General features: G+C 39.8%; 242 protein-coding genes, 5 pseudogenes, 1 riboswitch and 2 other annotated features (1 of these 250 cut by a window edge). Of the genes and pseudogenes, 135 read left to right on the top strand and 112 right to left on the bottom strand.

Annotation, left to right across the window (positions count from 1 at the left end):
- The 14 genes from BOD01S_RS13410 to BOD01S_RS13345 form a co-directional block, all read left to right on the top strand.
- Nucleotides 1-884: the 3' portion of a diaminopimelate dehydrogenase gene (locus BOD01S_RS13410; protein WP_036159235.1), read on the top strand. Its footprint begins 100 nt before the window's first position; only the last 884 of its 984 coding nucleotides appear in the window; the start codon falls outside the window, past its left edge; it ends in the stop codon at nt 882-884.
- A 353-nt stretch (nt 885-1,237) separates the two neighbouring features.
- Entirely contained in the window at nt 1,238-1,816 is a 579-nt protein-coding gene (locus tag BOD01S_RS13405) for a hypothetical protein (RefSeq protein WP_036159234.1), read from the top strand.
- A gap of 5 nt (nt 1,817-1,821) precedes the next feature.
- Nucleotides 1,822-2,712 (top strand): formyltetrahydrofolate deformylase, encoded by an 891-nt coding sequence (purU, locus tag BOD01S_RS13400; RefSeq protein ID WP_036159233.1) that lies wholly within the window; start codon nt 1,822-1,824, stop codon nt 2,710-2,712.
- A 515-nt stretch (nt 2,713-3,227) separates the two neighbouring features.
- Nucleotides 3,228-3,935, top strand: a complete 708-nt coding sequence (locus BOD01S_RS13395; RefSeq protein WP_036159232.1) for a CoA transferase subunit A — start codon at nt 3,228-3,230, stop codon at nt 3,933-3,935.
- Nucleotides 3,932-4,585, top strand: coding sequence for a CoA transferase subunit B (locus BOD01S_RS13390; RefSeq protein ID WP_036159231.1), 654 nt, complete (start codon nt 3,932-3,934; stop codon nt 4,583-4,585). The genes BOD01S_RS13395 and BOD01S_RS13390 overlap by 4 nt, the downstream gene beginning before the upstream one ends.
- Nucleotides 4,586-4,752: 167 nt before the next feature.
- On the top strand, nt 4,753-5,370 hold the full coding sequence (locus tag BOD01S_RS13385) for a TetR/AcrR family transcriptional regulator (protein ID WP_036159230.1): 618 nt from the start codon (nt 4,753-4,755) through the stop codon (nt 5,368-5,370).
- 101 nt (nt 5,371-5,471) lie between these two features.
- Entirely contained in the window at nt 5,472-6,614 is a 1,143-nt protein-coding gene (locus BOD01S_RS13380; protein ID WP_036159229.1) for an acyl-CoA dehydrogenase family protein, read from the top strand.
- Nucleotides 6,615-6,656: 42 nt separating this feature from the next.
- The gene (locus BOD01S_RS13375; protein ID WP_036159716.1) at nt 6,657-8,291 is read left to right on the top strand and encodes an AMP-binding protein; all 1,635 of its coding nucleotides are present in this window, start codon (nt 6,657-6,659) and stop codon (nt 8,289-8,291) included.
- A gap of 12 nt (nt 8,292-8,303) precedes the next feature.
- Nucleotides 8,304-9,665 (top strand): acetyl-CoA carboxylase biotin carboxylase subunit, encoded by a 1,362-nt coding sequence (locus BOD01S_RS13370; protein WP_036159228.1) that lies wholly within the window; start codon nt 8,304-8,306, stop codon nt 9,663-9,665.
- A 91-nt stretch (nt 9,666-9,756) separates the two neighbouring features.
- A complete protein-coding gene (locus tag BOD01S_RS13365) occupies nt 9,757-9,969 on the top strand; it encodes an acetyl-CoA carboxylase biotin carboxyl carrier protein subunit (RefSeq protein ID WP_036159227.1) in 213 nt (70 codons plus the stop codon).
- A 13-nt stretch (nt 9,970-9,982) separates the two neighbouring features.
- Nucleotides 9,983-10,903 (top strand): hydroxymethylglutaryl-CoA lyase, encoded by a 921-nt coding sequence (locus tag BOD01S_RS13360; protein WP_036159226.1) that lies wholly within the window; start codon nt 9,983-9,985, stop codon nt 10,901-10,903.
- Nucleotides 10,888-11,667 carry an enoyl-CoA hydratase gene (locus tag BOD01S_RS13355; protein ID WP_036159225.1) on the top strand — a complete coding sequence of 260 codons (780 nt, stop codon included), beginning with the start codon at nt 10,888-10,890 and terminating at the stop codon, nt 11,665-11,667. Before BOD01S_RS13360 ends, BOD01S_RS13355 begins: the two co-directional genes overlap by 16 nt.
- A 16-nt stretch (nt 11,668-11,683) precedes the next feature.
- Nucleotides 11,684-13,222, top strand: coding sequence for an acyl-CoA carboxylase subunit beta (locus BOD01S_RS13350; RefSeq protein WP_088321707.1), 1,539 nt, complete (start codon nt 11,684-11,686; stop codon nt 13,220-13,222).
- Nucleotides 13,223-13,835: 613 nt separating this feature from the next.
- Nucleotides 13,836-14,471 (top strand): hypothetical protein, encoded by a 636-nt coding sequence (locus tag BOD01S_RS13345; RefSeq protein ID WP_036159223.1) that lies wholly within the window; start codon nt 13,836-13,838, stop codon nt 14,469-14,471.
- A gap of 456 nt (nt 14,472-14,927) precedes the next feature.
- Here BOD01S_RS13345 and BOD01S_RS13340 read toward each other — a convergent pair whose 3' ends face one another.
- Complete coding sequence (locus tag BOD01S_RS13340) at nt 14,928-15,440, bottom strand: cysteine hydrolase family protein (RefSeq protein ID WP_036159222.1); 513 nt, start codon at nt 15,438-15,440, stop codon at nt 14,928-14,930.
- Nucleotides 15,441-15,720: 280 nt separating this feature from the next.
- On the opposite strand from BOD01S_RS13340, the gene BOD01S_RS13335 reads away from it, so the two are divergent.
- The 10 genes from BOD01S_RS13335 to BOD01S_RS13290 all read left to right on the top strand — a co-directional run bounded on the left by BOD01S_RS13335 (nt 15,721) and on the right by BOD01S_RS13290 (nt 23,965).
- On the top strand, nt 15,721-15,915 hold the full coding sequence (locus tag BOD01S_RS13335; RefSeq protein WP_036159221.1) for a hypothetical protein: 195 nt from the start codon (nt 15,721-15,723) through the stop codon (nt 15,913-15,915).
- A 684-nt stretch (nt 15,916-16,599) separates the two neighbouring features.
- The gene (locus BOD01S_RS13325) at nt 16,600-17,268 is read left to right on the top strand and encodes a GntR family transcriptional regulator (RefSeq protein ID WP_036159219.1); all 669 of its coding nucleotides are present in this window, start codon (nt 16,600-16,602) and stop codon (nt 17,266-17,268) included.
- On the top strand, nt 17,252-17,923 hold the full coding sequence (locus BOD01S_RS13320) for a DUF2848 family protein (RefSeq protein ID WP_052125013.1): 672 nt from the start codon (nt 17,252-17,254) through the stop codon (nt 17,921-17,923). Before BOD01S_RS13325 ends, BOD01S_RS13320 begins: the two co-directional genes overlap by 17 nt.
- 14 nt (nt 17,924-17,937) lie before the next feature.
- Complete coding sequence (locus BOD01S_RS13315) at nt 17,938-19,206, top strand: MFS transporter (protein ID WP_036159218.1); 1,269 nt, start codon at nt 17,938-17,940, stop codon at nt 19,204-19,206.
- A 5-nt stretch (nt 19,207-19,211) separates the two neighbouring features.
- The gene (locus BOD01S_RS13310; RefSeq protein ID WP_036159217.1) at nt 19,212-20,000 is read left to right on the top strand and encodes a carbon-nitrogen family hydrolase; all 789 of its coding nucleotides are present in this window, start codon (nt 19,212-19,214) and stop codon (nt 19,998-20,000) included.
- Between the two features lie 161 nt (nt 20,001-20,161).
- On the top strand, nt 20,162-20,917 hold the full coding sequence (locus BOD01S_RS13305) for an IclR family transcriptional regulator (RefSeq protein ID WP_233153055.1): 756 nt from the start codon (nt 20,162-20,164) through the stop codon (nt 20,915-20,917).
- Between the two features lie 407 nt (nt 20,918-21,324).
- Nucleotides 21,325-21,495, top strand: coding sequence for a hypothetical protein (locus tag BOD01S_RS23375; RefSeq protein ID WP_156117073.1), 171 nt, complete (start codon nt 21,325-21,327; stop codon nt 21,493-21,495).
- Nucleotides 21,496-21,667: 172 nt separating this feature from the next.
- A complete protein-coding gene (locus BOD01S_RS13300; RefSeq protein ID WP_036159215.1) occupies nt 21,668-22,279 on the top strand; it encodes a PadR family transcriptional regulator in 612 nt (203 codons plus the stop codon).
- Entirely contained in the window at nt 22,280-23,545 is a 1,266-nt protein-coding gene (locus BOD01S_RS13295) for an MFS transporter (protein WP_036159214.1), read from the top strand.
- A gap of 126 nt (nt 23,546-23,671) precedes the next feature.
- Nucleotides 23,672-23,965: an excalibur calcium-binding domain-containing protein gene (locus BOD01S_RS13290; RefSeq protein WP_036159212.1), complete on the top strand. Its 294-nt coding sequence runs from the start codon at nt 23,672-23,674 to the stop codon at nt 23,963-23,965.
- 280 nt (nt 23,966-24,245) lie between these two features.
- On the opposite strand, the gene BOD01S_RS13285 is transcribed toward BOD01S_RS13290, so the two are convergent.
- Nucleotides 24,246-24,617 carry a nucleotide excision repair endonuclease gene (locus BOD01S_RS13285; protein WP_036159210.1) on the bottom strand — a complete coding sequence of 124 codons (372 nt, stop codon included), beginning with the start codon at nt 24,615-24,617 and terminating at the stop codon, nt 24,246-24,248.
- 309 nt (nt 24,618-24,926) lie between these two features.
- Between BOD01S_RS13285 and BOD01S_RS13280 the strand changes: the two genes are divergently transcribed.
- The 5 genes from BOD01S_RS13280 (at nt 24,927) to BOD01S_RS13260 (ending at nt 28,516) form a co-directional block, all read left to right on the top strand.
- On the top strand, nt 24,927-25,586 hold the full coding sequence (locus BOD01S_RS13280; protein WP_036159208.1) for a hypothetical protein: 660 nt from the start codon (nt 24,927-24,929) through the stop codon (nt 25,584-25,586).
- Nucleotides 25,587-25,675: 89 nt separating this feature from the next.
- On the top strand, nt 25,676-26,254 hold the full coding sequence (locus tag BOD01S_RS13275; protein WP_036159205.1) for a TetR/AcrR family transcriptional regulator: 579 nt from the start codon (nt 25,676-25,678) through the stop codon (nt 26,252-26,254).
- A gap of 232 nt (nt 26,255-26,486) precedes the next feature.
- Entirely contained in the window at nt 26,487-27,236 is a 750-nt protein-coding gene (locus tag BOD01S_RS13270) for an SDR family NAD(P)-dependent oxidoreductase (RefSeq protein ID WP_036159204.1), read from the top strand.
- Between the two features lie 206 nt (nt 27,237-27,442).
- On the top strand, nt 27,443-27,820 hold the full coding sequence (locus BOD01S_RS13265) for a hypothetical protein (protein WP_052125012.1): 378 nt from the start codon (nt 27,443-27,445) through the stop codon (nt 27,818-27,820).
- A gap of 192 nt (nt 27,821-28,012) precedes the next feature.
- A complete protein-coding gene (locus BOD01S_RS13260) occupies nt 28,013-28,516 on the top strand; it encodes a PCYCGC motif-containing (lipo)protein (protein ID WP_036159202.1) in 504 nt (167 codons plus the stop codon).
- 44 nt (nt 28,517-28,560) lie between these two features.
- Here BOD01S_RS13260 and BOD01S_RS13255 read toward each other — a convergent pair whose 3' ends face one another.
- From BOD01S_RS13255 to BOD01S_RS13230, 7 genes are all read right to left on the bottom strand, one after another.
- A complete protein-coding gene (locus tag BOD01S_RS13255) occupies nt 28,561-29,118 on the bottom strand; it encodes a GNAT family N-acetyltransferase (protein WP_036159200.1) in 558 nt (185 codons plus the stop codon).
- 161 nt (nt 29,119-29,279) lie between these two features.
- A complete protein-coding gene (locus tag BOD01S_RS13250; RefSeq protein ID WP_036159198.1) occupies nt 29,280-29,936 on the bottom strand; it encodes a GAP family protein in 657 nt (218 codons plus the stop codon).
- Nucleotides 29,933-30,694 carry a MerR family transcriptional regulator gene (locus BOD01S_RS13245; RefSeq protein ID WP_036159196.1) on the bottom strand — a complete coding sequence of 254 codons (762 nt, stop codon included), beginning with the start codon at nt 30,692-30,694 and terminating at the stop codon, nt 29,933-29,935. The genes BOD01S_RS13250 and BOD01S_RS13245 overlap by 4 nt, the downstream gene beginning before the upstream one ends.
- A gap of 61 nt (nt 30,695-30,755) precedes the next feature.
- Nucleotides 30,756-30,896 carry a hypothetical protein gene (locus BOD01S_RS23370; protein ID WP_169745635.1) on the bottom strand — a complete coding sequence of 47 codons (141 nt, stop codon included), beginning with the start codon at nt 30,894-30,896 and terminating at the stop codon, nt 30,756-30,758.
- 141 nt (nt 30,897-31,037) lie between these two features.
- Nucleotides 31,038-31,448, bottom strand: a complete 411-nt coding sequence (locus tag BOD01S_RS13240) for a hypothetical protein (protein ID WP_036159193.1) — start codon at nt 31,446-31,448, stop codon at nt 31,038-31,040.
- Between the two features lie 278 nt (nt 31,449-31,726).
- Nucleotides 31,727-32,065: an ASCH domain-containing protein gene (locus tag BOD01S_RS13235; RefSeq protein WP_036159191.1), complete on the bottom strand. Its 339-nt coding sequence runs from the start codon at nt 32,063-32,065 to the stop codon at nt 31,727-31,729.
- Nucleotides 32,066-32,216: 151 nt separating this feature from the next.
- The gene (locus BOD01S_RS13230) at nt 32,217-32,876 is read right to left on the bottom strand and encodes a GAP family protein (protein ID WP_036159188.1); all 660 of its coding nucleotides are present in this window, start codon (nt 32,874-32,876) and stop codon (nt 32,217-32,219) included.
- 714 nt (nt 32,877-33,590) lie between these two features.
- On the opposite strand from BOD01S_RS13230, the gene BOD01S_RS13225 reads away from it, so the two are divergent.
- A complete protein-coding gene (locus BOD01S_RS13225) occupies nt 33,591-34,673 on the top strand; it encodes an acyltransferase (RefSeq protein WP_036159186.1) in 1,083 nt (360 codons plus the stop codon).
- A 109-nt stretch (nt 34,674-34,782) separates the two neighbouring features.
- Here BOD01S_RS13225 and BOD01S_RS13220 read toward each other — a convergent pair whose 3' ends face one another.
- Entirely contained in the window at nt 34,783-35,055 is a 273-nt protein-coding gene (locus BOD01S_RS13220) for a hypothetical protein (RefSeq protein ID WP_036159184.1), read from the bottom strand.
- 233 nt (nt 35,056-35,288) lie between these two features.
- Between BOD01S_RS13220 and BOD01S_RS22640 the strand changes: the two are divergent.
- Nucleotides 35,289-35,420 (top strand): annotated as a pseudogene (locus BOD01S_RS22640) (c-type cytochrome biogenesis protein CcsB); the annotation flags it as partial.
- Nucleotides 35,421-35,485: 65 nt separating this feature from the next.
- Here the strand turns inward: BOD01S_RS22640 and BOD01S_RS13215 are convergent.
- Nucleotides 35,486-36,910: an aminotransferase-like domain-containing protein gene (locus BOD01S_RS13215; RefSeq protein WP_036159182.1), complete on the bottom strand. Its 1,425-nt coding sequence runs from the start codon at nt 36,908-36,910 to the stop codon at nt 35,486-35,488.
- 100 nt (nt 36,911-37,010) lie between these two features.
- Between BOD01S_RS13215 and BOD01S_RS13210 the strand changes: the two genes are divergently transcribed.
- Both BOD01S_RS13210 and BOD01S_RS13205 read left to right on the top strand, forming a co-directional pair.
- Nucleotides 37,011-37,616: a LysE/ArgO family amino acid transporter gene (locus tag BOD01S_RS13210; RefSeq protein WP_036159180.1), complete on the top strand. Its 606-nt coding sequence runs from the start codon at nt 37,011-37,013 to the stop codon at nt 37,614-37,616.
- 348 nt (nt 37,617-37,964) lie between these two features.
- Entirely contained in the window at nt 37,965-38,549 is a 585-nt protein-coding gene (locus tag BOD01S_RS13205; protein WP_233153054.1) for a class I SAM-dependent methyltransferase, read from the top strand.
- Between the two features lie 24 nt (nt 38,550-38,573).
- Here BOD01S_RS13205 and fosM read toward each other — a convergent pair whose 3' ends face one another.
- Nucleotides 38,574-38,999 carry a FosM family fosfomycin resistance protein gene (gene fosM / locus BOD01S_RS13200; RefSeq protein WP_036159178.1) on the bottom strand — a complete coding sequence of 142 codons (426 nt, stop codon included), beginning with the start codon at nt 38,997-38,999 and terminating at the stop codon, nt 38,574-38,576.
- 739 nt (nt 39,000-39,738) lie between these two features.
- Here fosM and BOD01S_RS13195 point away from each other — a divergent pair.
- Nucleotides 39,739-40,194, top strand: a complete 456-nt coding sequence (locus BOD01S_RS13195) for a hypothetical protein (RefSeq protein WP_244887317.1) — start codon at nt 39,739-39,741, stop codon at nt 40,192-40,194.
- Entirely contained in the window at nt 40,191-41,207 is a 1,017-nt protein-coding gene (locus tag BOD01S_RS13190) for an aminoglycoside phosphotransferase family protein (RefSeq protein ID WP_036159174.1), read from the top strand. Before BOD01S_RS13195 ends, BOD01S_RS13190 begins: the two co-directional genes overlap by 4 nt.
- Before the next feature lie 268 nt (nt 41,208-41,475).
- On the opposite strand, the pseudogene BOD01S_RS22635 reads toward BOD01S_RS13190, so the two are convergent.
- Nucleotides 41,476-41,586 (bottom strand): annotated as a pseudogene (locus BOD01S_RS22635) (helix-turn-helix domain-containing protein); the annotation flags it as partial.
- Between the two features lie 2 nt (nt 41,587-41,588).
- Between BOD01S_RS22635 and BOD01S_RS23715 the strand changes: the two are divergent.
- Nucleotides 41,589-41,771, top strand: a pseudogene (locus BOD01S_RS23715) (Tn3 family transposase); the annotation flags it as partial.
- A 282-nt stretch (nt 41,772-42,053) separates the two neighbouring features.
- On the opposite strand, the gene BOD01S_RS13185 reads toward BOD01S_RS23715, so the two are convergent.
- Nucleotides 42,054-42,998, bottom strand: coding sequence for a bile acid:sodium symporter family protein (locus BOD01S_RS13185; protein WP_322786809.1), 945 nt, complete (start codon nt 42,996-42,998; stop codon nt 42,054-42,056).
- Nucleotides 42,999-43,417: 419 nt separating this feature from the next.
- The gene (locus BOD01S_RS13180) at nt 43,418-44,323 is read right to left on the bottom strand and encodes a cation diffusion facilitator family transporter (RefSeq protein WP_036159170.1); all 906 of its coding nucleotides are present in this window, start codon (nt 44,321-44,323) and stop codon (nt 43,418-43,420) included.
- Between the two features lie 499 nt (nt 44,324-44,822).
- On the opposite strand from BOD01S_RS13180, the gene BOD01S_RS13175 reads away from it, so the two are divergent.
- The gene (locus tag BOD01S_RS13175) at nt 44,823-45,785 is read left to right on the top strand and encodes a c-type cytochrome (protein WP_036159168.1); all 963 of its coding nucleotides are present in this window, start codon (nt 44,823-44,825) and stop codon (nt 45,783-45,785) included.
- A gap of 52 nt (nt 45,786-45,837) precedes the next feature.
- Here BOD01S_RS13175 and BOD01S_RS13170 read toward each other — a convergent pair whose 3' ends face one another.
- Complete coding sequence (locus BOD01S_RS13170) at nt 45,838-46,518, bottom strand: response regulator transcription factor (RefSeq protein ID WP_036159167.1); 681 nt, start codon at nt 46,516-46,518, stop codon at nt 45,838-45,840.
- Nucleotides 46,519-46,707: 189 nt separating this feature from the next.
- Complete coding sequence (locus tag BOD01S_RS13165; protein ID WP_036159164.1) at nt 46,708-48,681, bottom strand: acetoacetate--CoA ligase; 1,974 nt, start codon at nt 48,679-48,681, stop codon at nt 46,708-46,710.
- A gap of 371 nt (nt 48,682-49,052) precedes the next feature.
- Between BOD01S_RS13165 and BOD01S_RS13160 the strand changes: the two genes are divergently transcribed.
- From BOD01S_RS13160 to BOD01S_RS13115, 10 genes are all read left to right on the top strand, one after another.
- Entirely contained in the window at nt 49,053-49,436 is a 384-nt protein-coding gene (locus tag BOD01S_RS13160) for a VOC family protein (RefSeq protein ID WP_036159162.1), read from the top strand.
- Between the two features lie 664 nt (nt 49,437-50,100).
- On the top strand, nt 50,101-50,577 hold the full coding sequence (locus BOD01S_RS13155; RefSeq protein WP_036159160.1) for a DsrE/DsrF/DrsH-like family protein: 477 nt from the start codon (nt 50,101-50,103) through the stop codon (nt 50,575-50,577).
- A gap of 10 nt (nt 50,578-50,587) precedes the next feature.
- Nucleotides 50,588-50,929 carry a rhodanese-like domain-containing protein gene (locus BOD01S_RS13150; protein WP_036159158.1) on the top strand — a complete coding sequence of 114 codons (342 nt, stop codon included), beginning with the start codon at nt 50,588-50,590 and terminating at the stop codon, nt 50,927-50,929.
- Between the two features lie 11 nt (nt 50,930-50,940).
- Complete coding sequence (locus BOD01S_RS13145) at nt 50,941-51,237, top strand: rhodanese-like domain-containing protein (RefSeq protein ID WP_036159156.1); 297 nt, start codon at nt 50,941-50,943, stop codon at nt 51,235-51,237.
- Nucleotides 51,238-51,275: 38 nt separating this feature from the next.
- A complete protein-coding gene (locus BOD01S_RS13140; RefSeq protein ID WP_036159154.1) occupies nt 51,276-51,833 on the top strand; it encodes a sulfurtransferase TusA family protein in 558 nt (185 codons plus the stop codon).
- 13 nt (nt 51,834-51,846) lie between these two features.
- Nucleotides 51,847-52,242 carry a DsrE/DsrF/DrsH-like family protein gene (locus tag BOD01S_RS13135; RefSeq protein WP_036159152.1) on the top strand — a complete coding sequence of 132 codons (396 nt, stop codon included), beginning with the start codon at nt 51,847-51,849 and terminating at the stop codon, nt 52,240-52,242.
- Nucleotides 52,243-52,347: 105 nt separating this feature from the next.
- Nucleotides 52,348-53,475: an MBL fold metallo-hydrolase gene (locus tag BOD01S_RS13130; RefSeq protein ID WP_036159149.1), complete on the top strand. Its 1,128-nt coding sequence runs from the start codon at nt 52,348-52,350 to the stop codon at nt 53,473-53,475.
- A 125-nt stretch (nt 53,476-53,600) separates the two neighbouring features.
- A complete protein-coding gene (locus tag BOD01S_RS13125) occupies nt 53,601-53,828 on the top strand; it encodes a sulfurtransferase TusA family protein (protein ID WP_036159148.1) in 228 nt (75 codons plus the stop codon).
- Between the two features lie 106 nt (nt 53,829-53,934).
- Nucleotides 53,935-54,720, top strand: a complete 786-nt coding sequence (locus BOD01S_RS13120; RefSeq protein ID WP_036159710.1) for a sulfite exporter TauE/SafE family protein — start codon at nt 53,935-53,937, stop codon at nt 54,718-54,720.
- Nucleotides 54,721-54,729: 9 nt separating this feature from the next.
- Nucleotides 54,730-55,425 carry a DsbA family oxidoreductase gene (locus BOD01S_RS13115; protein ID WP_036159146.1) on the top strand — a complete coding sequence of 232 codons (696 nt, stop codon included), beginning with the start codon at nt 54,730-54,732 and terminating at the stop codon, nt 55,423-55,425.
- A gap of 169 nt (nt 55,426-55,594) precedes the next feature.
- Here BOD01S_RS13115 and BOD01S_RS13110 read toward each other — a convergent pair whose 3' ends face one another.
- Together BOD01S_RS13110 and BOD01S_RS13105 are read right to left on the bottom strand one after the other, a co-directional pair.
- Nucleotides 55,595-56,590, bottom strand: a complete 996-nt coding sequence (locus BOD01S_RS13110) for an HAAS signaling domain-containing protein (protein WP_036159144.1) — start codon at nt 56,588-56,590, stop codon at nt 55,595-55,597.
- Entirely contained in the window at nt 56,577-56,924 is a 348-nt protein-coding gene (locus BOD01S_RS13105) for a PadR family transcriptional regulator (protein WP_036159142.1), read from the bottom strand. Before BOD01S_RS13105 ends, BOD01S_RS13110 begins: the two co-directional genes overlap by 14 nt.
- A gap of 364 nt (nt 56,925-57,288) precedes the next feature.
- Here BOD01S_RS13105 and BOD01S_RS13100 point away from each other — a divergent pair, with 364 nt between their 5' ends.
- From BOD01S_RS13100 to BOD01S_RS13085, 4 genes are all read left to right on the top strand, one after another.
- The gene (locus tag BOD01S_RS13100) at nt 57,289-57,894 is read left to right on the top strand and encodes a DedA family protein (protein WP_036159139.1); all 606 of its coding nucleotides are present in this window, start codon (nt 57,289-57,291) and stop codon (nt 57,892-57,894) included.
- Nucleotides 57,895-58,125: 231 nt separating this feature from the next.
- Nucleotides 58,126-58,332, top strand: coding sequence for a helix-turn-helix transcriptional regulator (locus BOD01S_RS13095; RefSeq protein WP_036159137.1), 207 nt, complete (start codon nt 58,126-58,128; stop codon nt 58,330-58,332).
- Nucleotides 58,329-59,009 carry a DUF3169 family protein gene (locus BOD01S_RS13090; protein WP_036159136.1) on the top strand — a complete coding sequence of 227 codons (681 nt, stop codon included), beginning with the start codon at nt 58,329-58,331 and terminating at the stop codon, nt 59,007-59,009. Before BOD01S_RS13095 ends, BOD01S_RS13090 begins: the two co-directional genes overlap by 4 nt.
- Before the next feature lie 40 nt (nt 59,010-59,049).
- Nucleotides 59,050-59,331 carry a hypothetical protein gene (locus BOD01S_RS13085; protein WP_036159133.1) on the top strand — a complete coding sequence of 94 codons (282 nt, stop codon included), beginning with the start codon at nt 59,050-59,052 and terminating at the stop codon, nt 59,329-59,331.
- Nucleotides 59,332-59,876: 545 nt separating this feature from the next.
- On the opposite strand, the gene BOD01S_RS13075 is transcribed toward BOD01S_RS13085, so the two are convergent.
- On the bottom strand, nt 59,877-60,281 hold the full coding sequence (locus tag BOD01S_RS13075; RefSeq protein ID WP_169745647.1) for a hypothetical protein: 405 nt from the start codon (nt 60,279-60,281) through the stop codon (nt 59,877-59,879).
- Between the two features lie 189 nt (nt 60,282-60,470).
- On the opposite strand from BOD01S_RS13075, the gene BOD01S_RS13070 reads away from it, so the two are divergent.
- Nucleotides 60,471-60,764: a hypothetical protein gene (locus BOD01S_RS13070; RefSeq protein ID WP_036159128.1), complete on the top strand. Its 294-nt coding sequence runs from the start codon at nt 60,471-60,473 to the stop codon at nt 60,762-60,764.
- A 96-nt stretch (nt 60,765-60,860) separates the two neighbouring features.
- On the opposite strand, the gene BOD01S_RS13065 is transcribed toward BOD01S_RS13070, so the two are convergent.
- Nucleotides 60,861-61,418 (bottom strand): GNAT family N-acetyltransferase, encoded by a 558-nt coding sequence (locus tag BOD01S_RS13065; protein ID WP_036159126.1) that lies wholly within the window; start codon nt 61,416-61,418, stop codon nt 60,861-60,863.
- A 622-nt stretch (nt 61,419-62,040) separates the two neighbouring features.
- On the opposite strand from BOD01S_RS13065, the gene BOD01S_RS13060 reads away from it, so the two are divergent.
- Nucleotides 62,041-62,913, top strand: a complete 873-nt coding sequence (locus BOD01S_RS13060) for a DMT family transporter (RefSeq protein WP_036159124.1) — start codon at nt 62,041-62,043, stop codon at nt 62,911-62,913.
- A 90-nt stretch (nt 62,914-63,003) separates the two neighbouring features.
- Here BOD01S_RS13060 and BOD01S_RS13055 read toward each other — a convergent pair whose 3' ends face one another.
- Nucleotides 63,004-63,393 carry a hypothetical protein gene (locus BOD01S_RS13055; protein ID WP_036159122.1) on the bottom strand — a complete coding sequence of 130 codons (390 nt, stop codon included), beginning with the start codon at nt 63,391-63,393 and terminating at the stop codon, nt 63,004-63,006.
- A gap of 198 nt (nt 63,394-63,591) precedes the next feature.
- On the opposite strand from BOD01S_RS13055, the gene BOD01S_RS13050 reads away from it, so the two are divergent.
- On the top strand, nt 63,592-63,930 hold the full coding sequence (locus BOD01S_RS13050) for a DUF3889 domain-containing protein (protein WP_036159120.1): 339 nt from the start codon (nt 63,592-63,594) through the stop codon (nt 63,928-63,930).
- A gap of 80 nt (nt 63,931-64,010) precedes the next feature.
- Nucleotides 64,011-64,613: a hypothetical protein gene (locus BOD01S_RS13045; protein WP_036159118.1), complete on the top strand. Its 603-nt coding sequence runs from the start codon at nt 64,011-64,013 to the stop codon at nt 64,611-64,613.
- Nucleotides 64,614-64,638: 25 nt separating this feature from the next.
- On the opposite strand, the gene BOD01S_RS13040 is transcribed toward BOD01S_RS13045, so the two are convergent.
- Nucleotides 64,639-65,115 carry an N-acetyltransferase gene (locus tag BOD01S_RS13040; protein WP_036159117.1) on the bottom strand — a complete coding sequence of 159 codons (477 nt, stop codon included), beginning with the start codon at nt 65,113-65,115 and terminating at the stop codon, nt 64,639-64,641.
- 366 nt (nt 65,116-65,481) lie between these two features.
- Here BOD01S_RS13040 and BOD01S_RS13035 point away from each other — a divergent pair, with 366 nt between their 5' ends.
- The 3 genes from BOD01S_RS13035 (at nt 65,482) to BOD01S_RS13020 (ending at nt 67,203) form a co-directional block, all read left to right on the top strand.
- On the top strand, nt 65,482-65,670 hold the full coding sequence (locus tag BOD01S_RS13035) for a hypothetical protein (protein ID WP_036159115.1): 189 nt from the start codon (nt 65,482-65,484) through the stop codon (nt 65,668-65,670).
- 54 nt (nt 65,671-65,724) lie between these two features.
- Nucleotides 65,725-66,357 (top strand): VC0807 family protein, encoded by a 633-nt coding sequence (locus tag BOD01S_RS13030; RefSeq protein WP_036159113.1) that lies wholly within the window; start codon nt 65,725-65,727, stop codon nt 66,355-66,357.
- A 369-nt stretch (nt 66,358-66,726) separates the two neighbouring features.
- On the top strand, nt 66,727-67,203 hold the full coding sequence (locus BOD01S_RS13020) for a GNAT family N-acetyltransferase (protein ID WP_036159110.1): 477 nt from the start codon (nt 66,727-66,729) through the stop codon (nt 67,201-67,203).
- Between the two features lie 194 nt (nt 67,204-67,397).
- Here the strand turns inward: BOD01S_RS13020 and BOD01S_RS13015 are convergent, their stop codons facing one another.
- On the bottom strand, nt 67,398-68,312 hold the full coding sequence (locus BOD01S_RS13015; RefSeq protein WP_036159108.1) for an ADP-ribosylglycohydrolase family protein: 915 nt from the start codon (nt 68,310-68,312) through the stop codon (nt 67,398-67,400).
- A gap of 268 nt (nt 68,313-68,580) precedes the next feature.
- Here BOD01S_RS13015 and BOD01S_RS13010 point away from each other — a divergent pair, with 268 nt between their 5' ends.
- The 4 genes from BOD01S_RS13010 (at nt 68,581) to BOD01S_RS12995 (ending at nt 71,195) form a co-directional block, all read left to right on the top strand.
- Nucleotides 68,581-69,156, top strand: a complete 576-nt coding sequence (locus tag BOD01S_RS13010) for a histidine phosphatase family protein (protein WP_052125011.1) — start codon at nt 68,581-68,583, stop codon at nt 69,154-69,156.
- A gap of 63 nt (nt 69,157-69,219) precedes the next feature.
- A complete protein-coding gene (locus BOD01S_RS13005; RefSeq protein ID WP_036159106.1) occupies nt 69,220-70,032 on the top strand; it encodes a DUF2785 domain-containing protein in 813 nt (270 codons plus the stop codon).
- A gap of 345 nt (nt 70,033-70,377) precedes the next feature.
- Complete coding sequence (locus BOD01S_RS13000) at nt 70,378-70,623, top strand: hypothetical protein (protein ID WP_036159104.1); 246 nt, start codon at nt 70,378-70,380, stop codon at nt 70,621-70,623.
- 74 nt (nt 70,624-70,697) lie between these two features.
- Nucleotides 70,698-71,195, top strand: a complete 498-nt coding sequence (locus BOD01S_RS12995) for a GNAT family N-acetyltransferase (RefSeq protein ID WP_036159103.1) — start codon at nt 70,698-70,700, stop codon at nt 71,193-71,195.
- 310 nt (nt 71,196-71,505) lie between these two features.
- On the opposite strand, the gene BOD01S_RS12990 is transcribed toward BOD01S_RS12995, so the two are convergent.
- The 3 genes from BOD01S_RS12990 to BOD01S_RS12980 all read right to left on the bottom strand — a co-directional run bounded on the left by BOD01S_RS12990 (nt 71,506) and on the right by BOD01S_RS12980 (nt 74,301).
- Nucleotides 71,506-71,781 (bottom strand): hypothetical protein, encoded by a 276-nt coding sequence (locus BOD01S_RS12990; protein ID WP_036159101.1) that lies wholly within the window; start codon nt 71,779-71,781, stop codon nt 71,506-71,508.
- An 83-nt stretch (nt 71,782-71,864) separates the two neighbouring features.
- Entirely contained in the window at nt 71,865-73,649 is a 1,785-nt protein-coding gene (locus tag BOD01S_RS12985) for a S9 family peptidase (RefSeq protein ID WP_036159099.1), read from the bottom strand.
- Between the two features lie 166 nt (nt 73,650-73,815).
- A complete protein-coding gene (locus BOD01S_RS12980) occupies nt 73,816-74,301 on the bottom strand; it encodes a DinB family protein (protein ID WP_036159097.1) in 486 nt (161 codons plus the stop codon).
- Nucleotides 74,302-74,773: 472 nt separating this feature from the next.
- On the opposite strand from BOD01S_RS12980, the gene BOD01S_RS12975 reads away from it, so the two are divergent.
- From BOD01S_RS12975 to BOD01S_RS12930, 10 genes are all read left to right on the top strand, one after another.
- Nucleotides 74,774-75,892, top strand: a complete 1,119-nt coding sequence (locus BOD01S_RS12975; protein ID WP_036159095.1) for an ABC transporter permease — start codon at nt 74,774-74,776, stop codon at nt 75,890-75,892.
- Between the two features lie 12 nt (nt 75,893-75,904).
- Entirely contained in the window at nt 75,905-77,092 is a 1,188-nt protein-coding gene (locus tag BOD01S_RS12970) for an ABC transporter permease (protein WP_036159093.1), read from the top strand.
- Between the two features lie 22 nt (nt 77,093-77,114).
- Nucleotides 77,115-78,023 (top strand): ABC transporter ATP-binding protein, encoded by a 909-nt coding sequence (locus tag BOD01S_RS12965; RefSeq protein WP_036159091.1) that lies wholly within the window; start codon nt 77,115-77,117, stop codon nt 78,021-78,023.
- Nucleotides 78,024-78,254: 231 nt separating this feature from the next.
- A complete protein-coding gene (locus BOD01S_RS12960) occupies nt 78,255-79,100 on the top strand; it encodes an aldo/keto reductase (protein WP_198948685.1) in 846 nt (281 codons plus the stop codon).
- Between the two features lie 116 nt (nt 79,101-79,216).
- The gene (locus BOD01S_RS12955; RefSeq protein WP_036159089.1) at nt 79,217-79,909 is read left to right on the top strand and encodes an AIM24 family protein; all 693 of its coding nucleotides are present in this window, start codon (nt 79,217-79,219) and stop codon (nt 79,907-79,909) included.
- Between the two features lie 706 nt (nt 79,910-80,615).
- Nucleotides 80,616-82,412, top strand: coding sequence for an alpha/beta fold hydrolase (locus BOD01S_RS22625; protein ID WP_158212483.1), 1,797 nt, complete (start codon nt 80,616-80,618; stop codon nt 82,410-82,412).
- A gap of 423 nt (nt 82,413-82,835) precedes the next feature.
- Complete coding sequence (locus BOD01S_RS12945) at nt 82,836-83,234, top strand: ArsC/Spx/MgsR family protein (RefSeq protein WP_143815028.1); 399 nt, start codon at nt 82,836-82,838, stop codon at nt 83,232-83,234.
- 155 nt (nt 83,235-83,389) lie between these two features.
- On the top strand, nt 83,390-83,842 hold the full coding sequence (locus BOD01S_RS12940) for a MarR family winged helix-turn-helix transcriptional regulator (protein ID WP_036159088.1): 453 nt from the start codon (nt 83,390-83,392) through the stop codon (nt 83,840-83,842).
- A gap of 22 nt (nt 83,843-83,864) precedes the next feature.
- Nucleotides 83,865-84,383 carry a GNAT family N-acetyltransferase gene (locus BOD01S_RS12935; protein ID WP_036159086.1) on the top strand — a complete coding sequence of 173 codons (519 nt, stop codon included), beginning with the start codon at nt 83,865-83,867 and terminating at the stop codon, nt 84,381-84,383.
- A gap of 22 nt (nt 84,384-84,405) precedes the next feature.
- Nucleotides 84,406-85,026 carry an FMN-binding negative transcriptional regulator gene (locus BOD01S_RS12930; RefSeq protein WP_036159084.1) on the top strand — a complete coding sequence of 207 codons (621 nt, stop codon included), beginning with the start codon at nt 84,406-84,408 and terminating at the stop codon, nt 85,024-85,026.
- 226 nt (nt 85,027-85,252) lie between these two features.
- Here BOD01S_RS12930 and BOD01S_RS12925 read toward each other — a convergent pair whose 3' ends face one another.
- The gene (locus BOD01S_RS12925; protein ID WP_036159701.1) at nt 85,253-86,128 is read right to left on the bottom strand and encodes a LysR family transcriptional regulator; all 876 of its coding nucleotides are present in this window, start codon (nt 86,126-86,128) and stop codon (nt 85,253-85,255) included.
- Nucleotides 86,129-86,315: 187 nt separating this feature from the next.
- Between BOD01S_RS12925 and BOD01S_RS12920 the strand changes: the two genes are divergently transcribed.
- The 5 genes from BOD01S_RS12920 to BOD01S_RS12900 all read left to right on the top strand — a co-directional run bounded on the left by BOD01S_RS12920 (nt 86,316) and on the right by BOD01S_RS12900 (nt 91,793).
- On the top strand, nt 86,316-87,545 hold the full coding sequence (locus tag BOD01S_RS12920) for an amidohydrolase (RefSeq protein WP_088321717.1): 1,230 nt from the start codon (nt 86,316-86,318) through the stop codon (nt 87,543-87,545).
- A gap of 256 nt (nt 87,546-87,801) precedes the next feature.
- Entirely contained in the window at nt 87,802-89,049 is a 1,248-nt protein-coding gene (locus BOD01S_RS12915; protein ID WP_036159079.1) for an amidohydrolase, read from the top strand.
- On the top strand, nt 89,046-90,266 hold the full coding sequence (locus BOD01S_RS12910) for an amidohydrolase (RefSeq protein WP_036159078.1): 1,221 nt from the start codon (nt 89,046-89,048) through the stop codon (nt 90,264-90,266). The genes BOD01S_RS12915 and BOD01S_RS12910 overlap by 4 nt, the downstream gene beginning before the upstream one ends.
- Nucleotides 90,267-90,583: 317 nt before the next feature.
- A complete protein-coding gene (locus tag BOD01S_RS12905; protein ID WP_036159075.1) occupies nt 90,584-91,339 on the top strand; it encodes a class I SAM-dependent methyltransferase in 756 nt (251 codons plus the stop codon).
- Nucleotides 91,340-91,568: 229 nt separating this feature from the next.
- Nucleotides 91,569-91,793: a hypothetical protein gene (locus BOD01S_RS12900; RefSeq protein WP_036159074.1), complete on the top strand. Its 225-nt coding sequence runs from the start codon at nt 91,569-91,571 to the stop codon at nt 91,791-91,793.
- A 164-nt stretch (nt 91,794-91,957) separates the two neighbouring features.
- Here BOD01S_RS12900 and BOD01S_RS22620 read toward each other — a convergent pair whose 3' ends face one another.
- Both BOD01S_RS22620 and BOD01S_RS12895 read right to left on the bottom strand, forming a co-directional pair.
- On the bottom strand, nt 91,958-92,065 hold the full coding sequence (locus BOD01S_RS22620) for a winged helix-turn-helix transcriptional regulator (RefSeq protein WP_081978064.1): 108 nt from the start codon (nt 92,063-92,065) through the stop codon (nt 91,958-91,960).
- A gap of 130 nt (nt 92,066-92,195) precedes the next feature.
- Entirely contained in the window at nt 92,196-93,005 is an 810-nt protein-coding gene (locus BOD01S_RS12895) for an SDR family NAD(P)-dependent oxidoreductase (protein WP_036159071.1), read from the bottom strand.
- Nucleotides 93,006-93,245: 240 nt separating this feature from the next.
- On the opposite strand from BOD01S_RS12895, the gene BOD01S_RS12890 reads away from it, so the two are divergent.
- The 5 genes from BOD01S_RS12890 (at nt 93,246) to BOD01S_RS12870 (ending at nt 98,897) form a co-directional block, all read left to right on the top strand.
- Entirely contained in the window at nt 93,246-93,611 is a 366-nt protein-coding gene (locus BOD01S_RS12890; protein WP_052125008.1) for an SDR family oxidoreductase, read from the top strand.
- Between the two features lie 77 nt (nt 93,612-93,688).
- Nucleotides 93,689-94,276 carry a TetR/AcrR family transcriptional regulator gene (locus tag BOD01S_RS12885; protein WP_036159069.1) on the top strand — a complete coding sequence of 196 codons (588 nt, stop codon included), beginning with the start codon at nt 93,689-93,691 and terminating at the stop codon, nt 94,274-94,276.
- A gap of 742 nt (nt 94,277-95,018) precedes the next feature.
- The gene (locus BOD01S_RS12880) at nt 95,019-96,407 is read left to right on the top strand and encodes an aminotransferase-like domain-containing protein (protein WP_036159067.1); all 1,389 of its coding nucleotides are present in this window, start codon (nt 95,019-95,021) and stop codon (nt 96,405-96,407) included.
- Nucleotides 96,408-96,518: 111 nt separating this feature from the next.
- Nucleotides 96,519-97,820 (top strand): MFS transporter, encoded by a 1,302-nt coding sequence (locus BOD01S_RS12875; protein WP_036159065.1) that lies wholly within the window; start codon nt 96,519-96,521, stop codon nt 97,818-97,820.
- 393 nt (nt 97,821-98,213) lie between these two features.
- On the top strand, nt 98,214-98,897 hold the full coding sequence (locus BOD01S_RS12870; RefSeq protein ID WP_036159064.1) for a DUF7003 family protein: 684 nt from the start codon (nt 98,214-98,216) through the stop codon (nt 98,895-98,897).
- 396 nt (nt 98,898-99,293) lie between these two features.
- Here BOD01S_RS12870 and BOD01S_RS12865 read toward each other — a convergent pair whose 3' ends face one another.
- The 4 genes from BOD01S_RS12865 to BOD01S_RS12850 all read right to left on the bottom strand — a co-directional run bounded on the left by BOD01S_RS12865 (nt 99,294) and on the right by BOD01S_RS12850 (nt 102,782).
- Nucleotides 99,294-99,680, bottom strand: coding sequence for a GNAT family N-acetyltransferase (locus BOD01S_RS12865; RefSeq protein WP_088321716.1), 387 nt, complete (start codon nt 99,678-99,680; stop codon nt 99,294-99,296).
- Nucleotides 99,681-99,799: 119 nt separating this feature from the next.
- Nucleotides 99,800-100,666 (bottom strand): phosphotransferase, encoded by an 867-nt coding sequence (locus tag BOD01S_RS12860; RefSeq protein ID WP_036159060.1) that lies wholly within the window; start codon nt 100,664-100,666, stop codon nt 99,800-99,802.
- A 181-nt stretch (nt 100,667-100,847) separates the two neighbouring features.
- On the bottom strand, nt 100,848-102,002 hold the full coding sequence (locus tag BOD01S_RS12855) for a lactate 2-monooxygenase (RefSeq protein WP_036159058.1): 1,155 nt from the start codon (nt 102,000-102,002) through the stop codon (nt 100,848-100,850).
- Nucleotides 102,003-102,194: 192 nt separating this feature from the next.
- Nucleotides 102,195-102,782: a tetratricopeptide repeat protein gene (locus BOD01S_RS12850; RefSeq protein ID WP_169804323.1), complete on the bottom strand. Its 588-nt coding sequence runs from the start codon at nt 102,780-102,782 to the stop codon at nt 102,195-102,197.
- Nucleotides 102,783-102,941: 159 nt separating this feature from the next.
- On the opposite strand from BOD01S_RS12850, the gene epsC reads away from it, so the two are divergent.
- Entirely contained in the window at nt 102,942-103,883 is a 942-nt protein-coding gene (gene epsC, locus BOD01S_RS12845; protein ID WP_036159056.1) for a serine O-acetyltransferase EpsC, read from the top strand.
- 109 nt (nt 103,884-103,992) lie between these two features.
- Here epsC and BOD01S_RS12840 read toward each other — a convergent pair whose 3' ends face one another.
- Complete coding sequence (locus tag BOD01S_RS12840) at nt 103,993-104,907, bottom strand: NAD(P)H-dependent flavin oxidoreductase (RefSeq protein ID WP_036159054.1); 915 nt, start codon at nt 104,905-104,907, stop codon at nt 103,993-103,995.
- Between the two features lie 757 nt (nt 104,908-105,664).
- On the opposite strand from BOD01S_RS12840, the gene BOD01S_RS12830 reads away from it, so the two are divergent.
- The 3 genes from BOD01S_RS12830 to BOD01S_RS23365 all read left to right on the top strand — a co-directional run bounded on the left by BOD01S_RS12830 (nt 105,665) and on the right by BOD01S_RS23365 (nt 107,887).
- Nucleotides 105,665-105,985: a DUF485 domain-containing protein gene (locus tag BOD01S_RS12830; RefSeq protein WP_036159050.1), complete on the top strand. Its 321-nt coding sequence runs from the start codon at nt 105,665-105,667 to the stop codon at nt 105,983-105,985.
- Complete coding sequence (locus BOD01S_RS12825; RefSeq protein ID WP_036159048.1) at nt 105,985-107,529, top strand: solute symporter family protein; 1,545 nt, start codon at nt 105,985-105,987, stop codon at nt 107,527-107,529. Before BOD01S_RS12830 ends, BOD01S_RS12825 begins: the two co-directional genes overlap by 1 nt.
- A gap of 181 nt (nt 107,530-107,710) precedes the next feature.
- A complete protein-coding gene (locus tag BOD01S_RS23365) occupies nt 107,711-107,887 on the top strand; it encodes a hypothetical protein (RefSeq protein ID WP_169745646.1) in 177 nt (58 codons plus the stop codon).
- 29 nt (nt 107,888-107,916) lie between these two features.
- Here the strand turns inward: BOD01S_RS23365 and parC are convergent, their stop codons facing one another.
- Both parC and parE read right to left on the bottom strand, forming a co-directional pair.
- Entirely contained in the window at nt 107,917-110,340 is a 2,424-nt protein-coding gene (gene parC / locus BOD01S_RS12820; protein ID WP_036159047.1) for a DNA topoisomerase IV subunit A, read from the bottom strand.
- A complete protein-coding gene (gene parE / locus BOD01S_RS12815; RefSeq protein ID WP_036159045.1) occupies nt 110,340-112,310 on the bottom strand; it encodes a DNA topoisomerase IV subunit B in 1,971 nt (656 codons plus the stop codon). The genes parC and parE overlap by 1 nt, the downstream gene beginning before the upstream one ends.
- Nucleotides 112,311-112,715: 405 nt before the next feature.
- Here parE and plsY point away from each other — a divergent pair, with 405 nt between their 5' ends.
- The 6 genes from plsY (at nt 112,716) to BOD01S_RS12785 (ending at nt 119,288) form a co-directional block, all read left to right on the top strand.
- Nucleotides 112,716-113,318 (top strand): glycerol-3-phosphate 1-O-acyltransferase PlsY, encoded by a 603-nt coding sequence (plsY, locus tag BOD01S_RS12810; RefSeq protein WP_036159043.1) that lies wholly within the window; start codon nt 112,716-112,718, stop codon nt 113,316-113,318.
- Nucleotides 113,319-113,465: 147 nt separating this feature from the next.
- Nucleotides 113,466-113,768, top strand: coding sequence for a HesB/YadR/YfhF family protein (locus BOD01S_RS12805; protein WP_036159692.1), 303 nt, complete (start codon nt 113,466-113,468; stop codon nt 113,766-113,768).
- Between the two features lie 86 nt (nt 113,769-113,854).
- Nucleotides 113,855-115,825, top strand: a complete 1,971-nt coding sequence (locus tag BOD01S_RS12800) for a methyl-accepting chemotaxis protein (protein WP_036159041.1) — start codon at nt 113,855-113,857, stop codon at nt 115,823-115,825.
- A gap of 159 nt (nt 115,826-115,984) precedes the next feature.
- Nucleotides 115,985-116,857 (top strand): SDR family oxidoreductase, encoded by an 873-nt coding sequence (locus BOD01S_RS12795; protein ID WP_036159040.1) that lies wholly within the window; start codon nt 115,985-115,987, stop codon nt 116,855-116,857.
- 491 nt (nt 116,858-117,348) lie between these two features.
- Nucleotides 117,349-117,978, top strand: coding sequence for a YczE/YyaS/YitT family protein (locus tag BOD01S_RS12790; protein WP_036159038.1), 630 nt, complete (start codon nt 117,349-117,351; stop codon nt 117,976-117,978).
- 305 nt (nt 117,979-118,283) lie between these two features.
- Nucleotides 118,284-119,288, top strand: coding sequence for a CAP and S-layer homology domain-containing protein (locus BOD01S_RS12785; RefSeq protein ID WP_156117072.1), 1,005 nt, complete (start codon nt 118,284-118,286; stop codon nt 119,286-119,288).
- Nucleotides 119,289-119,492: 204 nt separating this feature from the next.
- Here the strand turns inward: BOD01S_RS12785 and BOD01S_RS12780 are convergent, their stop codons facing one another.
- Nucleotides 119,493-120,437, bottom strand: coding sequence for an SDR family oxidoreductase (locus BOD01S_RS12780; protein ID WP_052125042.1), 945 nt, complete (start codon nt 120,435-120,437; stop codon nt 119,493-119,495).
- Between the two features lie 91 nt (nt 120,438-120,528).
- Between BOD01S_RS12780 and BOD01S_RS23360 the strand changes: the two genes are divergently transcribed.
- The 3 genes from BOD01S_RS23360 (at nt 120,529) to BOD01S_RS23925 (ending at nt 121,237) form a co-directional block, all read left to right on the top strand.
- Nucleotides 120,529-120,693, top strand: coding sequence for a hypothetical protein (locus BOD01S_RS23360; RefSeq protein ID WP_169745645.1), 165 nt, complete (start codon nt 120,529-120,531; stop codon nt 120,691-120,693).
- Nucleotides 120,694-120,769: 76 nt separating this feature from the next.
- Nucleotides 120,770-121,063, top strand: a complete 294-nt coding sequence (locus BOD01S_RS23930; protein WP_322787993.1) for a GNAT family N-acetyltransferase — start codon at nt 120,770-120,772, stop codon at nt 121,061-121,063.
- Nucleotides 121,064-121,096: 33 nt separating this feature from the next.
- Entirely contained in the window at nt 121,097-121,237 is a 141-nt protein-coding gene (locus tag BOD01S_RS23925; protein ID WP_322786807.1) for a GNAT family N-acetyltransferase, read from the top strand.
- 319 nt (nt 121,238-121,556) lie between these two features.
- Here BOD01S_RS23925 and BOD01S_RS12770 read toward each other — a convergent pair whose 3' ends face one another.
- The 4 genes from BOD01S_RS12770 to BOD01S_RS12755 all read right to left on the bottom strand — a co-directional run bounded on the left by BOD01S_RS12770 (nt 121,557) and on the right by BOD01S_RS12755 (nt 124,429).
- The gene (locus tag BOD01S_RS12770; RefSeq protein ID WP_052125005.1) at nt 121,557-121,805 is read right to left on the bottom strand and encodes a hypothetical protein; all 249 of its coding nucleotides are present in this window, start codon (nt 121,803-121,805) and stop codon (nt 121,557-121,559) included.
- A 137-nt stretch (nt 121,806-121,942) separates the two neighbouring features.
- Entirely contained in the window at nt 121,943-122,881 is a 939-nt protein-coding gene (metA, locus tag BOD01S_RS12765) for a homoserine O-acetyltransferase MetA (protein ID WP_036159035.1), read from the bottom strand.
- 80 nt (nt 122,882-122,961) lie between these two features.
- A riboswitch (SAM riboswitch) is annotated at nt 122,962-123,069 on the bottom strand.
- Between the two features lie 165 nt (nt 123,070-123,234).
- Nucleotides 123,235-124,224 (bottom strand): LLM class flavin-dependent oxidoreductase, encoded by a 990-nt coding sequence (locus BOD01S_RS12760; protein ID WP_036159034.1) that lies wholly within the window; start codon nt 124,222-124,224, stop codon nt 123,235-123,237.
- 4 nt (nt 124,225-124,228) lie between these two features.
- Nucleotides 124,229-124,429, bottom strand: coding sequence for a hypothetical protein (locus BOD01S_RS12755; protein WP_036159031.1), 201 nt, complete (start codon nt 124,427-124,429; stop codon nt 124,229-124,231).
- Nucleotides 124,430-124,677: 248 nt separating this feature from the next.
- Between BOD01S_RS12755 and BOD01S_RS12750 the strand changes: the two genes are divergently transcribed.
- On the top strand, nt 124,678-125,670 hold the full coding sequence (locus tag BOD01S_RS12750; RefSeq protein WP_036159030.1) for an MBL fold metallo-hydrolase: 993 nt from the start codon (nt 124,678-124,680) through the stop codon (nt 125,668-125,670).
- A gap of 128 nt (nt 125,671-125,798) precedes the next feature.
- On the opposite strand, the gene BOD01S_RS12745 is transcribed toward BOD01S_RS12750, so the two are convergent.
- From BOD01S_RS12745 to BOD01S_RS12710, 8 genes are all read right to left on the bottom strand, one after another.
- Complete coding sequence (locus tag BOD01S_RS12745) at nt 125,799-126,653, bottom strand: patatin-like phospholipase family protein (protein ID WP_036159027.1); 855 nt, start codon at nt 126,651-126,653, stop codon at nt 125,799-125,801.
- A gap of 21 nt (nt 126,654-126,674) precedes the next feature.
- Nucleotides 126,675-128,195 (bottom strand): aminotransferase class V-fold PLP-dependent enzyme, encoded by a 1,521-nt coding sequence (locus BOD01S_RS12740; protein WP_036159025.1) that lies wholly within the window; start codon nt 128,193-128,195, stop codon nt 126,675-126,677.
- Between the two features lies 1 nt (nt 128,196).
- Nucleotides 128,197-128,745: a glycerol-3-phosphate acyltransferase gene (locus tag BOD01S_RS12735; RefSeq protein ID WP_233153052.1), complete on the bottom strand. Its 549-nt coding sequence runs from the start codon at nt 128,743-128,745 to the stop codon at nt 128,197-128,199.
- A gap of 56 nt (nt 128,746-128,801) precedes the next feature.
- Nucleotides 128,802-129,638, bottom strand: a complete 837-nt coding sequence (locus tag BOD01S_RS12730; protein ID WP_036159022.1) for an ABC transporter permease — start codon at nt 129,636-129,638, stop codon at nt 128,802-128,804.
- Nucleotides 129,638-130,567, bottom strand: a complete 930-nt coding sequence (locus BOD01S_RS12725) for an ABC transporter ATP-binding protein (RefSeq protein ID WP_036159020.1) — start codon at nt 130,565-130,567, stop codon at nt 129,638-129,640. The genes BOD01S_RS12730 and BOD01S_RS12725 overlap by 1 nt, the downstream gene beginning before the upstream one ends.
- Nucleotides 130,564-132,924 (bottom strand): hypothetical protein, encoded by a 2,361-nt coding sequence (locus BOD01S_RS12720; protein WP_036159019.1) that lies wholly within the window; start codon nt 132,922-132,924, stop codon nt 130,564-130,566. Before BOD01S_RS12720 ends, BOD01S_RS12725 begins: the two co-directional genes overlap by 4 nt.
- A 215-nt stretch (nt 132,925-133,139) precedes the next feature.
- Nucleotides 133,140-134,318 carry a chromate efflux transporter gene (chrA, locus tag BOD01S_RS12715; protein WP_407656002.1) on the bottom strand — a complete coding sequence of 393 codons (1,179 nt, stop codon included), beginning with the start codon at nt 134,316-134,318 and terminating at the stop codon, nt 133,140-133,142.
- A gap of 246 nt (nt 134,319-134,564) precedes the next feature.
- Nucleotides 134,565-135,107, bottom strand: coding sequence for a recombinase family protein (locus BOD01S_RS12710; protein ID WP_036159017.1), 543 nt, complete (start codon nt 135,105-135,107; stop codon nt 134,565-134,567).
- Nucleotides 135,108-135,223: 116 nt separating this feature from the next.
- Here BOD01S_RS12710 and BOD01S_RS12705 point away from each other — a divergent pair, with 116 nt between their 5' ends.
- Nucleotides 135,224-136,651, top strand: a complete 1,428-nt coding sequence (locus BOD01S_RS12705; RefSeq protein ID WP_036159015.1) for a SulP family inorganic anion transporter — start codon at nt 135,224-135,226, stop codon at nt 136,649-136,651.
- 17 nt (nt 136,652-136,668) lie between these two features.
- Nucleotides 136,669-137,088 (top strand): universal stress protein, encoded by a 420-nt coding sequence (locus tag BOD01S_RS12700; protein WP_036159013.1) that lies wholly within the window; start codon nt 136,669-136,671, stop codon nt 137,086-137,088.
- Nucleotides 137,089-137,129: 41 nt separating this feature from the next.
- Here BOD01S_RS12700 and BOD01S_RS12695 read toward each other — a convergent pair whose 3' ends face one another.
- The gene (locus BOD01S_RS12695) at nt 137,130-137,843 is read right to left on the bottom strand and encodes a hypothetical protein (RefSeq protein ID WP_036159011.1); all 714 of its coding nucleotides are present in this window, start codon (nt 137,841-137,843) and stop codon (nt 137,130-137,132) included.
- Between the two features lie 136 nt (nt 137,844-137,979).
- On the bottom strand, nt 137,980-138,189 hold the full coding sequence (locus tag BOD01S_RS12690) for a hypothetical protein (protein WP_169745634.1): 210 nt from the start codon (nt 138,187-138,189) through the stop codon (nt 137,980-137,982).
- Nucleotides 138,190-138,441: 252 nt separating this feature from the next.
- Here BOD01S_RS12690 and BOD01S_RS12685 point away from each other — a divergent pair, with 252 nt between their 5' ends.
- Nucleotides 138,442-138,906 (top strand): hypothetical protein, encoded by a 465-nt coding sequence (locus BOD01S_RS12685; protein ID WP_036159007.1) that lies wholly within the window; start codon nt 138,442-138,444, stop codon nt 138,904-138,906.
- Nucleotides 138,907-138,985: 79 nt separating this feature from the next.
- Here BOD01S_RS12685 and BOD01S_RS12680 read toward each other — a convergent pair whose 3' ends face one another.
- Nucleotides 138,986-139,399 carry a VOC family protein gene (locus BOD01S_RS12680; RefSeq protein WP_036159005.1) on the bottom strand — a complete coding sequence of 138 codons (414 nt, stop codon included), beginning with the start codon at nt 139,397-139,399 and terminating at the stop codon, nt 138,986-138,988.
- A 429-nt stretch (nt 139,400-139,828) separates the two neighbouring features.
- On the opposite strand from BOD01S_RS12680, the gene BOD01S_RS12675 reads away from it, so the two are divergent.
- Complete coding sequence (locus tag BOD01S_RS12675) at nt 139,829-140,074, top strand: YkuS family protein (RefSeq protein WP_036159003.1); 246 nt, start codon at nt 139,829-139,831, stop codon at nt 140,072-140,074.
- Between the two features lie 192 nt (nt 140,075-140,266).
- Here BOD01S_RS12675 and BOD01S_RS12670 read toward each other — a convergent pair whose 3' ends face one another.
- The 8 genes and pseudogenes from BOD01S_RS12670 to BOD01S_RS12640 all read right to left on the bottom strand — a co-directional run bounded on the left by BOD01S_RS12670 (nt 140,267) and on the right by BOD01S_RS12640 (nt 149,039).
- Complete coding sequence (locus BOD01S_RS12670) at nt 140,267-141,817, bottom strand: BCCT family transporter (protein ID WP_036158998.1); 1,551 nt, start codon at nt 141,815-141,817, stop codon at nt 140,267-140,269.
- 372 nt (nt 141,818-142,189) lie between these two features.
- Nucleotides 142,190-142,486 (bottom strand): annotated as a pseudogene (locus BOD01S_RS12665) (ATP-binding protein); the annotation flags it as partial.
- Between the two features lie 163 nt (nt 142,487-142,649).
- Complete coding sequence (locus BOD01S_RS12660; protein ID WP_036158993.1) at nt 142,650-142,955, bottom strand: DUF3784 domain-containing protein; 306 nt, start codon at nt 142,953-142,955, stop codon at nt 142,650-142,652.
- 47 nt (nt 142,956-143,002) lie between these two features.
- Nucleotides 143,003-143,755: a hypothetical protein gene (locus BOD01S_RS12655; RefSeq protein WP_036158991.1), complete on the bottom strand. Its 753-nt coding sequence runs from the start codon at nt 143,753-143,755 to the stop codon at nt 143,003-143,005.
- Between the two features lie 3 nt (nt 143,756-143,758).
- Entirely contained in the window at nt 143,759-147,487 is a 3,729-nt protein-coding gene (locus tag BOD01S_RS12650) for a DEAD/DEAH box helicase (RefSeq protein ID WP_244887316.1), read from the bottom strand.
- Between the two features lie 149 nt (nt 147,488-147,636).
- Nucleotides 147,637-148,062: an acyl-CoA thioesterase gene (locus BOD01S_RS12645; RefSeq protein WP_036158988.1), complete on the bottom strand. Its 426-nt coding sequence runs from the start codon at nt 148,060-148,062 to the stop codon at nt 147,637-147,639.
- Nucleotides 148,063-148,207: 145 nt separating this feature from the next.
- Nucleotides 148,208-148,372 carry a hypothetical protein gene (locus BOD01S_RS23355; RefSeq protein WP_169745644.1) on the bottom strand — a complete coding sequence of 55 codons (165 nt, stop codon included), beginning with the start codon at nt 148,370-148,372 and terminating at the stop codon, nt 148,208-148,210.
- A gap of 94 nt (nt 148,373-148,466) precedes the next feature.
- Nucleotides 148,467-149,039, bottom strand: a complete 573-nt coding sequence (locus BOD01S_RS12640) for a DUF421 domain-containing protein (RefSeq protein WP_036158986.1) — start codon at nt 149,037-149,039, stop codon at nt 148,467-148,469.
- 502 nt (nt 149,040-149,541) lie between these two features.
- Here BOD01S_RS12640 and BOD01S_RS23015 point away from each other — a divergent pair.
- Together BOD01S_RS23015 and BOD01S_RS12635 are read left to right on the top strand one after the other, a co-directional pair.
- Nucleotides 149,542-149,718, top strand: coding sequence for a hypothetical protein (locus BOD01S_RS23015; protein WP_156117071.1), 177 nt, complete (start codon nt 149,542-149,544; stop codon nt 149,716-149,718).
- Between the two features lie 153 nt (nt 149,719-149,871).
- The gene (locus BOD01S_RS12635) at nt 149,872-151,086 is read left to right on the top strand and encodes an NAD(P)/FAD-dependent oxidoreductase (protein WP_036158985.1); all 1,215 of its coding nucleotides are present in this window, start codon (nt 149,872-149,874) and stop codon (nt 151,084-151,086) included.
- Nucleotides 151,087-151,339: 253 nt separating this feature from the next.
- On the opposite strand, the gene BOD01S_RS12630 is transcribed toward BOD01S_RS12635, so the two are convergent.
- A complete protein-coding gene (locus tag BOD01S_RS12630; RefSeq protein WP_036158983.1) occupies nt 151,340-151,690 on the bottom strand; it encodes a VOC family protein in 351 nt (116 codons plus the stop codon).
- Between the two features lie 436 nt (nt 151,691-152,126).
- Nucleotides 152,127-152,864 carry an SDR family NAD(P)-dependent oxidoreductase gene (locus tag BOD01S_RS12625; protein ID WP_036158981.1) on the bottom strand — a complete coding sequence of 246 codons (738 nt, stop codon included), beginning with the start codon at nt 152,862-152,864 and terminating at the stop codon, nt 152,127-152,129.
- 139 nt (nt 152,865-153,003) lie between these two features.
- Between BOD01S_RS12625 and BOD01S_RS12620 the strand changes: the two genes are divergently transcribed.
- Nucleotides 153,004-153,606, top strand: a complete 603-nt coding sequence (locus tag BOD01S_RS12620; RefSeq protein ID WP_036158979.1) for a TetR/AcrR family transcriptional regulator — start codon at nt 153,004-153,006, stop codon at nt 153,604-153,606.
- Nucleotides 153,607-153,648: 42 nt separating this feature from the next.
- On the opposite strand, the gene BOD01S_RS12615 is transcribed toward BOD01S_RS12620, so the two are convergent.
- Together BOD01S_RS12615 and BOD01S_RS12610 are read right to left on the bottom strand one after the other, a co-directional pair.
- Complete coding sequence (locus BOD01S_RS12615; RefSeq protein WP_036158977.1) at nt 153,649-154,533, bottom strand: patatin-like phospholipase family protein; 885 nt, start codon at nt 154,531-154,533, stop codon at nt 153,649-153,651.
- Nucleotides 154,534-155,161: 628 nt separating this feature from the next.
- Nucleotides 155,162-155,383: a hypothetical protein gene (locus tag BOD01S_RS12610; RefSeq protein ID WP_036158975.1), complete on the bottom strand. Its 222-nt coding sequence runs from the start codon at nt 155,381-155,383 to the stop codon at nt 155,162-155,164.
- 163 nt (nt 155,384-155,546) lie between these two features.
- On the opposite strand from BOD01S_RS12610, the gene BOD01S_RS12605 reads away from it, so the two are divergent.
- Both BOD01S_RS12605 and BOD01S_RS24005 read left to right on the top strand, forming a co-directional pair.
- Nucleotides 155,547-155,813 carry a hypothetical protein gene (locus BOD01S_RS12605; protein ID WP_169804322.1) on the top strand — a complete coding sequence of 89 codons (267 nt, stop codon included), beginning with the start codon at nt 155,547-155,549 and terminating at the stop codon, nt 155,811-155,813.
- Nucleotides 155,814-155,829: 16 nt separating this feature from the next.
- Nucleotides 155,830-155,922, top strand: a pseudogene (locus BOD01S_RS24005) (class I SAM-dependent methyltransferase); the annotation flags it as partial.
- Between the two features lie 237 nt (nt 155,923-156,159).
- Here the strand turns inward: BOD01S_RS24005 and BOD01S_RS12600 are convergent.
- The gene (locus BOD01S_RS12600; RefSeq protein ID WP_036159676.1) at nt 156,160-156,609 is read right to left on the bottom strand and encodes an SRPBCC family protein; all 450 of its coding nucleotides are present in this window, start codon (nt 156,607-156,609) and stop codon (nt 156,160-156,162) included.
- Nucleotides 156,610-157,077: 468 nt separating this feature from the next.
- Nucleotides 157,078-158,439, bottom strand: a complete 1,362-nt coding sequence (gene pdxR, locus BOD01S_RS12595) for a MocR-like pyridoxine biosynthesis transcription factor PdxR (protein ID WP_036158973.1) — start codon at nt 158,437-158,439, stop codon at nt 157,078-157,080.
- 91 nt (nt 158,440-158,530) lie between these two features.
- Between pdxR and BOD01S_RS12590 the strand changes: the two genes are divergently transcribed.
- Nucleotides 158,531-159,124: a GNAT family N-acetyltransferase gene (locus BOD01S_RS12590; protein ID WP_036158971.1), complete on the top strand. Its 594-nt coding sequence runs from the start codon at nt 158,531-158,533 to the stop codon at nt 159,122-159,124.
- 109 nt (nt 159,125-159,233) lie between these two features.
- On the opposite strand, the gene BOD01S_RS12585 is transcribed toward BOD01S_RS12590, so the two are convergent.
- On the bottom strand, nt 159,234-160,013 hold the full coding sequence (locus BOD01S_RS12585; RefSeq protein WP_036158969.1) for an SDR family oxidoreductase: 780 nt from the start codon (nt 160,011-160,013) through the stop codon (nt 159,234-159,236).
- A 406-nt stretch (nt 160,014-160,419) separates the two neighbouring features.
- On the opposite strand from BOD01S_RS12585, the gene BOD01S_RS23350 reads away from it, so the two are divergent.
- Nucleotides 160,420-160,749: a hypothetical protein gene (locus tag BOD01S_RS23350; RefSeq protein WP_036158967.1), complete on the top strand. Its 330-nt coding sequence runs from the start codon at nt 160,420-160,422 to the stop codon at nt 160,747-160,749.
- Between the two features lie 476 nt (nt 160,750-161,225).
- Here BOD01S_RS23350 and BOD01S_RS12575 read toward each other — a convergent pair whose 3' ends face one another.
- Nucleotides 161,226-161,654, bottom strand: coding sequence for a MarR family winged helix-turn-helix transcriptional regulator (locus BOD01S_RS12575; RefSeq protein ID WP_036158965.1), 429 nt, complete (start codon nt 161,652-161,654; stop codon nt 161,226-161,228).
- An 18-nt stretch (nt 161,655-161,672) separates the two neighbouring features.
- Nucleotides 161,673-162,425: an SDR family NAD(P)-dependent oxidoreductase gene (locus BOD01S_RS12570; RefSeq protein ID WP_036158963.1), complete on the bottom strand. Its 753-nt coding sequence runs from the start codon at nt 162,423-162,425 to the stop codon at nt 161,673-161,675.
- A 200-nt stretch (nt 162,426-162,625) separates the two neighbouring features.
- Here BOD01S_RS12570 and BOD01S_RS12565 point away from each other — a divergent pair, with 200 nt between their 5' ends.
- The 4 genes from BOD01S_RS12565 (at nt 162,626) to BOD01S_RS12550 (ending at nt 167,889) form a co-directional block, all read left to right on the top strand.
- A complete protein-coding gene (locus tag BOD01S_RS12565; RefSeq protein ID WP_036158961.1) occupies nt 162,626-163,177 on the top strand; it encodes a histidine phosphatase family protein in 552 nt (183 codons plus the stop codon).
- Between the two features lie 18 nt (nt 163,178-163,195).
- Nucleotides 163,196-163,651, top strand: a complete 456-nt coding sequence (locus tag BOD01S_RS12560; protein WP_036158959.1) for an NUDIX hydrolase — start codon at nt 163,196-163,198, stop codon at nt 163,649-163,651.
- A gap of 13 nt (nt 163,652-163,664) precedes the next feature.
- Nucleotides 163,665-164,510 (top strand): pentapeptide repeat-containing protein, encoded by an 846-nt coding sequence (locus tag BOD01S_RS12555; protein ID WP_036158957.1) that lies wholly within the window; start codon nt 163,665-163,667, stop codon nt 164,508-164,510.
- 289 nt (nt 164,511-164,799) lie between these two features.
- Nucleotides 164,800-167,889, top strand: coding sequence for an MMPL family transporter (locus BOD01S_RS12550; protein ID WP_036158955.1), 3,090 nt, complete (start codon nt 164,800-164,802; stop codon nt 167,887-167,889).
- A 103-nt stretch (nt 167,890-167,992) separates the two neighbouring features.
- Here BOD01S_RS12550 and BOD01S_RS12545 read toward each other — a convergent pair whose 3' ends face one another.
- Nucleotides 167,993-168,955, bottom strand: a complete 963-nt coding sequence (locus tag BOD01S_RS12545; protein WP_036158953.1) for a quinone oxidoreductase family protein — start codon at nt 168,953-168,955, stop codon at nt 167,993-167,995.
- Between the two features lie 231 nt (nt 168,956-169,186).
- On the opposite strand from BOD01S_RS12545, the gene BOD01S_RS12540 reads away from it, so the two are divergent.
- A complete protein-coding gene (locus BOD01S_RS12540) occupies nt 169,187-170,053 on the top strand; it encodes a fructosamine kinase family protein (protein WP_036158950.1) in 867 nt (288 codons plus the stop codon).
- 71 nt (nt 170,054-170,124) lie between these two features.
- On the opposite strand, the gene BOD01S_RS12535 is transcribed toward BOD01S_RS12540, so the two are convergent.
- From BOD01S_RS12535 to BOD01S_RS12510, 6 genes are all read right to left on the bottom strand, one after another.
- On the bottom strand, nt 170,125-170,589 hold the full coding sequence (locus tag BOD01S_RS12535; protein ID WP_052125002.1) for an NUDIX domain-containing protein: 465 nt from the start codon (nt 170,587-170,589) through the stop codon (nt 170,125-170,127).
- A gap of 306 nt (nt 170,590-170,895) precedes the next feature.
- Nucleotides 170,896-171,432 carry a GNAT family N-acetyltransferase gene (locus BOD01S_RS12530; protein WP_036158948.1) on the bottom strand — a complete coding sequence of 179 codons (537 nt, stop codon included), beginning with the start codon at nt 171,430-171,432 and terminating at the stop codon, nt 170,896-170,898.
- Between the two features lie 4 nt (nt 171,433-171,436).
- On the bottom strand, nt 171,437-172,210 hold the full coding sequence (locus BOD01S_RS12525) for a nucleotidyltransferase domain-containing protein (RefSeq protein WP_036158945.1): 774 nt from the start codon (nt 172,208-172,210) through the stop codon (nt 171,437-171,439).
- Nucleotides 172,207-172,911 carry a phosphopantothenoylcysteine decarboxylase domain-containing protein gene (locus BOD01S_RS12520; protein WP_052125001.1) on the bottom strand — a complete coding sequence of 235 codons (705 nt, stop codon included), beginning with the start codon at nt 172,909-172,911 and terminating at the stop codon, nt 172,207-172,209. The genes BOD01S_RS12525 and BOD01S_RS12520 overlap by 4 nt, the downstream gene beginning before the upstream one ends.
- A gap of 166 nt (nt 172,912-173,077) precedes the next feature.
- The gene (locus BOD01S_RS12515) at nt 173,078-173,629 is read right to left on the bottom strand and encodes a GNAT family N-acetyltransferase (RefSeq protein ID WP_088321705.1); all 552 of its coding nucleotides are present in this window, start codon (nt 173,627-173,629) and stop codon (nt 173,078-173,080) included.
- A gap of 32 nt (nt 173,630-173,661) precedes the next feature.
- Nucleotides 173,662-173,863 (bottom strand) — a binding site (T-box leader).
- Between the two features lie 79 nt (nt 173,864-173,942).
- On the bottom strand, nt 173,943-174,974 hold the full coding sequence (locus tag BOD01S_RS12510; RefSeq protein ID WP_174523089.1) for an NAD(P)/FAD-dependent oxidoreductase: 1,032 nt from the start codon (nt 174,972-174,974) through the stop codon (nt 173,943-173,945).
- 171 nt (nt 174,975-175,145) lie between these two features.
- On the opposite strand from BOD01S_RS12510, the gene BOD01S_RS12505 reads away from it, so the two are divergent.
- From BOD01S_RS12505 to BOD01S_RS12490, 4 genes are read left to right on the top strand one after another with little or no spacing between them, the layout of a single operon-like run.
- Nucleotides 175,146-176,192: an iron-siderophore ABC transporter substrate-binding protein gene (locus tag BOD01S_RS12505; protein ID WP_052125000.1), complete on the top strand. Its 1,047-nt coding sequence runs from the start codon at nt 175,146-175,148 to the stop codon at nt 176,190-176,192.
- Complete coding sequence (locus tag BOD01S_RS12500; RefSeq protein ID WP_052125039.1) at nt 176,185-177,222, top strand: FecCD family ABC transporter permease; 1,038 nt, start codon at nt 176,185-176,187, stop codon at nt 177,220-177,222. Before BOD01S_RS12505 ends, BOD01S_RS12500 begins: the two co-directional genes overlap by 8 nt.
- Before the next feature lie 38 nt (nt 177,223-177,260).
- A complete protein-coding gene (locus tag BOD01S_RS12495; RefSeq protein ID WP_244887315.1) occupies nt 177,261-178,256 on the top strand; it encodes a FecCD family ABC transporter permease in 996 nt (331 codons plus the stop codon).
- Entirely contained in the window at nt 178,256-179,068 is an 813-nt protein-coding gene (locus tag BOD01S_RS12490) for an ABC transporter ATP-binding protein (protein ID WP_036158938.1), read from the top strand. Before BOD01S_RS12495 ends, BOD01S_RS12490 begins: the two co-directional genes overlap by 1 nt.
- A gap of 155 nt (nt 179,069-179,223) precedes the next feature.
- On the opposite strand, the gene BOD01S_RS12485 is transcribed toward BOD01S_RS12490, so the two are convergent.
- Nucleotides 179,224-179,781, bottom strand: a complete 558-nt coding sequence (locus BOD01S_RS12485; RefSeq protein WP_036158935.1) for a TetR/AcrR family transcriptional regulator — start codon at nt 179,779-179,781, stop codon at nt 179,224-179,226.
- A gap of 168 nt (nt 179,782-179,949) precedes the next feature.
- Here BOD01S_RS12485 and BOD01S_RS12480 point away from each other — a divergent pair, with 168 nt between their 5' ends.
- A complete protein-coding gene (locus tag BOD01S_RS12480; protein WP_036158934.1) occupies nt 179,950-180,708 on the top strand; it encodes an SDR family oxidoreductase in 759 nt (252 codons plus the stop codon).
- 71 nt (nt 180,709-180,779) lie between these two features.
- Here the strand turns inward: BOD01S_RS12480 and BOD01S_RS12475 are convergent, their stop codons facing one another.
- The 5 genes from BOD01S_RS12475 to BOD01S_RS12455 all read right to left on the bottom strand — a co-directional run bounded on the left by BOD01S_RS12475 (nt 180,780) and on the right by BOD01S_RS12455 (nt 185,382).
- On the bottom strand, nt 180,780-182,042 hold the full coding sequence (locus tag BOD01S_RS12475; RefSeq protein WP_036158932.1) for a M48 family metallopeptidase: 1,263 nt from the start codon (nt 182,040-182,042) through the stop codon (nt 180,780-180,782).
- A 279-nt stretch (nt 182,043-182,321) separates the two neighbouring features.
- Complete coding sequence (locus tag BOD01S_RS12470; RefSeq protein WP_036158930.1) at nt 182,322-182,501, bottom strand: hypothetical protein; 180 nt, start codon at nt 182,499-182,501, stop codon at nt 182,322-182,324.
- Between the two features lie 72 nt (nt 182,502-182,573).
- A complete protein-coding gene (locus tag BOD01S_RS12465; protein WP_036158928.1) occupies nt 182,574-183,326 on the bottom strand; it encodes a GNAT family N-acetyltransferase in 753 nt (250 codons plus the stop codon).
- Nucleotides 183,327-183,473: 147 nt separating this feature from the next.
- Nucleotides 183,474-184,523 (bottom strand): ribosome small subunit-dependent GTPase A, encoded by a 1,050-nt coding sequence (gene rsgA, locus BOD01S_RS12460; RefSeq protein WP_036158926.1) that lies wholly within the window; start codon nt 184,521-184,523, stop codon nt 183,474-183,476.
- A 277-nt stretch (nt 184,524-184,800) separates the two neighbouring features.
- A complete protein-coding gene (locus BOD01S_RS12455; RefSeq protein ID WP_036158925.1) occupies nt 184,801-185,382 on the bottom strand; it encodes a YdhK family protein in 582 nt (193 codons plus the stop codon).
- 625 nt (nt 185,383-186,007) lie between these two features.
- On the opposite strand from BOD01S_RS12455, the gene BOD01S_RS12450 reads away from it, so the two are divergent.
- Nucleotides 186,008-187,366 (top strand): hypothetical protein, encoded by a 1,359-nt coding sequence (locus BOD01S_RS12450; RefSeq protein WP_036158924.1) that lies wholly within the window; start codon nt 186,008-186,010, stop codon nt 187,364-187,366.
- 147 nt (nt 187,367-187,513) lie between these two features.
- Here BOD01S_RS12450 and BOD01S_RS12445 read toward each other — a convergent pair whose 3' ends face one another.
- The 7 genes from BOD01S_RS12445 to BOD01S_RS23345 form a co-directional block, all read right to left on the bottom strand.
- Nucleotides 187,514-188,767, bottom strand: a complete 1,254-nt coding sequence (locus BOD01S_RS12445; RefSeq protein ID WP_036158922.1) for a helix-turn-helix domain-containing protein — start codon at nt 188,765-188,767, stop codon at nt 187,514-187,516.
- Between the two features lie 507 nt (nt 188,768-189,274).
- The gene (locus BOD01S_RS12440) at nt 189,275-190,981 is read right to left on the bottom strand and encodes a putative bifunctional diguanylate cyclase/phosphodiesterase (RefSeq protein WP_036158920.1); all 1,707 of its coding nucleotides are present in this window, start codon (nt 190,979-190,981) and stop codon (nt 189,275-189,277) included.
- 275 nt (nt 190,982-191,256) lie between these two features.
- Nucleotides 191,257-191,427: a hypothetical protein gene (locus BOD01S_RS12435; RefSeq protein WP_036158918.1), complete on the bottom strand. Its 171-nt coding sequence runs from the start codon at nt 191,425-191,427 to the stop codon at nt 191,257-191,259.
- The gene (locus BOD01S_RS12430) at nt 191,424-191,585 is read right to left on the bottom strand and encodes a hypothetical protein (RefSeq protein WP_036158915.1); all 162 of its coding nucleotides are present in this window, start codon (nt 191,583-191,585) and stop codon (nt 191,424-191,426) included. The genes BOD01S_RS12435 and BOD01S_RS12430 overlap by 4 nt, the downstream gene beginning before the upstream one ends.
- Nucleotides 191,586-191,858: 273 nt before the next feature.
- Nucleotides 191,859-193,319, bottom strand: a complete 1,461-nt coding sequence (abc-f, locus tag BOD01S_RS12425) for a ribosomal protection-like ABC-F family protein (RefSeq protein WP_036159665.1) — start codon at nt 193,317-193,319, stop codon at nt 191,859-191,861.
- A 368-nt stretch (nt 193,320-193,687) separates the two neighbouring features.
- A complete protein-coding gene (locus BOD01S_RS12420) occupies nt 193,688-194,641 on the bottom strand; it encodes a tyrosine recombinase XerC (RefSeq protein ID WP_036158913.1) in 954 nt (317 codons plus the stop codon).
- A 474-nt stretch (nt 194,642-195,115) separates the two neighbouring features.
- Nucleotides 195,116-195,325, bottom strand: coding sequence for a hypothetical protein (locus tag BOD01S_RS23345; protein WP_156117070.1), 210 nt, complete (start codon nt 195,323-195,325; stop codon nt 195,116-195,118).
- Nucleotides 195,326-195,725: 400 nt separating this feature from the next.
- On the opposite strand from BOD01S_RS23345, the gene BOD01S_RS12410 reads away from it, so the two are divergent.
- Entirely contained in the window at nt 195,726-196,223 is a 498-nt protein-coding gene (locus BOD01S_RS12410; RefSeq protein ID WP_036158910.1) for a L,D-transpeptidase family protein, read from the top strand.
- A gap of 13 nt (nt 196,224-196,236) precedes the next feature.
- On the opposite strand, the gene BOD01S_RS12405 is transcribed toward BOD01S_RS12410, so the two are convergent.
- The 3 genes from BOD01S_RS12405 to argS all read right to left on the bottom strand — a co-directional run bounded on the left by BOD01S_RS12405 (nt 196,237) and on the right by argS (nt 199,248).
- Nucleotides 196,237-196,830, bottom strand: a complete 594-nt coding sequence (locus tag BOD01S_RS12405) for a hypothetical protein (RefSeq protein ID WP_036158908.1) — start codon at nt 196,828-196,830, stop codon at nt 196,237-196,239.
- Between the two features lie 62 nt (nt 196,831-196,892).
- Complete coding sequence (locus BOD01S_RS12400; protein ID WP_036158907.1) at nt 196,893-197,468, bottom strand: TetR/AcrR family transcriptional regulator; 576 nt, start codon at nt 197,466-197,468, stop codon at nt 196,893-196,895.
- Nucleotides 197,469-197,574: 106 nt separating this feature from the next.
- Nucleotides 197,575-199,248, bottom strand: coding sequence for an arginine--tRNA ligase (gene argS / locus BOD01S_RS12395; RefSeq protein ID WP_036158905.1), 1,674 nt, complete (start codon nt 199,246-199,248; stop codon nt 197,575-197,577).
- A gap of 36 nt (nt 199,249-199,284) precedes the next feature.
- Nucleotides 199,285-199,500 (bottom strand) — a binding site (T-box leader).
- A 232-nt stretch (nt 199,501-199,732) separates the two neighbouring features.
- On the opposite strand from argS, the gene BOD01S_RS12390 reads away from it, so the two are divergent.
- Nucleotides 199,733-200,941, top strand: a complete 1,209-nt coding sequence (locus tag BOD01S_RS12390) for an MFS transporter (protein WP_036158904.1) — start codon at nt 199,733-199,735, stop codon at nt 200,939-200,941.
- A 32-nt stretch (nt 200,942-200,973) separates the two neighbouring features.
- Here the strand turns inward: BOD01S_RS12390 and BOD01S_RS12385 are convergent, their stop codons facing one another.
- The 3 genes from BOD01S_RS12385 to BOD01S_RS23005 all read right to left on the bottom strand — a co-directional run bounded on the left by BOD01S_RS12385 (nt 200,974) and on the right by BOD01S_RS23005 (nt 203,963).
- Nucleotides 200,974-201,891, bottom strand: coding sequence for a DMT family transporter (locus BOD01S_RS12385; protein WP_036158902.1), 918 nt, complete (start codon nt 201,889-201,891; stop codon nt 200,974-200,976).
- 139 nt (nt 201,892-202,030) lie between these two features.
- On the bottom strand, nt 202,031-203,641 hold the full coding sequence (locus BOD01S_RS12380; RefSeq protein WP_036158900.1) for a thiamine pyrophosphate-binding protein: 1,611 nt from the start codon (nt 203,639-203,641) through the stop codon (nt 202,031-202,033).
- 148 nt (nt 203,642-203,789) lie between these two features.
- A complete protein-coding gene (locus tag BOD01S_RS23005) occupies nt 203,790-203,963 on the bottom strand; it encodes a hypothetical protein (RefSeq protein ID WP_156117069.1) in 174 nt (57 codons plus the stop codon).
- Nucleotides 203,964-204,143: 180 nt separating this feature from the next.
- Here BOD01S_RS23005 and BOD01S_RS23340 point away from each other — a divergent pair, with 180 nt between their 5' ends.
- Nucleotides 204,144-204,287 carry a hypothetical protein gene (locus BOD01S_RS23340; RefSeq protein WP_169745642.1) on the top strand — a complete coding sequence of 48 codons (144 nt, stop codon included), beginning with the start codon at nt 204,144-204,146 and terminating at the stop codon, nt 204,285-204,287.
- A gap of 149 nt (nt 204,288-204,436) precedes the next feature.
- Here BOD01S_RS23340 and BOD01S_RS23000 read toward each other — a convergent pair whose 3' ends face one another.
- The 3 genes from BOD01S_RS23000 to BOD01S_RS12370 are packed head-to-tail and all read right to left on the bottom strand — an operon-like array spanning nt 204,437 to nt 205,857.
- Nucleotides 204,437-204,583 carry a hypothetical protein gene (locus BOD01S_RS23000; protein WP_156117068.1) on the bottom strand — a complete coding sequence of 49 codons (147 nt, stop codon included), beginning with the start codon at nt 204,581-204,583 and terminating at the stop codon, nt 204,437-204,439.
- Between the two features lie 4 nt (nt 204,584-204,587).
- Complete coding sequence (locus BOD01S_RS12375) at nt 204,588-204,983, bottom strand: hypothetical protein (protein ID WP_036158898.1); 396 nt, start codon at nt 204,981-204,983, stop codon at nt 204,588-204,590.
- Between the two features lies 1 nt (nt 204,984).
- A complete protein-coding gene (locus BOD01S_RS12370; RefSeq protein ID WP_036158896.1) occupies nt 204,985-205,857 on the bottom strand; it encodes a tyrosine-type recombinase/integrase in 873 nt (290 codons plus the stop codon).
- A 325-nt stretch (nt 205,858-206,182) separates the two neighbouring features.
- Here BOD01S_RS12370 and BOD01S_RS12365 point away from each other — a divergent pair, with 325 nt between their 5' ends.
- Nucleotides 206,183-206,980, top strand: coding sequence for an enoyl-CoA hydratase/isomerase family protein (locus BOD01S_RS12365; RefSeq protein ID WP_036158894.1), 798 nt, complete (start codon nt 206,183-206,185; stop codon nt 206,978-206,980).
- Nucleotides 206,981-207,173: 193 nt separating this feature from the next.
- Here the strand turns inward: BOD01S_RS12365 and BOD01S_RS12360 are convergent, their stop codons facing one another.
- Nucleotides 207,174-207,971 (bottom strand): nucleoside/nucleotide kinase family protein, encoded by a 798-nt coding sequence (locus BOD01S_RS12360; RefSeq protein WP_036158892.1) that lies wholly within the window; start codon nt 207,969-207,971, stop codon nt 207,174-207,176.
- Nucleotides 207,972-208,164: 193 nt separating this feature from the next.
- Between BOD01S_RS12360 and BOD01S_RS12355 the strand changes: the two genes are divergently transcribed.
- Nucleotides 208,165-209,346: an aminotransferase class I/II-fold pyridoxal phosphate-dependent enzyme gene (locus BOD01S_RS12355; protein WP_036158890.1), complete on the top strand. Its 1,182-nt coding sequence runs from the start codon at nt 208,165-208,167 to the stop codon at nt 209,344-209,346.
- Nucleotides 209,347-209,387: 41 nt separating this feature from the next.
- Here the strand turns inward: BOD01S_RS12355 and BOD01S_RS12350 are convergent, their stop codons facing one another.
- The 3 genes from BOD01S_RS12350 to BOD01S_RS12340 all read right to left on the bottom strand — a co-directional run bounded on the left by BOD01S_RS12350 (nt 209,388) and on the right by BOD01S_RS12340 (nt 212,050).
- The gene (locus BOD01S_RS12350; RefSeq protein ID WP_036158888.1) at nt 209,388-209,774 is read right to left on the bottom strand and encodes a sporulation protein; all 387 of its coding nucleotides are present in this window, start codon (nt 209,772-209,774) and stop codon (nt 209,388-209,390) included.
- Between the two features lie 45 nt (nt 209,775-209,819).
- Complete coding sequence (locus BOD01S_RS12345) at nt 209,820-211,040, bottom strand: AI-2E family transporter (RefSeq protein ID WP_036158886.1); 1,221 nt, start codon at nt 211,038-211,040, stop codon at nt 209,820-209,822.
- 74 nt (nt 211,041-211,114) lie between these two features.
- Entirely contained in the window at nt 211,115-212,050 is a 936-nt protein-coding gene (locus BOD01S_RS12340; RefSeq protein WP_036158885.1) for an LCP family protein, read from the bottom strand.
- 182 nt (nt 212,051-212,232) lie between these two features.
- Between BOD01S_RS12340 and msrA the strand changes: the two genes are divergently transcribed.
- Entirely contained in the window at nt 212,233-212,748 is a 516-nt protein-coding gene (msrA, locus tag BOD01S_RS12335; RefSeq protein WP_036158882.1) for a peptide-methionine (S)-S-oxide reductase MsrA, read from the top strand.
- 70 nt (nt 212,749-212,818) lie between these two features.
- Here msrA and BOD01S_RS12330 read toward each other — a convergent pair whose 3' ends face one another.
- From BOD01S_RS12330 to BOD01S_RS12305, 6 genes are all read right to left on the bottom strand, one after another.
- A complete protein-coding gene (locus BOD01S_RS12330; RefSeq protein ID WP_036158881.1) occupies nt 212,819-213,172 on the bottom strand; it encodes a hypothetical protein in 354 nt (117 codons plus the stop codon).
- 292 nt (nt 213,173-213,464) lie between these two features.
- Nucleotides 213,465-215,243: a DNA helicase RecQ gene (recQ, locus tag BOD01S_RS12325; protein ID WP_036158878.1), complete on the bottom strand. Its 1,779-nt coding sequence runs from the start codon at nt 215,241-215,243 to the stop codon at nt 213,465-213,467.
- 40 nt (nt 215,244-215,283) lie between these two features.
- Entirely contained in the window at nt 215,284-216,078 is a 795-nt protein-coding gene (locus tag BOD01S_RS12320; RefSeq protein ID WP_036158876.1) for a hypothetical protein, read from the bottom strand.
- A gap of 67 nt (nt 216,079-216,145) precedes the next feature.
- On the bottom strand, nt 216,146-217,324 hold the full coding sequence (locus BOD01S_RS12315) for an MFS transporter (RefSeq protein WP_036158874.1): 1,179 nt from the start codon (nt 217,322-217,324) through the stop codon (nt 216,146-216,148).
- Between the two features lie 226 nt (nt 217,325-217,550).
- A complete protein-coding gene (locus BOD01S_RS22995) occupies nt 217,551-217,934 on the bottom strand; it encodes a hypothetical protein (RefSeq protein ID WP_036158873.1) in 384 nt (127 codons plus the stop codon).
- Nucleotides 217,935-218,125: 191 nt separating this feature from the next.
- Nucleotides 218,126-218,359 (bottom strand): hypothetical protein, encoded by a 234-nt coding sequence (locus BOD01S_RS12305; protein WP_036158871.1) that lies wholly within the window; start codon nt 218,357-218,359, stop codon nt 218,126-218,128.
- Nucleotides 218,360-218,747: 388 nt separating this feature from the next.
- Between BOD01S_RS12305 and BOD01S_RS12295 the strand changes: the two genes are divergently transcribed.
- From BOD01S_RS12295 to BOD01S_RS12275, 5 genes are all read left to right on the top strand, one after another.
- Nucleotides 218,748-219,194 carry a hypothetical protein gene (locus BOD01S_RS12295; protein ID WP_036158867.1) on the top strand — a complete coding sequence of 149 codons (447 nt, stop codon included), beginning with the start codon at nt 218,748-218,750 and terminating at the stop codon, nt 219,192-219,194.
- A gap of 206 nt (nt 219,195-219,400) precedes the next feature.
- The gene (locus tag BOD01S_RS12290) at nt 219,401-219,904 is read left to right on the top strand and encodes a DinB family protein (protein ID WP_036158865.1); all 504 of its coding nucleotides are present in this window, start codon (nt 219,401-219,403) and stop codon (nt 219,902-219,904) included.
- Between the two features lie 213 nt (nt 219,905-220,117).
- Complete coding sequence (locus BOD01S_RS12285) at nt 220,118-220,318, top strand: hypothetical protein (protein ID WP_036158863.1); 201 nt, start codon at nt 220,118-220,120, stop codon at nt 220,316-220,318.
- A 375-nt stretch (nt 220,319-220,693) separates the two neighbouring features.
- Complete coding sequence (locus BOD01S_RS12280) at nt 220,694-221,080, top strand: spore coat protein (RefSeq protein WP_036158861.1); 387 nt, start codon at nt 220,694-220,696, stop codon at nt 221,078-221,080.
- A 1,311-nt stretch (nt 221,081-222,391) separates the two neighbouring features.
- Nucleotides 222,392-222,964 carry a DUF5067 domain-containing protein gene (locus tag BOD01S_RS12275; RefSeq protein ID WP_036158859.1) on the top strand — a complete coding sequence of 191 codons (573 nt, stop codon included), beginning with the start codon at nt 222,392-222,394 and terminating at the stop codon, nt 222,962-222,964.
- Between the two features lie 780 nt (nt 222,965-223,744).
- On the opposite strand, the gene BOD01S_RS12270 is transcribed toward BOD01S_RS12275, so the two are convergent.
- Both BOD01S_RS12270 and BOD01S_RS12265 read right to left on the bottom strand, forming a co-directional pair.
- Nucleotides 223,745-224,614, bottom strand: coding sequence for a hypothetical protein (locus BOD01S_RS12270; RefSeq protein WP_036158858.1), 870 nt, complete (start codon nt 224,612-224,614; stop codon nt 223,745-223,747).
- On the bottom strand, nt 224,607-225,113 hold the full coding sequence (locus BOD01S_RS12265; protein ID WP_322786811.1) for a sigma-70 family RNA polymerase sigma factor: 507 nt from the start codon (nt 225,111-225,113) through the stop codon (nt 224,607-224,609). Before BOD01S_RS12265 ends, BOD01S_RS12270 begins: the two co-directional genes overlap by 8 nt.
- 770 nt (nt 225,114-225,883) lie before the next feature.
- Between BOD01S_RS12265 and BOD01S_RS12260 the strand changes: the two genes are divergently transcribed.
- Nucleotides 225,884-226,099, top strand: a complete 216-nt coding sequence (locus BOD01S_RS12260) for a hypothetical protein (RefSeq protein WP_036158854.1) — start codon at nt 225,884-225,886, stop codon at nt 226,097-226,099.
- Here BOD01S_RS12260 and BOD01S_RS22990 read toward each other — a convergent pair.
- Entirely contained in the window at nt 226,074-226,304 is a 231-nt protein-coding gene (locus BOD01S_RS22990) for a hypothetical protein (protein WP_143815025.1), read from the bottom strand. The two genes, BOD01S_RS12260 and BOD01S_RS22990, sit on opposite strands and share 26 nt — an antisense overlap.
- A gap of 454 nt (nt 226,305-226,758) precedes the next feature.
- Between BOD01S_RS22990 and BOD01S_RS24000 the strand changes: the two genes are divergently transcribed.
- From BOD01S_RS24000 to BOD01S_RS12230, 5 genes are all read left to right on the top strand, one after another.
- The gene (locus BOD01S_RS24000; RefSeq protein ID WP_407656001.1) at nt 226,759-226,896 is read left to right on the top strand and encodes a hypothetical protein; all 138 of its coding nucleotides are present in this window, start codon (nt 226,759-226,761) and stop codon (nt 226,894-226,896) included.
- 374 nt (nt 226,897-227,270) lie between these two features.
- Nucleotides 227,271-227,828 (top strand): putative glycolipid-binding domain-containing protein, encoded by a 558-nt coding sequence (locus BOD01S_RS12250; protein WP_052124999.1) that lies wholly within the window; start codon nt 227,271-227,273, stop codon nt 227,826-227,828.
- Nucleotides 227,829-228,760: 932 nt separating this feature from the next.
- Nucleotides 228,761-229,108, top strand: a complete 348-nt coding sequence (locus tag BOD01S_RS23330) for a hypothetical protein (RefSeq protein WP_036158847.1) — start codon at nt 228,761-228,763, stop codon at nt 229,106-229,108.
- Nucleotides 229,109-229,573: 465 nt separating this feature from the next.
- Nucleotides 229,574-230,023: a hypothetical protein gene (locus BOD01S_RS12235; protein WP_052124998.1), complete on the top strand. Its 450-nt coding sequence runs from the start codon at nt 229,574-229,576 to the stop codon at nt 230,021-230,023.
- Nucleotides 230,024-230,270: 247 nt separating this feature from the next.
- Nucleotides 230,271-230,686 (top strand): damage-inducible protein DinB (locus BOD01S_RS12230; RefSeq protein WP_156475392.1); only part of this gene is annotated, 416 nt, incomplete at its 3' end.

Genomic DNA, 230,686 nt, shown 5'->3' with positions numbered 1-230,686 from the left:
TCACACGCCGTGAGCCTTCTTCCATTCACATTCATACAGAGGGGGTAACTGTTTTTCATGTAAATGAAGCAGTGAATTTTAAAGGGGAAATTGACGTGATGATTCTTTGCGGCGGATCAGCAACAGATTTACCAGAGCAAGTTCCATATTTCGCCCAGTGGTTCCATACAATCGACAGCTTCGATACTCATGCAAAAATTCCGGAGTTTTTTGATGTTGTTGATCAAGCAGCACAAGAGAACGGGAGAGTATCCATTATTTCGGTTGGCTGGGACCCGGGCTTGTTTTCGTTAAACCGTCTTCTTGGTGAATCTGTTCTTCCAGCAGGCAGTACATATACATTTTGGGGAGATGGGTTGAGTCAGGGACATTCGGATGCCGTTCGCCGTATTAACGGGGTGAAGCATGCTGTCCAGTACACACTACCGGTAAAAGAAGCAGTCGAACGCGTGCGTAACGGAGAAAACCCTGAGCTTTCCACACGTGAAAAGCATGCTCGTGAATGCTGGGTCGTATTGGAGGATGGTGCTGATCAGACGGCAATTGAAACGGAAATTAAAGAAATGCCGAACTACTTTGCCGAGTACGATACAACAGTCCATTTTATCTCTGAAGAAGAACTGAAACAACAGCATGCAGGGATGCCGCACGGAGGCTTTGTCATCCGTTCGGGCGAGTCAGGAGATGGAGATAAACAAATTCTTGAGTTTTCTTTAAAACTTGAATCCAATCCGATGTTTACATCGAGTGTCCTAGTAGCATACGCACGGGCTGCCTATAAATTAGCGGGAATGGGTGTCAAAGGAGCAAAAACGGTATTCGATATTCCGTTCGGTTTATTGTCGCCGAAGTCACCGGCTGAATTAAGAAAAGAATTATTATAATAGAGGAAAGCCGAATCGGGAGAAGATGCAGCGGTTCGGCTTCTTTCTAAATAGATCATAAGGATTGTAGAATGATAGAAATGGTTATGCAGTTTATTTTAGTATTTGCCGCAGTAAAAAGGATAGAAACTTTTTAGTGAGCAGTCATTTTAATTTGAACGATTGATTCTGGAACAACTCGTATAGTAATAGAAATCCATTTATATTATATAAGAAATAGGAGAGGACAGTTCATATACTATCAGAATATTCGCTATAATCTTTTCAAAAATTTGAAAATATGGTACGCTCATCTCGAATAACTTCAGATTTTCAGTGGAAATGACGAGGGAAAGAAAGGACGGTCATTTCACGTGACAGCAAAAATACAATATAATGGCATGCTGCTGCTTGCTTCATATGTACAGCGTTTATATGTTAATGAGCAAGTAAAAGGGCGGCTGAAGGAAGAAACAGACCAGCTGGTACTCGTAAAGGATTACTTTGATTCAATCAATGCAATCATGCCAATGTTCAGTCAGACAAAAATGCTGACTGTATCACAAGGGGAAAAGCTAGCTTCCATTTTATTGAGTGTAAGAGAAATGATGAATCATTATTTTGAACCATTAAATACGTCTTATGATTATAAGCTGCGCATTGTAACATCCACATTATTTTCCGAAAAACTGATGATTACAGGGATTATTCATTTAGGAAAGATTTTCGGTGAAGATGTCGGGACGGATATTCAAAAACGTGTAAAATTTTATGAGGACCGGACTACTATGGTCAATAAGCTTGTAGCAGCCCAGCAATCAGGCATGCCTGTAACAGAAGAAGTAGAAGGGGTAATTAATTCCTGGTTTGAAGGGATAGTAAAACAGCAGCAAAACATCTTGAATGACCTCAACAAAATCGCACCTATGATCGGCATACAAGAAAGGGAGTAGGAAAAATGATTTCAACTACAGCAAAAAGTGAAACGCAGCTGCAAAATTGCGCTCGCATTTTAGTGAAATGCCCTGATAGACCGGGGATTGTAGCAGTTTTATCTTCGTTTTTACATAAGCATGATGCCAATATTATCGAATCCAGCCAATATTCGAGTGATCCGGAGAACGGTACATTTTTTATCCGCATAGAGTATCATTGTGAACAGCTTGTTAGAAAGCGTGATGAGATGGAAAGGGAATTTGCCTCGATTGCGGCAGAGCATCAGATGGAATACAGCTTCCATTATCGTGCCATCCGCCAGCGTGCTGCCATCTATGTTTCAAAAGAGACGCATTGCCTGATGGAGCTGTTATGGGAATGGCAAAATGGTGATTTGGAGATGGATATTGCGGTCGTCATCAGCAATGCAGAAGCCGCTCGTCCAATTGTGGAATCGCTTGGTATCCCGTTTTACTACATCCCGGCTAATAAGGATATCCGGGAGCAGGTGGAACAGCAGCAAATCCGGCTGATGGAAGAGTATAAAGTGGACATCTTAATTCTAGCCCGTTATATGCAGATTTTGACGCCGAATTTCGTATCTCATTTTGAAAACCGCATCATAAATATCCACCATTCCTTCCTTCCGGCATTTATCGGGGCTGATCCATACACGCGTGCATTCAACCGTGGGGTGAAACTGATTGGTGCAACAAGCCACTATGTGACAAATGATCTTGACGAAGGACCAATCATTGAGCAGGATGTGGAACGTGTCGATCACCGTGCAGATGTACAAACATTGAAGAAAATCGGCCGTAAAATCGAACGGCGTGTTTTGGCAAATGCAGTAAAATGGCATTTGGAAAACCGAATAATTGTTGAGGAAAACAAAACAATCGTGTTCCATTAATTAATTTCCTACAAAAATGCAGACGAAGCACTTTGCTTTGTCTGCATTTTTTTTGGATAGGATAGCCTTCCATATTACGTATTCGCTTTAAATGGTGAAGAAAGCCTGTCTATTTTTTAAAACGTTGAAATGAACTGGGTATAAAGCACAATACCAATAATAATCCCAATAATGGCGCAAATAAGGCCAATAACAATTTGATACGGCTTTACTAACAAATCCCCACTCCTTTTATAAGAATAGATCAATCGAAGGTATGATCAAAAATGCCTTGACTTTGCATTTACCGCATTATACGCCCTGTTATAGAGTAATAGCACTACTAGAAAAAAGGTTTGGCAATACATAAAATCCTTCGTAAATCACATACAGTAAAAGGGTACTACTCAGTTTCTAAGTATAAAAACTACACTTTATTGAATAATATTATTATTTTAAAAATAAAGATAATTTAGTTTACTATTTTAAAATCATATGTTTATAATGAATGTAAATCGACTTAAAGGAGGTATTTTATGCTTAAAGTAGAAAAAAGTATACACGAAATTATAGATAGTATGCAGGATGGCTCTACCATACTAGTAGGAGGTTTTGGGCTTTGCGGTATCCCGGAAGTAGCAATTGAAGCAATACGGAAAAAAGGTGTCAAAGATTTAACAGTAGTCAGCAATAACTGCGGTGTTGATGAATGGGGGCTTGGCCTCCTGCTGGCAAATAAGCAAATCAAGAAAATGATTGCTTCTTATGTAGGTGAGAATAAAATTTTCGAGCAGCAGTTTTTAAGTGGAGAGCTTGAGGTAGAACTGACACCGCAAGGTACATTGGCAGAACGTATCCGGGCAGGTGGTGCCGGAATACCAGCGTTTTATACAGCAACGGGCGTCGGTACACCGATTGCTGAAGGAAAGCCGGTGAAGGAATTTGACGGTAAGGAATATATTGAGGAACGGGCAATCGTCGGCGATTATGCTTTTGTAAAGGCTTGGAAGGCAGATAAACTAGGAAATCTTGTATATAGGAAAACAGCGCGGAATTTCAATCCGATCATGGCTACAGCAGGAAAAATTACGATTGCTGAAGTGGAGGAGATTGTTGAAGTAGGCGAACTGAATCCCGACGAGATTCATACACCGGCCGTATTTGTCCAGCATGTCGTTCTAGGGGACAATTATGAGAAGAAAATCGAAAAACGTACGACTAGAACAGAGGAGGCAATGAGATGACAAGTATAAAAGAGCGCATCGTAAAACGTGCTGTCCTGGAAATTGAAAATGGCATGAATGTAAACCTTGGTATCGGCATGCCTACATTGGTCGCAAATGAAATACCCGATGATTATCAGGTGCTGCTACAATCAGAAAACGGCTTATTAGGTATTGGTCCGTATCCATCGGAAAATCAAGTGGATCCTGATTTGATTAATGCGGGCAAAGAAACAGTTACAGCTGTTCCCGGCGCATCCTATTTTGATAGTGCTGAAAGCTTTGCGATGATTCGGGGCGGCCATATTGATGTTGCTATACTCGGAGGAATGGAAGTTTCCCAGGAAGGCGATTTAGCTAACTGGATGATTCCCGGGAAGATGGTAAAAGGAATGGGTGGAGCGATGGACCTTGTACAAGGAGCTAAGCGGGTCATCGTTATTATGGAGCATGTTTCCAAATACGGAGAATCCAAAATCAAAAAGGAATGTACATTGCCGTTAACTGGAAAGCGGGTTGTCCACCGCCTTATTACGGATTTAGCTGTATTTGATTTTACGGATAAAGGAATGGTCCTCATTGAAACGGCATCCGGTGTTTCTGTTGAAGAAATTAAGGAAAAAACGGAAGCTGACTTTGCCATTGCTGAAAATTTAAAAAGCTATGCATGAAGCAGAAAAAAATGGTAATATTGACGCTTTTTCTTTCAATAGACTAGACTCGAAAGAAATCGGGTGCTATATTGAAAATAGAAATATCCTACAATTATAAGAAAATATGAGTATTTTCGATAGGAAAGTAACCTTTGTGTAAGGGGTGATCGATAGGGGGCAAGAAAATGGTCGTACAATCTCTAAAGGAAAGAATTATCGAAACAGCGTTAGACCTGTTCCGGCATAAAGGCTACCATGGTGTATCGGTCGATGAAATTGTCGAAACGGCCGGAACGTCGAAAGGTGGATTTTATCATAAATTTAAGTCGAAAGATGCGTTGTTATATGAGATACATGATGTGTTTATTTCCAAAGTTTTAAAGGAAACGAGAAAAGCATATGACGAAAATGATTCACCAATCGACAAGGTGTGCGCTATGTTGTATGCGTTTACAAATGTGTTTGATGTCTATCAGCGGCATATTACCGTTTTTTATGATGAAAGTGCCTATTTACCTGCAGAATATAAAAATATTATCAAAGAAAAGCGTACGGAATACCGGAAGCTGATCGAGCAGGTCATTGAGGATGGAAAGAACAGCGGTCATTTCCGGCCGGAAATTTCAACAACCATTACAACAATGGCTATCATAGGATTGGTGAACTGGACATATAAATGGTACCGGCAAAACGGCAGCTTGACGATGGAACAGATTACACTCCATTTCAATGATTTGATTCTGAGGGGCATTATGACAGAGTTTGGCCTACAAGAAGCACAGAAAAAAAATTATGTTTTATAAAAAAGTCAGCCAGTCAGTAAAGCCTGGTTTTTTAATCACAATATACAAACCGACTAGTCGGTACCGACCGAACAGTCGGTAAATTAAAGGGGGATTAACAGATGAATTTTGAATTAACTAAAGAACAGCAAATGATACGTGATATGGTCAGAGAGTTTGCACAGGCTGAAATCGCACCGTACGCACGGGAACTTGATGAAAAGCATGAATTTAGAAAAGAAAGCTTTGATAAAATGGCAGAGCTAGGCTTGTTCGGCATCCCGTTTCCCGAGGAATACGGTGGTTCAGGAGGAGATACGGTTTCCTATGCATTGGCTGTTGAGGAAATTGGCAGAGCCTGTGGTGGTACCGGCTTGAGCTATGCAGCAGCAGTCAGCTTAGGAGCAGCTCCTTTTTATAACTTTGGAACAGAGGAGCAAAAACTGGAATATCTTGTTCCTATGGCACAGGGCAAAACACTTGGTTCATTCGGATTGACAGAGCCGAATGCAGGCTCTGATGCTGGCGGCACTCGCACAAAGGCATACTTAGAGGGCGATGAATGGGTGATTAACGGCGAGAAGTGCTGGATTACTAACGCCAGCTATGCGCGCCAAGTTGTCGTGACAGCTGTTACAGGTAAGGATGAGCGAGGCAAAAATATTATCACGGCAATCATCGTTCCTACTGACACACCGGGAGTTACAATCCGTTCCGAGTACCAAAAAATGGGCGTCCGTGCATCCAATACTTGTGAAATCATTTTGGAAAACGTTCGTGTACCACGTGAAAATGTACTGGGGGATGAGAAGAAAGGCTTCGGTCAATTTTTAAATACATTAGATGGCGGACGTATTTCAATTGCGGCATTGTCTGTCGGTATCGCACAATCGGCATTTGAAAAGGCACTGCAGTATTCAAAAGAGCGCGTACAATTTGGGAAACCAATCTCTAAATTACAAGCCATCCAGTTTAAACTGGCAGATATGGCAATGGAAATTGAGTTGGCACGAAATATGGTGATGAAGGCAGCATGGCTGAAAGATAACGGCAAGCCTTTCAAAAAAGAAGCTGCATATGCAAAGCTGTTTGCTTCAGAAATGGGCTTCCGCACATGTAATCAGGCAATCCAGATCCATGGGGGTTATGGCTATATGGCAGAATATGATGTGGAACGCCATCTTCGTGATATCAAACTCATGGAAATTGGAGAAGGGACATCGGAAATTCAGCGTTTAGTCATTTCACGTCAGCTGGGCTGCTAGATCATTGAAATATGAATAGGGGGAGAAATGCGTATGGCAGAATTGGTTTATCAAACGATTGGCGAGTTACTGGAAGAAAAGGCTGCATTATATCCGGAACGAGAGGCTTTAGTTTATGCGGATCGGAACTACCGATTAACATATGCCCAGTTCAACAAACATAGTGATTTAGTAGCAAAGGCACTCATGGCGGCAGGACTTGAAAAGGGAGATCATTTTTCAGTGTGGACGACTAACGTACCTGAATGGCCGGGACTTCAATTTGGTTCTGGTAAAATGGGCGCCCCGCTTGTAACTGTAAATACAAATTACCGTTCAAGCGAGCTGGAATTCCTGCTTAAGCAATCTGATACAAAAGCAATTATTTTAATTGATCAGTTCCGTGATCATTCGTTTATCGATACATTATATGAGCTTTGTCCGGAACTGAAAGAATGCGAGCCTGGAAAACTTCAAAGTGCCCGCCTGCCGCTTTTGAAAACCGTCGTTGTCATTGGTGATAGGAAATATCCCGGAACATACAGCTATGAGGAATTTTTAGCAAATGGTACCGAGATAACAGATGAACAACTAGAACAGCGCAAACAATCCTTAACATATGATGATGTCATCAATATTCAATATACATCAGGAACTACCGGCTTTCCAAAAGGTGTTATGCTCCGACATTCGAATTTGATCAATAACGCCATCAATATTGCAGAATGTATGAAGCTTACACATGAAGACCGTTTATGTATCCCGGTCCCGTTTTTCCATTGCTTTGGCTGTGTAATCGGCACATTGGCTATCGTTTCAGCGGGAGGGACAATGGTACCTGTTCAGGAATTTCATCCTGAGGAAGTACTTCGGACGGTTGAAAAAGAGAAATGCACCGCGCTTCATGGTGTACCGACTATGTTTATTAGCGAGCTTAATTTACCGAATATTAAGCAATTTGACTTATCGACATTACGAACAGGCGTTATGGCAGGTTCCAATTGCCCAATAGAGGTGATGAGGGGAGTCATCAATATTATGGGTATGGAAGATGTGACCATTTGTTATGGTCAGACAGAATCCTCCCCTGTACTCACACAAACAAGAGCAGATGACCCATTAGATCTCAAGGTAGAAACAGTAGGCCGCGCCTTGCCGAATGTAGAAGTGAAAATCATGAAACCAGGTACGAATGAAGAAGTAGCCAGAGGTGAGCAAGGAGAAATTTGCGCACGGGGCTATGTCGTTATGAAAGGTTACTACAACAATCCGGAAGCGACAAAAGAAGCGATCGATTCAGAAGACTGGCTGCATACCGGTGACTTAGGAACGATGGACGAAAATGGATACGTTCGTGTAACAGGCCGATTGAAAGATATGATTATTCGCGGGGGAGAAAACATTTATCCCCGTGAGATAGAAGAGTTTCTTTACAAGCATCCGAAAGTACTCGATGTACAGATAACAGGAGTACCGGATGAAAAATACGGTGAGGAAGCAGCAGCATGGATTATTTTAAAAGAGGGACAAATAGCGACAGAAGAGGAAATCAAGGAATTTTGTACAGGAAAAATTTCAAGACATAAAATTCCACGCTATATCTTTTTCATCGATAGCTATCCAATGACGGCTTCAGGGAAAATACAAAAGTTCAAGCTTCGCGAACAGTTTGCAGGCTTTGTGAAAACATTGCAATAGGGAGGGTTTAGTATGTTCAAAAAAGTACTCATCGCTAATCGGGGCGAAATCGCACGCCGCATTATTAGAACATGTGACAAGTTAGGTATCGAAACGGTAGCAGTCTATTCTGAGGCAGACGCTAACAGCCTCCATGTGAAAGAAGCGACAGAAAGCTTCTGTATCGGTAAGCCGCCTGTAGCTCAAAGTTATTTAAACATTGATGCTATTTTGGATGTCGCAAAGCAGACGGGGGCGGATGCTGTCCATCCCGGCTACGGACTGTTATCAGAAAATGCGGCATTTGCAAAACGTGTGGAAGAGGCGGGGCTGACATTTATCGGACCAAAATCAGATGTCATTCAGTCAATGGGCAGCAAGCTGGAAGCACGCAAAACAATGCAGCAGGCAGGGGTGCCGATTGTGCAGGGTGTCAATGAGCCAATTGCAGATACGGATGAAGCAGCAAAAGTGGCAGAAGAAATCGGCTATCCAGTGATGCTGAAAGCTTCAGCAGGCGGTGGTGGAATCGGCATGCAGCTGGTAAGCAATGAAGAGGAACTACGGAAAGCGTTTGAAGGTAACCAAAAACGGGCGCAAAGCTTCTTTGGTGACGGAACGATGTTCATTGAGAAATTCATTGCAGAGCCACATCATGTAGAGGTGCAAGTGCTGGCTGATACACACGGAAATGTCGTACCTGTATACGAGCGTGAGTGTTCCATTCAGCGCCGCAATCAGAAGGTTGTGGAGGAAGCGCCTTCTCCATTCATTTCTGAGGAAACACGTACTAAAATGCTTGATGCAGCAGTGAATGCAGCAAAGCATATCGGCTATACAAATGCGGGCACAATTGAGTTTTTAGTAGACCGTGATCAAAACTTCTATTTCCTTGAAATGAATACTAGATTACAAGTGGAGCACCCGGTCACTGAAGAAATTACAGGTCTGGATCTTGTTGAGCAGCAGCTTAAAGTAGCCAATGGCGAAAAGCTTGACTTCACAAGAGAGGATATTAAGAAAAAAGGGCACGCGATTGAAGTGCGTATTTATGCAGAGCATCCAGTCACTTTCTTCCCTTCACCGGGAAAAATCACGAAACTTGTATTACCAGAAGGAGAAGGAATCCGTCATGAAATTGCGGTAGAAACAGGAAGTGATGTAACTCCTTTTTACGATCCAATGATTGGCAAGCTTGTCGTATTTGGAGCGACGCGCGAGGAAGCCTGCGCAAAACTCGCAGATGCATTACGCAATTATGTAGTAGAAGGTATTCAAACAAATATCCCGATGCTGCTTGAAACAGTGACACATGAACAGTTCTTATCCGGAATCACAACAACAAAATTTGTAGAGGAATATTATTTACCAAAAGCATCAACAGTTGGTAAATAAAAGAGAAGAGGCGCGAAAGATTGAACTTTGGCGAGATCACATCTACTGCGTGCCGCTTCTCTACATTTTATTTTACGCGGAGGGATAATATATGACAATAGTAAAAGCGAGTATGGCAGGAACAGTATGGAAGATTTTAGTGGCAGAAGGGGACCAAGTAGCAGCTGGTCAGGACGTTGTTATTTTGGAATCGATGAAAATGGAGATTCCGATTGCAGCGGAAGAAGCTGGCACTGTAAAGCGAGTTATTGCTGCTGAAGGTGATTTCATTAACGTAGACGATGATCTTGTCGAAATCGAATAAGGGAGTGTAGTCTATGCAGCTGCCGAAGCAAGTACAAATAAAAGAAGTAGGACCACGTGATGGCCTGCAAAATGAAATGACGTTTATTCCGACTGAAGAAAAAATCAGGCTTGTTAACCGTTTAAGTGAGACAGGGCTTAACTACATTGAAGTGACTAGCTTCGTGCATCCCAAATGGATTCCACAGCTGGCAGATGCCGTCGAGGTTTTGAAGGAGATTAAGCGACATGACGATATTACCTATGCTGCTCTTGTACCGAACAGCAAGGGGCTAGAACGGGCGCTTGATGCCGGAGTCGATGAAGTAAGTGTCTTTATGTCGGCAAGTGAAGGCCATAATAAATCGAATATTAATAAATCAATAGACGAGACATTCCCGGTTTTAAAAGAAGTAGTAGACGGCGCACTGGCAGCAGGCAAGACAGTGAGAGGCTATATTTCTACTGTGATCTCATGTCCTTATGACGGCTATACAAAACCGGAACAGGTAGTATATGTCGCAGAGAAATTATTTGAGATGGGAATATCGGAAATATCACTTGGTGACACAATTGGTGTTGGCGTGCCGACTCAAGTAGATGCCTTGCTTCAGGAGATGCTGAGTTTTTATAAAGCGGAGCAGCTGGCGATGCATTTTCATGATACGCGCGGTACGGCATTGGCCAATGTCATGACAAGCCTAAGCCATGGGATTACAAAGTTTGATAGTGCCATTGGCGGTTTAGGCGGCTGCCCTTATGCTAAAGGAGCATCGGGCAATGTGGCAACAGAGGACTTGCTTTATTTGCTTCATGAAATGGGGATTGAAACAGGCGTTAATCTAAAGAAGATTCAGCAAACTGCGCTTTCTATAGAAGGAATAATCGGTAAAAAGCTATCATCCAAACTGGCAGCCATTGCACGGGGGGAGGAACAATCATGCCGAATTTCGTAAAAGTAGAGGTACAAGACGATATAGCCATCATGACGTTCACTAGAGCAGAGGCTGCCAATGCACTATCCGTTCAAATGCTGCACGAAATCAACGAAGCACTTGAATCGATTCACTATAACCGATCAATACGTGCTGTTGTAGTGACAGGCGATGGTGAAAAGGCATTTTGTGCAGGGGCAGACCTAAAGGAACGAAAAGGAATGAATGAAGAAGAAACACGTAAGACGATTGCTTTGATCGGAAAAACGGTGAACCACTTCGAATCGCTTGCCCAGCCGGTTATTGCAGCCATTAATGGTGTAGCATTCGGCGGTGGTTTAGAACTGGCCCTTGCATGTGATATCCGTATGGCCAGCAGTACTGCAAAGCTCGGCCTGACGGAAACTGCACTCGGAATAATTCCGGGAGCAGGGGGAACACAGCGACTTCCCCGTCTGATTGGTATCGGAAAAGCGAAGGAGCTGATCTATACAGCCCGCCGATTGTCAGCTGAAGAAGCTTTTGGATACGGAATTATCGAGCATATTGTAGAACCTGGGGAGTTATTAGAAAAGGCAACAGAACTTGCACGTGAAATGGCGAAAAATGCCCCGCTTTCACTCATTCAGGCAAAAACAGCAATTAATCAAGGAATGCAGACAGATATCTCGACAGCACTGCAAATTGAATCATTAGCCTATAGTCGATTACTTCAAACAGAAGACCGGCTGGAAGGATTAAAGGCCTTTCAGGAAAAACGTTCACCGATCTATAGTGGCAAATAAAAGGGGGATGAGAGAAATGACGAAATTGACAGCTGATCATACACACCAAGAAATGAAGAATACCGTGTTAAAGGGCGGTCATGAAAAATATCACGAAAAGAATAAGGAACAAGGGAAGTTATTTGTCCGCGAGCGCTTAGAGCTGCTATTTGATGAAGGGCTGCAGGCTGAAGATGGAACGTTTGCCAATGTACTTGCAGGCGACCTGCCAGCAGATGGGGTTGTCACGGGTATTGGGAAAATTCACGGACGAACTGTATGTGTAATGGCAAATGATTCAACAGTCAAGGCAGGCTCCTGGGGAAAGAGAACTGTTGAAAAAATTATCCGCATCCAGGAAACAGCTGAAAAGCTTGGGGTTCCGCTCCTTTATTTAGTGGATTCAGCTGGTGCACGCATTACAGACCAATTAGAAATGTTCCCGGGACGTCGTGGAGCAGGCCGTATTTTTTACAACCAAGTAAAATTATCAGGCCGTATTCCGCAGATTTGTCTTTTATTCGGTCCTTCAGCAGCAGGCGGGGCATATATTCCAGCCTTCTGTGATGTTGTTGTAATGGTAAAAGGGAACGCCTCTATGTACCTTGGCTCGCCTCGGATGGCTGAGATGGTTATCGGGGAAAAAGTAGACCTGGAAACAATGGGCGGCGCGAAGATGCACTGCTCGATCTCAGGCTGTGGGGATGTTTTAGCAAAGACAGAGGAAGAAGCAATTGCCTATGCAAGACAATATATTAGCTACTTCCCGGATAACTTTAAACACAAGCCTAAGGTAGAAGAACCGAAGATGCCTGCTACGTTTGAAAAATCTATCGAGGAAATTATTCCTGCCAATCAGAATGCGGCATTCAATATGCATGACCTGATCGACCGTATTATCGATGAAGGCTCATTCTGTGAAGTCAAGAAACTGTTCGCAGCAGAAATTATTACGGGCTTTGCTCGTATTAACGGACAGTCCGTCGGCATAATCGCTAATCAGCCGCGGGTAAAAGGCGGCGTGTTATTCCATGATTCGGCGGACAAGGCCGCTAAATTCATCAGTTTGTGTGATGCATTCCATATTCCGCTTATTTTCCTGGCAGATGTACCAGGCTTTATGATCGGTACACAGGTAGAAAAAATGGGCATCATCCGCCACGGTGCGAAAATGATCTTTGCGATGAGCGAGGCGACAGTGCCGAAAATTACGGTTATTGTCCGCAAGGCCTATGGTGCAGGCCTTTATGCGATGGCTGGCCCTGCATTTGAACCTGATGTATGTATTGCATTAACAGGAGCGCAAATTGCCGTAATGGGACCGGAAGCAGCTGTTAACGCTGTATATGCCAATAAAATTGCAGCACTGCCTAAAGAGGAACAAGCGGCCTTTATCGAACAGCAGCGTGAAGAATACCGAAAAGAAATTGATGTGTATCGTTTAGCCTCTGAGTTAATTATTGATGATGTGATTGAACCGAACGCCCTGCGTGAAACGCTGGAACTACGGTTGGATGCCTACAAAACAAAAGAAATGACTTTCACAGAGCGCAAGCATGGTGTCAGTCCGGTATAATCACACCTAACAGGAAAGCGCATATTTCGGCTATTTCCTTATAAACAAAGTCCGAATGTTGAGAGACACTCTTAACATTCGGGCTTTTGCTGTGTAAAATAGTTAACTAAAATAAACATATTTTAGTTGTTGCATAGCTGCGATGGCGGATGCAAAATTGTTTTTGGAATCCAGCAAGCTGCATAGCATGCCTATAACGAAAAGCAAGAGGGCAAGCCTCTCTACAGGCTTGCCCTCTCATTTAAAATGTGGAAATAAAGTTGGTATAGAGAAGAACTCCTGTTGTAATTCCAATTACCACACCTACTCCTGCCAACACTGTTTGATACCATTTCAACATGTCAACATCATTCCCTTCATTTTCGTAAAGACTCTACCATATTCCTCATACCCTCATTTTCATTTTGGAAACCCTTTTGTGAGAAAAATGGAGAAAATCTATATTTTTCCGGTAAATTGGAAGCTAGTATTCATCATTACTGGAAAAATATATAGTAGTCAAGTACAATAATTGGTAGCTGTAAATGGTTTTTCGATAAGAAAACCATTACTTTTTTCGACGTTTAATTCGTACATACTCAAAAGGAAATTTCAGACGAAGGAAGGGATAGATATGTCAGAAACAAAAAGAATGACGATTCACCGCGCATTGACAGAGCTAAAGATGCTGCAAAAACGAATTGAAGAGGCAAATCGAGCTGTTACCGCAGTTGCTGCACATCGCAAAAATGACAAAAAAATCAATGGGGTTGAAATAGCAGAGTTTGTCAAAAGTATGCAAAGCTCCTATGACAAAGTAACAGGATTGATAAATTACAGAAATCGTTTGAAGGCTCTAGTAGTGGAATCTAATGCAAAAACTGTAGTAAAGGTTGGCAGCCGCGAAATGACTGTTGCCGAAGCAATTGAACGGAAACAGTCAATCCAGTATGAGAAAAACCTTTTGGCTACTCTGCATCAACAATATAACAATGCAGTCCAGCGTGTAGCGAAAAACAATGATGAGCTGCCGGAAAAACTGGAGACATATCTTGTTAATATTTTAGGAAACAAAGAGAAACAGACGCCGGAAGAGGTAGCGTTGCATACAGAAACTTTCATGAGGAGAAATGAATACGAGTTGCTGGATCCGATGAAGGTGAAAAAAAGTATCGAAACATTGGAGGACCAAATTAACGAGTTTGAATCAGAAGTCGATGCAGTACTATCTGAATCCAATGCGACTACTTTTATTGAAGTAATGCTATAAGAAAATTGCATGGTCTGGCGAAAACAAAAAACGATCAGTCGCTCGTTTTTGGTGTTAACGAGTTGAAACAATAAACACCAATCAAACAACTTTTAACTTGGTTCAGTACTCAAATTGAAAGTTCAAAGCTGAAGGTTCAAACCTGAAAGCTCACGTCTCAAGGCTCTTATTATTGTAAAGTTAAAAGAATAAAGCACAAGTCTCTTTCAAACCCTGGAGTTATGGTTAAGGCATTGACAGATCACGGCCGTTTGTCATCCACCAGGCAGCCTGTACTGTGCAAATATAATAAGAATTTATGACCAGGAATACAGTAACCATCTATTTTTCATGCTTATAGATGGTTACGAAACATTTCTTAAAAGTGAAATTTTCCTTTATCGGTCATTTTTTGTAACCATAGTATCGTCCTTAATGATGAAACCAGTCTTTAACATTGTTAGATAAACAATCAGTCTAGGATTTATCTTCAATCAGTTGTAAAAATCTATTGTTCCAAATATTTTCGTAAAAATCAATTGTCTCTTCTGCAGACATATAAGGATTATTCAAAGTAGAGGTTGCTTTCTGTACCATAAAGCTCTCGTATCCCAATCCATGTGCGAACTTAATCGTGGCATCCATACAATATTCAGTTTGGGCACCGCAAAACTCAATTTGATGGACAGACAATTGGTCTAAAAGACTTTGTAAGTTCGTTTTATAAAAGGAATTCGCATGTGTTTTCCTTACCAAAAAATCTTCTTCTTGAACATCTAGATTGGCATTAATCGCCCATGGTTCCTCTTCAGGTACCAATTCTTCATCACAATGCTGAACAAAAATGATAGGTTTATGTAATTTTCTATATAAAGCAATTCTATTATTTACTTTATTGAGCAAATCTTTTAGATTATATAAATGCTCGCCGCTGTAACATACACCATTTTGTAAATCGATAACGATTAATACATCTGCATAAGTCTCCATTATTTTTCCTTCTTTCATTTTGAAATATAACAATAATTCTATCATTTGAGAATGTATTACACACCCCTATTTTGCGCACTATCCGACATAAAAACATGATGGGAGTTCCTAATTTTATACACTTTTATCATACAATTATATTTGGTAAAAGTATTTTAAATTTTTTATTATTCGTATACATTTTTATAGCAAAAAATTAATCGGTCTTATAAAAAGATGCATTTCGGGTAATGGTGGAAGAAAAGAAGCTTTAGGAAAACAATGCAAGGAGGTAAATACTATGCGGGTATCTTATATAGCAGGCATCATTTTTTTCTTCATACTTTTTATTGTAGGGATGATTTATGCAAGCCATTCGACGTGGATGATGATTCTCGGTATCTTCGGCCTGATCGGCACCGCTTATTTTATTACCCGAATTGTTTCGGATATCCTCCGGGAAATGCGGCGCAGAAATACGGAGGAAGATCGATAAAACTATTTGGAGGACCCTTGAGCGAAAAATGCTCAAGGGTGCATTTTCATAAAGGGAATAAGCGTTTTAAACAGAAGTCGGTAAAATAAAGATTAGTGTATATCATGTATGAGAGTAAGATTATTAAGGGGCTATTTTTTTAAGATTGCTATTAATAAAAATGGTGAGACCGAAATAAAAGGGATACAGGATATTCTGGTTATATATAAAGCGTACCAGATATACTTAAAACATAGAGTTATGAATGGGCATAAGGAGGATCAAGAGTATAATATCGTTTTGTTTTTTTAAAATATTACCTTGGTAGAGAAATCTTAATACATAGAACAATAAAATGATTACGTATTTAATAAATTTTAGAATTGACCGAATTTTATGATCGCAGTATACTTGGTATACCACATACCAAGGAGGTGGCCAATGATAACAAGAGATGGATAAGTCTTTAAAAAATGGCTTTTTGGAAAAATAGTGATTATAAATACTCTATTTTAAATTGGTAGTAACCTATTTCTTCACTTTTTCTGGTATACCACATACCAGAAAGGGATTAAAGACAGCGATAGTAGAGACTTTAGAAGCTATAATTATTGTGTACAAATAAGATAAAAAAACACTCTATTTCGAATTGAATGAAATTGGTATTTAAAGTACACTTGGTATACCACATACCAGGAGGTTACTATGAAAAAAATAGAGACGAGTAAAGCATTGAGAGATATAGCTTTTGAGGCAATTAAGAATGCCATTTTGAATTATGAACTATTGCCTGGCCAAGCAATATATGAAAGAGATCTAAGCGAAAAGTTGGGGATAAGTAGAACTCCTATAAGGGAATCTCTATCGTTGTTAGAAAGAGAAAAATGGGTAATTTCTAAGCCGCGCGTTGGTACGTTTATTAATGAAATTACAGAAGAAAATGTAGAAGAAGTCATGGAAATACGGATGATTTTTGACCGTTTTTCACTTGAAAAAATATGTGGAAATATTACGTTGGAACAAATAAAAATTTTAGAAGACTTTATTGAGGAACAAGAAAAAAATAAAAATAATCTCCAAAAATTTATTGAATTAGATCGGGAGTTTCATTCTCAAATTGTTTTATTTGCTAAAAATGAGAGATTAGAAAAATGGTTCGAGGAAATTGGGGATCAAATAAGATGGTTTGGGTTAAAAGCAATAACTAAAAAATCGCGAATAGAAGAGACAATTTCTGAACACAAGGAAATTATAAAAGCTTTAAAATCCCAAGATATTAATCAACTTCTGATAGCCTCAAATAACCATGTCGGAAATACGAAGAATGTAATTATCAACCAATTAAGGGGGAATCCAAATGAAGAAAGAGATTAATATACATCTTTCCAATGGAGAAGTCAAAAAGCAAGTAATTGATATAAAAAAAGTAATTGTTGTAGGGTATGGGGGGAGAAATATAGAGAAAATCCAAGAACACATAGATGAATTAAGCGAGTTAGGAATTGCACCTCCACCTAATGTACCCATGATATATCCACAAAAAATAGAACAGCTTAATTTTTCTCATGATTGTCAAGGTAGCAAATATTCTTCTGGTGAAGCAGAATATATTTTATTTCATGATGGAAAGGAATGGTTAGTTACCTTGGGAAGCGATCATACGGATAGAGAAGTAGAAAAAGAAGATATTTTGAAGTCTAAACTAATTTGTGATAAACCGATTGCATCAGATTTCTGGAAACTAGCAGATTTGAAAGAAGACTGGAATAACATTATTTTACGTTCCTATGTAACTACTAATGGAGAAAAAGTTCTGTATCAAGAAGACACTTTAGAAGCACTTTTAGAAGTTGAGGTTTTATTAGAGAAACTGGACAAATTAGGAGAAAAGGAATTAGAAAATACTGTAATATTTTCCGGTACTGTACCAACCAAAAATGGTTTCATTTTTGGGGAAAAATTCGAATACGAAATTGAACACCCCATGTTAAACAGAAAAATTAGACATTATTATTCAATTATTAATTAAAGGGGGGACTTTATGTGAAAAAGAAACCAACAAAGGTAAGATGGGGATTAGCATTCTTTTTCTTTATTATTGGTGTAATCGCTTACATGGATAGGTCCAATATTTCGATAATTGCAAAGCCAATGATGGATGATTTAGGTCTAGATAAAGTTCAGTTTGGGATGCTTGCTTCTTTATTCTCCTTGGGGTATGCGTTAATTCAAATTCCGGCAGGACTTTTGGCAGAAAAATTTGGACCAAGAAAAATGATCACTTTTGCTCTAATATGGTGGTCGGTGTTTACAGGTTTGACTGGTTTAGTTAAATCTCACGGATTATTATTTGCGGTGAGATTCTTATTTGGAATTGGTGAGGGCCCGATGTTTCCAGCTAATGCTGTATTTAATACAAATTGGTTTAGAAGGGATGAAAAAGCTAGAGCATCTAGCGCTTTATTGGCTGGCTCCTACTTTGGACCAGTTATAGCTCCTATTGTTACAGTTTATATCTATCAATATTTTGGCTGGCAAGCGGTATTTTATATTTTCGGGGCTATAGGGATACTCATAGCGGTTGTATGGTGGGTGATCGCTAGAGATTATCCTGAAATTCATAAACTAGTGAATGAACAAGAAAAAGAATATATATTGGAAGGCAGAGAAATTGTTAATACTGATAAGGCTAGAGCCCCATGGAATATATTTCTAAAAAGCTATAGATTCTGGGCATTAGGACTGCAATATTTTGTTGTGTTATATATTATAACATTCTTTTTAGTTTGGTTACCCACATACTTACTTGAAGACAGAGGATTTTCTTTAACCAAAATGGGATTTGCTGCAAGCCTGCCATGGTTAGCAATATTAATAACAGTAATGACAGGAGGTATGATTTCTGACAGTCTAGTACGTAAAGGGTTTTCAAAACAAATTTCCAGATCTTCTTTAGCTATAGTAGGTTTAATTATATTTATTATTTCAATGTACCTGGCTGTTATAACTGTATCGCCCTATATGAATGTTTTATGGTTATCAATATGCCTAGGGTCATTAGGTTTTACAGTAGTATGTTCTTGGGCTTCTGCTACAGACTTAGGGAGAAACTTTTCTGGTTCCGTATCAGCTTGGATGAACTTATGGGGAAATCTAGGAGCATTTTTATCACCGTTATTATGCGGTTGGCTAGCTGAGAAGTTTGGATGGAATATCACATTGGGGCTAACTATAATTCCTGTCTTTGCTGCAGCTATCTTATGGTTGTTTGTAAAACCTGATACTTCATTATTAAATACAAATGAGGAGTGATCGAAGTGAATTATTTAGTATTCCAAATGGATTTAGAAATAGGAAAACCTGAAGAAAACAGGAGAACTATTGAAAACTGGTTAAAGATGAATTGCAGTGATGATATAGATGTCGTCGTACTTCCTGAGATGTGGTCCACTGGTTATGCTTTGGAAGAATTGAGGGAAATCTGCAAAATGGATGGTTATCAATCTATTGAATTTTTACAATCGATGGCTAAAAAGTTCAATGTAAACTTGGTTGGCGGATCAATTGCCATATTAGAAGGCCAAGATATCTTTAATCGAGCTGTTATTATAAATCGCACAGGTGAAATTGTTCACAGATATGATAAGATGCACCTTGTTCCCATGCTAAACGAGCCAGAATTTTTAAGCGGCGGTCTTAACCAAGTTGAAGTATTTGAACTTGAGGGGGTGAGAATGGGAGTTATTATTTGTTATGATTTACGGTTTCCTGAAATTATTCGTGATTTAGCATTACAAGGTATTCAAGTTCTGCATGTCGTAGCAGAATGGCCGCTTGCAAGAAAAAATCACTGGAATACGTTACTTCGTGCACGTGCTATCGAGAACCAAATGTATGTTGTTGCTTCCAATATTACAGGGACAAAGCTAGAAGTAGAATTTGCAGGCTGCTCACAAATCATAGATCCATGGGGAGACATTATTCTGAAATTGGATCAAGAAGTTGGTGAATTAAAAGCCACTTTGGATTTACATAAAGTACCGCAAATAAGAAAAGAAGTACCTATATTCGAATCCAGGGTACCGGAAATGTATAGAAAGCTATAATACAGTAGCTACTTCAAAAAATATCAATCTTTGAAGTAGCTTTTTAGACTATAGGTTTAAATATTCACGAAATGATTTAGGATAAATTAACTTGAATAAAGACTTTATTCGTAAAAGGATGGTGTAGAAATTAAAATGGAAAGGAATATACTTCTGAATTGATGAATAAAAATAAAACGGTAGTTCGTTCCATGGATATATTAAATCTATTTATTGATCATACCGAATTATCCTTTCATGAGATTATTAAATTATCAGAGATTCCAAAAACATCTGTTTATAGAATGTTACAAACATTAGAAGAGATCGGGTTTATAAAAAAGGGGGCTGACGACAATTATCGTTTAGATATGCTTTTTCTCAAATTTGGTCATCTCGTTTCCAACAGGCTAGATGTACGGAAAATTGCATATCCGATTATGCAAGGAATACATAAGGATTTTAAAGAAGCGGTTATATTAGCTATTCGTGATGGCAAAGAAGCGATTTATGTCGAGATAATTAATGAGAAGCAAAAAGTACGAATTAATACAGCAATCGGACACAAGAGCCCGCTATATGTAGGAGCATGTCCTCGAGCAATCTTTTCGTTTTTGCCAGAATATGAAATCAACGTATTCTTAGAGTCAGTCGAACTCGAATCTTACGCAGAGGGTACGATTACTGATATGGAAAAGTTATTTAAGAGGATTAAGCAGGAAAGGCAACAAGGTTTTTCAATCAGCCATTCAGAATTGGAAAATCATATATCTGCTGTGGCAGCACCAATTTACAATCATCTAGGGGAAGTCGTAGCAGCGATGGGAATTGCAGGATTTGAAGCAAATTATCAAGGAGGAAATATTGATATTTTCGTCGGTGAATTATTAAAAGCGACTATAGAAATTTCAAGACAATTAGGATACGAACAACCATAAAGAAAGTCGCTTTAACTGTTAAGAGCGCCTCTTACTTAATTGTTGAGAATTTCTTTAAAAATGCAGACGATTTTATAGAAATCTCTGTATTTCTCCAAATTATTGTGCACGTTAACTTTATAAATCAGTTTAATAATAATCCATTCCTTTGTAAAAGAGAAGGACAGCAAAAAATGGCACTGACGCATTGCTTTCATACATAAAACATTTAGCTAATATCAAATCATTATGAGCATTATTAGGTTTCGCCTTTCTTTCATCCTTTAATCTATACACTTTGCTTTGAAACAACATTCCTAGGGAAAGAACAAGATTTTATATAAAATTCACATATTTAGCTAAAGTGCAAAACTCTATTTTGATTATTTTTTCAAAATAGAGTTTTTGCGTTCACTTTTAAATAAGGAATGGCAGCATTTTCTGGTAAAGATTTATTCCAAACAAAACTGGTGTCATTAGAATGTAGAGAAGATGAACGTGGAAAGGCTTATGTAAACACCAATAGACAGTTTACACCAATTGTTGCTGGTCAGTTCAGGGGGAGATTTCCAAGAAAAAAAACAAAAAAGAATGAATAGCTAAAGAAATAACCAAAATAACAGCGAAAGGCTAAATTTTTCGGTAGGGGAAAGCTTTCAAAGTATGTAAAAAAATTTACAAATTAAGGTTAATTTTTATTGATTTTCAGAATATTTCATCATATGATATACATCAGGATGATATATCACTTTGATATATAAGGAGGAAACTATGTCAATTGAGCATTCCATACTCGCAATTTTAAGCTATTGGCCCAGCACAGGCTACGACATTAAGGCAGAGTTCGAGCACAAGGCTGCCGGACTTTATTGGGGGATGAGTTACGGAAGCATTTATCCTAAATTAAAAAAGCTCGAGGAACAAGGCTACATCTATACGATAAATGAAGAAGAAACAGGACGTAGAAAAAAACAATATGAGCTGACTCCAAAAGGGTGGAGGGAATTAGAAAAATGGCTGACTCTGACACCCGCTTATCCTGTAGTTAGAGACGAATTGCTTATGAAGATGTCTACATGGCATGAAGATATGGATGCACAGGTTTTAATCGATCATTTATTAAAAAGAAAGGAGACAACCGGAGATTTACTAGAGTTTGTTAAAAATTGGCCTACAAATGGCACTTCCTATATAAGTGATTATGGCATGCTGGCCATCCGTTACGGAGAAACCCGATTGGAAGCTGAACTCAATTGGATTGAAGAGTCAATTCAAGCGTTACAAAAAAATCAGCTTCCGCAAGGCCAGGATCCACAGGATATGACTAAAAAGCTGCTTGCAAGGCGTCGGGCAGCTGTGCAGCAAGAAGGGGTGAATGATTAGATGAAAGCGGGGATATTCAAGCCTTTAAAGGAGCGTTCCTTTCGTTCCTTATTCGGTGCACAAGTATTTTCTGATTTAGGGAACTGGCTTGATTTTTTGGCTATTCAGGTGATTGTGGCTTATCAATGGGGGCTGGATGAAACAGCGATAGCCGCAGTCATAGTAGTTATCGGACTGCCATGGGTGATTGTCGGTCCGTTCGCCAGTGTATTTGTTGATCGACTTCCGAAAAAGCACGTGATGATTACCTGTTTAATATTGAGGATTGTATTCGTGGCAGGGTTATTTTTTGCCCCTAATTTATATATTTTGTTACTTTTCGTATTTTTAAAAGGGACGGTAGCGGCAATTTATGACCCCGCACGTCAAAGTGCAATTCGGCATACCGTCTCGGAAGAGCAGTTACCTGAGGCGGTAACATTGAGCCAGCTTTCAATGAACACGATGAAAATTGTCGGTCCGGCTCTTGGCGGTGGAATTATTGCTTTTTTCGGTGCAAGAAGTCCTTTCATAGTTGAAATGGTCGGTTTTATGATAGCCATTTTGTTTTTGTTGAAGCTACCTGTATTACATGAAACCGAAGAACATAACGATAAAGAGAGCGCAAAAAAGCAGAAGTATTGGGGGGAACTATTAGGCGGATTCCGGCATATCTCGAAGACTCCATTATTAAAAATCTCTGTTATTCTATCAGCGATCGCCTTTTTCATTATATTTCTATACGACGGGCTCTTTATCTTTGTGGCACAAAAGCTTGGGTTCAGTGAAGGAGATTTCGGTGTGCTGATCAGTGCGGTTGGTCTTGGGAGTGTTGTAGGATCCCTTCTTATGGGAAATTGGACACAATGGAAACGTAAGCCGATTCATTTTATGGCTACAGCAGCCGTTTTCAGTGGTTTTCTCATTATATTGATGGGAATGGGAAGTATGAATGTTATCGAGCTGCCTCCTGTCGGCTGGATGTTGGGCGCCTTTTTCCTTGGATTGCTGGGATCAGGCGAATCAGTACCTTATGGGTTTATCCTGCAGTCTGAAACACCGAAAGAAATGATGGGAAGAGTATCGGCAGTCGCAACATCCCTTCAAACTTTCTCGATGCTGATAGCTCCGACAGCAGGGGCACTTCTCGCTAAATGGCTTGGAGTTTCCGCAGTTCTCGCAGGAGCCGGGAGTGCTACATGTCTACTTGGTATTATAATTTTGCTGTTTATCGTTAAAAGAATGAATATGCAAAAAGCAGCTACAGAGAAGCAGGTCCAGGCTTGAATCTCTCTTTTAAGATAGGAAACACAGTTTCATAAATAGTTAATAATAGTAATCTATTTATAGCAAAAAAATATGAGTGATATTTTCCTGCAGCCCCTTTATGATAAGATAACAGGGGGAATCAATATGAAAAAGTCAGTCATTATTGCAGCAGTTGTGGCACTCGGTATCGCAGCTCCAGCTGTTACTACAACGAACGAGGCAGAAGCAGCAGGTAATGTGGCCTATAAAAGCTGCAAAGAGCTAAATGCCGTTCATAAATATGGAGTAAGATCAGCTGCGGATAAGAAAAATGCAGTGAAGAGCCAAAAGGATGGAAAAATCACATACAAATCCTCAAATGCTACTGTGAATGCCAACCTTTATAAGCTTAATAGTAAGCTAGATAGCGATAAAGATGGAATTGCCTGCGAAAAATAACTGGAAAGGAGGTGTTCGAGAGTTCTCGGACACCTCTTTTGTAATGAGGGGAAGTACCATAAGCAGCTAGTTATTATGTAAATAAACTGTAAAACAAAAAACTGCCATAAAATAGGATTCTTACTAAATAGAAGAGAAATGGATGTTCCTTAATAATATTATTATGTTAACTAAATAACATGAATATATTTGTTCAGAAAAAAACACAGAGAGCATTGTCTCTGCGCTACGCTGTATGATATCAACCAAAAGTTTTTGGCGAAAGGAGACAGGTCAGTAATTAATAGAAAACCTTCTCCGTGTTGTATTTAGCACGTAAAGTGTTGATCGCATAAGTTTCGTAAATTTCACGTTCCATTGGATCTTCAATTTCATACACTTCGATTTTAAAGATTTCATCACGGTGATTTTTCATAGGGGATACATTATCCTCGAAATGCTTTTTGATACGTTGACGGATTTTACGCGCTTTCCCAACGAAAAGAAGCTCATTTTTCTCATTATAAAAGAAGAAAATGCCGCCTTTGTCACGCGTAATTTTATGGAAGTCGATAAACCCGAAATAAGGGGTAATTTGTACATCGCCAGGTTTCAAAACCTGCTCGCGCTGACGGATCACAAGGTCTGGTTTTGGTAGTTCAATTTTAATCAAAATAGTCACGTCCTTATACGTAGTAAAAGCTAATTATAACATATATATATTAGAATGCCTATTCACGAACAAATAATGAATGGAAAAATTTAAATGTAGGAAGAAGATCAAAATAGACTTTATTACATATTATCCGACTTTAATTACTTATTTATTTCATAATCACGCCCCACATAAATCAACGAACAAATAAACTACACGCAAAATCATCTAGGGATTTTATATTTTCTTTGAAAGAGTAAGGAAAGTCGTGCAGGTGGAAAGAATTAATAAAGAATGATTGGGTATACAGGTAATGGAGGTGTTGTAATGGACTCTTTTATTTTCGGTTTATTTGCAGTTGGTTATGTACTGTTAGTTATTTGGGGACTGCGCTCCAATAAAAAGTGGACTTTGTCTAGTATGATCTATTTGGTTGCTGCAGCACTCATTTATGATAATACTGTTTATGCGCTTGGTATAGCTATAGGTGAAGGACCTATTCTAGAAACTCTAAACTTGCTCCGCTTTTGGTTCCACGCGTTGTTTACGCCAACTCTCATTTTATTTTCTGTATGCGCCATGTCTGGTGCAAATATTAAATGGGCTCAACAATCATGGGTTCTATTAATTGGTGTTTTATTTACGATTACCGCAATGATTGTTGAATACACAATGGAAATACACGGACTTATTTTAGAACCTATAAAAGAATACGGAGCTTTAAGCTATACATTTGCCGGAGAAACATCCGGTCCGCCGGTTATGATCCTTATGGTGCTTTTCGCTCTGCTCACTGCCGGCATTATGCTGTGGTGGAAGGCAAAATGGCCTTGGATGCTTGTCGGTACAGCCGTTATGGCTTTCGCCAGTGCTGTTCCGCATCATATCGACAGCAATGCTATTACAAATGCCTTTGAGCTGTTTCTATTATTTACGCTTATCTGGACAAAAAAGAAGCTAGATCTGAAAGAGATAGCGGCAGCATAATACAGAACCATCATTTACTGCTCAATTGACTTTTAAAAATGGGCTAATTAAAATGATGAGGAGCCATTGCTAATTTTGGAGGTATCGCATTGAACCAGAATCAGTCTAGAGAAAAAATATTATTAACAGCTACACGGCTATTTTGTTTAAGAGGTTATCATGCAACAGGGTTAAATCAAATTCTGAAAGAATCTGGGGCGCCAAAGGGATCTCTTTATTATCATTTTCCTGAGGGGAAAGAGCAACTGGCCATTGAAGCAATTACGATCTCAAGAAATCTTGTTGCAGATAAATTAAGAGAAAATTTAGGAACTGAGGAGCCTCTTAAAGCTATTCAACAGAATTTGCAAATGCTGGCAGGGATATTTAACTCAGAGGAACGAGTACATAAGGAATGGTTTTCCGTTGTCCCGTTTGGTTTAATGGCAGCTGAGTCAGCTTTTGAAAATGAGGCAATGCGCAAAGCTTGCAAGGAAACCTTTGCTTGCTGGGAGAATATTTATGTTGAAAAGCTGCAGGAACATGGTTACTCCGAAGTAAAGTCACGAAATATTAGTATCTCTCTCATCGCCATTATTGAAGGCGGCGTGATTCTTGCATTAACACAAAAATCCGGACAGCCATTACTACAGATCCAATCGGTCATTCCGTTTTTATTACGTAATTAATAAATTGATATCACGATACACTCCAAAGAATAGTAAAGGAATCTATCGGTGGACACATTCTACACAACGCTACTCACGCTAATTTATAAGCACCACTGCCTGTAAGCTAAAGGAAGTGGTGCTGTTTTATTTAATGGAGAAATTGCTGTTTAAAATTATGGTGATAAGTTTTAGCAATTTTTTTTGAGGAAATAATGAATAGGCAGGACAGTACTCTCAAGGAGGTTTAACCATGAGTAAAACAGCAATCATTACTGGCGGCGGAAGTGGTTTAGGACAGGCAACTGCCGTACGTTTAGCACAAGAGGGCGTAAATATCGCAGTAGTAGATGTAAGTGAAAAAGGTGGAAATGAAACAGTTGAGCTGGTGAAGAGGGCAGGTGCGGATGCCGTTTTCATAAAAGCAGATGTATCAAAGGCTGCAGAGGTAAAACACTATGTTGATCAAACTGTAGAGCATTTTGGTTCGATTGACTACTTCTTTAATAATGCAGGTATTTCTGGAAGTGGGGCATATTATTTAGATTCTTCTATTGAAGAAATCGAAAAAATTGTCGGTATTAACTTGCTCGGTGCGTTATATGGTGTACGCTATGTGGCAGAAGTGATGCTGAAAAACGGCGGTGGGTCTATTGTCAATACAGCATCAAGCGCTGGGGTCATCGGTCAAGATTCCGTTGTGACATATTCTGCAACAAAACATGGGATTGTCGGCCTGACAAAAAGTATGGTAGCGGAATATGCCAAGGATGGCCTGCGTGTTAACGCCATTGCCCCGGGACCAACAGAAACGCCAATGGTAAAAGCATTCTATGAAGCAAATCCCGAAATGAAAGAAAATGCCACAGCAGGAATCCCTCAAAAACGATTGGGTACAGCAGAAGAGGTAGCGGAGCTTGTAGCATTCCTTCTGACTTCCAAGGCGCAGTATATTAATGGGGAAGTCATCCGCATTGATGGCGGATTTACAAATGTTAAGTAATATATTTGCTGTAGTCCAGTATAGTGTAAACTCTATACTGGACTTTTTGTGATATCATGTAGGCTTATCCTGTCAAAAGCTATAGAGACAAATATGATACAATGAAACAGGCTGCTATATGACACCTTTACGGATTCAGTCTATCAAAAAACTTGCCTGCCTGTTGAACTGAAGCAGAAGGAATAAAAGAAAGGGAGGATTGATCCTTGAGGAAAAAAGCGACGAGCTATATCTTACTTGGTCTATCACTAGGCGTTCTACTATCATCTATTTATCATAAAATTTATCTATCACCATCTAATTCAATCGAAATGTATCGTGCCATCTATAATACAGATGAGTATGAGCAAGTAAAACAGCTAGTAGCCGGGGAAGGAACGGAAGCTTTTTCACAGGCTGATTATGAATATATCCGCAATGTGAAAAACCATCCACAGGAGATTTCCCAGTTTACGGTGCTCGATTTTCAGGACACAGCCTATTTAATTAGAACAACACCAGGTACCGAAAAGCTGAAAATTATCCAAGTAAATGAATTGCCGGCTGATCTGCAAGCATATTTTCAGGAGCTTGGAAAGAAATAGCTTTAGAACGAAACCACCTTTTAAACAATCGGCATTTTTACATACAAATAAGCTGAACAGGTACAAGCCATTCATCAGAAACGTCATAAAATAGACATCCTTTCCCTTGTCATTTCGCATATATAGTTCCACATTCTATTACCAATTCGGTATGATAGATATAAGGATTTTTAACATATAAGGAGAATTTAAATGAAAAAGTGGTCATTTTTATTAGCCGGAGTGCTCTTACTGGCTGCCTGTAATAACGAAGATGCAGCAACTTCAGAAAAAGAGGCTATAGAAGCAGCCGGAGCTCATGCAGGACATGATTATGCAGTAGGGGATATTCAGGAAGAGACAGACAGTGCATCAGTATTACCGTCATTTTTGGACAATCAAACAGATTTGATAAGAGCAGCTTACCAAATCGCGGGCCAAGCACCGGAAGTATTGGAATGGATACCTTGCTATTGCGGCTGCGGAGAATCAGCCGGGCATAAAAGCAATATGAACTGCTTCATACAGGAAGTAAAGGAAGATGGGAAGATCGTTTGGGATGACCACGGTACCCGTTGTAATGTTTGCATTGAAATTGCTGTCAACTCGGTAAAGATGCATAAGGATGGAAAGTCATTGAAGGAAATTCGTCAAACAATTGACGAGAATTATAAAGATGGCTATGCCAAACCGACAGATACAAAAATGCCGGCATAAAAAGAAGCCCTCGTCTTTACTGGCGGGGACTTCTTTTACATTCTTCATTCTTTTAGGCTGACCTCATGCTTTAATAGGGAATACATATATAAATCATCAAACTTGCCGCATGTATACTCATAGCTTCGAAGCAGGCCTTCTTTCATAAAGCCCTGTCTTTCGAATAATTTCTGGGAGGCATAGTTAGCCGGCTCAATCAGTGCTTCCAGACGCTGGATTTCTAAATTGTTGAAACCGTAGTGGATGACGGCCTGCAATGCTTCACTTGCAATACCTTGATGCCAATAGTCTCGGCTGAGTTCTGTACCGATTTCAATACGGTGATGTTTCGACACATAGTTTAAAAAGCCGCAGCTCCCGATTACCTGTCCGTCTTCCTTTAATGTAATACCCCATCTAATCCCTGTTCCCTCTTTAACAATCGACTCATACCAGGCAATCTCATCCAATGCATCAGAAATCGATTGAAAAGGCTCTAAACCCATATGCTGCATGACATTCTGGTCTGATAAGTACGTCAGCATGCTTGCCGCATCCTCTGGCGTGACTTTACGTAATAGCAATCGTTCTGTTTCTAATACTGGAAAAGCAGCTGTTTTCATTTTCTGCGATTCTCCCTTCAAAATAATAAACAATCTATCTGAAACGAAATTACCAATATATTGTAGCATAGTAAGGAGAACCCGCGGAACAACTTTGGGATAATAGAAGATTAGTCATTCCTGCTGAAGCAGTATCAGTAATTGAATACCTTAATCGTATTTTATAAATAATCCAACGTATTCAGCATAAGAACGACACCGATAATACTCATCCCCCATGAAAGCGGGGAATCTTTACTTGAGTTTAATTTATTCCGTAATGCTTTTAAAGGTTTTTGCAGCCAGCCGGCAAAGAGCAAGTGGAGGACATATAAAACAATTGGCGGTATTAGCATAAGAACGTTATAGCCGATTAGGATCGGCAGCCATTCCCATACAGCTAAATCAGCAGTGACCATTAGCCCAATCGCTGCAAAATAGGGGATGGCCATGCCCATTTCGAGCAAGGCAGTTGTTATACCGAGACCGAACATAGTCAAAATACCGGCGGAAGCTGGTATGACAGGTGATTTCCCATTTTGTTTCGGGACATAAAAGCTGCCGATAAGTAAAAATAAGCCTATAAGAAATATAATCCAGTTCAGTAATTTACTTTGGAGGGCATCTTTTAAAAAATTAAGGACATATTCCAACCCGAACATTAAAACGAGCCCGCAAGCAAAGTAAATACTGCCTATCGTTAAAAGGTAGACGAATAAACGACTGGCAATTTTCCGAGTATCATTTAATAGCATATAAACAGTAACACCGAGGGCGGTAGGGCTCAGCATATCTAATACAGCTAAGCCGCCAATCATATAAAGTAATGAACTGCTCAACCTCTTTCACCATCCGTCTGATGGCTTGCTTCATACACAGCGTAGGCATCCTTTATAAATTCCAGGACTGTTAAATCAATCGGATACATTCCGATTTTTTGTGACTGTTCCGGGGACATTCGGATATTCCAAAGCTTATTGATAAATTCCTCTTCTTCCTTGAACATATTCATCCGTTTTTCATCCATTTTATGAATAATCATCTGTACATGAGGAGAGTGCACCCCCTCATGCATACACCGTTTAAGCTGATCAATGAGGCTGATCCATTCTTGAGTATCTGCTGAATTATTGGCCAGATTTGGTATTTTCTCTAAAAGGGTCATTTCATTCTCCGTAAATACGTTCTTTCGAAATTGCTGTCTTATTTCCTGATGCTGGGCTGAGAGCTGCAGAAGATTTTGGATAGCACGGTCCTCGTTATTGCCCTCTAAAGAGATACTATTAATCAGTTCCCGTAAGGCACTTTCCATATCAGCTAGTTTCTGCTGTTCCTCCAGGACAGAGGCCAATTGTTTTTCTAAGCTTTCTCTCCAGTTCCAATCAGGAGAGTCCAATATTCTTTTTATTTCTTTAAGCGAGAAGCCACCTTTTTTCAAGAATTGTACTTGTTGAAGACGCTTTAACTCATCCACAGCATATAGACGGTGTCCGCCCTCTGTTTTAGAAGCGGGTTGTATAAGCCCGAATTTATCGTAATACCGGAGCGTCCTTACTGTGACACCCATTAATTCAGCGGCTTTATTAATATGAAGCATAGAAGTCATCCTTTCATCAAGTAATGGTTGCAGCAAATAAATAAGAGCCAAAAGAAACAGATTAAGGATGGTTTTTACCTGCCAAATATTGTAGAAGAAAGCCTATACCTAACCCGATTAACACAAATTGAAAGGCGTTCCCTGTCAGCAAACCAATACCTGCTCCGATAATGACACAGCCATAGAGTAGTAGATCATTCATTTTCACCTTTTGATAACCTCCATTTATTTCATCGATGTCTATCAGCTATCAATAAGTATAATAAATGACGTTGCGTCAGCTTCAAGCATTAAAAGGGAATTTCCTTAAAATAAGAATGTAATCAAAAAAAGAGAGTAGCGATCAAGCTTGGCTAGTGTTGCGCATCCGGAGCTGGATAAGGACATACACTACCCAATAGACTCCCGCACATAAAAAGGCGAATGCTGCTAACGGCATTGAAAAAATAAGCTGCAGGCCAAATAACGGCAGAATGAAAAGGATAAAAAGCGGATACTGAACGGAGCTCAGCATATCCAGAAATATAAAATCTACCATAAAAGATTCACTCGAAAGCAGAAAAGCGGTTAATAGGCTTCCTGCACCAGCAGCAAGAAAGACTCTTTTTCCTTGTAAACAGACTAACAACACAAGATATATGCCAGTAGTAATAAGCCCCCATAAAGTCGGCTCCATATCGGGATACTTTAAGCCTGCCAAAAAGTTTGCTGCAACGGCAAGTAAAAAAAAGAAACATACGAAAAAACGTGTCATTCGATACCTCCGCAAATTTTACATGTTTAGTGTAAATTTACACTAATTGAATCCACGCTGTAAAGTATATGTTGAAATCAATTTTATTTTGTAAGGATAGGCTGCGGGGGAATAACTGAAAGTCAATTTAAGGAAAAATAGCTGATTTTACACAGAGAAAAACCAGCTATTTTGAAACAAAGATTGTTTAAATAGCTGGTTTTTATTTTCATTTTGTTTAAAAATAATTATTGATTACCGCAGAATGCAAATCCTTAACCTAATGAAATAACTTATCTTTAATATGTAATCCTAATCGCTAATGCTCCCCATTCTTTTTCCTGCTCAGGCGAGTAAATTTCATATGTTCCATCTACCATTTCTTTCATTGTCCAGCCTTCGCAACCAAAGTCATCGAAAGGAATTTCATTGTACATTGCTAAAAATGTATCGTACGCTTTAAGTTCTACTACTTTTACCTGCAATATTTCATCCCGTTCAGGTACCTTAATGAATTCAATTGTATCTTCGGCCTTTATCCTTCTCCTCTTTTCATCATTTAAACGTACTTCAACTTGTTTCTTTCCCTCTTTAATTGATTGGAAATACTCTCCGTACAACCCCATTTGATGTATCATTTATTTCACCTCTACTACATATTCATATACTTCTCCTTATTATACTATCCTGCTGCGTTAACTAAAGTACGAATGATTGATAGTTGTCCAACGAATAATGAAGAATAGGGCTCATTTTAATCTATTGCTTCTTTCTAAAAGTGAATTTTAATCAAAAAAAGTCAATACAAAGGAAAATCAGCAACAGCCCAAACATACTAATGAACCAGGAAAGGGAGGTGTCCTGATTGCTTTCCACCTTTGCCCGCCATTTTTCAAAGCGCTTGTACTTGCCATTTGAAAAGAAACGGAAAAACAAATAAAGCAATATAGAGGGTACAATCATCAAAAAATTATAAGCGACAAGAATCGGGAGCCACTCCAGCCATGTCAGCTTGGCAGAGGTCATGAGTCCTATTGCCGCAAAATAGGGAAAAGCGGTACTTACCTCTACTAATGCAGTCGTAAAACCAATGGCTACCATAGAGTACATATTATTTAAAATAGGCATTTTCCGTTTATTTTTCTGTTTTCTTCTGCGTGACAAATAAAAGCCGCTGATAAAGAGGGCAACACCGATTAACAGTAATCCCCAACTAGTCAAATTATCTTGGAAAATATCGCTTAAAAAACGGAGAATATAGCCGAGACCCAACATTAAAAGGAAGCCTACACCAAAATACAAGCTCGAGACGGTAAGCAGATAAACAAATAAATGTCTTGTGACCTTCTTTTTCATCGTAAGCAGCAAGTAAAGGGTAATCCCTAAAGTAGCAGGCAGCAGCATATCAACGAAAGCCAGACCTGCAATAATATAGAGTAAAGTGCTCATAGATCCTCTCCTTTAAAGAAATAAAAAATAGCCCTTTTTTTAGTCAGAAATTTTGCAAAGTAAACTATCTTCCAATAGAAACGGGGGGATACTTTTTCGTACGCTATAGAACCGGCTATTCAGAATATGAAGTTAAAACTTTCATTAGAATCATCTCGCCCGGTAGTCAGTAACAAACTTTTACTATCTGACCGTCCGTTTTCCTGTCCTCCTTATTCATAGGAAAGAGCCTAAGAAGAAAAGATTTTTAAGCATGGAGCATTTTAAACAGTCTATATATAACTATAATTTTATAATATTCTAATGTAATTTAGAGTTGGATTAAACGTTTCGCCTGCATATCAACCATCCCCATTTAGTTCTTTACGCTGCCGTTTCAGCCTCGAGAATGTCGGTCAGCACAAAAACATTTCAAAGCGATATGATCAATTTATTACCATGATTTATATAAACTGTAATAGAGATATAGGACTTATCACCTTTATGTAAATCCCCTGTACAAAACGAAGGGACAAATGGTACTATTTACTTTATAATTTTAGAAACTTGATAGTTTTATTGCATTTCTAAAATTGTTCATTTTAGATTGATGTCCAGCAGATAGAAAAGAAGAGGGCTAGAGCATATTCAAATCCTTTTTATTGCATCTTTTTAAGGAACTATTATTTGGCGAAGCTGTGATTCGTCTTATTTACAAATTGAGGTCATTTATAATTGGAAAAACAAAAGGAAAAAATTGAGTCACTGAAGTTTATGCGTGTGACAGCTATGCTGCTCGTTGTTCTGATTCATGTCACGGGAGGGGCCTTAGGGAAGTTATCTGTCGATGAGCCGCTCTATTTTATCTACTTATTGCTTAATCGTTTCACCCGTTTTGAAGGAGCGGTATTCGTGTTTCTAAGTGGACTGTTGTTATTTTATAATTATGCTTCACGTCCCTTTACAAGGAACACATGGGGAAACTTTTATAAAAAGCGCTTTTTATATATATTGGCGCCATTTTTTGTATGGTCCATTTTTTATGAATGGTTTGCGCTTTATATTGATTTGAGGACATATGAGGGAATCGGTCCGATTGTCCAAAGCATTTTCACCGGACATTCATTCTACCAATTGTATTTCATTCTTATTTTAGTGCAGCTTTATTTTTTATTGCCCGTATTCATTTACTTAGTACATAAATTCCATTGGTTTAAAAAGTACCTGCCGCTCATAGGGATAGCGATTGAAGTGGTGATGCAGACCGTAATGAAGCATTACGGCATTCATTTTGGTTTCCCGTTGTTTACCGTATATATTGCCAGTTTCTTTTTTGGAGGCTGGGTAGGGATATACTATTCCAGGCTGAAAACGGAATGGACAAAACGCCGCCTATTGCTGGCCGTTATATTTACGACAATACTTGGCCTACTTTACACCGTTCTTTATTATTACCGTAATATTGTTGGTATACAAGACATACCGTATATTCCGTTCAAGCTGCTGTCCGTTGTCTATTTTCTAGCTGCCTGTTATGTTTTGTTTAAAGTGAGTATCTCACTTGAACAGTATGGTTCTGCTCGGCTGAATAAATGGGCAGAGCATTTACGAATTTATTCCTTCGGCTTTTATCTGGTCCATCCATGGCTTTTATATGTGTGGCAGCAAATTTTACTGCCGGAAACGACTGCTCAATATCACATCTATATGCTAATCCGGTATATTACCGTTTTAATCAGCTGTTATTTGTTCATACGTGCTGTCCATCGTTTATTCCCAAGAGCATGGATGCTGTTTGGCAAGCTGCCGCAAAAATGAAGAACGCAAAGAAAATGCCGCTCGCACATGAGGGGCATTTTCTTTTTAACTATTGGATTAAATTTTGCTTCGGATTATTCCATAAAGCAATCAGACATACCCAATTACTTTACTTTTGCTTTTTATTTATCAAAGTCGATAGAACTTCTTGAAATTTCCGTTTATCTTTTTCACTCCTAAGTACTTTATCAAGATTTACGGCACCAATAACATAGCGTATTTCCTTGTTTTCCAGAAAAAGATCTTTATGTTGCGAAAAAAGCTTCTGAAACCATTCTTCGTCCCTTAGCTGCTTTATATTACGATTAATTTTTTCTTCCGTAGGGTAAGTATCTTTTCCTCCCCAAAGTGTAATGAGGGTTTGTACTATTTCGCTAAGCATCTAATTAACACCTCCTTTAAAAGCTATTGCGGCTAAAAGATACAATCCGTTCCCAAACTATTAAAAAATTGCTGTTCGGCGTCTCCGTCAATTTATTATTAAGTTTTACTCAATGAGAAGGAAAGACATATTCAATTATTACCTTTTATGTATGCATCATTTGCTAAGCTGTTCATCGCCTGTTGTAATGAACTGATTAACCGAAAAGAAACAGGACATGTACGTCCGTTAGACTGCACCTTCGTTTATCGAAAGGATGGGAAGGAGAACGAACAGCCTGGCTATCAATTATTGGCTTTGGCCTTATTGTATTTAACCAAGTGTTCGTCAATTTAGTGATTGCCGGTCTCCATTCATATGCTTAAACTTTCTTTACGCGAGGGAAGAAAATGACAGCAGGATATAGAGGAGAGCAAAACCGCTTTATTTGTTACAATCCGTTTACTTCCCCAGCAAGTATGTTTAACCCTTTTCTTAGATCGGCTTCTGAACAGTACGAAAAGGATAAACGTATATGATAAGCATCATTTGGCCAGTAGATATAGCCGGGATTGATCAATACGTTTTTCTTCAGTAATTTCATAAACAGCTCGGTCGTTACAATCGGCTTATTGAATTTCAGCCAACTATAAAAGCCGCCCTGCGAAGGAGCCCACGTGGCAGTATGCCAGAAATACATCTTTAATAATTCTTCCATTAACGCGGCTCTGCTTTTCAGCTCATGCTTTAACTGTTCAATATGTTTTTCATACATGCCTGAACGTAGCCAATAGTCCACAATTCGCTGCGAGATTGCGCTCGATCCGTAATCAATTTGCATCTTAATATCTGCCAGCCTTTGAATGACAGGAGTAGAAGCGATCACCCAGCCGATGCGCAGGCCGGGGCTTACTGTTTTTGAGACGCTGCCGATATAGATGATTTGACCTGACTTGTCCATTGATTTCATCGCAGGTGTTGTTTTCCCAAAGACTAAATCAGCGTACACATCATCCTCTATTAATGGGATTTGAGCTGTTTCACAAGCATGATAGAGACGCTCTTTCTCCTCGAAAGTCATCGTCGCTCCAGTAGGGTTGTGAAGGGTAGGGACCGTATAAAGAATCGATTGTTTTTTCCGACTGATCTGCTTTATTAATTCTTCTGGCTCCGTATTTTCAGGGATATTCGATAAATTCACTCCAAATGACTGAAACAAATGAAGGGAATTCAAATAGGAAAATTGATGTTGGAACACCACAGAGCCGGGTTTCAATAATCCGAGGGCAATAAGCTGCAGTGCCTGCAACCCTCCTGATACGATGCATATATTCTCTGGTGATGTATCGATTCCGCGCTTTTTTACATAATGGCAAATTGCCTGCCGAAGCGAAAAGCTCCCTTGAGGGGAAGAGTAGCCGATCATTTTTCCGTCCAAAGCAAGATGCTGCAGCGACTCCTGGATACCATCTGCCGGTAATAATGATGGACTCAGTTCACCCGTTCCTAAACGGATAATGGATTCTTTTTGCTCAAACTCATTAATCAGCTGAATCGTTTGATAGTTTGCTTTATGTATACTCGACTCAATATACTGCTGCCAATCAGGCTCCTTTTGCTTCATTAAGACATGCCAGGAATCATTCGCTACATACGTGGCGGCACCTGCTCTTGAAGCTAATAACCCGTCAGCCTTTAATTCATCTATCGCTTCTTGCAGTGTACTCCGGTTAACACCGAGCAATAGGGCAAGCTTGCGCTGTGGTGGCAGTTTCGTGCCGATTGTCCACTCTCCCTGCTGGATTTGATCTGTCATCCACTGGACAATCTGCTTTGATATACTAATAGATGAAGCTCGATTTGGCTGCCAGTTCATTATTCTTCTCCTTCATAATTGGATGGGTAAAGTCCCATCCAATTGGACCTTTTTTTCTATTTATAACACATGTAGGATATAGAAGGAAGGAGATGAGTGGATGGAACCGATTATACATGGTGTTTTACTCGCATTTGGTCTTATTTTACCGTTAGGTGTGCAAAATATTTTCGTTTTCACACAAGGAGTCAACCAGCCAAGTCTCACCAGGGCCCTGCCTGCTGCCATCACAGCAGCCGTCTGTGATACACTCCTCATAATACTGGCCATTTTAGGGCTGTCATTAATCGTTTTACAGTTTGAATGGCTTCGGGTAGTTTTATTGGCTGGTGGGATTGTGTTCCTTTTTTATATGGGGAAAGTCATTTGGTCATCAGGAGCAGCCAATATGAAGGGTGAGGAAGCATTGCCTATGAAAAAGCAAATCCTGTTTGCCCTTTCTGTGTCATTGCTAAATCCTCATGCGTTGCTCGATACAATCGGGGTCATTGGTACAAGCGCCATCAAATATAACAGGCAGGAGTTGCTTTACTTTACAATTGCCTGCATTTTCGTATCGTGGGCGTGGTTTTTCGGCTTATCGATATTAGGAGCTTCAGCAAAGATGATCAATATATCTACCCGCGTATTCGTCTTGTTTAATAAATGTTCGGCACTATTTATTTGGGGAACAGCAGTCTATTTAATAACAAGTCTCTTTCGTTAAGTGCTGTTATTATCTCGCCAAAAAAGGTCATAATCTCGCCAATACCAGTCATTTATTTCGCTAAATAGAAAAATGATTTCACCTATAACAGAAGGATTTTCGCTAACCACATTACATAATACTTATCGGAGCTTACTTGAAAGGGGAATATAAGATGAATTTAATAAATCCCGAAACCTTGAAATCCTGGCTGCACCCGCATTCCGTTGAATGGTATGAGCAGGTAAATAGTTTACAGGGTACATATAGCTATCCGTGGCATTCAATAACCCCAGAGCCGAACGGAGAGTCGATATTTGATCAAGAGGCCATACAATCTATTCAACATCTCAAAGTACTCGATGTCGGTTGCGGACATGGCGGTTCACCTTACAATGCAGTTTATACGCGAAGGAGATCGTCGGTTTTGATATAACGGAAGGGTTTGTAGATATTGGAAAGAACAACAGCAGGTCCAATGTTTCCTTTATAGTTGGCAACACAAAGAATGGATTACCTTTTAAAGCGGGAGAATTCGACGTTGCTTTTATAAGAAAAGGACCAACTTCCGCTTATCCGGAGCTTAAAAAAGCAGTCAAAACTGGGGGAACGATTCTTGGCCTGCATCCCGGTGATGAGCAGGGGAAAGAACTGGCTGGCCTTTTCCCCGGCCTTTTCCAACAGGCATCTGGTACCCCGGTTTTAGATACCATCCGCGAACGGCTTACCCAAAGTAAGTTTCAATCCGTTGAAATAGAAACCGTTAACAGCATCGAATATCTGATTTCACCTACAGATGTTATAAAGGTAAGGTGCTTTGGCCAAAGCCAGGAGTTGTTTGAAACTGTCCTTGAAGCAAGCCTGTCAGATATTACAAAGATATTTGAGCAGCATGCGGGTACAGAAGGGCTGCCGATCACGTTTTCCCGGTATATTGTACGGGCAGTATCATGAGGGGGTATTTATAGACTGTTAGTTTCAATCTTCGAAGAACTCCATATGTGTTTTTTCTTTATTATAGTAGTCTAATCGGTCCTGCAGTGTACCGGTATGAAACTCAAATTTATGTCCGTCCGGGTCGGTAAAGTAAATGGATTTTTTATCTCGTTCATCTCTTTTCCGACCTGCTAATATATTGACGTCCAGTTGTTCTAATTTATTATAAACCTCGTCAAAATCAGCTGCTTCTATAGTAAAAGCGATATGTGTATAAGACTCGCTGATTTCGTTACGTGGTATATCTTTCTCTTCATTAAGCGCAAGCCATAGCCCGTTTAAGTCAAAATAGGCTGTCGTTCTCCCTTTCACCAGCAATTTGGCGTCAAATACATCCGTGTAAAAGGCAATTGACTGCTCCAAATCAGAAACAGAAAATAATAGATGGTTAAGACCTTTGATTTTCATTCATTTTCCTCCAGAATATTGTTTCATTTTTTTCAAACTAGACTCAACTCTTTCATTGATAAAAGCTCTCCATAATTAACTGTCATTCAACCCTTTTCACTCTTCTGTTCGATAGGGAAAATGAATTTTATCAGCCTTTTCTTTTACTGTAAAATACTGTTGGTAAAATGTAAAGAAAGGGGTAGCTTCAGGAAAATGAGGATGTACACCGTTAAAGAAATTCCCATATTAAAAAGCCTAATTTCTCTATAAAATGAGAAATTAGGCTTTTTTCATTGCTGCGTTAAAGCACCCGATTGTAGAACAACGAGTACCTATTGGTAATTCATACGAGTTTCCATCTTGAGTCTAATTGATTATGCTGTATTCTTAACTTTTCCCCTTGTTCTTCCTTACTTGGAGACTAAAAATACCTGACAAGAAATTTAGCTCTAAAACAGGCTCGAAGGTGAAGGCCGACCCATAACTAACCGCCACGCCTATAAGGTAAGTATTTACTTTTTTTCAAAAAAGGGGTATTCTATAGATAGCTTAGTAATAAGCAAGTTCCTGACACGAAAGGAGATGTTTTTTAATGGCAACTACTAATATGGTGGTTTGGTCTTAAAACTGAATAGTAGGCATACGCGAAAAAAACGGGAAAGTGCCCGTATTATTTGGTATGCCATTTTTAATGTAACCTTTCGTGAATATTGCTGTTTGCGTGATACGATGAAGGTCGTATCTTTTTTGTGTCCTGATGCCGCGCGACAGCAGCTTCTTTAGAGGCTGCTTGCGTGGCATTTTTGCGTCCAAAAAAACAACATTAAAGGAGCTAACAAAAATCATGATTGATTTAAAAACCTATGGCTACACAGATATAAAAGCAATTCCCGACGAATTATTGCCTGGCAGGGTGATTGAACTACAACGCGAGCGCCTCACTGTCGTGACCGAGTACGGCGAAATAACGGCAGTACTTAAAGGAACGTTTTATCACAGTGCGGAAGCGCGTGTAGACTTTCCGTGTGCCGTTCTTGCTGCACTTGCTGATGGTTCGTTGCCGCTTGAACGGTGGAAGCAATATATTGCCCATCAGCATGAGAACAAGTATGTTCAAGGAAAAACAAGCTATCCCATCGACAAGAGGACTCGAAATAAAAGGATTAACATGCAGAGCAAGCAAACGGGGAGAAACGGAGGGTGGAAGAAATGATTATTAAATATGAAACGCTGATCTATGCCTTAAGCCGACAGTTCAAGAAGGATATCGTCTATGCCGACTACCAAACCACGCAATTACAGGGCGGAACTGTGGGAAATGTGTACCTAATAACGGGGAACGCTGAAACCGTGGATGATGAAAAGTTGCCATACCGTATCGTGCTAAAAATTCAGAAGGAATGGGAGCGTTACGGAGATCCAAGTTCATGGCGACGAGAATATGACTTATATGCGTCCGACTTGGGTGCGACGTTTTCGGATGCCTTCCGCTGGCCAACATGTTATCATTCCGAGATCAATGCCGAGGAAAATGAATTCCAGCTATGGCTGGAATATATCGATGGCGTAACCGGTTTAGATTTGACCGGTGATATGTATGAACAGGCTGCGCTAGAGTTAGGACGCTATCAAGGCAAACTTTATTTGGAGCAACCGGCTGTATTGCAGAGTCTGAACAACCTGAGTCATACAGATTTCATGAAGAATACGTATCTGCATTACCGGTCATGGCCGGTCGTCTACAATTATATACGTTCGGAAGACTGCGAATTGCCGCAACACTTACGGCAAATGCTCATCGACATCGATATGCACGCAGACGAGATACTAACCCGCATAGAAAGACTGCCCCGCGTGCTTTGCCACCGGGACTTCTGGGTGACCAACCTGATCTATGCGGAAGGGAAAATCGCGCTCATTGATTGGGACACATCCGGATGGGGTTACTTGGGAGAGGATCTTGCAAGCCTGATTGCGGATGAATCGGATATCAATCACATGGTCGAATACTACCAGCGATGCGTCCCTGCGTATTATAAAGGATTTTCACAGTACGTGGATGTATCCCATATCGCTGATAACTGTGTCTATGAGATGATCCTTCTCGTATTCGGGTACAGACTTGTGGAATCGTATCTCTACGCAGAGGACGATGAAGAGAAGACAAAACAAGTTCTTACGCTCCAAAAAATCTATGAAATGAAGGCCATCCCTTTGCAGGATTGACTCTAAAAAATGAAACTCCAAAAACCCTAGAAGATAGTGAGTTTTTGGAGTTTCTTTCATTACTCTCACTCGATCGTCACCGGTAGCTTGCCCGTGATATCGGAGACACCGCAAGACATTCCAGTCGGTGAATCAACAAAGAAATTGCCATGTGTTTGCGAAGCCACATCGGACGATTCATGCGTCGAGTAACCCAACAGTTTAAGCCTAGGTCTGCAAATGTACCATTCATTTTTCAATAAGGTACCTTTAATGAATTAAGGAATGATTATTTGTTCTCTTCCGATAACTTTCTATAAGATGAGGTCCTAGACACGTTTGTAATTTCCCAAATTTGATTTACAGTCATTTTTCCCTCCCTATATAGCTTTACTGCATAAGTGGAATACCTTACATCCAACAAAAGTAATTGAATATCAAAAACAGGCTGGTAGTTTTAATGGTGAATAATTGCACCATATATCGCCTCAAGGTTGGGAACATATTATTTTGCTAGGAGAATACCATATTAATTCCGAGAAAATGGTCTCGTTAGATTCTTTAAGACCATTGAAATTTTCTTAACATTTTGAAATGGGGGTACCGTCTTAAAAGTGTGATTAGCGTTGAAAATCCGTATTTTCCTGACGCTACCTCTGAAAGAAAGGGGAAGAAGGGCGTAAACTTAATGGCATGATAAGACAAGGTAAGAAAATGTGTAGCAAAAAGAGCATTCAAAGCAAATAACTTAATAAAGAGGATGGGAGAAGGGTATCGACCAGCACATACACTTCTCTCTTCTCTTACCAGGAGGAATCAGCCTTCTCGACCTGTTAAAAATAAATAAGAAGAACGTCCCCTACTTATTCAGGCATTATCTGCCGGGGTCATCCGTTGTCTATATTTCTCGACAATCCGGCTGAACTGAGAGGCGATGATCTGCTGAAATAGCATACCGAAAACGACGGGCATCGCCACTTTCGGAGGGAAGTAAGAGCTCGCAATGACAACACCGATAGCGATATTACGCATCCCACCAGTGAATACAAGGGTGGAAACGATTTCCGGGTCACGCCAAATAAAATGCCCGAGCAGCAGCCATAAAAAATACCCTGATACAGCAATAAAAAATACAACCACGATAATACTGACAAGTTCCCATGAAATGTCTTTAACATATGGCGCAATGACGCTGCTGTTTATAAAAACAATCAAGAAAAGAGATAATTTTGAGAATGGTGCAAGTTTCTTACCGAGCGTATTCTCAATTCTTCCATGGGTATATTCATTCAGCAGCATACCAAGGACAGAGGGAATGACAACCATCCATACTAAATCAACAATTAAAGAGCTCATATTAATATCAATTGCCTTACCAACGACAAGATGGACAATTGCAGGCATGACAAGGGGGGCCAGCAGTGTATCGACTAAAATTATGGACAGACAAAGTGCTTTATTGCCCCTCGAAATGCTCACCCAAATAAAGCTTGTTACACCTGTCGGGACCGCTACGGACAAAATAAAACCGAACGTCAATAGTTCGTCATGAAACACAACTGTTGATACAAAATAGGCCCAAAGCGGCATAATGACGTGAAGCCCGATAATCGTCAGCAAAATCATATAAGGGTAACGGGTAAAAACCTTCAATGCCTGAAAATCAAGACTGAGACTCCCTGCAAATGTCATAAATGCAAACAGCCAGGCTACAAGAAATGCCAGTTGGGCTCCTATATCCTCAAATATTACTCCTAACACAAGACTGAGCGGAGTCAGGATTGGCATCAATTTCGTTAATCGCTTATTCAATATTTCCAGCATCCGCAAGCCTACTTTCAAAAAATAATCACATGTAACTTCTTTTATAATAATACCACTTAATTATGTAATAATAAAAAACGCTGCGTCTTTACTGGCAGAAGTGTATCCTATTTCCAAATTTACTAACCGATTATACGATAAGTTGCTTTTCTACGATTCCACGTAGCCTTTTACACTCATCATGTTGCCCAGTATCTTTTAGTAAAAGGGGAGAGGGAGTTTAGAGAGTCGAGGCAAACCGACAGATGTTACTGATCCTTAAAAAACCATATAAAATAACTGCGGAATTACTACAAAATATGATACAAAAAAGACTACCTTTTACTAAATCAGGTAGTCCTAATATTTATTAAATTGTACCTACAGGAGTTTAGATGCATGCCAGAAGAATCCAGTTGCTGAAAATATTAAAAGTGATAATCATCCTCCGTAATGAGAACATCCTTTGGATCGTACGGCTCGATATGGACAAAGGCAAGGGCTTGTCCGTCTAAAGTACGGACATTTTCTTCAATGAGCTCAGCGATATCATGGGAGATACGTACACTTAGATTTGGATTAACGGCAATCGTGATGTCCAGCAGCATACGGCTGCCATGTCGTCTGCCGCGTATTTCCCGAATCTCCCGTACTTGCGGAATCGCCTGAATTTCTTCCTTTATATGATCAAGCATATCGCTGTCAAAACCATCTGTCAGAAGGTATACAGCCTCTTTAAAAATCTCAATGGCTGTTTTGATAATAATGATGCCAATGAGGATGGCTGTAATTGTATCGACAATAGGGAAGCCGAAAATCGCAGCGGTAATCCCGACAGCTGTTCCAATACTGACAAGTGCATCCGAACGATTATCATAAGCGGCAGCCTTCACCGCCGTACTTTTTACTTTTTCAGCTAACTGCAAGTTATACCGGTATACCCCGTACATCACGAGTGCACTAAATAACGAAACAGCAATGGTCATCAGATCCGGTGTTTCATGCGTTGTCGTAAACATATTCCGAACCGCTGTAATCAGTACTTCGATACCGACATAAATCATGACGAAAGCAGCGATTAAAGAGGCCACCGTTTCAGCGCGGAGATGGCCATATTGATGATTATGATCCGGCGGACGCTGGGAAATCCGTAAACCGATTAATACAGCAATCGATGCGATAATATCAGTTGTATTGTTTAATCCATCAGCACGTAATGCCTGTGAATCTCCCATATAGCCGATAGTCAGTTTCAGTGCGCTGAGAAAGATATAGGCAGCAATCGATAGATAGGCTCCTTTTTCCCCTGCACGCAAGTTTGTATATAGCTCCAAAATGTTTCCCCCTCACAAAACTCCTATAAACACGAAAGAGGCTACACCACCCGCAGGTGATGCAACCTCTATTATGTGCGTTCGTAAATCATTCAACTTTATAAATATACCACATTATACAGTCGAATGGCACACTAATTTAAATAAAGAAATTTCAAACACTTTCCGTCATCCAAAAAAAGCACATAGACAAAGCACATATAAAATCCATTAAGTAAAATATGTGATAATCATTTACCAATTAATCATTGGTGTATAATCGCGCCTTCAAATTTTTCATTTTCTAAATAGATATTCCACTGCTTTGCCTTGAGCGCATCAGGAGACCTATCGTTTTTTTCCGAGAGTATATAGCAAGCTAATATGAAGGTTTTATGAAGAATTCTGCTATTTAAGTAAATAGATAAATTAATATGAACGCTAGTTGAACCTTTCCTAAATGTATCCCTCACTTGTTAGTCTGGAGATAAAATAGCAGTTAAGAAGGGAGAGGAAGATCATGAAAGCATATCCAATCGTATTCTCTGCATTAGGAGCTCTTGCAACAATAGCCATGGGAATCGGAATTAATAAGACATTTATCCAATTAGAAGAACCTGTAAGTGAAGTAGTGGAAACAGCTACATCCGACATGGCAGACACGGAGTCCGCGGGCAGTATCCAGCATTTTCCTGAAATCAGTATGGAAGATATTCCTGATGATGAAAAAATGAAGGAGGATATTCTTTTTGGCTATAACCTTGTAAATGAAACACATGTATACGCCGATGAATATGTCGGCAACCAATTATCATGTACAAGCTGTCATGCAGGTGCAGGCTTGGAGTCTTCCAATGCTTCACTTGTCGGCGTAATGGCAGATTATCCACAATATATCGCCCGGTCAGGGGGTATCGTGACAATCGAGGAACGGATTAACGGCTGTATGGTTCGGAGTATGAACGGTAAGAAATTTGATGTAAACAGCCCTGAGCTAGAGGCAATTGTAGCTTATTTTAAATATATTTCAACAGGGGTCGAAATCGGTACAGAACGTCCGTGGGCGAAATCGTCTGATATGAAAAAAGTACCTTTACCAAGTGTGTCAGACGGAGAGCGATTATTCCAGGAAAAATCATGCGTAGCCTGTCACGCAGCGGATGGAGCTGGAAACGGAGCAAATACCGGCCCGGCTTTATGGGGAGACAATTCGTTTAACGATGGGGCTGGTCTAGCACGGCTATCCAAAATAGCTGGTTATATTCAATCCTATATGCCGGCAGGCCAGGAAGGCACATTAACAGAACAGGATGCAGCAGACTTGGCTGCTTATATTCTTTCACAGGATCGTCCAGAATGGAAAGGGCATGACAAGGATTGGCCAAAAGGCGGACGCCCCTCGGATATTATGACGAAAGAACGACGGGAACAGGTTCAAAATGGAACAATGAATTGGCAGGAATTATTAGCAGATTTTCAGTAAAAACGAAGGAGTATGGGGCCTCTCCCATACTCCTTTTCAGGCTGCATCGTCTTTACGGAATAAACTGATACCCAAGCCCGCGCACTGTAATAATCCGACGGGGGTTTTTGACGTCCTGCTCGATTTTACTTCGCAGCTTTTTTATATGTACGTCAATAGTCCGGTCAAGTATTTCTCTCTCAATATTCGGATAGAGCTGAACGATTAAATCTTCACGGCTGATAATTATATTCGGATGGTCCATAAAATAATAAAGCAGCATAAATTCATGCTTTGTTAAATGGATCTTTTCTCCATTTAGCAGGACCTCTCCTTTTCTTGGCTTGATACAAAGTCCATGGTGGATAATTTTCTGACAAAACAGCCCGGTCCTACGCAGCACAGCTTCCATATGGGCAAGCAATTCCTCTAATTGAAACGGTTTTATAAGATAATCATCTGCACCAATCCTAAGACCATTAATCTTATCCTCCACACTTCTTTTAGCGGTCATCATAATAATGGAGACATCCTGATTTGTATGAGAACGTATCCATTTACAAAATTCCTCTCCGCTCATGCCCGGAAGCACAAGGTCCAGCAAAATCATACAAGGATAATCACGCATAAATCGTTCCATCGCCTCCTCTGCGCTTCCTACAGCAGAAATATCAAAGCTTGCTTTTGTTAAGTAATCGCACAGTACGGACTGGAGTATCGGATCATCTTCTACTATCATTATTTTTTGATTCATATGACAACACCCTGACTTTACAGCTTATTTAAGATAGTATAACTCACTTTTATTTCGATAGCTGTGTCATACTGTTGAATATTGGAAAGGGGGTGGATGTTAATCATGAATTGTTCAATCCATATTAAACAGGGGAGTGGAGAAAGAAAAATCCCCAGCCTTCGATAGTTTGGAAGGTGGGGATATGAATTACTGCTGAAGGGCATCAGCAAAGTCAATAAAATATTGGACGGACGCAGGATTTGCCATAGCGTCCCGATTGAGGGAGGAATCTAGATCCTTTCCAAGTAGGATTTTACGCACAGGCACCTCCAGCTTCTTGCCGTTTAAAGTTTTCGGTACTTCTGAAATGGCATGAATTGCATCCGGCACGAAACGCGGCGATAGGTTTTCGCGGATGCGGCTGTTAATCGTCTGTTTCAACTCTTCTGTTAAAGGCACATCCTGCTTCAACACAACAAATAAGGGAAGGAAGGACTCCTTGCCGCTGTATTCAAGATCGATGATCAGACTTTCCATAATTTCCGGTATTGCCTCAACAATCTTATAAATTTCACTTGTACCCATACGCAGACCAGAACGATTGATTGTTGAATCTGAACGCCCGTAAATTACACAGCTTCCATCATCATTAATTTGTATCCAATCACCGTGACGCCAGACGCCGGGATACATTTCAAAATAGCTGTCCAAATAACGCTCATTGCCCTTATCATTCCATAAAAACAGCGGCATGGACGGCATAGGTGCAGTCACTACAAGCTCTCCCACTTCATTAGAAAGCGGTTTACCATTATCATCATATGATTCCACTTTTACGCCCAATGCCCGTGTAGGAATAATCCCCGCACGCACAGGGAGAACCGGTGAACCACCGACAAAAGCCGTACATACATCAGTACCGCCGCTTGTCGAAGCGAGCCAAATATCATCTTTCACATTTTCGTAAACCCATGTAAAGGCATTCGCTGTTAATGGGGAGGCGGTTGCTAAAATGGAGTGCAGGTTCGTAAGCTGGAAATGCTCGTTTGGCTTGAAACCGAATTTCATACACACATCGATATACGCAGCACTTGTACCGAACATTGTTGTTTCTGATTTATCCACGTAATCCCACAGGACACCTAGATTAGGGTAGGACGGACTACCATCATATAAAACGATTGTGGATCCGACAACAAGCCCACCAAGAAGCAGGTTCCACATCATCCAGCCTGTTGTTGTAAACCAGAACATCCGGTCATGTTCCGTTAAATTTTGTTCAATCATCAGTGTTTTAATTTGATCAATGAGAATCCCGCCATGTCCTTGGACGATTGGTTTTGGGAGGCCCGTTGTCCCGGAGGAATACAGTATCCATAACGGGTGGTCAAATGGTACCTGCTCAAAGAAAAGCTCAGCATCCCGATCCAGTACTGTTTCCCAGCTTGTTGTATTTGGAAGCTCTGTGATCCCGAAACATTCCGTATAAGAATACAGAATCGTTTCCCGGATGCTTGGCACCTCCCGCTGAATACGTTCTATAACGTCTTTTTTATTGTGCAGCTGTCCGTTATATTGGTAGCCGTCAATCGCAAATAAAAACACTGGATCAAGCTGTTTAAATCGGTCGATGACACTGTTCGCACCGAAATCAGGAGAACAGCTTGACCAAATAGCACCGATACTTGCACAGGCCAAAAAGGCGATAACTGTCTCTGGAAGATTAGGCATATAGGCAACAACCCTGTCTCCTTTTGTCACCCCATGATCCTTTAAATACTGGGCCACAGCCGCCGTCTTTCTTTCAAGCTCACCCCAGGAAATTTCTGCATAGCCTTTATGTTCGGACTGAAAGATGAGTGCCGGCTTTGCAGGTATAGCTTTATGGAAGCTATGCTCGGCATAGTTTAAATGGGCACCATTGAACCATTGAGCACCCGGCATAGTCCGCGAAGAAAGAACTTCTTTATACGGAGTGCTTGCCTTAACTCCTCCGTATTCCCACACGTATGCCCAAAAAGTCTCGAGCTCATCTGTAGACCACTTCCAAAGCTCCTGCACAGAAGCAAATTCCAATTGTTTATGCACCTTCAGCCAGTTTTTAAAACGAGTGATATTGCTGTTGGCAATATTCTCTTCCGTCGGCTGCCAAAGAATCTTCCCATCAATCGTTGTACTCATCACACCATCCCCCTTAAAAAACACTAGCAGTCTCTTTAAATATCAGATAATTCACACAAAAGATACCATAAATTAGCAAGGAAATCAAATTCACTCTCTAGATTGTTAGCCCATGTAAGTTCCATATATAAAAAGAAAAAATACGAATAATGAATAGTATACATGCTTTCGTAAGGCGGGGAGAAGGGTATTTAGTTTTACATTATATGAATGATCATAAAAAATATATAATGTATAATAGTAGTAGTTAAATAATCTTGATTATCTTATTTGTACAGCTTTCTAAATATTATCTATGATAAATGAAGTTCTTAAATAGAAAGATAATAGATACTAAATGATTTAAAAAACTACTGATGAGGGTGAAGCAAATGAAATTAGCCATGAAATATATCATTCTTTACGTAAACGATTTCGAAAAGACAATGCATTTCTACAAGGATATACTGGGTCTGACTGTCAAAATGCAGCAGGGTACATATGTTGAGTTTGATACAGGTTCTACAACACTTTCGATTAATACGCGCCAATCAGCCAAGGAAGAAATCGGACTAGATGTACCCGATTCCTCTTCTTCAACCCAAACTTTTGAAGTCGGATTTGTTGTGGAGGATGTGCCTGCTGCAATCGACAAACTACGCAGTCAAGGGATTTCGATCATTAAAGAGCCAGTTACAAAGCCATGGGGACAAACAGTTGCTTATATAGCAGATCCGGATGGGCATTATATAGAGATCTGCACTTCTATTGAATAACAATGCTGTTTAGTTTCACGTTGAGAGCAATGGCAGCTGTGCTTTAAGCAAACAAAATAATAAAACTATCAATCACCACGCACATGGCCGATTTGTAAATGTAATTTTACGAATCGGTTTTTTGTTTCTCATTGAAGGTTTAATGCTCATTGCCGGGAAAAGTTGAAAGAGATCAGAAAACCTTTTTTATTCGTTTAGTAACATATACCCTGTGTTGTATATAAAAAATGTATTGTATTTATAAATTATCAGCAGTTGAGTAAAAGTTAAAAATTCTTTCAAAGCCTTTATTAACAAGGTACATTTGATGTTTCTAAGGTTTTCATAGGAAATTAAATAAAATTGAAAGAAAAGAGTTGACATATTACCCTATGGGGTATATTATAAAGCACGTAAGTAATGCACATTATAGCTCAGCTTCATGACTGATGAGAAAGAGAAATTTTACGTAAGCCTTCACACAATCAAGTGCTTGCCACTCAGTTGTTGAACACATTATTGCTATATTAGCAGCGCAAAATTTTTTTTCATTCTAAAATCAGAGAAAGAAGAAGCCAATGTGAAAGAAGTGGTTAAATAGACCATGAAATTAGTGGAAGAAAGCCGATAAAGTCGGCTATATTTTTTCATAAAAATAATACCCACAGAGGTAATGGAGGTCCTAATGGAAAAGAAAAGAACAACAATTGTATTATTCAGCGGAGACTATGACAAGGCGATGGCTGCTTATATTATTGCAAACGGCGCCGCTGCTTATGATCATGAGGTAACCATTTTCCATACATTTTGGGGAATCAATGCCTTACGAAAGCAAGAACCTGTTCAAGTGAAGAAAGGCTTCCTGGAGAAAATGTTCGGCAAAATGATGCCGCGTGGTGCAGAGCAGTTAGGTCTTTCGAAAATGCAGATGGCAGGAATGGGACCGAAAATGATCAAGCATGTTATGAAAAAGCACAACGCACTGTCATTGACTCAATTGATTGAGTTGGCTCAGGAGCAGGATATTAAACTCGTTTCCTGTACAATGACAATGGATTTACTAGGTCTTCAAAAAGAGGAACTGCTGGATGGTGTTGAATATGCAGGGGTAGCCGCCTATTTGGCAGATGCAGAAGACGGCACCGTAAATCTGTTCATTTAAGGAGAAAACAATGGAAACATTCATAATTATTGTTGCAGTTGCTGTATTCCTTATATGGCGGATGAAACCCGGAAAAGGAGTCAACTCCATTTCAACTGCAGAGCTAAAAAGCATATTGGACGATAAAGATAAAGTATTTATCGATGTTCGTACTCCTAATGAATATAGATCACGTAACATTAAGCAGTTTAAAAACATGCCACTTGGTACAGATTTTTCAAAACTGCCGAAAGACAAAGAAATTGTGGTCATCTGCCAAAGTGGAATGCGTTCAAGCAATGCATGTAAGCAATTAAAAAAATTAGGTTATGAAAAAGTCACGAATGTCCGTGGTGGCATGAGTGCGTATTAGGAGGAGAAAAAATGAAAGAAATTACTACGACAGAAGTACAACGACGTCTAGAAGCCGGAGAACAATTACATTTAATCGATGTACGCGAACTAGCAGAGGTAGAGGAAGGCCATATTCCCGGCGTAGTACACATTCCGTTAGGCACGCTGCCGGATCATTTGGAAGAGCTTGATCAAAGCAAATCGTATATTATCGTATGCCGTTCAAGTGCTCGCAGTGGTAAGGCAACAGCTTTTCTGCAAGAAAAAGGCTTTGATGCTACCAATATGGTTGGTGGAATGCTTGCTTGGGAAGGCGAAGTGGAGTAAAATTTTTTTGCGAAAAATAATACCTATGGGGGTTTAACATGATTAGATCAGATATACAACTAGACGCTAAAGGTCTTGCTTGCCCGATGCCCATTGTCAGAACAAAGAAAGCTATGAATGATGTAGCAGAAGGACAAGTGCTAGAAGTGCAGGCTACTGATAAAGGTTCAACAGCTGACCTGGCCGCCTGGGCAAAAACAGTAGGCCATCAATATATCGGTACACATGAAGAAGGAGACGTGCTGTACCATTATATCCGTAAGTGCTCACAAGAAACGAATGCAGCGGCAGACAAGAGTTTCGAACAAGTGATTTCCAATGAAGAAATCACTTCACGGGACGGCCTTATTCTTGATGTACGCGAAGCAGCCGAATTTGCGTTTGGTCACGTACCCGGAGCTAAATCTATTCCATTGGGGGAGCTTGATGGGCGTTTGTCAGAGCTAGATAAAGACCAGGAAATTTATGTGATTTGCCGAACAGGCACACGTTCTGATATGGCTGCACACCTGCTTGCGGAAAATGGGTTTAAAAAAGTATATAATGTCCTGCCCGGTATGAATAACTGGAACGGCGAATTATCAAAAGACTTCTAGGAGGAAACGAGTTATGGCTAATAAAGTAGCGATTATCGCATCAAATGGTGGATTATTTGATGCATATAAAGTATTCAATATTGCAACAGCGGCAGCAGCTTCCGACAAGGAAGTAGCAATTTTCTTTACATTCGAGGGACTGAACCTCATTCATAAACAGGGAATGCATGATCTTCCAATGCCGGCTGGTAAGGAACATTTTGCAGAAGGCTTTACAAAAGCACAGGTACCTTCCATTCCGCAGCTGGTAGAAATGGCACAAGAGCTAGGCGTTACATTTATTGCCTGTCAAATGACGATGGATGTAATGGGCTTGACGAAAGAAGATTTTGTCAGTGGAATTGAAGTAGGTGGAGCAGTTACATTCCTTGAATATGCAAAAGACGCCTCTCCTACATTAACTTTCTAACACCAAAACGTGTGTTTCTCATTGTTCATATTTACAAAGTGCAGCGAGAGTGTTTCTCGCTGCAAAAAAATATAGAAATTTAATACCTATGGGGGTAGATGAAGCATGACAGTTAAAAAAATAACAGCAGCACAAGTTGCACGAAAAGTAATAGAACACAAAGAGCTGTTCATCCTTGATGTCCGCAATAATGATGCATTTGAAGATTGGAAAATCGAGGGTCATAATTTCGAATACTTGAACATCCCTTACTTTGAATTACTAGATGGCGTCGAAGACATTTTAGAAAAAATCCCGACTGATAAGGAAGTATTGGTTGTATGTGCTAAAGAAGGTTCATCCTTAATGGTCGCGGAAATGTTGTCTGATGCCGGGCTGGATGTCTCTTACCTGGAAGGCGGTATGAAATCCTGGTCCATGTACCTTGAACCGATTAAAGTTGGCGATCTGACAAACGGCGGTGAATTATATCAATTCGTCCGACTAGGGAAAGGCTGTTTATCTTATATGGCCATTTCTGAAGGAGAGGCGGCGATTATCGATGCAGTTCGTTTCACGGATGTGTTTACAAATTTCGCAAAAGAAAAAGGTGTAGAAATTAAGCATGTATTTGATACACATTTACACGCGGACCACATTTCAGGCGGCCGTGAGATTGCAGCACAAACAGGTGCAGCCTATTACCTGCCGCCAAAAGATGCTGAAGAAGTTGTATTTGAGTACAAACCTCTTACAGACGGCTTAACAATTACACTAGGTTCTTCAAATATTGAGGTAGGTGCTCTTTACTCTCCAGGGCATACAATTGGTTCTACATCTTTTGTTATTGACTCGAAATATTTACTGACTGGTGACATTCTATTTATTGATTCAATCGGCCGCCCGGACTTAGCGGGTCTAGCAGAAGACTGGGTTGGTGATTTGCGTGATACGCTTTATTCCCGCTACCGTGAACTGGCAGAGAGCTTGATTGTTCTTCCAGCTCACTTCATGGTGATTGAAGAGCTGAATGAAGATGGAACAGTAGCCAAACACCTTGGTGAGCTGTTTGCAGAAAACCACGGCTTAAACATTGAGGATGAAGCAGAATTCCGTAAAACCGTTACAGATAACTTGCCGCCGCAGCCAAATGCCTATCAGCAAATCCGTCAGGTAAATATGGGAAAAATGACACCGGATCATGAGGAACTGATAGAAATGGAAATCGGACCGAACCGCTGTGCCGTCCGTTAAGGAAGTAATGAGCATAACCGCTGGGCAACAGGTGTGTAACTAGAGTCATGAAATGCTATAATTATGGCTGTAAATTTATAGACTCTATTACTTATAAAACTTAAAAAGAAAAAGAGGATACGAGAATGAATATTACAAAAACAGTAGACGCAAAAGGCTTTGCATGTCCAATGCCAATCGTCAAAACAAAAAAGGCAATTGATACAATTCAATCCGGCGAAGTATTGGAAGTACTCGTTACAGACAAAGGGGCGCTGAATGATTTTGCCGCTTGGGCAAAAACGGGGGGCCACACAATTTTAGAGCAAAAAGAAGAAGCGGATGTCCTTACATTCTACATTCAAAAAGCATAATCCAACAAAGAGGCGCCGTAGCAATACCTACCCGCCTCTTTGATAGATGAACCGTTTAAGCAGGCTTATTTGAATGGGCCTGCTTAAAAAGAAAGAAGGAAAAAAGATGGATTTCTCGGTAACATATATCATCGTCATCTTTGCTCTTGGATTTATAGGATCCTTCCTTTCAGGGATGTTAGGTATAGGTGGTGCCATTATAAAATATCCGTTACTTTTATTTGTGCCGCCATTATTTGGACTGGCAGCATTTACATCCCATGAAGTATCCGGCATTAGTGCTGTAGAAGTATTTTTTGCTTCTATTGCCGGGGTATGGGCTTATCGTAAAGGCGGTTATTTAAACAAGCAGCTTATCCTGTACATGGGGAGTGCTATTCTCATTGGCAGCTTCATCGGCAGCTATGGCTCAGGTTTCTTATCAGAAGAAGCTGTCAATATTGTATATGGGACCCTTGCCTTGATTGCAGCCGTAATGATGTTCGTACCAAGAAAAAATGTTGATGACCAGCCATTAGAAAACGTAACGTTTAACAAACCACTGGCAATCGTTCTAGCAATAATTGTCGGAATAGGCTCGGGGATTGTCGGAGCAGCAGGCGGATTTTTGCTCGTGCCGATTATGCTGACAGTCCTGCACATACCAACACGGATGACAATTGCAACAAGCCTGGCCGTTACGCTTATTTCATCCGTCGGTGGTAGCGCAGGCAAGCTCATTACCGGACAGGTTGATTATTGGCCGGCGCTAATTATGATTATTGCAAGTCTAATAGCGGCTCCACTTGGGGCAAAAACGGGTAAAACAGTAAATACGAAGATCCTTCAGATTATTTTGGCAGTAATGATTGCCGCTACTGCAATTAAAATTTGGGTTGAAATTATATGGTAGGTGATAAAAATGAAAATTGAGATGTTTTCAGACTTTGTGTGTCCGTTTTGTTATATTGGGAAAAAGCGTTTAGAGCAGGCGATTCAAGAACTAGGATTTGAAAAAGAGATAGAGATTGAGTACAAGGCGTATCAATTAAGTCCCCATGCTTCAAAAACGGAGACAAAGTCATTTTATGAAGGTCTAATGGAGAAATACGAATCTACACGAGAAGAGGTCGAAAAGAGTACGTCTTCCATCAAGGAGCATGCAAAAGAAGTAGGTTTGACGTATCATTTTGATCTGATGAAAACAGGCAATACCGAGAATGCCCACCGTTTGGCAAAATGGGCACGCACATACGGTAAAGAAGCAGCATTTATCGAGACAACGATGGATCACTACTTTACAAAAGGGCTGAATGTTAACGATCAGGAAGCACTTATCCAGCTGGCTGTTTCCGTAGGTTTGCCAAAAGAAGAAGCAAAAGCGGTATTGGAGAGCAATCAGTTTGCAGAAGAACTGGCAAAGGACCGCTATGATGCACAACAGCTGCAAGTGCAAAGTGTCCCTTTTTTCGTGTTCGAAAATAAATACGGTATTATCGGCGCTGAACCGCTTGAAGTATTCATAAGAACATTAAAGCAGGCAAAGGAAGTAGCAGATCAAAAGTTAAATATTACTGGAGGCGGCGATTCCTGCGGTCCTGACGGTTGTATTTTATAGACCTTTAGTTAACTTTATAAAATGAACCTTATAAAACCGGGTATTTAATGAACTATAACGAAAAATACAGGGTAAGCGAGATGCTTACCTTGTTTTTTTATGTGTTATTCGCGGAAACAATCATAAATAGGGGAGTTCCTTCACAGCACACATCTTTTTTACTTTTTAGCTATATTTTTGCTTTCCGGAAACCATCAAATATAACAAAGGCTGCTGAAGCCAAAAAGATGATTATCCCGCCTATGGTAATCCAGGATAATAAGTCGCTTATCGAGACCTGGAAAACACGGGCCATAAATGCCAAAAACTCAGGAGTGAATAGTTTTGGATTATTAATAATGGCAATAAACCCAGCAGATGCTGCCGTTTGAAGGACGGCATTAAACCATGCCATTTTTTTTGTCCATTGCCTTTCAATTAATTTATAGATGGACAGGGAAATCTCCAAACCGACAAGGAGTAAGATAAGGGGCCAGTAATGAATAAGCACCGTTTCATTAAATGTAGGAGTAATAAAAACAAGACCTTCAGAGCCGCTTCTGTAGATTCCCACTAAATAATCGGCATAAAAATAAACAGTCGCCCAAATAGCTGTCCAAATGAGGCTGCCATATACTTCATACTTTGGTATAGCCTTTTGCTTAGAAATGAGTGGAATATGTTTTAAATCTTCTACTTTCCATTCCGTCAAATTCGGGGTAAGGGGCTTGATATCATCGGATTTATACACCCGTTCTATTATGGCAAAAACAACGGTTAACCAGAAAAACACTTGCATACCTACTACAATAATTCCCCATATCCCTTCAGCAATCAATAGAATAATCATGTTTAGAACGGAAGTATTATTGTCATATCCAACAATATTCTCTGCCGCCAATACAATAAGGGAAATCGTCGCTGCGATTGGCAAAATCATTTTCAACAATGAAATATAGGCATCAAAATAGCGAGGTCCAATTAAATATCTAGAACGGTCCCGGTATCCTTCAGCAAGTGCTGCCGGACTTCCCAGCCTTTCAAGAACTGTCTCTACGTTTTCATCACTATATTCACCCGGCAGCATATCCTCGATCGTCGATTTTAATTCGCGTGCAATATCATCTCTATTTTTCTCCGGTAGTCTCCGTGTAACCTCTTGAATATATACTTCAATCAACCCCATGATGTTCCTCCTCGTTCAGTATGTGCAACAGCTTCCCCGAATGGGCAAGCCATTCCTGTTTTAGCTGGTCAAATATCGATGTGCCTTCCTCGCTTAGTACATAGTATTTCCGTGGCCTGCTGTCTGAGTTATCCCAGCTGCTCGTTACAAGACCCTGCTTTTCTAATCTTCGAAGTAGGGGGTATAGTGTGCTTTGATCGATCGCTATCCCTGATTGCTCCAGCAGCTGAACAAGAGAATAACCATAGCGGGGCACCTGCAGCCGACTTAACACGGCTAACGTTAAGGTGCCTCTTCTTAGCTCGATTAACATGGAATTCAGTAATGTATTCATAATTCACCTCTCGCCTTACTATATGACATATACTATGTAACTTATACTATGCTTCATACACTATATTGGTGAGGGATATGCGTCCCGCTCAGAAAATTTCTTCTACGGGAGCCTTCACCCCTTTCATACAGTCCATTTTCCACTGTATAAAGGATCACTATGTCTAACTTTTAAGGCTTGGACATAAAATAGGCATGATTGCATATTGATGACTGCTGTTTTATTTCGTACTTCATGGAAAACAAAAGGGAAGAGTATCAAATTCACAAGTTAACCGGGAAAATAATACAGCTTCTGTTGATCTAAAATGCGAGTAGGGAAGCGCAAAACATTATGCTGTAGGAGAAAGTAGTGGGAAATATTTATGGAAGAATGGATAACGGACTTAATGAACAACTGGGGATACTTCGGTGTAGCATTTTTAGTTGCGTTGGAGAATCTGTTTCCTCCCATTCCATCAGAATTCATTTTGACGTTTGGTGGATTTATGACAACACGCACAAATATGACTGTTCCGGGAGTGATTATGAGTTCTACCATTGGTTCAGTAGCTGGGGCCATCTGTTTATACTATATAGGCAAGCTTGTTAGCCTATCGCTGCTAAAAAAAATACTAGCCGGTAAATTAGGGACATTTCTACGTTTAAAGCCAAGAGATATTGACCGTTCGGTAGACTGGTTTCAGCGGCGTGGTTATTTGACGGTATTCTTTTGCCGCTTTATCCCGGTAATCCGCAGTTTGATTTCCATACCAGCGGGAGTTGCCAGGATGCCCTTACTACCTTTTATTACATATACGGTGTTAGGAACAGTTTTATGGAATACGATACTCATTGTGCTCGGAGCATTGGCAGGGGATAACTGGTCTGTGATTTTAGATATGTTTAATCGCTATAAATATTACCTATTTATCCCGGTCATTGTATTTGGTAGTTATTTTCTATATAAATTTTACAGCACAAGAAAATAAAAATTGGGAATTGACAAGCACGGGGTAGCCTGTGCTTGTTTTTTATTCCGGCTTTCTTTATGAATACTAAGAAGCGATGTTGATGATTTCCACATGGTTTCTTTTCTGCTTATTTAAAATCATCTAATTTACCCAACAAAGGGAGGGGTTGACTACTGTATTTTTCATTTTGACAAATATACTTGTCAAAATGAAAAATACAGTTTACAATACGTGGGAGAGGTGAGAGTAGTGAAAACAAGACTCAAGGAACTAAGGGCACGGGACGGAATGAACCAGACCGAGCTGGCAAAGCGTGCAAAGGTTTCACGACAGACAGTCAGCCTTATTGAGCGTGAAGAATTTGTCCCTTCCTTGCTGATCGCTGTCCGGATGGCCAGAATATTTAACGAGCCTATAGAAAGCATTTTTATTTTTGACAAGGAGGAAGTAGAATGAAGCGGATTGGTCAGGGATTCATTGGAGGGCTTATCGGTTTTTTGGGGACATTCGCCATTATGAACGGAAACATCAAGCTTCCATTTGCCCGCTATTCATTTGAATTGAACGTCGCCTTATTATTGATAGGAGCGGGGCTTATTATAGCGACGGTTGTATACTATGTTTTAATCAAACAGACAGCAAAAAAAGAAGTTTCCGGGGAGGAAGAAGATGCACTGGATGAATGGAAGTACAAAAAATTCAGCGACTTTTCGCTATTTGCTCAGTCAGCCTTAATCGTCAACCTTTTACTTGCCTGTACAAGTACATTAACGGAACAACCTTTATGGATGATCGTCACAAGCGGTGTATTTCTAGCTATCATCACTTTACTATCATTGATTATGCCGACACTCTTAAAAGCGGTCTATCCGGAACGGCCATTGCCTGCTACAGATGACAAGGACTACGCGAAAAAACTGCTGGAAATGTCTGATGAGGGAGAAAGGCATGTAATGCTGAAGGGTTTATACAAAAGCTTTAATTCAGTTAACTTACTGCTGTTTGTCGGTATACTTCTTCTATTGTTCTATTCACTTGCAACTGGTGCATCTCAGCTATTTGGCATTATCGTCATTGCAGCTGTACTCTTATTTACCAATATCCAGTACATCCGTAGCGTAAAAGGAAAATAATTATACTTACTGTTAGAAAAATACAAAGGAGGAAATAACAATGGATATCAGCTTTTTCTGGTTTGCCGTGGGACTTGCTGCTTTAGGTTATTTTATAGGAGATGGATTAAAAAATATGAATGGGGGCACGAAAGGAAGCGGCTACCGCACTCTTATAAAAGAGAGCGATTTACATTATTACATCAGCTTGGATAGAGAAGCACTGCAGGAGCTGCTTGAAAAAAATCCAAGTGCCCCTAAAATTGTATTAAAGGGAACAACCTATTATCCGTATCGTCAATTTATGGATTGGCTTTCTTCAAATGAAATATATAAAAACTAATTTAGTAGAGTCAGGTTATAATAATAGGTATATAAACTGCTTCATGATATAATACAACAGTACTTCGTCACTCATGCATTATGAGGGCGCACCGTATGGTCATAAATGGCTGTACGGTGTTTTTTTATGCGTTTTCTCCTTTTTGCCAAAAACGGGATCTCATATTATAGCAGGCGATAGACATCATCCAAAAAAGTAAACAAATGAGATAGCCGATCACTATGAAATCCACATATGAAGCCATCCATTTCACCCAAAGAGTATAGAAAATTGTAATAATAAAGCTATATTTATATAAACTTTTCCTACTAATTGTTACTTGCACAGCGATAAAAACCAGATTAACAAGCATAAACAAAATGAATATCATGATTCCCCCCTCTTGAAAAGCTTTCGTAATTGAACACACTATTCATTCTAAAACAATACCGTTTTTAAAGAAGTCCTCCAAACAAGCAGCAACCTGGACTCTGCATTTGTTTAAAATCCTGTCAGGGTTATCACCGGCATGTTGATATATTTGATAAACTGCCGATTGATTGGATTCAAAATGAACAAAATAAGGGTCCCCCCGAGCCCGTAGGATCTCCACCGATACAAACATAACCATACCTTAAAATTTGTATACCTGGATAAGCCTTGAATGATTCATATATCATATCTCTTGGTTCGTAAATCTCCATACAGGCAATGCCATTTGTATTTTCACCAGGTTCATCTGCCTGCCAGCCCACCTCCGTATGAATGAGCGGAACTTCAGCAATTAAATGTCTGTACCAATCGGGAAGCCGGAAACCAAAATTCATATGTAAAAGATCAATTTCCTCACTTGTTGCTGTCCTTCCAATGAGAGATTGCCCGAGCTTTCTCGCCCTGGCCGTAAAGGCCCTCGCCTCTTGAAACACCTGCTCTGTCATGTTATTCACCTCCATCTCACTATGTAGTGTCATTTATACAAAAACCAGCTAGAATTCTCCAAAACGTTTATTACATTTCTTTACATATTTATATTTCCTCATCGGCTATCGAAAGTCCTCTTAAAAAGGAGAAAAGAAAGAATCGGTATGTTTAAGCTTCTATTCAATGAGGAATTTGAATAGAAAACAAGCTATATAGATTTAAAACAGGAGGTTGTAATGATGACAGTAACAATGAGGGTAGTAAAAAGGGGAAAAGTAGTAGAAGAAAAGATCTTTCCTGGAAAATCGATTGACCGGGTGCTGGATTACTTCGGGAAAAATAATATCGCTCCTGATATGACGAAGGATTTTGAACAATGGGTGATACGAAGCGAAGAAGGGGAGACTGGATATATTTGTATTGATGATGCGGAGGTATCGGTAATTGAGAATATTACACAATTTGAAGCCAAATACACAGTAGATTATGAAGAAAAAATTGAGCATGGACTTTACCGGTTATTGGCAGATTAGAACATCCTTCGGGGTGTTTTCGCCTGCTAGTGAATGAACACCGATCTCTAGTTGAGATAGGTATTCAAATTAGCTTGTAAACAAAACTGCATGAGCTTACAGACTGCTGGATTGCAGATACTCTAAAAATAGCTCTCTCGTAATAACATTCAGAATACACTTGCTATGTGTCTCTGCCTCGATTTTCTCAAGCTCATCCGGAAACTGCGCTCCTACATCTATTAACATGTAAGGCAGCTTGATTTGTGCTTTTTGTGAACGAACATTATCAACAGTTGCACCGGCAAATACATATTTTAAGCCCATCTCCTTAAAGGCAATGGTTAAAATCATTTTTTTTGCCAGCTCGTTATATCCTTTTCCCCAGTACGGTGCAGCGATCCACGTACCGATATGAGCCGTTTTACTATAGGGAGAAATAGACTTTAACGTGATAACCCCGATTAATTGATCTTCTTTATTCAGCATCACTCTGGATAATTGTTTAAATTGCTTTTCTTCATGCAGGATAAAATCAATATAATCCTGAGTTCCCTGTAAGGAAATTTGCTTCTCATTTAAACCGAGAGCATCCTTTACCCGCCAATCAGATGTAAGTCTCGACATCTCCTCCGCATATTTCTGATCATGCTTCACTAATTTTAAGTAAACCAACCATTTTCCTCCTTTATCTATCTCCAAATCATTCAATAACAAATGAGAGAAGATTTAAGTATATACTGTTCCGTTTCTCTATTCTATTATTTATTAAAATAATATATTCTTGAGAACTTACTTCTCCGTCATTTTAAAAAATTTGGTCAAAGCGATGGTTTTCAAGATAATCTATAGTATAAGTACCCACAATCTAGATTTTAAACATTCTTTCAGTAGAATTTTTTTCATTGTTTAATAAAGGTTATCAAAAGAAATTAGTATTCTGTATCATAATATTTCGTTCATCATACGGAAACATGGTTCTTAAACAGATAGGGCTAATGTTGTACAATATCCTTGTTCAATACTTTTTAGCATAGTCTTATTATTTGCAGTTAGTTTAAGGTCAAACGTAAATTAGGGATGTTTTTAAGATGCAAAAAAAGGAGAAAGAGGGAGCATCTTTCTGTTTGCGAGGCCATTTGTTTGAACTTTTAAGTCAAATAGAAAGAAGAGCATTGAATTAATATACTATCCTGTGTATATTAATTATAACAATAAAATACATAGATGATAGCGGCGGCAAAATGGACTTTTTCATGAATACATAGCGTGGCTATCATAAACAGAGAGGTGTTACATGAGGAAATATAAAGGTGAGCTGCTGATGCTCATCACCGCCATTATGTGGGGAAGCGGCTTTGTCGGAATGGCGATGGGGTTAGAGCATTGGACGGTTCTCCAATTAATGGCGCTCCGTTTTACATTTGCTACTATATTATTAGCTCTCATTTTCCACAAGAAATTAAAGCTCGTTTCTAAGAGTGTATTTTGGAAGGGTTCAATTTTAGGAGCTATATTATTTATCGCATTTGCGTTGCAAACGTTAGGGCTCAATTACACAACCCCTTCAAAAAACGCCTTTTTAACTGCAATCAATGTAATTGTTGTACCGATCATTGCCTATGTGATTTACAAACGGCGATTTGACCGATTTGAAATTATGGCTGCTGTGATGGCCATTATCGGAATTGGTTTTCTCTCGCTGCAGGATTCGTTTACGATAAACGTAGGAGATATGCTTTCCATCCTTTGCGCAATTGCATTTGCGTTTGATATTTTTTATACAAATGTGTTTGTAAAAAAAGAAGATGCACTAGCGTTAACAATCATCCAATTTTTCGCTGCTTCGATTTTAAGCTGGATCGGTGTCATAGCGTTTGGAGAAATACCGACATCTGCCAGCACAGAAGGCATGCTGACGATAGCTTATCTTGCTGTATTCTGTACGCTTGTTGCCTATGTATGTCAAAATATCGGTATGCAGTATGCAGATCCAACAAAATCTGCTTTAATCCTTTCTACAGAATCTATTTTCGGAACTTTATGCTCTGTCCTGATTTTGAATGAAATCCTGACGGGTCGGATGATTTTCGGCTGCTTCCTGATTTTCTTTGCGATTATCATAGCGGAAGTGAAGCCAAGCTTTAAAAAATCTATTGCCAACGCTTGATCTAATGAGCCTCATGTTTTAACGGAGGCTCATTTTGTATTAGCGGCTGCTCTCCAGCATAACAACTGATGAAATGACCGGCATCGTATTTCAAATGACAGTAAGCTTATCGAACTCCACTGCTTCACCTTCAAGGTACACTTCAATTTTTTTAGGTCCGTTGTCCACTATTATTTCATATATATACAATTGCTGATCCTCATAAGTGAGTCGATTCTCATCTAAATGGATTTCAAAAATTTCATCTCCAATTACATAGTTTGCTTTCACATCATTATAAGAGTAAAAAACGATGTAGTAATGGCCCTCTGCTTTTTGTATCTTTTGAAGTGTGTACTGCGGCTGAATCTCTTTTTGGATTTCCCTTGGTATTTTCTCTATTTCATCTATACCGTTAAACTCCTTATAGGACACTGAAGATTCTTCAACACAGCCTCCTAAAAATAGCACAGCACACAGCATGACGAGTGTTCTTCTCACTCCAATCCCACCTTCGCTAGTTTTTTTACTGGACGGCAATGATCAATTATTATGTAAAAGTATACCATCCTGGTATTTACCTTCAATATGGTAAATAACTAGCCTGCTTTTTTCCCTAGGGATGAAAAAAAGTGAAACAAATCCCCCGTATGATTAAAGTGAATCTCCCCATGCTAATCAAAAGGAGAGGATGCAATCATGCGAAAAATAGCATTGGCAATTGGAGCCATAGTGGCAGTAGGTGCTGCCATAACGTATATACCGGCAATGATCAATGCAGAACAGCCGGCGGTCTCTACACCTTCTTATGCCAAGTGGGGGAAAGTCGCAATGGAGCATACGAAAGCTAAATATCCCAATGCTTCCATAATCGATTATTTACACATAGGAAAAGAAATGCATAATGAAACGACAACGGAATCGTTTAAACTTTGGCTAAAGGAAGATGACCGTGAATTTGGCCTCTATCTGCACATCACATTCTCCACTAAAACAGGAGAAATTCTAGAAGTAAAAGAACAGGAAACGAACGAATAAACCCATTTATAAAGTCCTTTCCATTTTACTGTATATTTATCGTAAAATAGAAATATATGTAAAATGAAGGAGGGTATATAATGGAGGATGAATTACATTATATTTTAGCCCATTTAGATAAAATCCTAATTGATAAAAACTATGCAGGAATCGGATCTACTCGAAAAGTTTACAAATACAAGCAATTTGTTATTAAAGAGTATTTGCATGAAATTGGTTATTTTCAGACGAAAAATGAAGACGCTTTTTATAAAAAATTACAGGCGAAGGGATTAGCAAGCCACGTTGCACCAATTCTCTATTTTAACAAAGACATAACGATCCAGCCATTTTATACACAGTTGCCGCTCATTAATAATAGCTCCTATGAGTTAAATTTACAGGCGGAACCCCGCTTGACTGCTGATTTAGAAAAAGCTTTACACGTACTTGATAAGGAGCTGGATGGGTTTGATTTTCGTGATAGCGGCAACTACGGACTTGATGACGAAGGACACCTCATATTAATTGATTACGGGATGACAAAAAGATTGTATGAGAGAAATTGGGTTCCACTCGCAGAAGCGGGAATCCTGCCGCAGATTTCGTTTGAAATATGCCAATCATGCGGCATTGAGAAGGAGATCCGTACATATGGCATGGAAGATGCAGATAGACGATGTGTAGGCTGCGGTAAGGAATAAGAAAAAACTGCAGCCTTCCGACTACTTATTGTTGGAAGACTGCTGGTTCATTCAATAGGATGACCATAGCTGTCTCATCACATGCGAAAAATTTCGGACAGCCTAGACAATCTTTTCGGACCTTTTGCGGAATCGTTTCTTTTTGAATCACTGAAAAGCCTAGTTTAGAAAAGAAGTCGACCTGATAGGTAAGGGAGATCATTCTACCTATACCAAGCTGTTCGGCATCTTCTACAATTTTTTGAGTAATTCTTTTTCCGATGCCCTTTTTCATATGATTTTCAGAAACGGCAAGGGAGCGGATTTCACTTAATGTTTCATCATAAATATACAAGCTGCCGACACCAATAACCTCATCTTTTTCCACCGCTACATAAAAACTTAAAAGATCCTCGCAAATAGAGGAATGTGAACGGATCAATACCAATCCTTTTTTAGCATTATGTTCAATTAAACCATAAATCCCCGGGACGTCTGTTACCTTTGCTTTACGAATCAACATTCCTGAATCCCACCTTCGATTTGTATATTTAATCATTTAACCTTATAAATATAAAATATTATGTATTTTTTTATTTGTCAATTTAAAATTTTACGACAATTACAAAATGATTTTTAGAAAGAGAAGAATGTTTCATTCTGTCCGATAAAACGGTTCCATTTAGCATACTATTGGTAGTGCAGCTACATATCGGCTGCTTAGATACACATCATTGAATAGTCATCTCTTATTTATTCTTGTCCATTCACAGAGAGGCTTTTATCCGCAATATAAAATACAAAAGCTATAACAAAGGGATTTTCAACATAGTTGTAGAACAAATACTTATGGGAATAAAAAGGAAATGAAATAAGGAGGGAAAATTAGATGAGCCGAAAAACAAGAACAATAATCGGTCTAGTTAGTAGTCTTGTTTTAGGACTTTACTTTACATATTATATTTTTTCGGGTTCATTTGTAGTTGACTGGTTAGATTGGCTTTTAATGATTACAGGCTTTATAGGATTCTTCGGAGGGCTTTGGGAGTTAAGAAAATTCAATGTTGCGGAGAAATAATTAGATGATCAAATTGGTTGTTTTTTAAATTGGAACTGAGGGGTTTTAGGAGTTATGAAAGGGAAAGCTGTACTGTTTGATTTATTATTTTATATTGCTCTTCCATTAATTATGTGGAATACAATGCGGGGAAGTCTTGGTGATTATGCAACAATGCTGCTCGCTTCTGTGCCAGCTATCTTATACGGGCTGTACAGCTTCATCGAGCAGCGGAGAGTTAATTTTTCCGGGCTATTCATACTGGTCACACTTATCATCGGGACACTGATTGATGTCTTATCCGGCTCGGCGCTCCAAATGCTTTGGAATAATGTATACTACGGGGCTTGCATCGGGATATTTTATATCCTCAGTATGCTGGTGAAACGTCCAATAGCGTACTATTTTGCTTTAGACGGGGCGGAAATGATGGGATACGAACGCCCCGACTCGAAAGTGTTTTTTTCAGCAAAAAAGAAAATGATTGTGCTGTATCTTATTACATTTTGCTACGGACTGCGGTCGCTGATTGTTGCGGCTGTGAATGTTCATTTAATCGGAAAATATGGGGTAGAGGCGTTTGACCAAGGCATCATATTCAAGCAAATATTATCCTGGTCCATCACGATTATCAGTGCGCTCGGTTTCCTATATGTGGCAAAAATAGATGGACAACAAAAAACGAAAGAGACGGATCCAGCTATATAATTCTCCTTTCTGTAGATACTTTTTATCGAGTTAGTAAAGGCTGGGTGATGGAAGTGACACCCATATGTTTAGTAAGGTACGAGGAAACATTTTCGAACAAAGTCGAACGAATTCAAGCAAAGAAAAATAAATGGCGATTACTCGAATATAAACAAGTACAGCATCTTACTAGTGAGGAAAAAGGCTGGGGAATAGATAAAGGCGGTTCTTTTCGATTTGGACGGAACATTATTAAATCATGATACTTCTGTTCCTCACTTCACTGAAAAAACAAAAGGATCATTTTAGGTATTTTGTAACATATTGATAAAATAAATATAGATAGCAAGTTAACGTAAATATAATATATAGCTATAAGGGGAATATTTGATGTGTACTATTATTAAATTGGCAACCATCGAGGATTACTATTCTGTAAATTTGATAGTAAAAGAAGGACAAGATGAACATTCAGAAGCATTACCACATATTTTTAAAAAGACGGATCAAGTGATGCCAGAAAACTATTTCCGCGAATTAGTGGAAGACTCAAAGAGTGACATTCTTATTGCAAAAATAGGCGACGAAGTGGTTGGGTTTGCTGTAATGGAACTTAAAGAAGCTCCGCCATTTGACTCTATGGCACCGAGGAAATTTGCATATATGAGTGATTTTGGAATAAATAGTACTTATCAAAGAAAAGGAATAGGAAAATCATTATTTGAAGCGTGTTTGGAGTGGTCAAAAAATAAAGATGTTACTTCATTAGAATTAAATGTCTGGGAGTTCAACCAAAAAGCTATTTCTTTCTACGAAAATTTTGGAATGGAAACTATAAGTAGAAAAATGACATTGAACTTGAAATAAATCAGACAATTTTCAATTGAAGCTTATAAAAACTTGTACTTAAAATTACATGGCTTTAGCTCAATAAAAAGGAATCAATTTCCATTATATTAAACGATATTTAATTCCGCAAAAAACCCGTTATTTTAATCAATCTTTTTTTAAATAACGGGTTTTTTGTTGTTTTTAAGAGGAGAGACTATCTTTGATCCAACTTATTTTAAAGCCTGCTCAAAACGGCTAATTAAATCCTGGATGTTACTTCGTTTTGGCAGCATTTCAAACCATTGCTGCGGTACGTTTAGTTTCTTATAAGCAAGTCCTGCTAAACCTCCTGTCAACGCACCGATTGTATCAGTATCTTTCCCAAGGTGAACAGCTGTGGAAATTGCTTCATAGTAATTGCTGCTGTTCAGCAGGCTCCAATAGACGGCCTCCAGAGTGTCAATTACATAGCCGGAACTTGCAATATCAGCCCTCGAAAAGTCATTAATTGTAAACAGGCGGTCAAAAAGGGATGCTTCTTCATGATATTGCTTCAGCATCTCTGTTAATGCCTCATTTGCAAAGATTAAGCTATCGGCAGCACCGATACCTTCTAAAAGCCGATGGACAACAAGGGTATAGTGATAGCAGCAAAGGGTAGAGCGGATATGTCCGTGCGTTAGCTCAGCATATTCTTTTACATACAAGAATAGCACATCACCTTGCAGCTCTTTGCCATACGTCCATAGCGCAATTGGCAATATACGCATTAATGCGCCATTACCATTACTGAATTCATCGGATTTTGCCTTTTCATGCAGACCGTCACGCTCCCATCGGTTGATTACTTCTCTTATCGTAATACCGACGTCAAAGGCTGGCTCGTCGTTATATGTCCAATATCCACGATGTGCCCAATCACAAAATGCCTGTTTCAGCTGATTAATATCCTTTCCACGAATCAGATTTTCCATTGTAATAAACATCATGGCAGAATCATCCGACCATGTACCAGCTGGAACATCCCAGCTGCCATAGCCGACCATCTCCTCTACTTTATATGTATCCCGTTCCTGAAACTCAACCGGAACACCGAAAGCATCTCCAAGCGTAAAACCGTAAATTGCATTTGAAATGATAGACATATAAATACCTCTTTCTTTAAGGGGAAATTGCAAAACAAATAAATTCCTGCTCAATAAACCAAGGAACAATTCAATTTTAAAAGGCGTGTCACCGCCATGAAAATGCACTATAATAAAAAAGTAAAATATTCCATTTAATTATAACCTTAGGAAATGGTTAAACCAATCATTTGCCAATTAAAAAAGATATGCAGTATTTATTAGGTGTCTCTTCCAAAGCGATTAACCGCAAACTAGCTGCTACTCTTTTAAAACAGGAGGTAACAATATGGGGAAAAGAACTTTTTATATAGTAAGACATGCAAAAGCAGAAGGGCAGGAGCCGGCAGCGTTGCTTACTCCAGAGGGGCAGTTGCAGGCTGTTCAATTAAAAGAGCAGTTGAAGGTTCTAAAGATTGAAAAAATCATTTCCAGCCCTTTCTTACGTGCTATACGAACGATCCAGCCTTTCGCAGATGACAACGGTTTCCAAATTGAGACCGATAACAGACTGGCTGAACGTATTTTAAGCATAAACGATCTAGAAGACTGGCAGGACAAGCTGGCTCAAACATTCGAGGATCATGATGTATGCTTTGAAGGCGGGGAATCAAGTAAGGAGGCACTTGCCCGCATCAACGACGTCGTACATGAGTTGTTAAAAGGGAATGAAACAACACTCCTTGTCTCTCACGGAAACCTCATATCGTTATTCCTGCAAAGCTTGAATAACCAATTTGGATTTAATGAATGGCAGGCAATGAAAAATCCCCATGTTTACCGGGTTGAATATGAGGAAGGTCAGGCAATGTTTTATGATCTGGGTTCTGGCTTAAGCAAATTCATCCTGAATGAAGTTATTTAGGCTTTTATACTATGCCCTATTTGGAATTCGGGCTATCGTTGGAAGAAAGAGGTGGGAGAATAAATGTCCAATTTAACCAAAGTATTGGAAGATATACTAAGTGATAAAAATCTCGGTACATCTACTAAAGAGATGGATCTATTACTAGATCGAATGCTAGAAGAAATCGGCAGTACAGATTCTTATTTACGGGATCAATGTATTTACCGGGCTTTTGCTAAGCTGATTAGCGGGCATGCCTTAACAGTGGAGCAGGAGACGTATGTGCTGGCAACATGTTTAGATGATCATCATCTGTTTTTAGGTCTAGGGGAAGAAGGCCCATCAGACCAGGTATTTACTCGTTCCTTTTCTGCACTTGTCCTCGCCTGCCTACTAAATAAGGACGGCAAGGAGCAGAAGGTGGATATTTCATTAATCGAAAAAGCAATAGAGGCAAGCATCCAATACCTTCTTCAGGAAAAGGACCGCCGCGGTTATGTACCCGAAAAGGGCTGGGCTCATAGTATTGCTCATGGCAGCGATTTATTGACATGTGCCATTCTGCATCCAATGTTTGATGAACATAACGCAAATCGCTGCCTACAAGCAGTAAAAGAGTGTTTATTAGTAGAGGAAGCATATATTGACGAGGAGGATGAACGAATTCTTTCTATCATTTCAGCATTAATTCAAAAAGGGCTGGACGACCATACGCTTATGTCATGGCTGGTTAGTTTAGAGGCAGGCTATTCTGATGATGAACTTGCCAAATACCGTATACATTGGAATGTGAAGAAATTTGCGAATACATTATTCATGTATCTACAGCGCCATGAAAATTTCCCTCAAAGCAAGCAATGGATTCTGAAACTCTATGAACAAACGTTTATCTAGGAGGATACACGTGAAGAAGAAACATCTTTTGAAACCATTAAAAAAAACTCCTTCTGTTCCAGAAAAAAAGAAGCGGATTCTTTTTTTATTGCGCTTTATTATTTAGCGGGGTGGATTCTTAATGAAGCATTCAAATTTTCTATTATAGTGAATTATCTCTATTGCTTCATTCCAATTCTCTTTTATTTTTTCTATAGAATTATAAAGAAGCTGTCCATCGTTTAACTTGCTGGTTTTGCAGACTAATAAAAGTCTAAATAAATAAGAGCCCGGCATAGAAATGCGGATATAGAAAAAATAATTTTCAATTTGGATATTCCTAAAAGACAAAGAGGGGAAGTAACGATGACCGTAAAAGATTTATCGATTTATCTATTATTCGCTTTAGGTACTTTTCTAGTCATTAGTTTAGGCTGTGCAGGTATAGCGCTTTCAGCGATGAGTGAAACGTTTCCTAATGGCAGATTTATTATTATAGTGATTTCTATGATTGCAGTAACTTGGAGTATCGGAATAGGTTTACGTAAACATAGACTATTAATTGCTGCGAGAAAAAAAGAAAAGGCTATCCCGAAGCGTTCTGCAATTTAAGTTAGTATAGTATACATGAGAAGGCTCTGTTGGTTGATAACCAAAGGAAAAGAGCTAAGGAGGAGAAATGATAGATGTTAACGAGCCAGCGTTTACAATTTGAAGATTATACTGTACAGGATATCAATTTTTTAGAGAAGCTATTAGAGAATCCTAATATGGTTAAATATATTGGTAAAGGCCATGTGCGCAACAAAGATGAGATCAATCAGTTTTTAGACTGGATTTTAGGTCAATATAAGGTGAATGAACATTATGGTTTAAAATTGTTAGTTGATAGAGAAACAGGTGAAAAAATTGGCCATGCAGGCATAGTCCCTCAAATTATTGAGGGTGAGGAAGTATTGGAGATCGGCTATTGGATAGATGAGACCCATTGGTATAAAGGATATGCTACCGAAGCTGCAGAAGCATTAAAGGATTTCGGGATGAATCATTTAAAATTACATAAGATGATTTCGCTTATTCAAGCCGAGAATACAGCTTCCGAAAAAGTGGCATTAAAAATCGGCATGAAAAAGGATCGGCAAATTGAATTAAACGGGAAGAACGTTAACGTCTACAAAATATAAAAGGAAGTATGGTACATCCATTTGTCCAAATGCTCCAAAGAAATATCAGAACAGCCTCTATTAACAAATATTTGCCATATGATGTTGCATCATTGTCAAAATCGGTTCTTCTAATCCTTTTTTACAGTTGAATCTTGGATTGGGAGTTAGTTTTCTTAATGCCGCTCTTTTGTTTTTATAATGGATAAGCATCTACATAAGAAAGAGAAGCTTGAGTAAAGTAAAGACAAATCGCCCCTAACCAAATACAAAAGGTTAGGGGCGATTTTCATATCAAAAAACAGCCTGGGGGGTGTAGATGAATCTGTTCTTAATCGCCACCACCGCCTCCACCATCACCACCGCTATCACTGCTTGTATCGGAGCTGGAGTAGGAGTCGGAGAATAATATATCCCAGAAAGAATCGGATGAATCATTATCATTAGAATATTTGTTTCGCCGTTTGCGTCTTTTTGCCTTTCTCCGCTGTTTTGGCGACGTCATAAACCATCTGTAAAAATGAAACTTCTTCATTAGAAATAATAAAGCAAAATACAGGGAAGGAGCCAGTATGACGATTATGAATAAGACTTCTAGAAACTCCATTTTATAGTCAACTCCTTGCTTCCTATATTGATTTTCTTCACGAAAGCCCTTCATCTATAAAAATAAAGAGCAGGGAATGATCCTTAAATGTATTGATCAAAGAAATCAAGCATTTTTTGGTAAACAAGAATTTCATTTGCTTTCTTTGAGAAGCCATGCCCTTCATCAGGGAGCACCATATATTCGACTGGACGGCCTTTTTCTTTTAATGCTGCAACAATTTGGTCTGATTCCTTCTGTACAACACGCGGGTCATTTGCTCCTTGGATAACAAGCATTGGCTTTGTCATTCCGTCCAGGTAAGTAATCGGTGAGTCTTTCGTCAGCCGTTCCTTATCTTTCTCAGGGTTGCCTACCCATTGGTCCATAAATGGCTTCCAGAACTCCGGCACAGATTCAATGAAGGAGAATAGATTACTCGGCCCGAAAATATCAACAACAGCTTTGAAATAATCAGCATGGCGTCCGTGCAGTAAAAGCGCCATATAACCGCCATAGCTACCGCCTAGCAGCAGCATTTTATCGCGGTCTGCATAGCCGTTTTGAATAAGCCATTCCACACCTTCAAGATTATCCAATCTCGGCCCGTGACCCCAGTCTCCCTCCACCATTTTTGTGAATTGCAGACCGTAGTTTGAGGAACCGCGGAAGTTTGGTGCAAAAATGGAATAACCGCGGTTTAAGAGCACTTGGAACATCGAACGGAACCATTTGCGTTCTAATGATTGGGGACCACCGTGCGGCCATAGAATGACATGGTCGTTTGCATTTTCAGGCTTCGCTCTAAAGAACAATGCTTCAATCTCAAGCCCATCAAAGGAAGGATATGTAATCACTTCCGGTTCGACTAAATCCTCTTCGCGGACACCTGGTACCCGGAAGCGTGTCAGTTCTTCCCATGTTGTCGCGTTGTCTTTCGATACAAAAAGATTTGTTGGACGCGTAGCACTCCGGCCTTTTAAATAGAGATGACCACTTGGCATTACTACGATTTTTTCCACAATGCTTGACGGGGCCTCCAATTTTTTTAATTCTCCCGTTTCTAAAGTATATTCATATAATCGGTCCTCAACCCCATATGTTCCGACTAAATATAACGCTTTATTCTTTTTCGAAAAATGAACAGCTTCAAAGTTTTCTTTGTCTAGCTGCAATACAGGTGTAAATTCTTTTGTTTGTAAATCAAACTTCGCTAAATATGATAAATCCGCCTTATGATCTGTAAGGAAATATACTTCAGTTTCGGACGTATACACTACATCTGATACCGTATACTGCTCCTCTGTTTCAGGAGTCATTAATACAGCCTCTCCGCCAATATAGGCATAGGCGAGGGAGTAAGTATTACCGAATTCCTTCACGGCAATGAACGAAGCCTCGCTTGGACTAACTGCGGCGATACCAGTAGGTGCCTCGCTTCCTTCAAGCAGCAGCTTTTCTTCGCCTGTTTCAATGTCATATACAAAGTTGTTAAAGTATGTTGGATTACCTGCTGTACCGAAATAGTAAAGGCGTTTGCCGTCTTCGCTCAAATGGGCAAAGAAGTGGCGCTCTCCTTCCTTCGTCCGAAGCGGCACCCATTTTCCTCCTTGAGGCGGAAGGGCATAAAGCTGAATATTTTCATCTCCGTCATGATCAAAGCCGGTTACAATATAATCGCCTGTTTTAGCATAGGAAAGATAGGAAGTGCTTTGATTTGGAAAAGAAAAAGGGTAGGGAAACTGGTTTGGCAGATCCATTGCCCATAAGTTGAACTGACCATTTAGGTTCGTGCTGAATACCAGCTGTTTTTCATCCGGACTAACTGTAAAATTTTCAACGGTCAATGTCTGAAAAAATTGTTCTACATCAGGTTTTTCAAATTGCATAACGACAACTCTCCAATTCTAGTAAGATACTTACACAATAACATAATATTTCATATTTTCTAAAAAAATCAACCTTAGGACTGCCTTATCTGCTCAAAAAACGGCCCTATTGCAAAAGAAAAAGTGCCAGAGCTGCGTGGTGAACAGATTTGGCACTACATGCATGTTATTTCAATTGTTGTTTTACTTCTTTGATTTGCAGCAGGTGACGCTCTTCATGATATCCAACAAACGGTATCCATTGCTTGATGGAGAGCGTACCGAAGACAGGGTGCTCAAAAGATTTATCTGTTAAATCCTGTTCTGTTAAACCTTCAGCTGTTTGAACAAGGATTTCTCTCGACTCGGCAAGCTTGTTTTTTAACTCCTCCAATGTCTGAAAGTGAGTTGACGGCTCCAAGTACGATGGGGCAGGGACCTTTGTTGATCGATCTACCGCCAAATGAATCGGCTTTTCCCTCGCCGGCTTACTTTCTGTCTGCAATTGAGCATGTCTAATTCCTTTAGCAATGGCCATTTCCATTAAATAAAGATGCTCCAAATTCTGTGCAATCGACCAGACACCTTCTGCTACTACTTCGTTTAATTGTTGATCCGTCAATGTTTCCACACTTTTTAGCAGGCTTTCTCTTACTTCCGTATTATGATCCATATCATCATTCTCCTATTCCAGTTTTTTCTCCTTCTCCGGTAACGGAAACAGGATGAAAAGCAGACTATCGGTAATCCATGCTTTTCTGTTTTCTATTCTACTCAGTAGAAAAAGAGAATAGTAGCAGAAGAAGTAGATAACTGGATTTATCTTAGCGAAACAAAATTAAAATCACAAGAAAACGTATCTGAAAATCACTTTCTATTTCTAAGAAAAACAAAAAGAAAAGAACTTATTGAGTTGGCTGTTACATCATGCAGGCTGTCCAAATGAAAAATAATTGTTACTGACATTAAAATGGTTAGGACTATTTGTGTGGTACTACTTGTGGAAAGGAAATGGTAAACTTACTATAATTTCTAATTAATGGTACATATTCTATTGATTAGAGTACGAAAGGATGTGAAGGGGATAGTGTCCTGAGGAACAGGAGATAGAAGGTAGAATGTTGCCATTTTTACGGGGGGTTTGTATGAGGAATGTATTAAAAACCGTTTTAATGATTGAGAAATCAAACAAGAAAAATATTGCAGCATGTATCATTATAGCGGTATTTGTATTTGGGTTAATCTCATTTATTACAACAGAAGAAAAAGGAAATTTGATAAAGGAAAGAACAGGGGATTATCAATCCGTCTCCTCTGCATTGTACAAATTTCAAATAGAGGATGCTTCTGAAAACGGGGATGGAAGCGACCTTTATAAAAATTTAGTACGGCAGCAGCGCGTAATCTCGACCCAGAGAATGGCGGCGAGAGTGGATAGACCCGCTTTGTATTTGGAAACATCGCTGGAACTTGCTGATTTAAGGGACGCTGCATTTAAGATGGATGGGTTTCAGGACGTAGCCCTGTATCTTCCGACGAAAACAGAGAACCAGCTTCAACGTGTCTATTATCAAGAGCTGGTGAATGAAGGGAAATCGGTATCTCAAAATCCGCTTTCTTTCTATCAATTCCTTGGTTATCTTTTTGGAATAATCGGAGCCGGCTGGTTTATTTTTGTAAGCATCTATTCATGTGGGATATTGATTGAGGAGTTCCAACATACTTCTTTAATCAAAGGGTATCCCATTTCTTTCGGTAAATATGTACTGGCAAAATGTTCCTCCGCCATGCTGATGGTCGGAATTTTTATTTTGCTGCTGTTTATTTGCAGCCTACCGCTTATTTATTTCAATGGGCTTGGAGATTCTTCTTACCCTGTGGCTGTATACAGCGGCAGTATAGAGGTGTTTACTACTATTAAATTTATAGGAGTCTCTGTATTGTATATGCTGCTAATTGCATTATTTGCGATACTGTTATCGATCATACTCAACATGCTTTTGAAAAACATGTACTTAACGATGTTCGTACAATTATTATTATATATATCTCCTTACTTGTTCCCGGGTATGATGGCATTTGTTCCATGGAATCCAATCAATTATTTGAATTTCAGCCGGATTTTCAATGGGGAAACATTGGACCTTGCTACTCCAGCAGCCTTATATATGTCACAAGGGCTGATAACAATCGGGGTATGTATCGTCATCATGCTGTTTATTATTAAAGCTTTCTTCACAGCCGGGAAGCTAAAAAGGGTATAGGAGGGTTATTGTATGCAGAGTTATTTCAAGTTTGAGTTTCTACACTTTTTCTTCAACAAGAAAAACATAGCTGTTTACGTTATTTTGCTGTTTTTTTCCTGTTATTACGCAATGGTCGTTGCCCCGTCCTATGATCCGATTGAAAAAGTAGACAAATTGGAGATGGAGGCCAGGTATTTAACGAGGGAGGACTTCTTGAACTCGGTGAATACTGAAAGGATGCACCCTTCGACGGCGTATGCGGTCATGACATATCCTGAATGGAATGAATACGAGAAAGGACGTCTGGACGCGCTCGAGGAACATGACTTTAAAAAATATGCGGAGGCTACGTCCAAATGGTATACCTATTCGGATGGGATGATTTATAAAGGGGGAGATTTCCTTTTTTATCATCCGCGCTATTATACATACGGTAATAATTATGCAAGGGAAGACGGGCATTTTGCTTATCTTTCTGCTGCTAGCCGTTATGAGGGGTATGCAGAGGGAGATTACGCTCTATCGATCGATGTATTTGAAGAACGAACTGCCTTACAGACATGGCAGCGGCTTTTACAATCTTATTTGCCGTTTATTCTTATTGTCAGCTGTATTCTTCTATCAGCTGATATTGTTCTAAAGGACCGGCGGAACCCAACATTATTAAGAGGATTTCCGATGTCACCTTGGCGGAGGCTGCTTGTAAAAGGGGGAGTCGCGTTATTTGGCAGTATCCTTGCTTTTATTCCTCTCGCAGCGGGTCTTTTGATTATCGGGGCAAGAAACGGTTTTGGGAGCCTTGACCTACCTGTGCCGATTTATTCACATGTAGATAAATCCTTTTCGCTTATCAGCTTAAGTGAGTTTATGCTGCAAAACATGGCATTGATTATTCTATGGTTCGTGCTGATTATTTCTTTATTGCTTCTGACAAGTATTTTAATACGCAACGAATTTGCCAATTTATTTATCGGCTTCGCAGTGGTTATCGGGGAGTTTACGTATTACACAAGAGGAATTGGCTTTATCCGGGAAGTGCAATGGTACCCGACAAGTTATATTCAGGTGGGACAAGTAATCTCAGGCTACCGAAATTACGTATATGAATCTAATGCACTTACGCTAGGAAACGGGGCCACAGTATTAAGTGCCTGTGTATGCATTATTTTGCTTACTGTATTTATCATCAGTAATCTGCCGAAATTTAAACAACTTTAATGGATGGATATGGGGGAAAAATATGATTGAATTAAAAGAGATCGGTGTCCGTTTTTCAGGAAGGGATGTATTAAAGGATATTTCCGTTGTTTTTAAACCGGGGGAGATTATTGGCCTAGTGGCACCAAACGGAACTGGGAAATCAACGCTGATGAACGTTATGATGAACTATGTAAGTCCGCAAACAGGACAGGTTATTTTTAATAATGGACTCGGCTACACAAGCAAGAAAAACGAAGTAAAGATCCACCAGCTCATTTCCATGATGCCGGATCAGAGTGATTTGTATAATTACCTTTCGGGCAGAGAACATTTAAAGATTTACAGTTCAATGTGGAATAGTAATAAACAGCTGATCGACCAAACAATTGCAGCGCTTGATATGGGTTCTTATATTAATAAAAAGACAGGTACCTATTCGCTGGGGATGCGTCAGCGGCTCTGTTTCGCGATGCAAATCGTTTCAGATACGCAGATGATGCTGATGGATGAAGTAATGAATGGTCTGGATCCTACGCAGGTAGAGATCATTTCGCGGATTTTGGAGAAAAAGAAGTCAGAGGGAAAAACAATTATTGTCGCGTCCCATTTACTTGAGAACCTCGAAAAATATGCAGATCGTATTTTCTTTTTCAAGAACGGCGAATTAGAGCTTGTCAGCGACCTATCGCCAGGCTTTGAGCAAAAAGAGCTGACTACGATACGCATAGAGGAGCTGCCTGATGCTGTCAGTAAACTACTGTGTAAAGAGTTCCCAGAGCTGGACATCCAAACATTGCCGAATCAGGTCACTCTTATTAATGTGCAAGGAGCGACCTCTCAGCAATTAACAAGAGTCGTTGCCTACCTGCAGGAACACAGCGTCACAGAGTTCAATCTCGGAAAAGTATCGCTCCTCGATTTATACTCCATGTATTACCAAAAAGCATAATACAGGGGATCTAGCGGATGCATAAAAAACGCCGAGAGCTGTAAATAGAATAGGACATTTTACGTGAAAAAGGCTATAGTTATATAGCCTTTTTTCTATATTTTTAAAGTTTACAAAAAAATGAAGCAGGGACATCGAGATTTTTGTAGAAGTTTTATTAGAAAGAGAAATGAACGGCAACTAAAAAAGCAAGCGACATTCATACACTATTTTTACAAATTGGAGAGATGAATGATGAATTTATTTCCGATAAAATTCAAAAAAGCAGCAGCAATCGGTATGGGTACCTGGCATATGGGAGAAGAACCGGATAAACGCGCGCAGGAAATAAAAGCCCTTCAAACTGGGATTGAGCACGGTTTGACGATTATAGACACAGCAGAAATGTATGGGGAAGGGCTTTCTGAAGAGCTGGTAGGAGAGGCAATAAAGCCATTTCCACGCGACACATTAACACTTGTAACAAAAGTGTACCCATGGCACGCTTCACGGGAAAAGATGCGGCTTAGCCTAGAGCATAGCTTAAAACGGCTGCAAACGGATTTTGTAGATTTATATCTTCTGCATTGGCGCGGGGATATTCCACTTGAGGAAACAGTTGAAGCATTCGAACAATTGAAAGAGGAAGGAAAATTAAAAGCCTGGGGTGTGTCGAATTTCGACGTCTCTGATATGGAGGAACTGGAGACTATTTCAACGCAGTGTGCCACAAATCAAGTGCTTTATAACATGAATAACCGTGGAATTGAATTTGACTTACTGCCTTGGATGCACGAGCGCAACATGCCTCTAATGGCTTATACACCGTTTGGCCACGGAGATACACTGAAAGCCAATTTTGTAAAAAATCCAATTTTGCTGGAACTAGCAGCGAATCATAATTGTTCCATATTTCAACTATTGCTAGCCTGGTGCATTCGCAGCAGAGAGGTCATCACTATTCCGAAATCGAGTAATCCAGAACATGTAAAGGCAAATGCGAAAGCACTTGAATTAAAGCTAGATGATGAAGAGCTGAATCTGATCAATGCTATATTCCCTCAGCCTTTACATAAAGTACCTTTAGAAGTGCTGTAAAGCATAGCTTGAAAAAGAAGGCTTGCGGTATGACGTATGCTGTTCATTTCAACATCGTTTGTTATCACGTCACGATGCAAAGTCTTGTATATTGAAAAAATAGAGGAGTGTAGACATTGAATCGGTATTCCATTGAAGAATTCGTCAAAAATACAGAACAGGTAGATAAGGGGGAAGGCTTTTTTGAATTGGAAACACCCCGCATGCTTGAAGTAAACCTCGAAAGTCTCGTTTGGGCAAAAGCAGGCTCTATGGTCGCTTACCATGGAAAAATAAAATTCGAGCGTGAAGGCGTGCTGGAGCATGGGATTGGGGCTATGTTCAAAAAGGCGTTAACAGGTGAAGGGGCGTCTCTTATGAAAGCGACGGGCCAAGGAAAATTATATCTTGCCGACAGCGGGAAAAAGATTATTATTCTTCATCTGCAAAACGAAGCAATTTATGTGAATGGGAATGATTTATTGGCATTTGAGCCAACGATTAAGCATGAAATCAAGCTGATGAAAAAGGTAGCAGGCATGATGGCAGGCGGTTTATTTAATGTTCGTTGTGAGGGAACTGGTTTAGTAGCGATTACGGCACATTATGAGCCACTAACATTACGTGTGACACCAAATAAACCAATTATTACCGACCCAAATGCAACAGTTGCATGGTCCGGCAGCCTGCAGCCTGATTTCCAAACGGATATTTCGCTTAAAACGTTCATAGGCAGAGGCAGTGGAGAGTCGATTCAGATGCGATTTGAGGGCGATGGATTTGTCATCGTGCAGCCTTATGAAGAAACGTATATGACAGCACAAAGCTGATGCACAGGAAGAGGGCCTATAGGTGCCCTTTTTTTGATGAACAATAGCATGTTACTCCAAAAACGCCAATGCGGATAGAACGGCACCCACCGCTTTTATCCATACCGAAACCGTAATCAGTTCATCTGCCCCTTCTATATTTCGTAACTTTTTTATTTGCGAGAGTTTGTCATCGTGCAGCCAATCCGTCGGAGGAATAGCCTTACATTCAGCAATGACTCATTTAGTGTGAGATTTCCTTTAAAATAAATGGTAATGGCTGTTCCTGCAGATAGAATCAAATTCGCAAAAGAGTATTTTCTCCTCATCTTTTTCAAATATCCCTTTTATAGACGTTAGGTTACCAATCGCTTTTACTGGATTTCCAGGCCTTGTATCAAACGTTTCTTCACTGTCTGCATAAAGCAATTCCTTTACGCATTACGAAATGAAGAGAAACAACCAAAATACGAACTATTTTTCGTTAAATGTTATTAAATGTTTGTGTTTTTATCTAGCAAATGCGATTTGTCCATCAGCGGGACATAACCCCTTTTTCTCCAAAACCGAACAATATTAATTATCCTTTACAAAAATAAAAAGATTGGATTAGAAGTTCTAATATCGTTTTCTCACTTTTTTGAAACCTTATGATGCCCTTTTCCGTAAAGGAAGGAGGGCATCATAGATTCGACACCATGTTCAGAGAAAAATGGAGGGTGTAAAAATGAAAAACAAATTGTATACAACTATTCTAGCCTCAACATTAGCAGTGCCGGCAATAGTCGTACCAGTGAGTGCGGAAAGCCCTTTTAAGGATGTAGCTCCTTCAAGTCCTTATGCAGAGGCGGTCACCTATTTGAATGCAGAAAAAATTATTACAGGCTATGGAGATGGAACATTCCGGCCGTTGGAAACTATCTCAAGACAGCATGTGATGGCAATCATTGCTAAAATCATAGATTTACCGTCAATTCGTGAAGCGAAAACTTTCACAGATGTTCCAGTAGGGCATCCATACTATGAGGCAATTCAAACTGCTTACCGTACAGGGATTATTGATGGTTATCAAGACGATACTTTCAAACCGGAAGCTCCTGTAACACGTGCGCAATTAGCCAAAATACTGGCTCTTGCTTTTGATCTGAAGGCGGACACGATTGCTGTTTTCCAAGATGTGCCATCAACTCATTGGAGTCATGAATATGTTCAGGCACTTGCTGGCTCCAAAATAACAACAACAGGCAGTACGGGTCTATATCGTCCGAATGAACAGCTGACAAGAGGCCAATATGCGCTGTTCTTATATAGGTTGCTACATATAGAGGAAGATGTTCAGCTACCTCTCCCGACTGGTCATTGGAGCGGTTCAATCGAGATTCCGCAAAGTCCGTTAGACGTTCAACTAGCTATAAAAGAAGACGGTACGGGAACATTCTCTGTTCCTGCACAAGGTGTAAAGGATTATCCGGTCAAATCGCTTAAAATGACAGGTGATTCTATTGTTGTAGAAATTGATCTAGCAGGCACTCAAATGGTTATTGAAGGAAAGGTGTCGGAAGGGAAGATTACAGCGACCTTTACCCAAAACGGCATGTCGCTTCCATTAACCTTAACGCCGTATGAAGCACCTGAAGTGACATATGAAAAATGGAATATCCCAGTAGCCGGCGGCGAGCTTGCAGTAGCACTGCAATGGCCGACTGGTGAAGTTTCCGCTCCTGTACCAGTAGCAATTCTTATTGCTGGTTCTGGAGCTACAAATAAAGACGGCAATACGATTATTGGTGAAAACAATAGCCTGAAAATGCTTGCTGAAGACCTGGCAGCACAAGGAATCGCTACAATTCGCTATGATAAGCGTGGTGTCGGTGAAAATGCCGCACTTATCGCCAAAGAGGAAGATTTACTGTTTACTAGCTATGCCAACGATGTAGAAAGCATCGTGAAGGCAGTAAAGGAAGATTCCCGTTTTTCCGAAGTACATCTTATCGGCCATAGTGAAGGATCTTTAGTCGGAATGGTAGCTGCTTCTACAACTAAAGTGGATTCTATCGTTTCTATTGCAGGAGCAGGACGTCCGATAGATGAAGTATTAATCGAGCAATTATCCGCCCAGCTGCCTGATGACATGCTTGAGACGAGTAAAACGATTCTTGCCTCCTTGAAAAAAGGAGAGCTTGTAGAGAATGTACCTGAAAGCCTGTATTCCATCTTCAGACCTTCCGTTCAGCCGTATATGATTTCCTGGCTACAGTACAATCCGGCAGACATTATAAAAGCGCTAGATGTACCGGTACTGATTGTTCAAGGGAAAAATGACCTGCAGGTAAAAGTGACAGATGCAGAAAAACTTGCTGCAGCAGATACTGATGCTGAAGTCGTATACTTTGATACAATGAATCATGTGTTAAAAGAAGCGCCGATGGATCAAGCGGGTAATCTTGCTACGTATGCAGATCCAACGCTTCCGCTTGCAAAGGGACTTGTTGATCGCATTAGCTCATTCATCACAAAGAAATAATAGTTTAAAACTGTATTTACCAAGGCAGCCTTTCCGATAGAGAGGCTGCTTTTTTGGCTGGAATCCAACACTTACGTAAAACCGGTATGACTCATGAAAAACCTGGCGTGGCGGGGAAAAGGTTTGAGCATTTTGTGACAGAAAAGAGTAAATAATAGACAGCTAATAACTGAAACGTTATAGTTAAAGTATAACGTGATAGTTTGTAGGAAAAGCTGTGCTTACTAGACGAATAACATAATCAGATATCATAAAGCTATATTTTTATGGAATTCGCCGGAACAAGATGAACAGCTAATAACGTCAGTAATTAGTGGACGAACCTTTATAAAGGTAGTACAGAGTGAGAAGAATCGACTGGATAATAAACTGGGGGCAGGCGAATTGTCTGCCTTTTACTATTTTGATAGGCAGGTGAATAAAATGACCGTAAAGATATTTTCCCATTCACAAAAAGCAAATACGAAGAAAGCGATAGAGTGGTTTACTAAACACGATGTACCTTATGAGTTATACGATTTACGACAACGACCATTCCTTTATGACTACTTTCTGAAATTCCTCTATTATACCGAACCCGGCCATCTTGAGTTTTTATCAACTCGATCAAAGGCTGGAATAGCACTTCAGCAGGAAATAGATAAGCTCACTATTAATGAGCTGTACAACCGCATAAAATCCAATCCAAAATTACTGACAGAACCCATTATGATGGACGAAACGCGTGTCTTGTTCAGATATCAGGAAATTGAAATGACGCAATTTCTTTCCCGTTCCCAAAAGTTAGCACTTTTTGAGGGAATGAGCATAAACAGTCTATAATCTCTCCTACGCTCTTTATAAAAGCACTGAATTGAAAAGGATTACGAGATATTTATAGCTCGCCAACAAAAATATTGTTGTAAATGCAACGAATTTACGGTAAATTTAAAATGTAGTTTTGTTGTATTTACAACAAAACTGTTAAGGAGGTAGTTATGAAAGAAATACTTCGGGAAATCGGCATGATTGCGCGGGCATTAGATTCCATCAGCAATATAGAATTTAAGGAGTATGACCTGACAAAAGGACAGTACCTGTATGTTGTGCGGATTTGCGAAAATCCGGGCGTCATTCAAGAAAAGGTAGCAGAAATGATAAAAGTCGACCGTACTACAGCAGCCCGTGCCATAAAGAAGCTAGAGATGAATGGGTTTATCGAGAAGAAGGAAGATCAGCAAAACAAAAAAATCAAAAAGCTATTTCCTACCGAAAAAGCTAAAATGATCTATCCTTTTATAAAAAAGGAACATGACTATTCGGACCGGATGGCATTAGAAGGTTTTTCCGAGGAAGAAGCAGACCTTATGTATAATCTACTGCAGAGAGTAAGAAAAAACGTAGAAAAAGACTGGGAATATGTTAAAAAGGGAAATAAAAGAAACTATTGATGTTACAGGAGCGTAAATCTATATGACGATAACAATAAGAAAATGTACGAAAGAAGACTTAAAAGAGCTGCAGGAAATTAGTATCGACACCTTTCAGGAAACTTTTCAGCACCAAAATTCGCCTGAAAACATGACGGCTTATTTAGAGAAGGCATTTAACATAAAACAGCTGGAAACCGAATTAGCTGAAATCTCTTCGACATTCTTTTTTATTACATTTAATGAGGAGCTCGCCGGCTATTTAAAGCTCAATAGAAACGAGGCTCAATCTGAAGAGATGGGCGATGAATACCTGGAAATCGAACGAATTTACTTAAAAAGCAATTTTCAAAAGCACGGTCTGGGCAAACGTTTATTAACGAAAGCATTAGAAACGGCACAAGAATACAAGAAAAAGAAAGTTTGGCTCGGTGTTTGGGAGAAAAATGAAAATGCCATTGCATTTTATAAAAAAATGGGCTTTGTCCAAACCGGTTCACATTCCTTTTATATGGGTGAGGAAGAGCAAATCGATATTATCATGACAAAAACCATTTTATAACTTTTCCGAAGGGTGGATAACTATGTATATTCCAAAGTTTTTTAGCGTATCAAATACGGAAGAAATATGGGACTTTGTTCAGGAAAATTCGTTTGCAACGATCGTTACGACGGAACAGGGAAAGCCAATTGCCACTCATTTACCGGTTCAGCTTATAAAAGAAGGCGATACTTACCTTTTAACCGGACATATGGCTATTGGAAACACGCAGTGGAGAACATTTGAAGCCTGCGAAGACGTTTTAGTCATGTTCCAGGGACCACATGCTTATATTTCGTCCTCTTGGTATGAAAAGGAGAATGTTCCCACTTGGAATTATCAGGCAGTACATATGTATGGCCCGGCCCGTATTTTGGATGGAGAAGAGTTAGAGCGGGATTTGACCATGCTGCTGCAAAAATATGAAATGCACCGCAACAAGCCGGTTTTATGGGAAAAACTATCTCCGCAGTTGTTAAACAATCAAGTAAAGGGCGTTATCGGGTTCAAAATTACCGTAAAGGACATCCAGGCTGCATACAAGCTGAGCCAAAACAGGACTGATGAAGACTACCAAAATATTATAGAGAATCTTTATAGAGAGAATGATCATAACGCTGAACAAATGGCACAGGTGATGGAGAAGAGTAGATCTAAATCATGATAAAAGATGGGTTCCTCAAAGCTGTAAATAGCTAAAAAGGTGGTTTGAACATTTGATTTTGATTTATATTACGGCCAGTGCTAAAAGTGGTCAAGAAGCATGATTAGGAAGCTGTCAAAGGCATACGGAAAATAAGAGTATTTTCAGGCTTGCCGAGTAGCTTTTGTGAACAGCCATCATAAATAGGGCTCCCAGCTAAAGTAGTTGGGAGCTTTTTAGTGATCTCTTACGTTTTTTGGATCATCTCGAGAAAGTTCTGTGCCGCCTGCGACAAGCTGTGGTCTTTCAGCCATATTAATCCGACTGATCCGGACAACCCTGCTGCTTTTGTTATCTGGTAAGCATTAATGTCATGTCCGCGATATGTTTTAAGGATGGTTTCCGGAACAATGGATGCGGCAAAGTCAGAGGCGACAAGATCCAGCAAAAGGCTAATATCTGAACACTCACCAGCAATTGCTGGGTGTAGATTAGCCCGGGAAAAAGCTTCAACAATCAAGTAATGCACACCTAGTCCCTCCGTACTTGGAAAAAGAAGAGGATACTTTTGAATTTCATCTAGTGTTACCTCTTGAACATCTAATGTTCGCTTCTTCGACGTGATGAAACAAAATGGCTCATTACATAGATGAAGTACAGAAAAATCGTCCAGATTGAGAGGCAAGCGGATAATCGCTAGTTCCACAATTCTGTCCCTGACTAATTGACAAAGATGGGAAGATTCATTTTGCTGGATTTTATACGTAATCTTTGGGTATTGCTTTTGAAATTGCGCCAGTAATTGAGGGAGCCCGCTGACTGAAAATGTATTGACGCCCATTGTAAGTCTTCCATTGACGCCTTTACCGACTTCCTTTACCTCTGCTTTAGTTTCCTCCATCAACTGGGTTATTTTCAAAGCATTCTTATACAGCGCTTTTCCCGCCTCTGTCAGCTCTAAAAACTTCCCGCTTCTTTCGAATAGCTTCGAACCAAGCTCATCTTCCATTGCTTTTAATTGCTGGCTTAATGGGGGTTGAGACATATGAAGCCTTTTAGCCGCTGCAGAAATTTTCCTCTCTTCTACGATGGCAATAAAATAGCGTAGCTGCCTAATATCAATCATTGACATCCTCTCCAACTAGTAAATGGAAAATGGTATATGAAAAAAATCAATAAAACTAATTTTATTAATATTTTTCATATAATTATAATCATGATAGCATATTTATATCAGGGCTGTTGGTGAAAGCTGGAATGAGAAAAATTTATAGCCACTATTAAATGAATATAGGAAAGGATCGATGTGTGTGAGCTCTACTTATTGGTTAACAAATACACGTTTAGAAACAGGTTATCAAATCGATGAAGGGATTGTAACGGGAACGAATTCAGAAAATTTCCATTTATTGATTGAAAATAAGAAAATCGCAAAGATAATTCCTTCTTCCGAGAAGATAGCAGATGATTTGCCCCGGACTGATGCGAAACAGCTATTGGCCCTGCCATCTTTCGTGGAAAAACATTGTCATTTGGACAAAACATTGCTTGGCGATCGTTGGCGTCCTGTGACACCTGTCCGGAATATCTTTGAGCGCTTGGATATTGAAAAAGAAGTTCTTCCTTCTTTGGATACTGCTACGCAGGAACGTGCGGAATTATTGCTTGAAACATATGTGGCATACGGCGTTACCCATGTACGTACACATGTAGATATTTATCCTGAGATAGGGTTAAAGAATTTAGAAAACGTTCAAAAGGCATTACGTACATTTGAGGGGAAATTGACGTATGAAATTGTTGCCTTTCCACAGCATGGTCTATTACGTACAGATTCAAGAGATTTAGTTAGAGAAGCACTAAAAAGTGGAGCAAGTTTTGTAGGTGGGGTTGATCCTGCTACAGTAGACGGGGATATCGAGGCTTCGTTAAAAGCGATGGTAGAGTTAGCTGTAGAAGGAAATGCTGGTATTGACCTGCATTTGCATGACCCGAATCATTTAGGGATTTTCACTATAAAAAGACTAGCTCAGTTAACAAAAGAAGCGGGTTTGCAAGGAAAAGTAGCGATTAGCCATGCGTTTGGACTCGGAGATATCCCATTAACCCAAGCTGAAGAAATGGCTGACCTACTTGCTGATGCGGGGATCACGATTATCTCCAGCATACCGATTAATCGTAAATTCCCTCCAATGGGCTTATTGCGTAAGCATGGCGTACCGGTTGCTGTTGGGTGCGATAACATTTTTGATGTGTGGTCACCCTTCGGCAATGGCGATATACTAGAACGCGTTGGGCGTTTGGCCGAGATTTCTCATTGGGTGGATGAGCGTTCACTGTCACAGGCACTTTATTATATTACGGGCGGCAAAACAACGCTGGATCAGGAAGGTAGACAAGTATGGCCAAAGATCGGCGACGAAGCAAATCTAGTTTTGGTCGAAGCATCCTGTTCTGCTGAAGCTGTTGCTCGCAGATCGAGGCGAGCAGCTACAATATTCAATGGAGAATTGACTTCAGGTTCACTTGGAGCCTATTAAAAACAGTTAGCTGCATAGTGTACCGGAATTAGGAAACTATACTTTTTGCGAAGAAAATAATATAGCCTTTGTCTTTGGATACTTGTATACAAGTGTTCAAAGACATACTTATATTTGTTTTTGAAAGTCAAACTATACATAGTCAGTATCGAATATAGTAGTGACTTAACTTGAAGGGATGTTTCTTTAAGTCAGGCAGCTAGTATTAGCCTTTATCTATCATAAACGAACTGCGGAGTAAAAGGGGAGTGTTTTTTTGCGATTATTACTAAAGAATGTGCGTCTGGAAACAGGCTATCTGTATGAGCAATCGTTTGTCACAGCGACAAAAACGGAACTATTTGATGTGTTGATTGAAAATGGGATATTTGTTGAAATTGCTCCGTCGATTGAAGTGAACGATGCCGTTGTAGTAGATGCCAACATGCAACTGCTCATTCCATCTTTCAAAGAGATGCATACACATATTGATAAAACATATTTCAGCGGAGAATGGAAAGCACCTACGATAGCGACAGAAGGTATTTTTTCACGTTTTAAGGAAGAAGCCCTTTTATTACCGAAGCAATTGGATGTTGCGGAAGATAGAGCACACGCGATGGTGCAGCATTATATTAAAAACGGACATACGCATATTCGAACACATGTGAATGTTGATCCACAAATTGAGACGAAACATATAGACATCGTTAAACGTGTGCTGGATAGTTATCAAGATCAAATCACGTATGAAATCGTTGCATTCCCTCAGCACGGGTTATTGCGTAACGGACCTTCGTTTTTAACAATCATGGAAAAGGCATTACAAATGGGCGCTACTCATATCGGAGGGGTAGATCCTGCTTTAGTAGACCGCAATAGCAGCGAAGTGATCAAAACAACCTTTCAATTAGCTGAAAAATACGGGGTTGGCATCGACATTCACTTACATGAACAAAACACATTAGGTGAATTTGACATTCAACTTATTTTGAATGAAATGGAACAACGCTCTTTTAAAAAGGACGTAACGATCAGTCATGCATTCGCTTTGGCGGATTTGCCGGAAAAATCATTAAATCCGTTAATAACCCGCATGGCTGCAAACCAAGTTGGTTTGACGACAACCATTCCAATTGGTGCAGGCCCTATTACGATCCCTGTGAAATATTTGTATGATAAGGGGGTAAAAGTGGCATTTGGTCATGATAGTCTTGTGGATCATTGGTCGCCTTTTGGAAGCGGGGATACAATTCAAAAATTAAACCAATTTATAGAGCGCTTTGGCTACATAGATGAATGGCACATCGGACAGTCCTTAAAATACGCTACGGGCGGTATAACGCCTTTAAATCTTACAGGGGAACAGCAGTGGCCGAAAACTGGAGATACGGCAAATGCGCTGCTTGTAGATGCTGTGAGCTCTGCACATCTAATCGCAAGACGTTGTCCTATTTCAACAGTCCTCTCAAAAGGAAAAGTGATTCATAAAGAAGAGATAGAGTTGAAGGGGGAATTCCGATGAAAACATGGGTGCGCAATGTACGGCTGGAAACAGGAGAGTCCACATACGATGATGGCAGTATAAAAACCGAGACTGGTTTATTTCACATTCAAGTTTCAGAAGGATTGATTGAAAACATCCTACCTGCTTCATCGAATGTGCCTGGGACAAATTCAATTGACATGGAAGGAAAGCTTGCACTTCCTGCATTTAAAGAAATGCATAATCATTTGGATAAAACCTATCTTTCCCTAGGATGGAGAGCTTGCCGTCCTGTGAATAACCTACCGGAAAGATTAGAGCTGGAAGCAGCAGAATTAGAAGTACTTTCCGAAACGGTGATGCAAAGGGCCTCTGCAATGATTGAATTGCATTTGAATAACGGTGTGAACCATATTCGAACACATGTCAATATCGATCCTTTTATAAAACTGAAAAATCTGGAAGGTGTTAAAAAAGCGCTGGAAGCCTATGATCAGTATGTAACCTATGAAATTGTGGCGTTTCCCCAACATGGTTTGCTGGCTCACGAAGAAATGCCTGGCTTATTGAGACAAGCATTAAATAGCGGTGCCACAATCTTAGGTGCACTTGATCCAGCAGGTATTGATAACGATATTGAAAAATCACTACAACTGACGATGGATATAGCAAAGGACTGCCAGGTAGATGTGGATATGCATCTTCATGATAGGGGACAAGTAGGCTTCTATACGATGGATAAATGGCTGGATATGGTGAAGGAGCAAAACTATAAAGGTCGTACAGCATTCAGTCATGCATTTGGCTTAAGTGGTTTGCCGCCCCGTTTGCAACAGCAGTTTGCGAAAAAGCTAGGCGAACACGATGTAGAAATCATGTCCACTATACCGATATCCATTAACCATCAGCTCATACCGATTGATCTGCTGCAAACAGAAGGAGTCAACGTTGCTTTAGGCTGTGATGGTTTTTATGATTCCTGGAGCCCTTATTTTTCCGGCGATATTTTGGAGAAGCTGCATAATTTCTGCGATTATACAGGAAAGGCAAATGAGCGTTCCTTGCGCGGGAGCTTAAGTCTGATTACGCAAGGGGTAACACCGTTAACGATAGAGGGGCAGCAACAGTGGCCACAGGTTGGAATGGACGCTAGTTTTGTATTTATTGAGGCAAGCTGCAGTGCAGAAGCAATAGCGAGACTGCCGAAAAACAGAATGTTAATGCATAAAGGAAAGCTATATCTTCCAAAGCATTAGGGTATATAGGTGACATATGCCTGTTTATATATGTCAAAAAACATAGCAATTCAGATCAAAATAGAGCCAAAGCTTTATTCCAGCTGCTGAAAAAGACAGATTGAAAATGGACGCCTATTATTAAATAATAGTAAGGTAAAAATTAATCATCAAAATGATTTCGGCTGATTCCAAAATGGGATCAGCTGCTTTTTCAAATTAAGGGACAAATAGTTAAACCGTAAGTGAAAAGAATCTGCGGCAGAGAGCAAAAAATTCTGTCGTAAATTTTTTGAAACCATGCAGATATAAACAGAGTAGCAAAAGGAGGGAGTACGATGAAAACAACAGGGAATTTTACCGGCAAGGCTGATATATATGCAAAATACCGTCCTAGTTACCCTGATGAATATATCGATTATCTGTTTTCGGCTAACCAGCTAAAAGAAGACAGCATTGTGGCCGACATTGGTTCAGGTACGGGAATATTTAGCCACCAGCTGCTTGAAAGAGGTTTACATGTAATAGGTGTTGAACCAAATGATGATATGAGAACGATTGCTGAGCAATCGTTAAAACAATACGCTCGTTTCAACTCAATAAAAGCCACTGCTGAAAATACAACATTAAAAGAAAATAGTGTGGATTTAGTAACTGTTGCCCAGGCATTTCATTGGTTTGATAAAAAAGCATTCAAAATCGAATGTCAACGGATCTTGAAACAGAAGAAAAATGTTGCTCTTGTGTGGAACAGCAGGGATTTAACTAGTCCGGTTATTAAAGAGAATGAAGCAATTTGCCGAAAGACCTGTTCGAATTTCAAAGGATTCAGCGGTGGGATAGAACAAACACCAGAAGTGTTTAGCAGCTTTTTTAAAGATGGAAAGTATGAATTCAAAATATATCAAAGTGAAATGCTTTTTGATTATGAAGGCTTTTTGGGAAGGAATTTATCAGCATCCTATGCGCCCAAAAAAGATGACGACGAATATAAAAGGTTTGTTTTTCTCCTGTCAGAGCTATTCGAAAAGTACAGTAAGAACGGAAAAATTGTTCTCCCAAACATAACGCGAAGCTATCTAGGCAATGTTTAAGCAGCAGGATATAAAGGGGCTTTAGCGGAAATTCAATTAATATTAAACCGTCTTTCCAATATTGGAGGACGGTTATTATGATATTTGTAAATAGATTATCATAGTCAATACTTTTGACTACACCGATACAACAAAATCCTCCTAGGCAAATGCTTAGCTTCTTTATAGGCAATTTGCATAACCTATATCGAAATAAAGAGGGGGAATATTATGCAAAATTACGGACAATATGGCGGTTATCAAGATTACAGAGATGATGATGACTATGATTATGACTATGACGGTTATGGGAGACGTCGTCGAAGAAGAATTCCGCATTACCAGTACCCGTTTTTCCCATTCTATCCAATATACCCAGCCTTTCCAGCATACCCACCATACTACCGCTATCCGTACTATAACCGCCCATACAACCGACCTTACGGCTACTAACATCAATAAAGCTGCTGCTTAATAAAACTGTGGACCTACTGGATCTTACCTGTAGGTCCACTTAATTTTTATTGAACATTTCTATTTTAGCGATGTATGCTAGCCACTTCTATTTTGGATTTTAAATGCCGCGAAGCTAAAAACTGATTACATATTATCGAGGCAGAATACTTAGCTGTGCTCTGTTTATTTTTCTCTTTTTTGCTCTCCCCATTGGCACATTTCCTGAATGATAGGCCAGCGAGTTTGTCCCTTTTCAGTAAGGCTGTATTCGACATAGTAGGGGAGTAACAATAATTATGAATTTTTCTCGTTGTATGAATACCAATCCGTCAATTGGACTAAAAGTAAATCAAAAATATTTTAGAAATGCTTCTTTAAAATAAAACTAATTTACTTATTGTAAATAAGTTAAGTTAAAGGCTTACCAGCTTATATTCGCTTTTTTCAATGCATTTACAGTTGGATTTTGTACAAGCATACCACCATCCGAGTTGATTACTTGACCAGTTATGAATGAAGACTCATCACTTGCTAAGAATAAAGCTAAGTTTGCGATATCCATAGGATCACCGATACGATCTAATAATTTGATATCTTTGTAAATATCGATTAAGGCAGCTAAAGCTTCTGGGGCATTATCGATACGGTCTTTTGGCATTACCATACCAGGGGCAATCGCGTTACAACGGATACCTTGTTTACCGAATTGTACAGCTGTTGAACGTGTTAATGAAATAACACCTGCTTTGGCTGCTGCGTAAGCTGATTTCGTCATTTCACCTACTTGTCCTCCCATTGATGCTGTGTTGATGATCGAACCGCCACCATTTTCTATCATCACTGGAAGCGCGTATTTGGTACCTAACATAACAGATTTTAAGTTATAACGCATTGTTTCATCCCACTCAAAAACGTCCATGTCTTTTACGTTTACGTCTTTATGGAAATCTAAGCGCGCAGCATTATTCATTAAGATATCTAAACGGCCATATGTATCAACAGCTGTTTGAATCATGTCTTTGATCATTTCCTCATTACCAATATCCACTTGTTTTGCTACGATTTCTCCGCCAGCTGCTTTCACTTCAGCTACTACACGCTCTAATCCAGCTACATTAATGTCAGCAGCTACTACTTTCGCACCTTGTGCAGCAAATAGTTTTGCAGTTGCTTCACCCATGCCTGAAGCGGCACCTGTTACGATAGCTACTTTGTTTTCTAAACGACTCATGTTATAACACCTCTTTAAAATTTTACAACATGAACTTTCAGGTTGCGTATTAGATTTCATGTTGTTAATTTATTATATGAACTAATTTACATTTTGTAAATAAAGTTTTGTTGGTTAGGAGTAAAAAATATGTGTTTATAAGCAAAATAGTTATTATTACAGGTGCTGCGAATAGTGTAGGCGTTTCAGTAGTATTTTGACGATGAAGCACAACGTTAATAAAAACTTTGCAACGATGGAATGGATGAATGGAATTGGGATCTGAACATTAGCTTAAACGGCTGTGTGCTAGGTATGAAATACATAATTTATGAAATGCAAAAAGCTGGCGGTGGTTCAGTCATTAACATTTCATCTATTGGTTGTATTTTTGGATTGGCAAGCTCTAGTCCTTACATAACTGAAAAAGGTGCATTACGTACTTCATCAAAATCGGCTGTTGTTGAATACGAAAAAGATAAAATCCGTGTCAATTCAGTACACCCTGGTTTTATCGTAATGACAGCACACACGATGGAAGCGGGTATGCCATTGTATCAAGCGCGTACACATTGCATTAGAGGGATCACGCTTTATGACAATGACAGACGCTCAATTAGTCATTGATGGCAGATGAACAGCTCTATAATTTGTTTTAACCCACAAGTATTTTCATGCTACTATTATAAATAGTAGGTGATAAAATGAAATTAGATCCAAGACAAGTTAGATCGAAAGAAAAATTACATGAGGCATATTTGTCATTGATAATTGAAGGACATGATCAATTTTCAATTCAACAAGTTTGCAAAAAGGCAGCGGTAACAAGACCAACGTTTTATAAACTATATAAAGATATTAATGAATTACGAAAAGCGATGATTGAAGAATTACTTTCGGAATTGAAGCAGGCGTTGACCATTCATAATCCCAAGCCGCTTGATAAAATTACAGAAGAAGAAAAAACAGAAAACTTAACTTTGCTTTTCGAACATGTCCAAAAAAATCACATTGCATATGAGACGTTGCTTATTTATCAAACGGATGCGTTGTTTACGAATGGCATCCAAGAAATATTAAAAGAATATGTACGTAATGGAATTTATTTTTCCCAGACACGTCCGTATCTAATTAACGTAAATGAACAACTGATCATTGCCTATGCAGCGGGTGCCTATTTAGAATGTATAAGATGGTGGATTACGACGAACTATGAAATTGCTCCCGTTCAAATGGCAAAAACACTCATTGAACTATCACTAAACGGGCCTTATATAAAACGACTGCCGTAATTAGTATGATATTGACAAGAAAACATCCTCAAAAAGTTCTGCTCAACAAACCACTCTATTTTCGGGTAGAGTGGCTATTTTTATAAATTTTATTTGAAATATCGAGGAAAAGAAAATTCTGTATTTTTCAGCTGTTCATTTTGTAAATTGTAAATTAACAGGTGCAATAAGGATGTTTATTATAAAGTTGTTCTTGCTAATTATGAATGTAAATATTTTTGGAAAAAACCGAAATATAATTCTGCTAGAAAGTTAATAGCTGTTGTAGAGATTGAAATTATTTTATATAAAGCAGCTTTATCAATAAGCGTTCTTACAAATAGTGGGGAGCTTATTAAACATAAAGTGTTAATTGAAGAGAAATCTAATATATTTTTATTGGATAGATATTTAGGGGAATTCAAATGGTCTTCAAATGAGGAAATACGACTTTATCAAAAATACAGTGGCAATACTACAGGAGTAGATTTTTTATATTTAACAATATAATCCTGCTTATTACGCTTCAAACTTATGATGAAATGGTTCAAAAATTAATGAAAAACCTAAAATCATGAAAACCCAGAATCCTGTAAATAAATACGGTCAAAAGGAAGGATGAATGTGAATGATTCTGTAGTTATTGTTGGAGCTGGTTTGAGTGGTCTTCGAGCTGCGTCTCTCTCACTGATAGGCATATAGAAAATCATATTTGTTATATAAAGGTTAAAATCATATCAATTTGTAAAAAGGGATGGATATTATGCCGATTAATTCTTTTGAAAATTATCCGATGAGCTGGAAGCCTTCGATTAATAAAACTGAAAAGCCTATATATCAAGCAATTGCAAGGCAATTGGAAAAGGACATTCTTAACGGAGATTTGTTACCAGGAACAAAACTTCCACCACAAAGAGAATTGGCTGACTATTTAGATTTAAATCTGAGTACTATTTCAAAAGCTTTTAAAGTATGTGAGTTGAAGGGCTTGTTAAGCGCTTCAGTTGGAAGCGGGACATTTGTATCGTATGATGCGTTATCGAATGCCTATTTGCTTGAAGACACCAAGCCACAGCATTTAATTGAAATGGGAGCAACACTTCCAGATAATGCTTCGTACGAGCCATTGCTAATCCAATTGAAAAGTATGCTGCAAGAGACAGATTACGAAAAATGGTTTGGATATGGCCGGACAGGCGAAAGTATTTGGCAAAAAGATGCAGCTATAAAGTTACTCCGAAGAGGGGGATTCGAAACAGACGTTGAACACATTTTATTTGCAAATGGCGCACAAAATGCAATTGCTGCTACACTAGCAGGCCTTTGTAAGCCTGGCGAACGCATTGGGGCTGACCAGCATACATACCCGGGCTTAAAAACTGTTGCAGCGATGCTTAATGTACAAATAGTACCGATAAAATCAGAGAACTTTGAAATGAGTCCAACTTCTTTTGAAGATGCTTGTAAAAATGAAAATATTAAAGGCATATACTTGATGCCAGATTATCATAATCCGACAGCTTCCTTAATGTCGGTTGAGAATCGAAAAAAGATTGCAAGCGTTGCTAAAAAATATAATCAGTTCATTATTGAGGATGGATCTTACCATCTTCTTAATAAAAACCCACTACCAGCAGTTGCATCATTCGCCCCCGAACAGGTTATCTATATTGCGGGTTTATCTAAAGCATTAGCACCAGGATTACGACTAGCCTATGTAGCAGTGCCAAGCCAATATAAGGAACCAATTTCAAAGGCACTTTATAATTTAAACATAACAGTTTCCCCGTTATTAGCGGAATTGACAGCACGGACGGTTGTATCCAACCAATTTGAACTCTTAATTGAGGGTCATCGAAAACAAACCATTCAAAGAAACCAAATCGTGGATCGATATTTGAGTGACTATAAGTGTCTAGGTGTTGAAACGGGTATCTTTCGTTGGCTGCAATTACCAGGCAAGGTAACAGGTGCAGAATTTGAAACATTAGCTGAGCAAGAGGGCGTACAAGTATATGCGGCTGAACGTTTTGTAGTTGGAAATAGTTGTCCCGAAAGGGCAGTTAGGATCTCCGTTTGCGCACCTAATACGACACAAGAGCTTGAACAAGGATTGATTATCCTTAAACGTTTATTAAATGATCTTAGCTAATATTGTTTGCCATACAATTGTGACATTGTATGGTTTTTTTGTGCGTGTTATGATATTTCAAATATTGTTAGAAGCTTAATAGAATGGATTTTTAGAAAGGCAGGTAGAAATATGGTACAAAAAGATTGTGTAGAATCATTAGAAGTACAAACAGCTACGCTGAAAAGCTACATACTTTCTCCACAAAAACAAAAAGCGTTATATAATCGTACATTATTCGTAGTAAGTGTATCACAAATTTTTGGTGGTGCAGGATTAGCAGCCGGGGTTACTGTGGGTGCACTTCTTGCACAGCAAATGCTTGGTACAGAAGCCTTTGCCGGACTTCCTTCAGCATTATTTACTTTAGGGTCAGCAGGTGCAGCTTTACTCGTTGGCAGACTATCGCAAGCATCTGGACGACGTATAGGTCTTGCAACTGGTTTTATGATCGGTGGACTTGGGGCAATAGGCGTCATCATTGCAGCAATTATAAATAGCGTTTTGCTGTTATTTCTATCTTTACTTGTTTATGGTTCAGGGACTGCAACTAATTTACAAGCTAGGTATGCAGGTACGGACTTAGCAAATAGTAAACAGAGAGCGACTGCTATTAGTCTTACGATGGTTTTTACAACATTTGGTGCAGTTGCTGGTCCGAATTTAGTAAATGTAATGGGGGATATTGCTCTTTCTATTGGCGTTCCAGCACTTGCTGGACCATTCATTTTAGCAGCAGTTGCATATATCTTAGCGGGGATTGTCCTTTTCATTATGCTTCGGCCCGATCCGTTAATAATAGCAAGATCAATAGAAGCATCCAACAAAGAACTGAATGAGAAAATATATTCAGCTACTACTGAGCAAGTAGAAAACAAAAGAGGCATAATTGTAGGTGCGACAATTATGGTTCTCACTCAAATTGTCATGGTAGCCATTATGACAATGACACCTGTTCATATGCGGCATCATGGACATAGTGTAGGGGAAGTCGGTCTTGTGATTGGTTTTCATATAGGCGCCATGTATCTTCCTTCGCTGGTTACTGGTATCCTTGTCGATAAATTGGGGCGAACTGCTATGGCGATTGCTTCTGGAATTACGTTGCTTCTGGCGGGCTTAACAGCTGCATTTGCCCCAGGAGATTCCATGGTTTTCCTAGTAATTGCACTTTCTTTACTCGGATTAGGATGGAATTTTGGTTTGATAAGCGGGACTGCACTTATTGTTGATTCCACTACAACTTCTACGAGGGCTAAAACACAAGGAACAGTAGATGTCTTCGTTGCATTGTCGGGAGCTGCTGGTGGAGCCTTGTCCGGAGTGATTATGGCAGGTTCAAGTTATCTAACATTATCATTTATCGGTGGGATTCTTTCCTTATTATTAATTCCGGTTATGATATGGTCTCGTGGAGGTCAAAATAAGCAATAATAATCCTATATTTTGAGTGACTACGAATCTTTATCCATAATGCCATCAAGATAATGATAGATTGCACTTAAACTAAAGAGGCAGGCTAAATGAACAAAGTTTGGAATGAATCTATCTAATAAGGGTTAAAAAATGAAAAACCAGCAGTTGTACTTATTGATACAGCTGCTGGTTTTAAATGATAGACTTTGGAATTTATATGTGATCTTACGCTAAAAGAAGTATTCCAGCTCGCAGTCAAAAACGAGATTTCACTGAAAAAGAACGAAGAGCAATGAATAATATAGGGAATAAGCATGGATGTCATATGTGAGGAGTTAAAATCGCTGCTTCAAAGAAAGGGAACAGGGTTCTAGATCATCAACAAGTGGAATAAAGAAAAGGAGATAGAATATGAATCTAACTACCATATTAGATATGCATTATAAAGAATATGAATTCCTTATTTTAGAAAACGCTAATTTTGATTACGTTGCAGCCAGTATAGATGTTTTTCTACAAAACGATGAGTGGTTACTAATTTTTCAAGTAATAGGCATCGATCAAGAAGGTCCACAGACTGATGTATATTATTATTCAAGCCAGCCAGACATTTCGTTTGGTATTACAGCGTTTGATACTATTCAATTTGAAACAGAAGAAGCATTATCAAAAGAACAACTATTTAAAGGCAAAATCACTATTTTAGAAAAAACCTACGAATACCATTTCGTTCCTGAACAGTATCAAGCATATGATTTAGCTATTGATGATCCAATAGAATATGAAACGTCACTTTTACGTTTAATTAAAGAAGAGCTACGACCAGCTTTTTTCTTGAATGTGCATGAATTGCTAGAAACATTCAACTTAGATCCAAGATGGATACCATTTTATAAGGCCGAAAATTGGCAGCATACAGAAGTAGAAGATTTACCACCAAGTAAAAATATATTTTTTAGCTCTTTAGAAAGAGCAATAGAACATCATGACACCAATTTAATTGAAGTAGGAAAAAGTAATATACACTGGAAAAATTGGTGTGAATATGATTTTTCACAACAAGAAAATTGGGAAATAGATGAGAAAGAATCATAGAATTACAACGTAGAGATAATGAAATAGTTTTTATAAACGTAATCAGGTTAAAGCAGCCAAAAATCAGGAGTTACCAAACGTATATCGAAAACAAACAATGCTGATTCATTTTTCAAAGGGAGGCTTTACGATGTTACTGGTGAACTTGATACAACGAATAATTAGGCGCTTAAGAGGAAAGCCCACTTATACTGTTTAAAATTTCTAGTTTACATAATATAAATTATAGGAAGTTATATCTGTCTCAAAAGTATACTTTAAATAGTGAGACAGAAACGAGGTTTTTAATAGCCCGATCCATTTACACATGCTGCGTTTCATTGCTTGTTGTTTGCAGATTCAAGATTTGTTGCGCCTATATCTATCTGTGCCAGATTACTTTCACTTTACGTTTATTCATTCAGAAACCCATTCATATTGAATATCAGGTAAATTTTCTTCGTTTTCGTAGCCTCGACCAATGATTTTGAATCCATTTTGTTCATAAAATCTCTGTGCGTTTTTATTTACGTCAAATGTATATAGCGTTAATCTTCCCGTGGATTGTTCTTTTGCTTTATCCAGTAATGTCCGGCCAATACCCAATCCCTGATAATCCACATGAATATAAAGCTGGCTGATCTCCGTTTCGTTATAAGCAATCATTCCAACTACACGTTCATCCATTAATGCTAACTCTATTTGATACTGTTCTCGTAATATATGATTTAAAAAATATAAATGGCTTTCCATATTATGCATTTCTTTCTGACCAATTGCTCTTTCCTTGCTTTCCCGCCACATGGCTACTGTCTCTTCAGCATGCTCAGGGCTATATGGAACTACGTTGAAATGGTGCTGTTTCAATAAAACTCCTCCTTTTTGTTGATTGTTTTGATGCTTCTTATATATATATATTTCTTTTATGGAAGGTATTTCCTCCATTCTTTCCATGCCGCCATATAACCGTCTAAATCATGCGGATGCACTTTAATACATACGCCAATTCGTGTATAAAGCTGAAAAAGAACTTCATCCAGCAGCTGTTCCTTCGTAAATGACTCATGCCCGCTCCACGATGAAAATGCTGCGAATAATGTACTCCCGTCAAGGTTATCCGGTGAAGAACAAAAAGCATAGGTAAAATCATAAATTCTAGGGCCAATTAATGGTGAAGGATCAATAACCCCATTGATTTTATTATCCGAAAATACAAAGTTATGAACACCTGTATCTCCGTGTAAATAATACTTTTCCTCCTGAGCATGAGCAACTTTTAATTTGGTTACTAACTGTTCCACTTTTTGATGATCCTCCGCCGGAAGAAGTTCACCTATATTCTCCCCAGCAAACTCAAAACTAGTTTGTGTAAAATCTGACCAAGAGCTTCTTTCTATTCCGTTTACCCTGCCCCATGGCTCGTCACTAGCCGCCTTTTGATAATGGTTAAATAACCCGTTAATTAAAACGTTCAACCAATCCAGTTTAGACCCTCGATTAATATGTGTTTCTCCAGGGATAAAAGAATAAACAATAAAATCCTTTTTATCATCCGTAAACAGAACATCAGGCAATAGCTTTACGTCTTGATAAGTCATAAGAAAATCATGAGTTGATGTAATAATTGCTGGCGTATCTATCTTGACTACATACGCTGGTTGCTGATTCAACCAAAGAGTATATAAAATACCGCCAGTAGTTCCGCTTTTTAACGACCTAAATTCCCAATGATCTTTAATAATCAATCCCTTATTGGCTAACATATCTATTACTTCGTGTATTTTTTGCATATTGAATTCCTCGTTTTTATAAAATCTGATACCTTATAAATTCTCCGTCTTTTTCAACTATCCTGCAAAGTGCTATTATTAACCAGACCATTTACTTAAAGTTGGATATTCCTGATAGAATAGATTAAAAATAATAAAATATCCCCCCGTTTCTCTCAAGGGAGGATATACACTCATCATATTAACCTTTCTTTAATAATTCCCGATTCAATTCCTGAACGCTCCGCTTACCAGATAAGGCTAATGTTAAATCGAAGTCAGCAATCATATTTCTCAATACCTGTTTTACACCTTCATCTCCCGCCAGCGCTAAGCCGTACATATAAGGGCGGCCGATCAGAACGGCTTTTGCACCCAAAGATAACGCTTTCAGAATGTCCGAGCCTCTTCGGATACCACTATCCATCAAAATCGGGACTTGTCCATGTACAGCTTCGACAATGTCCGGTAGTGCATCAATTGCAGGAATGGCCCCGTCGACTTGTCGACCGCCGTGGTTGCTGACAATGATTCCATCCACACCATGTTCTACTGCAAGTTTCGCATCATCAGGATGCAAAATTCCTTTTAAAAGGATCGGCAGCGAGGTTTGCTGCTTGATAAAGTCTAAATCCTTCCATGTTAACGCGGGGTTTCCGAAAATGGATGCCCAAAGCATAATGGCTGCCTGCATATCTTCCTGCGGAGGACATGCAAGTCTAGAACAGAATACCGGATCTTCTAAATAATTGCCGATTCCCTGTGCTTCTAAAAATGGCAGATACGCATGTTCAATATCCTTTTCACGCCACCCCATCATGGACGTATCAAGTGTAATAACAATGGCATCATACCCAGCTGCTTCGGCTCGCTTTACCATACTGGCAGCAACTTCATGGTCTCCGCTCCAATATAATTGATACCAACGGGGTGAATCGCCCATCGTATCTGCAATCTTTTCAAGACTGTATGTCGAAGCAGTGCTGGCAATGAAAGGAACATCCATCGCGGCAGCTGCACGTGCCGTTGCCAATTCCCCATCCGGATGAACAATGGATTGTACGCCTACTGGTGCGAGCAGCACTGGATAGCTTAGCTTTTTGCCAAATAGCTCGATACTTAAATCCCTTGAAGATGTATCACATAGCATACGCGGAACAATCTGCCACTTATCAAACGCTCGATTATTTTGTACGGCTGTTACTTCTGCTCCTGCAGAAGCCGCCACATAATAAAACGGCTTTGCGTCTAATACCTCCTTTGCTTTCGCTTCCAGCTCCTCATAGGAAACCGGGATAATATTTTTTTCGATTTGCTGGTACACTTTTAACTGCACTTGATTGCCAAAACTCATCATACTCCCCCTCTCATAATTAACAAAAACAATTAGTTTTTCCCTTGTATAGAAAGTTCTAATCTTGATATATGCGAATTTATGAAAGATATATTCCGTTCGTGATTATAAACCATTAATTGAGTAAAGCTTCATTACAGGTTTTTACCTGAGGTGTCTTCACATTTAGTCAGCATACATATTTAACTTTTATAGTTAAGTGTTGCTGTTTAACTTTCCTATCTCTCTTAGTTTTCTTTTTGTTACTTCCTCCAATACCTGTCTGGTCGATCTAATCAATAATTCGTCCCCCTTTTTCTTTCTGATTTCCAAAGCCTTTTGAAATAGCACCTCGGCCTTTTCCAAATTATGCAATTCAAAATAGCATTTGGCCTGATGCTGGCAAAGGAAATCCTCATAGGCTAGAAGATTGGTTTCACGTAAGATTTCCTCCGCTTGTGCAAAAGAATGCAGGGCCATTTCATGCTGCCCGTCATATTTGTATGCTTCTCCTAATCGGATCAGCGTGATCATTCTTTTTTTAATATCCGTAAAAGCTGAGTTAGCTTCCTGCAAAGCTGCAATCGCCTGTTTCGGTTTATTTATCACTCTGTAGCAATACCCTAATGCGCTAAGAAGAAAATATTCCTCTTCCCCACCATTCCGTCTTTTTCCTTCTAACGCGGCAATCAGCTTTCGCACCGCATCCGTATTTTTAGTCTGTTCCCGGTAATATTGTTTTTCATCAAAATAAACTAGGCTCTGTAATGCCGAAAAGCTTTCTTTAAGGGAATGCAGTTCCACCATGTTTACTCCTTTTTAAATGATTTTCGAAATAACTTTAGCAAACTAAAATCACAACTACTGCATAATTTTTTAAATCATTGTACAATGAAACATATTAAGTACTAACTATAGTAATCAAGACTTCTTGTCTTAATAAATAGTAAGGGGTATGAAGCGATGAAATTTAATGAATGGTTAAACAATGAAGTACCAAATATCGCCAATTCTCTCGATGAGATTAATAGGCAGTACGTGGATATTGAGAACTCTATTGGCTTACATGGTAAAAATACAATTTACCAGATACTTCACAACTTCCAAGTGGCACTGTTCCCGGGAATGTACGGCAGCAGACCGATCAATGATATGAGAATCAACGCAGAGGCAAGTAATAGCTTACGTACAGCTGCGATGGACCTCGGAGATATCATTGAAAAGGTACTAATTTATAACCGAGATGCGGAAGGTACACCCATTTGCGAAAAAAAATGCAGAGAAAAAGCGGATGAAGTAGTCATGACGCTTATCAATAAAATGCCAACTATCCGTAGAGTGATCCAAACGGATATTGAGGCAGCTTATAACGGAGACCCGGCAGCCATTTCAACAGAGGAAATTTTATTGAGCTACCCGTCAATTACAGCTGTATGTATCCACCGGATTGCACATGAACTCTATAATTTAGATATTAAGATCATTCCGCGTATTATGTCTGAGTATGCGCATCAATTAACAGGTATTGATATCCACCCGGGCGCATCCATCGGGGAATCTTTCTTTATCGATCATGGTACAGGTGTCGTCATTGGTGAAACATGCACAATCGGCAACAATGTGAAAATCTATCAAGGTGTCACATTAGGTGCGTTAAGCTTCCCGCTCGATGAAAATGGAAATCCGATTAAGGGCGTAAAACGTCATCCTGATATTGAGGACAATGTCATTATTTATGCGGGTGCGACAATTTTAGGCGGCCAAACAAAAATTGGTCATGACACAGTGCTGGGCAGTAATATTTGGCTGACGCATTCAGTCCCTCCATATTCCAGAGTGTATAATGCACAGCCTTCGCCAAAAATCAGCAATAGCCAAATTAAAAATATTGAATACGAAATTTAATGTACATACAAGGTATGATCCCCCACAGGAACATACCTTGTTTTCTTTTTAAAGACCTTCAATGTCTTTTCCTTATATAAAAAGCCCAAGATTTCTCCTGGGCTCTCTTTTATACATTTTCCGTTGAGAGCAGTCTTCCCGCTTTTTCAACAGCTGTCTCCATTTGGGCACGCAGCTCGGCAGCAATTTCGGCTACTGTCTGTCGTTTTTTTACGTTACCTACACCTTGTCCGGCTGACCAAATATCCTTCCATGCCTTGGCATCTGTCATAACGGAAAAATCAAGCTTTCCTTTTGATTGAAGGTTTTTTGGGTCTATGCCGTTTTTAATAAGAGATGGAATTAAATAATTGGCATGTACTCCGCTGAAAGCATCTGTATATATGATATCTTCTATTTGGCTGCCGATGACCATATCTTTGAAGTCCTCTGTCGAATTGCCTTCTGCAGCTGTAAGGAACCGAGTCCCGATATAAGCATAGTCCGCTCCCATAAGTTTAGCTGCTACAATGTCCGCCCCGCTTGAAAGAGTACCGGCTAGGCAGATGATGCCGTCAAAGAAGGCGCGCACCTCTGAAATGAACGCAAACGGATTTAATGTGCCGCCATGCCCGCCTGCCCCGGCTGTGACAAGGATAAGACCATCTACCCCAGCCATCGCTGCTTTTTTTGCATGCTTTACATAAATCACGTCAGAAAATACTTTACCGCCATATGCATGAACCGCTTCCACCACAGGCGCAGGATTGCCAAGTGATGTAATAACAATCGGCGGCTGGTACTCCTTAATTAAATTAAAATCCTCCTCATAACGGGCATTTTCCCGCTCATGACAAATAAAATTCACTGCCCAAGGTTCTGTCGGCAAGGCTTCTTTAATTTCCTGAAGCCATTTTGCGCATTCGCTTGCTGGACGGGCATTCAGCAGCGGAAACGACCCAATCATGCCCGCCTTTGACGACTCAATAACCATCTTAGGTGTAGAAATCAAAAACATGGGTGCAACAATTACTGGTAATTCCATATATTCTCCCCCTATCGTCCGTTAAATATTCTATGAATCTTCTAAAATATTTAACAATTTAATTCCATCATAAATGAATACCCATTCATTTGTAAAGGTCAGGGTAGGAAATTATTGCTTCATGCAGAAAAGATATTATATAGAAGCGAAGTTATAAGTAACATTGCTTTTTTTAGCCTTGGATTAATAGGATTTTGGTCTTTTGCTATGATATTGGAGCCAGGAAGATAAAAATCGGAAAACCGCCAGGAAAACAGCAAGTATCAACTGCATATACTATCCCGGTCTTCATGATGGCAATATCAATTATCCATGCTGTATTTGCCTGTATTCAGATGATGGATACAGCAGAAAGGGAAGAAAAATTCTATTGTACAGCTCCTATTTTCCACTTTAATCCTTATTAAAATATATTAATTTCCCGCTCTATCCTTTAGTGACCAATAATATTCTCTATTTTTTTATGCATATAAAAAGGTTTGATTCTGTAATAGATACAGGCATTTTTTTACTTGTCAACCCCTCGTTTTTTCACTAAATACATGTCATATAACACTAAAAATTTATCATTATTTCTCTATAAATACTTTTATTTTCTCTTTCAAACTATTTTTCTCAAAATTTTTTTTGCATAATTTTCAGAAAAACTATTGCAATTGTGTGAACGCTCCCATAAAATGAGAGTTGTAAAAAGCTATTAAGTAGAATTTTACAATCATTAAGCAGTAAAAAATTTCACAAATTAGGGGGTATGTTTATGGCGAAAAATAGTCCAGTAGTGGATTATGAAAAAATCGCGCAGCTAGAGTCGTTCAAAGAACTGACAAAGAAAAAGAACGCTTTTCTTTGGACTCTTACAGCAGTGTTCCTTGTAGCATATATGCTACTGCCGGTGCTGACTTCTTACACAGATATTCTGCATAAGAAGGCGATCGGGGATATAACGTGGGTATGGATTTACTCGGCGGGGTTATTTATTATGACATGGGGACTTGCACATTTATATGTAGCCAAAGCAAGCAACTTTGACCGTGATGCAAAGGCCATCATCGACGAATACGAAAGGAGTGTTAGCTAATGAGCGTTACTGCTATCTCATTCTTCGTAGCAATCGTTGGTTTGACATTGGTCATCACATGGTGGGCTTCCAAACGTACATCAAGTGCTAGTGACTTTTACACAGCAGGCGGTGGTTTAACGGGTTGGCAAAATGGTTTGGCGATTGCTGGTGACTACTTATCAGCGGCTTCATTCCTTGGAATTGCCGGTTCGATTGCGCTTTTCGGTTTTGACGGGTTCTTCTTCTCGATCGGTTATTTAGTAGCCTATCTAGTAGTACTTTACATCGTCGCAGAACCTTTACGTAACTTAGGGAAATTTACACTGGCTGATATGATTACGGCTCGCTTTGATAAAGCAAAAGTTCGTGGTGTGGCAGCCCTATCTACAATTACTATCGTATTATTCTACATGATCGCACAGCTAGTTGGTGCGGGTGCACTTATTCAATTACTATTAGGTATCCCTTATTGGGTGGCGGTATTATTAGTAGGTTTCATGATGACGATCTACGTACTGTTCGGCGGTATGACAGCGACATCATGGGTACAAATCATCAAAGCTTGTTTATTAATGTTAGGTACAGTTATCATTTCCTTCTTAGTATTAGCGAAATTTGACTTTAATATTTTAACAATGTTCTCAGAAATGAAAACAGCTACAGCAAATGGTGAAGCGTATTTAAATCCAGGTCTTAAATATACAAATGGACTTGATACAATCTCTATGCTTGTTGCATTAGTGTTAGGGACAGCTGGTCTGCCGCATATCCTAATGCGCTTCTTTACAGTAAAAGATGCAAAAACAGCACGTTCTTCTGTTATCTGGGCAACATGGATTGTAGGTATTTTCTACATCTTAACGATTTTCCTTGGCTTCGGTGCAGCAGCATTCGTAGGTTTGGATGATATCGTTGCGGCAAATGCTGCCGGTAACATGGCTGCTCCGCTTCTAGCAGAAGCATTAGGCGGCGATATTCTATTCTCGTTCGTATGTGCGGTTGCATTTGCGACAATTTTGGCAGTAGTAGCAGGCCTTGTACTTTCAGGTGCCTCTGCCCTATCACATGATATTTACGGTCAAATCATCAAAAAAGGGAAAGTTACAGAAAAAGAGCAAGTTATGGCTGCTCGTATCGGCTCAATTGCGATCGCGGTTGTTTCAATTATCCTGGCATTAGGTGCTCAAACGCTGAACGTAGCGTTCTTAGTATCCTTTGCGTTCTGTATCGCTGCATCAGCTAACTTACCTGTTATCCTTTACACAATTTATTGGAAACGCTTCAATACAGCAGGTGCCATTTCAGCAATGCTAACAGGTTTAATTTCAGCTCTTGTTATCGTTTCTATGTCTCCGAACGTTTGGAATCCAGTAGAAGGTAAAGCGATCTTTGTTGGTGAACCATTAATTATGTTAACAAACCCGGCAATCATTTCCGTACCGCTTGGCTTCCTTGCTGGCTGGTTAGGCAGTTATCTATCACCGTCTGAAGATCCAGCAATCTTCCGTGAAGTAGAAGTAAAAGCACAAACGGGTATTTCTGTACAAGACGTATCCCACTAATTTGCTTTGTAAAAACGAATTTTGATCAAGTTTCTGACTCCCGGCTTCTGCCAGGAGTCTTTTTACATAAGGGGTTATTGATTTCACCGATAGACTTTTACAAAACGGTTCTCTCCGTCTTGTAAAAGTCGTACTTTTCGTTCTCTAACCTGACGGGTAAACTAAATGTGGAGGTGGTAAAATGGCGAAATCGGAAGCAAGAAAAAAACGGTTGAAACTTTTGCGGCAAGATGGGAAGGATGTGGCGGAAAAACGCGGAACAAGTGAGTTTTCCACACATGTCCGAATGACAAAAACGAAAAAGGAAACAATCGACAAAGAATATAGGAAATATAAAAAGCATTACGAAAACGACTAATCGTCTCGTAATGCTTTTCTTACATTTATTTATTGCTGCTTAATAACTGCCACCCGTACAAGCTTTCCATCCCCTGCTGTATCGACCCGTAAGGAACCATTTGAGTAACGGTCGGCCCGCGATAGACTTCCTACCTGGATTTCTTCCTGAATACCTTTCTCAGTTTCAAGTAAAATAGTATCCGTTGGCTTTACTACAATCATCGTAAAGACGCGGTGAGGATTGGCTTTTAGTTCTTTAAGCGTAACAACCCCGCGTTTTGCACGGTTTCCTTGTTCGATTTCAGAGACACTCATGCGTTTAACAGCACCTCGCTGTGTCACAATCACGACTTCCTGCTCTGCGCCCGGTTCAAGAATATTCGCCGCGGCTAGGTATTCCCCATCTTTTAAAAGAATCCCTTTTACTCCCGCTGTTTTTACACCTGTAACCGGCAGTTCTTCCATATCAAAACGGATGCTGAAGCTTGTATTTGCCGTCAATAGAACTTCCTTTTTGGATGTCACAAGCTCTGCGGAAATCATTTCATCGTTTCCTTTTAAATTCATTGTCTTAATCGGCTTTGAATACCGTGTCACGACATAGTCGGTAAGGGCTGAACGTTTGATCTGCCCTTCTTTTGTTGCCGTGAAAATGAATGTGTCTTCCTGATCGAACTTATCTACTCCGATAACGGAGACAATTTCTTCGTTTGCATCGATCGAGACGATACTGGAAATATGCTGACCAAGGTCTTTCCAGCGGATATCCGGCAGCTCATGAACAGGCTGATAAATATAATTTCCTCTGCTCGTAAACAGCAATAGGAAATGCTGGGTATTTAATGTTTCCTCATACAGCAGATAGTCGGATTCCTTCATCGCGAAATCCTTGCCGTTTGACGCCGCATAGGAGCGCTGGCTTGTTCGTTTCACATACCCGTCCTTTGTTACAGTAACTACCACTTCTTCACTAGGTACAAGAACATCGAGCGTCACTTTGATTTCTTCAATTTCTGCTTGAATTTGCGAACGGCGCGGTTCACTGAAGCGTTTTTTAATATCCGTCAGCTCTGTTTTAATCACTTTGATCAGCTTTTTCTCATCTTGTAAGATAGCAGATAATTTATCAACGAGTTTCGTTAAATCCTCATGCTCTTTTTGAAGCTCCGTAATATCGGTGTTTGTCAGGCGGTATAATTGCAAGCTGACAATCGCTTCTGCCTGTACTTCTGTAAATTCGAACTTTGCCATCAAGTTATTTTTGGCATCGCGCTTGTCCTTCGATCCGCGGATTGTCGCGATTACCTTATCCAAGATGGATAATGCTTTCATCAGACCTTCCACAATATGCAGACGGTCTTTTGCCTTCTGAAGATCGTATTCCGAGCGTTTCGTTACGACATCTTTTTGATGAGCGATATACGCATCTAAAATAAGCGGTAATGTCATCATCGTTGGACGGCGGTCATGAATCGCAATCATATTGAAATTATATGCTACTTGCAGGTCAGTTGTTTTATAAAGATAGTTTAGAATGCCCTCTGCAGGGATATCTTTCTTCATTTCAATAACAATACGCAGTCCCATACGATCCGACTCGTCACGTATCTCCGCAATGCCTTCCAATCGTTTATCAAGACGCTGCTCGTCGATTTTTTTCACAAGGTTTGCCTTGTTTACCTCATATGGAAGCTCCGTAACGATAATTTGTTCCTTACTGCCTTTCATCTGTTCAATAGCGGCTTTTGCACGTACGATAATTTTCCCTCTGCCTGTTTCGTATGCCTTTTTAATACCGTCTACCCCTTGTATAATACCACCTGTTGGGAAATCCGGGCCTTTAAGGACCGTCATCAATTCATCTACAGTGGCATCAGGCTTATCAAGGCGCATCAACACAGCGTCAAGACTTTCAGCCAGATTATGAGGAGGGATATCAGTTGCATAGCCGGCTGATATACCTGTAGAACCGTTGACAAGTAAATTTGGGAAGCGTGCAGGCAACACCGTCGGTTCCATGTCCTGATCATCGAAGTTTGGCACAAATTCAACAGTACGCTTCGTAATATCCCGTAAAAGTTCTGCTGAAATAGCCGATAGACGCGCCTCTGTATAACGCATGGCAGCCGGCGGGTCACCATCGACAGAACCATTATTCCCGTGCATTTCAATCAGCATATGACGTGCCTTCCAATCCTGGCTCATACGAACCATCGCCTCGTAAACGGATGAATCCCCGTGCGGGTGGAAGTTACCGATTACGTTCCCGACTGTCTTTGCGGACTTACGGAATGGCTTATCATGTGTGTTTCCTTCATTGAACATAGCGTATAAAATACGGCGTTGTACCGGCTTTAAACCATCACGTGCATCAGGCAGCGCCCGGTCCTGAATAATGTATTTTGAATAGCGGCCAAAACGGTCGCCCATAATTTCTTCTAGTGGTAAATCTTGAAAACGTTCCTGTGACATTATACTTCCTCCTCATGAATGTGCTCGTTTTCCAAAATGTTGCCGTCTTCCTCCATACCGAAGTCGACATTCGATTCGATCCATTTTCGACGAGGCTCTACTTTATCACCCATGAGTGTTGTTACATGACGCTCTGCACGTGCCGCATCTTCAATTGTGACGCGAATTAACGTACGTGTTTCCGGATTCATTGTTGTATCCCATAACTGATCGGCATTCATCTCGCCAAGCCCTTTATAACGCTGGATGATATAGCCTTTGCCGACCTTTTTGATAGCTGACTGCAGTTCTTTTTCAGTCCAGGCATAAACAATAACTTCCTTTTTCCCGCTGCCTTTTGAGACTTTGTATAGAGGCGGCAGGGCGATGAACACTTTCCCAGCTTCAACAAGCGGCCGCATATAGCGGTAGAAGAATGTTAAGAGCAAGACTTGGATGTGGGCACCGTCCGTATCGGCATCGGTCATGATCACGACTTTATCATACGCCGCATCTTCCACATTAAAATCTGTGCCTACCCCAGCACCCACTGCATGAATGATTGTGGATATTTCTTCATTTTTCATAATATCCTGCAGCTTAGCTTTCTCCGTGTTGATAACCTTCCCGCGAAGCGGCAGAATAGCCTGGAAGCTGCGGTCCCGTCCCTGTTTTGCAGAACCGCCCGCGGAATCACCTTCCACTAGATAAAGCTCATTTTTCGCAGCATTTTTCGACTGTGCCGGTGTCAGTTTACCGGAAAGAATCGTTGCACCTTTTTTACTCTTTTTGCCATTACGTGCATCCTCCCGCGCTTTTCGAGCAGCTTCTCTTACCTGCTGCGCACGGATTGCTTTTCGCACAAGAGAGGCAGACAATTCTGCATTTTCCTCCAGTACATACAAAAGCTGCTCCGACACGACTGTATCTACAGCAGAGCGTGCCTCGCTTGTCCCGAGCTTACCCTTTGTCTGGCCTTCAAATTGCAGGAGATGTTCGGGGATACGGACAGAAACAATCGCGGATAGACCTTCCCGGATATCCGTGCCTTCCAGATTCTTGTCTTTTTCCTTCAACAGCCCGATTTTCCGTGCGTATTCATTGAACACACGAGTCATGGCTGATTTGGCACCTGTTTCATGCGTCCCACCGTCGCGGGTACGTACATTGTTTACAAATGACAGGATTGTTTCTGAATAGCCGTCATTAAATTGGAAGGCAAATTCGACTTCGATATCGTGCTGAGAGCCTTCGACATATTTCACAGGATGTAAGACATCCTTTTCCTCATTTAAATAAGCGACAAATGCTTCGATTCCATTCTCAAAGAAGAAGACATCATGCTGGCCTTCTCCCCGTTCATCAATCAGTTCAATTTTTAACCCCTTCAGCAGGAAAGCTGATTCTCTTAAACGCTCCGCCAATGTATCATAGTTGAACTTTGTGACAGAAAAAATCTCCCTGTCCGGCAGGAAGTGAACAAGGGTCCCTGTTTCTTTCGTTTTACCGATTGTTTCTAATGAAGTAACCGGCTTTCCGCCGTTTTCAAAACGCTGGCGGTGAATGACCCCATCGCGGTAGATAGTTACTTCCAAAAAGGATGAAAGGGCATTTACAACGGAAGATCCGACACCATGCAAGCCGCCACTTGTTTTATAGCCGCCCTGGCCGAACTTCCCTCCTGCATGCAGGATTGTAAAAATAACTTCAGGTGTCGGTTTACCCATTTTATGCATTCCCGTCGGCATCCCACGGCCGTAGTCACGTACACTTAGGCTGTTGTCTTCATGAATTTTTACGATGATATGTGTACCAAAACCTGCAAGCGCTTCATCAACTGCGTTATCGACTATTTCATAGACTAAATGATGAAGGCCACGCCCGTCTGTGGAACCGATATACATCCCTGGTCGTTTTCGTACCGCTTCTAAACCTTCTAATACTTGAATTGCATCGTCATTATATGCGATGCCTGGCTGTTTTTTTGCCAAATCTATTCCCCTCCAAAACCAAACAAACGTTCTATTTGCTACTAATCGTACTGCGAAAAGTAGGTCATGTCAATGTTTCCAAAGAACGCAATCAGACATTTATTGTAACATTAACTCTGTCTCATTAAAAGTTCACGCTCTATTGAAATTCATGAAGGACCCGGTCTTTTCCTTCTTTTCTCACAAAATATACTATAAATTATTTCCATCTCCTCTTCCCTAAGCATATTTTGATCCTTTTCACATGAGAGGGTAATTTTGGGTAGATATTATTTTTTCGCTCATATAATAGAACAATCACTTCATAAAATTAATTCTTCCTAATTTCTATAAAAGCGTGTAAAATATTTGTTACAACCTATTAGTACCAACTAATAATTTTGAAAATCGAAAGGGGCGCAACGCATGGTGAATGCACTAATAATTCTTTGTGCTTATCTGATTGGTTCGATTCCCTCTGGCCTATGGATAGGAAAAATCTTTTACAAAACGGATATACGTGAACATGGAAGCGGAAATCTCGGAGCAACAAACACATTCCGGATTCTTGGGAAGAAAGCCGGTATTATCGTTACAGTGATGGATGTGCTCAAAGGTACAGCAGGAGTACTGCTGCCGCTTCTTCCTTTTTTTCAGGAAACAACGATTCACCCACTGATTTTAGGAGCAGTTGCTGTTGTTGGTCATATGTTCCCTATTTTTGCGGGCTTTAGAGGCGGAAAAGCGGTGGCAACAAGTGCGGGCGTGCTGCTCGGTTATACATGGCTGCTATTCGTCCTCCTCGTTATTGTCTTCCTGATTTCCTTGAAATTGACGAAAATGGTCAGTCTTACATCTATGATTGCAGCAACAGTTGCTTTAATCTATAGTATTATTTACGGGATTGTCATAGGTGAATGGGCATTATGTATATTAGTAGCGGTCTTATTCTTCTTTATTGTCTACCGTCACCGAGCTAACATCCAGCGAATTAAAAACGGGACAGAACCGAAAGTAACTTGGATATAAATGGCTGGCAGTCATATGCCAACACTAGTTTTTGTTGATGGCAGCTGTATTGCAGCTGGCTCTCTATTTAGAAAAGCTCTCTTTTGGAGGGCTTTTTTATTTTCATTATGCCTCATGGCCGGCATAATAGAGCATGAGGTGATAATGTTGAAAATACTGATAGCAAATGAGGCAATGGAATGGTTTAAAGAAGAAATGGAAGCAGAAGCTGGTGATTATATCCGCTTTTATGCAAGATACGGCGGCTCCTCACCCTTTCACGAAGGATTTTCCCTTGGGATGAACCGGGAAAGCCCGCATGAGATTGGTGTAGAAACTGTGTTAGATGATGTTCATTTCTATATTGAAAAGGCGGACGAATGGTTTTTTAATGAACATGACTTACACGTCTCTGTAGATGCTGCCTTAAATGAACTAAAGTATGAATATAAACCTGCTACGAATTCGTAGCAGGTTTTTACTATGTAAAGGGAAAATACTGTTAAATGCGTCAATCGTTTATGCTATACTGAGACTGAATACAGGAAGGAGAACCTATGAAATTTAATTCACTACATAAGAAGTTGATTTTTGTATTTTTATCAGTTATTATCCTCTCCCTTGTGACAACAGTAGTTATTCTGTTTTTCACGTCCACTACTAGCCTGAACACAATGAGCGATAAGCAGCAGAAAGAGTATGAACATATGGTACAGGAGCATTTCCGTGCAACTTCCCAGGACCTTTTGGAAATTACTTCGCTATATGCCAAAGACCCAAAACTTTTACAAGTGCTTGGCGGTACAGATCGGACTGCTATTCAAAATGCTGTGTTACCACTTTATAGCCGATTGAATAAAGAACATGACTTAACGGTAATGGAAATCGGCGATGTCAACGGGAAAGTACTCGTAAGGGGGCATAACCCGGAGTCGTACGGCGATGATAAAAAAGATGTTCCTGCCATCCAAAATGCTTTGGCTGGTGAAGGGTCCGCCGGTTTTGAATTTGGTAAAAGCGGTCTATCTGTAAGGGCGTTTGCCCCGCTGGAGGTAAATGGGAAGGTTATCGGCACAGTCCAAACAGGGTTAAATGATTCTTTTATAAAGGACCTTCAAAATCTAATACCGGGTGTTGTAATTAACCTTTATAACGAAGAACATAAAATTACTGTATCATCCGAAGAAGACCAAATCGGAAATATTTTAAAAGATCAATCCATTATAAAAGCTGTTAAGAAGGGAAAGACGGTACACCAAAAAGATCAAACCCATTACGAAACATTCATGCCAATGTATGACCCGTCCAATACCGAAATTATTGGAATAATTGAACTTAATCAGGATATTTCAATTATATGGGATACGAAAAAGAGGATATTCTTTATTGCGTTATTTGTATTGCTAGGCGCCATTACGGCAGGTATTATTATAGCCGTTTTATTTAGCCGCTCCGTTGCAAAGCCGGTCAAAGCTGTTTCGGAACATATGGAAATCATGGCAACAGGCGATTTGCGACAAGAAGTGTTTGCGAAAGCTCGTAATGACGAAATCGGCGGACTGGTTACCAATATGAAAAGCTTCCAAATGAATTTAAAAAGGACTTTGACAGATGTCTCAGTTTCAGCAGCCGAGGTATCCTCCTACAGCGAAGAACTGGCATCCGCCTCTAAAGAAGTTGCCATTGGATCACAGCAAATTGCGAATACAATGGAAGAGCTGTCTAGCGGTGCAGAGCGGCAGATTGATGCAGCAGCAGAACTTGTCTTTCTTATGAATGAATACTCTAATAAAATGCAGGATACAAATACGCGGTCAGTTGAGCTGCAAAAGCTTACAACACGTGTTGTTGATTTTGCAAAAGATGGGAAAGTACAAATCAATCGTTCAAATGAACAGATGACCTCGATCTATCATGTAGTTGAAGAAACAAAAAAGAAAATGGACAAGCTGGATAACCAGACAAAAGACATTGCCTCTTTCGTTGCCATTATTAAAGATGTAGCAGATCAAACAAATCTATTGGCACTAAATGCATCAATTGAAGCTGCCCGTGCCGGTGAGCATGGAAAAGGGTTTGCTGTTGTAGCAGAAGAGGTACGGAAGCTGGCAGATCAAACAGCGGCGGCTGTCGAGGAAATCACTGTAATCATGCAGACAATTCAACAGGAGTCGACGGATGTCAATCAGTCCCTTGATAAAGGGTATAGTGAAGCAAGTGCAGGATCTGCTCAATTACAGACAACAGCTGATACATTCCATGCAATCGATGAAGCGATGCAGCGTGTGGCAGATAATATACTGCTTGTTATTACGAATATCGGTAATATGGCAGCTGAAACACAGACAATTAACGCAGCGATTCAGGAAATATCAGCTATCACGGAAGAAGCGTCAGCCGGAATTGAAGAGACCACTGCCACAACGGTTCAATCAAGTGAGCTGATTAACGAGGTTTCAAGCGGCTCGGAACGTCTTGCAGCCCTTGCTACAGAGCTGGATACCCTTGTGAAGCAATATAAATTATAAAGTATTTGCAAATTACAATACGGTTGGAAATCCGAAGTTTATGGATTTCCAGCCTTTTTTGATTAAAAGACCTCCTGCCCTCCATCAAAACAACCGTATGTTTAAAATCAGGATAACAGGTTAAAGAGTTATGGAGACAATACAAAGGAGGCTTTTTCCATGACAAATGTTGAAAACAAACAAGTAGGCGGCACACCACCGCAGCAGCAAGAAAAGCAGCCGGGCATTGAATCAAAAATGAATCCCCTACCAACTCAGCCAAAAGAATATGTGGGGAGCGGAAAGCTAAAAGGCCGTGTCGCCGTCATTACAGGCGGTGACTCGGGGATTGGCCGTGCGGTGGCAATTGCCTACGCAAAAGAAGGGGCTAATCTTGTCCTAAACTATTTATCCGAAGAGCATAGCGACGCTGAGGAAACAAAGCGTATAGCTGAGGAAGCCGGAGCGCAAGTCGTATTGGCACCGGGAGATATTTCTGAGCCGGGCACAAGCGATATGATTGTCAAAACGGCGCTCGATACATTTAACCGGATTGATATTCTTGTAAACAACGCGGCGGTTCAGTACCCTGTTGATCACTTCGTTGATATTACAAATGAGCAGTGGCGTAAGACCTTCAGCATCAATTTGGATGGGATTTTCTATTTATCAAAAGCGGTCATTCCACATATGAAGCCGGGCAGTGCGATTATCTCAACGACTTCTATAAACGCCTACCGTGGACATAAAACTTTAATCGATTATACAACAACAAAAGGAGCGATTGTCGGCTTTACAAGAAGCCTCGCGCAAAACCTTGTAGACCAAGGCATACGTGTCAACATGGTAGCGCCAGGTCCTATTTGGACACCGCTCATCCCTTCTTCGTTCGATTCAGAAAAAGTGGAGGAGTTCGGTACAGAAACACCGATGAAGCGACCGGGCCAACCGAGCGAATTAGCCGGAGCTTACGTGCTGCTTGCATCAGATGACGGGACGTATATTACAGGGCAGTGTATTCATGTCAACGGTGGCATGGTGATGCATTCATAATAAGCTGCAGGGCTGTGCGAAAAGTTGAAATGACTTTTCACACAGCCTTTTTCATTGTAATACCTCTATATATTGCTCCTGCAGCATTTCACCATCCTCAACGCAGGGGTGATGTCTCAGAACGCGTCCTCCCCTTCATATCAGTTTACCGGAAAGCTGCCCTCTATCTTAAATTATCCTATACAGTTACTCAGTTAGAGGCCTCATTTTTATATACACAACGTCCCTTATTAAAGCGCAAGGTTATGTACATGATTTACACTTATCTTCCTCTTTTCTTCAGATACAAGTGCGAGCGAAAAAATTTTCAATACCATCAAACCAGTTTTTGCTCTGCCTGACTTTTCCTTGCCTGCTTCTTATATAGGTAACGAAAGTCTTTATCTTCAGAATTGGCTGAAAAACAAGTTTCTCCCCTTTCCCCGGCTATAATAAATTGTGTTATAGAGTAGATTAATGCTATTTATATATGGTGAAAGTAGAGAAATGAAATGAACAAACTAATTTATTGGCGCAGCGCCTTCTTTTTACTTGGAATTATCGTATTGTCATTTGGAGTCACTTTAACAGTTAAAGCAAAACTAATCGGCGTAGGATCTTGGGATGTATTGCATATCGGACTGGCAGATACGGCGGGACTGACAATCGGTTCGTGGTCCATCATCGCCGGACTACTTATATTGGCTATAGATTCAATCGTCATGAAGCGTTTCCCAAAGATGGGTACATTTTTGGACATGTTTCTTACTGGTATCTTCATTGATATTTTCAATAGCCTATTGCCGGACGTTGTCGGGTTCTTTCCGCAATTGATTGCTTTTTGCTTTGGCCTCGTTTTCCTTGGCTTTGGTTCAGGTATGTATATTGTCGCTAATCTTGGTGTTGGTCCACGTGATACCCTTATGCTCCTCGTTACTAATAAATTAGGATGGAGCGTCCGTCGTGCCCGTACAACTTTGGAAATTACAGTAGCCGTTTTAGGTTTTTGCCTAGGGGGTCCTATTGGTATAGGTACAGTTATCATGTCATTTGGCCTTGGCCCGATTGTACAATGGGCGCTATTAGTAAATGAAAAAATGTTTTCCATCGCAACAGGTACAGAAAGTTCTGTATATAGCTGATTAAATGGTTGCAAGGGAATAAACGAATAACACAAAGTTAATTATCCGTTGTCCTCTACTCGTGAAGAGAGAAACGAATTAGGCCCCGTCTGTCACTCTAGACAGACGGGGCTATTTATATGTACACCGTTTTTTTATCTATTTTGTAACGTTTTTATCATTTTTCTAACAATCTTATTTTTCTATTTCGATGCACTAACATTTACGTTTCAAAGTAAATTTTTGATGGTATAGCTTATTGTAGACGTCTATAATTATCAAAAATTACTATATTTAAACGAGAGAAAGGTGACGCCATCTTGAAAATGAACAAACTAGTACTCTCCTGCTGTCTTGTCCTGTCTGCTTGTTTCATGCCATTAAAGGCTGATGCTGCAACATTTAAAGATGTTCCAACAAACAACAGCCACTATGCTGCTATCGAAAACCTAGCTTCTAAGAATATTATTTCTGGTTACAGCGATGGTACGTTTCGTCCGGGTAACTATGTGACACGTGCTCAGGCAGCCAAAATTATTGCCAAGTCTCTAAATTTAGCTTCTTCTACTCAATCTCATCAACAGTTCAGAGATGTTCCAGTAAACTCTGAATATTATGGGGTCATTCAAGCTTTAAACGAGCGGAATATCATTGGCGGCTACTCTTCAGATAATACATTCCGGCCAAATGAGTGGCTGACACGTGCGCAAATGGCCAAAATTTTAACCCGGGCATTTAATCTGGAGGAGGCACGCACTATTTCTTACCCGTTCCATGATATCCCGAATAGCTCCAGTTTTAAATATGATATCCAGACAATCTACAATGCGGGAATTACAAATGGTACGTCAGCTACAGCATTTTCGCCAAATGCTTCCGTGACGCGCGGTCAGATGGCAAGCTTTGTCCTGCGGGCGCGTGATGGAGTAAAGGCACCCGAAAGACCGGTAAACAGCAGCTATGCAGAGCAAGTCATTGCCCTAACAAATCAGGCGCGGGTCGAAAATGGGCTTGATCCCCTTGTGATCAGTACCTCATTGATGCAATCTGCCCAATTTAAAACTGATGATATGGCCGCTACACGTATTTTGAGTCATGACAGTCCAACCTATGGCGGGATGCAAAATATATTAAATCGTTTTAACATTTCCTATAGCTATGCAGGGGAAAATATTGCGGTAGGACAACGCTCACCAGAGGAAGTTGTGAATGCATGGATGAACTCTCCCGGTCACCGTGCTAATATTCTAAACAGCCATTACACACATATCGGTGTTGGGTATTCCAGCAGCGGCAATTACTGGACACAGCATTTTATCCGCCCGCGGTAATCCAGATATCAACAAAATTGCCCCATAAAATATGGCAATGGACTATAGATAAACCAAGAAAAGAAAGGTTTGTCTATAGTCCTTTTTCTTATTTAAATAGAACGATTGAACAGCTTTTTCAATCGCAATTTTAATACGCTAAACCAAAAGTGGCTAAGTGTCTGGTTACGAAGTAAACTAAATTTTGTAGGTGAAAAGATTTCATTATCCGAAGATTTGCCCCCCATTGACGTGGAGTGTCTGCCCTGTCACAAAGCGGGAATCATCCGAGGCAAGATAGACGAAGGTAGGTGCAACTTCAAATGGCTGTCCCTGCCGGTCCATCGGGTTTCCAGCTAATGTCACCTGATCAGCAGAAAAGCTGGAAGGAATAAGCGGTGTCCAAATCCGTCCCGGAGCGATGGCATTTACACGAATCCCTTTACTCACTAAGTTTTTGGCCAATGCCCGTGTAAACCCGAGGATTGCCCCTTTTGTAGCAGTATAGTCGATGAGTTGTTCATTGCCATCAAAGGCAACAACCGAGGAGGTATTAATAATCGAGCTTCCTGGCTTTAAGTATTTGAGTGCTGCCCGGGTTGTATAAAAATGAGAGTAAATATTAATTTTAAACGTCTCATCGAATTGTTCATCTGTAATATCGGTCAGGCTAAGTTGCTGAAACTGAATACCGACATGATTGCATAAAATATCAAGCTTCCCAAAAGTCTTGACTGTTTTCTCGACAATCTCTTTACAATGTGCCTTTTCTTTCAAATCCCCTGGTAATAAGAGACACCTCTTTCCGAGTTCTTCAATACGGGCTTTTGTCCGTAATGCATCTTCCTGTTCATCTAAGTAAGAAATGGCAACGTCCGCCCCTTCCTTAGCAAAAGCAATGGCAGCAGCGGCCCCCATCCCACTATCTCCTCCAGTAATTAATGCAACCTTTCCTTTCAACTTACCGCTTCCTTTATAAAGCGGGTTTTCGATAATTGGCCGCGGAACCATTAAGCCCTCTACGCCGGGTTGACGGTATTGCCGCTGCTCCGGTACGGTCATGGCAATATCCTCATAGCGGACAATGCTCCCGAAATTGGGATACAGCGGGTAATCCTGCTCTTTAGTCACTGGATTCGTTCCCTCCAAAAAATGACGTTTGCCTACCATATGCTGATTAGTTAGCCAACGTGCATCAATCAATAATCAAAACACTCTAAAACGGAATAATATAGGAGCATCAAAATAGGAGGTAACGGAAATGTACTATTATTACAATCCGGTAGTAAAGTTTTTATTACTCGATCAGTCAAATGAAAAAGTGCAATTAAAGTATCGGTCTTTGGTGATCAATGCTCCTGTCATTGGTCCAAGACCGCCATTTTATACACACCCCTGTTATAAACATTATTATCCAGTGATCTAGCTTATAGGAGCAATTTCCCGCACGTGCTTATAAATCCTAAGAGCTGCCAAGAGAAGCAATGATTGAGGATGCAGAGATGATGGTAAGAATCCAAAAGGAAGTGGTAGAAGAAGAGGATTTTCTCCTAACTGATCCGACAGAGTTCCATAAAACCGTAGATGATCAAAAGCAATGGATTCAACGTATTCTACAAAACAGTCGGGAAACCATTCTCGTAGCAGAAGTAGATGCTAAAATCGCCGGATGGCTTGTTTTCCAATCACCTAACCGTGTTCGGCTGAATCATACGGGCTCTTTCGGCATGATGATATCGAAGGAATATCGAAACATGCAAATTGGACGAAGATTGCTTGAAGCCTTGCTCGTGTAGGCTGAAAACCACGAGGAAATTGAAAAAGTCTGTTTGGGCGTTCTTTCGACAAATGAACGGGCCATCCACTTATACCGTTCACTCGGATGTATCGAAGAAGGACGCAAGGTGAAGGAAGTAAAAATCCATAATCGCTATGTAGATGATATCCTAATGTATAAGGATGTAAAATAAGCATAAAACGAAAAAAGAAGCGTCCGAGAAGACGTTCGGGGATACCTCCATTGCGAAAAAGATGGTGACATGTTGATATGATTACTGCAGGAACAAGATTTTATGGCCTCTAATTAGGATGAAAAAGGCTGTACGAAAAGTCAAAACCGCTTTTCACACAGCCTTTTTTCTTTAGGAGGCTGGCAACTTAGGTGTATGTAGTGTATCGGTCACAAATGTGTCGAAGGCTTCCTACTCTCCTAAAAATGGAAAGTGGTGGTTTTCATCAAAAATAGTCACCACATAACTGCTCGCTCCCAATATCGAAATATAAGTTATCTTACTGACTGTTAAAAAAGCTGAATATCGATATAACTGTATGCACGGCAAGCAGCAGAAGAATAATTGTCATGATGGCCATTATTGCTATACTGCTGCGGCGTATAAGCTTGATTTGCAGATCGGAGAGTTCCGGCACTTCTTTATAGCGCCATTTCTCCATAAAGAAGAAGGACTCCTCAGGCTCGTATAAAGACCAGATACAATATCCATATACCGGAATGGATAAGACAGCAACGATGAATAACATGAGAAGCCCCCTTTGTAAAAAACTATTAGTTTATATACATGAACACTGCCATATAGTTTCAAATTTCCGGAAATTAATTATCTTCTTCAGCTAAGAAGCCATGCTCCCGACAGTAAACGAGAGCATGGCTATATTTTTTAAATATGATATTCGATATCTTCCTCGACAAAGTCCCATTTGTATGGTGTTTCTTGGTAAACATAGTAATTCAGCCAGTTATAAAATAGCAGATGGGAATGTGCCCGCCATGTGTTTTTCGGCTCTTTTAACGGATCATTATCAGGGAAGTAATTTACAGGCAATTCAACATTATCTCCCTTTGCCACATCTCTCACATATTCGTCTTTTAGCGTCGTAGCATCGTATTCAAGGTGTCCGGTTATCATAATATGCTTATTATCCTTTGACTGGACAATGAAAACCCCTGCATCATCCGAGTAACTGAGCAGCTTAAGCTCCGGGTGATTGCGGACCTCCTCGATAGAAACCGATGTATGGCGCGAATGGGGTGCTACATATTCATCGCTAAATCCGCGTACAAGGTCAACCGTCAAATCCGTAATGACATGCGAGTAGACACCCGAGCATTTTTTCGGAAGCTCATATTTACCGATACCATAATGATAGTAGAGAGCAGCCTGGGCGCCCCAGCAGATGTTCATAATGGACGTGACATTTTCCTTTGCCCAATCCATAATTGAAGTGATTTCCTTCCAGTAAAGAACGTCTTCAAATTCCATCCGTTCGATTGGTGCACCGGTAATAATCATACCATCATAGCGGCGATGCTTGATTTCTTCAAATGTTTTATAAAACAGCTGTAAATGTGACTTTGATACATTTCTTGATTCATAGGTTGCTGTATTTAAGAAGGTGATATTAACTTGAAGTGGTGTGTTCCCCAGCAAACGCAGCAGTTGCAATTCCGTTTTCTCTTTTTCCGGCATTAAATTGCATACTAATATATTCAGTGGACGAATTTGCTGCGTGCGTGCACGATCCTCCTCCATGACGAATATCTTTTCTTCTCTAAGTAAATCTCCAGCCGGCAGCCTTTTCGGTATATTGATAGGCATTCCAAAGTCCCCCCATTTCTATCACAAATCAGAAAAAACCTCCCATTCCAGCATAAGAATGAGAGGTTTTTAGTCGCTCGCTCTTATCTTTCAAGGCATACACCTTGCTGGAATTAGCACCTTTCTAGCTGCGCTAGAGGTTGCTGAAGCTTCATCGGGCCATATCCCTCTGCTTCTCTTGATAAGATGATTAAATTAGATAGATTGTATCACGCGAAGATAAGTTTTTCAATAATTATCGCAAAATTCTTAATGATTATTTACTTTCTGCTTCAAAAAGGGCGCCGGTCATATGAGACATTTCAGCAAACAGAAAAGCCGAGCCGGTTACATCGGCTCGACGTCCCATACAATTATGCAAACATATCACGAAGGCATGTGAAAGAATATTTACGGGCTTCATCATCATAAATAGAAGAGCTGATCATCACTTCATCCACACTATTCTCTTCTACAAACGCCTGCAGCTCTTTTGCGACCGTTTCTTTGCTGCCGATAAATGTGTACTGGCGCTGCTGCATCACTGCATCACGTTCAAATGGCGACCAGATCTCATCCATATTTTTGACAGGCGGCTTCAGCAATTGATGATCCCGGCGAATAATTGACAGGAAGAACTGGTAGAAACTTGTCGCCAAATAATGAGCCTCTTCATCTGTATCAGCGACAATAGCATTGATACATGCCAGAACGTATGGTTTTTCACAATATTCACTTGGCTTGAATTGCTCACGATACAGCTTAATGGCACGTGTGAAGTAATCTGGCGCAAAGTGGGAAGCAAATGCGTAAGGCAAACCTCTTCTTGCAGAAAGCTCAGCACTGAACATGCTGGAGCCTAGAATCCAGATCGGAATTTGTTCACCGAATCCCGGATAAGCACGTACAGAATCCGTTTCTTTTGCCTCTCCTAAATAATGCTGAAGCTCAACAACATTCTCCTCAAAGTCTTCTCCTGCAATATTCCGGCGAAGAGCACGTGCAGTAAACGGGTCTGTTCCTGGCGCACGGCCGAGTCCTAGGTCAATTCGTCCCGGATACATGGCATTTAATGTACCGAACTGCTCTGCCACAACGAGCGGTACGTGATTCGGCAGCATGACACCGCCTGAACCGACACGTATTTGCTTTGTTGCCTCTGCAATATAACCGATAGCGACTGCTGTAGCCGAGCTTGCAATGGACCGGCTATTATGGTGTTCTGCCAGCCAGTATCGTGTATATCCAAGATCATCTACATGCTTTGCTAGCTCACGTGCGCGGACAAATGCATCATGTGCATCCTGTCCTTCCCGTACAGGTACAAGGTCAAGCACTGAAATAGGTATATTGATTTTATTCATAATGTTAATTTCCCTCCTGCTTGATTTCTCTTCGCTTCTTCGTTAAGAAGACTAAAAGAACGGCGATAGCAGCCGCAAAAAGAATATAGAAAATAGATTTCAGCATACTCTCGTCCCAATTAGTGACCGCTTGCAGTATGCTGACAATAATTAAAAGGATGCCGATTATATTATGTACCCAAGAACCAGCTTTCAGTACCTTCATCTCCTTTCTTGTATTCCTATTGTTAAGGAAAACTCCCTTTTACGCAAACAATATGCAACTTTGGTCTTGTAAATTAAATATTCTTTTTTCTTCAATTTGTTAGAGACTCCCATGCTTTTAAAATAGGAAAATGCAAAAATGATACGGTAAAATAAAGGCAGAAAGAAAAATAATGCTTGAAGCGTTTCTATTAAAATAAGGCCGGCTTTAGAGTTCTTACAAATCGAAAAAGACAGGGGATGTTGGGAATGTCACAAATAATAACAGATGGAGAAAAGACGGTGTATCCTATTTTATTCGAAGTTCGTTATGGACAGATGAAAAGTATTAACTGTTTTTTATATAAAAATGGGAATACACTGACGTTACTTGATGCGGGCATTGATATGCCTGCTTTTCATGAGTTTTTCTTTGGAAAGCTGGCTGAATATGGGTTCCGCATCAATGATATTGACCAGATTATTCTAACTCATCATCACGGTGATCATACAGGAATGGTAAATCATATTTTAGCTGTGAAACATGTGCCGGTGTATGCTCACCCTCTTGCTATTGAGCGCCTGCATTTAACGGAAAATTATCAGCTGCAAAAACGTGACTTTTTCAAAAAACTATATGAAAATTACGGATGCAGTCACCTTGCAGAAAAACGTCTCGCAAAATTAGCTAAAACAATGAAGAATAGTGAACGGCTGCGGATCAAGACAGATATTATTCCTCTGCTCGATGGGGATATAATAGACGATTTTAAGATAATCGCTGCTCCAGGCCATTCTCCTGACTCTATCCTGCTACACGATACAAAGACAAAGTGGCTATTTGCGGGTGATCTTGTGCTTTATACAGGAACGACAAGTGCTCTTGTTGATCATGATGAGGAAGGCAGACTCCTTCCTACAGTCATGCAGTATAAGCAGTCGCTGGAAAACTGTCTGCATTATAACGCGAGCATGGTATTTGCTGGACATCAGCAGCCGTTTAGTAACTTGCAAGAAATTACGCAGCGGAATCTGGAACGAGTTTCTTTTCAATTACAGCGAATCATAAATAAAATAGCGGACGGTCACGAAACTGCACTCTCTATAGCGTATGCAATCTACGGAGAGCGGACTGAAAAGGAATTTTCCATCATTATGTCAGAGATTATCGGTTATACGTGCTATGCGGAGGAAAAAGGACTGGTCAGGAAAGAGATGGATGAAGATGGCTGGCACTTTTTTGTTAACGAACGTTACAAATAACCCTGGCTCTGAAAGATAAGAAAAACACGAAAGGCAATTCACGCCCTTCGTGTTTTTAGATATCTATTAGAGAGTATGCACAACATGTACGCTATCCACTTGATCTTTCGGAGCTTCAAACCAGGACATTACTTCGTTAGAAATGCTCTTAATTCATTCATTCGGCTCTGACCTTGTGCATAGCCCATCTGATAATTTTGATTCATAGTAGGCACATGTTTTTCAAAGCTGTTTAAAGCGTACTCTGGTCTAAAAACAAATGCTCTTCCCTCTTTTTCGAGTGCTTCCACATAAGCTAGTGTTTCATTATAATACTCTATTCGATTTGCCATAGCTAGTGCGATTTTCGGGTATTTACGGGCCAAGAGCTTCATCACCCATTTACTTTTGCCATCCATCTCCTTGCGGTAGCCTTCCGGACGAGTAAGAACAAAAATATGCTTGTCATAGCCTCGGTTTTCAGCCTGTTTGATCGGAATAGGATCCGACAATCCCCCGTCATAATAAGGAACTCCGTCGACCTTTATTTCAGGAAAGAGCACTGGTATTGCGCATGTAGCCTGTAATATATTGCATCGTGTATCCATCGCTAAAGCATTCATATATTCGACTTCCCCAGTCAGTGCATTCGTCACGCCGAATTCCAGCTGTCCATTAAAGCTACGGTACTTTTCCCAGTCAAAATGATCCAGCTCATTCGGCAGTACATTATAGGCAAAATCCAAGCCGAAATAGCTGCGTTCCTTTATAAAATTTCGCATTCCCATATAGCGCTTATCATGTCGGTATGTAGATAAAATACGCAGTGTCCTTTCCTTTTGCCCTGCGACATAGGAGCAGGCATTGATTGCTCCCGCAGATATGGCAACAATATATGGAAGCTCGATATTCTCATCAATAAAAGTATCGAGTACCCCTGCTGTAAATAGTGTCCGGAATGTCCCGCCCTCCAGGATGAGGCTTGTATTTTGTATGGCAGACATATTCTGATCCTCCTGCTTTGTTTATTGCATAAAAGAGTAGTAAAGCTGTTCAAGCGCAGCAAAATCCCGCTCAAAATCCGGCTGTATCGTACTGATTTGGACAAAGCCGTTCTGTTTTAAATAACTGCTTGCACCATGTAGATCAAAATCATTCAGCTTTGCGCATAAAGCAAATTCCTCTAGACCTACAAATGTAACGATAATCGGATAATGTTCTGTTTGTAACCCGAAATGTGTATAAAACGGTGAAGCCAGCACTGTTTTCAGCCGTTTTTCCAGCAGATGATAACGCTCCGGATACTGTGTAAGTGCCTGTTTCGTATTCTCCAGTAAATAAACCGGTACAGTAAATGGCATTGTTTCATGATAATGTGCGAGATTTATATAAGAAGGGATATCCACTGCAGTTTGCGGAGCCTCATTGTATAGAAGAAAGGCAAGCCCGCCGAGTGCACCGATTGCTTTCCCGCTCACTGCCGTAGCACAGAAAACATTTTCCAGCGAAAAAGGAAGCGCACCGAAAGAGCTGATACAGTCAACGCATAATTTGACGTTATAGGCATCACAGAGTTCCTGTAACTCCTTAAGCGGATTTAGTGTTCCGGTCGATGTCTCTCCATGGACAAACGATAGCCAGTCAACGTTTTGTTCCTTGATTAATTTTTCAATTTCTTTTACGTTAAACGACTCGTTCCACCGATAGCTTTTTGTAACAAACGACAGTTCCCACTGCTTGGCCTGGGCAATCAAGCGCTCACCAAATTCCCCATTGCTCAGCATGAGTCCCCGCTTTTTCCCGCATGCATTTTTTATTAGCCCTAGCATCATTTCATTTGCCAACGTGCCTGATCCGACTACTACAGCAGCATACTTGGTACCGGACATCAATTTTAGCGTTTCCTTCATGTCGTTATATAATTTTACCCCGTCCACGCTGCGATGGGATATATTTGTATAGTGAAGGGGAGCTGTCTGTTTAACAGGTCCAGGATAAAACATCTTCACATCCTTCATCATCCGTACGCGGAATTGATCAATCGCTTTTCTTGTCAGTACCATCGGGAGATACTCAGCATCCTTCGCCCCTACTACAGGAGCGAATTGTTCAAAGCCGATTTGTATATACATTTTTACTTCACGTATTGTCCCTGAAATCACGCATGCTGAAAAGTCCTGTTCATAAAAGTAGGCGTATAAAGCTTTAAACAACCGGAGCATAGCCCGGCCGTTCCGGTGTTCTTTTTTTATTGCGAGGAGCCGAAGTTCACAAAGATTACCGCATAGCTCCTTAGGAAGGTGCTCCTCCATCGGTCCGATTTTTTCGTCGAGAGAAAACGGCCTTACTGCCCTAAACGCAATCATTCCGGCGATTTCAGACTCCTTATATACTAGCATATATGTATTTTCATGATGGAACCGATCGACTAACCGGCGCTCTTTATTTCGATGGTGCTGTGGAATTTCCTCTACAAATGTTTCATAATTAAGCGCGGCAATCTCATCAAATTCCTTTTCGGTTGTGGCAATTTTACACCAATACATATTACGTCACTCTTTCTATTATGTTTTGTCTATGTTCGATAGTCAGTAAAGTAAGCATAACAATAAGTACCGCAAGCTCATATCTGCCTGTTAGAAGAATTGTTACACTATAGGTAAAGAAGCCGATAATCATACTGATGGTCAAGCTTTTCGTAAAGGGCAATGAGAGACTCAGCCCACCCAGGAAGGCAAGCAGCAGGAGCGGTGAAAAGGCAAGTAAAGCGCCAATTCCTGTAGCAATTCCTTTTCCTCCTTTAAACCGAAGCCAAAATGGATAGAGATGACCTGCAACGACAAATAAAATACCTAAAGTGATCCAAAAATCACTGAATCCTAGGAAACGTCCCAGCAAAACAACAGCAATTCCCTTTCCGCCGTCTCCTAGAACCGTCAAGAAGAAGGCTGTTTTTCCAAGGGTACGTCCCGCATTGCGGGCACCTAAATTCCCTGTATTTTCCTTTTGTAGGTTGATGCCGTTCCACCTGCCTACAAAATAGGCGGTCATACACGTCCCAAGAAGATAACAGAATAGTAAATAAAAAATATGCATAGCTTCACCTGCCTATTAGTATAAAAGAAATGCCGGGAGAACCGGCAATTTCCGGGTCAGCCGCGCTTCATATTGGCACGCAGCCTAGAAGAGGAGATTGTCAGCAGCACAATGGAAAGCACTGTATAAAATAGCAGATACGTCACCCAAATCGGTATATCAATTCCTGCAAGCGTATAAAATTCTGTCATTAAATTCCCTGACAGCAAAGAAAGGACAAGTGCTCCAGGGTTAATGCTCAGCCAAAAATACGTAAATGGAGCTATTTCCCCTGCTTCTATCATTGTTTGATTTACCATAATGCTGATAAAGAAGAAAAATAGCGTGAAACCGGCTACAAATACACTTGAACTGTAGGTAGCGATCATTGATGTAATTGTACGCTTTGTCATTGTCGAAAAGAAGATGCCGATGCTACCAATTGCCACCATTGTGACAAAATAGAAGAAGAATACTGTAAGTAGCTGCACCGGTGAAATGCCGCCAAACAGAAAAACAAGACTGTAGAACGGTAGGCTGGCAAATAGCAGAAGTCCAAGGAAAGCCAAAGAAGAAAGTAATTTTCCAATGATGATCTGCCAGGAGCTTTGCGTTGTTGTGAGCAGCATGTTCAACGTCTGTTTTTCACGTTCAGCAGAGATGGCACCAGCCGTTAAACCAGGTGCGATAAATAAAATCATCCCCATTTGGATGAGTGACAGCATGGAAAACAGGTAGAAGCTTTCGCTTGGCCGGAAATAGCCAGTACCTGTCAGCTGTGTGGTAATGTAAAAGAATCCGATCACAAAAATGCTCATTGCAATCAAATAAGCAAGCATGCCCGAAACACTTTTAAAGAAGCGGAAACGAAGCTTCAATTCCTTCAATAATACAGGGTTAGTCAGCTTTCCCATTATTTTTCCGCCCCTTTCGTAATTGTTAAAAAGATATCCTCGAGATCTTGTCTTTCTTCCTGCAGCTGGTAAATCAAAATATCCTGCTGCAATGCTTGTTTTAAAAGGTTGACTTGCTGTTCCTTCGAGCCACGATAGAAGCAAATGACCGTATTGTCATCTACTATTTGTACATTTGATACAAGTGGGTCATTTCGGAAGTGGGAGGCCGCCTGTTGACTACTATTTAGTACTTTTACTGTGAGCTGACGGTCGCCCTGCATATGACCTTGAATAGAATCTACACTGCCTCGTGCAATAAGGCGGCCTTTTTCCAATACACCGATTTCGTCGCACATTTCCGCCAGTTCAGGCAGTATATGTGAGGAAATAAGAATCGTTTTGCCCTGCATTTTCAATGTCTTTACAATATCTCGCATCTCACTCCTCGATCTCGGATCCAGCCCCGATGCCGGTTCATCCAGAATCAGTACAGCCGGATCATGAATGAGTGCTCTTGCCAGGCAAAGGCGCTGCTTCATTCCGCGCGACAAAAGATCTACATATTCATAGCGCTTATCAGTCAACTTCACTAGCTCAAGAAGCGTAGGAATCAGTTCAGCCCGTTGTTGTGAGGATAGTCCGTAGCTTGCTCCGTAAAAATCAAGGTATTCATCAGTTTTTAGCTGATCATACACTCCGAAAAAGTCAGGCATATAACCGAGCTGCCTACGTACGTCATTCGGCTGTTCAATGATATTTGCTCCGTTAATGTAGGCAGTGCCGCTTGTCGGTGCTAAAAGAGTAGCAAGGATAGAAAAAGTCGTTGATTTCCCCGCTCCATTCGAGCCGACAAATCCAAAAACCGTTCCCTGTTCAATATGAAGAGTTAATTGATCGAGCGCAGTAAAATCCTCATATTTCTTCGTCAGCCCTTGTATATCAATCATTTTACTGCAACCCCCTTCAGCAAGATTTTAGGCAATGCGACAGGCATTCCGTCATCTTGCGTTATTCTTGATATCTTGAATTCAATCTTTCTACTATCAACAAGATAATCAGATATATTGTTCTGCACATTAATCTTTCCAGTCGACAGCAGTTCATATTGTCCTGTTGCCTGATTGTAGATAGCAGCCTTAATATTGTCCTGTTGATAGGAACCCGTCATTTCATGAAGCTGCAGACTGCTTATATCGATAGCGCTCGGAAGTGTATAGGAAGCAATATACTCTCCTTCACCAATATAGGCTTCTTCTATATTATTCTGCTCCAAATAGCCGTAAGCTTCCGCACTTGATTCTGCTTCAATCGTTACATAAAAGTCCGAGTGTGTAAGCGTCACTTTGTCAGTCAGCTCGGTTTTTGGTGTAAACGGTACAGAAAAAAGCGAGATGGCAGATATATGGTGATTTCCTTCGTATGTGACTGGAAGAATAGATCGCTTTGACCATCCTACTAATACCGGCTGCCTTCCTGCGTAAGCATTGTCAATCGTAGTGGAAGTCAGCTGTTGCAGCTTCCTCGCCTGAAGGTTTTTTGTCTCCTCAAAAGATTCGGACTCCCAGTAATCATTCACTGGAGCAAGCATACTATTTCCCCGGATAGGCAGCAGTACGTCAATGGTCTCTCCTTTTTTCATGTTACCGATTTTGTGGACTTGATTGCCATTTAATATCTTAACATCCTGTAAATCGACAGGTAATTGATTTGTAATTGTTCCTGCTAATTTGCCAGCCGAAACGGTAAGATCAACGGTTACCTTTCCGATATCATCCAGTTTTGTTCGGCCACTGAACGATTGCACTGACCAGTAGTCCATATCCTTTAGTGTGAGCACTTGCCCAGCATCCGTCCTCTTAATATAAGATTGAGTGTAAAGAGGTGCAGGCGAAAGGATTGCTCCTCTTGTATTCGCGACAGCCGTTGTACTGTCATCCATCGAAAAGGTGAAATCCCCCCTTTTATTGGAAAGAACAGCAGTTGTATAGGAACCTGCAATGGAACCGTCTTCCTGTACTTCATAAAGGGCCATTTGCTGTATTTGCGGCTCCTTTAACCGATCCTTTGCTCCGAACAAGAAGAAAGAAAGCGAGAATACGAGGGAAACTACCGGTACATAAATCCACATATGCTCACGCTTATCTACCCGTTTTATCAAAGAATAGAGGACAGGGCCGACAAGCACGATGTAAAGCGCAATTAATGCCATTACCCAGCCTGCTGAAAATTTAAATGACGGAAATAGTTCATTTTCGTATGTCCAGCCTGTTCCATAGCCGAGACTAGACGGTTGTGTCGCATCCTCTGTAGAATACGTAGAAAAATTGGTAATTCCAGATAGTAAATCGCTGTAGCCCGTCATATCGGCTAATGGTTGTGCTCCTAATGGAAAGGCTGTTTGAATAAGCCCCCCCTTACCTACCGATGTCTTTGCTGCTAGTACTTTTCCCCCTGTTTTCGAAACAATAGTGCTTTCTTTGTTTACTTTTCCTGCTTTTATTTCAAACGATTGTGTAAATGAACCATCGGCTGCTACATTTTTCATCTCTTCAGGTGTTACTTGGTCTGTTGAAGCACCAAATGAAAACGGCAGGAGAGCATTATATGGACCTGCATTTTTCACTTCAGACCCCAAAATGGCTATTCCACCTTGCTGAGTCCAAACGTAGATTGCCTGCTGCTGTTCCTCTGTCAACTTTTCAAACGCTCCGTCATCAAAAAATACAGCATCGACCATTTCAAGCAGAGAGGCATTGACCGGAACTTCTACAGGCGATACAAAACGGGAGATGATCGTCATAGCAGAAAACTGTCCGAGCTGCTTCACCGCCTTCAGCCTGTTAGCATCCGATGTGACCGCAAGCACCATCTTCCCTTCGTAATCAATAAAGTCAGGTGTTACATAATGCATGCCCTCATACTCTATTTCTTTTCCTTTCTCCATTTCCCCCTCAAACAAATGGAAATAATCTTTTCTTGGCTGCTCTAAATTCAAATCCTCGGAGTAGCCGGCTAATTCGATTTCTAATGTCTTTTTTTCTCCGGCTTCCAAAGTAATTGGATATACGAGCGCAGAACCTGTTCCATACGAAACCATTGCATCTATGACAAAATCGCCGCTGAATTTCTCGCCGTTGTTCGTGATAGTTACGGTAAGCGGTACAGCATGGTCATACTTGACTTTGTTATCAAAACCGATTTTTGCATCGACATATAATGAAGCTTGTGCATTTGTATGATTGAGCGGAATAATAAATCCTAGAAATAAAAGCCCAATGATAAGCAGTCTGATTTTATTGCGCATAATTTCCTCTCCTTTCCTGCTTTACCTATCATTACGTTTTCATTATAAAGTAAGTTCCCAAAGTTTTCCGTCCGGCCAAAAATAAAAAGCGAGGAATCTTCCCCGCTTTTATTGCTTATTAATATCCCCTTTCCCATTTGCCCTCTCTATTGGTCAAAATAGTGTCTTTACTTTGCCACTATTAAAGCAGCCTGGAATGTCTTTTCTCTTTCTGCTTAATACCAAATGATGCCGACCAAAATTCCCAGCAGGACAATTGTAGAAGCTTTCATCTTCCACTTGATTAATAAGACGAAAAATAAAATAATAAAAACCGCATCAATAGCTCCTGAGATAGAATCAGAAATAATCGGCGTAAAGAACGCGGCTGTTAAAATCCCGACAACCGCTGCATTCATCCCAGCAATAGCACCTCGCATCTTCTGATGTCCGCTTAAATATAACCAAAATGGGAGTGCGCCGAGAATCAGCAGAAAACCTGGAAGGAAGATGGCGAATGTCGCCCATAAAGCGCCTCCTATTCCCCCAAGTATCATGCCAATGTATGCAGCAAAGGTAAACAGTGGTCCAGGTACCGCCTGTGTTGCACCGTAACCTGTTAAAAACGATTCCATTGACATAATACCACTGCTGACAAAATGTGTTTCTAGAAGCGGGAGGACCACATGACCTCCCCCAAAAACGAGGGCACCTGCTATGTAAAACTTTTCAAACAAGACAAGAGCCTTTATCGTAAAGAAATGATTCGCCAGCGGCAATACAAACAGTAATGCAAAGAAGATAAACAGTAATACAGCCCCTGTTTTTTTAGATAGCAGCTGCTTGTTAGTCACACACTTTGTTGTTCCTGTTAGAGTTAGATAGCCCGCTATACCCGCTATAAGAATCACAGCTGCTTGTGTCCAAGGTGTCGTTAATATAAGCCCCGCAGCACATGCCAAAATAGCTAGAAGGGTATGTCGCCAGCCTATTAATAGTTTATTCACCATATCTACAATTGCTTGGCCAACTACCGCTACGGCGACAAGCTTTAATCCCTGAATCCAGCCCATATTAACCTCTCCCTTTAAATAGAAGGCGGCAAACAGCATAAGCAGCAAAACTGAGGGCATAGTAAATCCGGTAAACGAGACAATACTTCCAAGCACGCCTCCCCGGATCAACCCAACACCGATACCAACCTGGCTCGACGTTGGGCCGGGTAAAAATTGGCTCAGTGCAATCAGATCAGCGTATTCCTCATCTGTTAGCCATTTCTTTTCTTTCACATACGTTTGCTGGAAGTAACCTAAATGTGCAGTCGGCCCGCCAAATGATGTGCAGCCAAGGCGAAATGACACGAGAAAAATTTCAACGAGTGTACGCATAGTATCCTCCTTTATGTAGAACGACATCTCCCTAATAAATGCTGAGTGATATGCTTTCTTGTTTTTCTTTGTACTTGCAAAAAAGCATGGCAATGCCAGACCGCCTGACTCTACCATGCTTATAAATCAACATATTTTGTTTTAAGATAGCAAGTCAAACCAGACCTGTAAACCCTCTCTGATATAATAATAAGCCCACTTTACAAAGCTGCAATAAAAAAACAAGGAACAGCGGAACCTCTGCCCCTTGTAAAGGTTTTGTAAATCTTTTCTCTACTCCTCTAACTGGTCAATATAGCGATAGAGGGTAGATTTGCTGATGCCGGTTTGATCCTTAATCGCCTGCAATGTATACACTTTACTTTGATACATCTCCAATGCCTTTTTCAAATTATCATCTGATTTTTTTGGCCTGCCTATTGCTTTGCCTTGTTTTATTGCCTCCTGCATAACGAATGTAGTGCGATGGCTTGTACAAGCTGCCTGTAGTTTTGAAAAGAAGGATGCAGCTTCCGCCAATGTCATGCTGGGCATTGTCTGATTTGTCATTTCTTCATCAATGAAATGGATAAAGACGCCGTCTTTCTCTGCCACTCGTAAAACATCTTCAAATTGGGATAATGTATCCGCTAGAACGACCATATGCTGCACATATAATTCATCCCCACTTTTCATTTCCATCAGCATGTTTTCCAGCGCAGTCCTTTTTTTGGCGTAAGGATGCGATTCTTCAAATATTTTATCAACTGTGACAGCTCCAAGCTGTTGCTGCATATCTTTATCATCTTGTACGGGACGTTTATATCCGTAAATCATAGTAAGCTCCTTACCTTCCCAAAACTATTCCATTTTGGGAATATAAATGGTACGATAATGAATGTCGTTTTTGTATCAATACACTTACGTAAAACTATATCGAAAGGATCAATAACATGCAATCTTTAAAAGAACAATGGTTTGGTAACATCCGTGGTGATATATTGTCAGGTATCGTTGTAGCACTCGCACTGATTCCTGAAGCAATCGCTTTTTCTATCATAGCAGGTGTCGACCCGATGGTTGGGTTATATGCATCATTCTGTATAGCGACAATTATCGCATTTGTCGGCGGGCGTCCGGCTATGATATCTGCAGCAACTGGGGCGATGGCTCTCGTTATGGCAGACCTTGTAGCGGATTATGGCTTGAACTATCTACTCGCCGCAACAATTTTAACAGGTATTGTCCAAGTATTACTAGGGGTTTTCGGGATTGCAAAACTAATGCGCTTTATCCCAAACGCTGTAATGATCGGTTTTGTCAATGCTCTTGCTATCCTAATTTTTATGGCACAGGTACCCCATTTCCTTGGTGAAGGCTGGTTAACCTATGTCTTCATTGCGGTTACACTGCTTATTGTTTATACGGTACCGCGATTTGTAAAAGCAATACCAGCGCCCCTTATCGCGATCGTTGTCCTAACAGCAGCGGCATTTATTTCCGGAGCGGAGCTGAAAACAATCGGAGATTTAGGTAACATCACACAAAGTCTGCCGTCATTCTTTATACCGGATGTGCCATTTAACTTTGAAACGCTGCGAATCATCCTTCCCTATTCTTTAGCCCTCGCAGTTGTCGGGCTTCTAGAATCATTGCTGACATCGCAGATTGTAGATGATATGACAGATACGAAGTCCGATAAAAACCGGGAAGCACGCGGACAAGGAATCGCCAACTTCGTAAATGGATTTTTCGGCGGAATGGCTGGCTGTGCCATGATTGGTCAATCCGTTATTAATGTCAAATCAGGGGGCCGCGGCCGTCTTTCTACTCTTGTAGCTGGTCTCTGTTTAATGTTCCTGATACTTGTACTTGGGGATCTGGTTGTTGATATCCCGATGCCTGTCCTTGTCGGCATTATGATCATGGTATGTATTGGTACATTTGATTGGGGCTCTTTTAAATATATTATTACCGCCCCTCGCGCTGATGCAGTTGTCATGCTTGTAACAGTCGCGATAGTTATCTACACAGATAACCTGGCAATCGGTGTTATCATTGGTGTCATTTTGAGTGCTCTGTTCTTCGTGGCAAGCATCTCTAAAGTAAAAATAAAAGAACAAGGAACAACATACTTCATAGAAGGACCGCTGTTCTTTGCTTCTACACAAAGTTTCATCCAGGCATTTGAGCAAGTATCGCAAAAAGAAATAACGATTGATCTCTCAAGTTCTCATTTATGGGACGAGTCCGCAGTAGGTGCAGTAGCGAAAATTGTATCCAAGCTTGAAGAGCAAGGAATTGCTGTACAAGTAAAAGGATTAAATCCGGCGAGCGAAAAATTATACAATAAGTTACTCGGTCTATCCGGCGGTCACTAAACGAAGGAGGAATGCGAATGTATCAGTACATTTTACTAGCAGCAGATGGGTCGGAAAACGCCATCCGTGCCGCAAAAGAGGCAATTAAACTAGCAAGCTTTACGGAAAGTTCATTGATTGATCTTGTTTATGTAGTGGATTTTGAAAAATCGAAGAGTGATGTACTACATGCCGCCTCTCCAGAGAGTTTGGAGATCGGGCGGAGACGCAAAATTGCCCCGATAGAACAGTTGATTAAGGAAGCAGGCATCACGTACAAGGTCACCCTTCTAAAAGGTGAACCTGGTCCTGAAATCGTACGCTATGCGAATGAAGCAAATGTTGATATCGTCATTATCGGCAGCCGAGGCCTGAATTCCCTGCGGGAGATGGTGCTTGGCAGTGTCAGCCACAAAGTAATGAAGCGGGTAAAATGCCCTGCGCTGATCGTGAAATGATAAAAGGTCGTACGAGAAAAAATACTGACTCGTACGACCTTTTAGTTTATCTTCATATAAGGCGCAATCTTTTCAGACAATATGTGAGTTTCCCAAGGGAACCAATAATACGTTTCCCCATCAAACTGAATATTGTACCGGTAAGCGAAGGGACCACCTGTATAAAGAATGATTTGATAGTAATCAGGATCCTTTTCCGTCGTATTAGGATTGAAATCCACCTGTTCCCTGCTTGAAGTAAGTAACTGTTCAATCTCCTGAATATCATCCGAGTTTTCCCATGTAGAGAGCAGCTTGTTTCCTTCAGCCGTATAGATTGAATAAAACTCAATCCGCTTTACATTTTCTAAAGGCATATCTTGAAAGCGCCAGCGGTATTTTCCAGCATCCCTTGTATAATATATCCGGTAGCCTCCAATTTCCTCATCGTCCTTTACTGCTAAAAGGTCAGGCTCGCCTTTTACCGCAAAAAACTCTGTTCCCTTCTCATGAAAAGCGGCATCCCCGTTTTTCGTTTTATAATTGGAGTTTGTCACATTGTCAGCTACCTTGAATGTCACTGTTCCGATAGCCTCACCTATATAGGATTCGTCTGTAAGCACAGCATCATAGACAGCCTCATAGGACTTATTATCCCATTTGATAAAATCAACCCAATCAATAATGGATTCCGTGCGGGTAATTGAATTAAAGAAATTATTACTGCAGCCGCCAAGCAACATAAGTCCCGCAAGCAGGAACAACCACTTTTTCATTTTAACCACCTCTTTTTAAAGTAGACTTCCGAGAAAACGAAAAGTTACAATATAGTTCTAGGTTTTTTAACGTCACGCCATTATATAAAACTGACTGGAAATAAAAAGACGGTCTCCTATACGGGACCGTCTATCCTCATTCATATGTTTTTTGAGTAGATTGTGCATCCAGCTTATACTCGATGTTCTCCAAAATCTTCGTTTGGATCTTTAAGTTCTTTACGATGGTAATCATGAACCAAATAACGAAGATAATCATGCCAAGATAAAACGCCATAAAAAGTAATGTAAAGATAAGTGCTAATCCTCCAGCAGCAGCATCCATTGTATTCTCTCCTTCCTGCATACTATTGGTTATTCAAAAAAACCACGTAATATGACTTTTTCAAAGACAATTGGAATTATATAAAATAAGAGGTAAAATATTCAATGGTCCATTCTTACTGAATGTGGCTATATCAATCTCCATTAGACCTATAGACTACACCGGAGATTAAGTGTATTGAACTGACAGCAGAATAGGCAGATAGAACCCCGCATACTGATGCAAATGCAATAAGTGCTTTGTTTTTTTCATCAATTAGCAAAGGAGGAACGTATGGCATTAGAACATGAATTTTATTTAGTGAGAGATATTCTTCAAATGGATGGCATAATGCACATTAAAGAAAAAACTATCCTTATATTAGATTCGGTTATTATCGATGATGACCTTATCCTTTACATATCAGATTCTTTAAAATGGCTGCCAAGCAAGCTAGTAAATTTCCAGGGAATGTCGGACTACACTGGTATCGCTTATTACGGCATTACTCTTTTTGATCAGCAATCTGCGCCCCTTCTGTACCGTATATTTTGCGGATGGAGAGATTTATTTCTAAATGCGCCATCAAAGCTGGAGCTTACAGGGAGCTATATTTTTCCCGATGAAATGGATGACATGGGGGAATATGAAAAATTGGTATTCAAAAAAGAGGATGTATTGCGGCAGTTTGAAAAAATGATAACACTTGCAGAGTACTTGGCTAACGGAAATTGTTATATATATCATATAGGAATTTAACTGACATCCTGCTTTAAAGCATCAATAAGAACGTGCCTGCCTATAAAAAAGACTAACAGGCATGTTCTTTACAAAAAAATTATATTCCTGCTGTATTCATTAATACGACCCGCCAGCCATCAGGATCTTCTATAGTAACCCCTTTTTCTTCCCAGTATGGATTTTCCGGCTCGACCTCTGGGTAGCCCATTTCTTGAAGTTTTACCGCCATATGCTCGATTGTTTCTTTATCAGGAATATACAATACGAGTAAATTATCTTTTGTAGGGGCAGGACAAGGACTACCATTTTCATGCTCGGTAAATTCCAGGTGATAGTCTGTATTCGGCAGCCCAACCATCAGTCCTTTATAGCCTCGATGTCCTTCAAACGATCCAACTTTTTTAAGGCCTATACCTTCACAGTAAAAACGTTCAATTTCCGCTAGTTGATCTGTCGGTCTTGCTATACGGACTTGAACGACTGATAAATTTTCACCCCATTGACTATTCATTTTCTCTTCATCCCCTTTACATTCCAACTCTCTCTATTCACTAATGGCCAAATCCTCTTCTGACTGGCCCTCAGATGAAATAATATCATTATACACTTAATTTCATTCTCTTTTGTATGGTGGTGCTTCTTCCACTACGTTTTTGGCTTGTTGAACACCTAAAGAAACAGTTTTCATATAATTATTTCATTATGAGCCAGGACATTCCCCTTTTCTTAAAAAAGGTAATTTTAAAAACCTATAAAAGGTTACAATAATAAGCTTTTTAAGCTTTTAACAAAATTGCCGCGGTTTCCGGCTTGCAAGTAAAGAACAAATAAGGCTGCTGTAAATGTTTATATTCAGCTAATACGTGAAGAAAACAAAAAACGATAGAAGTGCATAAACAGCCAAGGGATATGACACATTATTGATAGGAGGTGGAGAAGAATGTCTCAAATTATCGGTGTTGAGGAATCTTTATCAAACGTGGAAGAAGCTTTAAAGGCAAAAGGTTACAAAGTAATTCAACTACGTAATGAGGAAGATGCGAAAAAATGCGATTGCTGCGTAATTACAGGACAAGATCGTGATGTAATGGGAATCAGTGACCCTGTTATAGATGGTCCGGTTATTGATGCAGGCGGACTTTCTGCAGATGAAGTTGTGCAACGTGTAGAAAAAGTTTTCCACTAAGCTCATTATGCTGCTCAATGAATCAATGATGATTCCTTGAGCAGCTTTTTTGATTTTCACATGTAAAAAGAAGTATTGGTCGATAGTAGCAGCACTATACCTTTATAATTAATGAATTTTATTAAAAGCCTAAGCTTTACAGACCACAGGGCAATTTTACAGCTGCCCTGTGGTCTGTTTTTTTGTGCATGGTTATTTCTTTTCGTTTTCAATATATTCTCTCATTTTTTTCAAGCGTTTAATATCCTTTTTGGAAATGGGCACCATTTCATGCTTAATCATCTTCACAAATGAGACGATCAGCAATAAGACAATGATTGTAAATGGCAGTGCGGAAATTAAGGAGGCTGTTTGTAGTGCATCCAAGCCTCCTGTGAAAAGAAGAACGCTTGCAATTGCAGCCATCAATACTCCCCATACTACTTTCATCAAATTGCTAGGATTCAAAGATCCGTTCGAAGTCATACTAGCCATCATATACGTAGCCGAATCGGCAGAGGTAATGAGGAAGGTAAAAATAAGCAAAAGACCGATAATCGAAGCAACCATTGTCAAGGGGAGCTGATCAAGCATTTGGAATAAAGCTACGGTCAAATCGGTATTTACCGCTTCCGCTATATTCGTACCAGTATTCAAATCGAAGTAGAGGGCGGAACCACCAAAGACAGCAATCCAGAAGCATGAAATAAGCGGCGGAATGATTAGCACCCCTATCACGAACTCGCGGATTGTGCGCCCTTTCGAAACGCGTGCTACAAAAGATCCAACGAACGGGGACCAGGCAATTGCCCATGCCCAGTAGAAAATCGTCCAGGTCTTCACCCATGTACCTTGTACATACGGCTGCATCCGAAGACTGTATTCGATGAAATGCGTCAAATAGTCACCAATGGCCAAAGTAAAGGTTTCAAGAATAAATACAGTAGGACCTGTTACAAAAACAAATAATAATAATAGCATAGCTAAAGCCATGTTGATATTACTGAAAATACGAATTCCTGTATGCAGACCTGTTGTGGAGGACGCCATATAACCAACAAACATTATACCGATAATGGCCAGCTGTACCCAAACAGATATCGGCGTACCAAAAACAGCATGCAGGCCTCCGTTTGTCTGGAGGACACCGAGTCCAATGGAAGTTGCTACACCCATCACAGTCGCAATAACAGCAAGAATATCAATTGTATTTTTTACTACTCGATTTGACCCTGTAACGGGTTCCAATGCAGTAGACATTAATAAATCCTTTTTCTTATTAAATTGCATAAACGCCATTACCAATCCCATGATGGCAAAAACAGACCACTGGCTTACCCCCCAGTGAAAGAATGCATACCCCATTGCAATCCTGGCTGCATCCGTAGATAGCGGTTCCACATCACGAAAAGGTGTATTGAAGAAATGGCTCATTGGTTCTGCTACACCCCAAAAGACAAGTCCAATCCCTAAACCTGCCGAAAACAGCATAGCAATCCAAGAATGAAACTTAAATTCAGGCCGTGCATCTTTTCCACCCAGCCGAACTGTGCCATATTTTGAAATTGCCAATGCGATTAAGAATATTGCGATGACAAACACGGATAATAAATAAAACCATCCAAAATAATCGGTAGTAAAAGAAAAGAGCCTCGTTGCAATCCGCTGAAAAGTAGCAGGAGAAACCGCTCCTAAAATAACACATAGTAATATAAAGATACTTGAAACTAAAAAAACCGGGCTTTTCAAATTGCTCTCTTTCAAAATTGTCTCCTCTCAAGGAAATAAACCATACACTATTTTCGGTAATTCCCTTCCGCTTGGGTGATAAAACGTATACCAGAATAATTTAAAGATACGAATACAATAAATAATTTCAAATTGATATCCCTGCGTTCTATGTCAATTTCCCCGGTTCCGCATGGTTTTATTCTTCTTCCTGCCTTGCAGGAGACTTTTATGTGCTTCAAAGTAATAAGCGTGAATGATGCTTTAAGAAAAAGAATTGGCTAACCGTCATAATAAGGAGGTGTTTAATGTACTTGGAGATGTCAGTGAAAGGAAGCGCTATTTTTTAAGGAAAAGAAATTAATTGTAAACAAAGACAAAAGCTTATAAGACTCTTCATCCCATAAGCTATTTTACATGTATTGGATGCTCAATAATAAAGCTCATCCACCCTTCTTTATATTGTGCACAAATTATACCTTTATGAAGTTCCACAATCCTTTTGGAGATGGCAAGCCCAAGCCCTGTTCCTTGACTATGGTTTCTTGCCTTATCACCCCTGAAAAACCGTTCAAACAATTTGTCTACCTCATTAACGGAGAGATTTTCAACCTTGTTAGAAACCTTCCTGACTGCTTTGTCTTCTTTGATATTTAAGCTTATTAACAGCTCAAATGGTTTCATGCTGTATTTTATCACTCCTAATTACCCCAGTAGACGTACTTAAAATAAGTAGATGGAAACGAGGTGTTTTCATAAAGAAAAGACCCCGCGAAATCGCAGGGTCGGCTTTTCCGTTATCGAATTAAAAGCATTTGAGATACCTTTCTCTCATTACTGTTGTGTATAGAGGCGGTTCAGGGCGGATTTACTTTATCCCTTCCCGTTCAATCCGTTTCATCTGGATATTCATTCGGAGAACCGCACCTATTATCAATACTGCCAATGGTATTACTGTATAATCACCGATGAACAGTGTTAATATGCTGCAAATAATCAATCCGGCTGCAATTGTATAGGCAGTTTGCCCGCCGGCCTTCGCTACTTTGCGTACATCCCCTTGAAATGTTTCCTCATTAAACCCTGCCAAGAGCCCTACAAAACCTTTTTGCCATATTAAATAACCAAGCCCTAAAAACGGCAGGCTGATGATCAAGTAAACGACAGTATCCATAGTTCTCATCCCCTTAAAAAACGCTTCTTAACATCCCGCATCTAGCTTTATTTCGATAAATACCGTTCTTTCCAATCAGGCCGCTCTTTTGTATGCAGAACCTCCTCTAAATCCGGATCCCATTCCTGTGTTAGCGTATTATACACCCGCGCAAATAACGTATCTGTTTTAGTATCGTGTAGTATATAGGCCAGACACGGAACATCATTGATTTGGATTTCTTCACTGGAAAGGATAGATGTTACATAGGTTTTTACCTCATCGTCCTCTTCCTGCATATGGCTAAGCTGTTCAATCATCTGCTCTTCCCCCAGATTCTCTACTTCGAGACCAGCCGCATAAGACAGCTCCTCCGGAAACTCATCAAATTCAAGCACCTCTTCAATATCGCCTGAAAGAATTTTCCGGTGGATAGGACTATATTGTAAGATGTCGCTAACTGGATCGAGTTCCTCTTCATATACGCCCTCTGTCAGCTGTTTTTTACCTTTAGGCGTCAGTACTAGTGTTTCTTCCTTCTCTACAAGTCCCGTCTTTTTCATATTATTTAACAGGTCATTAATAAAAAGAGGCTCAACAAGCAGAACGTCAGCAAGTGCTTCCCCGTCTTTAAACACGCCGGTCTGGAAGGAGATCAACATCATTTTCATTAAAATATCCATCGGCTTTTTCAAAACAGGATTATACGTCACCTTGAAGGATTGAACGGGAATACAAAAGTTCATTTCATGTATAATCTCCGCGCCGTCCATCTGTTTTAGCTGACCTGCCAATTGCCGTTGCAAAGTTGAAAGTTCCATCGATTATGCCTCCTTAAACGCACGGTAGCCGTCTTGAGTTTTTACCGTATCTAGTACATGGCTGTACATATCGCGAACTTCTCGCTTTTTCGGTTTCTGAGTAAACATTTCTGTGCTGCCGATTAAGGCCAGAAGCTCACGTGCACGCGACAGTGCCACATTCAATCGGCGATAGTCCTTCGCAAAACCGATTTCTCCGTTTCCTCCGTTATTCCGTACCATTGATACGAGAATAATATCCATCTCCATTCCCTGGAATTTATCGACTGAACCAGTACGGATATGAAGATGTGGAACACTGATTTCCTGCTCGACCAGGCGGTTAATCCGCTTCACCTGCTCTGCGTAGAAACTGATCACCCCTACTGATTTTAGCGTATCTGCTGAAAGGCGCCCGTCTCTTTTAGCTTTCTCTGTCGCTTCATTCATTTCGAGCAGCAGCTTTTTGATAGTGCTAAGCTCCGACTCATTGTATAAACTAGACCCTTCCTGCATGCGCTGTTCAAAATAACGCTTTTCGTTCGGTACATCAAACCAAAGAAGGTGGTTGTGCAGATCGAAATGCGATGTAACGAGCTGATGATTACGGAGTGCATCGGAATCCGGCAGACCACATTTTAGCTCATCGCTTTCATTTTTGTAAAACGGTGTAATTGTCTTCATAATATTTTCGTGCATACGGTACTGGATTGCCAGCATTGTTTTATTCGCTCTAGGCAGGTTTTTATATAAACGTTCAAATAGCGATTCTTCAAGCAGCTTTTCAAGCTCACGTTTTTGCTCAAATGTATCACTTTCCTTTACTACTTGCTCAAGTGTCTCTTCGAACGTCTCATCTCCAATCAGCGGAGGGAGCTGATGATGGTCACCAACGAGGATGATTTTTGCTCCTTTCAGCATCGGCAGCAGCAGCTCCGGCGGTGTGGCCTTTGATACCTCATCAACAATCACCACATCAAATGTCGGATAGTTGTCCATAAATTCCCGATTGGCGGAAGCGACACAAGTCGTTCCAATAACATTGGCATGCTTAACATATAGCTTACGGATTTCATCCAAGTCATGTTCATTCGCTGATTCAAGCATGGACTGCCACTGTTTCTGTAAATTTTGGGTAACGGGCAGCAGTTTAATTTGTTCTTCCAGCTTTCCGATTTTTTCTATACATGCGGCAAGTTTTCCTGCTATACCGGCAAGTGCCTCCTCGGGATTCTGTTTCACCAGTGCTTCTAATTCTTCTCTTTCTTTTTCAAGTGCAAGTCCTGAGCTGTTTACTTCCTTAAAGTCTGCAATTGTTTTAGCAAGCAGCTTTTCCCCGCTTTCAAGCTCTTTTACTATAACCTGTAGGGCTGCAGTTTTTTGGTCTTTTTTCGACGCCAGCTCCGATATGATAGTAAGGATATTAGCCATTTCCTTTTTTGTTTTGTCGGCATTGAGCCGAATTGTTCGCAGTGTTTCAGCTGGCCTAGCTTTTTTCACCGGTAATGATTCAATATGCATCGTTGTTACCGATAGCTTGTCTTTCCATTTTTGAATTTGGTCACGCATCGATTCGATGACAGACTCATTTGCCCCCTGCTGCTCCTTAAGCACTTCAATCAGGGCTTCTTTCAATCGTTCAAAAATGATAATGGTATCTTGAATTAAGGCATTATAACGTTGCAATTGCTCATCAATATAAGATTTTCGTAAATGCAGACCTTGAATGGAGCGGGTTCCGTTCGACATATTGATTTTTTTCTCAACAAAAGCTTTGCTTAGTTTTGACAGGAAGTCGCTTACTTCATGAATGGAATACGAATGTTGAGGAGGTAGAGGCAGATGCTCTACATGGATGCCGAGTGTTGTTTCACTGTAGACAATCGCTTTTTCCAGGCGGGAAGCGACATCTTTAATACCTTTATACGCCTCTAATTGCTTCTGGCGCTCATCAAGTGACATAAGCAGCCGGTCAAGCACATAGCTTCGGCGAAGGCCGTGTGCCTCTAAATAACTCTCAACCTCGTATACTTTCTTGAGCGCAGTAATCTCCTCCGCCTGGGCTTCTATTGCAGTAGCCCCGCCTGTTAGATTCGCCAGCTTCTCTTCTACAGCGGCAAGCTGCTGACTGCCATGGCTTTGCTCCTCTAATAGTTCAGCCAGCTCCAGCTCCTGCGAGACTTCATCAAACTGCTGTGTTGCGTCTTTAAGCCGCTTTCTTACGCTCTCTTCGCTGTCATACTGAGCCAGATCTTCCTCTAGTTTGGCGATATCCGTCTCATAAGAAGTAATATTTCCACGAAGCTTCTCAAGTGCAGCCTCTGTTTCCTCCCGTTCCTTTTTCAAAGAACCGAGCTGCTTTTTTAAGGCTGTAATCATTTCATGCAGCTCAGAAAGACGGATTTCTGCCTGCTGCTTCTTCTCAATTTGTTTTTCCAGTCCGAGCTTTTGCGTTTCATAGGAAGTAATTTTATCCTTCGTTGCTTCAATTTCCTGAAGCAGCTTTTGTTCCTTTACGGCATGCTCGCTGACTTCTGCTGAAATAGCTTCATACGTCTGTTCCTTCCAGTACGCCGAGACGTTTTCCTCGATGAATTTTTTACCCTCTTCTTCAATGGATTCTGTCCGCCCATACCGCAGAATTCGGATGTCTTTATTGGAAAGCAGTCGACTCAGCGCGTTATCCACTGCCAAATTGGATTGTGAGGCAACAAGTGTCTTCAGGCCGGCTTTTGCATTTTGATAGCAAATTTCAGAAATAACGGTTGTCTTACCTGTTCCCGGGGGTCCCTGGATGACATATAAGTCTTCAGCACTCATTGCGCCAACAACGGCCGCCCGCTGAAATTCATTTAAATTATTGTGGAACTCCAGCTCTACATCTTTTCTCCGTTCTGCAATGACCGGTTTGTCCTCAAACAGGATATTTTCGAGGTTGGCATTGGCTGCAAGCCCTTCCTTCAAACGTTCAAAACCACGAAGGAGACGCTGCAGCTGTGCTTTTGTTGCTGCATTGCTAAATTCAATTTTGTTGAATTCAAAATGCAGTTCGTTTTTCCTTGCCATCCTTGCCATGTCCGGTTTTAATTCGATTTCTACCGTGCGTTCGCCGCGGTTTACTTTTACGACATCTCCCAAATCTTTATGGAAGCCGCGGACACGCGAACTGAGCCCTTTTAGCTGCTTCCACTGTTTTGCATCTAGACCTGACAGCTGCATGACAACGTGCGAAAATTCGGCATTAAAGCGGGGACTTGAAAAGTTCGCCTCGATGTCCTCGATTTCCGCATTTTTGTTTAATACTTTCAAGTATCCTTCCCAACTTGAAATACGCTTATTTACATAGTCATACCGTTCCTTTGAAAACGGCAGCGCAGCAAGCGAGCTGATAAACTGGTCTGGATACGTATGACCATTAATACGGGTCGGCACAAAATGGACAAGTAACCGCTCGCGGCGATTTGTCGCTACAGGTGTTCCTATTCCTCTTGTACGGAAGCTTTTTGCCACTAGCCCGCTTTTCAAATCAAACAGACAGTCCATAATACAAACCCGTTCAGGGAATTTCTTTGCCAGTCCTTTATTAACGACCGGATCGAAATATAATGTTAACGAGAGCTGGGTTCCATCTGTTTCCAGCTTCTCTACAAATACAACAAAAGCTTTCTGTAAATTAAAAAAGGCGTGTTCATCTGGAACATGCTGCTTCAACGCTTCGCGAGCTGTATTTGTCAATACAATATGTAAACGCATTTTTTCGGTTGCGGTCGTCTGCATATGAACACCCTTTCCTTTATTCGTTCAAAAATAGTCACAAGCTCTATTATACCAACAATATGAGTAGGTTGGTAGAGTCTCTGCATGATAAAAAGCTTATGAATAGCTTCATAAGCTTCTGAGAATTAATCTTGTATGCGGGCTTCTGTGGCGTATTTTTGATCCCATGCTTCATCGACCTTACGCAGGGCGACCGGCCGGAATGTCTCTTTGTGAACAAGCGTATGTACACTCTTTGCTGTAGCCGCTATTGAACCGTCCTCATGTAAAATTTCATATCCATATGTAGTACGAAGTCTGCTGTGTGATTCAATCCACGTACGGACCGTCGCTGTCTGGCCATAGCGCATAGCCTTTTTATATTGGATGGAAAGATCAAGTACCGGTGACACATAGCCCGATTGTTCTAATCCAGCATAGTCAAAGCCCAGGTCCTTTACTAGCTGAGTGCGGCCAATCTCACACCAAACAACATAGTTAGCATGATATACGACTCCCATTTGATCAGTTTCCGCATAGCGTATTTCAATTTGTTTTTCTGATATAAACATACTTTTCTTTCCTTTCGTAGAAATGCCATTTTCCTTGCATTTCTATAGCTTTTCAACAACCCGATTCTCATTATACCGCACTTGTCTGTAAAATGAGGTGGATTTAATCCAACGAAAATGTTTTCTAAGAAAGTGAAGGCTGGATTTATTCGGTTGGAAAAACCTTATTGTCTGGAAGTGAAAATGCAGAAAATGTTAACAGAATGCCGTAAACCTCTGCATCCATCGCCATCAGCATCGTTTGATTATATTTTTTGTAATGACTTTTAAACTTTCCAAAGACAAAGTCACGAAATAACCTTGCCCTCACTTAAGCCCCGATGAAGAGAACAGAAAAGGTAAGCTTTTCACCTTTTTAATAGGTAACAGGCTTGTTTGACAAGAAGATTCCTAGAGCAAATTATTTACTGTAAATCCTTCGGGCTCTGTTTTGGTATATCGATTTCTTCAAAGATATTCGATGTAAAGTTTGCTTTTTGAGGTATTTCAGAAAAATAATTGCTCATTAACTTTTTGAACTCTCCAACGGTTAAAGGCTTAGCATCTTCCTTCAACTCAAAACCGAGCTGCCCATTTGGTTCAATCGTCGCAGTTTTCACATCCTCTATTCTAGAAATACCATGGTTCCGTAATCTCATTTCTAATTGATCTACAGTTAATCGTAATTTTTTTAAAGATGCGACATCTAATACCCCGTCTCTAATAACAATCTTTGATTTTCCTGTTATTAATTTTTCAAAGGAATTTGATCTTAATTGAATAGCCTCTAATATCACGACGGAAATAACAAAGATAGCTGCAGACACGATTGCTTTAATAACACTTTCTCCAGCAATTGGCTGCACAATTATCGTACCGATAGAAATCATTACGGTCGTTTGTGCTAGTGTCATTTGAGCTATAGATTTTCTACCCGCAATTCTTAAAACTAAGATACCAGCTAAAATTAATATTACGGACTGCCAAATAAAACTCACATAATCACCCTTTTCTTCTATGATGAGCTTTTGAAGCCTCCCCTATTCAAACTGAGAATTTGGAACTTTCTTCCGCATATTCCGGGAATGTCAGCCATAAAAAAGAGCCTCTTGATGCCTTTACACTTCCTTCCTACTCTTAAAATAGTGATCAACACGCTGGAAAATTATTTTTTCCTATAATAATATTTTTCAATTCATCTTCAAAAATCTACCTTTTAGAGGATTATTTTATAATAATTAATCTATTAATATAATTTTCTTCCCGCTTTTCTTGCCCCTTCATTTTTGTTCAAAGATATGTCAAAAATTTTAATGTCAATAGTTATTTTTCGAAAAAGTTGTGACTCCCATTAGAAAAATGGGTAATAAAAGAGAATAAATAATTAAAATTAATAATTTATGAATTAAAATGTTGAAATTTAGACACAAATGGCGTACAATGAATTTAACAAAAGGGTTTTGGGTAAAACTATTATTTTCCTAATTAGGAGGGGTTTGTATGGCTAACTTATCAAATATTCGACAAGATGCAGATTTCTATAATGATGTTCCATTAGTACGGGAATTTAAAAAACCAAGTGGCTTAATTGTCTTCGGACCAGCTGCAGGCTTCGCATTGTATGGTTTAACAGCAGTGGGCATGATTGCGTTTGACATCCTGGTAAAATTATTTTAATTATGAACAATAGCCTTCTAATCATTCGGTTAGAAGGCTTTTTTGTGCCTTTACAGCACAAACTATCTCTTCCCTGTCCTCCCTAACCGGCTGTATAAATGCTTGCCTCCGGGAAACAATGACAATAATCAGCTAATTTGCAGGAGGAAAATCATGAATCTACAATCTGGAATGTATTATTGGCCAACTACATTACAAGATCCCCCTTCTTACCCGCGATTAAATAAAGATATTGCCTGTGATGTCCTGATTATCGGTGGCGGCAGCTCAGGTGCCCAATGTGCATTTTATTTAGCCGATCAAGGGGTGGATGTAGTAGTAATTGAAAAAGGGAAAATTGGCAGCGGCAGTACAAGCACAAATACAGCATTAATTCAGTATTCTGGTGAAAAGATGTTCACAAAGCTATCCAACACATTTGGGCAGAAAATCATTAACCGTCATTTACGGTTATTAAAACAGGCAATTGATGAAATAGAAAATGCAGCAAAGCTATCCCCTATTGATACAGAATTTTTCCGCCGGGATTCACTTTATTTTGCGTCTGCTATGGAAGACATAAAGAAACTGGAGGAAGAATATCACTTCCTAAAGCAGCAAGGGTTCCCCGTGGATTGGTTCGACCGGGGAGACATTGAAGCAAATTATCCTTTCAGTAAAGAGGCAGCTGTTTATTTTTATAACGATGGTGAACTTAATCCATATAGATTCTCCCACGGACTACTTAGCTATGCAGGAAAAAGAGGGATCCGTATTTATGAACATACAGAGATGAATGGTCATTTTTTTGACTCGCATAAACAAGCCATGCGCGTGTCTACGAAAACAGGATACGGAATTCGTGCAAGCCACGTCATTTTTGCTGCGGGCTATGAAGGGATTGATGTTAAAAAGGAAAAGTTGGTTTCCTTCAGCAGTACATATACTGTCACAACAAAACCAGTGGACTTAGCAACCTGGCATAACCGTACACTTATCTGGGAAACAGCAAGGCCTTATATTTACATGAGGACAACAGCGGATAACCGTATTATTATCGGCGGACTTGATGATTCAACGAACTATCCCGAAGACAGAGATAGTAAGCTGAAGCATAAGACGAATTTATTAATCGAGGAGTGTAATCGGCGATTTCCGGCAATCCATGCGGAAGCTGAGTATGCGAATGCTGCGTTTTATGGGGGTACAGTAGACGGACTCCCAATAGTTGGTATATATGATGAATATCCTAACTGTTATTTTTTATTTGCCTTCGGGGACAATGGCACAGTCTACAGTCAACTTCTAGCTAAATTGATTGTTCAGGATATCATTCAAGGCAAAAGTGATGACCTTCTTCTTTACCGACAGGACCGGCCCTTGAATTAATGAAAACAACAGAAAAATTTTATACTGTTTTTGCTAAAAATAAAAAGATGCTTGAGATTAATATTCCTCCAGCATCTTTACTCTATCTCCATCCTAACCATTGATTTATCCCATTTTTTATGCCCTTGCTCTCATTCTACTTGTATGGAATGTAGATGAAGTAATACTTTTAAATCCCCATGATTTTTTGTAAAATGGATTGATCAGTTCAATATACCTTACTTCACGAATGCTAACCGGTGGCGCAACGGTTTTAACATTTGCAAACCATTAAATGGTTCCCATAAGGATCTTTGAAATTAAACCATTGATTATGCTCAATTTCTGTTGTTAACTCGACATTCTTACCCTTCATATATTCATATGCTTGTTCTATATTATCAGTATTCAAATGAAAAGGAGGGATTTTAAAAATGTTATCCTCAGAATAAATCTTGCTATCTAATACAATACCCGTTCCGTTCATAGGTACTATATACAAATGACCAAATAATATTTCACCATCTCCCGATAAGCCTAATATGTCACAATACCATTTACGAGCTTCTTCAATATTTCTTACAGGAATAAAAACGGTACCCACTTGATTTAAAATAGGATTCATAGATTACCTCCAAATTTAGCTATATAGGTTTAATTCGTCATATATTTAATACTCCCTTCTTTTTGATCTATACTTCACCGGTTAATAAGGTATCTAGGTACAGCTAATATCGGTACGAATTTTTGGGAAGCAGGATCACTTTTTTCAAAACGACATTTTACAGATCAATAGATAGCCTTTTCATCTATATTCTATACAAAATAAGGAACCTAATCCTTGTTTCACATTAGTCAAACAGCGCTGGCAAATTACTGTCAGCACTACATCCTGTTAACAAATGCTCACATCCAGTGTTTCTTGCCTGGCAAGTTTTTTCAAGACAGTCTAGGTAAATCCACTGTTTTAGATATTTTCTGAAAATAATTAAAGACAAAGCCATAAAACGACTTTGCCTTCGCTCCCAACCACTGACAAATTAACGTCAGCCTTTTATTTTCTATTGGGCAGTATAACCGCCATCTACTGTCAATGTGTTCCCAGTCATGAAGGATGAATCGTCTGAAGCCATGAACAGAACAGCTTTTGCCATTTCCTCTGCTTGGCCAAGTCGTTGCATCGGTGTAATTTGACGTAAAGCTTCTTTGCTTTCTTCGGGAATAATTGGTGTATCAATGAATCCAGGGCAGAGAGCATTGACACGGATTCCACGCGTTGCATATTCAAGTCCCAATGAACGAGTCAGGTTAATAACACCGCCTTTTGATGCGTTGTAAGCTGCTGAGCCTGGTGACCCAACCCACCCGTACATAGAAGCAGTATTAATAATGGAGCCGCCGCCTGTTTTTAGCATCTCCTTGATACCTGCTTGTGCTACAAGGAACACCCCGTCTAAGTCGACGTTAACAGTATTGCGCCATTCTGAATAAGAAAGTTCCTCGGTTGGCGTTACCCGCCCGATGCCGGCGTTATTGAATAATACATCAACACGTCCGTATTTCTCAACAGTTGTAGAGAAGATGTTTTGGACCTCTTCTTCATTTGTGATATTAGCTTTGATGAATAGTGCTTCTGCCCCTTTTCCCAGTAGCTCCTGTTCAAATGCCTTCCCTTTTTCTTCGTTTAAATCCACGATTACAACTTTTGCACCGTTTTCGACAAATAATTTTGCGGTAGCTGCACCGATACCTGAAGCTCCCCCTGTAATAATTGCTACTTTATCTTGTAATTTTGACATGTATATAGCCTCCTGCAAAGTAGATGTATAACATCTTTATTGTACGTTTTATAATTTATTCGATACAATCATTAATAGAGTGAAAACTGTCTATTACGGCGACATTTACGTTGGAAGTGTTGCCTTACGGAGGAGAATTATGTCGCAAACTTCAACTATCCGCCAGCAGCGAACTCAGGACCATCTATACCGGGCTTTTATTAAACTAGTGAAGGAAAAGGGCTTTCATACGGTGTCGGTTACTGATATTGTGAAGGAGGCAAAGTATAATCGTACAACGTTTTATAAACATTTTGAGGATAAATTTGATTTAGCGGATGCACTGCTAACGAACATGATGAAAGGTTTAGAGGAAGCTGTCGGTATTCCTTATCTTCAAAGAAGAAAAATTAATTCCTCTGAATTGAATCATCGGTCGTTTCGAATTGTGGACTATTTTTATGAACAACGAGAATTTTTTGAACTTCTTACTGTGCCAGATACCATTCCCTCGTTAACAACTTCTCTGCCATTAACCATTTTGAAAATTTATAAGGAACAGTTTCACTTTGTTACGGTAAATGATAGCCATGTGAATATGGAGACTTTCAAGCGATATACGGCATTCGGCTTCTACGGCATTATATTAAACTGGATTACAACAAACTTTGCGCAGCCGAAGAAGGAATTAGTTGAGGAGCTAATTGAATTAACGAGAAGCCATATGAAAACAATCGAGTATATTGGGCAGTCGTCTAAGTAATTGTTGCGGAGAGAGCTTCTTCGTCGCTAAGGAATTCTTCCACTACCAAACGGGCGACCATTTCCTTAAAAACTGCTTTGTCTTTTCCCGTCCGATACTCATTAATTTTTGTTTCGTCTCTTCGTCAATATCAAACTGAATAGCGCTGAAATGCTCAACCGGTATAAAGATAATATCCCTTTCATGCTTACGTGAAATATATCGATTATCATGTGCATCTTTCATTGTCGAAAATAGAGCTTCAAAGAGATCGATTGCATTATCAATTTTATGAGGCTCGATTTCTTCCTTGGCACTGCTTAGCTTCAAGCCAAGGATGGGTCTCTCTCGATGGCCATTATCGAATATCCATAGCGGAAAATTGCTGAGTACCCCGCCGTCCACAATAACCGCCTCCCTTTTGCCATTCCGTAAATAAATTGGTTCGAAGAAGAACGGAATACCACAGCTCATCCTTAATGCCCGGGCCACAGGGAATGTCTCACTGTTAACACCGTACTTAGCCAAATCATCCGGCAAGACAATAATGCGGCCGTTCGTTAAATCAGAAGCGACCAACCTCAGTGCTCCTGGCGGCAGATCACCGAATGTGCAAACCCCTTTTTCAGCTAATATTTCATAAAAAAACTTTTCTAATAACTTCCCCCGGTATAATCCGAGATTTTTATATAAGTTAATCCATTTTAAAAAAGGTAGCCGAAACACTCTCTTCGGAGGATCGAGCAGCCCTTTAATATTCAATTCGTCAAAGATAGTCTCCATCTCCGTTGCATTAAAGCCGGCCGCAACAAATGTTGCCAAAATGGCCCCCGCACTCGTTCCTGCTACGCGCCTGAATTGAATCCCCCGCTCCTCCAGCGCCTGAATGGCTCCTACGTACGCAAACCCTTTTATACCGCCTCCCGAGAATACGCCGTCGACAATCATTCGTTCTCCCCTTTTTTCCTTTTCTTTATATGTAGCCATAGCAAATTACATTTAGAACCCTGCATACCCGTACTTTTGTACGAAATATTATATTTCATGCACCCGATACTTCCAAAAAGCTTACATCCAATTGATAAAAACGGGGAAATACCCTTGTTCATAACAAAGGGGATTGTAGGAAATTCTATCTTGCTTCAAGTTTCAGAACCATAGAAATAGTGAGAGATTGATCTGCTACACTGCAGGCGGAAGGGTTTATTCATATATAAGATTGAACGGGCTGTTTCTTGTGAGCTGCTTAAACCAATAGTTGAAAAAGAAACAGTGGCAAACGCCGATTTTCTAGTCGTTCTTCTACCTGTAGGAAAAGGCAGTCAAATTGAATTTGGAATGGCATTAAGATTGGGGAACAGGATATATCTTGTCACCGACAAAGGAAGCCTTTGATATCGGAAACACAAGCACCTTCTATTATGTAGACGGTGTATATCTTTTTGTAGGGGTATTAAAGATTTTGTAAACTACTTAAAGGGTCGCGAGATAAGGAATATTCAATAAAAATGAAACGTTGACGTTGGAAAAACAGTTTTAGCTATCAAAGGATGTGGCCATCCCGGCATCTGCCTATTCACCCAATGCCCCGCTCCTTCCATATAACCGGCTTTACAGCGAGAATTTGATCAAGAATGAATGTTCTTTTGGCTTTTTTTGTATAGCAATACACTTGGGTAGTGTCTCCTGTTACTTTTAATACTTTTACGCGTCTTTTCGTTATGGCACCATCTTTAGCCATATAAATAATGTCGATGAGCTGATGATGCTTCATCGCTTTTACAATTTGTTTCCGCATAAGGCTCACTCCTTTCCTTCATTATAGAACAAACGTTCTGGTTTTGAAAGTGAAATGTTTCAACTATCAGCCGATCCATGCCCGCTGCCTATAAGAATTCCAAAAGATTTCTAGTCGTCCAAATCAATGAAAAATTCCTGCTACTATACGTGGAGGGCAAATGGTGAAAAAGCAAATAACGGAAGTTTATGAGAAGTCAGTTGATACAAAGGGATTATTTTATATTGCATACGAACGGCCTGCCATGATGGAACAGCTTCCGGTATCTTTAAAAGATAAATGGGTGCTTGATGCCCGGTGTGCGGCCGGCTGTTATGCAGAGCAACTGATCAATCAAGGCGCAAATGTTGCCGCTATAGATATTAGGTCGAAAGTGGTAGCTGCTGCAAAAACGCAGAACGGGAGATCAGTCAGAAATAATTTCTCTTGATTAAGCGGAAGATTATCCATTTGAGGAAGGTACATATGATATAATCGTCAGCTCATTGTCGCTGTATTACTTAAAGGCTTGGCATCAGATATTTAAGGAGTTTAAATGAATCCTAAAGCAGGATGGAACGCTTTTTTTCCATTCATCATCCATTTACCGATATGGCTCCCCTGGAGGATTTTCACTATTATGAAACCAAGCTCATGATCGATCAATAGAATAAAGCAGGAGAAGTATATAACGTGTTGTTTTCCCCCGATTCTTGTTACGAACGGGCAGCCTTTTTTAGGTTGCCCAGCAAGAGATTTCCTGCTGCTCTTTCTCACAAAAGTAATGACGTGTTGCCCTATCTTTCTGCTATTCTTTTTAACTCCTTTGCACGATTTACAATGAATTTCCTCATATATTTTTCTAAAAATAATCTATCTATAATTACTCCAAGAACTCCAAAAGGAGATGTAAAAGAAAAAGTATCTTTCATGATAGTCCCTGTGCCACTTTCTATAAATTCATGTGTATGTGAAAATGACTGGAACGCTCCCTTTACCATAACATCTGTAAATTTATATGGTTTTTCCATCTCTATTATCTGAGCGGTTAATTTTTGTTTTACTCCAAGATGAGTGGCTTCCCACGTAACTTTATCACCTTTTTCCATCAGTCCAACTGTGACACCGTTAACCGCTCTTTCCTTTGTTTTACTTGTTGTTTCTGTGTGTACCTCTACATTTCTCGCTAGGTCGAAACAAACATTGATAGATGCATCGATAAAAATTTCGTGTTTGATTATAGGCAAATTTATCTTACCTTTCATTTAAAATTATATAATTAAGGTTCCCTATGCACCCTGTTAACATAAAAAACGTCAGCAAATTTACTAGATATTTTGTTTTATCACTTTTCTAAAAGATTTAACTCTTCTTTCCCTTCACTGCCTTCTTAAACAAAACTAACCCTAGGCAAAAAACAAGTAATCCAATTCTCAGCAGCTTGAATGTTTTAAACGGCTCATCTGAAACAATAGTGCTGAGGAATGGGCATCCAAAGAAAATAATGAAGATATTAACTTTATGAACTACAAATAAGCTCTCCCCATCTTCCTTTGACTTCTCACTGCTTCTCCTTAATAATAGACACTTTACATTAGATAATAGACAATTCAACTGTAGTAATAGACAAAATCCCCTTGTTAGTAGACAATCCCTCCTTCATAGCAGGTGACGCAAATTGTAGTAGACACCTCTCCTGTAGTAAAAGCAGAAAATCAACGGCTGATTTTCCACACGCTAGCAAGAAGGCGGACTGCTTCTTCCATTTTTTCGAGAGGAATAGCCCCGTAACCGATCATGGTAAAACGCTTAACTGTCATTGTCTGATAAGACGAAGAAATCGGGTCGATCGTGATGCCCGCTTCGGCTGCTAACTCAATGGCTTGGTCCTCATCCAGCCATTCGGGCAGTTTTAGCACGATATGTAATCCAGCCGAATCCCCTATCACTTCAAACTCTTCTCCAAGCATCTGTTGAATACATGTCAGCAGCTTCTCCCTCTTTTTTCGGTACAAAGTGCGCATTTTTGCAATATGCTTCGTATAAAGACCATTTTTCATAAACTCAGCTACTACCCGCTGTTCCATTCTAGAAACGGTCGATTTTTGTGCCGCATTGAATTGGTTGAACGGTTGAACCAGGTCCATCGGCAAAATCATATAGCTCATTCGGAGAGACGGAATTAAAGTTTTTGAAAATGTACCGAAGTAGATAACCCTTTGCAGTTGATCGATTTGAGCAAGCGGCGGGATTGGTGTGCCTTTATATCGGAATTCTGCATCATAATCATCCTCAATAATATAAGCTCCTGATTCTTCTGCCCACTTTACTAAGTCAAGTTTCCGGTCAATCGGCATGACCATCCCAAGCGGAAACTGATGTGCAGGTGTCACATAATACATCCGGCAATCCGATCGCGGAATAGCCGCTCCTTTTTCATCTACCACTACATATTCAACCGGCAATCGGCTTTGCTGAAAAACAGCGGCTGCCCTCTTGAACCCGGGCTCTTCTATAGCTGTTTGGGCTGGACCAGAAAAACGACAAAGCTCCTGTAATTGATGCTGTGTGCCACTATAAATATAGATTTGCTCAACGTTGCAGGACACCCCTCTTGATTTTTTCACATAGGCAGCAATCTGCTCTCGAAGGTGATATTCCCCTTGCCAGTCGGCGTTTGGAATATAGTTGGAAACTAGTTGCTTCTTGTAAATTTTTAACCACTCCCGCAATGGGAAAACCTGTTCATCTACTTGACCGCTTTGGAAATTATAGACAACCTTATACTCTTCAATTGTTTTCCTGGTTTGGATTGATACTGGCTGCTGCCACTCCATCTCATACGGTGACACAAAATACCCCGCCCTTTCCGCACTATAAATAAACCCTTCACTTGCTAACTGCTCGTAGGCCTCTTTCACCGTATGTATACTTACATTCAATTGCTCCGCCAGCTTTCGTTTAGAAGGCAGTTTTTCATTTGGGCTCACAACCTGCTGGATAATCTTTTCTTTTAACTGTTCATAAATCACAATATATTTCGCTTTGTCTTGTGTGAATATAAATTGAAGTTCCATTTGACACCTCCTGGTATGGTGAAAAGAAATAATTTTGGTACTGTTTAGCATACCAAATTTTTCTTTTAATAACGATAAGGAGGGATAAGTAATGGAACAAATAAAAATAGAAAACGATATTGTACAATTGCGGTTAATCACACAGGAGGATGTAGAGGGGATTATAGAAGCAGCAAATGATCCGGACATATGGATGCACATGTCCGATACACTATTATCAAGGGAAGCTGTCTTGCAATATGTTGAAAATGCAGTAAAAGAGCATGAAGCCGGCCAGATGTATAAGTTTGTCATTATCGATAAAAAAACAGGTAAGATTATCGGCAGTACGACACTTTTTGATATCTCCCTTCAGCATAAACGGTTGGAAATCGGTTATACATGGCTGAACCCGCACTATTGGCGGTCGAATATCAATACGAATTGCAAATACCTGTTGCTGACATACTGCTTTGAGCATTTAGGACTGCATCGGGTGCAGATTAAAACAGACGATAAAAATAACCGGTCTCAGAAGGCGATTGAACGGCTAGGTGCAACAAAGGAAGGTGTTTTACGGAATCATATGGTCCGCAAAGATGGAACGATTCGTCATACAGTAATGTATAGTATTACGAAGGAAGATTGGCCACATGTCAAACAGCACTTTGAAAGGAATTTGCTGAAGAAGTCTTTCAACTTTTAATTACTTTTAAAGATATTCTGGAGACTGTAATCAAGAGAAAAAATTGCCAAGGAAAAACCAGCCATTCCAATGAAGAGCGGCTGGTTTACTTCATGCTATTTTACCTTTATTACTTGCCTAAAAATCCCCCATCAGAATGTATAACCTGGCCTGTTATCCATTCCGAATCATCACTGGCCAAGAATTTAATTAACTTCGCAGCATCAGAAGGGACCCCGATTCTGCCCTTAGGGAAAAGCGTTAAGAAATGTGCTTTCAAGTCCTCATTTATCCAACCAGTATCAGTAGGACCAGGGTTAATGGAGTTCACTGTTATTCCAATAGGGGCCAGACCGACCGACAACGGCTCGGTAATAGCGATGATCGCCCCCTTCGTAGCAATGTAAGCTAAATTATTAGGATTTGGACCACCCGAAACTAGATTGATAATCCGCCCATCCTTTTTACCCGGATAGGCTTTTTCATATCTCTTCGCAAATTCGGTACTCAGTAAAATCGTACCCTGATTGTTTACTTGATAATGTTGATACAAAATGTCTGTATTTATATTTCGAAAGTTTGAGGGTGATTCATATGTAGCATTGTTTATAAGAATATTAGGCGTGCCGAGAGTGTTCTCTACTTCATCTAACAGCTGCGCCGGGGAATCGGAGTGTGATAAATCCAGTTCCATATGAAAACACCTAACCCCCAGTCCAGTTATTTTATCAGCTAGAAGCTCAGGAAACCCTTTTTCAATACCGTTTCCTTCTTCCGCATCGAAAGTCCTCCAATGCGTAAAGAATATATCTGCACCTGCTTCAGCTAATGCCAAACAAACAGCCGCACCAATCCCGTTGGCTCGGCTGGCTCCAGTCACGATGGCTTTTTTACCGTTAAGAATAGTCAATATAACCCCTCCATATGTGTACTAAATTAAAAATGTATGTAGCTCTTTAGAGAGTGGCCATAAATAAATTCTCCTCTCTTCCCCTTGTTCTAAACTAAAATTGCTTTATCAATATTATTCAACATAAAGAAGGCATATCCTTTTCCACTATTGCTTAATATGTTGTCGAAAAGCTATTATATAAAAGTTTTGACCTAAATAAAATAAGCTTGCAGGGATACTCCTACAAGCTCTAAATACTAGGAGGCAAAACGGCTGTCGTTTTACGTCATCTCCAATAAACTCAAATAAAAACACTATTTATCGTTCTTTTTTCCCGGAATACAAACAATACTTTTAGACCAGGACATATAGTTAAATAACGTTATTCCGGTTAAACTGGTGATTATTTACTAATCCACTTACAATGGGAATAATTTTACATTTATTATGTTACACTAATAGTGCAGTTATAGAAAAATACAATGTTTTGATATGGATTATTTCATATAAACCAATAGTAACTCATGGACAAACAATAATAACCGATCCTAGAGAATTATATGTTTTTATGGTCCTATACGATTGGTTAACATTGGAACAAAATGCTGCTAATCTAAAGGCAACTAGTTCAAAATCAGCTAGAACTGCTTGGAAATTCAAGGCTTCTCATAAAACAGGTTTACACACATTTACAAGAGATCTTGCGGTCTATGCAACAAACTCAAGTATTTATGCTCAACTAGAATTGCAATAATATTTAAGATGAATTAGCTGTAGGGGAGATAAATAATGGACATAATAGTTTTAATCGCAATATTATTAATTATTTTTTTCACGAGTAGCACAATAGAAAAAAAAATAGAAAAAATGAATGATAAAAATTCAGAGATAATTGAGTTATTAAAGGATATAAAAAATGAACTTAAGAACAAATAAAGAACAATGATTTTTTTGCCTTATTCCCAAAAGGAGTAAGGTATTTTTTTCATTAAAAATTTTTATATAAATCCATCATTTTACGTACATCAAGATCTTCTACCCTAAAACCTATCTATCCAGTTTTAAAATTCCATTTTTCGCCTTTTAATCTTGCGTAACCAAAATTATACAAAAGGGATGAGAATATATGAAAGTATTAAAATTGCCCTAAAACTTAAAGGCATTGACCCCATTATTTTATTAATAAAAAATGTTCTATCATCTCTCAGACAGATGATAGAACATAAAAAACTATTTATTTTTTATATGATTCAAAAGTTTACGCTGAATCTGAATATACTGATGTAATTCTTCCTCAGATAAGACCGAATAGATGGTCTTATAATAATCCTGTCCAAGTACTTCCACTTCTTTTAATATAGCATTTCCTTTATCGGTAATTGTAAAGTACACTGTACGACGATCATGCTGGTCTTCTGTGCGGGCGATATAGCCGGCATCCATCAATTTATTTGAGATAGCTGTAATACTACTTTTTGAATAGCCTAGCTTTTTTGCTAAATCAATTGGCTTACATCTACAGCTTTTTTTGACCTCACTCAAAACAATCACAGCGGAAATGCCAATCGGTTGTGAAAGCCCTTCAGTAAATTTGATGATGCTGGCATTATTCACTTGTTCCACCATATTAATCAATTCGTAAATACTTGGTTTCTCCATATGACGCTCCTTCAAATATTAGCGCAGCTGAATCGAACCGCCATCCACCATTATCGTTTGCCCTGTAATATAACGGGAGTCTTCTGAAGCTAAAAATACGGCAACGCGGCCGATGTCCTCTTCTGGCTCACCCCAACGTCCTAGCGGAATAGCAGACAGGCTTTTTTCGTACATTTCAGGGAATGCCTCTGCCCATGCCTCTACTCCCGGAGATTTTGCAATAGGACTAATTAAATTGACATTGATATTGTATTTTCCCCATTCGTTGGCTGCAACACGGGAAATAGCGCGAATTGCTTCCTTTGCTGCTGCATAAGCCGTTTGTGTCGGCTGACCAGATAGTCCGGCACCTGATGCAAAGTTAATTACATTCCCTTGAGATTCTTTTAAATAAGGGAATGCAGCCTGCATTAAATAAAATGTTGGGTAGAAGCCTGTCCCGAAAGAGAAATCCATATCTTCCTGCGTAATTTCTTCAAATGGTTTTTGTTTCGATGCATGCGCGTTATTTACTAATACATCTAACTTACCATATTTCTCGACAACCGCTTCCACAACTTTCGGTAAGTTTTCACGGTCTAGCAAATCAGCTTTGAAAAATTGTGATTTTGGGGAAATCGCTTGGACCTTTCCTTCGACCGCTCTGCCAGCTTCTTCATTCACATCGACAAGCGCAAGGATTGCTCCTTCTTTTGCCATTGCTAATGCCATTCCTGTCCCAATACCACCAGCACCGCCTGTAATAATAACGACTTTATCCTGTAATTTCATACTGTTATCACCTCATGAAAGATTTTTCATTCTTATCATAACGCTAAATAGTTCACTAGTAAACTGTATAGAAAATTCAGTTTATTAATAACGAAATATTACTTCTTCTCTTTTAATACCATTATTTGTATAATAAAGTCGATCATAAAACTGGAAAAGATTCGATTTAACAGCCCTATCTTTGTGGAAGGAAGAATCCTATGACTATTGTCTATTTTGTAAGACATGCTCATTCCATCTACTCACCGGATGAATATAATCGCTCGTTATCTCTAAAAGGTCTTCAAGATGCGAATTTTGTAACGAATAGATTAAAAGACCAACAAATTAATGCTGTTATATCCAGCCCCTATAAAAGAGCAATTGAAACAGTTCAAGGAATTGCGGACGCACAGGGCACCCAAGTAATAGTTTTAGAAGAGCTAAAAGAACGAATAGTAGCTTCAGGTGCGGTAGCTGATTTTGAAGAGGCAATGTGTCATTTATGGAGCGAGCCTAACTTTGCCTACGAAGGCGGCGAATCCAATCTCGATGCACAGAAACGGGCTATACCAACTTTCAATGAAATTTTAAAACAATACGAAAACACCCAAATTGTTGTAGGAACCCATGGAAATATACTAACACTCATTTTGAATGCATTTGATCCTGCAATTGGATTAGCCTTTTGGAGGGAACTGAAAATGCCTGATATTATCAAAGCTGAGTTTCATCAACTTGAACTAATCAGCCTGAAGCGAATGAAATTATAATGTGTAAGGAGAATATGGATGAGCTATATTATGGAGTTGCGTAAGAAGATCGGCACTATGCCGCTTATAATGGTAGGTGCCTGTGTCATTGTCATTCGTTCCGATCAAAAAATTTTGTTGCAGCTTCGGAAAGATAATGGCTGCTGGGGACTACCCGGCGGATCGATGGAGCCTGGCGAATCATTGGAACAAGCAGCGAGTAGAGAGCTTTATGAAGAAACAGGATTAACGACTTCCTGCCTTTCTTTACTCGAAGTGTTTTCAGGAAAGGATATGTACTATCAGTACCCTCATGGTGACGAAGTATATAATGTCGTGGCTGCTTTCGTATGCGATACATATAGTGGTCAATTAATGAAAGATGAGGGCGAAGTAGAAGACATTCAATTTTTCTCAATTGATGCCCTACCCTCTCTCATCAGCCCGCCTGATCGACAAGTCTTAAACTACTATTTAAAGATAAATGAAATTTGAAGAGGTTATAAACATGTATAAAGAAACAATGAAAATCAGTAGAGACAGTTTAAAAGCTGATTGTACGAAATGCTTTGCACTCTGCTGCACAGCGCTCAATATTATCGCATCAAGTGATTTTGCAATAAATAAACCTGCCGGAGCAGCTTGCCTAAACTTACAAAAAGATTTCCGCTGCAGGATCCATCAAAATTTAAGGGACAATGGGTTTAAAGGATGCACAGTATATGATTGTTTAGGTGCAGGGCAGAAAGTGTCACAGGACACTTTTAATGGCCAAAGCTGGCAGGAGGATCCTGAAATTGCAAAAAAAATGTTTAGTGTATTTCCTATCATGGAGCAGCTTTATGAAATGATGGCATTTATTGCGGAGGCATTAACTTATCGTGTCTCCGACTCATTACATATTCAGTTGAATAAACAATTAGAAAAATTGCAATGTTTGACGAATATGGATGCTGACGAGTTATTGTCACTCGATATAGGAAGCTGCCGAATCCCGGTGAATGAGTTACTCTTAGAAACAAGTGAATATATCCGAAGTGAGCTTAGTTCAAAGGTTTTCAAGATTAAAAAAGGAAAGCAATGCAGAGGCGTCGATTGGGTTGGCAAAAATTTAAAAGGTAAAGATTTAAGAACGACCGATTTAAGAGGCGCGTATTTAATTGCGGCAGATTTACAGAATTCGGATTTAAGAGGTGTTGATTTTATCGGTGCTGATTTACGTGATGTAAATGTAAGTGGTGCTAACCTATCAACAAGTATGTTTTTAACTCAAATGCAAATTAATTCGGCTAAAGGTAACCAGAAAACTATCTTGCCTACGCATATCCAGCGACCGTCTCATTGGGTTGATTAAATTTTCTACTGCTGTTTTTTAAAAAGGCCCATCAAAACCAATAGAAAAAGCGTGTTTACTCAGTATGCTCTCATAACACGCTTTTTCTATTTCTCATAATTCCCCCGCTGCTATTTCCCGGCAGCTTTATCTTCATTAGCTTCCGCTTCATTTTTTCAAAAGTCTCCCTCTTTTATAGCCAACATTTTGTTTGATAGCGTTTATAAACGGCAAATATGTTACTTATATAAATAACAATCCACTCCTTTGTGCAGTATAAACAATATAGCTTGTAGAGAGGAAGAAGGAAATGAAAAATAAACGGACACTAGCCGCTGTCTTTTGGCTTGCAGCAGTTGTAGTCATGCTGCTTGTCATGCCGGATTTAAATAGACTCGTGCAGGAAAAAGGGCAAGTTTCACTCCCTGATGATCTGGAAAGTGTCGTTGGGACGAAGGTATTGAACGACCTCATGAATGAAGGAAAAGACACCTATTCCTTCGCTTATGTATTTCATCGGGACGAGGGCTTAACCGAAAATGACTTTACATCCATAGAACGAGTATTAAATCAGCTTGATCCTAACAAACTCGGCATCGTTGACACATTGTTCCATACAGAAAATGAAGCGGCTGCCAATCAGCTGATTAGTGAGGATGGTACAATAGTTCTTGCACAGCTATCTATCGATAAGTCCATTGGTACAGCGAAGGAAGCTGCTTCCATGCTTCGGAAGGAAACATCCGATTTAGCAATGGATACGTATGTGACAGGAGCAGATATTGTCGTCGATGATTTTGCCACAACGACACAAGAAGGGGTAAAAAAGACGGAAGTCATAGCAGTTATCTTTATTATTACTATTTTAATTATCATTTTCAGATCCCCTATTGTACCTGTCATATCTCTTATAACTGTAGGGATAGCCTATGCGATTTCCCTCTCAATCGTCGCACTGCTTACAAAGTATATCGATTTTCCCTTTTCAAATTTTACCCAAGTGTTTTTAGTAGTAATTTTATTTGGGATCGGTACCGACTATAATATTCTCCTATTTACACGGTTTAAAGAAGAGCTGGGCCGTACAGACCATATTGCCAGAGCAATCAGCGAAACTTATAAAACGGCAGGCAGAACTGTCCTATTTAGCGGCACGGCAGTATTCATCGGTTTTGTTGCGCTGTACTTCTCCCAATTTTCAATGTACAAAGCAACGAGCGGCGTGGCAGTCGGTGTCCTTATATTGTTGCTCGTGCTGATGACCTTAAACCCATTTTTCATGGGGTTACTTGGGTTTAAATTATTTTGGCCGATCAAAACAATCCAAGCCCGCCAAGGAAATAAGCTGTGGGCATTTATTTCAAAATTTTCATTTGCACGTCCGTTTGTCGCTATCTTATTCGTCTTGATTTTGTCTGTCCCATTTATCATTTCCTATACTGGTGAACTAAACTACAATGATCTAATAGAAATCGATGATAAATATGAATCAAAGCAGGCTATCAACCTGATTGAAAAGCATTACAGCGCTGGAATGAGCGCACCGGCGACACTTGTTATTGACAACAATACTTCGTTAGCAACAAACCCCTATTTAAAGGCGATTGACGAGCTGACAGGTGTTATTGCAGATACACCAGGTGTAGCGAAGGTCTACTCTCCTACTCGTCCTGAAGGAAACCGTATTGAAGAGCTTTACGTTAACGAACAAGCTTCTACTGTAGAAGAAGGTTTGAATAGTGCACAAGAAGGAGTCGGTACCATTCAGGGCGGCCTAAATAAGGTAAATGAAAGGTTATCAGAAAAACAGGATGTCAGCGGTGTCCAGCGGCTTATTGATGGAACAGCTGCACTACAAAACGGCGCGAACCAGCTGACTGCAGCATTGGATGAGCTGACAAATGGACTGGAGCAGGCACAAAGCGGGTCGACAGAGTTATCTTCAGGTGCCGGCAGACTTCGGGATGGACTTAATACGCTTGAGCAAGGTATGACCCAATTGGAAGCATCTTATAGTCAACTTGCGGCCGGGTTTACACAATACCGTTCATACTTCACGCAGGTAGATCAACTTATTGCTTCAAGCAAGCAGGCATACGAAGGTATCCTCGCCTCATTGAATAACTATGTACAAACAACACCTGATGCAGCAAACAATGAAGACATCAAAACAGCCATCGGGATTGCTCAAAAGGGACTTCAATCGCTCTCTTCACTGGATGCCGCGTCACTGTCCAGCAAATACGATGAATTGACTGCAGGTATGACCAAGGCAAACACTGCCCTTGCTAATGCAAAACAAGGTCTGACAGCTTTACAGCAAGGCGCTGACCAGCTTGTGAAAGGAGCTAACAGTTTGTCAACAGGTGTCGGATCGGCCTCAAGCGGCGCTGATCAAATCGCTTCAAATTCAGCTTCCCTATCGGGCGGGCTATCAGCAGTGCAAAACGGACAAAAGCAGCTTCAAGAAAGCCTGATCTCGCTGCAAGCTGATATGGAGGAGCTGCGCAGCGGATTGGGACAAGGTGCAGAAGGGTTATCGGAAATTTACGCCGGTCTTGGTGAGGCGAATGGTTATTTAGAAGAGCTCTCAAAAAAAGAACAAGGTACATTCTTTATCCCTGAAGAAGTACTTAACGGAGAGTTCCAGGAAAGTCTGAACGCTTATATGACCAATGACCGTACCGGTGCAACCTTCAATATAATACTGGATGTGAATCCTTATACGGAAGAAGCAATGGATATTATCCGTGACATAAATAAGCGGATAGATGGTTATGTTGAAAGCTCAGCCCTACAAGACGCAGATGTTTATGTTACAGGCAAAACAATGAGTAATGCAGACCTACAGGATGTATCGCAGGCAGACTTTATCCGCAGTGCCATTATTATGATGGCTGGCATCAGTGTCATTTTATGGATTATTACACGCTCGTTTTTACAAACACTCGTCATCGATGCCAGTCTGTTGCTTGCCGCCTTTGCAAGCTTTGGGCTTACAGAGCTTATTGCGAATAATTTGCTGGGCTATGATATGCTCAGCTGGAATGTGCCGTTTTTCACGTATATTATGATTGTGTCATTGGGCGTGGATTATTCCATCTTCCTGATGATGCGTTATAACGAAACTGCGGAACTCGGACGGGGTGAAATCGTGCAGGCATGTACACAAATGGGCGGTGTCATACTGGCCGCAGCCGTTATTTTAGGTGGTACATTTGCAGCGCTTATTCCTTCAGGCATCGTTACCTTGATTCAAGTGGCCATCGCTGTTATCATCGGTCTGGTAATACTAGCACTTTTCATTATGCCGATGTTTATACCTGCATGCTTAGGTATTGCGCAGAAAGTGGAACGTATGATTGAAAGAAGAAAACAGAAAAAATTGAACCAGCCATAAAAGAAATGAAATAACTGCCCTAGTTAAAAAGATGCTGTCTGCACTGCAGACGGCATCTTTTTTTTCTAAACTGTCAGATGGAATTCCGCATGAAACCAGCCTTCTACAGCTTTAATAAAATTTTCCCCTGATGTGTTCTGCCTTCCATCAATTGGTGAGCACGCTGAACATCCTGCAGTTCAAAAATCTCAGTGATCGGAATGTGCACTTTTCCAGCGAGCAGATAGTCGAAAATTTTATGTGCTGCGGGTGCCAAGCGTTTCGGGTTTTCTTTTCGTGTTGTACCCAGGCTGAAGCCTTTTATATTTCGGCAGCTGCTATGTACGTCAGCAGTCGAAAATTCCCCCTTCAGGCCGCTGCTGTTACCAAATTGTACTAGTGTTCCGTAATTAGCGAGACAGGCTAGACTTTTTTGTGTAATATCTCCAGCTACCGAATCAAATATAACCGTGGCGCCTTTTCCTTCCGTTTCCTCCAGCACTGTCTCCACAAAATCATCATAATGGCAAACTACCTCTGCCCCCATCTGCCTCACATGCTCTGCTTTCTTAAGATCTCCGACTGTCGCAATGATTTTCCTCACCCCAAAAAGTTTTGCAAATTGTGTCAGCATAGTGCCTACTCCACCCGCTGCACTATGGATGACTATGACGTCAGATTCGACAACGTGCGCGACCTCATGCAGAAGCATATACGCAAGGATGGAAACAGTCGGCATCGCTGCAGCCTGCTCCATTGAAATGCTATCCGGTAAAAGAAATACCAGATCCTCTTTTGCCGTTACATATTCCGCATAAGAACCTGTATCCGGAAATGCGATGACACGGTCTCCTTTTTTAAACCGCGTATTTCCCCCATCTTCTATAAAGCCTGCAATATCCAGACCGAGCGTAAAAGGAAATGCTCCCTTTGCCTTCGAACCAATCCGTGACTTGATATCCGCATAATTGATGCTCGTATAAGCACCTTTAATTAACACTTCATTTTGCGCTATTACTGGTACAGGTACTTCTTCACATTTCAGTACACCTGCATCACCAAATTCATATTGTCTGATTGCTTTCATTTTTCCATCCCCCTGCTGCTTTTTTAATCTTTTTATGGCAATCTCCCTTTATTATACACAAAATGGAAATAAGGGAGCTTGTAAGGGCACGCTGGTCTATTTTTATTTATTCGCATCCGACAAAGGATAGCAAATTATTTTATATTTTATGGGAAGATAATATAAAATATTATGAAATAAGCTAGGCAATATGATATATACGATATATAAGGAAATTTAGAGGTGATTTCGATGAAGCGACGTATAATGCAAGCTCTCCGGCAGCTTGAGCAAAACCCGAAGCTGCGCAGTATCCAATCCGTTTCCGGTGGAGACATCAATGCGGCCTTCTTTGTAGAAACAGATGTACAACAATATTTTATCAAGCTTAATAAAAATCAACCGCTTGATTTCTTTCGTTTTGAAGCAGATGGTTTATGTAAAATCAGCAAGACCCGGACAATTGCCTGCCCTCATGTGTATGCAGTGATGGAAATAGATGATATGCCAATGCTCTTGATGGAATGGGTTGAAGGCAGAAAGACGAAAGATACAGAAAAGCAATTAGGAGAGAATCTTGCTGCACTGCATCTTTGTGAACAATCACATTTTGGCTATGAGAAACAAGGCTATATAGGTGGACTCAAACAGGAAAATGCACTATTTGATAATTGGCTATCTTATTACCGCGATGTTCGGCTGAAGGGACAACTTGAACGGGGACGAGAAGAAGGAAGAATTTCAAATGAGCGAGAGAGGCTTCTGGAAAGGCTTCTGGAACAGTTGGACCGCTGGATTCCTTCACAGCCGAAAAAATCTATCCTTCACGGTGATTTATGGGGCGGTAACTGGATGACCGGTCCTGAAGGGACACCGTTTATTATCGATCCTTCCATCTTGTACGGTGATCATGAGTTTGAGTTAGCGTTTACTGAGCTATTTGGCGGCTTTAGCAGTGACTTTTATGAATCCTATAAGTCCGTCCTTCCTCTTAGTGACACATATGAGGAACGCAAGGAATTGTACCAGCTGTATTACCTGCTAGTTCATCTAAACCTTTTCGGCGAATCGTATGGCCGGCCAGTCGATCAGATTTTAAAAAAGTACGCCTCTCTGTAGCAAACTTTATAATTACAGCAGAACAGACCTAGTTAAATTGAAGACGGCAGCCCATTAGTGGCTGCCGTATTTTAATTATCCAAAGTTTTCGTAGCGATAGATAATCGTCTCAAAACTTCACCGACTGCCCAACGATGATAATCATGTAAAAGAACGTTTTGTGCCTCCTCGATCTCTATCCAGCTCAAGAAATGATCTTTTTCAATAGGTTCGTGTCTTTTTTCTAAAAGTTCCGCCAGATAAAAATAAGCATCCCCAAGAAACGGCTCGTTTTTTCGGCTAAAGAAATATTGCTGTGCATGTCCAATAAAATCACCGATTACAATTGAGTATCCCGTCTCTTCTAACACCTCTCTTATTAGACAGCAATGAAACGCCTCATTCTTTTTCATACCGCCTCCGGGCAGAAAGTACATCCCTTCAGGGTTACGAACCGTTAATAGCAGATTCTTTTCTATATTGAAAATCACCGCATAGACGCCTCGTCTGATTTTATAATCAAATCCTTCTTCCATCTTGCCAAATAGGTTCGTCACATACCCACCCGCCTTATTATCTTTGATCGTTGCTGTTCTTATAAATGTTTATAAAGTACAATAACGCATTCCCTGGTATAAAGATCAAGACGCAGATCGCTTTGCTGGTACCCTATTATTCGGGCAATCCTTCTTTTTATAGCTCAAAATTTACTTTATCCAAAAATCATCTAGCACTGCTTTTCAACCCGTCCCACGTCACTTCATCGGCAATTTTGAAAAAGCGTCTATTAATCTATTTTATTTAGGAACGATTTATATGAAGATTTCTTTTTTTGTCCTGTATTCATAGAATAGACACGGCGTTTAATAATCCTTTTTCAACAATCCATACACATGGTGATCTACGAAATGGTCATACAGCCACTCACTTTCCCGTATACAGCCTTCTTTTCGGAATCCAAGCCTTTGTGGAATGGCCTGGCTTTTTTCATTACCTTCTGCAGCGCGGATCTCAATTCGGTGGAGTCCAAGTTCCTCAAAGCAGTACGCAACTACAGCCTCACATGCCTTCGTCATAAGTCCGTTCCCTTGAAAGCCTTCACCTAACCAGTAGCCGATAGAGGTAGACCTGTTGGACCAATTGATAGCGTGTAAACCGATAATACCGGCAATCTTTCCTTTATAACGAATAGCTAGTTGAAAGCCATCATTGCGTGCGAATTGTTCAAGAGAGAGACGAATGAACTGCTCCGAATCCTCTATACTTGTCGAATAGTCAACCCATGGCAGCCATTCCCGTAAATAGGATCGTGAAGAGTCGATCAGCTCTGCCAATTCCTTCGCATGACGCTTTTCAAATAACCCTAACGATAACTGCTCGTCTATCTGTAAACAAAACATATTGTTATTTTCCTCCTTTCCATTTCTCTTTCATAACTCGCCATAACGGCAAACTTACCTCAGATTCCGGAACAACTCCAAGAACAGCTGCTTCTTCGCATTCAACAAAGTTCATTAGCAGCTTCGCTGCCTGAGGATGATTTTCTACGTTTAAGTAGCGGTAAATATGTTTGAGCTTGTTCAATGGTTCAGCAGGCAGTGACCGCTCCAGTGTCTTCATGCCAAGCTGCGCACGCTCTGGACAATAAATATGTAGCAGCAATTTGGAAAAATGAGCTATTGAATGATTGAGCAATTGGATAGACCATACATCATTGCCCCGTTTTGAGCTGAAGTAATATTGGTATAAAAACCAGACCGTATCCTCCCAGGCATCCTGCAGTTCCGGCTCATCGAGCGCTAAGCTTTGCTGATGTATAAGAGCAGTAAGTTTTCCTTGGGGATCATATAACACTTTTACCATATCTTTAGCTGTATAACTCTCTTCTGTGACCGTGAAGAGATCAAGATGAACGAGATTATCATAAACAGCTATTATTTGAGGGGCAATAATGTAAATATCATCGTAATATAACAGCTCCTTGTATGCACGAACATGCCCCAACCGTCTAGGCAGAAACTCTTCCATATCTTCCTTATTTACAAGGCAGTAAAGGTCAATATCGGAGTATTCATCATGCTCATTCCTCCCCATTGAACCTTTTAGAAAGAGTGCCTGCACAAGTTCATCCTTCTCCAGGCTTGCCACAAGCTTTTCGACAGCCTCATCAATTATCATGACAGGGCGCCTGCTTTCTCTTCAGGAGAGATGAACTCACCTTTTAACGCCTCTATCAACGACTGAGCTGCCTGTTCCTTGCCGCTTACTTCCAGTATTTCTCCGCTTTGTTTAATGATAAAGTGAGGTTCTTCTTTTCCATAAAGAGATTTTGAAGTATTCGCCACCATCACCTGAGCATCTGATGTTTCCATCCGCAGCTTCGCCCGGCTAATTAAGTAATCCATATCTTCTGTCGCTTCCAGTTTAAAGCCGACCAGTGTCGTTTTGGGTGACCATTTTTTTATTTCCGCAAGGAGCTTCGGTGCTTTTTTAAAATGGATAATCGGCGGCTCATCTGACGGCATTTTTCCTTTTTCCGTCATTTCCTTGCCGGATTGGTCAAATACTTTATCAATCACCCAGTCAGAGCCTGCTACTGCCATAATGACGGCGTCTACATGCTCACTTTCGAGAATTTCCTTTAGCTTTGTTCCTAGATCCTCTATTCCCTCAAACCGCACAAGATGCATATGTTCTGCATGTTCGGGTAGTTTCGCGAAATAGCCGTGCATATAGATGACTTTTGCTCCAACAGTAAATGCTTTTTCTGCCAAAAGACATCCCATTGTCCCTTTAGATAGATTCGTATGACCGCGGACATCATCCCACTTTTCCATCGTTCCTCCGCTTGTAATTAGTACTGTTTTCTCGTCTAACATGATGCTTCCCCCGTTATTTGTTTATTGAATAATTGTTTCAACCCATTATATGGCATCTATATTCCTCACTGCAACATACTGGATTTCTGGCCGAACTAATAAAGGAAAGTCCTACTAACTATATTGCTGAAGGAAGGAGTAATAGCAAAATACGCATGTAAGCTGCTCAGTTTGAGTCAGTCCTTAATACTCCGAGAGGAAATTGGAGATTCTCCCAAGCATATGTCAACAAATTCAACCCTTCTCCATATTGCGGTACCTCTTGGCTGTCGATCAGCTTTGCCCCGAGTCTTTCATAAAAATTCCTGCTTTCGTTTTGGTCAAGCACCTTGACAATGGTATTTTGGAAGCCTGCCTGTGCAAATGCATGAAATAACGCTTCCAGTAAAAGCTTTCCGTAGCCATTTCCTTGTTCTTCCTTGTAAAAATAAATGGATGTGACATCACCATCATATTCAGGGTACTCACCTTCTTTTACCTGTGATCCATCCGCAAATCCAATAATCTGTCCCTCTTTTACGGCAACTAATACGATATTTCCTTCCTTGGCTATGTTATGCTTCCAAAGTTCGGTTCTCCGGCCTACGTCTAGTCCGGAAATGATAGAATCCTTCATGATGCCGCTATATGTCGTTCGCCAGCTTTCCACATGCACGTTGGCAATATCCTCGGCATCCTTCCCTACAGCTCTTCGAATTTCAATAACCAACTCATCCATCCCCTTTCTGAAAATAAAAAACTCCGCCTCTATAAAGAGGCGAAGTTATTTCCGCGGTACCACTCTCATTGACCAAAAAGGTCCACTTATACTGTAACGGTAGCTGCCGTTCATGCCTACTCGGCTTCAGCATGAATCCTCCTGGACGAGTTCAGAGTGCCGAATACTGCCTTGCACCAGCCAGCAGCTCTCTAAAAAACGGTTGCTCCTACTACTTCCAATCAATGAATGTATATGAGGTTAGAAAGAATATATAGAAAAAGCTGGGCTTAGTCAAGTAAATTTTTCCATTTTGATTATCCGTTAAATATGTTTAAGCAAATCTTCTCTCTAAAATCTGCTCATTTCTCTCTTTGAATTTCTCATTGTGCGAGGAAACCATCCCATATTGGTTAGCTCCCGGCTCCATATATAATTTAGCGCTGTTTACTGCCAGCACAGCATCCTGGAACGTACCTAAAATGAGTCCGACCTTATCATTGTACGAGACGATATCCCCTGCTGCAAAAATACCCGGAACCGTCGTCTTGCATTGTCCTATACTGAGTAAACAATAATCATCTTTTTTCTCCGGTTCTATTCCGGGAGCGAATTGTAATGAAACTTCCCGATTGTATCCATGGCTGACAACAATATCATCTACATGAATGGATAATGGATGGCCATTCTGCCGGATCACAGCGGTTTCAATCCGGGATTTATCTTCACTCGCTAATAACGACGTAATTTCTGCGTTCAGTAAAATATCGACTCCAGACGCCCGCAGCTTTTTGATTTGAGCTTCATGTGCCGACAATTCCTCTTTACGGTATATGACTGTGACCTTCTTTGCTACATGCAGCAACTCCACTGCCCAGTCAATCGCACCATTTCCTCCGCCTGAAATTAATACGTTGTGCCCTGAAAAGCGTTCTAGTCCTTTAATCGTATAGTGAAGATTTTTCATCTCATATTTTTCGGCACCTTCGATTTCAAGCTTGATCGGGTTAAAGATACCTCCGCCAGTCGCTATGATAATTGTTTTTGAATAATGACATTCTCCATTCGTTGTTTCGATGACAAATAGTTCGTTCTCTTTTCGGATTACATGAACTTTTGAATTTAAACACACGGTTGGATCAAATGTCATCGCCTGCTGTATCAAATTCTCAACAAAATCGCCGGCCATAATCGGCGGCTGGCCGCCAATATCCCACAGCATTTTTTCAGAGAAGATGTTAATTTTCCCTCCAAGCTTCGGCTGTACTTCAATGATCTTTGTTTTTAAATCCCGCAATCCACTATAAAATGCACTATATAAACCAGCTGGTCCTCCGCCGATGATCGTCACATCATAAATATTCATGATTCATTCCTCCACTATTCCGATAAAAATAAACCGCTTAATTAAAAGAAATTGTATTGACTTAAGTTGGTTACAAGTATAACATTCTTTAGTGATAATGAGAATCTTTTTCAATTAATTTGTTGAAAATCTTTCTCATTTATTCATTAAACGAAAAAGGAAGGTATGGAAATGAAAAAAATAATTCTCACGATGCTTCTTTCATTGATGACAGTAGCTGCTTTGGTTGGGTGCTCTGATGCAACTTCAACAAAGGAAAAGAAATCTTCAGAAAAGACAGAAGCTGAAACAGGCTCTGAAACAGCGTACCCGATCACTATTAAACATGCACTTGGCGAAACGGTAATTGAAAAAAAGCCGGAGCGTATTGTGACAATTCAGTGGGCGAACCATGACGTCGCTTTAGCTTTAGGTGTTGTGCCGGTAGGCTTTTCTGCAGCAAACTTTGGTGTGCAGGATGACAGCGGTTTACTTCCATGGACTAAGGAAAAATTAAAAGAGCTCGGTGTCACTGATCCAAATGTCTTTATGGATACGGATGGGCTTGATTTTGAAGCAATTTCAGACGCCAAGCCGGATGTTATTTTAGCTTCGTATTCAGGTATTACACAAGAGGATTATGATTTATTAACGCAAATTGCTCCTGTTGTTGCTTACCCGACGGCTCCTTGGGCTACTACGTGGCGTGAACAGGTGGAGTTCAACTCAAAAGGTATGGGTATGGAAGAGGAAGGAAAACAATTAATCGCAGATGTGGAAAAGATGATGACAGAAAAATTAGAGGCCTACCCGCAGATTAAAGGAAAAAAAGTGGTTTGGGTGAACTTCTCCGAGCAGGACTTATCACAGTTACATATTTACACTCCAATCGATTCACGTGCAGCTTTCTTACAGGAATTAGGCATGTCCTACCCAGAAAGTATTACTGAATTGATTACAGACCCGACAGGCTATTCACTTAATTTAAGTGCTGAAAATACAGAAGCTCTATATGATGCTGATATCATCGTCGGCTATGGGAACGATGAATTATTATCCACGATCCAAGCTGACCCATTACTAGGTAAAATTCCGGCAGTTGAACGCGGCTCCGTTGCATTTATTACAGCCGATACACCGTTAGTGGCGGCTGGTACGCCAAATCCATTGTCAATTGAATATACAATTGATGAGTACCTGGAATTAATCGGTGGAGCTATTGACAAAATCAATGAATAATTTTGTGGTTTCAGGCAAAAAAAGTGACTTTCATTTACCGAAAAACTTTAAAATAACGCTGATTGTACTTGTACTATTACTCATTGCAAGTATTGCAGCATCCTTGTTCTTTGGAGCTAAAGCGGTGAGTATGCAGGACTTGATCGATGGCCTATTTTATTCTGACCGTGACTCTCATGGAGCAAACATTGTCAGAAAACGCGTTTCCAGAACGATATTTGCTCTGCTATGTGGGACGGCTTTAGGGGTTGCGGGGGCGCTTATGCAGGCGGTTACCCGCAACCCTCTTGCTGATCCAAGTATTCTAGGCGTCAATACAGGTGCTTCGTTATTTGTTGTGTTCGGTATCGCCTATTTAAATATCACATCTGCCAATCAGTATATTTGGTTCGCACTGGCTGGCGCTGCTCTTACGGCTATTTTTGTATTTGGTATCGGCTCGTTGGGAAGAGGCGGCGCTACGCCGATTAAGCTAGTTTTAGCAGGAGCAGCCACAACAGCCGCCCTCTCCTCGCTTGTCACAGCAATTATGATTCCGAGCACCTATGCGATGGACCAATTCCGCTTTTGGCAAATTGGCAGTGTCGGTTCAGGTACGTGGGATAACATAATGACGTTTATCCCCTTTTTACTTGTCGGGCTCGGTATCGCATTACTCACAGCGCCTGCTTTAAATGCCTTGGCGCTCGGTGATGAAGTCGCATCGAGTTTAGGCGTACATCCAAGCTCTTTGCGTTTTGGGGCGGCATTTGGCGGGGTTTTACTTTGCGGAGCGGCAACAGCATTAGCAGGACCAATTGGCTTTATAGGTCTTCTAGCGACACATGTTATGCGCCTTATATTAGGGCCGGATTTGCGTTTTGTTATTCCGATGTCCGCCTTAGCGGGTGCCATTATTTTAACGATTTCCGACTGTATAGGCAGACTCCTTGGCAGTCCCGGTGAACTTGAAGTAGGGATTGTCACAGCCTTCATCGGTGCACCAATTCTTATATTATTAGCAAAGAAATCGAAGGTGCGGTCATTATGAAAAGTGAACTTACTAATTTTCATTTTATACGGGCGGGAATGCAAAAAAGACGAAGACGGTGGCTTTTTGTAACGGCTGTTCTTACAATTAGTGCATGCTTATTATGTTGTCTTATGTTAATGCTAGGAAACACTATTTATCCTGTGAATGAGGTCGTTCGCTCGTTATTCGGCGAGCAGATACAAGGTGTGACGTTTGCGGTAAATACGATTCGGTTTCCACGTATGCTGGCAGGTGTATTTGCAGGGTTTGCTTTTGGTGTGGGAGGATATATTTTTCAAACGATGCTGCGAAACCCGCTGGCAAACCCAAATGTACTCGGTATTACATCCGGATCAAGTGTAGCAGCTGTTTTTTGTATTACCGTCCTTCATACGAGTAATGCAGTTGTTTCCGTTGCATCAGTAGGGGCAGGGCTTGCGACAGTACTAGTGATGTATGTTCTGTCAAAAGGCAAAACATTTTCTATCGGAAGGCTTATTTTAATCGGAATCGGAATTCAAGCGATGCTGGATGCTTTTATTTCTTATTTACTATTATTGAGTGCCCAGCAGGATATTTCTGCTGCGCTTCTTTGGCTAAGCGGCAGTTTAAATGGGGTACAATTATCAGAGCTTCCCCCACTGATGCTTACGGTTCTAGGATTGACACCGATTGCAGCCTTGTATGGCAAACAACTAAATATGTTGGAGCTTGGTGAACAAACTGCCTCCTCATTAGGTGTTGCAACAAATAAAACACGGCTTGTCTTAATTGTATGGGCTGTATTTTTAGTCGCCGTGGCGACAGCGACGACTGGCCCGATTGCTTTTATTTCCTTTTTGGCAGGTCCTATAGCGAACCGATTAGTCGATATCGGGGCCTCTAATATAATTCCAGCTGGTTTAGTTGGTGCAAATATTGTCTTGATTGCTGACTTGATCGGGCAGTTTGCGTTTGAATACCGGTTCCCTGTCGGTGTCATTACTGGTTTAATCGGCGCCCCTTATTTAATTTATCTGCTTATTAAAATGAACCGCAAAGGAGAATTATAATGGAGAAATCCCACCTGTTTCGGGCTGAACGACTGGCAGCTGGCTACGAAGAAAAAACCATTTTGCACGATATCAATGTAGACATCCCAAGCAATAAAATAAGCGTTATTATCGGCTCAAACGGCTGCGGGAAATCGACTCTGCTGAAAACGCTGGCAAAACTGATAAAGCCCTCTCAAGGTGAGATTACACTAGATGGTAAAGCAATCAGCAAAATCCCGCCGAAGAAATTGGCTCAACTATTAGGGGTGCTGCCGCAATCTCCTATCGTTCCGGAGGGTATTACAGTAGCAGATTTAATTGGCCGCGGCCGTTTTCCACATCAATCCTTATTTAGCGGCTGGTCCAAAAAAGATTATGAAGCGGTAGCTGAAGCGATGGAAATGATGAAAGTCACCGAATTTGCTGATTTAGACATTGACGAACTATCCGGGGGCCAAAGACAGCGTGTCTGGATTGCAATGGCTCTCGCACAGCAAACCGATATTTTGTTCCTTGATGAACCTACGACTTTCCTCGATATTACATATCAGGTAGAAATCTTGGACCTGCTGACCGATTTGAATAAAAAGCATGGAACAACAATCGTAATGGTTCTGCATGATATAAACTTATCTGCCCGCTATGCAGACTATGTTTTCGCAATGAAACAAGGACAGCTTCTCGCTGAAGGGGCACCGGAGGAAGTAATTACAGACGCATTAATCAGCGACATCTTTGGGATGGAATGTGTGGTCATAGACGACCCCGTCTCCCATACACCTCTTGTTGTACCAGTCGGCCGGTATCATTCAACAGTGAACCTATTTTGATTGATATGTTAATTAGAAGAGAAAGGAAGGCAGTTCCTCCTTTCTCCTTTATCTTCCTCCAATACTTAAAACACCTTTAAAATAAAGCCATGTTTTTCTTATCTATTTACAAAAGTGTGTTCCTTGAAAAATGATGATCCTTTTTTTCAGGATGCCTATAAATGTCTCTCTGTGATAAATCTTATTAAATACCAGTTTAATTCAGCCGGAGATGTTACGTAGCCCTCTTGATGCCATTCCAGCAATATTCCCATTATCGCATTTGTCTGATAGCTAATCTGGAAATCCGGCAAGTTTAATGGCTCGCCTTTTTGCAGAAAAGATGCGATTTCCGCTACAAAGGTGCGAATGGAGTGAAACAGCATATAGTAGTATTTCATCGGAATTTGCTCATCAAATACAATGCAGTAAAACGGCTCGTATTTTTTCACATGATGAAAGATCTGTATCATGTCTGCTTCCAGGTCTTCTACTCCCTGATCTATTTCATGATACGGGGCATGGATGGAACATTTTAAATCCTCGACAATTTCCTCAAAGTATTTTTCAAATACACCGTGGATATTTTTATAGTGCAAATAAAAGGTCCCCCGGTTAATCTTCGCTATCCTGCATAATTCACTCACCGTAATTTCCTCCAGTGGCTTCTCCTTTAATAAAACTAACAGCGCCTGCTGAATGCTCTCATGTGTTTTTGCAATGCGTAAATCCATATTTTTTCGTCTCCTATTCAACAATAAGCACTCAAACTGTTCATTATTAGACAGTTAATGATTTTTATGTTGTTTGTGCATAATTATTGTAGCTATTATAATTTTTATTGAACAGTTGTACAATATCTTCCGTTTTATTGTACAACAACTTGTAAAGGAGGAGTTCGTATGAAGTTACAAAACAAAGTAGCGATCATTACAGGGGCCGCTTCTGGAATGGGAAAAGCGATTGCGGAAGGCTATGCACAAGAAGGCGCCAACGTAGTTGTGTCCGATATGAATTTAGAAGGTGCTAAAGCCGTGGCAGATGCCATTATGGCAAATGGAGGTACTGCATTTGCTATCGATACAAATGTAACGAAGGATGAAGATTTACAGCGGCTGTTCGATGAAACACTGGCACAGTACGGTAAATTAGATATCCTAGTGAATAATGCAGGGATTATGGATGGCATGGAGCCGGTTAACGAGGTACAGGATGCACGCTGGGATATGATTTTTGCTGTCAATACAACAGCAGTCATGAAAACAATGCGTATAGCGACAGAGCTTTTCCTCAAGCAAGGTCACGGTGTCATCGTGAATAATATTTCTGCAGGCGGTCTACACGGCGGCCGCGCAGGTGCAGCCTATACAGCAAGTAAGCATGCAGTTGTGGGACTGACAAAAAATACCGCTTTTATGTTTGCAGATAAAGGTATCCGCTGTAACGGTATTGCACCGGGAGCAGTGATGACAAATATCTCTGCTTCAATGACAAACATCAGCGAGTACGGTGCAGGCAAGCAGCAACTGGGCATGAGCTTAAACCCGCGCGTCGGCCAGCCTGAAGAAATCGCAAAGCTGGCGATATTCCTCGGATCTGAAGATGCAAGCTTCATCAACGGTGTCGTAGTCACTGCTGACGGCGGATGGACAACGTATTAATTTTATACAACCGAAAACACCTTGCTACCGTTCAATCAGCGGATAGGCAAGGTGTTTTCCGTTAAAGCACATTATTCTTTCTTTTCCTGTTTTTTCACGTTATAGATCCTGTCGATAAGCGGCGGGTGGGAGTAACGGAACCACTTGACTAAAAGCGGTGGATTCGTTTCGCTCAAGCTTGTCTTGGCGAGAGCCTGGAAGGTAGAAATCGCATCCTTCTCATTGCCGATCAGCTCTAGCGCATATTGGTCGGCCAAATTTTCCTCATGACGTGACACCATATTTGACAATGGATCTGATGCAAATAGAACGACTGATGATAGCAGCAAATAAAGCGGCAGTGAATGAATCGCTTCAAGTCGCTCAATATGAAGCGCCTTGCCGTATTTCCGGATGATACGGTTCATTAATTTGGCCACGATCCAGAAGGATACGAAAGTAATAGCAAAATAAAGAATCATTCCCCGGTAAACGTCCTTTTTCACATAGTGTCCCATCTCATGTGCCATGACAAAGAGGATTTCCCCTTCGGATAGCTGCTGGAGTGTTGTATCCCACAGGACAATACGTGTATTGCTGCCGATACCTGTCACATAGGCATTCATTGTATTGGTCTGCCCCGCCATTTTGACCTCATACACATGCTCTGCCGGAATACCTGCCTGATCGGCAAGGGCTAATATTTTTTCTTCCAGCTGCTTATTTTCAATTGGTGTAAAATCATTGTACAGCGGGTCTATAATTTCAGGCTTTACAAACGAATAAAACAGCATAAGCGGAATTGTAGCCATCCATACATACATCCACCAGCGCTTCACACTGCGCCGAATGAAGAAGTAAATAATGCTGACCATTATAAAGGACCAGCCAAAATCAAAGCACAGATCAATAGCATGATGCTTCAGCCATTCAGAGACCGGCTGTGTACTGAGTCCATACTGTTTGGATACCCAGTACGAGACATATCTTAATGGCAGCATGACAAGGGAAGCAGTGAATGTTAAAAAGAGCAGATAAACCGTTGTTTGCCCGGCAGCCCATTTTGAGCTTTTTTGTCCTGCACGTTCAAATAACCGGGACAGCCCCGTTAATAAAATAACGAGATAAATAAGCCATTCAAACGGTGTCATAATGAAATAAAGAAAATTTCTTGTTTTTGAATATCCTTCACTTAAATACAGTTCTCGCTGGGACATAAATGTACTTGGATCTGCTACAGTACCCCGCAATGTTTCCGGTACCCCACTGTTATCACTTATAAAAATATACACAAACATTGCGGCTGCGTAGACAACAAACAATAACAAGGCTCTGACAACCCATTTAGCTTTCATTTCATCCTCTTTTCATCGGTCAAATGGTTAACGAGCGGCAGAAGCTTGTCTCCGCACTCATTAAATTCTACCATTCAAAAAGTGAAATTATGATAAGTTCCTTACTGAATATCATGGGTTTTATAATCAATTAATGTTCCTTCTTTTAGTAATTAATCTAAAAAGAGCGAAGATAAAGCCATAAAGCGACTTTGTCTTCACTCTCAGTTAATTTTGTAAGAGAGATCATGCTATTTATGACGGTGTTAACATGATCTTACATTACAGGATGAGTCGCTATTAATCAAAAATAAACCGAAACATGCGGAAAATCATCCGAGGGATAAACAAAATGATTCGAAGAATAACATCCACGAAAAGCGGTCCAATAAATTCCTCAAATATTACATCTAGGAAACTTTCACTTTCCTTTTCATCTTGTTTCTTCTTTTTCCTCTTTTGGTGTTGCTCTGCCGACATTCATTCACCTCCACATTATTTCTTTATCTAAAAATCACTATACATATAATTTGATAATAAACGAGTTTTCTCTCATTCTACCACTTTTAGGGCCTCGTATTGGAATCCTAAGTAGTCATAATTCTGCTTCCTATACATCTCCCGTGCTGTATCTTCTCCATCTGCTACTAAAATGATTGTTTTTTCGGTGAAATGATCCATTACAAACTGCTGCATTTGGCTCCCAATCCCTTTTCTCTGCATAGAATCCGGTACAAAAAAGTTATCGATCTCTACAGTTTCCGGCTGCTCAATCAAATGCAAGAATCCGGCAGGCACACCGTCTACATAAGCAATGACAAAATACCTGTCCTCAAAGGTAAAAATACGCTGAAGATGCTCCTGCTTTTCTTTTGCGAAGTTCTCTCCGTATTGCAGGTCTTCCTTATAATTCAGTTCAAGTACCGCTGCCAAGTTCTCTTCTGAAGCAAAGCGGACTTCAACTTCCGGGTTTTTCCGTGCAGAAAATCGGGTGGGCTCAATCGAATAGAGCTCTAAAAAGCCAATAGTATACCTTTCGTTTGTCAGATACTCTATCACTTCTTCGCTGATTTTTTCATTAGAGGGAAAGATAAACTTCAGGTGTTTTTGTCCATATTGCTTGTGGTGAGTATGTAATAGCTGCTCTGCTTCCTTCAATTCCAGCAGGCTTGGCATTCTTTTAAATGCCAGTAGATTGCTGTCATACCGGCTTAACATTTCTTTTGTATGGTACTGTGCAAATAATTCATTTTCCGCAATGATGCTTCCATCACGGTTAATTTGTGCAAATGAAATGGTCTTCATCAGTCATCCTCTATTCTCATCTTTTATTTTGACCAACCGGATGATTAGGCCGTACAGCGGGTATGAAAAGCATCAGGAAAGCCTTTTATATAAAAGACTTTCCCAATGATGCTATCGTGTTTCTCCGTTATTTTTTCCTCATAATTTTCATTTTCTTTTCGTTCCTTTTGATAGCTTTTTCTGCTTGCGTTTTTCATCAAGCTTGGCTTGGGTAGTTAACTTTTTTTCTAAAAAGGCGATTTCTTTCCCGAGCTTTAAATAACTTTGAAGTCTTGCCACTTCTAATTCGCCTTCTTCAATCGCGAGAAGGACAGCACAATGAGGCTCTTTACTATGTGTACAGTCCCGGAACCGGCATTGCATGGCAAGTGCTTCTATGTCTTTAAAACTGGCATCCAGACTTTCCCGTTGATCCCATAGCTGCAATTCACGCATACCCGGTGTATCAATGAGACATCCTCCTGCAGGCAGCATAAGCAGCTCCCGGTGCGTCGTTGTATGGCGTCCTTTATCGTCATCCTCCCGTATTGCAGATACCTTCATCGAGTCACTCTCCATTAAGGCATTCGTTAATGAGGATTTCCCAGCACCTGATGAACCAAGAAGTGCTGCGGTTACACCTTCTTGTAAAAGTTCCTTTAGCTGTGCAACTCCCTCGTTTGTAATCGCGCTGGTCAATATATATTCAACACCTGGCGCATGGCGGGTTATTTCATTGATATACGGAATTGGGTCTTCACAAAGATCCAGTTTTGTCAGCACAATGACTGGTTTTGCCCCGGAATCCCAGGCGGCTGTAATATAGCGTTCTAATCTGCGGATATTAAAATCATCATTTAAACTCATGACAAGAAATACGATATCTACATTTGCGGCCACTATCTGCTGTTCAATTTCCCTACCGGCAACCTTCCGCACAAAGGAGGATTTTCTTTTTAAAAGCTGGTGGATAATCGCTTTTTCCTCTCCCGGCATCTTCTCTACAACTACCCAGTCTCCAACTGCTGGATAATCCAGACGGCTGTTTGTTCCATAGGCAAAATGTCCGGAAACGGTTGCGAGCCATTCTCCCTGTTCACCAAGCACACGATATGAATGTTTATGTTCCAATATGATACGGGCAACAGTGCGATTTTGCTGTTCATCCATTACCTGTTCTTCAAAATATGATGTAAATCCAAGTTTATTTAATTTCAACTGTACGTCCTCCAATTTATATATAAAGTAAAATAAAAAAAACCTGCAGCTGCAATTCAGCAGTTACAGGTTTTCAGACGCACAGAAGAAAGAATGTATAGTTAAACTATACACATTAGGCGTGTGAGCATGAACTGGCTAAATTGCAGCTTCGAGAATCGTCTATTGCTCTTCATGTCACATCACCCCTTTCCATAATTACCATTTACTATACAGTTCTTCTAGTCAGTTGTCAATGAATGATTTGAATCTTTTGTCAATTTTAATTTAAGCAAGTTTATTCTTTTACAGCTAATTCGCTTTCAATCAGCCATTTATGATTTTTCACTTCTTCTCCTTCTGTAGAGGTGTAATCAACCATATAGACATTTGTTTCTTCAGCTGATTCAATGACGGCTGTCGCTCCTTCCATACCTTTCAGATGATTAGCACTGATCACGACCTCACTCCCCGGCTCTAAAGGTGGCTCTTCACCAGTCAGTAACTCTTCGTGAACTACCCATTTGTGGTTTTTTACCGGGTCACCCTCTGTTAAAGGTGTATAGGAAACCATGTAGACTGTTGTTCTATAGGCACCGGTTATTTCTCCTACTGCCCCTTTCATGCCCGGCATATGATCTGCCAGAATTGTGACTTGATCCCCTTCATGAAAAGCTGGGTCATCTGCTTTCCTCAACTTTTGAGGCACTTCTTCTGGGTTGTCTTGGTGAAGCTGTGAGTGCTCCGCATTTTGGTAATCCTCTGTTCTATCATCCGCATTGCTTTCTGTATTTTTTTCATTCGCCTTCTCATCATTGCCGCCACACGCAGCAAGTAGGCTTGCACTTAAGAAAACTCCCGCTACCCATTTTTTATTCATGTAGTCCACTCTCCTTTGTCGATTCTTTGAGTCGTTACCTCTTTCCCCTCATGCTAGGCAGCTAAAACGTAAAAAGGCTGATTTGTAGCTTCTTTTCTCGCTTTTTAAAAGCCTGCTACCACTTATGGAGAAGGAATCGTTTAGTATTCAATTTCCTGTTTCTCCATTAAAATACCCAATGGTAATAGGAACGATACATCGGATCACTTTAGATAATAAAAAAGCCACCTGCAAATTTGCAGATGGCTGGTAATGGTATATATCGTTCATTCAAAGTGTAACGCTATATCATATAATGCTCCCTATTTTAAACATGCATGCTCTTTGATATTTACTTTTTGTAAGTCATTTATTCAAGGCTTCTATGATCTTATAAATTAAGATATAAGAATTTTTAACTCTAGTAGTTTTTCTATTTATGTAGTATGGAGATACTACTCAAGCATGACAGATAGACTTCCGCCAATTATACTGTAACATGAACATCTCTGCCGGAATGGTAATATTCAGGTAAGTCGAATAAAATATATAGAAACATCTTACATTACTTTTTCGATGCAATTATTACGTACTTTCCCAAAAATTCGTTATACTAAGACAAGACTGATGTAGTATGGAGGTTTATATGCTAAAAATTAAAAATATCGAATTTATTAAAGTGGTCTATGATGAATCTCTTTCCCATAATATATTTTCCATTGCGAATATTGCTTTTTCTAACTACGAACCAATCTCGGGAGCGCTTTTGTATTGGCAGAAAAATATGGATGACAATGCATTTACGCCAGAGGGTGACTATAAATTCTTTTATGATATGGCAAATGTAACGTATTTCGCTTCTGTGAAATTCCCAAAGCATGTACGGTTAACACGGGATCAACGCCAGGAGCTTGCCTATATTCTATTGGAGGAAAGAGGGTCGGTCGGTTCCTATAGTTTTGCTACCCATGCTGGAAGAAAGAAGGGATACCCGGCTGATGAAAGGTTTCAGGAACTTGACTTCCCTGCCCATTTTGATGTGACAGCGGTACCTGCCTATGTTAAATCAATTGTGACCAAAGTAGATTTGGATATGATTTTACACGCCTATCCGGAATACGATCCGATCTTTATTTCAAAGTATGCCAAGTGGCGTTACAAAGTGGCACAGCTACATCCAAATGAGCTGGATGCTTACTTGCCGTATATAGATTTTAGTGTCATCTGTGCGATTAATCCATATTTGACAGAAGCCTATTTAATAGACCATCTAGCGGATGTGGATTTTGAGATGATTGCAAGCAATTACCCTGTACTGAGCCGTTTATCAAAGCCCTTCCGTGAATATATGTACAGACAGCTTGAACCTGCACTTGCTAAAGAGCTGGAGGAATTCCTTGAAGCAGATGACGGAGAGGAGCAGGTAGTCGATATTCTTCCTTCCTTTGAGGAAGAAGAGGAAATGGCTGTTCTTGAGTTTTTCGAGTATGACCGCGGGACAAATAAATGGCCGGGTAGTGAGCATCTCGTAAAAGGAATTCCTTCCCTGGCATCACAGTTATACGACCGATTTGGTTATAAAAAGCTGACAAATAAGGAGATGGACCAAAAAGTGTCCTCTTATTCCGAGGTTCAGCTTGAGCTGATCAGCTATACATTAGAGCCGCACTGGCTTCACCGGTACCGGGAAATGCTTGACTGGTCGTTAGTTTGTGAATACAATCCTTATCTAACAGAGGACTTTTTGGAATCACATCTAAAGTATATTGATTTTTACGCCCTGGGTAATAATACAAATTGCGAGCTATCTGAAGACTTTATGGATACGCATATGAATAAGTTCAACCATCAAAAGCCTGTTCCGCTTGTGATTCGCCACTTAACTGAAAGCCTGTATCTTACACATAAGGACACAATTGTGGTGAACAGCCAGCTGTTAAACGAATATGGCGACTTATTGGATGATGAGCAGTTCCTGATACTGCAAAACCTGATTGAACCTTAAGCCGCTTACTAAACTGATTTTCGTAGTTTATGTAAAAGCATGCGATGCCGGGAACATCTGCCTTTTGCAAAGCTATAAGACAACGAGCAAACCTGCCTTAAAAGTTTTCGCTTTTAGGCAGGTTTTATCCTTTTTATGATGCTTCTGCTATTTCATAATGATTTCATACTTTTCGATAATAAACATTTTATACTTGGAGTCAGCCAGTGTTAAGCTGCCATTATGGGCATATAGAATATCCCGTTTTGCTTTTTCATGATTACCAAGCGCATTATATGCCGCTGCCCGGATCGCAAACCCGAAATAGAGATATATTAAATCAAACGGATGCTGCTGGAATTCAGGCATATAAAGGGCCGCCAATACTTCTATAACATGCTCTGCCTCTCCAAGCTGAAAATGGGCATACGCCTGCTCTACTTGAAAAAGAGGCGAAACCAACGAACCTTTCCCCCGCTTTTCCTCTAATACAGGTAAAAAATCTTTTAATAGCCTAATCGCTTTCCGGAAATCTTTTTCAATAAAATTGGCATAATGGGCATTTGCATAAACGAAAAATGTATGCATTTGAAAATCCTGTGCAAGCTCATCAAGCAGACGCAGCTTTATTAAGTATTTTTCACTTTTTCCTCTATCCTCTAATTCTACCGCTCTGGAAAACATCAGGCGGTAAAAATCCTCCAGCCGGTAATAAATACGGTTGCGCTTCGATAAGTCCATCGCTTTATCCATATAGACTTCCATCTGTTTATAATCATTTAAAGCACCGTATGCTAAAGCCAGATTGTAATATAAATCAAGTTTGACTAAATCATCCACCATATATTCATGGTTATTCAGCACCTGTTCGCCTTGGAGAAGAAATTCGAGTACCGTCTTATAATCCCTTTCTTCATAGGCATTCCAACACAAAAAACTGTATCCTTTTATGACATATGTAAACGCATGGAGCTCCTCATATTTCTCCAATACCTTTTTGTATTCCTGCAGATCAAATCCTTTTTTTAATTGACGGCTTGCACGCATCCATAAGTCCATGAGACGTACATCTTCAAAATAGGCACCTTGTATTTTGTCTATCACAGGTGTTAATAAAAGAAGCATTTCTTCAAGTATTTCCTCCTGCGTTTTATTCCGAAAAACATCAGTTGCATTTTTCATCATTTCTTCAGCCTGCAATAGCAGGGTCCGCCTTTGTGCTAACGATTGATTGTGCAGTAAAGCCGTCACATCCACTTCCAGCCGATCTGCAATATAGCGAAGACTTTCCATCGATGGCTGTGCTTTCCCGTTTTCGATTAAGCTCAGCATACCCTTTGTTAACCGATCACCAGCTAACTGGGCAAGAGTCATTTTCTTTTCTTTTCGCAACTTTTTTATGGCAGCACCTAGTTCATTCATTCTCTCACCTCTCTTTCCATCATAACAAAATTTAATATATTTAAACATTGTGTGAACAAAAAAGAATAAAAAATAAAAAAATGTTTAATTAAATTAAAAAATATTGATTTTTTCCATTTGTATAGCATATATTAAGTTTAATTAAATTAAACAAAGAGGTGATAATATGTTAGTTTCTCTGCCAAAGACTTTATGGATGCATATCAGTACTAAGTGGGATAAATGGAACTTTCTGAATATAGTCGATAATAACAACGTGGAACCTGTCAGAAAGGAAAAAATGCATGCCCATGAAGTATATAGTCCTTATCGCCGCTACCTGTATTAATGAGCAGATGCTCTGCTTTGCTAATTTCTATGATTGTGCAGGCAGAGCACGTTTTCTTGATGCATTTAAATAGAGCTGAATGTACCACCATTGACATAGTTGAAGCCGCCAGACTAACTGCGTTCTGCTTATTAAGAGAAGTACTCTAAATAAAAAAAGCCCCGTACATAATACGGAGCTTAGGAGAGCAGATTCTTTTCAATATGATGGGTAAAATCTTGGACATTCAGGGGTTTACTGAAATGATATCCCTGCACATATTCGCAGGCATATTCTTTTAATATTCGGAGCTCTTGCTCATCTTCCACTCCTTCTGCTACAACAGATAAATTTAAAGCGTGGGCAATCTTGATGATTGCTTCCACCATCGCAGTACCTTTTTCCTTACGGATATTTTTGATAAAGGAGCGGTCAATTTTCAGTGCATCCACCGGGAATTGCTTTAAGTAGCTGAGCGAGGAATAGCCTGTCCCGAAGTCGTCAATAGAAATAGTAATCCCCATGTTCTTTATGTCCTGTATTTTACTGATTAGCTCACTGTTTTGATCCAGCATACTCATCTCGGTAATTTCAATTTCCAGATGAGTGGGGTCCAGGTTCACCTCTTGTAAAATATCCTTTAATCTTTCTACAAATGTGCGCTCTGCTAAATGCTTCGGCGAGATATTCACTGCTACCCGGAGCTTGAGATGATATGTATCATTCCATTGTTTTACCTGTGTAGCTGCCTCTTTCAACACCCATTCCCCAATTTTCGAAATGAGTCCGCACTCCTCAGCAAACGGGATAAATTGGAGAGGTGAAACAACCCCCAATTCGTCATCCGTCCAGCGAATCAGCGCTTCCATTCCCTCCATTTTCCCTGTTTGGACTGTTATTTTCGGTTGATAGTGTAATTCAAAGGCGTGGTGCTGAAGGGCATGATGCAATTTTGTTTCCAGTCTCAAAAGTGAATTGCTGCTGCCGGGCAAATCGCTCGAATAAATGATAGCTGCATTGCCATTTTTCTTTTTTGCCTCATACATAGCCATATCCGCAGCTCTGATAATGTCGGATACTGTTTCACCATGAGCGGGATAAAGACTGATTCCCATACTTGCGCTCGAATAAAATTCATAATCTAAAAAACAGAAGCTTTCTTCAAATACAGCCAGCATTCTTTCTGTCGTTACCTCTATTTGAGTCATATCTTTTAAGATATATACAAATTCATCACCGTTCAATCGATAAAAGGGCTCTCCCAAACGATCAACAGCCATAAGGCGAGTGGAAATTTCCTTTAAAAACATGTCCCCGATTTTATGTCCAAGCCCGTCATTCACATTTTTAAAGCGGTTGATATCCAATAAAAAAAGAGCAAATGGCTGTCCGTTTTCTTTACTATCCTCCACCTGTTGTTCAAGTTTTTTTAATAAATGGCGCCGGTTTGGTAAGCCAGTCAAGTCATCATGATAGGCAATATGCGTAATTTGTTGAATATTTTTTTGAGCAGTAATATCTGTACGAATGGAGATATATTGATAAGGCTTTCCGCTGTCATCCATGAAGGGAACAATGGTTGTCTGCACCCAGTATAACGTTCCATCCTTTGCACGGTTACAGATTTCCCCATGCCATGTGTTTCCCTTACTAATCGTTTTCCACATATTTTTAAAGAATATTTTCGGGTGGTAGCCCGAATTCAGGATGCGGTGATCCTGGCCAATGAGTTCTTCGCGGTTGTATTTTGATATTGCACAGAATCGTTCATTTACTGACGTAATCATTCCTCTTTTATCTGTAATCGCTACGATCACGGCTTCGTCTAGTGCAGATTTCATATCCTCTAATTCGACAATCGATAAATCGAGTTTTTGTAATGCTTTTGACTCATTGAAAATTTGCATACTTCTCTCTCCATTCCCACTTACCAACTCCAAACTCTTTATTTTATTATAATGCCGGCTCTTTACAATTACAATAAGTGTTAAAAAATTAATATTTTTCTACTACTTAGTTGTTACATTTGAAGTACTGAAAAATTCTGTCAGTCGAACGAAACAATCTTATTATTTCTTTATTAACGGAAGATTCGACAAAATTACATGTATTATCTGTTTTTTTCGAAAAACAAAAAGCAGCCTTACTGGGCAATTCGTTTCAGTAAGGCTGCTATAGGGCATCAGTGACTGGCATATTCATCATGGCTCCTTTTCCGCTCTGCAGATTCGTTATAAGCATGGAGCTGCTTGTGAGATAAATTTAAAATATAATAATGAAAATTAATCGGTTCTAACTCATATTTTTCACACGCTTTTTTATATGTTTCATATCCCTCTCGGTAGTCCCTCATCCTTCATTGCTCCCTTTTTTTGTGCGTGCCTGTTCATTAAAAGCGTTCAGCTGTTCATGAGATAGCTGCATCACATAGTAACGGAAATTGATTGGCTCCAAACCATATTGTTCACATCTCTCACGATACACTTCATAACCTTCTTGATATATTGTCATATGAATCCTCCTTGTACTATAACAGTAATTATTTTATGTAATTAATATAGTACAGATTCATAAGAGTGTCAATAATATTCAGAAACTTTTTCCGGCGAGTTCAGTCGCTTTTACTATGACCATTTTTATCGCATTTATTCAACGGAACCGTGTTAACTTAAAAGCAGCTCAGTGCTCTGTGTACACCTACATAAACGATCCTACAAAAAAACGGACAAGAAACTAGTCTTCTCGTCCGTTACATTTTAATAATGGATCAGCAAAAAATACACATTAATATGGAATGATTTCTACCGTTTTTGTGGCGATATTTGAAAGGAATGTTTGGTCATGCTCTACAAATAAGAGTGTAGGCTTGTATTCCTTAATCATTGTTTCAATTTGTGCCTGGTTAAAGACATCCAAATAGTTTAATGGTTCATCCCAGATATAAAGCTCGGCGGGTATCCCGAGGGACTTTGCAAATTCCACCTTTTTCTTCTGCCCGTTACTCATCTTTTCAATCGGCACAGTAAATACATCCCGTTCAACCCCTAATATACGGAGATTATTTAAAAATAACGTATAGTCCATATGATAGTTAGCAGCAAAATCCTTTAAAATGCCCATATTGTCATCATATTGTTGGCGAATGATGCTTTTGGATAGCCCATGCGGCACCGTAATATCCCCGCTCATAGTACCGGAAAAATGAGAGTTAAGTAAATAATTGATAAGAGATGTTTTTCCGCTTCCGTTTGGACCAACGAGTGCAACCTGCTCACCTTGAAAAATGTCAAATGTGACCGGCTGAAAGAGTGGTTTATCCAGATAGCTTAAGGTGAAATTTTGAACGCGTAGAACAGGGTTACGGTGGCTTGATAAGGAATTGATCGTCAAATCACTCACTGACTCAATGTTTTGTAAGAGCTTCGTTTTTTCGTCAATTTTGTCTTCAGTGCGTTTTTCAATAGCTTTTGCCCGTTTCATCATCCGTTTGGCTATCGCATTTCCAAACGGATCATTACCGGAGGGCTTTTCTCTCTTTTCTCCCCAACCCGATTTTTCTCGTGCTGTTTTTTGCAGACGGTCAATTTCCGATTTCAACGCTTTATTTTTTTCAAGCTCAAATTGATCTTGGAGCTGCTTTTGCTGTTCATAAGTTGAATAGTTCCCCTTATAAACAGCTAATTGACTTTTTTCAATGACTAAAATATGATCAATGACCGAATCGATAAAATCCCGGTCATGACTTACGACGATAAATCCTTTTTTCTTTTTTAAGTAGTTCGCCACAATCTTTCTTGCCTGGATGTCCAAATGGTTTGTTGGCTCGTCTAAAAGCGGGTATCGCGATTCCTCGCAAAACAGTGCAGCTAATAATACTTTTGTTTGTTCCCCGCCGGACAATTGCTCAAACGGCTGCCAAGCAATCTCTTTATTTAACCCGAGCAATTGACATTCCCGCTCAAACTTCCATAATTCGATCGGCATTACTTCATCGATAGCATAGTAGACTAAGCTTTCTTTGTTAACAATAGTTTGAGGGAAATAAACGAATTCTACATCACTTCTAATGTCCCCTGTATACGTATAGTTGTTTAGTAATAAGTGCAGGAATGTACTTTTGCCGCGACCGTTTCTTCCGACTAACCCTAGACACCACTTCGTATCGATCGATAAATTTACATCTTCAAATAAGGGGCGGTCCATTGTATCAAATCCGAAATGTAAATGCTGAATTTCAATAGGCATAAATGTTACCTCCAATTTTTTGTAAGAATATTGGAGATGATGTAAAGCATTGCATACAATCATCCCGACTAATTGGTTTGACTGCATACGCATTGACAAATAAAAAATCCTTCTGAAAAATAATTCAGAAGGATTAGCATTCATACATAAATAAGCTTCATAAAAATATGAAGAAGGTATTATAAATGGGCAGACTAATCCTATTTTAAATGAAAATGCGTATACATTTTACGTGTAAAATAGAATTATTTAATCATCTGTCACCGATCTTCCCTTCATATATAGTACTGCTATTATAACTTTTATTAAGAAAATTTCCAATCATTAATTTACCCTACTTGTATACCATTTTACAAAATCATTTTGCTTTACATAATAATATTATTGAATGGGCTCTTCTCCATCACCTGTTGAATTTGCTCATCTTCAATATGGGTATAAATCTGTGTTGTTGCGACACTCGAATGGCCAAGAATATGCTGGAGACTTCGTATATCCGCACCGGCCTTATACATTATCGTCGCAGAAGTATGGCGCAGTTTATGAGGTGTAAGTAGTTCCTTTTGAAGCCCTGCATGATTAATTTGTTTCACAATCCTCGCTACTGTCTGCCTTGTAAAACGCGTCCCTTTTTGAGAGACAAATAATGGTTCATCCCCTTCTCCTTTATACGCCGTTCTTTCGGGTATATATTGTTCCAGTGCTGCCAAGCAGGCATCATTTAAATAGACGGTGCGTTCCTTGTTTCCTTTCCCGATAATGGTTACCTTTCTTCCTTGAATAGATGAAAGATTCAAGGCACAAAGTTCCGACACCCGAATACCGAGGTTCAGGAAAAACATCATCATACAGTAATCACGCTTACTGTAGGGCCTTTCATGGATAGCACCGATAAATAGCCGGGCTTCCTCCAAATCCAAATACACAGGTTTTCGCTTCCCGATTTTCGGTGTCTCTAGTTCTTCTGCGATGTTTTCTTCAATAAGCCGCCGCTTTCCTTTTAAGTATTTAAAAAACGACCGCAGTGTCGCCACTTTTCTGGCTCGTGCCACAGCAGAGTTTTTTCGCTGCACCTCACAGTATTCAAGAAATAAATACAGATCCTCAAGAGTAAGTTCCTTAATCCACTCAATTGTAATGTCCGAAATATCAATCATATGTATGTCGCTAACCGGGATATCCTCCTGTATCGCCTTTAAAAAACGGAAGGCTAAAACGAGGTCATATTCATACTCTTTCCGTGTACGCTGGGATTTCCCTCGGATGGTCGTTAAATAGATACAAAAATCTTTAAGTATTTTCGGTAGTTTGACTTGTGCCATATGCTCACCTCTACCTCTTATTTTAGCATAAATAAAGTTCCCAAATATGTATTTGGGAACTTTATTGCTATTTCTTATAAAAAATCGATATTTTCACCTTCTAAATGAACGATTTACTCAGGCTCTGAAAATGGTCCTCAGACGAATCGAAAAAGAAATCTGCCTAGCTACCCCCATCTCGATTCATCTCAGAGCACTTTATAAAAGTCGATATATAGGATGATAATCTACCTGTTCTATCTCATTTTTTTCCCGCTTCTCTTACTTGATAAAAAAGCAGTGCTTTCTCTATGTTAGAGATCATTTGAAAACTGCTCCTACCAAAAGGTGTGGTCACTCGCCTAGATTCACCAACTATATTTTTTTACATAAGGTATAGGGAATTTATATGGAAAGAAGGTATGAAGACATGTATAATTTTCCGTTTGAGGATTTTGAGTCCTCCCCAAGGTCGTTTCCTTCGATGCCTGGCGGTCAATTTCCTGGTGGGTCGTTTCCTCCAGGAGGTCCTTTCCCACCTGGCGGATTCCCGCCACAGTCTGGTGGAGGATTCAGCCCGCCATTTGGTCCGCCTTTTGGAGGACAAAACCAGCCGTCTGGGCCGCCTCCGAGCTTTGTTCCCGTATTTCCCTCTGCCCAGGCATATGCAAGTGGTAGCATGAGTCGCTGTTTATTCCGAAACACGTATGTGTGGCTAAGAAACGGTAATTCTTTTTGGTTCTATCCAATTAGCGTGACACGGAATACTATTATCGGTTTCCGCTGGAGTAGCCGAAGAGGTTGGCTATTCCGTTCTATTAACCGAAATAATATCCTCACATTCACATGTTTCTTCTTCTAAGCATCCAAAAGGAGAACAGTATCTCCGTACAATAATAAGATGGCTGTGTTAAAAGTTATTTTGACTTTTGACACAGCTTTTTTCATCATAATTCATCATAAACACCGTCCCTACAGCGATCACCTCAATATGTAATTGGTCGTGCCGCAATGGAAGTTTCCCCGAACGACTAATCGGACACTCCTTTTTGCGCAATTTGCTGTACTTTTCATAAGATGTGGTAAATAGAAATAGAGGTGACATATGATTCATTACGTAAAGCCGGGTGAAACACTTGCTCAAATTGCAAGGGATTTCCGCATACCATATCAGCAACTGCTAGCTGCCAACCCTGTCCTAACTAATCCCGACGTATTATATATCGGCCAGCCTATACAAATTCCCGGCTACCCTGATCCTTCTACTTTGCCTTACCGAATTGATATCTCACTCAAGAAAAGAACTCTTCAGCTCTATCAAAACAATGTACTTCAAAAAACGTACCCTATTGCAGTCGGCAGGATTCTTCACGGGACACCTATAGGCAGCTACATCGTTCTGAATAAAGCACCAAACCCCGGTGGCCCGTTTGGAACAATGTGGATGAGTCTTTCAAAAGAGCATTATGGAATACACGGTACAAATGATCCTAGCTCGATCGGCAAAGCTGTTTCGCGCGGCTGTATCCGCATGCAAAATCGGGATGTCGAAGAGCTGGCAAGTATCATACCAATTGGAACATTGGTGAATATCCGTATGTAAAAAGCTGGTGAAGTCATTTCACCAGCTTACGTTTATTCATAATATTAAAAATCACTCTTCCAACAGCTGTACAAATTATCATAGACACGGAAGCTATAACGAATAAAGGTCTCCATTCCTCAGGACTATTCATTACTAAAAGCACCGTTATATAAAGCGTTAGCAAACCTATGCCAAAATACGGTATTCTAAGCCAAGGTTTATACTTCTGCACACTGACCATATCCCCTGACAGAAAAATATTATTAATCAGAAGGTAGCTTGCTGCTTCAAGAAGATGAAAAATAGTAAAAGCAAAAAGAAAAAAGCTTAAGCTGCTGAATCCCCTATCTGCTAACAACAGATATACAGCAAGCGGCACACCAAAAAGGAGATTGACAGCAATTCCCGCCATTCCAATATGATATTGCTGCGTCTTAGATAAGGTATCTTCCTTTTCCAGGTTATAAGGGGCGGGTGTCGAGAAGAAGATAGAAAACGGCACATGTACTTGAAAAGGGTTTTCCTTACATTTATAACGATATAGTACTAGTCCATGCCCTGCTTCATGTAGCCAAATGACGATATAAAGTGCCAGATAAATGAGTACTAAATAAATTAATAACATACAAACATGCTCCATTCCTATTCATTATTAACCAATGGTCAATTGCATGTGAGAAAAGAGCTCTAGTATTTTTCTAGAGCTCTTATCAAATATTGAGTAAATCTTTCAGCTGCTTCCCTGGCCTCTTCGAAATTTTCGACCCTTCCTGCGTAGTGGGAAACAAATCCATGCATAGAGACGAAAATATAGAATATTTCCTCGTTAGGCAATTGTTCGTTATACAACTTCTGAATCGTTTTCGTAAATTGATGTAAACTTTCAATTGAAGCATTTTGTCTCAATGGATCAATTTCTTCATCCTGCTTCATAAACATATAATTATATTGACTCTGATGATCCAAACCGAACTTGATAAATTCTATCAATACATTCCTTGCTTTTTCCGTGGGATTTCCTTCCTGAAAAACACATTCACTTAATATGAGATTTAATTCATTAAAATAATGCTCCACTACTGCATAAAACAAATCTGCTTTATTTTTGAAGTGATAATAAATCGCACCATGTGTACACCCGAGTTCTTTTGCAATCTCTCTCATAGAAACTTTAGAATAATCATGCGCTATAAAATGTCGATGGGCCTCATGAATAATCATTTCTTTTGTTAATTCGTTTTCTAATTTTTTCCTTGCTGTCATTATACACCTCTTATTGACCATTGGTTAATAAGAGTTTACTACATAACAATTCCAAATACAACGGGAATGGAAATATTACCCTCATAGGAACTTTCCGTTTCCTATATTACATATTCTTCGGAGCCTTCATTCCTAAAAGTCGAAGTGCCTCCTCCAATACAATCGCTACACAGCAGCTGAATGCCAGCCTTTGCTGTTTTGCTTCATCATCGGCCAACACTTTTATTTTTGCATAATATTTATTATAGGCTCTTGCAAGACGAAGCGCGTATTTTGCCACCAATGATGGATCAGCCTGGTCATAGGCTTCTTCTACTGTCTTAGGGAATTCATCTAATAGCAGAATAGCCGGCCAGGCAGCCTCACCTAAAGAAGCAAATTCCATATATCCAGGTCTATATTGTGCTCTATATAATAAGGAAGAAATCCGAGCAAATGTATACTGAATATACGGTCCTGTTTCTCCTTCGAAATTCAGCATCTGCTCGATGGAAAATTCGATATCATTCATTCGGTGGTTTTTTAGATCATTGAAAATCACAGCTCCTACACCAACATATTCCGCTATCTTTTCCTTCTCCTCAAGAGTAGGGTTTTTTAGTTCAATATTTTTCTTTGCCATTTCGATTGTTTCTGAAAGGACATCTGTTAATAGAACAACTTTCCCTTTTCTTGTCGACATCTTTTTCCCGTCTTTCAGCACCATGCCAAACGGAACATGCATTAACCGCTCAGACCATCCATATCCCATTTTCTGGATAACAGCAAACAGCTGATTAAAATGAAGTGATTGTTCATTTCCTACAACATACAGGAATTTTGCCGGCTCGTACTCTTGCCAGCGATACATGGCAGCTGCAAGGTCACGTGTCGCATAAAGTGTCGCCCCGTCTTTTTTCGTGATGAGACATGGCGGCATGTCCTCTACTTCTACTACGTATGCTCCGTCCGACTCAACAAGCAGCCCCTTTTCCTTTAATTCTTGTATGGCTGGCTCCATCTTGTCATTATAGAAGGCTTCCCCATGATAGGAGTCAAATGAAATACCAAGCTGTTCATACACTTTCGTAAATTCGGCCAGAGATACTTCTCTAAACCATTTCCAAAGTTCCGTTGCTTCCTCATCTGTTTCTTCGAGGCCCTTAAATGCCTGTCTCGCCAAATCATTCAGCTCCGGTTGTTTTTCCGCCTCTTCATGAAACTTCACATAGATTTTCAGCAGTTCTTCAATGGGCGAAGATGCGATTGCTTCCCTGTCACCCCACAGTTTGTATGCAACGATCAGCTTGCCAAACTGCGTTCCCCAATCCCCGAGATGATTAATTCGTATCGCCTGGAAACCATTTTTTTCAGCTAGATTGGCCAGCGCATTGCCGATAACCGTAGAACGCAGATGCCCCATGGAAAATGGCTTTGCGATATTTGGGCTTGAAAAATCAATGACTACATTTGCATTTACTGCATGCTTACTTCCATAGTTCTTTTGTTCATTGAGAATGCGATTAAGAATGCGGTTGATCTCATTCTCCTGCTTATAATAAATATTAATGTAACCGCCAACCGGCTGTACATCCTTATATAATTTCTTCTGCAGTTTCCCTGCTACTTCAGCAGCAATTATTTGCGGAGATTTCCGCAGCTTCTTTGCAAGTGAAAAACATGGAAACGCGACATCTCCTAAATGATCATACTTTGGCTTTTCAAGAAGTTCATCTATCTCCTGAAAATTTAGCTGCCCTTCTAAAGCCTGTTCTAAATCCCTTATAATCTGCTCTTGCATCCTGATCCCTCCCAAATAAAAAAGCCCCCGTCTCCAAATAGAGACGAGAGCATAGTTCCCGTGGTACCACTCTAGTTGCCGCAAATTGCAGCCACTTTCCATTGTTAACGAGGTGACTCCCCGGAATTCCCTACTAGTGTTCAGGAATCTTCTCCAAAGTGCGTTTCATTTATTCTTTCGCATCAGGCTCACACCATTCCCCGACTCGCTTTTCGAAAAGAAATAAACTACTTTCTTTTTCATCGAATTTGATTGCATCTAATTTCAAATTATATTAGAGGAGAATTCTGGGATTGTCAACAAGTAAATATTTTTAATTGCTGTATATAGTGAATAGCCGTCGTTATTTTGTTGTTCAAAAATAGGATAAAAATGGTCCTCCCCTATCATGTTTTATATATCCAAATAATTTACAATAGTGAGAGGACCAGCTTAATACATATATTTCAAATTAGAAAGCATTTCTTTTCAAAAGGAGGGTAAAATGAAATTTTGGCGGAATTACCGACTATTGATTGGGGGCTTTGGTTTTTCTAATCTTGGAAATTGGATTTACCTCGTTGCCCTGAATGTCTACATTTTAAATTTGACCAACTCAGCAGCAGCGGTTGCCGGTATTTTTATCGTTGGACCAATTGCAAGGATTGTGACCAGCTTTTTCGCTGGTTCCTTGATTGACCGGGTAAACAAACGAAAACTAATGATTGCCACAGATATTTTCCGTGGAGGGCTGATTATTTTCCTGCCTTTCATGCAATCGCTTTGGCTAATCTATACCATTCTATTTCTAACGAATATAGCCAGCAGCTTCTTCGGTCCCAGCAGTACATATTACATTACGAAATTTGTAAAAGAAGATGACCGGACACGCTTCAATGCTCTACTTGGTTCCTTTAATTCCGGCGCATTTATGGTAGGCCCCGCTTTGTCAGGGGCTCTCATTTATTTGTTCAATCCTGCTATAGCCATTTGGATAAACAGCTTCACATTCTTTGTATGTGCCCTCGTTATCTCTTATTTGCCAGATGTGGATGAGCAGTCTGAAAAGGTGCGGGAGCCATTATCATTCCGAATGCTGAAAGAGGATTTTTTAACTGTGTTTCAGTTTGCCAGGCATGAACATCGTTTCATTACGATTTATATTGTCTATCAGCTTGCCTTAATGATCGCTTTTTCACTGGATTCACAAGAAGTAACCTTCATTAAGCAAAATTTAGGCGCCTCGGAAAGTGTTTACGGGCTTATTCTCAGCTTAACCGGCATTGGAGCAATCACCGGGGGATTGGCAGCTGCTGCTGCAGTGGTTAAATTTTCATTAAAAGCCTATATTGGCTTCGGTTTTTCATTAACGATGATTTTTTATACTGTTTTTTATGCTTCCAACACTCTATGGCTTGCCATTACATGCTTTGTGCTGCTAGGTTTCTTCATGGCATTTAGTAATGCTGGATACGATTCTTTTTACCAAAAAAATGTGCCGCCTGAAATAATGGGAAGGTTCGGGAGTGTTGCGCTTATAATGCAAAGCACAGTACAAATACTGTTTACGTTTTTATTAGGGACTTTAGCAGAATTATTTACTCTTCAGCCAGTAGCAGTTATCCTAGGCAGCATCGGTATACTGCTTGCTATTATCCTCCTTGCCATTTTGTATACGAAGCAGGAAGCTGCCGCAAATCAACAAGTAAGCTAACTAAACCCAAAGCCGATAAACGGCTTTGGGTTTTAAATCTGTTCCTTTGCTTTCCGCCTCTTTAGTAGAATCTCCTGTAAAGCACCAGTTCCTAATAATACGCCAATAATTATAAACAGGCAGCCGACCAGTTGGCTAGCTCGTATGACCTCCCGCAAAAAAGCTGACGTACCAATCAGTGCGAAAATCGTATTAAAGTTACCGAAAATAGCTGTTTCTGCCGCGCCAATTTGTGATATAGCATAGTTGTAACCAGTTTGGCCAATAGCCGTCGCAAGAACAGCTGAACCTATAAGGAGTAAATAGTATTCTACCGGTGCTCCTATCAGCTCTCCCCAACTCTTCGGATTCAGCACCAAACTGCTGAGCAATAATAGAATTGATCCGGTAAAAAGCATGTAGCCTGTCAGCAGAAAACTGTCTACATCCGATGATATTTTCCGTATGACTAAAAAGCTCAGTGCCTGCGAAACAATAGACAGGAACACGACTATATCTCCCCATTCCAGCTGTTTCCCTACTGCTCCATCATTTAGCACAGCCATTACTACACCGAAAGCGCCTATTACGAACCCCATAAATTGCGGGAAGGAAAAGCGGCTGAAGCGAAATAAAACGGCAAAAATCGCTGTAACAAGTGGGCTGAACCCTACGATAATACTTGTTTTAACGGCAGATGTATGCGCCATTCCTGTAGCAAGCATCATATGATGAATGACAACGCCAAGGAGACTTGCAAGGATTACCCATTTCCATTCCTGCCAGTTCAGCCACCTGAATTTTTTGAACCTTATTATGATGAATATGACAGTGAGGGCTGCGAGAAAAATACGAAAAGCTGTCATAGTCAATGGATTAAAAAAAGAAACAAGTAATTTCAGTGCGACAACATTCATTCCCCAAAAGAACATAATACCGACCATTAATATATAAATTTTCGATTTATTCATTGCATCTACTCAGGAGTTGTTGTTTATTTGGCATTTTTCAGCTCACTTCCTTATAATCTTTATGTGCTTCCTAATCCATAGGATAAGAAAAGAAGCAATAGTATGTATAAGCCGCATCAACCTGATACGGCTATTTTATTTATGCTTCTGTTTCAGGGAAGAAGGCCTGTTCTGTAAATATATCAACGAGCGTTGGGCCTTTAATACGAATTGCTTCTTCCAAAATCATTTCCATTTCCTGCCCCTCTTCAATTTGATAACCTCTCCATCCGCAGGCAAGCGCCAGGTTGGCAAAATTCGGATTCAACATTTGTGTCCCTTCCTCTTCATCTCCTCCTGCCTGAATTTTATCATTTTCCATCTGTAGTGAACCATTATTAAAGACGACAACCGTAATATCGATTTTATGTTGGGAGGCCGTCAATAAATCTGCTAATGTCATCTGAATTCCGCCATCTCCAACAACCGCTACTACCTGCTTATGCGGGCAGGTTAATTTTGCTGCCAATGCTGCCGGTAAACCAAACCCCATGGAACGCCAGTACCCTGAAAATAAAATCTTCTGATTACTTTGCCGGAAGTTTCGGTTCATCCATACAGTTACGTTCCCAGTATCCAATGCAATGATTGCATCCTCTTCTACTACACGTTCCAAAGCACGGACAATTCGGGATGGATGGACGGGGAATCCATTTACAAGACCTTCAGATTCGTTGTCATTCTCCCATTTTTCCTTTGTCTGGTTAATAAGCTCAACCCATTCATTATTCGGCATGTGATCGGCAATTCCCTTTAACAATAAAGGTATGATTTGCTGAGTATCACCTTTTATGCCAAAGTCGATTGTCATTCGTCTATTTGCATTCTCAATATGAAGATCAATAACAATAATCTTTGCATTCTCGGGTACATAACCATCTGGCCACCATGTTGCCCCGGCTACAAGCACAACATCTGCCTCTTTAAATACATTCTTTGCATAAGGGTTGCCTCCCTCGCCAATTCCTTGTAGCAAATGCTCTGTAGAATTTGGGAAGATCCCTTTTCCTCCTAGGCTATAAAGAATGCCGGCCCCCCATTGTTTAGCTAGCTGTACAATCGTTGGCGCGGCTTTTTCTGCACCGGCCCCCGCTAGAATCATCGGCTTTTTGGCATTATTCATCACCGATATCACTTCTTCTAATTCTTGAACGTCAAAAGAAAAAGTGCCTTTTAACACTGTCGGTAAAGGCTTTGCCTCTGCAGTTGTTTCCATTTTAAATAAATCTTTCGGTATTGATATATGCGAAACGGCACGCTGCTGTAAAGATACTTGTGCAGCCTTTTGCATAATATCAACTACAGCATTTTCACTTGCGAGGTTGGCAGAATAGGCAGCAAAGGGTCTGAACAATTCCTGCTGATCGACATATTGCTGAAAATCAGTACCAATTTTATCTGTAGGTGCCTGTCCAGTTATGACTAATACAGGCGCTTTATCTGAATACGCATCTCCAAGACCGTTCAACAGATTTGTAGCCCCAGGGCCCATAGTCGCTGTACATACTGCGATTTTGCCGGTCAACTTTGCCTCTGCAGAAGCCATAAAAGCAGCTACGGATTCGTGTCTTACCGAAATGAACTCAATTTCATCCTGTTTTGCTATCGCATCAAGGAGACCAATAATCGCATCTCCTGTTACGCCGTATATTCTTTTAACCCCGTAGTAGGAAAGCTGTTTCAATATCACTTCTGCAACGGTTTTTTTCATTGTATGAATCGCTCCTTTTACCCTTTATATAGTTGATAATTTCCCTGCTCAAACCACTATAAACAATATTTTTATTTGCTATAACCTATAAAAAACAAGAGGACATAACTAATCCTCTTGTTTTTCATGCAGCTATATGGGCTAGTATTCACTGATGTAGACTTCTATATAAGTCGGAAATAATTCTTGTCACACAATAGGCCGTAGCGGCGAGGCCTATAATGCCTATGAAATACAGCACGGGTATATCAGGAGAGAAAAGCATTCCTAAAATGAAGATGATAAAGGAAAACAGCAGTCCGACTGCGTACATTGGATTCAACGGCAACGCCTCCTCATTCTTTACCTTTTATCTACCCTGAAATAAAAAAAGTTAAGCTATACTTAATCCGTATAAAACGTTCATGTTAATCCATGAACTAAAAACTCATTTATACATATTATAGAAATAGCTAGCAAATTTTTATAAAAGGATGATGGTAAAATCATTAAGGGTACTTACATGCAAAAACCACTACTAATCATCTGCTCACTTCCCCATAGTGAAAATATATATGATGAATGGGATATTGATCGTTGGGAAAATGACGGCGGTAGAAGTTTAAGTATCAGGCATCAGTATGACAGCTTATACCTATTGCTGTAGAAGTAGTCTGTCCAATTTCAATTCTCTTAATTCTCATTCCATATCAAAGGGGGTGTCCGTGAAAAAATTCTCGGACACCCCCTTTTGCTGTGAGGACGGTGATATAGTCATATGTCCATCCCAGGTATGATTGAATACATGTTTAATTTTTATAATCCGCCAGCTATATTCAGAAATAATTGATAGAGGATATAAAAAATAAAGATGATGATAGCAAATTTAATTAATTTCTTGGCAATCGCCCATAATATAGCGAGAACAATGAAAAAAATGATGACTGCAAGTAACAGTTCCATTGCTTTACCCCTCAACTAAAATAGAAATTTCATCTCCTGCACGAGTAATCGTCCAGTTTGAAGAAAGCATTCCCCGAATTTGTTCCTCGATTGTTTTGTTAATCGACAAGTTCAACAAACCGTTTTCCACTTCCATATAATGATTAGCTTGAATATCGAATCGCATGCGCAATAAATTTTTCAATCCATTGATTGTCACAAACTTGATACGGTACTTACCGGAAAAAGCATCACGCAATTGTTGAGGCTCTAATCTCTTTAAAAGAGTGAAATCCATTTTATATTGCTCTTGCCACTCAGCGAGCTGATCCTCTGCAATACGGCGCTCTGTTTCTTCTAAAGAAATGCCATTTTCTTTTAACGTCTCTATAATATATGCTTCCATTAAGCTGATGTCCATACTATTGTTCCTCCTTTAGCAGTCGCTTGTGCCTTTCTATAAGCACTCCCTTACGTGCATATCCGAATTTGGCAAATAGCTCTTCATCTTTCTGCTGCTTCATATATGTTTCAATAACTGTGTAGCGCAAATTTGTGCATGTTACTTTAAAGCCCAGCAGCTTTGAAAGCTGAAGAAAAACACGTTCCACCGTTTTGACGGTAATTGGTTCTCCAAGCTTGTTGCCCACGCCGAGCCACATTTCATCAACTGCTTCAAGCTGTGGAAAAAACAGTTCCGTTTCCTGCTTGTATTGAAGAAGAACAGCCAATAGATCAGCAGGGAGTTCTAACGTACGATATGACAGACGCTCCATGATCTTTATGTTCATTTCTTCTTCGTTAATATGAGACCATTTCATTTTAACAAGCTCTGCGGGTTTAATACCGAGAATAGCAATCGTATACGTGATAGCCAGGTTTCTCATAGCAAGCCATGCGTTTTCATCTGTTTCAGCAATTTCATACATTTGATGCCAGCAATTCAGCACGCCTCTCAATTCTTTGTCTGTTAAAGCAGACAGCTTCGGCTTCTGCTTTGCTACAGGTTCTAATACTGATTCGTCATACGCCTTAATATACTTTCTGCTGTAGAGAAATTCCAAATACGAGCGCATTGCTGCAAGCTTACGATTAATGGAATTTGCGGTATTATACTTAGTATGCAATTGGTCAATATACGCTTTCAATCCAGCAGAAAAGTTCTCCCTGTATGACTCTTCATCTAAAAATTTCTCAAACTGCTTCGCATCATTTACATACTGTTTGATCGTGTGCCTAGATTTATTCAACCCTTGTAAAAAAGCACGAAACGCTTCAGTATAATGATTTGCCAATTGTGTTACCTCCTTAGTGGCTTGCGTGTGTTTATTTGTTTGTTGTTTGGGTAAGGGCGTATGTGTTAGTTTAATTACAATTTATATTGTCGGATAATATGTCTAATTTGTCAATTATTTTACATTCTAAAATTCCACTCTTTAGCAATCGAGTAGAATATTTTGGTTTTGTGCTATTATGGAGAAATAAGATGGCATTCTGTACTGTAACAGAGCCATTAAATTGAACTAATTAGAAATTTTTTGCTTGAATATTCGATAAATTGTACGTGATATTATTATTGTAGTATATAATAGAAATAATTTGATTACAGGGGGATAAATCATGCAGGTACGAACGACTCGATTGGAAGCTGAAGAAGCGAAGATTATCTATCAGGAAACTGCCGGTCTTGCTATCATTACTATTCATCGACCACAGTTAAAGAATGCATTGACGGCAAACATGTGGGATCAGCTGGCAAAAATTGCGCTGCAAACATTGGAAAATCCAAAAAACAAAGTATTAATATTACGAGGATCCGGGGAAAACTTTACAGCTGGATCTGATATAAAAGAGTTTCATTCCATTTCATTAGAGAAAGCGGAGGAAGCTTTCATACATATGGAAAAAACGATTTCCACGATTGAAAATCTTCCTCTTCCTGTTATCGGGGTGATTAATGGACCAGCAATGGGTGCCGGTCTTGAACTTGCTTTGGCTTGTGATATCCGTATTGGCTCGGACAAAGCAAAGATGGGAATCCCTGTCGGTAAGCTGGGCATTACATTAAACAATAAGTTCGCAAAGCGTCTTGTCGATTTAGTAGGACCTAGTGCGACAAAGGACTTTGTATTTACAGGGCGCATGTACAAGGCAGACGAAGCATATAAGGCAGGCATGTTAAACTATTTAGTAGCCGAAAAAGATCTGAACCGATTTGCGATCCGCATGGGTAAACTGGTTGCCGGCATGTCCCCGGATTCCTTAGCCGCTGTTAAGCGTTCGGTTCGTGAATGTACCGATTCCACACCCGCCCTTTGGCAAAGCTCCACACCATTCGTCTCACAAACCGATTTCTCAGAGGGGGTACGGGCGTTTGTCGAGAAACGCCAGCCGGAATTTAAACGTAAACCGGAATAAGCTGCAATGGATGACTGAAAATTTGCGTGTGGGCACTTCCTTCGCAGCGAAAATGTTTGATGTTAATACTACTGTGCGCAGAGATTTTATTAGTAGATTATAATTGAGAAAAAAGGGCTGACCAGAAAGATTCATTTTCTAGTCAGCCTTTCTATATGTGTGGATAGCTACAGCCTTTCAAGCATCCGATTCTTTAACGTATTCCTCTCACAACGATATTTATTTCTTCGGGAGCAATCCCGAAATGAAGAAGAAAAGCTTCAGAAATCCGGTTCTGGAGGTTATGAAGCACATGAGGTACATTATATGTAACTGGTGCCTTGAGTGAGATTTCAATCGTTATAGCCGGGATTAATTCTACTGATAGCTTTAAAATATCAGACCGTACGACAAATTCATTCTCTTTTAGCTCATAATCGAGCAGCTGCACATATACTATTTTAGAGATCTCAATAATCTCATGATGGAAATCCGGACGTACAATCGTCGTCTCTCCTATTTTTCTCTTATTAAAAACAATTTCTTTTCCTTTTTGAATAAAACGTTTAAAGAAATTCTGCTCTACTTGTCTTACCGGTATTGGCATAACATGTTTTCCCTGGGTTTCACGGATAAAGCGTGCTAATTGGATTTCCTGAGATGTCCGGATATCTGTAATATAATAGAAGTGAAGAATCGGTCCTATACCAAGACGTTCTGCAATCCGTTTTGTCATCTTATCACTTGTACCAATGATAAGAAGTGAGGATAAATCTGCCTCTTTAAGCGCTTTAAGAACAGCTTCCCGATGGCCGTCGTCGTGAAATATAGCCCGACGCACCGCTTTGATCGTATTTTTCTCAAACTTTGCACTTATGCCCGCGCGTTTTTCTCCGTTTACAATGAGCAGTCCATCATCTATAATGCCTTCTATTTTTTTCTGATGTGCAAATTCTAATGCTGATGTGCTTTTCCCTGTGCCGCTCGGACCACTCAAAGAATATATTTTCATCTACCTCACCATCCCTTCCTTCAGTGTAAACGATAAAAAGAAGATTGCCGAACTAATTTTTGCATAAATTCCTTCATTGTAGTAAAAATTCGCTTTATAGCATGAAAAGATTCTATTTTCTGAAATTCATATTTTCTGCTAATACTGTTATGGTACAATGTAAGTTATATTTTATTATTTAGGAGTGTTTACTTTGAAAGTTCAACCATCACAAAAAATGTCCCTATTTGCGCCGTCCATATTTGGTGATTTAAAACAGTGTGCGCGAGAACAACAAGCAAAAGGTATGGAGTTAATTGATTTAAGTCTTGGAAGTCCAGATATTCCTCCGGCCGCCTTCCTGCGGGAAATGATGTCTGAACTAACAAAGCTGGAAACATCTTACGGCTATACATTAACAGGTGTCCAAGTATTTAATGAAGCCGTAAGCCGTTACTATAAACGAGTAAATCAAGTTGTGTTAGACCCTTCTACAGAAGTCATACAAACGATCGGTTCCCAAGAAGGGCTTGTCCACCTTCCTGTGGCATTCTGCGATCCTGGTGATATTGTACTAACAACGAATCCGGCATACGTCGCTTATGATGCGGGAATCCACCTCGCTGGCGCTGAGCCCTATTACATGCCTTTAACAAAAGAAAACGGCTATCTTCCTGACCTTTCTACCGTTCCGGAAGAAATCGCACAAAAAGCGAAACTGCTTATTTTAAATCTGCCAGGTAATCCCGTTCCGGCCATGCCATCGACTGAGTACTTTTCAGAGGTTGTTGCATTTGCAAAAAAATACAATATTATCGTCCTGCATGATGCAGCTTATTCAGAATTTTATTTTGAAGGTGATGCCCCACTTAGCTTCCTTGCTACTCCAGGTGCGAAGGAGGTAGGCTTAGAAATTAATTCCTTGTCAAAAAGCTTTAGCCTTGCTGGCACGCGGATCGCTTATATTGTCGGTAATGCTGAAATGGTTTCCCTGTTAAAACAATTAAAATCGAACCTTGACTTCGGTATTTTCGAGCCTATCCAGTTAGTAGCTGCAAAAGCGTTAGATCATGCAGAAGAAATTACTGCTAATCTCCGTATTACTTTTGCAGCACGCCATAAAGCATTAATGGAAGGCCTCACTTCCATCGGCTGGGAAGTCGCTCCAAGCAGCGGAGGGATGTTTGTTTGGGCAAAGCACCCTTATGATCTTGACAGTAAATCCGTTGCCTTTGAAGCGATTAAACAAACGGGTGTTGTTATGGTACCTGGTACAGCTTTTGGTTCTGCGGGTGAAGGTTATATGCGCCTCGCGCTTGTGCAGGATGCCGAAAAACTTACCCAGGCCGTGCAAAGGCTTTCTCATATGGCTATAAAAAAAGAAGCTACTGTTTAAGTAGCTTCTCAAGTAGACGTGGCACTCCCGGCCACGTCTTTTTAATCCTCTAAAAATGTATATGTAATAACACCTTCATCCTCGATTTCCGTTCCGTCACCCATGACGAGGACCGTTTGGAAAATAATTTCATCTGCCTCTTCACATGCCCAGCGATCATCTGGAATAATTTCAAAGTCCACAAATTCTGAGCCTTTTGTATGAACACTTCCTACAAGCTCTACTGAAGATTTGCCGATAATCTGGGTCGAACCCCCTGCTCGTTTTACTACGCGCAGAACAATACAGTCAATTTTTTCAACGTCTGAATCTGCTGCCACATAAACCTTGCCGGTCAGGATTTCGCCTTCAACTAAGTCCGTTTTATCGACAATCGTGTCAACCTTTACTCCATTGCATTCCATTGTTGTAAACCACTTGTTTATCATGCTTTTCATCCCCTTTTATAGAAAATCGGCAGCTTAAGCTACCGATTAGTGAATATCTTCGTATTGGTCTTCTGATTTTAACTGGAACTTATTATAACGCTGTTTGAATAACTGATAAAAATGCTGAACAATTACTTTTAATAGCGCATATGAAGGGATACCAAGGATAACCCCGAATACACCAAACAGAGACCCTGCTGTCAACAGGACAAAAATAATGGTAATCGGGTGTATACTTAAAGATTTACCCATAATTTGCGGAGAAATAAACTTCCCTTCTATTAATTGCACGACCGTCCAAACAATTCCAACCTTGATAAGCATAAAAGGATTAGTTACAATAGCGATGATTAGTGCCGGAGTAATCGCGATTACTGGTCCTAAATAAGGAACAACACTTGTCACCATTGCTAAAGCCCCTAAAAGAAGTGCATAAGGCAGTTTGATAATAAAGAATCCGATAGTAACCATTATACCGATACAAATGGATACTAAAATCTGCCCTTGGATATAGGAGCTAATTTGATTGTCCATATCACCCATTATATCATCCACAAATTTACGCATGCGCGGCGGGAATAAGCGAACGATGAAGTGTGGCATTTTCTCGCCTTCCCATAATAGATAGAATAAAATGAACGGCACAATCGCAAGGGAAAGCAAAATCCCCGTTAATGTTGTTACAACTCCTGTCAGACCTGAAGCTACATTTGTCGCCAAGGACGTTGCAGTATCTTTAACAGTTGTCGTCAAATTGTCCGTAATATTCACCAGTACTTTATCATATTCTATATTGGCATTCGCCAAATATTCATTGATCCGCGAATTATTTATAAAAGCGATGACATCATCAAGCAGTGACATAAAATAAATCGGGAATTCCTGCAGCAAATTTGTAAACTGATCGCGGAGGAATGGGAAAACTAATAAAATCAAAATTGTAATCAAGCTGATCAGCCCGACAAAAATAATAACAATTGCCCAAATCCGCGGTACTTTCCATCGCATCAAAATCCGCAGGAATGGTCGCAGCAGATAATAAAGAATGACCCCGAGCACCCCTGGTAAAATAACGACTTCAAACAAAACCTGAATCGGCTGGAAAATAAATGCGATTTTATCAAAGATAAAAATGACGCAGCCAAGCAATAAAGTGATAATTAATAAGAATAATAAATTCTTTCCGCCAAGAAAGCGGATGAACCGCGTAGAGAAGAAGTGGGACTTCTCTTGCGGTAAGTGCTCTTTCTGACTATCCTGTTCCAAAAAACCACCCCGATAAACTCTCTGATTATTATTTATATTGTATCACTAATTATTATATCTTGTATGATTTTACTCTACTTACCTTCTAAAAAGTCCCGGAGCAGCTGTTTATTAGTCTCTTGATCGATAGCGAGTACTAACCCGAGGCCGCTAACTCGCTGGTCTGAATATGTTCCTTCTGCAGGAATCGTCATTTTCGTTACATCAACACCACTCACCGCCATGCTAAGCACCGTTTTTAACTGGTCTTTTGAAGTGACATCTGTTGTAACATACCCTTGTGCAGCCCCAACCAGCTTCGGCAGGTTCTTAGTATTTCCAACAGAGAGCAGTTCATTTTTCAGCGCTTCGATTACTTTCTGCTGACGCGCCACCCGGCCGAAGTCTCCTTCAGCATCGTGGCGGAATCGTGCATATCCAAGCAGCTCCTGACCATTTAATTTATGCTGCCCTTGTGTTAAGTTTACACCTATATGAGCGGACATGTCCTTTTCCACATCCATTTCCACCCCGTCCGGAGCCATGATGTCAATGAGTGATTCAAAGCTCTTAAAGTCAATAAGTGCGTAGTGATGAATCGGTACATCGAACATCTGTGTAATAGTATCCTTTGCCAACTGGACACCACCCAGATAATAAGCCGTGTTTAATTTGTAATGACCGTAATCAGGAATATCTGCGTAAATATCACGCATAAACGATACAAGCTTTATTTCATCCGTCTTTTTCTGCCATGAAACAAGCATCATCGTATCAGAACGTGACTGTTCCTCTCCACGTGTATCGATTCCAAGCAACAGGTAATTAACCGTTTCCCCGTCTTTCTCATCTGGTACAAAATCCTCTACTTCTCCACTTGGCTTGGCATCGCCCGCTAATTTCAGGCCGGCCTTGTATTGGCTGTAGCCGTAAAAGCCTACCGCTAAAACGAGAAGCAGCAAGACTGTAAGAAAAACACGGCCTTTTCGCATTTTTCTTTTTTTGTAACGGCGTTGATTCTGATCTTCCATAAATAAAACTCCTTTTCATTACTCACCTATTGGACGCACTACTATCTTATTATGTTTCCTATTATCGTGCATACATTATACTACGCACGGCATATATTTGCCGATTTTTTTGCCAAACTAATTCATTGTATATAAACGTGCTGCCATGCTACAATAATGATATTTTTCAGGAGGTGTCTATTATGGAGAAGGCAACATTTGCAGGCGGGTGTTTTTGGTGCATGGTAAAACCCTTTGATCAATGGGATGGTATACATAAAGTAACGAGCGGGTATATGGGAGGACATATAGAAAACCCTTCATATGAAGATGTAAAAAAAGGAACATCAGGTCACTTGGAGGTTGTACAAATCGAGTTTGATCCTTCTATTTTTAGTTACGAGCAGCTATTAGATATTTATTGGATGCAAATTGATCCAACAGATGACGGCGGCCAGTTCCATGATCGTGGTGAATCTTACAAAACAGCTATTTTTGTTCATGGAGAAGACCAGCGGAAAAAAGCCGAAAAATCAAAAGAAAACCTTGCTGCGAGCGGCCGTTTTAAAAAGACGATCGTCACAGAAATCCGCGATGCAGAAGTATTTTACATCGCCGAAGATTACCACCAAGACTACTATAAAAAAGAATCTGAGCATTACAAAAAAGACCGTGAAAAGTCAGGACGCGATGAATTCTTACAGCAGCATTGGAAGTAAACATACTGCCCGTTTTTTCGGGCAGTTTTTTTACGGCATTTTTTAGTTTACATAATTAGATTATCCGTATTTACATACAGGAAATTAGATAAATAAAAGATCCAAAAACCGCCATTATACCGCTCACCACTAGAACAACTAAGGAGTAGACCGCATTATTTTTAAAATCCTTTACCGCAAAGAACCCGCCAAACAACACAGCTCCCCACCACAACACGGTAATCAAAGTTTCCGGTATTTTCGGAAGAAGACTAGAGAAAAACAATAAGAGGATAAGCACCTGCAAAAGAATACTCAGGCTAACACCCATACTCGGCTTATTCCATTCACTTTTGTTTTTAGTAGAAATAAGGATTCCTACAAATACCCCTGCTAGCAGGATACCGCCTGCGATTCCTATAATTATGGTTGTGAAGCTAATCAATACGCTTCCCCCCTTCTGCTTTTGGTTAACCTTTCCTATTCCTTGTTAATGGACTTTCTTCCCTCTAAAAGGTTCCACTTATGGGAATATTTCATTGTAGAAAGAGATTCGCGGGTTTTTTTATTAAATTCGCGGTTAAATCCTATAAAACCGGGGGTAAATGGAATAAGGTGCTCTTTTTGCGATAAGAATCATCTTATATCGATTTAGCAGCCGCAGCTGGAATTCTTGCTGGTAAGTAATGAACAAAAAAGGCTGTCCAATAAGAAGTTACTTTTGGACAGCCTTACCCTTATGGATAGCTTTTTTCGAGTTCCCAATTTGAAATGGCTTCTATAAAGGACTCGCCATATTTTTCGAGCTTGTTTGCGCCTACCCCGTTGATCGCTAAAAAATCTTCCGGCGTTGTCGGGCGCTTAGCACTTAACTCCTTTAATGTCTTATCTGAAAAGACAACATACGGCGGAACCCCTTCGTTTGTTGAAATTTCTTTTCGTATATTTCGCAGATGCTCAAATAACGGATCCTCATCTGATATTGCTTTTACGACAGGCGCACTGCGGCGTAACACCTTCCGTTTCCCCATCAGCACTTCTTTTCCCTGTTCCGTCATGAATATTGTAGGGAATTGTCCGTTACTTACCGCCAGCAGTTTTTCCGCTATACAAAATTCAATAAAATGGGCGATTTCCTTTGCATTCATTTCCTTTAACACTCCGTATGTTGGAAGTTTGTTAAAGCCAAATTCCTGCACTTTTTTATTGTTTGACCCGGCGAGTACCTGGCTGATAAGTACCTTGCCAAATTTCTGTCCCATTCTGACAACGCAGGACAATACTTTCTGGGCTTCCACTGTCATATCAATTTGCGGGCGATCATCGATACATCGGTTGCATTTGCCGCATAGTACCATTGTTTCTTCGCCAAAATAGCGTGTTATATAATTTTGTAAGCAATCCTCTGTATGACAGTAATCGATCATTTCCTGCAGCTTCGTCAGCTCCAAAGGGATTCGTGTGCGATCCTGAGCCTGATCTATTAAAAACCGCTGTGTCTGCTCATCACTTGAAGAATAGAGCAAAATGCAATCACTTGGCAGCCCGTCACGGCCAGCCCGACCTGCCTCCTGATAATAGCTTTCCATATTCCGCGGCATCTGATAATGGATGACATAGCGAACATTCGTCTTATTAATTCCCATTCCGAAGGCATTTGTTGCAACCATCACGACCAGTTCATCGTCAAGAAACTTTTGTTGCATATTTGTCCGTTCCTCATCACCGAGCCCGCCGTGGTACTTCCCTACCTTTATGCCTTTTTTTAGCAGCAATGTGTATATATGCTCTACCGCTTTACGCGTGGCGCAATATATAATTCCGGCATCCTGCTTATTGTTTCCCACATAATTCATAATATATTGATCTCGATTTTCTCCCCGCAGCACAGAAAACGTCAAATTTGGACGGCTGAAACCAGTAATGAATGTATGTTCCTCCGTAATATCCAGCAGATTGCATATATCCTGTCTCACATGGGGAGTAGCAGTGGCAGTCAATGCCACGATTGTCGGGGAAACAGTCCATAAATCCTTGATCCGATTAACGATGCGGTAGCTTGGCCGGAAGTCATGGCCCCATTGGGAGATACAATGTGCTTCATCAATGGCAATGAGCGGCACCTGTAAATGGGCAAGTGTCATACAAAACGCTTCGTTCTCTAGTCGTTCAGGGGCAATATACAGTAATTTCAACTCACCCATTCTTGCCTTGTATAATACAGCTTCTGCTTCCTCATAGCTCAGGGAACTATTGATAAAGGCAGCATTGATCCCGCTTGCCTGAAGCATATCCACCTGATCCTTCATAAGCGAAATAAGAGGGGAAATAACGAGCGTTGTGCCAGGCAATGTAAGTGCCGGAACCTGATAGCATAGGGATTTCCCTCCTCCGGTTGGCATAATAACAAGCGTGTCATTCCCTGCCAGCACAGATGCGATCGCCTGCTGCTGCCCCTCTCGAAACGATGGATAGCCAAAATATTGTTGTAATAATTCCGTTGCTTTTTGTATCAAGCCAGTCCCTCCTTCGATCAAAACAGTTTACATAATAAAATTATTTATCTATAAAAATCGACGTTACATAAAAGCGGCCATTAACTCGATTTACTTTATAAGTAATGGCGTATGAAGCTGTTTCACCTTTTACAACCCATTCAAAACCTGATTGCCCGATTTCTGTTATCTTCATATCCTCTATTAAAAGCCGCGCTTCCTCTTTTTGCAGTGCCTCTTTTAGTAAATCCGGTAAAATATACGTTTCTATTAAAGAAAAGTCACCGTTTTTTACATATTGATTAAACGCTGTATTAAATGTAAGGATAAAATGTTCAATCGCATCAGGGTTATAAGTGAAGGTCGACTTCTCATAGTCCTCCAGTACAGTCATATCGTACTTTTTCGGTGCATCACCAACTTTAAATGCTTCATGCAGCCTATACCTATCCTCAGAAGTCAGTTTGTCCGATTTCAGCATATCCTCTAAGAACTGCTGATCCTCCTGTTCAATCGCTTTTGTCTCTGCACTGTTACGTATATGTACGATAGCAATATTCTTTTCTATATTAAATGCCTGCAGTTCACCCTCTACCTGCTGTCCCTCACTTGTTAGAACTAGCGTTTTCGGGTGATCCCTAAAGACAGACGCCTCCGTCACAATCCATTTATCTCGCTGGTCCGCTAAAAATACGACACCATCTGTACTCCCTGCGACACTATAGATTTTAACATGGGCGTCCATTATTTCCTTTTCTGCCGGCTTGCCTTCAGGTATAACCTGGCTCACTGATTGAAAGCCTCCGCCCGAACAGCCGGAGAGCAACAGTAAACATAAAATAATTAGTCGTTTCATTTTTCCCTCCATTTTGGACTCTAGCTCCGCTCGAAAAAAGCAGCCCGGTTTCCCGAACTGCCTTCTATTATACATGACGTTTATTGGCCTGAACCATATATACAGCAAGAAACATTAGTAAAAACAACGAAATAAATATTCGTTTTGACACATCGTGTGTTCCTGTGACATCATAGGCAGCACCAATCAGCAGTGGTACAATGGCACTCATCATAAAGCCCCCGGATAATACCATAGAGCTCCAGGAACTCGCCTCTTCGTTATTTCTAGCTTCATCAAGCGGCAGCATCAACCCAATTGGGAAAAGACCTGATAAAGATACTCCAAACAAAACAGCACCTGTCCATATTGCCCAGTCAGCATTGATAAGCAGAACCCCACCGCCGCACACACCGATCATAAGCAGACCATAAAGCCAGTAAATCCGATTTGGAAACCGGTTGACAAGAATGGGGATTATCAAGTTTCCAATGATTTGTACGATGGACATCGTTGTCAGGACAGATGCAGCTGTTACTAGAGAAAAGCCCTGCTCTTGTGCAACTGGTGAAAGCCATGTCGTTAAGCTGAAAAACGTAGAAGTCTGCAGACCAAAAAACAGCAATATCTTCCAGGCCTGTTTCGTTTTCCACGGATTCCGGGCTTCTTTCGTATCAATTTGTCTTACTGTCGGCCTTCCCTTTTGCCTAGCCGACAATGTCCATAAGAGAAGTGCCGGTACTGAAAGAAATCCCCAAATGCCTAGAGCAATCTGCCAGGAATCAAAGCGCTGAAAGAATATACTTGTAAATCCCGCACTTAACGAAGCACCTGCACCCATAGAAAAGGAATATACACCTATAACAGGCTCTATTTTCGTTGAAAATCGCTCTTTAATGAACGCATTGATCATCGGGCTAATGATAGCAATTGAAAATCCTGCTACGAAGCTTGTTAAAATAAGCGCCTTATAACTTCCGAAGTACATTCTTGAACAAGTTGAAATTCCGATTGCAATTATTAACAGATTGATGGCCCATTTATATCCGAATTTCCTCAATACCGGTACAGCAAGCGTCGCAAACAGTCCCATACAAAATACCGGGATAGATGTTAGAAGGCTCACCTGCGTATTGGTAATATTCAAGTCTTTTGTAATCGTATTCAGAAGCGGGCCGATACTTGTGATAGAGGGCCGCAAGTTTAGTGAGACGAAAAAAATCGCCGCAATGATGACTCCTGCCTGCCATCGTTTCTCTTGTTGCATAAAAAACCTCAATTCGCATTATTATTTTCTATGAAAGTAAAACACACTTTTTGACAAAGGACAACCTACTTACTATCCCCTTTTGCTATGGGAAAATGAATTTAAAATAAAAGCGCATAAAGAGTTAATATTGTACTGGTGGCAGAATATAATCATTTTGCCCTCAAAAGCAAAAAACCACAATCTAAAGATTGTGGCAGTTTTTTTTACATCATTCTTAGCAATTTTATTTATTATTTGATGCTGATCCTTTATCGTTCTGCATTTTCGCTTCAGGAGAGTTCATCTTTTGTTCCTTCGTCATATCATTTTCTTCCCGAATATCCAAATCATCAGGATTTAGATTAGATGCATGTATTTGATCCATTTTATTTTTATCTCGCTTTTCTTCTGCCAAAATAATCACCTCCATATAAATTAACTTTTCCTTTTTGGCGTAATTTAAACTTGTTCGCTTCCAACCAGATTGTTTCTTCCTGCATGCTTCTGCTTGGCCACTATTAGAATGAAGTTTTGAAAACCTATCTAAAAGCAGGATGCCATAGTAAATGTATCTTTTTAGCTGTATGCTTTCCGCTAAAATATGCAGGCTGTATATAATAATCTCCATAAAATTATTTTTCTATGTAGTCCCTCAAGTTCTCTTACCATTTTCCTGCATGATCCAAAAAGAACCGTTACACTACTTTATTGATATAGAAACCTATAGACCAAAACTAAGGTCTATAGGGGGAAGGAGTAATAACTTTACAATGTAGATAACAAAGTATTATCATCTGTAGCTTATAAAGGTGCTGTCCCTTACTTTGAAGATTGATTCATCTGTTGATTGTGCTGTGGAATGGGGTGGGAAGAATCGTTCATCTGCTGGAAAGGCTGTGCCATTTGCTGCAAAGGCTGCATCATTTGCTGTGCGTTCTGCATATTCAATTTATTTGAAATATCTTTTGTAAACTGTTTAAGAGTACCATTCTGCATTCCTTTAGCGATACCCCAAATAGCTGCTCCGATTACGCCCAATGTAAGGAATCTCATTACGCAAAACCTCCTTTTCGTTAATAATGAATGTTGAAACAGGTTTAGTATTGGGCATCAGACTAAAACTATACTGAGCATTTTCGTTCAATTGCCACCTATCAATATGGCCGCTTCCTTTGGTACAATTTACATAAAATACATAATGGGAGATGCTTCAATTGACGAAATTCGGCAAATTCTTTTTTATTACTTTCTTTATAACACTGCTTACTTTTACAACATTTTGGGATTATTTTAAAAATGATAGTTGGGCTTTACTTGAAAATTCTTTTTACTCTTTATGTGTCACAATTTTTTTATTCATGGCGATATTGCTACGTAGAAGGAAAAAATCTGCAGATAATTAGCTTAGAATAGTATAAAAAAAGATTGGCTGGTGCTGACGATGAGTTGGAAAGAAGTAAAAAATAACGAGGATGTTGGAAACTTACTAAATACTTTTGGAAACTTTCATGATAGTTGTTTAAAAGAACTATATATGTCGACAGGCAGCTATGTTAATGAAAGCCTATCTATGTCTATATCGGTTAATCTTGATACTACAATCCGTATTCTTTTTCAGCGGCAATACGCTAATCCCTCAGCGATTGAATTATTATTTGAAGGAGTAACACAATTCTGTATTTCTCCCAGTCCTAAAAATCATGATTCCATCATTTATGAAGCAAAAATCCTGTTTGAGGATGACAGTTTTCATTGGACTGACAACATTGACTGGTATCCTAATAGAGGTATTTCCCCAGTTAACTTGATTTCCGCCCAACAACTAAAGTGGAGAGATGTTAGTTCTTGGATGGGTAATCAACAACGATATGGTTGGAGTAAAGAATAGTAAGCTTTTTTTCACTATTTATACGTCAAGTAAAAATGAATTTCTATATCCCCTTTCAAGTTTTTTACTTTATAAAAGGCCGCTGCCAAGTACACGACTTTTTTATTGCTCATTTTCAAAATTTCCGGCCAGTTCTATTCCCTACTATGAAGAGTATAATTGGCTATAGATGCTCGGTAAGAAAAATTTTTGCTAGGAGGATTTTTATGTTCCAAACTTTAGATCATTTTTTAGCAACTTGGGAGTTCGAAGCCAATGCTACTCAAAAATTGCTGAATACCCTTACTGATGAATCGCTGAAACAAGAAATAACTACAGAAAACTGGACTTTAGGACGTATTGCTTGGCATATAGTTACTGCTATCCGTGTTATTACCTTAAATACAAGCTTAGCGTTCGAAGCCCCGGCTAAAGATTATCCTGTACCAGCTTCCGCTCAATTTATAGCAGATAGTTATCTTCAAACCAGCACCGCATTTATACAGGCCCTGAAAACACAATGGAATGACAGCATAATGGGTGAAAATATTGAATTTCTAGGTCAACAAATACCTAATGGTTCACTGTTAATGTTTTTACTCCAGCACCAAAGCCACCATCGCGGCCAAATGACAGTTCTTATGAGACAAGCTGGATTAGACGTCCCAGGTATTTACGGCCCGTCTAAAGAAGAATGGGCAAAATATGGTATGGATGCTCCTCAGATGTAACTAAAAATATCACCCTCCTTTTTCATGCCATCTTCTCCACAGCTACTATAACTTTTAACTGCTTATAATAAAATACTGGTACAGGATGAATTCAAAAAGCCTGATTGTATGCTAGACCAAATTTGCTGAACCATTTAAAAAATAGGGAGCCACAGCCGATTCGCCAAGATTTCTATGTTAATATTTGTATATATTACATAGAGAGGTGAAACTATGGGAAACGAAAAATTAGTTTGTAAAGCTTGTGGCAGTGATACTTTTACAACTGGACAAGTTGGCGGCACTAGCAGTCAAGGTAATATAAGGCCAATAGGCTCCATAATGGCCGTAGGATCCCCGCTTATTATGACTTTTTGTAAAAGCTGTGGAGAAGTTGCTTCAATCAAAGTTGAGAATCCTAAAAAATTCAAATGATATTTCTGTTAAGGGTTACTTCTTTTGGAGTGACCCTTTAATAATATCTTTTATAGAAATGTTACGTGTGGGTGCTAGCTTTCAACGTTGTATAAACTTTTATTTTCTTTTAAAAGATATGCCATTATTCTGGTCGATTTTCAATTAGTAAATCGGCTTTTTTTATTTTTCCATCAACTTACATCTTTTTTAACGCTCTTCTAATTAAATATTTGCTCTGGCCGTTTTAAGTAGCTGTCTAATCGTTTTTAGATTAAAAGCTAATCTCCCCAGAATAATTAATAGGCATCTAAGATATTCGTCTATAGCTTTTTCCTGCTGGTGAATAATCTATGAAGGTAAGACAAAACAATACAGAAAGGAGAAGGCTAATTTATGCCAAGCCAAGGAAATAATAAACAAGCTCCACAAAAAGCTGAAAATAATCTAGAAGTAAATCAATATCAGGATCAAGGATTATTTATTCGTAACTCTCATACTGTCGATGTAACACAAACTGAAGTTCAAGGGCTTGTGTTAGTTCAAGCGGCCTTGCAAGCTGCTATCGAAGCTGCAATTGTAGTACTAGGTTCAAATGATAATGCTGATGTAAAAAATCTTCAAAAAATAGCACAAAGTTTAGAAGTTACACAGGCCGAATCACAAAGAGTTGCTATTATTGACTCTGACGGAATTACTGTTAGACAAACAGAAGTTCAAATTGACGTAGTAGTTCAAGCAGCAATCCAATTGTTAGCTCAATTAGTTTTAAGAATTGGTTAAAAAGGAGCTTACCCTTTAATCAATACACTACTAATTGATCTTAAGAGCCATCCTACAAACTATGTGGGATGGCTTTTACCCTTTTTAATAATTCACAAATATTTCTGCTGTTCTTGCTCAGCATATTCAGCAAAAAAAATATGTATTTCTAACATTCAACTTTTTTCTTCTAACCTCTCCATTACATCATTTATTTCTCCACTATGTAATTAACTTTAATCCATTTCTTGGGTCCATTTGTTTATATACCTTTCAATATAAAAGAAATTATTTCTTTATAGGTATATCACCAACCATATTCCTTTTATTGTTCATAAAATATTTACGAGAAGACTAGTCTTGTCGTAAATACACTGGAAAGGAGGGCTAAAGATGTGCAAACAATGTAGGAAGAAGCAACGTAGTCATCCTCCTAAACGCCACCATAAAGGGAGACGTCCTGCTAAACATCACCATAAAGGGAATCATTCTACTAAACATCGCTGTAAAGATAGTCATCCTCCTAAACACAATTGTAAAGGGAGAGCAAATTAAGTTAATCAGGGACTCTCCTTTATGGAAGAGCCCTTTCTTTTTTCTTTATTCCCCCTTAAGTTTCAAATGCGCATCTTCTTGAATTTCGGCCCTATGACATCAAATATGCAGCCGACTAACTCCCCCATTCATTTGTTACCTCAGATTATGTAAATACTGCTCTCCTACTACCAGTTCCCCCTTGTGAATTGCCACGACTAAAGCCTAGCTGAATAATCCTATAACCTGTAAGGAAAGTTATATTTACATCCGATTATTTTCTAAACATGTACACCTTTAGTTGTCGTTTAACATAACGAGTGTATCTTTTGAATAACGATAAAATACTCAAATTGAGGTATACCAAGAAAATTTCTATTAAATAGCAGATACAACTTCATCTTTTGATGGGTCTCGTATTATAGTGGAAGTATTATTAAGGAAATTTTTATTGTATTATGGTTCCTCGAATTCGCTGTTTTACTGACTTCAGGAAGAAATACAATTTGAGTCAGTATGTATTTTTGTATATCCTTGCATTATAGTTTGGGGTACATTTTGTGTACAAGCTTTGATCTATAAGTTTTGCCCCTTGGCTCTGTTTACGTTTTCCCGCCTTATCAAATTTCATTTTTATCCTCCTTTTTATTTCATCTTAGACAATGTAAATATTCCTCTAAAATCAAATTTCAGCATTCTTTTATTATTAATTTTATCTATAAAATTTATAAATGATATTAATTAATCAATGATTTCACTTATAATTAATTGTAAAATATTACTAGAGAGGATGATTTTATGAAAAAACTAATTTTTAGGGCAGCGATTGTCTCAGCATTGATGCTGAGTGCATGTGGAGAAGAAGAAAAAGAAACTTCTAAAAAAGAGTCACCCGCTTCCGAGGATGTAGCAGAAACACAAACAGGAACAGAAAAAGAAGCTACTGAGGAATCAAAGGATGTTTATTTTAAAGATAACGAGGCGAAATTAGTCGATTTAAAAATAAACATTACTGAAACAAAAGTAATTCAACCTGGTGAAGTAGGTAATGAATACGGAGAAAAACCGGTATTCGCTATTTGGTACAATACTACAAATCTAAGCGATAAAGAGATCGATCCAACTACTGCTTGGGTTGTTGTCTTCACTGCAATTCAAGACAATAATCCAAATTCAGTCAACGAGTTAGAAGTTGCTGGTCTGCCAGATGACCGATTTTTAGATACGCAATTAGAAAATATTAAAAAAGATGGTACTGTAGAGAATGCCGTTGCGTATGAAATGGATGATTTAGAAACTCCGATTACATTAGTTGCAAACCAAGGTATTGGGGGCGATGAATTAGGTCGTCAAGATTATGAAATCAAATAATGTATAAGACCTCCCGATAATAATGGGAGGTTTTCTATTTTCTGTAATCAGGTTTTATAAAAAACTTCCCTAGCAACCGCTCCATTTCTTTCATGAACCAGTTTCTGAGAGCTATGTTTGAATATGTATAACGGTGTGTCTCACCTCTTAGTAGTATAAGATATTCCGTAAACATCCCATCATTAGTACTAGAATCGATCTTGCAGCCACTTTTGGAGAGGTCCTTTTTAATCTTTAGAATATTATAAAAAATACTCTTAGTTTTCTCTTCATTCTTCCATAACCGATGCCATTTTTAAAATGGCCCGCTGCGCTTTGTCGTGCTCTAGTGTTTGGAGCATAAGTTCCAAAATGATTAATTAATATACAATTGATTTCAATTCAAAGATATGTCGCATATGTACACTTCCAATCGTTTTACATCTACTTTAATTCCAGAACATTCATTCCCTTAATACATTACCTTATATAGTAAAGCCCCCACATTAATCTGTGGAAGGCCCTTTTTTATGCATTTTATCACTGGATAATCTGTATTAAAGTATTTAATAAATAAAGATTAAAGAGGGGGAAGAAAAATTAAGGGTAAATTTACATGATCTTTACTCTGGTGTTTATTTGGTAAATGAGGATTATACAGTATTTTCCCGCCCCACTTCATTACACATCCCAGACTGACCACCCAGCTGCGTCGCTGCCACTACCCATAATTATATGGATAAGATTTGAAAATAAATATAGACCTTCTATTCGCAATCGCCACCATATTAAAAGATTCGTTTACTTTTCAATCATGGACAGTAGTACATTTTCCATTTCTTCTTTTGTCAATGCATATGCCATTATTATGACTTTGTACCGTTTTTCCGGCACTGTTACCCTCATACCATTCACCGGCCATTCTTCCTTAGAGGGAACATAATCAAACTGAAATCCCTTTAGAAAATAGGATTCAGGATTTCTGAAAAAATCAGCCTTTTCTATGTCAACCTGTTGGTTTATTCTCGTCTGTTGTGTTGAAAATATAGCCTCCCCATTGCTGTAATCAAATGAAACAATTGGTTCTTCACCCTTATTGACAATGGAAAAGCCTTTGTCAACTTGTTTATATCCCTCAGGTATATGTGTTGGTTTTGTAATGCTGTAACTTGCAAACTGTTGGGCTTCGATCAGTGCAAATTTATTTTCGTAAGATTTCTGTAATTCACCAATTTGGTGTAACCTCTTTGCTTCTTCCTCATCAGGCTCTCTATTTTCATTTTGTACCTTACTCCATATTTTTGATTGCTCCTCAAATAATCGGCTATACTTATTAAACTCTTCTTCTGTCAAATTCTCTTTTGCTATTATCATATGTTGTTCAAAGAAATCTATCTCCTCTTCACTCTCATTGGGATAAGCTTGCATTAAATTTCCCTTCGAACCAAATAGTTGACTAATTAATGATTGAGCTGCATCTGCAATGTATGAACCACCAATAGTAAAACTTGCACCAATAATCATCACCGAAGCGACTGAACCAAGTATCCATTTAGGGTGTCTTTTCTTTTTCCTTTTTTCCATTTTTGCTTGCTTAACCCCTAATACAGCTCTATTATTTAATTCTTTCGGAATTTCAATTTTCTCCAATTCCCTTTTTATGTTATTCACAAATACCAGTCTCCTTAAAATCTTTTCGTAGTTTTTGTAATGCACGATATAAAACTGACTTTGCCGTTCCCAAAGGGATATTCAATAAATCCGCAATTTCTTTAAATGAATAACCTTGGTAGAATTTTAAAATTACCACGCCTTTTTCATCTTCATTTAACCGATCAAGTAATTCTTGGAGGGTTATCGAAAGAGAAACATCTTCATCAACTGAACCAATAAACTCTTCATCCTCCGGTTTTAATAGAATTACCTTTTTATTTTTTCTAACAAATTCAATTGCACAATTGATGGCTATTTTGATTAACCACGTCTTGAAATATTCAGGCCTTTTCAATGTATCTATCTTTTTAAATGAACGGTATGCTGTCTCCTGAACTACATCCAAAGCGTCATTTTGATTTTTCACATAAGTGAAAGCTATTCGGTATATATCTTCTTGGTATTGTTGAAAAAGCTTGAGGAATGCTTGATCATCCCCTTTTTGTGCTTTTTTTATTAAACGGATTATGGCTATTCTTCCTTTCTATGTATGCCTTATATCTATTAGACAAATGAAAACCTGTTTTGGCCTAAATAATTTTAAATTTTCTCTTTTTATTAAACTTTCCTATTTTACTAACCCTGTTAGCGTAACAAGAAACAACTATATTTGTACCATACTCACACCAGTTGAAATACATAAGGAATTCAAACAACATGTTCAACTTAAAAGTTACGATTTTAATTTTGTAAACAGAACTTCTTGAATTTTCACTTGAAATTGTATACGGATCGAGGCACTCGTAAAATATTAGCTAAATACTCAGAGGAAGTAACGCTTGCTCAAAATCTGTCTTCACACAAGCTTACGCTTAGAGAAAAAAATTGCGATAAAGTGCACAATCAGTCAAAAAAAGCGCTGCTAAATCGTATTTCAACAATTACTTTGATTTAGACTTTTTACACGAGTTAAAACATTGGATTATAAAAAGTGCAAGATGAATAAATACAAAAAAACCCGTTACCAATTAAAGTAACGGGTTATCTTTCATGCCTTCTCTTTTTGTCTTTGTAAAATTTGTACAGCATCATATCCATATTGTTTATTTATCTCTCCCAGTATTTCTTCATCTATCATGGGGATATATTCATCCTTACTAAAAAATAATAAGTAAATAATTTAATGTAGAGAGCCGTATCCAATGTGCCACGGCTTTTTTGCTGCCACTTTACAAAGACCATTCATTTGGTATAAATTGTTTACTAAACCAAGAAGGAGTGTTGTTTATGGCACATGAAACGTTAACAATAACAGCTGGATTAATTAAGACCGGTCAAACAGTTAAAGTAACTATTGAAGGCGAATCTCAAATGCCTTTTTGGAATGATGATTTGAAAGTTACTGCTATCCTTTCACTACTAAATTTCATTGATATTAAGCATTATCATGAAGCTTACCATGAAATTATCAAAACCGCTAAAGCAGCTTTTGGTATGGACTAGTTCGAATTTGATGAATAACCAACTTTTTAAGGAGATTTCGAATCGGAGTAGACTCCTTATACAATTGATCTAACAACACCGGCACACGCTTCCCACTAACCTTCACAATCCCGTGCCCAACCTCAATCTTCCAAATCGTCGACCTGGCAAGGACGATCATCGATTGTAAGGATGCTGCCCTTTTCCACGTAATTGGTCTTGCCATCTAATACTTTCGTAAATGCCTTTGACTTTAGGGTATTTCCCCCGCGCTTGTATGCAAATCACATACGGACACCTACTCCTTTCTTTTCTCGAATTGTTCAATAAAAATTTATGCATTTCTAACATTCAACTATTTTCCCCAAAATTCTCAATTACATAATTTGTTTCTACACTATTTAATTGACTATGATCATTTCTTATACACATTTCAATACAAAAGAATTTTTTTCTTTATAGGTATATCACCAACTTTATTCCCTTTATAGTTCATAGTATATAAAGTAAGACTAGTCTTATCTTAAATATGCTAAAAAGGAGGGCTGAAAATGTGCACTCAATGTAGGAACAATCAAAGTATTCGTCCCACTAATAATCGGTGTAAAGGTTGTATTTGTAACCAGTTAAGACGGTTACCTAGACAAACTGAAGTAGATGTCTTCTTAAAAGGCGGGCAAGTGCTAGAAGATGTAGTCTTTATTTTCCTAGATCGGAATAATTGCTGTGCTTTCTTTACTGATCAGGAAACAGAACCTGGTTCAACTCTTATAGTAGACTGCCAAGATATCCAAGCTCTTCGAATTGAAGCAGATTAAGATAGTCAGGGGCTCTCCTTTATGGAAGAGCCCTTTCTTTTTTCTTTACTCCACTTTAAGGTTTTTACAACCGGCACAAACTTACCCCTAACGTCTTCAAAAGCCCTTTCCTGACTTCAATCTTGCGAATCGTCACTACCTGGCACAGCTGATCATCGATTGTAAGGTTGCTACCATTTTCAACATATTTGATTTTGGGTTATCTTCACCGCGTTTGTACGCATAAGCCATAGGTACACCTGCTCTCCTGCTTTTTCCAAAAGTTTTATCTACGTACCATTCATGGAATATGACACATCTATGTTTTCTGTAAACTTTTTTATTAAATGCTATAATAAGGTAATACAGTTACCTATCTAAAAGGGAGTGCAAGCATGATAAAAAAGACAATTATTTGGGAAAGTACTCAAATCTTCAGTACAGAATATATGGAAATCTTTTTCTCAGAAAACTCTATAGAGGTTTCCGGTACTGTAATTAGGTTAGAAAATAATATTCCTTCCAAAAGTCATTACACAATTTCATTAGATCCTCACTGGGTAGTAAAGCGGCTACATATAGAAAATAGTTACAATAATAAAGAACTCAATATATTATCTAATGGTAAGGGCGATTGGTTTACGGAGAATGGTGATGAAATCCTTGAATTAAAAGGAGCAATTGATATTGATATATCGTGTACCCCTTTTACTAATTCCTTGCCTATTAATCGTATGAATTGGAGTAAAAATGTACCTCATTATTTTGAAATGACCTTCATTAATGTTCCGGACTTAACTTATAAAAAAGTTAAACAAAGGTATGAATTACTGGACGACGTTAACAATAAAAGAAAATTCAATTACAAGAGCGGTACATTTGAATCCATTATCGAGGTAGATTCTGACGGCCTAGTTACAGACTATCCTCAGTTGTTTAAAAGGCGCTTTTAATACTTTTATGTTTCTTATGCTCCGATTTCCTTACCGCCTAAAAACCAGTTCTTGCTCTTTGGCAGCTTTTCAGCATACTTCAAATCCATCACGATCAACGCCATTTCGATTGGTTTGATCCGTAGTTTGTTGCAAATGCACTCAGGATCATATCCCTTGTTCCAGAGCTCTAGCAGCTTATGAAGTATACTAGCCGGGAAATTGAGGCGCCCATCATTATGCGCCTCTCCCAGAAATAGAAATTGCCGCCCTCCCTTTTTCCTACCACCATCCGGTCCGAAAAATTATGAATCATGCCTGACTCCTCAATCTTCATCTGGAAAGGACGCGTATTGCGGATACAATAACCCTTACTAACAACTTCAAAATTCAGCACTCCATTGTGAATAATCTTTCTCGGTCCTTCCTCGATTACATTCTTAAAAAGAAATCTTTTCAACCTCATTTAATCTGCCCCTGTTTTGATATGAAACTCTCTATCCAAGCCGTAAACAAATGGATAGAGTGATATTTTCATCAACTTTCCTACAGTTGTGTGTTTAACTTATCAAACATCTTTTGTCATTCAGCTTCAAAATCTTAAATAGGTGCTGTAACAGAAGTTAGTCCAGAAGTCGATTTTTCCTACCTATGCTCACCAAACCATTCAACAACTACTTTCTGACAAGCATGTTTATAAGGTGTGTTATGCTGCTGTTGCTCCTGGGCTTCGAATTAGGCCCTTAATGCCTCAGCTTGCTCGACTGTTTTAATCTTTTTATTAGCCCATTTTTTTCAAGATGCCTTCAACATAGCTCCAGCTGACTTTGTTACTTTCGATGGCTAATTGCATTGCTTATACAACTAGCTTGTATAATACGCCCTTAATCTAATTTAGGCCTGTGAAATGAATGATGGAAGAAAAAATACCAAATCCCTTTTACTCATAAAAATTGAATGAATCATTTTTTGAACGTCTACTTCTTCAACAACAGGCGCAGCTAATTTTGCTTATTTTTGTCTTTTTAGGTAAGCTTTTTACCTTTAGTGAATCAATAAAGTTACACCTTGGAATTACCAGCTCTCAAACTTGGCTTAAAATTACATCATCTATTCTCAACTCTTTAACTTTTCTGACCCTCTTTCCATCTCCCTTTATTAGATTTTTTAAGGGAGATAAATTGGGGATAAAACGCTTTTATTTACTTCCCTATTCTTTCACCTTAGAGCCGATTAAGGTACATATAAAAAAATATTTGGAGTTATTTTTTGATGATCATTATTTTCCGGCTAAGGAATAAGCCGATATTTTTTAAAAACTAACCCTCTAAATACATTTTAAACGTCACTGTTGCTTCATTTCGCTCCCCCCATGGTATAGTGGAAGTATTATTAAGGAACTTTTTATTGTATTATGGTTCCTCGAATTCGCTGTTTTACTAACTTCAGGAAGAAATACAATTTGAGTCAGTATGTATTTTTGTATATCCTTGCATTATTGTTTGAGGTACATTTGGGGTACAAGCTTTAACTAAAAGTCTTGTACCCCTTCTCCTTTAAATTGCAGCTTATCCCTCAACAAGAGAAATCTCTTTCCTCTATTTATCTAATCCTATTTACATATAAAAGAAACTCGTTAAAACGAGGTTTTTGAATCAAACAATATATCGAATTATCCAAAATATAAAAATTCCATTTAGTATAAATAAACTCACGATGTCTTTAATCCTAATTAAAGGTGAAATAAACCTAGAAAGGATGATTATGTGAATAAAATAATTTTTAGTGCAGCTATCGTATCAGCTATAATGTTTGGAGCTTGTAGTGATGAGAAAGATACTGCTCCTAAAGAGGACACGCCGGTTGAAGAAACAAGCAAGGGAACTGAAGATAAATCCGATTCCTCTACACAAGAAGAATTGAATGCTAAATTAAAAGAAGAAACAACAGCCATCGATTTTGTAGCTGCTAATGGTGGAGAAGTAGCAGAGAATACAAAAGTGAAAGCGCAAGGTGTCATAAAGGTTATTATATCTGAAGGCGTTGGAGGAGAGTTTATGCTTACAACCACTGAAGGTGAAGGGTTTGGTGTATATACCATTGTAAATTTATCAATGACAGAAATTGTTGAAGGTGATGAAGTTACAATATACGGCACTTTTGCTGGCAAAGATGATTTAGGTATGCCGAAGATTATTGCAACAATTATTGATTAAAAAATATGCCCTCCACAATCAATATGTGGAAGGCTCTTTTTAATGAATATAATCCTTGGTAGAATTGCTCCTACTCTATTGCTCTTTGTACGTGTTTTTTATTTCTGTTTTCCTCAATACACCAAAACAAGCCCATTACCAGTCCAGGTACAGGGCTAGATTGTGAAATACGGAAAGATTTTTTAAAAAAAGAAGGAAACATCAATTTTTAATAGAATGTAAGCATTTTAACTAGAGGAGGATGATCTTGTTGGAGAGAAAAGTTTTACTGGTATCTTCATTACCAGAATATGAAGAAGAGATTGGCCGATTGCTATGGTGTTTAGAGGATGTTCGACGTACTATCATAACTAGATTAATTGGAATCAGCCAAAGTTTAATTGACAGGAAATTAGGTGAAAGGCAATCAATTGGGACTCTTTTGTATCACATTGCATTGATTGAGGCAGATTGGTTATATGCAGAAGTACTTGAAACAGATTGGGATCCTGAAATTAGCGCATTATTTCCTTTAGAACATCGAACTGACGGCAATTTATCTCACTTTGAGGGAGAAAGTATAGAGGAACATTTTTACCGCCTTAATAAGGTACGTGAAGTATTTCTTTCCCACTTCCGTTCAATGGACCTATCCGATTGGCGTAAACCGAGAGTACTTGAACA

Origin of the sequence: Lysinibacillus odysseyi 34hs-1 = NBRC 100172 (assembly GCF_001591965.1) — a bacterium.
Classification (GTDB): domain Bacteria; phylum Bacillota; class Bacilli; order Bacillales_A; family Planococcaceae; genus Lysinibacillus_B; species Lysinibacillus_B odysseyi.
The sequence above is the reverse complement of the archived record's forward strand: the minus strand, read 5'-3'. Positions and strand labels throughout refer to the sequence as shown.

Excerpts from the sequence above, each read along its gene's own strand:
- BOD01S_RS13175 (WP_036159168.1), top strand. The coding sequence starts at position 44,823 with ATGAAAGCATATCCAATCGTATTCTCTGCATTAGGAGCTCTTGCAACA.
- BOD01S_RS13150 (WP_036159158.1), top strand. The coding sequence starts at position 50,588 with ATGGAAACATTCATAATTATTGTTGCAGTTGCTGTATTCCTTATATGG.
- fosM (WP_036159178.1), bottom strand. The coding sequence starts at position 38,999 with ATGAAAATCAAAGGTCTTAACCATCTATTATTTTCTGTTTCTGATTTG.
- plsY (WP_036159043.1), top strand. The coding sequence starts at position 112,716 with ATGGTGAATGCACTAATAATTCTTTGTGCTTATCTGATTGGTTCGATT.
- BOD01S_RS12315 (WP_036158874.1), bottom strand. The coding sequence starts at position 217,324 with ATGCAACAAGAGAAACGATGGCAGGCAGGAGTCATCATTGCGGCGATT.
- BOD01S_RS12470 (WP_036158930.1), bottom strand. The coding sequence starts at position 182,501 with ATGTCGGCAGAGCAACACCAAAAGAGGAAAAAGAAGAAACAAGATGAA.
- BOD01S_RS12285 (WP_036158863.1), top strand. The coding sequence starts at position 220,118 with ATGGGAAACGAAAAATTAGTTTGTAAAGCTTGTGGCAGTGATACTTTT.
- BOD01S_RS23015 (WP_156117071.1), top strand. The coding sequence starts at position 149,542 with ATGGCTAACTTATCAAATATTCGACAAGATGCAGATTTCTATAATGAT.
- BOD01S_RS13255 (WP_036159200.1), bottom strand. The coding sequence starts at position 29,118 with ATGAAAACAGCTGCTTTTCCAGTATTAGAAACAGAACGATTGCTATTA.
- BOD01S_RS12910 (WP_036159078.1), top strand. The coding sequence starts at position 89,046 with ATGAAAACATGGGTGCGCAATGTACGGCTGGAAACAGGAGAGTCCACA.
- BOD01S_RS12635 (WP_036158985.1), top strand. The coding sequence starts at position 149,872 with ATGAATCTACAATCTGGAATGTATTATTGGCCAACTACATTACAAGAT.
- BOD01S_RS12620 (WP_036158979.1), top strand. The coding sequence starts at position 153,004 with ATGTCGCAAACTTCAACTATCCGCCAGCAGCGAACTCAGGACCATCTA.
- BOD01S_RS12520 (WP_052125001.1), bottom strand. The coding sequence starts at position 172,911 with ATGTTAGACGAGAAAACAGTACTAATTACAAGCGGAGGAACGATGGAA.
- BOD01S_RS13070 (WP_036159128.1), top strand. The coding sequence starts at position 60,471 with ATGACAGTAACAATGAGGGTAGTAAAAAGGGGAAAAGTAGTAGAAGAA.
- BOD01S_RS12700 (WP_036159013.1), top strand. The coding sequence starts at position 136,669 with ATGTATCAGTACATTTTACTAGCAGCAGATGGGTCGGAAAACGCCATC.
- BOD01S_RS13280 (WP_036159208.1), top strand. The coding sequence starts at position 24,927 with ATGGACTCTTTTATTTTCGGTTTATTTGCAGTTGGTTATGTACTGTTA.
- BOD01S_RS13360 (WP_036159226.1), top strand. The coding sequence starts at position 9,983 with ATGCAGCTGCCGAAGCAAGTACAAATAAAAGAAGTAGGACCACGTGAT.
- BOD01S_RS12650 (WP_244887316.1), bottom strand. The coding sequence starts at position 147,487 with ATGCGTTTACATATTGTATTGACAAATACAGCTCGCGAAGCGTTGAAG.
- BOD01S_RS12405 (WP_036158908.1), bottom strand. The coding sequence starts at position 196,830 with ATGTTATTAATTTATTTAGTACTCATTTATCTGGCACTTTATATCGTC.
- BOD01S_RS12870 (WP_036159064.1), top strand. The coding sequence starts at position 98,214 with ATGAATCTAACTACCATATTAGATATGCATTATAAAGAATATGAATTC.
- msrA (WP_036158882.1), top strand. The coding sequence starts at position 212,233 with ATGGAGAAGGCAACATTTGCAGGCGGGTGTTTTTGGTGCATGGTAAAA.
- BOD01S_RS12785 (WP_156117072.1), top strand. The coding sequence starts at position 118,284 with ATGAACAAACTAGTACTCTCCTGCTGTCTTGTCCTGTCTGCTTGTTTC.
- BOD01S_RS13220 (WP_036159184.1), bottom strand. The coding sequence starts at position 35,055 with ATGCTTAGCGAAATAGTACAAACCCTCATTACACTTTGGGGAGGAAAA.
- BOD01S_RS12975 (WP_036159095.1), top strand. The coding sequence starts at position 74,774 with ATGAGGAATGTATTAAAAACCGTTTTAATGATTGAGAAATCAAACAAG.
- BOD01S_RS12730 (WP_036159022.1), bottom strand. The coding sequence starts at position 129,638 with ATGGGAAAGCTGACTAACCCTGTATTATTGAAGGAATTGAAGCTTCGT.
- BOD01S_RS13155 (WP_036159160.1), top strand. The coding sequence starts at position 50,101 with ATGGAAAAGAAAAGAACAACAATTGTATTATTCAGCGGAGACTATGAC.
- BOD01S_RS12435 (WP_036158918.1), bottom strand. The coding sequence starts at position 191,427 with ATGAGGGACTACCGAGAGGGATATGAAACATATAAAAAAGCGTGTGAA.
- BOD01S_RS13000 (WP_036159104.1), top strand. The coding sequence starts at position 70,378 with ATGACCGTAAAAGATTTATCGATTTATCTATTATTCGCTTTAGGTACT.
- BOD01S_RS13120 (WP_036159710.1), top strand. The coding sequence starts at position 53,935 with ATGGATTTCTCGGTAACATATATCATCGTCATCTTTGCTCTTGGATTT.
- BOD01S_RS12400 (WP_036158907.1), bottom strand. The coding sequence starts at position 197,468 with ATGACAGCAAGGAAAAAATTAGAAAACGAATTAACAAAAGAAATGATT.
- BOD01S_RS22990 (WP_143815025.1), bottom strand. The coding sequence starts at position 226,304 with ATGGCAAGACCAATTACGTGGAAAAGGGCAGCATCCTTACAATCGATG.
- BOD01S_RS13300 (WP_036159215.1), top strand. The coding sequence starts at position 21,668 with ATGTCAATTGAGCATTCCATACTCGCAATTTTAAGCTATTGGCCCAGC.
- BOD01S_RS12660 (WP_036158993.1), bottom strand. The coding sequence starts at position 142,955 with ATGGATACTGTCGTTTACTTGATCATCAGCCTGCCGTTTTTAGGGCTT.
- BOD01S_RS23340 (WP_169745642.1), top strand. The coding sequence starts at position 204,144 with ATGCAAAAACCACTACTAATCATCTGCTCACTTCCCCATAGTGAAAAT.
- BOD01S_RS13170 (WP_036159167.1), bottom strand. The coding sequence starts at position 46,518 with ATGAATCAAAAAATAATGATAGTAGAAGATGATCCGATACTCCAGTCC.
- BOD01S_RS13130 (WP_036159149.1), top strand. The coding sequence starts at position 52,348 with ATGACAGTTAAAAAAATAACAGCAGCACAAGTTGCACGAAAAGTAATA.
- BOD01S_RS12695 (WP_036159011.1), bottom strand. The coding sequence starts at position 137,843 with ATGAAAAAGTGGTTGTTCCTGCTTGCGGGACTTATGTTGCTTGGCGGC.
- BOD01S_RS12985 (WP_036159099.1), bottom strand. The coding sequence starts at position 73,649 with ATGCAATTTGAAAAACCTGATGTAGAACAATTTTTTCAGACATTGACC.
- BOD01S_RS12545 (WP_036158953.1), bottom strand. The coding sequence starts at position 168,955 with ATGAAAGCAATCAGACAATATGAATTTGGTGATGCAGGTGTACTGAAA.
- BOD01S_RS13230 (WP_036159188.1), bottom strand. The coding sequence starts at position 32,876 with ATGAGCACTTTACTCTATATTATTGCAGGTCTGGCTTTCGTTGATATG.
- BOD01S_RS12540 (WP_036158950.1), top strand. The coding sequence starts at position 169,187 with ATGAAGCGACGTATAATGCAAGCTCTCCGGCAGCTTGAGCAAAACCCG.
- purU (WP_036159233.1), top strand. The coding sequence starts at position 1,822 with ATGATTTCAACTACAGCAAAAAGTGAAACGCAGCTGCAAAATTGCGCT.
- BOD01S_RS13290 (WP_036159212.1), top strand. The coding sequence starts at position 23,672 with ATGAAAAAGTCAGTCATTATTGCAGCAGTTGTGGCACTCGGTATCGCA.
- BOD01S_RS23375 (WP_156117073.1), top strand. The coding sequence starts at position 21,325 with ATGGCAGCATTTTCTGGTAAAGATTTATTCCAAACAAAACTGGTGTCA.
- BOD01S_RS12560 (WP_036158959.1), top strand. The coding sequence starts at position 163,196 with ATGAGCTATATTATGGAGTTGCGTAAGAAGATCGGCACTATGCCGCTT.
- BOD01S_RS13355 (WP_036159225.1), top strand. The coding sequence starts at position 10,888 with ATGCCGAATTTCGTAAAAGTAGAGGTACAAGACGATATAGCCATCATG.
- BOD01S_RS13385 (WP_036159230.1), top strand. The coding sequence starts at position 4,753 with ATGGTCGTACAATCTCTAAAGGAAAGAATTATCGAAACAGCGTTAGAC.
- BOD01S_RS12625 (WP_036158981.1), bottom strand. The coding sequence starts at position 152,864 with ATGTCAAAATTACAAGATAAAGTAGCAATTATTACAGGGGGAGCTTCA.
- BOD01S_RS12770 (WP_052125005.1), bottom strand. The coding sequence starts at position 121,805 with ATGTTATTCATCGTTGCTGTCTTATCCATTCCGGTATATGGATATTGT.
- BOD01S_RS23365 (WP_169745646.1), top strand. The coding sequence starts at position 107,711 with ATGGCGAAATCGGAAGCAAGAAAAAAACGGTTGAAACTTTTGCGGCAA.
- BOD01S_RS12865 (WP_088321716.1), bottom strand. The coding sequence starts at position 99,680 with ATGTGGCGGGAAAGCAAGGAAAGAGCAATTGGTCAGAAAGAAATGCAT.
- BOD01S_RS13060 (WP_036159124.1), top strand. The coding sequence starts at position 62,041 with ATGAGGAAATATAAAGGTGAGCTGCTGATGCTCATCACCGCCATTATG.
- BOD01S_RS13235 (WP_036159191.1), bottom strand. The coding sequence starts at position 32,065 with ATGATACATCAAATGGGGTTGTACGGAGAGTATTTCCAATCAATTAAA.
- BOD01S_RS12940 (WP_036159088.1), top strand. The coding sequence starts at position 83,390 with ATGAAAGAAATACTTCGGGAAATCGGCATGATTGCGCGGGCATTAGAT.
- BOD01S_RS13390 (WP_036159231.1), top strand. The coding sequence starts at position 3,932 with ATGACAAGTATAAAAGAGCGCATCGTAAAACGTGCTGTCCTGGAAATT.
- BOD01S_RS12340 (WP_036158885.1), bottom strand. The coding sequence starts at position 212,050 with ATGGAAGATCAGAATCAACGCCGTTACAAAAAAAGAAAAATGCGAAAA.
- BOD01S_RS13105 (WP_036159142.1), bottom strand. The coding sequence starts at position 56,924 with ATGAATACATTACTGAATTCCATGTTAATCGAGCTAAGAAGAGGCACC.
- BOD01S_RS13140 (WP_036159154.1), top strand. The coding sequence starts at position 51,276 with ATGATTAGATCAGATATACAACTAGACGCTAAAGGTCTTGCTTGCCCG.
- BOD01S_RS13380 (WP_036159229.1), top strand. The coding sequence starts at position 5,472 with ATGAATTTTGAATTAACTAAAGAACAGCAAATGATACGTGATATGGTC.
- BOD01S_RS12615 (WP_036158977.1), bottom strand. The coding sequence starts at position 154,533 with ATGATTGTCGACGGCGTATTCTCGGGAGGCGGTATAAAAGGGTTTGCG.
- BOD01S_RS12995 (WP_036159103.1), top strand. The coding sequence starts at position 70,698 with ATGTTAACGAGCCAGCGTTTACAATTTGAAGATTATACTGTACAGGAT.
- BOD01S_RS23930 (WP_322787993.1), top strand. The coding sequence starts at position 120,770 with ATGATGGTAAGAATCCAAAAGGAAGTGGTAGAAGAAGAGGATTTTCTC.
- BOD01S_RS12475 (WP_036158932.1), bottom strand. The coding sequence starts at position 182,042 with ATGAAAGCTAAATGGGTTGTCAGAGCCTTGTTATTGTTTGTTGTCTAC.
- BOD01S_RS13030 (WP_036159113.1), top strand. The coding sequence starts at position 65,725 with ATGAAAGGGAAAGCTGTACTGTTTGATTTATTATTTTATATTGCTCTT.
- BOD01S_RS23360 (WP_169745645.1), top strand. The coding sequence starts at position 120,529 with ATGTACTATTATTACAATCCGGTAGTAAAGTTTTTATTACTCGATCAG.
- BOD01S_RS12745 (WP_036159027.1), bottom strand. The coding sequence starts at position 126,653 with ATGTCTGCCATACAAAATACAAGCCTCATCCTGGAGGGCGGGACATTC.
- BOD01S_RS12380 (WP_036158900.1), bottom strand. The coding sequence starts at position 203,641 with ATGAAAAAAACCGTTGCAGAAGTGATATTGAAACAGCTTTCCTACTAC.
- BOD01S_RS12830 (WP_036159050.1), top strand. The coding sequence starts at position 105,665 with ATGGCGAAAAATAGTCCAGTAGTGGATTATGAAAAAATCGCGCAGCTA.
- BOD01S_RS12365 (WP_036158894.1), top strand. The coding sequence starts at position 206,183 with ATGCAGGTACGAACGACTCGATTGGAAGCTGAAGAAGCGAAGATTATC.
- BOD01S_RS12690 (WP_169745634.1), bottom strand. The coding sequence starts at position 138,189 with ATGCAGGAAGGAGAGAATACAATGGATGCTGCTGCTGGAGGATTAGCA.
- BOD01S_RS12490 (WP_036158938.1), top strand. The coding sequence starts at position 178,256 with ATGGAGAAATCCCACCTGTTTCGGGCTGAACGACTGGCAGCTGGCTAC.
- BOD01S_RS12525 (WP_036158945.1), bottom strand. The coding sequence starts at position 172,210 with ATGATAATTGATGAGGCTGTCGAAAAGCTTGTGGCAAGCCTGGAGAAG.
- BOD01S_RS12250 (WP_052124999.1), top strand. The coding sequence starts at position 227,271 with ATGATAAAAAAGACAATTATTTGGGAAAGTACTCAAATCTTCAGTACA.
- BOD01S_RS12875 (WP_036159065.1), top strand. The coding sequence starts at position 96,519 with ATGGTACAAAAAGATTGTGTAGAATCATTAGAAGTACAAACAGCTACG.
- BOD01S_RS12455 (WP_036158925.1), bottom strand. The coding sequence starts at position 185,382 with ATGAATAAAAAATGGGTAGCGGGAGTTTTCTTAAGTGCAAGCCTACTT.
- BOD01S_RS12375 (WP_036158898.1), bottom strand. The coding sequence starts at position 204,983 with ATGGACATCAGCTTAATGGAAGCATATATTATAGAGACGTTAAAAGAA.
- BOD01S_RS13085 (WP_036159133.1), top strand. The coding sequence starts at position 59,050 with ATGGATATCAGCTTTTTCTGGTTTGCCGTGGGACTTGCTGCTTTAGGT.
- BOD01S_RS13320 (WP_052125013.1), top strand. The coding sequence starts at position 17,252 with ATGAAGAAAGAGATTAATATACATCTTTCCAATGGAGAAGTCAAAAAG.
- BOD01S_RS12515 (WP_088321705.1), bottom strand. The coding sequence starts at position 173,629 with ATGGATGAGTTGGTTATTGAAATTCGAAGAGCTGTAGGGAAGGATGCC.
- BOD01S_RS13345 (WP_036159223.1), top strand. The coding sequence starts at position 13,836 with ATGTCAGAAACAAAAAGAATGACGATTCACCGCGCATTGACAGAGCTA.
- BOD01S_RS12970 (WP_036159093.1), top strand. The coding sequence starts at position 75,905 with ATGCAGAGTTATTTCAAGTTTGAGTTTCTACACTTTTTCTTCAACAAG.
- BOD01S_RS12905 (WP_036159075.1), top strand. The coding sequence starts at position 90,584 with ATGAAAACAACAGGGAATTTTACCGGCAAGGCTGATATATATGCAAAA.
- BOD01S_RS12385 (WP_036158902.1), bottom strand. The coding sequence starts at position 201,891 with ATGAATAAATCGAAAATTTATATATTAATGGTCGGTATTATGTTCTTT.
- pdxR (WP_036158973.1), bottom strand. The coding sequence starts at position 158,439 with ATGGAACTTCAATTTATATTCACACAAGACAAAGCGAAATATATTGTG.
- BOD01S_RS13010 (WP_052125011.1), top strand. The coding sequence starts at position 68,581 with ATGGGGAAAAGAACTTTTTATATAGTAAGACATGCAAAAGCAGAAGGG.
- BOD01S_RS12895 (WP_036159071.1), bottom strand. The coding sequence starts at position 93,005 with ATGAGTCGTTTAGAAAACAAAGTAGCTATCGTAACAGGTGCCGCTTCA.
- BOD01S_RS13350 (WP_088321707.1), top strand. The coding sequence starts at position 11,684 with ATGACGAAATTGACAGCTGATCATACACACCAAGAAATGAAGAATACC.
- BOD01S_RS12890 (WP_052125008.1), top strand. The coding sequence starts at position 93,246 with ATGGATGAATGGAATTGGGATCTGAACATTAGCTTAAACGGCTGTGTG.
- BOD01S_RS13240 (WP_036159193.1), bottom strand. The coding sequence starts at position 31,448 with ATGACACGTTTTTTCGTATGTTTCTTTTTTTTACTTGCCGTTGCAGCA.
- BOD01S_RS12900 (WP_036159074.1), top strand. The coding sequence starts at position 91,569 with ATGGCGGTTATCAAGATTACAGAGATGATGATGACTATGATTATGACT.
- BOD01S_RS12935 (WP_036159086.1), top strand. The coding sequence starts at position 83,865 with ATGACGATAACAATAAGAAAATGTACGAAAGAAGACTTAAAAGAGCTG.
- BOD01S_RS12360 (WP_036158892.1), bottom strand. The coding sequence starts at position 207,971 with ATGAAAATATATTCTTTGAGTGGTCCGAGCGGCACAGGGAAAAGCACA.
- BOD01S_RS12530 (WP_036158948.1), bottom strand. The coding sequence starts at position 171,432 with ATGTTTTGTTTACAGATAGACGAGCAGTTATCGTTAGGGTTATTTGAA.
- BOD01S_RS13295 (WP_036159214.1), top strand. The coding sequence starts at position 22,280 with ATGAAAGCGGGGATATTCAAGCCTTTAAAGGAGCGTTCCTTTCGTTCC.
- BOD01S_RS12590 (WP_036158971.1), top strand. The coding sequence starts at position 158,531 with ATGGAACAAATAAAAATAGAAAACGATATTGTACAATTGCGGTTAATC.
- BOD01S_RS12790 (WP_036159038.1), top strand. The coding sequence starts at position 117,349 with ATGAACAAACTAATTTATTGGCGCAGCGCCTTCTTTTTACTTGGAATT.
- BOD01S_RS12570 (WP_036158963.1), bottom strand. The coding sequence starts at position 162,425 with ATGAAATTACAGGATAAAGTCGTTATTATTACAGGCGGTGCTGGTGGT.
- BOD01S_RS13325 (WP_036159219.1), top strand. The coding sequence starts at position 16,600 with ATGAAAAAAATAGAGACGAGTAAAGCATTGAGAGATATAGCTTTTGAG.
- BOD01S_RS12655 (WP_036158991.1), bottom strand. The coding sequence starts at position 143,755 with ATGGAACTTTCAACTTTGCAACGGCAATTGGCAGGTCAGCTAAAACAG.
- BOD01S_RS12555 (WP_036158957.1), top strand. The coding sequence starts at position 163,665 with ATGTATAAAGAAACAATGAAAATCAGTAGAGACAGTTTAAAAGCTGAT.
- BOD01S_RS12675 (WP_036159003.1), top strand. The coding sequence starts at position 139,829 with ATGTCTCAAATTATCGGTGTTGAGGAATCTTTATCAAACGTGGAAGAA.
- BOD01S_RS12750 (WP_036159030.1), top strand. The coding sequence starts at position 124,678 with ATGTCACAAATAATAACAGATGGAGAAAAGACGGTGTATCCTATTTTA.
- BOD01S_RS13110 (WP_036159144.1), bottom strand. The coding sequence starts at position 56,590 with ATGGGGTTGATTGAAGTATATATTCAAGAGGTTACACGGAGACTACCG.
- BOD01S_RS12760 (WP_036159034.1), bottom strand. The coding sequence starts at position 124,224 with ATGAATAAAATCAATATACCTATTTCAGTGCTTGACCTTGTACCTGTA.
- BOD01S_RS22995 (WP_036158873.1), bottom strand. The coding sequence starts at position 217,934 with ATGGAGATTATTATATACAGCCTGCATATTTTAGCGGAAAGCATACAG.
- BOD01S_RS12565 (WP_036158961.1), top strand. The coding sequence starts at position 162,626 with ATGACTATTGTCTATTTTGTAAGACATGCTCATTCCATCTACTCACCG.
- BOD01S_RS13075 (WP_169745647.1), bottom strand. The coding sequence starts at position 60,281 with ATGACACTACATAGTGAGATGGAGGTGAATAACATGACAGAGCAGGTG.
- BOD01S_RS13040 (WP_036159117.1), bottom strand. The coding sequence starts at position 65,115 with ATGTTGATTCGTAAAGCAAAGGTAACAGACGTCCCGGGGATTTATGGT.
- BOD01S_RS13395 (WP_036159232.1), top strand. The coding sequence starts at position 3,228 with ATGCTTAAAGTAGAAAAAAGTATACACGAAATTATAGATAGTATGCAG.
- BOD01S_RS12295 (WP_036158867.1), top strand. The coding sequence starts at position 218,748 with ATGAGTTGGAAAGAAGTAAAAAATAACGAGGATGTTGGAAACTTACTA.
- BOD01S_RS12500 (WP_052125039.1), top strand. The coding sequence starts at position 176,185 with ATGAATAATTTTGTGGTTTCAGGCAAAAAAAGTGACTTTCATTTACCG.
- BOD01S_RS12450 (WP_036158924.1), top strand. The coding sequence starts at position 186,008 with ATGCTAAAAATTAAAAATATCGAATTTATTAAAGTGGTCTATGATGAA.
- BOD01S_RS13340 (WP_036159222.1), bottom strand. The coding sequence starts at position 15,440 with ATGGAGACTTATGCAGATGTATTAATCGTTATCGATTTACAAAATGGT.
- BOD01S_RS12990 (WP_036159101.1), bottom strand. The coding sequence starts at position 71,781 with ATGGAGTTTCTAGAAGTCTTATTCATAATCGTCATACTGGCTCCTTCC.
- BOD01S_RS12630 (WP_036158983.1), bottom strand. The coding sequence starts at position 151,690 with ATGAATCCTATTTTAAATCAAGTGGGTACCGTTTTTATTCCTGTAAGA.
- BOD01S_RS12740 (WP_036159025.1), bottom strand. The coding sequence starts at position 128,195 with ATGTATTGGTGTAAAATTGCCACAACCGAAAAGGAATTTGATGAGATT.
- BOD01S_RS22625 (WP_158212483.1), top strand. The coding sequence starts at position 80,616 with ATGAAAAACAAATTGTATACAACTATTCTAGCCTCAACATTAGCAGTG.
- BOD01S_RS13335 (WP_036159221.1), top strand. The coding sequence starts at position 15,721 with ATGCGGGTATCTTATATAGCAGGCATCATTTTTTTCTTCATACTTTTT.
- BOD01S_RS23370 (WP_169745635.1), bottom strand. The coding sequence starts at position 30,896 with ATGAATGATCTACTACTCTATGGCTGTGTCATTATCGGAGCAGGTATT.
- argS (WP_036158905.1), bottom strand. The coding sequence starts at position 199,248 with ATGCAAGAGCAGATTATAAGGGATTTAGAACAGGCTTTAGAAGGGCAG.
- BOD01S_RS12680 (WP_036159005.1), bottom strand. The coding sequence starts at position 139,399 with ATGAATAGTCAATGGGGTGAAAATTTATCAGTCGTTCAAGTCCGTATA.
- BOD01S_RS12610 (WP_036158975.1), bottom strand. The coding sequence starts at position 155,383 with ATGCGGAAACAAATTGTAAAAGCGATGAAGCATCATCAGCTCATCGAC.
- BOD01S_RS12720 (WP_036159019.1), bottom strand. The coding sequence starts at position 132,924 with ATGCGCAATAAAATCAGACTGCTTATCATTGGGCTTTTATTTCTAGGA.
- abc-f (WP_036159665.1), bottom strand. The coding sequence starts at position 193,319 with ATGCCTATTGAAATTCAGCATTTACATTTCGGATTTGATACAATGGAC.
- BOD01S_RS12960 (WP_198948685.1), top strand. The coding sequence starts at position 78,255 with ATGATGAATTTATTTCCGATAAAATTCAAAAAAGCAGCAGCAATCGGT.
- BOD01S_RS13145 (WP_036159156.1), top strand. The coding sequence starts at position 50,941 with ATGAAAGAAATTACTACGACAGAAGTACAACGACGTCTAGAAGCCGGA.
- BOD01S_RS13365 (WP_036159227.1), top strand. The coding sequence starts at position 9,757 with ATGACAATAGTAAAAGCGAGTATGGCAGGAACAGTATGGAAGATTTTA.
- BOD01S_RS13020 (WP_036159110.1), top strand. The coding sequence starts at position 66,727 with ATGTGTACTATTATTAAATTGGCAACCATCGAGGATTACTATTCTGTA.
- BOD01S_RS13260 (WP_036159202.1), top strand. The coding sequence starts at position 28,013 with ATGAAAAAGTGGTCATTTTTATTAGCCGGAGTGCTCTTACTGGCTGCC.
- parC (WP_036159047.1), bottom strand. The coding sequence starts at position 110,340 with ATGTCACAGGAACGTTTTCAAGATTTACCACTAGAAGAAATTATGGGC.
- BOD01S_RS13100 (WP_036159139.1), top strand. The coding sequence starts at position 57,289 with ATGGAAGAATGGATAACGGACTTAATGAACAACTGGGGATACTTCGGT.
- BOD01S_RS23000 (WP_156117068.1), bottom strand. The coding sequence starts at position 204,583 with ATGGAACTGTTACTTGCAGTCATCATTTTTTTCATTGTTCTCGCTATA.
- BOD01S_RS12350 (WP_036158888.1), bottom strand. The coding sequence starts at position 209,774 with ATGATAAACAAGTGGTTTACAACAATGGAATGCAATGGAGTAAAGGTT.
- BOD01S_RS12710 (WP_036159017.1), bottom strand. The coding sequence starts at position 135,107 with ATGATTTACGGATATAAACGTCCCGTACAAGATGATAAAGATATGCAG.
- BOD01S_RS12855 (WP_036159058.1), bottom strand. The coding sequence starts at position 102,002 with ATGATGAGTTTTGGCAATCAAGTGCAGTTAAAAGTGTACCAGCAAATC.
- BOD01S_RS13370 (WP_036159228.1), top strand. The coding sequence starts at position 8,304 with ATGTTCAAAAAAGTACTCATCGCTAATCGGGGCGAAATCGCACGCCGC.
- metA (WP_036159035.1), bottom strand. The coding sequence starts at position 122,881 with ATGCCTATCAATATACCGAAAAGGCTGCCGGCTGGAGATTTACTTAGA.
- BOD01S_RS13190 (WP_036159174.1), top strand. The coding sequence starts at position 40,191 with ATGATTATTAAATATGAAACGCTGATCTATGCCTTAAGCCGACAGTTC.
- epsC (WP_036159056.1), top strand. The coding sequence starts at position 102,942 with ATGAAATTTAATGAATGGTTAAACAATGAAGTACCAAATATCGCCAAT.
- BOD01S_RS12440 (WP_036158920.1), bottom strand. The coding sequence starts at position 190,981 with ATGCAAATTTTCAATGAGTCAAAAGCATTACAAAAACTCGATTTATCG.
- BOD01S_RS12840 (WP_036159054.1), bottom strand. The coding sequence starts at position 104,907 with ATGGAATTACCAGTAATTGTTGCACCCATGTTTTTGATTTCTACACCT.
- BOD01S_RS12550 (WP_036158955.1), top strand. The coding sequence starts at position 164,800 with ATGAAAAATAAACGGACACTAGCCGCTGTCTTTTGGCTTGCAGCAGTT.
- BOD01S_RS13035 (WP_036159115.1), top strand. The coding sequence starts at position 65,482 with ATGAGCCGAAAAACAAGAACAATAATCGGTCTAGTTAGTAGTCTTGTT.
- BOD01S_RS13245 (WP_036159196.1), bottom strand. The coding sequence starts at position 30,694 with ATGCTTCATATTAATAAAGCCGCTGAATTAATGGGTGTCACAGTAAGG.
- BOD01S_RS12930 (WP_036159084.1), top strand. The coding sequence starts at position 84,406 with ATGTATATTCCAAAGTTTTTTAGCGTATCAAATACGGAAGAAATATGG.
- BOD01S_RS23350 (WP_036158967.1), top strand. The coding sequence starts at position 160,420 with ATGGGAATAATTTTACATTTATTATGTTACACTAATAGTGCAGTTATA.
- BOD01S_RS12305 (WP_036158871.1), bottom strand. The coding sequence starts at position 218,359 with ATGAGATTCCTTACATTGGGCGTAATCGGAGCAGCTATTTGGGGTATC.
- BOD01S_RS12505 (WP_052125000.1), top strand. The coding sequence starts at position 175,146 with ATGAAAAAAATAATTCTCACGATGCTTCTTTCATTGATGACAGTAGCT.
- BOD01S_RS12430 (WP_036158915.1), bottom strand. The coding sequence starts at position 191,585 with ATGACAATATATCAAGAAGGTTATGAAGTGTATCGTGAGAGATGTGAA.
- BOD01S_RS12260 (WP_036158854.1), top strand. The coding sequence starts at position 225,884 with ATGGCACATGAAACGTTAACAATAACAGCTGGATTAATTAAGACCGGT.
- BOD01S_RS12320 (WP_036158876.1), bottom strand. The coding sequence starts at position 216,078 with ATGAAACGACTAATTATTTTATGTTTACTGTTGCTCTCCGGCTGTTCG.
- BOD01S_RS12800 (WP_036159041.1), top strand. The coding sequence starts at position 113,855 with ATGAAATTTAATTCACTACATAAGAAGTTGATTTTTGTATTTTTATCA.
- BOD01S_RS12485 (WP_036158935.1), bottom strand. The coding sequence starts at position 179,781 with ATGGATTTACGCATTGCAAAAACACATGAGAGCATTCAGCAGGCGCTG.
- BOD01S_RS13210 (WP_036159180.1), top strand. The coding sequence starts at position 37,011 with ATGGAACCGATTATACATGGTGTTTTACTCGCATTTGGTCTTATTTTA.
- BOD01S_RS13090 (WP_036159136.1), top strand. The coding sequence starts at position 58,329 with ATGAAGCGGATTGGTCAGGGATTCATTGGAGGGCTTATCGGTTTTTTG.
- BOD01S_RS12980 (WP_036159097.1), bottom strand. The coding sequence starts at position 74,301 with ATGGATCATAATACGGAAGTAAGAGAAAGCCTGCTAAAAAGTGTGGAA.
- BOD01S_RS13005 (WP_036159106.1), top strand. The coding sequence starts at position 69,220 with ATGTCCAATTTAACCAAAGTATTGGAAGATATACTAAGTGATAAAAAT.
- BOD01S_RS13125 (WP_036159148.1), top strand. The coding sequence starts at position 53,601 with ATGAATATTACAAAAACAGTAGACGCAAAAGGCTTTGCATGTCCAATG.
- BOD01S_RS12795 (WP_036159040.1), top strand. The coding sequence starts at position 115,985 with ATGACAAATGTTGAAAACAAACAAGTAGGCGGCACACCACCGCAGCAG.
- BOD01S_RS13015 (WP_036159108.1), bottom strand. The coding sequence starts at position 68,312 with ATGTCTATCATTTCAAATGCAATTTACGGTTTTACGCTTGGAGATGCT.
- chrA (WP_407656002.1), bottom strand. The coding sequence starts at position 134,318 with ATGTCGTTCTACATAAAGGAGGATACTATGCGTACACTCGTTGAAATT.
- BOD01S_RS12945 (WP_143815028.1), top strand. The coding sequence starts at position 82,836 with ATGACCGTAAAGATATTTTCCCATTCACAAAAAGCAAATACGAAGAAA.
- BOD01S_RS13115 (WP_036159146.1), top strand. The coding sequence starts at position 54,730 with ATGAAAATTGAGATGTTTTCAGACTTTGTGTGTCCGTTTTGTTATATT.
- BOD01S_RS12705 (WP_036159015.1), top strand. The coding sequence starts at position 135,224 with ATGCAATCTTTAAAAGAACAATGGTTTGGTAACATCCGTGGTGATATA.
- BOD01S_RS12465 (WP_036158928.1), bottom strand. The coding sequence starts at position 183,326 with ATGAAGACCATTTCATTTGCACAAATTAACCGTGATGGAAGCATCATT.
- BOD01S_RS12860 (WP_036159060.1), bottom strand. The coding sequence starts at position 100,666 with ATGCAAAAAATACACGAAGTAATAGATATGTTAGCCAATAAGGGATTG.
- BOD01S_RS12880 (WP_036159067.1), top strand. The coding sequence starts at position 95,019 with ATGCCGATTAATTCTTTTGAAAATTATCCGATGAGCTGGAAGCCTTCG.
- BOD01S_RS12275 (WP_036158859.1), top strand. The coding sequence starts at position 222,392 with ATGAAAAAACTAATTTTTAGGGCAGCGATTGTCTCAGCATTGATGCTG.
- BOD01S_RS13195 (WP_244887317.1), top strand. The coding sequence starts at position 39,739 with ATGCCGCGCGACAGCAGCTTCTTTAGAGGCTGCTTGCGTGGCATTTTT.
- BOD01S_RS12725 (WP_036159020.1), bottom strand. The coding sequence starts at position 130,567 with ATGATTGATATACAAGGGCTGACGAAGAAATATGAGGATTTTACTGCG.
- BOD01S_RS13215 (WP_036159182.1), bottom strand. The coding sequence starts at position 36,910 with ATGAACTGGCAGCCAAATCGAGCTTCATCTATTAGTATATCAAAGCAG.
- BOD01S_RS13305 (WP_233153055.1), top strand. The coding sequence starts at position 20,162 with ATGAATAAAAATAAAACGGTAGTTCGTTCCATGGATATATTAAATCTA.
- BOD01S_RS13045 (WP_036159118.1), top strand. The coding sequence starts at position 64,011 with ATGGAGGATGAATTACATTATATTTTAGCCCATTTAGATAAAATCCTA.
- BOD01S_RS12575 (WP_036158965.1), bottom strand. The coding sequence starts at position 161,654 with ATGGAGAAACCAAGTATTTACGAATTGATTAATATGGTGGAACAAGTG.
- BOD01S_RS12495 (WP_244887315.1), top strand. The coding sequence starts at position 177,261 with ATGCAAAAAAGACGAAGACGGTGGCTTTTTGTAACGGCTGTTCTTACA.
- BOD01S_RS13135 (WP_036159152.1), top strand. The coding sequence starts at position 51,847 with ATGGCTAATAAAGTAGCGATTATCGCATCAAATGGTGGATTATTTGAT.
- BOD01S_RS12420 (WP_036158913.1), bottom strand. The coding sequence starts at position 194,641 with ATGGCACAAGTCAAACTACCGAAAATACTTAAAGATTTTTGTATCTAT.
- BOD01S_RS12410 (WP_036158910.1), top strand. The coding sequence starts at position 195,726 with ATGATTCATTACGTAAAGCCGGGTGAAACACTTGCTCAAATTGCAAGG.
- BOD01S_RS13160 (WP_036159162.1), top strand. The coding sequence starts at position 49,053 with ATGAAATTAGCCATGAAATATATCATTCTTTACGTAAACGATTTCGAA.
- BOD01S_RS12885 (WP_036159069.1), top strand. The coding sequence starts at position 93,689 with ATGAAATTAGATCCAAGACAAGTTAGATCGAAAGAAAAATTACATGAG.
- BOD01S_RS13050 (WP_036159120.1), top strand. The coding sequence starts at position 63,592 with ATGCGAAAAATAGCATTGGCAATTGGAGCCATAGTGGCAGTAGGTGCT.
- BOD01S_RS13270 (WP_036159204.1), top strand. The coding sequence starts at position 26,487 with ATGAGTAAAACAGCAATCATTACTGGCGGCGGAAGTGGTTTAGGACAG.
- BOD01S_RS12735 (WP_233153052.1), bottom strand. The coding sequence starts at position 128,745 with ATGCATATTTTTTATTTACTATTCTGTTATCTTCTTGGGACGTGTATG.
- BOD01S_RS12685 (WP_036159007.1), top strand. The coding sequence starts at position 138,442 with ATGGCATTAGAACATGAATTTTATTTAGTGAGAGATATTCTTCAAATG.
- BOD01S_RS12445 (WP_036158922.1), bottom strand. The coding sequence starts at position 188,767 with ATGAATGAACTAGGTGCTGCCATAAAAAAGTTGCGAAAAGAAAAGAAA.
- BOD01S_RS12290 (WP_036158865.1), top strand. The coding sequence starts at position 219,401 with ATGTTCCAAACTTTAGATCATTTTTTAGCAACTTGGGAGTTCGAAGCC.
- BOD01S_RS12825 (WP_036159048.1), top strand. The coding sequence starts at position 105,985 with ATGAGCGTTACTGCTATCTCATTCTTCGTAGCAATCGTTGGTTTGACA.
- BOD01S_RS12780 (WP_052125042.1), bottom strand. The coding sequence starts at position 120,437 with ATGGTAGGCAAACGTCATTTTTTGGAGGGAACGAATCCAGTGACTAAA.
- BOD01S_RS12390 (WP_036158904.1), top strand. The coding sequence starts at position 199,733 with ATGAAATTTTGGCGGAATTACCGACTATTGATTGGGGGCTTTGGTTTT.
- BOD01S_RS12645 (WP_036158988.1), bottom strand. The coding sequence starts at position 148,062 with ATGTTTATATCAGAAAAACAAATTGAAATACGCTATGCGGAAACTGAT.
- BOD01S_RS12755 (WP_036159031.1), bottom strand. The coding sequence starts at position 124,429 with ATGAAGGTACTGAAAGCTGGTTCTTGGGTACATAATATAATCGGCATC.
- BOD01S_RS12965 (WP_036159091.1), top strand. The coding sequence starts at position 77,115 with ATGATTGAATTAAAAGAGATCGGTGTCCGTTTTTCAGGAAGGGATGTA.
- BOD01S_RS12280 (WP_036158861.1), top strand. The coding sequence starts at position 220,694 with ATGCCAAGCCAAGGAAATAATAAACAAGCTCCACAAAAAGCTGAAAAT.
- BOD01S_RS13165 (WP_036159164.1), bottom strand. The coding sequence starts at position 48,681 with ATGAGTACAACGATTGATGGGAAGATTCTTTGGCAGCCGACGGAAGAG.
- BOD01S_RS12510 (WP_174523089.1), bottom strand. The coding sequence starts at position 174,974 with ATGAATATTTATGATGTGACGATCATCGGCGGAGGACCAGCTGGTTTA.
- BOD01S_RS12480 (WP_036158934.1), top strand. The coding sequence starts at position 179,950 with ATGAAGTTACAAAACAAAGTAGCGATCATTACAGGGGCCGCTTCTGGA.